The sequence below is a fragment of the Micromonospora sp. CMU55-4 genome, assembly GCF_011602315.1.
Lineage (GTDB): Bacteria > Actinomycetota > Actinomycetes > Mycobacteriales > Micromonosporaceae > Micromonospora > Micromonospora chalcea.
The window spans coordinates 1-227,787 of record NZ_JAAOLH010000006.1; the positions used below are offsets into that span (position 1 = coordinate 1).

At 73.5% G+C, this 227,787-nt stretch carries 203 protein-coding genes and 2 pseudogenes (1 of these 205 only partly in view); 74 read left to right on the forward strand and 131 right to left on the reverse strand.

Going from position 1 to position 227,787, the window contains the following annotated elements:
* The first annotated feature begins 113 nt into the window (after nucleotides 1–113).
* Nucleotides 114–1,874 carry a glycosyltransferase gene (locus HA073_RS12550; protein ID WP_166456438.1) on the forward strand — a complete coding sequence of 587 codons (1,761 nt, stop codon included), beginning with the start codon at nucleotides 114–116 and terminating at the stop codon, nucleotides 1,872–1,874.
* Here HA073_RS12550 and HA073_RS31120 read toward each other — a convergent pair.
* The 4 genes and pseudogenes from HA073_RS31120 to HA073_RS12565 all read right to left on the reverse strand — a co-directional run.
* Nucleotides 1,800–2,000, reverse strand: a pseudogene (locus HA073_RS31120) (DUF6510 family protein); the annotation flags it as partial. The gene HA073_RS12550 and the pseudogene HA073_RS31120 sit on opposite strands and share 75 nt — an antisense overlap.
* A 17-nt stretch (nucleotides 2,001–2,017) precedes the next feature.
* Nucleotides 2,018–2,737, reverse strand: a complete 720-nt coding sequence (locus HA073_RS12555) for a ferredoxin reductase (protein ID WP_176722796.1) — start codon at nucleotides 2,735–2,737, stop codon at nucleotides 2,018–2,020.
* 40 nt (nucleotides 2,738–2,777) lie between these two features.
* Nucleotides 2,778–3,377 carry a sulfite oxidase-like oxidoreductase gene (locus HA073_RS12560; protein ID WP_043324587.1) on the reverse strand — a complete coding sequence of 200 codons (600 nt, stop codon included), beginning with the start codon at nucleotides 3,375–3,377 and terminating at the stop codon, nucleotides 2,778–2,780.
* Between the two features lie 50 nt (nucleotides 3,378–3,427).
* Nucleotides 3,428–4,462, reverse strand: coding sequence for a TerC/Alx family metal homeostasis membrane protein (locus tag HA073_RS12565; RefSeq protein ID WP_064446173.1), 1,035 nt, complete (start codon nucleotides 4,460–4,462; stop codon nucleotides 3,428–3,430).
* A 243-nt stretch (nucleotides 4,463–4,705) separates the two neighbouring features.
* Between HA073_RS12565 and HA073_RS12570 the strand changes: the two genes are divergently transcribed.
* Nucleotides 4,706–5,884 carry a CaiB/BaiF CoA-transferase family protein gene (locus tag HA073_RS12570; protein ID WP_166456439.1) on the forward strand — a complete coding sequence of 393 codons (1,179 nt, stop codon included), beginning with the start codon at nucleotides 4,706–4,708 and terminating at the stop codon, nucleotides 5,882–5,884.
* 10 nt (nucleotides 5,885–5,894) lie between these two features.
* On the opposite strand, the gene HA073_RS12575 is transcribed toward HA073_RS12570, so the two are convergent.
* A complete protein-coding gene (locus HA073_RS12575; RefSeq protein WP_030502658.1) occupies nucleotides 5,895–6,302 on the reverse strand; it encodes a DUF2267 domain-containing protein in 408 nt (135 codons plus the stop codon).
* A 166-nt stretch (nucleotides 6,303–6,468) separates the two neighbouring features.
* On the opposite strand from HA073_RS12575, the gene HA073_RS12580 reads away from it, so the two are divergent.
* Complete coding sequence (locus HA073_RS12580) at nucleotides 6,469–6,738, forward strand: DUF2795 domain-containing protein (protein WP_030502657.1); 270 nt, start codon at nucleotides 6,469–6,471, stop codon at nucleotides 6,736–6,738.
* A gap of 297 nt (nucleotides 6,739–7,035) precedes the next feature.
* Here the strand turns inward: HA073_RS12580 and HA073_RS12585 are convergent, their stop codons facing one another.
* The 4 genes from HA073_RS12585 to HA073_RS12600 are packed head-to-tail and all read right to left on the reverse strand — an operon-like array spanning nucleotide 7,036 to nucleotide 9,944.
* A complete protein-coding gene (locus HA073_RS12585) occupies nucleotides 7,036–7,704 on the reverse strand; it encodes a hypothetical protein (RefSeq protein WP_166456440.1) in 669 nt (222 codons plus the stop codon).
* Nucleotides 7,705–7,748: 44 nt separating this feature from the next.
* Nucleotides 7,749–8,720 carry a pirin family protein gene (locus HA073_RS12590; RefSeq protein WP_166456441.1) on the reverse strand — a complete coding sequence of 324 codons (972 nt, stop codon included), beginning with the start codon at nucleotides 8,718–8,720 and terminating at the stop codon, nucleotides 7,749–7,751.
* A 16-nt stretch (nucleotides 8,721–8,736) separates the two neighbouring features.
* Complete coding sequence (locus tag HA073_RS12595; RefSeq protein WP_166456442.1) at nucleotides 8,737–9,564, reverse strand: cell wall-active antibiotics response protein; 828 nt, start codon at nucleotides 9,562–9,564, stop codon at nucleotides 8,737–8,739.
* 56 nt (nucleotides 9,565–9,620) lie between these two features.
* A complete protein-coding gene (locus HA073_RS12600) occupies nucleotides 9,621–9,944 on the reverse strand; it encodes a MazG-like family protein (RefSeq protein ID WP_043324595.1) in 324 nt (107 codons plus the stop codon).
* A 92-nt stretch (nucleotides 9,945–10,036) separates the two neighbouring features.
* On the opposite strand from HA073_RS12600, the gene gdhA reads away from it, so the two are divergent.
* Nucleotides 10,037–11,368 carry an NADP-specific glutamate dehydrogenase gene (gene gdhA / locus HA073_RS12605; protein WP_043330196.1) on the forward strand — a complete coding sequence of 444 codons (1,332 nt, stop codon included), beginning with the start codon at nucleotides 10,037–10,039 and terminating at the stop codon, nucleotides 11,366–11,368.
* 151 nt (nucleotides 11,369–11,519) lie between these two features.
* Nucleotides 11,520–12,917 (forward strand): S9 family peptidase, encoded by a 1,398-nt coding sequence (locus tag HA073_RS12610; RefSeq protein ID WP_166456443.1) that lies wholly within the window; start codon nucleotides 11,520–11,522, stop codon nucleotides 12,915–12,917.
* Here HA073_RS12610 and HA073_RS12615 read toward each other — a convergent pair.
* Nucleotides 12,881–13,654: a DedA family protein gene (locus HA073_RS12615; protein WP_166456444.1), complete on the reverse strand. Its 774-nt coding sequence runs from the start codon at nucleotides 13,652–13,654 to the stop codon at nucleotides 12,881–12,883. The genes HA073_RS12610 and HA073_RS12615 overlap by 37 nt on opposite strands.
* A 66-nt stretch (nucleotides 13,655–13,720) precedes the next feature.
* Here HA073_RS12615 and HA073_RS12620 point away from each other — a divergent pair, with 66 nt between their 5' ends.
* Complete coding sequence (locus tag HA073_RS12620; protein WP_166456445.1) at nucleotides 13,721–14,413, forward strand: carbon-nitrogen hydrolase family protein; 693 nt, start codon at nucleotides 13,721–13,723, stop codon at nucleotides 14,411–14,413.
* Between the two features lie 3 nt (nucleotides 14,414–14,416).
* On the opposite strand, the gene HA073_RS12625 is transcribed toward HA073_RS12620, so the two are convergent.
* The 4 genes from HA073_RS12625 to HA073_RS12640 all read right to left on the reverse strand — a co-directional run bounded on the left by HA073_RS12625 (nucleotide 14,417) and on the right by HA073_RS12640 (nucleotide 18,112).
* Complete coding sequence (locus tag HA073_RS12625; protein WP_166456446.1) at nucleotides 14,417–15,856, reverse strand: serine/threonine protein kinase; 1,440 nt, start codon at nucleotides 15,854–15,856, stop codon at nucleotides 14,417–14,419.
* An 84-nt stretch (nucleotides 15,857–15,940) separates the two neighbouring features.
* The gene (locus HA073_RS12630) at nucleotides 15,941–16,789 is read right to left on the reverse strand and encodes an SAM-dependent methyltransferase (protein WP_104114560.1); all 849 of its coding nucleotides are present in this window, start codon (nucleotides 16,787–16,789) and stop codon (nucleotides 15,941–15,943) included.
* Nucleotides 16,790–16,864: 75 nt separating this feature from the next.
* On the reverse strand, nucleotides 16,865–17,752 hold the full coding sequence (locus HA073_RS12635) for a helix-turn-helix transcriptional regulator (RefSeq protein WP_043324606.1): 888 nt from the start codon (nucleotides 17,750–17,752) through the stop codon (nucleotides 16,865–16,867).
* 102 nt (nucleotides 17,753–17,854) lie between these two features.
* Nucleotides 17,855–18,112: a DUF397 domain-containing protein gene (locus HA073_RS12640; protein WP_166456447.1), complete on the reverse strand. Its 258-nt coding sequence runs from the start codon at nucleotides 18,110–18,112 to the stop codon at nucleotides 17,855–17,857.
* A gap of 227 nt (nucleotides 18,113–18,339) precedes the next feature.
* On the opposite strand from HA073_RS12640, the gene HA073_RS12645 reads away from it, so the two are divergent.
* The gene (locus HA073_RS12645; protein WP_043324610.1) at nucleotides 18,340–18,975 is read left to right on the forward strand and encodes a GGDEF domain-containing protein; all 636 of its coding nucleotides are present in this window, start codon (nucleotides 18,340–18,342) and stop codon (nucleotides 18,973–18,975) included.
* A 122-nt stretch (nucleotides 18,976–19,097) separates the two neighbouring features.
* On the opposite strand, the gene HA073_RS12650 is transcribed toward HA073_RS12645, so the two are convergent.
* Nucleotides 19,098–19,592, reverse strand: coding sequence for a type II toxin-antitoxin system PemK/MazF family toxin (locus tag HA073_RS12650; protein WP_043324613.1), 495 nt, complete (start codon nucleotides 19,590–19,592; stop codon nucleotides 19,098–19,100).
* Between the two features lie 146 nt (nucleotides 19,593–19,738).
* Between HA073_RS12650 and HA073_RS12655 the strand changes: the two genes are divergently transcribed.
* Nucleotides 19,739–20,251, forward strand: a complete 513-nt coding sequence (locus tag HA073_RS12655) for an NUDIX hydrolase (RefSeq protein ID WP_166456448.1) — start codon at nucleotides 19,739–19,741, stop codon at nucleotides 20,249–20,251.
* Nucleotides 20,252–20,294: 43 nt separating this feature from the next.
* Nucleotides 20,295–21,509, forward strand: coding sequence for a hypothetical protein (locus HA073_RS12660; RefSeq protein ID WP_166456449.1), 1,215 nt, complete (start codon nucleotides 20,295–20,297; stop codon nucleotides 21,507–21,509).
* On the opposite strand, the gene HA073_RS12665 is transcribed toward HA073_RS12660, so the two are convergent.
* The 11 genes from HA073_RS12665 to HA073_RS12715 form a co-directional block, all read right to left on the reverse strand.
* Nucleotides 21,455–23,104: a DUF885 domain-containing protein gene (locus HA073_RS12665; RefSeq protein ID WP_166456450.1), complete on the reverse strand. Its 1,650-nt coding sequence runs from the start codon at nucleotides 23,102–23,104 to the stop codon at nucleotides 21,455–21,457. The genes HA073_RS12660 and HA073_RS12665 overlap by 55 nt on opposite strands.
* Before the next feature lie 95 nt (nucleotides 23,105–23,199).
* Nucleotides 23,200–28,686, reverse strand: a complete 5,487-nt coding sequence (locus HA073_RS12670; RefSeq protein ID WP_166456451.1) for a non-ribosomal peptide synthetase/MFS transporter — start codon at nucleotides 28,684–28,686, stop codon at nucleotides 23,200–23,202.
* Nucleotides 28,686–31,805 (reverse strand): non-ribosomal peptide synthetase, encoded by a 3,120-nt coding sequence (locus HA073_RS12675; protein WP_113973828.1) that lies wholly within the window; start codon nucleotides 31,803–31,805, stop codon nucleotides 28,686–28,688. Before HA073_RS12675 ends, HA073_RS12670 begins: the two co-directional genes overlap by 1 nt.
* Nucleotides 31,802–31,990, reverse strand: a complete 189-nt coding sequence (locus HA073_RS12680; protein WP_043324625.1) for an MbtH family NRPS accessory protein — start codon at nucleotides 31,988–31,990, stop codon at nucleotides 31,802–31,804. Before HA073_RS12680 ends, HA073_RS12675 begins: the two co-directional genes overlap by 4 nt.
* A gap of 1 nt (nucleotide 31,991) precedes the next feature.
* Nucleotides 31,992–32,945: a TauD/TfdA family dioxygenase gene (locus tag HA073_RS12685; RefSeq protein ID WP_043324628.1), complete on the reverse strand. Its 954-nt coding sequence runs from the start codon at nucleotides 32,943–32,945 to the stop codon at nucleotides 31,992–31,994.
* 29 nt (nucleotides 32,946–32,974) lie between these two features.
* Nucleotides 32,975–38,422, reverse strand: a complete 5,448-nt coding sequence (locus HA073_RS12690; RefSeq protein ID WP_166456452.1) for a type I polyketide synthase — start codon at nucleotides 38,420–38,422, stop codon at nucleotides 32,975–32,977.
* 29 nt (nucleotides 38,423–38,451) lie between these two features.
* Nucleotides 38,452–41,955: a non-ribosomal peptide synthetase gene (locus tag HA073_RS12695; protein WP_166456453.1), complete on the reverse strand. Its 3,504-nt coding sequence runs from the start codon at nucleotides 41,953–41,955 to the stop codon at nucleotides 38,452–38,454.
* The gene (locus tag HA073_RS12700) at nucleotides 41,952–44,255 is read right to left on the reverse strand and encodes a lantibiotic dehydratase (RefSeq protein WP_166456454.1); all 2,304 of its coding nucleotides are present in this window, start codon (nucleotides 44,253–44,255) and stop codon (nucleotides 41,952–41,954) included. The genes HA073_RS12695 and HA073_RS12700 overlap by 4 nt, the downstream gene beginning before the upstream one ends.
* A complete protein-coding gene (locus HA073_RS12705) occupies nucleotides 44,252–47,362 on the reverse strand; it encodes a thioesterase domain-containing protein (protein ID WP_166456455.1) in 3,111 nt (1,036 codons plus the stop codon). The genes HA073_RS12700 and HA073_RS12705 overlap by 4 nt, the downstream gene beginning before the upstream one ends.
* A complete protein-coding gene (locus HA073_RS12710; protein ID WP_240925722.1) occupies nucleotides 47,359–50,808 on the reverse strand; it encodes a beta-ketoacyl synthase N-terminal-like domain-containing protein in 3,450 nt (1,149 codons plus the stop codon). The genes HA073_RS12705 and HA073_RS12710 overlap by 4 nt, the downstream gene beginning before the upstream one ends.
* Before the next feature lie 340 nt (nucleotides 50,809–51,148).
* Nucleotides 51,149–51,541, reverse strand: coding sequence for a DUF2267 domain-containing protein (locus HA073_RS12715; protein ID WP_043324646.1), 393 nt, complete (start codon nucleotides 51,539–51,541; stop codon nucleotides 51,149–51,151).
* A gap of 149 nt (nucleotides 51,542–51,690) precedes the next feature.
* Between HA073_RS12715 and HA073_RS12720 the strand changes: the two genes are divergently transcribed.
* On the forward strand, nucleotides 51,691–53,805 hold the full coding sequence (locus tag HA073_RS12720) for a molybdopterin-dependent oxidoreductase (RefSeq protein ID WP_166456457.1): 2,115 nt from the start codon (nucleotides 51,691–51,693) through the stop codon (nucleotides 53,803–53,805).
* Between the two features lie 95 nt (nucleotides 53,806–53,900).
* A complete protein-coding gene (locus HA073_RS12725; protein WP_064446192.1) occupies nucleotides 53,901–54,587 on the forward strand; it encodes a CBS domain-containing protein in 687 nt (228 codons plus the stop codon).
* A gap of 41 nt (nucleotides 54,588–54,628) precedes the next feature.
* Here the strand turns inward: HA073_RS12725 and HA073_RS12730 are convergent, their stop codons facing one another.
* The 3 genes from HA073_RS12730 to HA073_RS12740 are packed head-to-tail and all read right to left on the reverse strand — an operon-like array spanning nucleotide 54,629 to nucleotide 57,818.
* Nucleotides 54,629–55,966 carry a hypothetical protein gene (locus tag HA073_RS12730; RefSeq protein WP_166456458.1) on the reverse strand — a complete coding sequence of 446 codons (1,338 nt, stop codon included), beginning with the start codon at nucleotides 55,964–55,966 and terminating at the stop codon, nucleotides 54,629–54,631.
* Entirely contained in the window at nucleotides 55,963–56,781 is an 819-nt protein-coding gene (locus HA073_RS12735) for a sugar phosphate isomerase/epimerase family protein (protein WP_166456459.1), read from the reverse strand. Before HA073_RS12735 ends, HA073_RS12730 begins: the two co-directional genes overlap by 4 nt.
* Nucleotides 56,781–57,818 (reverse strand): zinc-binding dehydrogenase, encoded by a 1,038-nt coding sequence (locus HA073_RS12740; protein ID WP_166456460.1) that lies wholly within the window; start codon nucleotides 57,816–57,818, stop codon nucleotides 56,781–56,783. Before HA073_RS12740 ends, HA073_RS12735 begins: the two co-directional genes overlap by 1 nt.
* A gap of 121 nt (nucleotides 57,819–57,939) precedes the next feature.
* Between HA073_RS12740 and HA073_RS12745 the strand changes: the two genes are divergently transcribed.
* Genes HA073_RS12745 through HA073_RS12765 form a run of 5 tightly spaced genes read left to right on the forward strand, consistent with a single transcriptional unit; the run spans nucleotide 57,940 to nucleotide 62,419 of the window.
* A complete protein-coding gene (locus HA073_RS12745; protein ID WP_166456461.1) occupies nucleotides 57,940–59,331 on the forward strand; it encodes an ABC transporter substrate-binding protein in 1,392 nt (463 codons plus the stop codon).
* Nucleotides 59,328–60,287 carry a carbohydrate ABC transporter permease gene (locus HA073_RS12750; RefSeq protein ID WP_064446196.1) on the forward strand — a complete coding sequence of 320 codons (960 nt, stop codon included), beginning with the start codon at nucleotides 59,328–59,330 and terminating at the stop codon, nucleotides 60,285–60,287. The genes HA073_RS12745 and HA073_RS12750 overlap by 4 nt, the downstream gene beginning before the upstream one ends.
* Complete coding sequence (locus HA073_RS12755; RefSeq protein WP_043330209.1) at nucleotides 60,287–61,153, forward strand: carbohydrate ABC transporter permease; 867 nt, start codon at nucleotides 60,287–60,289, stop codon at nucleotides 61,151–61,153. The genes HA073_RS12750 and HA073_RS12755 overlap by 1 nt, the downstream gene beginning before the upstream one ends.
* A 22-nt stretch (nucleotides 61,154–61,175) precedes the next feature.
* Entirely contained in the window at nucleotides 61,176–61,781 is a 606-nt protein-coding gene (locus tag HA073_RS12760) for a phosphoesterase PA-phosphatase (protein WP_069088186.1), read from the forward strand.
* Nucleotides 61,782–61,813: 32 nt separating this feature from the next.
* Nucleotides 61,814–62,419 (forward strand): bifunctional 2-polyprenyl-6-hydroxyphenol methylase/3-demethylubiquinol 3-O-methyltransferase UbiG, encoded by a 606-nt coding sequence (locus HA073_RS12765; RefSeq protein ID WP_043324656.1) that lies wholly within the window; start codon nucleotides 61,814–61,816, stop codon nucleotides 62,417–62,419.
* A 22-nt stretch (nucleotides 62,420–62,441) separates the two neighbouring features.
* Here the strand turns inward: HA073_RS12765 and eccB are convergent, their stop codons facing one another.
* A complete protein-coding gene (eccB, locus tag HA073_RS12770) occupies nucleotides 62,442–63,824 on the reverse strand; it encodes a type VII secretion protein EccB (RefSeq protein ID WP_166456462.1) in 1,383 nt (460 codons plus the stop codon).
* A gap of 201 nt (nucleotides 63,825–64,025) precedes the next feature.
* On the opposite strand from eccB, the gene trxA reads away from it, so the two are divergent.
* The 13 genes from trxA to HA073_RS12835 all read left to right on the forward strand — a co-directional run bounded on the left by trxA (nucleotide 64,026) and on the right by HA073_RS12835 (nucleotide 75,440).
* The gene (gene trxA, locus HA073_RS12775; RefSeq protein WP_166456463.1) at nucleotides 64,026–64,379 is read left to right on the forward strand and encodes a thioredoxin; all 354 of its coding nucleotides are present in this window, start codon (nucleotides 64,026–64,028) and stop codon (nucleotides 64,377–64,379) included.
* Between the two features lie 55 nt (nucleotides 64,380–64,434).
* Nucleotides 64,435–64,704, forward strand: a complete 270-nt coding sequence (locus HA073_RS12780) for a metal-sensitive transcriptional regulator (protein WP_013285930.1) — start codon at nucleotides 64,435–64,437, stop codon at nucleotides 64,702–64,704.
* 161 nt (nucleotides 64,705–64,865) lie between these two features.
* Nucleotides 64,866–66,263 (forward strand): MBL fold metallo-hydrolase, encoded by a 1,398-nt coding sequence (locus HA073_RS12785; RefSeq protein WP_043324660.1) that lies wholly within the window; start codon nucleotides 64,866–64,868, stop codon nucleotides 66,261–66,263.
* Between the two features lie 85 nt (nucleotides 66,264–66,348).
* Nucleotides 66,349–66,933 carry a rhodanese-like domain-containing protein gene (locus tag HA073_RS12790; protein ID WP_166456464.1) on the forward strand — a complete coding sequence of 195 codons (585 nt, stop codon included), beginning with the start codon at nucleotides 66,349–66,351 and terminating at the stop codon, nucleotides 66,931–66,933.
* A complete protein-coding gene (locus HA073_RS12795; RefSeq protein ID WP_043324662.1) occupies nucleotides 66,930–67,826 on the forward strand; it encodes a sulfite exporter TauE/SafE family protein in 897 nt (298 codons plus the stop codon). Before HA073_RS12790 ends, HA073_RS12795 begins: the two co-directional genes overlap by 4 nt.
* A complete protein-coding gene (locus HA073_RS12800) occupies nucleotides 67,765–68,373 on the forward strand; it encodes a bifunctional 2-polyprenyl-6-hydroxyphenol methylase/3-demethylubiquinol 3-O-methyltransferase UbiG (RefSeq protein ID WP_043324663.1) in 609 nt (202 codons plus the stop codon). Before HA073_RS12795 ends, HA073_RS12800 begins: the two co-directional genes overlap by 62 nt.
* An 81-nt stretch (nucleotides 68,374–68,454) precedes the next feature.
* Nucleotides 68,455–69,165 (forward strand): spermidine synthase, encoded by a 711-nt coding sequence (locus HA073_RS12805; RefSeq protein ID WP_043324664.1) that lies wholly within the window; start codon nucleotides 68,455–68,457, stop codon nucleotides 69,163–69,165.
* A gap of 72 nt (nucleotides 69,166–69,237) precedes the next feature.
* A complete protein-coding gene (locus HA073_RS12810; protein WP_043324665.1) occupies nucleotides 69,238–69,417 on the forward strand; it encodes a hypothetical protein in 180 nt (59 codons plus the stop codon).
* Between the two features lie 100 nt (nucleotides 69,418–69,517).
* On the forward strand, nucleotides 69,518–71,197 hold the full coding sequence (locus HA073_RS12815; RefSeq protein ID WP_166456465.1) for a long-chain-fatty-acid--CoA ligase: 1,680 nt from the start codon (nucleotides 69,518–69,520) through the stop codon (nucleotides 71,195–71,197).
* Nucleotides 71,198–71,311: 114 nt separating this feature from the next.
* Entirely contained in the window at nucleotides 71,312–72,403 is a 1,092-nt protein-coding gene (locus HA073_RS12820) for a winged helix DNA-binding domain-containing protein (RefSeq protein WP_166456466.1), read from the forward strand.
* 15 nt (nucleotides 72,404–72,418) lie between these two features.
* Complete coding sequence (locus tag HA073_RS12825; protein WP_166456467.1) at nucleotides 72,419–72,934, forward strand: AAA family ATPase; 516 nt, start codon at nucleotides 72,419–72,421, stop codon at nucleotides 72,932–72,934.
* A 19-nt stretch (nucleotides 72,935–72,953) separates the two neighbouring features.
* On the forward strand, nucleotides 72,954–73,721 hold the full coding sequence (locus HA073_RS12830) for a trans-aconitate 2-methyltransferase (protein ID WP_166456468.1): 768 nt from the start codon (nucleotides 72,954–72,956) through the stop codon (nucleotides 73,719–73,721).
* 255 nt (nucleotides 73,722–73,976) lie between these two features.
* On the forward strand, nucleotides 73,977–75,440 hold the full coding sequence (locus tag HA073_RS12835; RefSeq protein WP_104114213.1) for a PepSY domain-containing protein: 1,464 nt from the start codon (nucleotides 73,977–73,979) through the stop codon (nucleotides 75,438–75,440).
* Between the two features lie 141 nt (nucleotides 75,441–75,581).
* Here HA073_RS12835 and HA073_RS12840 read toward each other — a convergent pair whose 3' ends face one another.
* The 3 genes from HA073_RS12840 to HA073_RS12850 all read right to left on the reverse strand — a co-directional run bounded on the left by HA073_RS12840 (nucleotide 75,582) and on the right by HA073_RS12850 (nucleotide 77,895).
* Entirely contained in the window at nucleotides 75,582–76,226 is a 645-nt protein-coding gene (locus HA073_RS12840) for an alpha/beta fold hydrolase (RefSeq protein ID WP_104114212.1), read from the reverse strand.
* Between the two features lie 39 nt (nucleotides 76,227–76,265).
* Nucleotides 76,266–77,240 (reverse strand): DUF1152 domain-containing protein, encoded by a 975-nt coding sequence (locus HA073_RS12845; protein ID WP_166456469.1) that lies wholly within the window; start codon nucleotides 77,238–77,240, stop codon nucleotides 76,266–76,268.
* 73 nt (nucleotides 77,241–77,313) lie between these two features.
* Entirely contained in the window at nucleotides 77,314–77,895 is a 582-nt protein-coding gene (locus tag HA073_RS12850; protein WP_205797166.1) for a carboxymuconolactone decarboxylase family protein, read from the reverse strand.
* Nucleotides 77,896–77,957: 62 nt separating this feature from the next.
* On the opposite strand from HA073_RS12850, the gene HA073_RS12855 reads away from it, so the two are divergent.
* Nucleotides 77,958–78,614: an HAD family hydrolase gene (locus HA073_RS12855; RefSeq protein ID WP_043324672.1), complete on the forward strand. Its 657-nt coding sequence runs from the start codon at nucleotides 77,958–77,960 to the stop codon at nucleotides 78,612–78,614.
* On the opposite strand, the gene HA073_RS12860 is transcribed toward HA073_RS12855, so the two are convergent.
* Entirely contained in the window at nucleotides 78,611–79,276 is a 666-nt protein-coding gene (locus tag HA073_RS12860) for an NAD(P)-dependent oxidoreductase (RefSeq protein ID WP_043324673.1), read from the reverse strand. The genes HA073_RS12855 and HA073_RS12860 overlap by 4 nt on opposite strands.
* A 60-nt stretch (nucleotides 79,277–79,336) precedes the next feature.
* On the opposite strand from HA073_RS12860, the gene HA073_RS12865 reads away from it, so the two are divergent.
* The 4 genes from HA073_RS12865 to HA073_RS12885 all read left to right on the forward strand — a co-directional run bounded on the left by HA073_RS12865 (nucleotide 79,337) and on the right by HA073_RS12885 (nucleotide 81,305).
* Nucleotides 79,337–79,705 carry a helix-turn-helix domain-containing protein gene (locus HA073_RS12865; protein WP_223201100.1) on the forward strand — a complete coding sequence of 123 codons (369 nt, stop codon included), beginning with the start codon at nucleotides 79,337–79,339 and terminating at the stop codon, nucleotides 79,703–79,705.
* 53 nt (nucleotides 79,706–79,758) lie between these two features.
* The gene (locus HA073_RS12870; protein WP_043330213.1) at nucleotides 79,759–80,169 is read left to right on the forward strand and encodes a hypothetical protein; all 411 of its coding nucleotides are present in this window, start codon (nucleotides 79,759–79,761) and stop codon (nucleotides 80,167–80,169) included.
* 29 nt (nucleotides 80,170–80,198) lie between these two features.
* Entirely contained in the window at nucleotides 80,199–80,804 is a 606-nt protein-coding gene (locus HA073_RS12875) for a YdeI family protein (protein WP_043324674.1), read from the forward strand.
* Nucleotides 80,805–81,080: 276 nt separating this feature from the next.
* Nucleotides 81,081–81,305 (forward strand): hypothetical protein, encoded by a 225-nt coding sequence (locus tag HA073_RS12885; RefSeq protein WP_064446210.1) that lies wholly within the window; start codon nucleotides 81,081–81,083, stop codon nucleotides 81,303–81,305.
* A 14-nt stretch (nucleotides 81,306–81,319) separates the two neighbouring features.
* Here HA073_RS12885 and HA073_RS12890 read toward each other — a convergent pair whose 3' ends face one another.
* On the reverse strand, nucleotides 81,320–81,784 hold the full coding sequence (locus HA073_RS12890; protein WP_043324676.1) for a transposase: 465 nt from the start codon (nucleotides 81,782–81,784) through the stop codon (nucleotides 81,320–81,322).
* 113 nt (nucleotides 81,785–81,897) lie between these two features.
* On the opposite strand from HA073_RS12890, the gene HA073_RS12895 reads away from it, so the two are divergent.
* The 3 genes from HA073_RS12895 to HA073_RS12905 are packed head-to-tail and all read left to right on the forward strand — an operon-like array spanning nucleotide 81,898 to nucleotide 84,013.
* On the forward strand, nucleotides 81,898–82,674 hold the full coding sequence (locus tag HA073_RS12895; RefSeq protein ID WP_240925723.1) for a hypothetical protein: 777 nt from the start codon (nucleotides 81,898–81,900) through the stop codon (nucleotides 82,672–82,674).
* 19 nt (nucleotides 82,675–82,693) lie between these two features.
* The gene (locus HA073_RS12900) at nucleotides 82,694–83,458 is read left to right on the forward strand and encodes a class I SAM-dependent methyltransferase (protein WP_309228013.1); all 765 of its coding nucleotides are present in this window, start codon (nucleotides 82,694–82,696) and stop codon (nucleotides 83,456–83,458) included.
* 57 nt (nucleotides 83,459–83,515) lie between these two features.
* On the forward strand, nucleotides 83,516–84,013 hold the full coding sequence (locus HA073_RS12905; protein WP_043324678.1) for a YcxB family protein: 498 nt from the start codon (nucleotides 83,516–83,518) through the stop codon (nucleotides 84,011–84,013).
* An 84-nt stretch (nucleotides 84,014–84,097) separates the two neighbouring features.
* Here the strand turns inward: HA073_RS12905 and HA073_RS12910 are convergent, their stop codons facing one another.
* Complete coding sequence (locus HA073_RS12910; RefSeq protein ID WP_166456471.1) at nucleotides 84,098–85,501, reverse strand: alpha/beta hydrolase; 1,404 nt, start codon at nucleotides 85,499–85,501, stop codon at nucleotides 84,098–84,100.
* A gap of 164 nt (nucleotides 85,502–85,665) precedes the next feature.
* On the opposite strand from HA073_RS12910, the gene HA073_RS12915 reads away from it, so the two are divergent.
* From HA073_RS12915 to HA073_RS12925, 3 genes are read left to right on the forward strand one after another with little or no spacing between them, the layout of a single operon-like run.
* Entirely contained in the window at nucleotides 85,666–85,860 is a 195-nt protein-coding gene (locus HA073_RS12915) for a DNA-binding protein (RefSeq protein ID WP_043324680.1), read from the forward strand.
* 13 nt (nucleotides 85,861–85,873) lie between these two features.
* Entirely contained in the window at nucleotides 85,874–86,254 is a 381-nt protein-coding gene (locus HA073_RS12920) for a VOC family protein (RefSeq protein ID WP_166456472.1), read from the forward strand.
* On the forward strand, nucleotides 86,251–86,646 hold the full coding sequence (locus tag HA073_RS12925) for a hypothetical protein (RefSeq protein WP_043324682.1): 396 nt from the start codon (nucleotides 86,251–86,253) through the stop codon (nucleotides 86,644–86,646). The genes HA073_RS12920 and HA073_RS12925 overlap by 4 nt, the downstream gene beginning before the upstream one ends.
* Before the next feature lie 4 nt (nucleotides 86,647–86,650).
* Here the strand turns inward: HA073_RS12925 and HA073_RS12930 are convergent, their stop codons facing one another.
* The 3 genes from HA073_RS12930 to HA073_RS12940 form a co-directional block, all read right to left on the reverse strand.
* The gene (locus HA073_RS12930; RefSeq protein WP_166456473.1) at nucleotides 86,651–87,049 is read right to left on the reverse strand and encodes a VOC family protein; all 399 of its coding nucleotides are present in this window, start codon (nucleotides 87,047–87,049) and stop codon (nucleotides 86,651–86,653) included.
* 9 nt (nucleotides 87,050–87,058) lie between these two features.
* The gene (locus tag HA073_RS12935) at nucleotides 87,059–87,847 is read right to left on the reverse strand and encodes an alpha/beta hydrolase (RefSeq protein WP_166456474.1); all 789 of its coding nucleotides are present in this window, start codon (nucleotides 87,845–87,847) and stop codon (nucleotides 87,059–87,061) included.
* 191 nt (nucleotides 87,848–88,038) lie between these two features.
* On the reverse strand, nucleotides 88,039–88,575 hold the full coding sequence (locus tag HA073_RS12940; RefSeq protein ID WP_187692440.1) for a TetR/AcrR family transcriptional regulator: 537 nt from the start codon (nucleotides 88,573–88,575) through the stop codon (nucleotides 88,039–88,041).
* Nucleotides 88,576–88,642: 67 nt separating this feature from the next.
* Between HA073_RS12940 and HA073_RS12945 the strand changes: the two genes are divergently transcribed.
* Nucleotides 88,643–89,047 carry a nuclear transport factor 2 family protein gene (locus HA073_RS12945; protein ID WP_166456475.1) on the forward strand — a complete coding sequence of 135 codons (405 nt, stop codon included), beginning with the start codon at nucleotides 88,643–88,645 and terminating at the stop codon, nucleotides 89,045–89,047.
* Between the two features lie 20 nt (nucleotides 89,048–89,067).
* Here HA073_RS12945 and HA073_RS12950 read toward each other — a convergent pair whose 3' ends face one another.
* From HA073_RS12950 to HA073_RS12965, 4 genes are all read right to left on the reverse strand, one after another.
* Entirely contained in the window at nucleotides 89,068–89,526 is a 459-nt protein-coding gene (locus HA073_RS12950) for a hypothetical protein (protein WP_104114197.1), read from the reverse strand.
* Nucleotides 89,527–89,606: 80 nt separating this feature from the next.
* Nucleotides 89,607–89,975, reverse strand: a complete 369-nt coding sequence (locus tag HA073_RS12955) for a YciI family protein (RefSeq protein WP_069090174.1) — start codon at nucleotides 89,973–89,975, stop codon at nucleotides 89,607–89,609.
* 111 nt (nucleotides 89,976–90,086) lie between these two features.
* Nucleotides 90,087–90,785 carry a class I SAM-dependent methyltransferase gene (locus HA073_RS12960; protein WP_043324689.1) on the reverse strand — a complete coding sequence of 233 codons (699 nt, stop codon included), beginning with the start codon at nucleotides 90,783–90,785 and terminating at the stop codon, nucleotides 90,087–90,089.
* On the reverse strand, nucleotides 90,782–91,639 hold the full coding sequence (locus HA073_RS12965) for a PhzF family phenazine biosynthesis protein (RefSeq protein ID WP_166456476.1): 858 nt from the start codon (nucleotides 91,637–91,639) through the stop codon (nucleotides 90,782–90,784). The genes HA073_RS12960 and HA073_RS12965 overlap by 4 nt, the downstream gene beginning before the upstream one ends.
* Nucleotides 91,640–91,711: 72 nt before the next feature.
* On the opposite strand from HA073_RS12965, the gene HA073_RS12970 reads away from it, so the two are divergent.
* Nucleotides 91,712–92,179 carry an SAM-dependent methyltransferase gene (locus HA073_RS12970; RefSeq protein ID WP_166456477.1) on the forward strand — a complete coding sequence of 156 codons (468 nt, stop codon included), beginning with the start codon at nucleotides 91,712–91,714 and terminating at the stop codon, nucleotides 92,177–92,179.
* A 15-nt stretch (nucleotides 92,180–92,194) separates the two neighbouring features.
* Here the strand turns inward: HA073_RS12970 and HA073_RS12975 are convergent, their stop codons facing one another.
* The gene (locus HA073_RS12975) at nucleotides 92,195–92,992 is read right to left on the reverse strand and encodes an SDR family NAD(P)-dependent oxidoreductase (protein ID WP_309228014.1); all 798 of its coding nucleotides are present in this window, start codon (nucleotides 92,990–92,992) and stop codon (nucleotides 92,195–92,197) included.
* 14 nt (nucleotides 92,993–93,006) lie between these two features.
* On the opposite strand from HA073_RS12975, the gene HA073_RS12980 reads away from it, so the two are divergent.
* Nucleotides 93,007–93,474 carry a helix-turn-helix domain-containing protein gene (locus HA073_RS12980; RefSeq protein ID WP_281606259.1) on the forward strand — a complete coding sequence of 156 codons (468 nt, stop codon included), beginning with the start codon at nucleotides 93,007–93,009 and terminating at the stop codon, nucleotides 93,472–93,474.
* Between the two features lie 44 nt (nucleotides 93,475–93,518).
* Nucleotides 93,519–94,016, forward strand: a complete 498-nt coding sequence (locus HA073_RS12985; protein ID WP_166456478.1) for a DinB family protein — start codon at nucleotides 93,519–93,521, stop codon at nucleotides 94,014–94,016.
* 9 nt (nucleotides 94,017–94,025) lie between these two features.
* On the opposite strand, the gene HA073_RS12990 is transcribed toward HA073_RS12985, so the two are convergent.
* Nucleotides 94,026–94,391, reverse strand: coding sequence for an MmcQ/YjbR family DNA-binding protein (locus tag HA073_RS12990; RefSeq protein ID WP_176722920.1), 366 nt, complete (start codon nucleotides 94,389–94,391; stop codon nucleotides 94,026–94,028).
* Nucleotides 94,392–94,541: 150 nt separating this feature from the next.
* Between HA073_RS12990 and HA073_RS12995 the strand changes: the two genes are divergently transcribed.
* Complete coding sequence (locus HA073_RS12995; protein ID WP_166456479.1) at nucleotides 94,542–95,135, forward strand: hypothetical protein; 594 nt, start codon at nucleotides 94,542–94,544, stop codon at nucleotides 95,133–95,135.
* 3 nt (nucleotides 95,136–95,138) lie between these two features.
* On the opposite strand, the gene HA073_RS13000 is transcribed toward HA073_RS12995, so the two are convergent.
* The 4 genes from HA073_RS13000 to HA073_RS13015 all read right to left on the reverse strand — a co-directional run bounded on the left by HA073_RS13000 (nucleotide 95,139) and on the right by HA073_RS13015 (nucleotide 97,869).
* Nucleotides 95,139–95,624 carry a hypothetical protein gene (locus tag HA073_RS13000; RefSeq protein ID WP_309228015.1) on the reverse strand — a complete coding sequence of 162 codons (486 nt, stop codon included), beginning with the start codon at nucleotides 95,622–95,624 and terminating at the stop codon, nucleotides 95,139–95,141.
* Nucleotides 95,625–95,727: 103 nt separating this feature from the next.
* Entirely contained in the window at nucleotides 95,728–96,312 is a 585-nt protein-coding gene (locus HA073_RS13005) for an SDR family NAD(P)-dependent oxidoreductase (protein WP_069090169.1), read from the reverse strand.
* Between the two features lie 66 nt (nucleotides 96,313–96,378).
* Complete coding sequence (locus HA073_RS13010) at nucleotides 96,379–96,960, reverse strand: dihydrofolate reductase family protein (protein ID WP_166456480.1); 582 nt, start codon at nucleotides 96,958–96,960, stop codon at nucleotides 96,379–96,381.
* A 69-nt stretch (nucleotides 96,961–97,029) separates the two neighbouring features.
* Nucleotides 97,030–97,869, reverse strand: coding sequence for a helix-turn-helix domain-containing protein (locus HA073_RS13015; protein WP_166456481.1), 840 nt, complete (start codon nucleotides 97,867–97,869; stop codon nucleotides 97,030–97,032).
* A gap of 111 nt (nucleotides 97,870–97,980) precedes the next feature.
* On the opposite strand from HA073_RS13015, the gene HA073_RS13020 reads away from it, so the two are divergent.
* Nucleotides 97,981–98,322: a nuclear transport factor 2 family protein gene (locus HA073_RS13020; RefSeq protein WP_166456482.1), complete on the forward strand. Its 342-nt coding sequence runs from the start codon at nucleotides 97,981–97,983 to the stop codon at nucleotides 98,320–98,322.
* A 79-nt stretch (nucleotides 98,323–98,401) separates the two neighbouring features.
* The gene (locus tag HA073_RS13025) at nucleotides 98,402–99,061 is read left to right on the forward strand and encodes a Type 1 glutamine amidotransferase-like domain-containing protein (RefSeq protein ID WP_166456483.1); all 660 of its coding nucleotides are present in this window, start codon (nucleotides 98,402–98,404) and stop codon (nucleotides 99,059–99,061) included.
* Here the strand turns inward: HA073_RS13025 and HA073_RS13030 are convergent, their stop codons facing one another.
* The 3 genes from HA073_RS13030 to HA073_RS13040 are packed head-to-tail and all read right to left on the reverse strand — an operon-like array spanning nucleotide 99,062 to nucleotide 100,690.
* Nucleotides 99,062–99,985, reverse strand: a complete 924-nt coding sequence (locus HA073_RS13030; RefSeq protein ID WP_166456484.1) for an AEC family transporter — start codon at nucleotides 99,983–99,985, stop codon at nucleotides 99,062–99,064. It abuts the gene before it with no gap.
* A 41-nt stretch (nucleotides 99,986–100,026) separates the two neighbouring features.
* Entirely contained in the window at nucleotides 100,027–100,482 is a 456-nt protein-coding gene (locus HA073_RS13035) for a hypothetical protein (RefSeq protein ID WP_309228016.1), read from the reverse strand.
* A complete protein-coding gene (locus HA073_RS13040) occupies nucleotides 100,472–100,690 on the reverse strand; it encodes a hypothetical protein (protein ID WP_166456485.1) in 219 nt (72 codons plus the stop codon). The genes HA073_RS13035 and HA073_RS13040 overlap by 11 nt, the downstream gene beginning before the upstream one ends.
* 1,028 nt (nucleotides 100,691–101,718) lie before the next feature.
* Here HA073_RS13040 and HA073_RS13045 point away from each other — a divergent pair.
* A complete protein-coding gene (locus HA073_RS13045) occupies nucleotides 101,719–102,138 on the forward strand; it encodes a hypothetical protein (RefSeq protein ID WP_146074850.1) in 420 nt (139 codons plus the stop codon).
* Between the two features lie 132 nt (nucleotides 102,139–102,270).
* Here HA073_RS13045 and HA073_RS13050 read toward each other — a convergent pair whose 3' ends face one another.
* The 3 genes from HA073_RS13050 to HA073_RS13060 all read right to left on the reverse strand — a co-directional run bounded on the left by HA073_RS13050 (nucleotide 102,271) and on the right by HA073_RS13060 (nucleotide 104,286).
* Nucleotides 102,271–103,020 carry a maleylpyruvate isomerase family mycothiol-dependent enzyme gene (locus HA073_RS13050; protein ID WP_166456486.1) on the reverse strand — a complete coding sequence of 250 codons (750 nt, stop codon included), beginning with the start codon at nucleotides 103,018–103,020 and terminating at the stop codon, nucleotides 102,271–102,273.
* 113 nt (nucleotides 103,021–103,133) lie between these two features.
* Entirely contained in the window at nucleotides 103,134–103,616 is a 483-nt protein-coding gene (locus tag HA073_RS13055; protein WP_166456487.1) for an N-acetyltransferase, read from the reverse strand.
* 43 nt (nucleotides 103,617–103,659) lie between these two features.
* Nucleotides 103,660–104,286, reverse strand: a complete 627-nt coding sequence (locus tag HA073_RS13060) for a VOC family protein (protein WP_166456488.1) — start codon at nucleotides 104,284–104,286, stop codon at nucleotides 103,660–103,662.
* A 212-nt stretch (nucleotides 104,287–104,498) separates the two neighbouring features.
* On the opposite strand from HA073_RS13060, the gene HA073_RS13065 reads away from it, so the two are divergent.
* Nucleotides 104,499–105,083: a GIY-YIG nuclease family protein gene (locus HA073_RS13065; RefSeq protein WP_064446237.1), complete on the forward strand. Its 585-nt coding sequence runs from the start codon at nucleotides 104,499–104,501 to the stop codon at nucleotides 105,081–105,083.
* Between the two features lie 2 nt (nucleotides 105,084–105,085).
* On the opposite strand, the gene pyrE is transcribed toward HA073_RS13065, so the two are convergent.
* The 5 genes and pseudogenes from pyrE to HA073_RS13085 all read right to left on the reverse strand — a co-directional run bounded on the left by pyrE (nucleotide 105,086) and on the right by HA073_RS13085 (nucleotide 107,867).
* Nucleotides 105,086–105,610: an orotate phosphoribosyltransferase gene (gene pyrE, locus HA073_RS13070; protein WP_064446238.1), complete on the reverse strand. Its 525-nt coding sequence runs from the start codon at nucleotides 105,608–105,610 to the stop codon at nucleotides 105,086–105,088.
* A gap of 19 nt (nucleotides 105,611–105,629) precedes the next feature.
* A complete protein-coding gene (locus HA073_RS13075; RefSeq protein WP_166456489.1) occupies nucleotides 105,630–105,803 on the reverse strand; it encodes a hypothetical protein in 174 nt (57 codons plus the stop codon).
* Nucleotides 105,800–106,018 (reverse strand): hypothetical protein, encoded by a 219-nt coding sequence (locus HA073_RS13080; RefSeq protein WP_013477111.1) that lies wholly within the window; start codon nucleotides 106,016–106,018, stop codon nucleotides 105,800–105,802. The genes HA073_RS13075 and HA073_RS13080 overlap by 4 nt, the downstream gene beginning before the upstream one ends.
* A pseudogene (locus HA073_RS31125) lies at nucleotides 106,015–106,395 on the reverse strand (hypothetical protein); the annotation flags it as partial. The pseudogene HA073_RS31125 and the gene HA073_RS13080, both read right to left, overlap by 4 nt.
* Before the next feature lie 281 nt (nucleotides 106,396–106,676).
* Nucleotides 106,677–107,867, reverse strand: a complete 1,191-nt coding sequence (locus tag HA073_RS13085; RefSeq protein WP_166456490.1) for a helix-turn-helix domain-containing protein — start codon at nucleotides 107,865–107,867, stop codon at nucleotides 106,677–106,679.
* A gap of 181 nt (nucleotides 107,868–108,048) precedes the next feature.
* On the opposite strand from HA073_RS13085, the gene HA073_RS13090 reads away from it, so the two are divergent.
* Both HA073_RS13090 and HA073_RS13095 read left to right on the forward strand, forming a co-directional pair.
* Nucleotides 108,049–108,789 (forward strand): GntR family transcriptional regulator, encoded by a 741-nt coding sequence (locus tag HA073_RS13090; RefSeq protein ID WP_240925738.1) that lies wholly within the window; start codon nucleotides 108,049–108,051, stop codon nucleotides 108,787–108,789.
* Nucleotides 108,790–108,872: 83 nt separating this feature from the next.
* Complete coding sequence (locus tag HA073_RS13095; RefSeq protein WP_166456492.1) at nucleotides 108,873–109,418, forward strand: HD family hydrolase; 546 nt, start codon at nucleotides 108,873–108,875, stop codon at nucleotides 109,416–109,418.
* A gap of 457 nt (nucleotides 109,419–109,875) precedes the next feature.
* Here HA073_RS13095 and HA073_RS13100 read toward each other — a convergent pair whose 3' ends face one another.
* The 7 genes from HA073_RS13100 to HA073_RS13130 all read right to left on the reverse strand — a co-directional run bounded on the left by HA073_RS13100 (nucleotide 109,876) and on the right by HA073_RS13130 (nucleotide 121,357).
* A complete protein-coding gene (locus HA073_RS13100) occupies nucleotides 109,876–112,329 on the reverse strand; it encodes a serine/threonine-protein kinase (RefSeq protein ID WP_166456493.1) in 2,454 nt (817 codons plus the stop codon).
* Nucleotides 112,330–112,524: 195 nt separating this feature from the next.
* Nucleotides 112,525–114,345 (reverse strand): acyl-CoA dehydrogenase, encoded by a 1,821-nt coding sequence (locus HA073_RS13105; protein ID WP_166456494.1) that lies wholly within the window; start codon nucleotides 114,343–114,345, stop codon nucleotides 112,525–112,527.
* A gap of 16 nt (nucleotides 114,346–114,361) precedes the next feature.
* The gene (locus HA073_RS13110; protein ID WP_166456495.1) at nucleotides 114,362–115,822 is read right to left on the reverse strand and encodes a 26S protease regulatory subunit; all 1,461 of its coding nucleotides are present in this window, start codon (nucleotides 115,820–115,822) and stop codon (nucleotides 114,362–114,364) included.
* 145 nt (nucleotides 115,823–115,967) lie between these two features.
* Entirely contained in the window at nucleotides 115,968–117,140 is a 1,173-nt protein-coding gene (locus tag HA073_RS13115; RefSeq protein WP_166456496.1) for an alanine--tRNA ligase-related protein, read from the reverse strand.
* Nucleotides 117,141–117,579: 439 nt separating this feature from the next.
* Nucleotides 117,580–118,926 carry a glycosyltransferase family 4 protein gene (locus HA073_RS13120; RefSeq protein WP_240925739.1) on the reverse strand — a complete coding sequence of 449 codons (1,347 nt, stop codon included), beginning with the start codon at nucleotides 118,924–118,926 and terminating at the stop codon, nucleotides 117,580–117,582.
* 185 nt (nucleotides 118,927–119,111) lie between these two features.
* Nucleotides 119,112–120,251, reverse strand: coding sequence for an acyl-CoA desaturase (locus tag HA073_RS13125; RefSeq protein ID WP_043324718.1), 1,140 nt, complete (start codon nucleotides 120,249–120,251; stop codon nucleotides 119,112–119,114).
* A gap of 14 nt (nucleotides 120,252–120,265) precedes the next feature.
* On the reverse strand, nucleotides 120,266–121,357 hold the full coding sequence (locus HA073_RS13130) for a ferredoxin reductase (protein WP_166456498.1): 1,092 nt from the start codon (nucleotides 121,355–121,357) through the stop codon (nucleotides 120,266–120,268).
* 83 nt (nucleotides 121,358–121,440) lie between these two features.
* Between HA073_RS13130 and HA073_RS13135 the strand changes: the two genes are divergently transcribed.
* From HA073_RS13135 to HA073_RS13150, 4 genes are all read left to right on the forward strand, one after another.
* Complete coding sequence (locus HA073_RS13135; RefSeq protein WP_166456499.1) at nucleotides 121,441–122,664, forward strand: CdaR family transcriptional regulator; 1,224 nt, start codon at nucleotides 121,441–121,443, stop codon at nucleotides 122,662–122,664.
* Between the two features lie 106 nt (nucleotides 122,665–122,770).
* Complete coding sequence (locus HA073_RS13140) at nucleotides 122,771–123,766, forward strand: Acg family FMN-binding oxidoreductase (RefSeq protein ID WP_166456500.1); 996 nt, start codon at nucleotides 122,771–122,773, stop codon at nucleotides 123,764–123,766.
* Between the two features lie 43 nt (nucleotides 123,767–123,809).
* Nucleotides 123,810–124,544: a serine/threonine protein kinase gene (locus HA073_RS13145; RefSeq protein WP_166456501.1), complete on the forward strand. Its 735-nt coding sequence runs from the start codon at nucleotides 123,810–123,812 to the stop codon at nucleotides 124,542–124,544.
* 577 nt (nucleotides 124,545–125,121) lie between these two features.
* Entirely contained in the window at nucleotides 125,122–125,292 is a 171-nt protein-coding gene (locus HA073_RS13150; RefSeq protein WP_013285860.1) for a hypothetical protein, read from the forward strand.
* A 67-nt stretch (nucleotides 125,293–125,359) separates the two neighbouring features.
* Here the strand turns inward: HA073_RS13150 and HA073_RS13155 are convergent, their stop codons facing one another.
* Both HA073_RS13155 and HA073_RS13160 read right to left on the reverse strand, forming a co-directional pair.
* On the reverse strand, nucleotides 125,360–125,623 hold the full coding sequence (locus HA073_RS13155) for a hypothetical protein (RefSeq protein ID WP_205797169.1): 264 nt from the start codon (nucleotides 125,621–125,623) through the stop codon (nucleotides 125,360–125,362).
* A gap of 32 nt (nucleotides 125,624–125,655) precedes the next feature.
* Nucleotides 125,656–127,440, reverse strand: coding sequence for an N-acetylglutaminylglutamine amidotransferase (locus tag HA073_RS13160; protein WP_166456502.1), 1,785 nt, complete (start codon nucleotides 127,438–127,440; stop codon nucleotides 125,656–125,658).
* Nucleotides 127,441–127,675: 235 nt separating this feature from the next.
* Between HA073_RS13160 and glnA the strand changes: the two genes are divergently transcribed.
* Entirely contained in the window at nucleotides 127,676–129,100 is a 1,425-nt protein-coding gene (gene glnA, locus HA073_RS13165; RefSeq protein ID WP_166456503.1) for a type I glutamate--ammonia ligase, read from the forward strand.
* A gap of 138 nt (nucleotides 129,101–129,238) precedes the next feature.
* Here the strand turns inward: glnA and HA073_RS13170 are convergent, their stop codons facing one another.
* Nucleotides 129,239–130,210 carry a hypothetical protein gene (locus HA073_RS13170; RefSeq protein WP_113974266.1) on the reverse strand — a complete coding sequence of 324 codons (972 nt, stop codon included), beginning with the start codon at nucleotides 130,208–130,210 and terminating at the stop codon, nucleotides 129,239–129,241.
* A gap of 148 nt (nucleotides 130,211–130,358) precedes the next feature.
* On the opposite strand from HA073_RS13170, the gene HA073_RS13175 reads away from it, so the two are divergent.
* The gene (locus HA073_RS13175; RefSeq protein ID WP_113974466.1) at nucleotides 130,359–131,504 is read left to right on the forward strand and encodes a glutamate--cysteine ligase; all 1,146 of its coding nucleotides are present in this window, start codon (nucleotides 130,359–130,361) and stop codon (nucleotides 131,502–131,504) included.
* Between the two features lie 46 nt (nucleotides 131,505–131,550).
* On the opposite strand, the gene HA073_RS13180 is transcribed toward HA073_RS13175, so the two are convergent.
* A complete protein-coding gene (locus HA073_RS13180) occupies nucleotides 131,551–132,378 on the reverse strand; it encodes a PIG-L family deacetylase (protein WP_113974268.1) in 828 nt (275 codons plus the stop codon).
* Nucleotides 132,379–132,451: 73 nt separating this feature from the next.
* Here HA073_RS13180 and HA073_RS13185 point away from each other — a divergent pair, with 73 nt between their 5' ends.
* A complete protein-coding gene (locus HA073_RS13185; protein WP_043324727.1) occupies nucleotides 132,452–133,165 on the forward strand; it encodes a hypothetical protein in 714 nt (237 codons plus the stop codon).
* A 52-nt stretch (nucleotides 133,166–133,217) separates the two neighbouring features.
* On the opposite strand, the gene HA073_RS13190 is transcribed toward HA073_RS13185, so the two are convergent.
* The 5 genes from HA073_RS13190 to HA073_RS13210 form a co-directional block, all read right to left on the reverse strand.
* Nucleotides 133,218–136,022 carry a glycoside hydrolase N-terminal domain-containing protein gene (locus HA073_RS13190; protein WP_166456504.1) on the reverse strand — a complete coding sequence of 935 codons (2,805 nt, stop codon included), beginning with the start codon at nucleotides 136,020–136,022 and terminating at the stop codon, nucleotides 133,218–133,220.
* A 154-nt stretch (nucleotides 136,023–136,176) separates the two neighbouring features.
* Nucleotides 136,177–137,193, reverse strand: coding sequence for a nitroreductase (locus HA073_RS13195; RefSeq protein ID WP_166456595.1), 1,017 nt, complete (start codon nucleotides 137,191–137,193; stop codon nucleotides 136,177–136,179).
* 2 nt (nucleotides 137,194–137,195) lie between these two features.
* Nucleotides 137,196–138,278: a hypothetical protein gene (locus HA073_RS13200; protein WP_166456505.1), complete on the reverse strand. Its 1,083-nt coding sequence runs from the start codon at nucleotides 138,276–138,278 to the stop codon at nucleotides 137,196–137,198.
* Nucleotides 138,275–138,715: a hypothetical protein gene (locus HA073_RS13205; protein WP_064446256.1), complete on the reverse strand. Its 441-nt coding sequence runs from the start codon at nucleotides 138,713–138,715 to the stop codon at nucleotides 138,275–138,277. The genes HA073_RS13200 and HA073_RS13205 overlap by 4 nt, the downstream gene beginning before the upstream one ends.
* Before the next feature lie 3 nt (nucleotides 138,716–138,718).
* Nucleotides 138,719–140,281, reverse strand: a complete 1,563-nt coding sequence (locus HA073_RS13210) for a phenylacetate--CoA ligase family protein (protein WP_166456506.1) — start codon at nucleotides 140,279–140,281, stop codon at nucleotides 138,719–138,721.
* A gap of 162 nt (nucleotides 140,282–140,443) precedes the next feature.
* On the opposite strand from HA073_RS13210, the gene HA073_RS13215 reads away from it, so the two are divergent.
* Both HA073_RS13215 and HA073_RS13220 read left to right on the forward strand, forming a co-directional pair.
* Nucleotides 140,444–140,854, forward strand: coding sequence for a hypothetical protein (locus HA073_RS13215; protein ID WP_166456507.1), 411 nt, complete (start codon nucleotides 140,444–140,446; stop codon nucleotides 140,852–140,854).
* Nucleotides 140,855–140,861: 7 nt separating this feature from the next.
* Nucleotides 140,862–141,905 carry a polyprenyl synthetase family protein gene (locus tag HA073_RS13220; protein WP_166456508.1) on the forward strand — a complete coding sequence of 348 codons (1,044 nt, stop codon included), beginning with the start codon at nucleotides 140,862–140,864 and terminating at the stop codon, nucleotides 141,903–141,905.
* Here the strand turns inward: HA073_RS13220 and HA073_RS13225 are convergent.
* The 8 genes from HA073_RS13225 to HA073_RS13260 all read right to left on the reverse strand — a co-directional run bounded on the left by HA073_RS13225 (nucleotide 141,902) and on the right by HA073_RS13260 (nucleotide 151,119).
* Nucleotides 141,902–142,873: an acetylxylan esterase gene (locus HA073_RS13225; protein WP_166456509.1), complete on the reverse strand. Its 972-nt coding sequence runs from the start codon at nucleotides 142,871–142,873 to the stop codon at nucleotides 141,902–141,904. The two genes, HA073_RS13220 and HA073_RS13225, sit on opposite strands and share 4 nt — an antisense overlap.
* Nucleotides 142,864–143,553, reverse strand: a complete 690-nt coding sequence (locus HA073_RS13230; RefSeq protein ID WP_064446261.1) for an N-acetylmannosamine-6-phosphate 2-epimerase — start codon at nucleotides 143,551–143,553, stop codon at nucleotides 142,864–142,866. Before HA073_RS13230 ends, HA073_RS13225 begins: the two co-directional genes overlap by 10 nt.
* A complete protein-coding gene (locus HA073_RS13235) occupies nucleotides 143,550–144,479 on the reverse strand; it encodes an ROK family protein (RefSeq protein WP_166456510.1) in 930 nt (309 codons plus the stop codon). Before HA073_RS13235 ends, HA073_RS13230 begins: the two co-directional genes overlap by 4 nt.
* Before the next feature lie 2 nt (nucleotides 144,480–144,481).
* The gene (locus HA073_RS13240) at nucleotides 144,482–145,420 is read right to left on the reverse strand and encodes a dihydrodipicolinate synthase family protein (protein WP_069090135.1); all 939 of its coding nucleotides are present in this window, start codon (nucleotides 145,418–145,420) and stop codon (nucleotides 144,482–144,484) included.
* The gene (locus HA073_RS13245) at nucleotides 145,417–146,484 is read right to left on the reverse strand and encodes an ABC transporter ATP-binding protein (protein WP_043324745.1); all 1,068 of its coding nucleotides are present in this window, start codon (nucleotides 146,482–146,484) and stop codon (nucleotides 145,417–145,419) included. The genes HA073_RS13240 and HA073_RS13245 overlap by 4 nt, the downstream gene beginning before the upstream one ends.
* Nucleotides 146,481–148,439 carry a dipeptide/oligopeptide/nickel ABC transporter permease/ATP-binding protein gene (locus HA073_RS13250; protein ID WP_043324746.1) on the reverse strand — a complete coding sequence of 653 codons (1,959 nt, stop codon included), beginning with the start codon at nucleotides 148,437–148,439 and terminating at the stop codon, nucleotides 146,481–146,483. The genes HA073_RS13245 and HA073_RS13250 overlap by 4 nt, the downstream gene beginning before the upstream one ends.
* Complete coding sequence (locus HA073_RS13255) at nucleotides 148,439–149,395, reverse strand: ABC transporter permease (RefSeq protein ID WP_064446265.1); 957 nt, start codon at nucleotides 149,393–149,395, stop codon at nucleotides 148,439–148,441. Before HA073_RS13255 ends, HA073_RS13250 begins: the two co-directional genes overlap by 1 nt.
* Before the next feature lie 101 nt (nucleotides 149,396–149,496).
* Nucleotides 149,497–151,119, reverse strand: a complete 1,623-nt coding sequence (locus HA073_RS13260) for an ABC transporter substrate-binding protein (protein WP_043324748.1) — start codon at nucleotides 151,117–151,119, stop codon at nucleotides 149,497–149,499.
* Nucleotides 151,120–151,256: 137 nt separating this feature from the next.
* Between HA073_RS13260 and HA073_RS13265 the strand changes: the two genes are divergently transcribed.
* Complete coding sequence (locus HA073_RS13265; protein WP_104114786.1) at nucleotides 151,257–151,988, forward strand: FadR/GntR family transcriptional regulator; 732 nt, start codon at nucleotides 151,257–151,259, stop codon at nucleotides 151,986–151,988.
* Nucleotides 151,989–152,175: 187 nt separating this feature from the next.
* Nucleotides 152,176–153,927: an exo-alpha-sialidase gene (locus HA073_RS13270; protein WP_166456511.1), complete on the forward strand. Its 1,752-nt coding sequence runs from the start codon at nucleotides 152,176–152,178 to the stop codon at nucleotides 153,925–153,927.
* 43 nt (nucleotides 153,928–153,970) lie between these two features.
* Here HA073_RS13270 and HA073_RS13275 read toward each other — a convergent pair whose 3' ends face one another.
* The 7 genes from HA073_RS13275 to HA073_RS13305 are packed head-to-tail and all read right to left on the reverse strand — an operon-like array spanning nucleotide 153,971 to nucleotide 161,715.
* Entirely contained in the window at nucleotides 153,971–155,563 is a 1,593-nt protein-coding gene (locus HA073_RS13275) for an amidohydrolase (protein ID WP_166456512.1), read from the reverse strand.
* A 31-nt stretch (nucleotides 155,564–155,594) separates the two neighbouring features.
* Complete coding sequence (gene mnhG, locus HA073_RS13280; protein ID WP_069090130.1) at nucleotides 155,595–155,993, reverse strand: monovalent cation/H(+) antiporter subunit G; 399 nt, start codon at nucleotides 155,991–155,993, stop codon at nucleotides 155,595–155,597.
* The gene (locus HA073_RS13285) at nucleotides 155,990–156,253 is read right to left on the reverse strand and encodes a monovalent cation/H+ antiporter complex subunit F (protein ID WP_043324755.1); all 264 of its coding nucleotides are present in this window, start codon (nucleotides 156,251–156,253) and stop codon (nucleotides 155,990–155,992) included. The genes mnhG and HA073_RS13285 overlap by 4 nt, the downstream gene beginning before the upstream one ends.
* On the reverse strand, nucleotides 156,250–156,852 hold the full coding sequence (locus HA073_RS13290; protein ID WP_064446268.1) for a Na+/H+ antiporter subunit E: 603 nt from the start codon (nucleotides 156,850–156,852) through the stop codon (nucleotides 156,250–156,252). The genes HA073_RS13285 and HA073_RS13290 overlap by 4 nt, the downstream gene beginning before the upstream one ends.
* The gene (locus HA073_RS13295; protein WP_064446269.1) at nucleotides 156,849–158,420 is read right to left on the reverse strand and encodes a Na+/H+ antiporter subunit D; all 1,572 of its coding nucleotides are present in this window, start codon (nucleotides 158,418–158,420) and stop codon (nucleotides 156,849–156,851) included. Before HA073_RS13295 ends, HA073_RS13290 begins: the two co-directional genes overlap by 4 nt.
* Nucleotides 158,417–158,884: a Na(+)/H(+) antiporter subunit C gene (locus HA073_RS13300; protein ID WP_043324758.1), complete on the reverse strand. Its 468-nt coding sequence runs from the start codon at nucleotides 158,882–158,884 to the stop codon at nucleotides 158,417–158,419. Before HA073_RS13300 ends, HA073_RS13295 begins: the two co-directional genes overlap by 4 nt.
* Nucleotides 158,881–161,715 carry a Na+/H+ antiporter subunit A gene (locus HA073_RS13305; RefSeq protein ID WP_043324759.1) on the reverse strand — a complete coding sequence of 945 codons (2,835 nt, stop codon included), beginning with the start codon at nucleotides 161,713–161,715 and terminating at the stop codon, nucleotides 158,881–158,883. The genes HA073_RS13300 and HA073_RS13305 overlap by 4 nt, the downstream gene beginning before the upstream one ends.
* Nucleotides 161,716–161,893: 178 nt before the next feature.
* Between HA073_RS13305 and HA073_RS13310 the strand changes: the two genes are divergently transcribed.
* Nucleotides 161,894–162,913, forward strand: coding sequence for a SpoIIE family protein phosphatase (locus HA073_RS13310; RefSeq protein WP_166456596.1), 1,020 nt, complete (start codon nucleotides 161,894–161,896; stop codon nucleotides 162,911–162,913).
* 124 nt (nucleotides 162,914–163,037) lie between these two features.
* Entirely contained in the window at nucleotides 163,038–164,258 is a 1,221-nt protein-coding gene (locus HA073_RS13315; protein ID WP_064446529.1) for a CdaR family transcriptional regulator, read from the forward strand.
* A 49-nt stretch (nucleotides 164,259–164,307) separates the two neighbouring features.
* Here HA073_RS13315 and HA073_RS13320 read toward each other — a convergent pair whose 3' ends face one another.
* Nucleotides 164,308–164,538, reverse strand: coding sequence for a hypothetical protein (locus HA073_RS13320; RefSeq protein ID WP_043324761.1), 231 nt, complete (start codon nucleotides 164,536–164,538; stop codon nucleotides 164,308–164,310).
* A gap of 362 nt (nucleotides 164,539–164,900) precedes the next feature.
* On the opposite strand from HA073_RS13320, the gene HA073_RS13325 reads away from it, so the two are divergent.
* From HA073_RS13325 to HA073_RS13335, 3 genes are read left to right on the forward strand one after another with little or no spacing between them, the layout of a single operon-like run.
* Nucleotides 164,901–165,740, forward strand: a complete 840-nt coding sequence (locus HA073_RS13325) for a rod shape-determining protein (RefSeq protein ID WP_064446272.1) — start codon at nucleotides 164,901–164,903, stop codon at nucleotides 165,738–165,740.
* A gap of 2 nt (nucleotides 165,741–165,742) precedes the next feature.
* The gene (locus tag HA073_RS13330; RefSeq protein ID WP_030501973.1) at nucleotides 165,743–166,057 is read left to right on the forward strand and encodes a TraR/DksA family transcriptional regulator; all 315 of its coding nucleotides are present in this window, start codon (nucleotides 165,743–165,745) and stop codon (nucleotides 166,055–166,057) included.
* Between the two features lie 48 nt (nucleotides 166,058–166,105).
* Nucleotides 166,106–167,053, forward strand: a complete 948-nt coding sequence (locus tag HA073_RS13335) for an acyltransferase domain-containing protein (RefSeq protein WP_166456513.1) — start codon at nucleotides 166,106–166,108, stop codon at nucleotides 167,051–167,053.
* Here HA073_RS13335 and HA073_RS13340 read toward each other — a convergent pair whose 3' ends face one another.
* The 6 genes from HA073_RS13340 to HA073_RS13365 all read right to left on the reverse strand — a co-directional run bounded on the left by HA073_RS13340 (nucleotide 167,054) and on the right by HA073_RS13365 (nucleotide 173,423).
* On the reverse strand, nucleotides 167,054–167,602 hold the full coding sequence (locus HA073_RS13340) for an adenylate kinase (protein ID WP_166456514.1): 549 nt from the start codon (nucleotides 167,600–167,602) through the stop codon (nucleotides 167,054–167,056).
* 46 nt (nucleotides 167,603–167,648) lie between these two features.
* Nucleotides 167,649–168,872, reverse strand: a complete 1,224-nt coding sequence (locus HA073_RS13345; RefSeq protein ID WP_043324765.1) for a multidrug effflux MFS transporter — start codon at nucleotides 168,870–168,872, stop codon at nucleotides 167,649–167,651.
* Between the two features lie 264 nt (nucleotides 168,873–169,136).
* A complete protein-coding gene (locus tag HA073_RS13350) occupies nucleotides 169,137–171,281 on the reverse strand; it encodes a 2-oxo acid dehydrogenase subunit E2 (RefSeq protein WP_166456515.1) in 2,145 nt (714 codons plus the stop codon).
* A complete protein-coding gene (locus HA073_RS13355) occupies nucleotides 171,278–172,180 on the reverse strand; it encodes a thiamine pyrophosphate-dependent dehydrogenase E1 component subunit alpha (protein WP_043324767.1) in 903 nt (300 codons plus the stop codon). The genes HA073_RS13350 and HA073_RS13355 overlap by 4 nt, the downstream gene beginning before the upstream one ends.
* Nucleotides 172,177–172,416: an acyl carrier protein gene (locus HA073_RS13360; protein ID WP_223201113.1), complete on the reverse strand. Its 240-nt coding sequence runs from the start codon at nucleotides 172,414–172,416 to the stop codon at nucleotides 172,177–172,179. Before HA073_RS13360 ends, HA073_RS13355 begins: the two co-directional genes overlap by 4 nt.
* Complete coding sequence (locus tag HA073_RS13365) at nucleotides 172,413–173,423, reverse strand: 3-oxoacyl-[acyl-carrier-protein] synthase III C-terminal domain-containing protein (protein WP_043324769.1); 1,011 nt, start codon at nucleotides 173,421–173,423, stop codon at nucleotides 172,413–172,415. Before HA073_RS13365 ends, HA073_RS13360 begins: the two co-directional genes overlap by 4 nt.
* A gap of 45 nt (nucleotides 173,424–173,468) precedes the next feature.
* Between HA073_RS13365 and HA073_RS13370 the strand changes: the two genes are divergently transcribed.
* Nucleotides 173,469–175,784 carry a lantibiotic dehydratase gene (locus HA073_RS13370; protein WP_166456516.1) on the forward strand — a complete coding sequence of 772 codons (2,316 nt, stop codon included), beginning with the start codon at nucleotides 173,469–173,471 and terminating at the stop codon, nucleotides 175,782–175,784.
* Here HA073_RS13370 and HA073_RS13375 read toward each other — a convergent pair.
* From HA073_RS13375 to HA073_RS13425, 11 genes are all read right to left on the reverse strand, one after another.
* Nucleotides 175,752–181,058, reverse strand: a complete 5,307-nt coding sequence (locus HA073_RS13375) for a non-ribosomal peptide synthetase/MFS transporter (RefSeq protein WP_166456517.1) — start codon at nucleotides 181,056–181,058, stop codon at nucleotides 175,752–175,754. The genes HA073_RS13370 and HA073_RS13375 overlap by 33 nt on opposite strands.
* Nucleotides 181,055–185,404, reverse strand: a complete 4,350-nt coding sequence (locus tag HA073_RS13380; RefSeq protein ID WP_166456518.1) for an SDR family NAD(P)-dependent oxidoreductase — start codon at nucleotides 185,402–185,404, stop codon at nucleotides 181,055–181,057. The genes HA073_RS13375 and HA073_RS13380 overlap by 4 nt, the downstream gene beginning before the upstream one ends.
* On the reverse strand, nucleotides 185,401–187,716 hold the full coding sequence (locus HA073_RS13385; RefSeq protein ID WP_113974322.1) for a lantibiotic dehydratase: 2,316 nt from the start codon (nucleotides 187,714–187,716) through the stop codon (nucleotides 185,401–185,403). The genes HA073_RS13380 and HA073_RS13385 overlap by 4 nt, the downstream gene beginning before the upstream one ends.
* Nucleotides 187,713–191,222, reverse strand: coding sequence for a non-ribosomal peptide synthetase (locus tag HA073_RS13390; protein WP_166456519.1), 3,510 nt, complete (start codon nucleotides 191,220–191,222; stop codon nucleotides 187,713–187,715). Before HA073_RS13390 ends, HA073_RS13385 begins: the two co-directional genes overlap by 4 nt.
* Complete coding sequence (locus HA073_RS13395) at nucleotides 191,219–192,871, reverse strand: polyketide synthase (RefSeq protein ID WP_166456520.1); 1,653 nt, start codon at nucleotides 192,869–192,871, stop codon at nucleotides 191,219–191,221. The genes HA073_RS13390 and HA073_RS13395 overlap by 4 nt, the downstream gene beginning before the upstream one ends.
* Nucleotides 192,868–195,231, reverse strand: a complete 2,364-nt coding sequence (locus HA073_RS13400; RefSeq protein WP_166456521.1) for a non-ribosomal peptide synthetase — start codon at nucleotides 195,229–195,231, stop codon at nucleotides 192,868–192,870. The genes HA073_RS13395 and HA073_RS13400 overlap by 4 nt, the downstream gene beginning before the upstream one ends.
* Entirely contained in the window at nucleotides 195,228–196,583 is a 1,356-nt protein-coding gene (locus tag HA073_RS13405; RefSeq protein ID WP_166456522.1) for a DUF6002 family protein, read from the reverse strand. The genes HA073_RS13400 and HA073_RS13405 overlap by 4 nt, the downstream gene beginning before the upstream one ends.
* Nucleotides 196,580–197,731 (reverse strand): potassium transporter TrkA, encoded by a 1,152-nt coding sequence (locus tag HA073_RS13410; RefSeq protein ID WP_166456523.1) that lies wholly within the window; start codon nucleotides 197,729–197,731, stop codon nucleotides 196,580–196,582. The genes HA073_RS13405 and HA073_RS13410 overlap by 4 nt, the downstream gene beginning before the upstream one ends.
* Nucleotides 197,712–200,357, reverse strand: coding sequence for an amino acid adenylation domain-containing protein (locus HA073_RS13415; RefSeq protein WP_309228017.1), 2,646 nt, complete (start codon nucleotides 200,355–200,357; stop codon nucleotides 197,712–197,714). Before HA073_RS13415 ends, HA073_RS13410 begins: the two co-directional genes overlap by 20 nt.
* Entirely contained in the window at nucleotides 200,354–201,316 is a 963-nt protein-coding gene (locus HA073_RS13420) for a class I SAM-dependent methyltransferase (protein WP_223201121.1), read from the reverse strand. Before HA073_RS13420 ends, HA073_RS13415 begins: the two co-directional genes overlap by 4 nt.
* Before the next feature lie 212 nt (nucleotides 201,317–201,528).
* The gene (locus tag HA073_RS13425) at nucleotides 201,529–202,293 is read right to left on the reverse strand and encodes a thioesterase II family protein (RefSeq protein ID WP_240925724.1); all 765 of its coding nucleotides are present in this window, start codon (nucleotides 202,291–202,293) and stop codon (nucleotides 201,529–201,531) included.
* Nucleotides 202,294–202,576: 283 nt separating this feature from the next.
* On the opposite strand from HA073_RS13425, the gene abc-f reads away from it, so the two are divergent.
* Nucleotides 202,577–204,214 (forward strand): ribosomal protection-like ABC-F family protein, encoded by a 1,638-nt coding sequence (abc-f, locus tag HA073_RS13430; RefSeq protein ID WP_166456525.1) that lies wholly within the window; start codon nucleotides 202,577–202,579, stop codon nucleotides 204,212–204,214.
* Between the two features lie 16 nt (nucleotides 204,215–204,230).
* Here the strand turns inward: abc-f and HA073_RS13435 are convergent, their stop codons facing one another.
* A complete protein-coding gene (locus HA073_RS13435; protein WP_064446287.1) occupies nucleotides 204,231–205,253 on the reverse strand; it encodes a sensor histidine kinase KdpD in 1,023 nt (340 codons plus the stop codon).
* A complete protein-coding gene (locus HA073_RS13440; RefSeq protein WP_140946063.1) occupies nucleotides 205,250–205,963 on the reverse strand; it encodes a response regulator transcription factor in 714 nt (237 codons plus the stop codon). Before HA073_RS13440 ends, HA073_RS13435 begins: the two co-directional genes overlap by 4 nt.
* A gap of 84 nt (nucleotides 205,964–206,047) precedes the next feature.
* On the opposite strand from HA073_RS13440, the gene HA073_RS13445 reads away from it, so the two are divergent.
* A complete protein-coding gene (locus HA073_RS13445; RefSeq protein WP_166456527.1) occupies nucleotides 206,048–206,611 on the forward strand; it encodes a DM13 domain-containing protein in 564 nt (187 codons plus the stop codon).
* Nucleotides 206,612–206,619: 8 nt separating this feature from the next.
* Here HA073_RS13445 and HA073_RS13450 read toward each other — a convergent pair whose 3' ends face one another.
* Genes HA073_RS13450 through HA073_RS13480 form a run of 7 tightly spaced genes read right to left on the reverse strand, consistent with a single transcriptional unit; the run spans nucleotide 206,620 to nucleotide 212,454 of the window.
* Entirely contained in the window at nucleotides 206,620–207,549 is a 930-nt protein-coding gene (locus HA073_RS13450; RefSeq protein WP_166456528.1) for an amidohydrolase family protein, read from the reverse strand.
* On the reverse strand, nucleotides 207,549–208,466 hold the full coding sequence (locus tag HA073_RS13455; protein ID WP_051610992.1) for an MBL fold metallo-hydrolase: 918 nt from the start codon (nucleotides 208,464–208,466) through the stop codon (nucleotides 207,549–207,551). Before HA073_RS13455 ends, HA073_RS13450 begins: the two co-directional genes overlap by 1 nt.
* A complete protein-coding gene (locus HA073_RS13460) occupies nucleotides 208,463–209,248 on the reverse strand; it encodes an ABC transporter ATP-binding protein (protein WP_113974335.1) in 786 nt (261 codons plus the stop codon). Before HA073_RS13460 ends, HA073_RS13455 begins: the two co-directional genes overlap by 4 nt.
* On the reverse strand, nucleotides 209,245–210,009 hold the full coding sequence (locus HA073_RS13465; protein WP_166456529.1) for an ABC transporter permease: 765 nt from the start codon (nucleotides 210,007–210,009) through the stop codon (nucleotides 209,245–209,247). The genes HA073_RS13460 and HA073_RS13465 overlap by 4 nt, the downstream gene beginning before the upstream one ends.
* The gene (locus HA073_RS13470; protein WP_166456530.1) at nucleotides 210,006–210,767 is read right to left on the reverse strand and encodes an ABC transporter permease; all 762 of its coding nucleotides are present in this window, start codon (nucleotides 210,765–210,767) and stop codon (nucleotides 210,006–210,008) included. Before HA073_RS13470 ends, HA073_RS13465 begins: the two co-directional genes overlap by 4 nt.
* Nucleotides 210,764–211,738, reverse strand: coding sequence for an ABC transporter substrate-binding protein (locus HA073_RS13475; protein ID WP_166456531.1), 975 nt, complete (start codon nucleotides 211,736–211,738; stop codon nucleotides 210,764–210,766). The genes HA073_RS13470 and HA073_RS13475 overlap by 4 nt, the downstream gene beginning before the upstream one ends.
* The gene (locus tag HA073_RS13480) at nucleotides 211,735–212,454 is read right to left on the reverse strand and encodes a class II aldolase/adducin family protein (RefSeq protein WP_113974339.1); all 720 of its coding nucleotides are present in this window, start codon (nucleotides 212,452–212,454) and stop codon (nucleotides 211,735–211,737) included. Before HA073_RS13480 ends, HA073_RS13475 begins: the two co-directional genes overlap by 4 nt.
* Nucleotides 212,455–212,680: 226 nt before the next feature.
* Between HA073_RS13480 and HA073_RS30590 the strand changes: the two genes are divergently transcribed.
* From HA073_RS30590 to HA073_RS30595, 3 genes are all read left to right on the forward strand, one after another.
* Nucleotides 212,681–213,394 (forward strand): Clp protease N-terminal domain-containing protein, encoded by a 714-nt coding sequence (locus HA073_RS30590; RefSeq protein ID WP_166456532.1) that lies wholly within the window; start codon nucleotides 212,681–212,683, stop codon nucleotides 213,392–213,394.
* A 177-nt stretch (nucleotides 213,395–213,571) separates the two neighbouring features.
* Nucleotides 213,572–214,804, forward strand: coding sequence for a cellulose binding domain-containing protein (locus HA073_RS13490; protein ID WP_166456533.1), 1,233 nt, complete (start codon nucleotides 213,572–213,574; stop codon nucleotides 214,802–214,804).
* A 46-nt stretch (nucleotides 214,805–214,850) separates the two neighbouring features.
* Entirely contained in the window at nucleotides 214,851–215,027 is a 177-nt protein-coding gene (locus tag HA073_RS30595; RefSeq protein ID WP_223201123.1) for a hypothetical protein, read from the forward strand.
* A 41-nt stretch (nucleotides 215,028–215,068) separates the two neighbouring features.
* Here the strand turns inward: HA073_RS30595 and HA073_RS13500 are convergent, their stop codons facing one another.
* From HA073_RS13500 to HA073_RS13520, 4 genes are all read right to left on the reverse strand, one after another.
* On the reverse strand, nucleotides 215,069–215,806 hold the full coding sequence (locus HA073_RS13500) for an alpha/beta fold hydrolase (protein ID WP_043324784.1): 738 nt from the start codon (nucleotides 215,804–215,806) through the stop codon (nucleotides 215,069–215,071).
* Between the two features lie 487 nt (nucleotides 215,807–216,293).
* On the reverse strand, nucleotides 216,294–216,710 hold the full coding sequence (locus tag HA073_RS13510; RefSeq protein WP_166456534.1) for a hypothetical protein: 417 nt from the start codon (nucleotides 216,708–216,710) through the stop codon (nucleotides 216,294–216,296).
* Nucleotides 216,711–216,784: 74 nt separating this feature from the next.
* Nucleotides 216,785–217,249 (reverse strand): hypothetical protein, encoded by a 465-nt coding sequence (locus tag HA073_RS13515; RefSeq protein WP_166456535.1) that lies wholly within the window; start codon nucleotides 217,247–217,249, stop codon nucleotides 216,785–216,787.
* Nucleotides 217,250–217,326: 77 nt separating this feature from the next.
* Entirely contained in the window at nucleotides 217,327–217,842 is a 516-nt protein-coding gene (locus tag HA073_RS13520) for a hypothetical protein (RefSeq protein WP_064446321.1), read from the reverse strand.
* Nucleotides 217,843–218,698: 856 nt separating this feature from the next.
* Here HA073_RS13520 and HA073_RS13525 point away from each other — a divergent pair.
* Entirely contained in the window at nucleotides 218,699–219,013 is a 315-nt protein-coding gene (locus HA073_RS13525) for a hypothetical protein (protein WP_064446322.1), read from the forward strand.
* A gap of 77 nt (nucleotides 219,014–219,090) precedes the next feature.
* Here HA073_RS13525 and HA073_RS13530 read toward each other — a convergent pair whose 3' ends face one another.
* From HA073_RS13530 to HA073_RS13570, 9 genes are all read right to left on the reverse strand, one after another.
* Complete coding sequence (locus HA073_RS13530) at nucleotides 219,091–219,741, reverse strand: SDR family oxidoreductase (protein ID WP_281606315.1); 651 nt, start codon at nucleotides 219,739–219,741, stop codon at nucleotides 219,091–219,093.
* Nucleotides 219,742–219,981: 240 nt separating this feature from the next.
* On the reverse strand, nucleotides 219,982–221,016 hold the full coding sequence (locus HA073_RS13535; RefSeq protein WP_166456536.1) for an MBL fold metallo-hydrolase: 1,035 nt from the start codon (nucleotides 221,014–221,016) through the stop codon (nucleotides 219,982–219,984).
* Nucleotides 221,017–221,073: 57 nt separating this feature from the next.
* Nucleotides 221,074–222,033: an electron transfer flavoprotein subunit alpha/FixB family protein gene (locus HA073_RS13540; RefSeq protein WP_166456537.1), complete on the reverse strand. Its 960-nt coding sequence runs from the start codon at nucleotides 222,031–222,033 to the stop codon at nucleotides 221,074–221,076.
* 12 nt (nucleotides 222,034–222,045) lie between these two features.
* Nucleotides 222,046–222,825 carry an electron transfer flavoprotein subunit beta/FixA family protein gene (locus tag HA073_RS13545; protein WP_166456538.1) on the reverse strand — a complete coding sequence of 260 codons (780 nt, stop codon included), beginning with the start codon at nucleotides 222,823–222,825 and terminating at the stop codon, nucleotides 222,046–222,048.
* 8 nt (nucleotides 222,826–222,833) lie between these two features.
* Entirely contained in the window at nucleotides 222,834–223,712 is an 879-nt protein-coding gene (locus HA073_RS13550; protein WP_166456539.1) for an enoyl-CoA hydratase, read from the reverse strand.
* Between the two features lie 47 nt (nucleotides 223,713–223,759).
* On the reverse strand, nucleotides 223,760–224,776 hold the full coding sequence (locus tag HA073_RS31130; RefSeq protein ID WP_166456540.1) for an acyl-CoA dehydrogenase: 1,017 nt from the start codon (nucleotides 224,774–224,776) through the stop codon (nucleotides 223,760–223,762).
* A gap of 6 nt (nucleotides 224,777–224,782) precedes the next feature.
* Entirely contained in the window at nucleotides 224,783–225,922 is a 1,140-nt protein-coding gene (locus HA073_RS13560) for an acyl-CoA dehydrogenase family protein (protein ID WP_166456541.1), read from the reverse strand.
* A gap of 1 nt (nucleotide 225,923) precedes the next feature.
* On the reverse strand, nucleotides 225,924–227,174 hold the full coding sequence (locus HA073_RS13565) for an acyl-CoA dehydrogenase family protein (protein ID WP_166456598.1): 1,251 nt from the start codon (nucleotides 227,172–227,174) through the stop codon (nucleotides 225,924–225,926).
* Nucleotides 227,175–227,203: 29 nt separating this feature from the next.
* Nucleotides 227,204–227,787, reverse strand: partial view of an NADPH:quinone oxidoreductase family protein gene (locus HA073_RS13570; RefSeq protein ID WP_104113746.1) — the 3' portion only. 391 nt of this gene lie beyond the right edge of the window; 584 of the gene's 975 nt are visible here — the last part of the coding sequence; its start codon lies beyond the right edge, outside the window; it ends in the stop codon at nucleotides 227,204–227,206.

A 227,787-nucleotide genomic window follows, 5' to 3' on the forward strand; every position in this document is an offset into this window, starting at 1 on the left:
TCCAACGGCTGCCGTCCGGTCACCTCGTCGTCACGCGGGTGTCGTCACCCGGACGGGTCGCTCCACCACGCTGGGTCGCGCCGGACCGTCCGGGCGACCGTGAAGGAGCAGCAGTGACAGCCGAGGAGGCGACGAACCGCCCCGACGTGAGTGTCGTCGTACCGGTCTACAACACGCTGCGCTACCTGCGGCAGTGCCTCGACTCGCTGCTGCGGCAGACGATCGGGCCGGACCGGATGGAGATCGTGGCGGTGGACGACGGGTCCACCGACGGCAGCGGCCGCCTGCTGGACCGGTACGCCGCGCGGTACCCGGGCACCGTACGGGTGGCGCACCAGCCCAACTCCGGTGGTCCGGCCGCGCCGTGCAACCGGGGACTGGACCTGGCCACCGGCCGGTACGTCTTCTTCGTCGGTTCCGACGACCGGCTCGGCCCGGAGGCCCTCGAACGCCTGGTCGCCGCCGCCGACCGGTACGGCTCGGACGTGGTGCTCGGCAGGGTGGTGGGCGTCAACGGCCGGCACGTCTTCTCCGACGTGTTCGCCGACGGCAACGCGGTCGACGTGAGCCTGTTCGACTCGGCGCTGCCCTGGTCGCTGGCGAACACGAAGCTGTTCCGGCGCGAACTGGTCGACCGGCTGGGGCTGCGCTTCCCGGAGGACATGCCGGTCCTCAGCGACCAGCCGTTCACGCTCGCCGCCTGCTACCACGCCCGGCGGATCTCGGTGCTGGGCGACTACGACTACTACCACGCGGTGCGCCGCCTGGACGCCCGCAACATCACCTACCACAGCCGGGTCGAGCAGCGCCTGGTCAGCGTGGAGCGGCTGTTCGCGTTCGTCGCCGGCCTGATCCCCGCGGGACCGCGCCGGGACGCGGTGCTGTGCCGCCACGTCGGGCTGGAGCTGGCGAACCTGGTCGGCGACGACTTCCGGCACCTGGACCGGGCCACGCAGGAACTGGTGCACGCCGGTGTCGCCCGGCTGGTGCGGCGGCACGTGACTGACGGCCTGCGGGACCGGCTCGGCATCGAGGCCCGGCTGCGGCTGGGCGCGGTGACTGCGGGCGGGGTCGACGAGCTGCTGGCGGTCATCGAGCAGGACACCGGCCGGGGGGTGCCGGCGACGGTGTTCGCCGGGGACCGGTGGCACGCGGGCTATCCGGGCGCCCCGGCCGGCTGGACGGACGTCACCGACGTACGCGCCGGCTGGCTGGCGCGGCTGGACGCCGTCGACGTGAGCTGGGCCGACGGGGACACGCTCACGGTGACCGCGCGCAGCCCGTACCCCCGGTTCGCCGCGCAGGCGGGACCGGTGCGGCTGCTGGCCGGTGCGGTCGTGGGCGCCACCCGGGTCGACGCCGGCGACCCGACCGGCCGCACGGTCCGCGCGGAGTTCCCCCTCGACCGGCTCCTGGCCGCGAGCCGCGCGGGCGGCCGGCGGCATCCGGTACGCGCCGAGGTGGACGGCGGCCACGGGCGCGGCGGGGCCGCGGTGCGCGCGCCCCGGCTCGCCGCCGGGCGGCCCCGCCTGCTGCGGCACGGCGCCCGGCTGTACGCGGTCGCGGCCACAGTCGACCCCCGCAACGGTCAGCTCGTGCTGTCCGTGGTGCCGGTGACCGTCGGGCAGCTCGTCGGGCGGCTGCGCCGGCGCGGCCGGCGCGGTCCAGCCGCGGCGCAGACAGCGGGGCACGGCCCCGCGCAGACGTCAGGGCGCGGCGCGGAAGGCCGGCTCGGCCGGCATGGGCACCTGGAGGTACGTGGTGCCGCGCAGGTCCAGCCAGGCCCGCTGCGGCGCGCGGACCAGGCGCACCATCACTCCGGAACAGGCGGGACATCGCCCGACCAGGCCCGGGGCGTGCGAGTAGACGTGTAGCCCGGCCATCGGGCCGGTCGTCCCGCAGGTGTCGCAGCGCCCGGTGGTGGCGCTCAGGTCGACGGCGAACACCTCGCGCAACGGCCCGTCGAGCATGTTGCCATCCAGGTAGGACAGGTCGGTCATCCGCTCTCCTCGGGTCGTCAGCCGGTCGGGCCGAACCGTTCGGTCCGCACGCGCCGGGTCGGGTGGCCCAGCCCCACCAGCAGGTCGGCCACTGTCTCCACGAATCCGGTGGGGCCGCAGACGTAGCAGAGCGGCTCCAGGTCCGGCGGCCAGCCGTGGCTGTTCACGTCGGCGAGGCCGATCCGGTGCGGCTCGCCGCGCCAGCCGTCGGGCGCCGCGCGGGTGTAGACGTACGCGACGTCCAGGCCCTGGTCGTCGCGGGCGCGGCGGCGCAGCTCGTCGGCGTAGATCACGTCGTCCGGGGTGCGCACCGAGTAGACGAGCCGGAACGGGGTGCGGCTGCCGGCGGCCCGGCGCGCGCGGATCATCGCCATCAGCGGCACGACGCCGGAGCCGCCGCCGACCAGCAGCACCGGCGCGGTCTCGTCGGTACGCCAGACGAACCAGCCGCCGACCGGTCCGCGCACCTCGATCGGGTCGCCCTCGGCGTAGGTGTCGGTCAGGTATGGCGACACCTCCCCGTCGGGCACCCGCTGCACCGTCACCTCGATCCGCTCGCCGTCGGCCGGGCCGGCCAGCGAGTACGACCGGGCGGCCTGGTAGCCGTCCTCGGCGGTCAGGCGCAGGTCGACGTGCTGCCCGGGCAGGTGGCCGGGCCAGCCGGGCACGTCCAGCACCAGCGTCTGCGCGGTGGGCGTCTCGATCCGCCGCTCGACGAGCCGGGCCACCCGCCACATCAGCGGCGCGACGCGGCGGCCCTGCGCCTGCGCGGTCACCTCAGTCGCCCTGGTAGCGCTGCTCGCGCCACGGGTCGCCGTAGTCGTGGTAGCCGGCGGTCTCCCAGAAGCCGGGCCGGTCGTCGACGAGCAGCCGGATGCCGTGCACCCACTTCGCCGATTTCCACAGGTACAGGTGCGGCACGAGCAGCCGCGCCGGGCCGCCGTGTTCGGCCGGCAGCGGCCCCCCGTCGTACGTGTGCACCACCCAGGCCCGCCCGCCGCGCAGGTCGTCCAGCGGCAGGTTGGTGGTGTAGCCGCCGTAGGAGTGCGCCAGCGCGTACCGGGCGGTGGTGTCGACGCCGTCGAGCAGCGTGTCCAGGGAGACGCCCTGCCAGGTGGTGCCGAGCTTGGACCAGCGGGTGACGCAGTGCAGGTCCACCGTCGGCGTGTCCTGCGGCAGGCCCATCATCTCGTCCCAGGACCAGCGGTACTCCGCGCCGGTCTCGCTGGTCAGCACGAACTCCCAGGTGTCGAGCGGCACCCGCGGCGTCGGGCCGGCGGAGAGCACGGGAAAGTCCTCGGTGAGGTACTGCCCCGGCGGCAGGTCGGTCGCGGACGAACGGGGCCGGCCCTGGAAGCCCGGCGAGACGATTCCCACCCGTCAGTCGTACCACCGCCGGCCGTGCCGGGGCAGCGGTTCCCACCGAGTCAGGCGCCGCCTCCGCCCTGCACCTCGTGCACGACGGTGCGCTGGCCGTCGCCGCTGTTGCGGGTGGCCCGGAGGCTGGTGATGGTGACGATCACCAGGACGCCGATGATCACGCCGAGCGAGGCCAGCGTCGGAATCTCCGGCACGCCCTCCCAGATGCCGTGCGCCCAGTGCAGGCCCAGCTTGAGGCCGATGAACGCCAGGATGACGGCCAGGCCATAGCTGAGGTGCACGAGCCGGCTCAGCGCGGCGTGCAGCACGAAGTAGAGCGCCCGCAGGCCCAGCAGCGCGAAGGCGTTGGTGGCGAAGACCAGGTACGGGTCCTCCGTGATGCCGTAGACGGCGGGCACCGAGTCGACGGCGAACACGATGTCGGTGGCCAGCACCGCGACCACGACGAGCGCGAACGGGGTGAGCGCCCGGCGGCCGTTCTGCCGGATGGTCATCCGGGTGCCGTGGTATTCGTCGACCACCGGCATGACCTTGCGCAGCAGCCGCACCGACCGCATCTTGTTGATGTCGACCTCCTGCTCGTGCCCGCTGAGGGCGTCGCGCAGCAGCTTCACCGCGGTGGCGACGAGGATGAGCGCGAAGAGCAGGAAGGCGAAGTCGAGCGTCTTGAGCGCGGCGGCGCCGAGCGCGATGAACACACCGCGCAGCACCAGGGCGCCCGCGATGCCGTAGAGCAGCACCCGCTGGGCCAGCACGGAGGGCACCGCGAACGCGGCGAGCAGCAGCATGAAGACGAACAGGTTGTCGACCGACAGCGACTTCTCGACCAGGTAGCCGGTGAGGTACTCGATGCCCTGCTGGCTGCCCCAGCGGGACCAGATCCAGGCGCCGAACGCCAGCGGCAGCGCGATGTAGAAGGCCGACCAGCCCAGGGCCTCACGGATGGAGACCTCGTGCGGCTTGCGGGTGACCAGGAAGTCGAGCACCAGCAGCACGAGCACGCCGACGATCGTCACCGCCCACAGCGTGGGCGTGCCGACCGACGACAGTTCGGCCGCAGCCAGCGGGGACAATTCGGGCATGGAACCTCCTCGAACACCGTGTCATGTTCGAGGTCTCCTTCACCCACGTTTCCGTGGGCAACCACCCGGGGCTCGCCTCGGCGGCTTGCCGTACTGACCGGAATGATTTTTGGGAAGTACTCCCCTCGCCTGGACAAGGCTAGGTCACCGCCGGACCGGACGCCAAGTCGGGACACGGATGCTTGCCCTGGTCAACAGACTGGGCGGCGGTTCAGGGCATGGCGCCTGGTCACCGCGGCCCCTATGGTGACGCAGGTGACAGTCCAGGGACCGCTGACCGGCGTACGGGTGATCGAGCTGGCCGGGATCGGCCCCGGGCCGTTCGCGGCGATGATGCTGGCCGACCTCGGCGCCGACGTGGTGCGCATCGACCGGCCCGGCGGCGGCGGGTTCGGCGCGTTCCCGGGCGACCTGCTGAACCGCAACCGCCGCTCGATCGCGGTGGACCTGAAGCAGCCCGCGGGCCGTGACCTGGTGCTGGCGCTCGCCGCCCGGGCCGACGCGCTGGTGGAGGGCTTCCGGCCCGGGGTGACCGAGCGGCTCGGCCTCGGCCCGGACGACTGCCTCACCGCCAACCCGCGCCTGGTGTACGGGCGGATGACCGGCTGGGGGCAGGACGGCCCGCTCGCGCACACCGCCGGACACGACATCGACTATCTCGCGCTGACCGGGGCGCTGCACGGGGTGGGCCGGGCCGGTGAGCGTCCGGTGCCGCCGATGAACCTGCTCGGCGACTTCGGTGGCGGGGGCATGATGCTGGCCCTGGGCGTGGTCGCGGCGCTGTACGCGGTACGCGGCGGCGCGCCCGGCCAGGTGGTCGACGCCGCCATCGTGGACGGCGTCTCGGTGCTGGCCACCCAGATCCACGCGCTGCGCGGCATCGGGCTGTGGCAGGACCCGCGCGGCGTGAACCTGCTCGACGGCGGCGCGCCCTTCTACGACACGTACGAGTGTGCCGACGGGCGGTACGTGGCGGTCGGCGCGCTGGAGCCGCAGTTCTACGCCGAACTGGTCCGGCTCACCGGTTTCCCGTTGGACGGCGACGACGGCCCGGACAGCGGCGACGCGCTGGACCGGGACGACCCGGCGAACTGGCCGGCGTTGCGGGCCGCCTGGGCGCGGCTGTTCCGCACCCGCACCCGGGACGAGTGGACGCAGCTGCTGGCCGGCACTGACGCCTGCGTGGCGCCGGTGCTCGACTGGGCCGAGGCGCCCGAGCACCCGCACCTGCGCGCCCGGGACACCTTCGTCGCGCCGGACGGGGTCACCCAGCCGGCGCCCGCGCCGCGTTTCTCGGCCACCCCGACAAGTGTGCGGCGCCCGCCGCCGGGGCCGGGCGAGCACACCGACGAGGTCCTTGCCGAGGCGGGGGTGGACGCCGCCCGGATCGCCGCGCTGCGGGCGGCCGGTGTGATCGCCTGATCGTGGGCGGTCAGCGCCGGCGCGCGGCGGCCGGGGCGAGCGCCGGTTCCACCATGTCGCGGTAGTCGCGCGGGAACTGGACCACGACGTCCTGGAACTCGCCGCCGCCGATCGCCTCGCGCAGCGTGGTGAACACCGCGCGTACGGCGTCGCGGGCGGTGTTCTCGTCGCAGTCCGCCCGGCGGGCGACCCGGGCCACGAACTCCGCCGCGCCGAACCGCTCGGCCGCCTCGTCCCGCGGGTACGGGCTGAGCAGCCCCTGCAGCGGTTTCGGCAGTTGCGCGGCCAGGTCAAGCACCTCGCCACCGGTCAGCCGCTGCGCGAACGTCTCCAGGGTGGCCGCGGTGAGCGTGGCGGCGCGGTCCTCGCTGGTGCCGGTGAGCCGGGCGACCCGGCCCACGAACGTCAGGTAGTGCATCGGTGGTACCCCCTTCGGTGCGCCCAGCGCGGCTACCCGCCCCGGCGCGGCGGAAACGGTTGCGACGGGGCGGCAGGTTTTCCGGTGGCGGCGGGCGTGAGCGGCGGCGCGGCGGGTAACCGCCGCCCGGTCGTGACCCCAACTACTGCCGCGAGGAGCCCGACTGATGGCGAGTTACTCGGATGTCCTGGAGTACCTGTCCGCGCTGGACTACCCGGCCGGGAAGGACGACGTCATCCGCGAGGCGGAGCGGGAGGGCGCGCCGCCGGACGTGTTGCGGGCGTTGCGCGCGCTGCCCCCGGTGGACTACGCCAACGGCACCGAGGTGGCCCGCTCGGCCGGCATCGACGCGGCCCCGGAGGTGAGCCGCTCGCAGCGCGCGGCGCAGGCCCGGGACAACCACCCGCGCGTGTCGCAGCACCTGCGCGGCATCTGAGCACGGCGGGAGAGCCGGCGGGCGACACGGCCGCCGGCCTCTGCGCGTGCGGAAAAGCTGGGCTCCTCTGTGGCCGGTCGCGCAGCCCGGACAGGCGAGCGCCCCGGGTCACGAACCGCGACCTGGGGCGCCACGCAGCACCTGTCCCCCGCGGTTCACGCCCGAACCGGGTCGCGACCGCGAGGCGGTGAGATGTTCGCCCGAACCGGGCGGGCATCGCTGCCACGATCATCATACGACGCAACATCAGCCGAACGGGTGAGAATCGCGGAACTGTGTCCGGGCGCACGTACGCGCTCAGGCGGTCACCTCGGCGTACCGGCGTTCCAGGTCCACTCGCGCCAGCGCTCCGACCAGCCACGACAGTCGTTCCGACTCACCACTGCCGGCCAGCCCGGCGAGGTCACCGGCGGTACGGCCCAGGCCGAGCCGGCGGGCCGCCGCGAGCGCTCGACGGTCGGCCACCGGCGCCGCCTCGCGCCACAACGCCTGCGCCTCGCGCAGGAACAGGTCGCACACCTCGTCGTCCACTCCGGGCAGTGCGGTCAGCAGCCGCCGCTCCCCCGCCGGGTCCTGACGCGCGGCGGTGCGCAGCCGGCGCAGGTCGCCCCGGTACGTGTCGACGACCGTGCGGGCCAGGTCGCCGAGCGTGTCGGCGAGCCCGGCCAGGTCGCCGCGCAGCCCGGCGGCGCGCAGCACGCGTACCCGGTCCTCGTGGCGCGAGCGGGCCATCCGCGCCGCCGTGTCCCACCCGGCGTCCCGCAGCGCCGTGGCCGCGTCGACCGCGCGGTGGAAGTCGCCCCGGCGGGCCAGCAGGACGGACAGGTAGAGGACCTGGAACAACTGGGCCGGGTTGTTCGTCACCCGGAACCCGAAGCACTCGGCGAAGCCGCGGCCGTCCCCGGCGAGCCGGCGGGCCAGCCGCTTCTTCTCCTCGACGCTGCGCGTGGCGGTGTGTGTCGGCATGCCGCCGACTACCCAGGCGACGGCCCGGCATTCGGGTACGACCGTCAGCCGCGTACGCCGCCGCTGCGGTCGCGAGCCTTGAGCCGGGTGGTGGGCAGCGCGGGCGCGGGCAGCGGCGGCGCCGCGTCGTCGGCGACGACGCCGAAGCGGCGGCCGGCCATCCAGTCCTCCCGGGCGGCCACCACCTCCTCGTGCGAGCGGCCGACGAAGTTCCACCACATCACCAGCGGCTCGTCGAACGGGGTGCCGCCGAGCAGCAGCAGCCGGGTGCCCGGTTCGGCGCTCAGGGTCAGCGCGCTTCGCCCGAGGCCCAGGTACAGCAGCGCGCCGGGGGCCAGCGCCACGCCGTCGCAGTCGGCGGCGCCGGACATGGCCAGCAGCGCGTACTCGAAGTCGGGGCGCAGCGGCAGCGTGGCCGGCGCCGCGCCGCGGGCCTCGAGCTGCGCGCCGACGAGCGGGGTGTGCACGACGGCGGGCGAGCGTTGCCCGCCGAACTCACCGACGAGCACCGTGACGTCGAGGTCGCCGTCGCGAAAGCGGGGCAGGTCGGCGTGGTGGGCGAAGTCCGGGTCGCCGGCGCGCGCCGGGTCGGGCAGCGCCACCCAGAGTTGTACGCCGTGCATGAGCGGCGGGTGCACCAGCGGGGAGCGCTCGGAGTGGGCGATGCCGCGCCCGGAGGTCATCACGTTGAGCTGGCCGGGGCGGATGGGCTGGACGTTGCCGAGGCTGTCGCGGTGCAGGATCTCCCCGTCGAGCAGCCAGGTGACGGTCTGCAGGCCGGTGTGCGGGTGCGGCGGCACCTCCATGCCGGGCCGGTCGGCGACGTCGTCGGGCCCGAAGTGGTCGACGAAGCACCACGCGCCGACCATCCGGCGCTGCCGCTGGGGCAGCAGCCGGCGCACCGTGGTGTAGCGGCCGAGGGGGACGTCGTGCCCGGGAAGCAGCACGCTGCCCGGGTCGGTCGGGCCCTCGCCGGGCGGGAGCGTCTGCGCGGGCAGGGATTCGGTGCGGTCCACCGCCCCGACTGTACGCTCAGTCCGCCGTGACGCTCACCGCGTTCGCGCCCGCCGCCAGATCGAGGTAGAGCCGTTCGGTCGCCCGGTCCCAGCCCGGTGAGCTGACCAGGTCACCGGCGGCGATCCCGCCGTGCCGCTCGTCGTAGACGGTCAGCGAGCCGGCCCCGGCGGCGACGCGCACCCGCACCGGCGGCCCGCCGGGCACGGTGACGGTCAGCTCGCTGACCCCGCCGGTCATCCGGACGGTGAGCGACCCGTTCAGCCGGGGCAGCAGCAGCCGGGTCCGCGACGCGCCGCCGACCAGGTCGATCCCGGCGAGCCGGGCGTCGCCCAGGTCGAGCCGCTGCTCGCTGACGCCGCCGACGAGCCGCAGCCGCCAGGTGACCCGGGAGTTGAGCACGACGTCCACGGCGGCCGGCCCGCGACGGCCGTTCTCCTCGACCCGCAGGCGGACCCGGTCGCCGACCATCTGCGGGCGCGGCGTGACGCCGCCGTCCTCCGGCACGTCGATGCGGTAGAGGTCGTCGCCGAGGTCGGCGGCCCGCAGGGTGAACCTGGTCAGACCGTCGGCCAGCTCGAACTCGGCGCGCTGCCGGCCGCCCCGGGGCTCGGCGAGCGTCTGCGCTCCGGCGGCCTCGGCCGCGCCGACACCTCCGGCGCCGGTGGCGGGCGACGGCGGCGCGCCGCCGGAGAAGACCACGCCGAGGCGGCCCGGGTTGGACAGCGTCACCGCCACGGCCACCCCGCCGAGCACGACCACCAGCGCGGCGGCGGCGGCCAGCAGGCGGGCCGCGCCGGACCAGCGGGGTCGGGTCAGGCCGGGCTCATCCTCGGATGTGGTCATGGTCATCCCCTCTCGCCGGTCCCCAACGGGTCATACGTGTCCGTTTCCCGGTCGGTTCACTCCTTTTCCGTGGCAGCGGTACGGGAGCGCACCTTGTCGGCGCACGTGGTCAGCACGGCGTGGGCGTCCAGGCCGAGGCTCTCGATGGCGACGAGCGCGGTGAACGCCACGTCGGCGAGTTCGGCGGCGACCTCCTCGCGGGTGTGCGTCACCCCCTTGCGCGGGTTCTGCCCGAGCATCCCGATCCAGGCGGCGGCGACCTCGCCGGCCTCCTCGCCGATCTTGAGGATGCGACAGGTCAGCTCGGTGTCGCCGCGGCCGTTCGCGGCGTCCAGCCAGGCGCGCGCGTCCCGCGCCGTTGTCCAGATGGTGGCGTCCACGGCGACCAGTGAACCTGATCGCGCAGGCCGTTCGTATCCTGGGGCGACGCAGGCCAGCAGGTCTGCGGCCCAGGCGAGAGGAGGTGCCCGTGATGCCGGAGACCGTCGAGTCGGTGTTCGCCGGCGTGGTCGCCCGGAACCCGGGAGAGCCCGAGTTCCACCAGGCGGTCCGCGAGGTGCTGGAGAGCATCGGTCCGGCCCTGGCCCGGCATCCCGAGTACGCCGAGGTGGTCGAGCGGATCTGCGAGCCCGAGCGGCAGGTCATCTTCCGGGTGCCGTGGGAGGACGACCAGGGCCGGGTACGGGTGAACCGCGGCTTCCGGGTGGAGTTCAACAGCGCGCTCGGCCCGTTCAAGGGCGGGCTGCGCTTCCACCCGTCGGTCTACCTGGGCATCGTGAAGTTCCTCGGCTTCGAGCAGATCTTCAAGAACGCGCTGACCGGCCTGGCGATCGGCGGCGGCAAGGGCGGCGCGGACTTCGACCCGAAGGGTCGCTCCGACCGCGAGGTGATGCGGTTCTGCCAGAGCTTCATGACCGAGCTGTACCGGCACATCGGCCCGCAGACCGACGTGCCGGCCGGGGACATCGGGGTGGGCGGCCGGGAGATCGGCTACCTGTTCGGGCAGTACAAGCGGATCACCAACCGGTACGACGCGGGCGTGCTCACCGGCAAGGGCCTGGCGTACGGGGGCGCGCAGGTGCGCCGGGAGGCGACCGGGTACGGCGCGGTGTTCTTCGCCGACGAGATGCTCCGCCAGGCCGGGGACAGCCTGGAGGGCAAGCGGGTGGTGGTGTCCGGCTCCGGCAACGTGGCCATCTACGCGATCGAGAAGGTGCACCAGCTCGGCGGCACGGTGGTGGCGTGCTCCGACTCCGGCGGCTACGTGGTCGACGAGAAGGGCATCGACCTGGCGTTGCTGCGGGAGCTGAAGGAGCAGCGCCGGGGACGGCTGGCCGAGTACGCCGAGCACGCGCGCAACGCGGCTGCGGTCCCGGACCGCAACGTCTGGGAGGTGCCCTGCGACCTGGCGCTGCCCTGCGCCACGCAGAACGAGATCGGCGGCGCGGAGGCCGCCGCGCTGGTCGCCGGCGGCTGCGTCGCGGTGGTGGAGGGGGCGAACATGCCCACCACGCCGGAGGCGGTGCGGATCCTCGGCCGGGCCGGGGTGCGGTTCGCGCCGGGCAAGGCGGCCAACGCCGGCGGCGTGGCGGTCAGCGGGCTGGAGATGCAGCAGAACGCCAGCCGCGACACGTGGACGTTCGGCGAGTCGGAGCAGCGGCTGCGCGAGATCATGCGGGACGTGCACGACAGGTGCTGGGCGACCGCCGAGGAGTTCGGCCTGCCGGGCGACTACGTGGCCGGGGCGAACATCCAGGGGTTCCGGCGGGTGGCCGAGGCGATGCTGGCGCACGGCGTGGTGTGAGCGGCACGCGGGACGGGCGCTGACCGAGCGGTCGGTCAGTGATTGACAGCTCTCGACGCCCGGCCTAGGTTCAGGGCGCTACCGGCCGGTAGGCATCCGTCCCGCGTCGTCACCCCCGTCCCGGGGTGGCACCGTCCCCCGGGGAGCAGCGATGCAGCCCTCACCCGTGCGCCGCCGGCTGCTCGCCGTCGGCGTGGCCCTCACGTTGACGCTCGGCCTCACCGGCGCGGCCCCCGCCGCCGCCACCGGCCGCGACGACGGCAGCGGCCCGCTGCCCGGCTACACCATCGTCAACCCGCCGCTGCCGCCACTTGTCGTCGGCGGCGCCGCCACCACCGTGCGGCAGGGCGTGCACGCCAACGCCGGGTACGTCATCGAGATCCCCAGGCGCTGGAACGGCGACCTCGTCATGTGGGCGCACGGCTACCGCGGCCAGGGCACCGAGCTGTCGCCGGAGCCGCCCGGCTTCGACCTGCGGCAGCGCCTGGTGACCCAGGGGTACGCGTGGGCGTCGTCGTCGTACGACCGCAACGGCTACGACGTGCGCTCCGGCGTGCGCAGCACCCGCGCCCTGGCCGACCTGTTCAGCCGTACCGTCCGGCGCCCGCACCGGGTGCTGATCGCCGGGGTGTCGATGGGCGGTCACGTCATCGGCCGTTCGCTGGAACAGTACCCGGGCTTCTACGCCGGGGCGCTGCCGATGTGCGGGGTGCTCGGCGACCAGGAGCTGTTCGACTTCTTCCTGGACTACAACCTGGTCGCGCAGGCCCTCGCGGGGGTGCGCGCGTACCCGACGCCGCCCGACTACCTGGCCTCGGCGGTGCCCCGGATCCAGGTCACGCTCGGCCTGGCCGGGCTGGCCCCGGGCGGCCCGGACACCACCAACGACCTGGGCAAGCAACTGCGCGCGGTCACCGTGGAGCGCTCCGGTGGGCCGCGGCCGGGCGCCGACGCCGCGTTCGCGGTCTGGAAGGACTTCCTGTTCGGCATCGCGGTCAGCGAGGCGGACGGCTCCCCCGCCCGGCGGCCCGGCCAGCTCGCCACGAACCTGTTCACCAGGTACGCGCCGAACCAGCCGGTCGACCTGAACGCGACGGTGCAGCGGGTCGCGCCGGAGAACCTGCGCCAGCGGCTCTCGCCGAGTCTGACCGAGGTGCCCCGGATCGCCGGGCGGCCCACCGCGCCGGTGCTGAGCCTGCACGGCCTCGGTGACCTGTTCGTGCCGTTCGGCATGGAGCAGGCGTACGCCCGGGACGTGGCCCGGCACGGCCGGTCCCGGCTGCTGGTGCAGCGGGCCGTGCGTACCGCGCAGCACTGCGAGTTCAGCCCGGCCGAGGCCGGCGCCGCCTGGGACGACCTGACCCGCTGGGTCCGCACCGGCAAGCGCCCGGCCGGCGACGCGGTCACCGACCGGCGCGCGGTGGCGGCGCCGGACTTCGGCTGCCGGTTCAGCGACCAGGCCGCCCGGGCCGCCGGGGCCGGCACCCGCCCGCTCTATCCGCCCTGCCCGGCTCAGTCCTCCTCGCGGCCGTACCAGCCGCCGCGGTAGACGGTGCCCTGCCGGGCCGACTCCGGCGCCGATTCCGGCGTCGGCGCCGCCTCCGCCGCGAGGGCGCTCCGGCGCGAGCGGCGGACCCGGCTGACCACGAACCAGCAGAACCCGGCGATCACGGCCACGATCACGATCTTCTGGAACGTGCCCGCGTACGCCTCGACCACGTGCCACTGCTCGCCGAGGAAGTACCCGGCGAGCACGAACGTGGTGTTCCAGATCAGGCTGCCCAGCGCGGTGTAGAGCAGGAACACCGGCACCGGCATCCGTTCCACCCCGGCCGGGATGGAGATGAGACTGCGGAAGATCGGAATCATCCGGCCGAAGAACACCGCCTTGACGCCGTGGCGTAGGAACCACGCCTCGGTGCGGTCCACGTCCTCCAGCTTGATCAGCGGCAGCCGCTCGGCCAGGGCGCGCATCCGGTCCCGCCCGAGGGCCGCGCCGATGTAGTAGAGCGCCAGCGCGCCCACGATCGACCCGATCGTGGTCCAGACGATCGCACCGACCAGGCTCATCTTGCCCTGGCTCGCGGTGAAGCCGGCCAGCGGCAGGATCACCTCGCTGGGAATGGGCGGGAACAGGTTCTCCAGCGCCACCGCGAGGCCGGCGCCGGGACCGCCGAGCCGTTCCATCAGGCCGGTGACCCAGCCGGTCACTCCGTCACCGGACGGCTCTGCCGCCCGCGCGGCGCTCACCCGGGGGCCGGCGAGCAGCTGTGCGTTTCCGATCATCCGACCAACGTTACGGGGCGAAGCTGCGGACGACCACGCGTCATGGAAACCATTATCGTGTACGCCATGCGTACGCCGTTGCGGATCGCCGTCGCCCAGCCGCTCACCCGCTCCGGCGACGTCGCGGGCAACGCGGCACGGCACGCCGACGCCGTGCGCGCCGCCGCGGCCCGCGTGGTGCTCTTCCCGGAGATGTCACTGACCGGGTACGAACTGGACGCCGCGCCGCTGGACCCGGACGATCCCCGGCTCGCGCCGCTGCGCGCGGCGTGCGCCGAGACCGGGACGCTGGCGCTGGCCGGCGCGCCGGTGCCGGGACCGCACATCGGCGTGCTCGCGATCGACGCCGAGGGCGTGCGGGTGGCGTACCGGAAGATGTGCCTGGGCGGCGCGGAGCCGCAGCACATGCGGCCGGGCCGGGAGCCGGCGGTGCTCGATGTGGACGGCTGGCGGCTGGGCCTGGCGGTCTGCAAGGACACCGGCACGCCGGAGCACGCGGCGGCGACGGTGGCGCTCGGCGCGGACGCCTACCTGGCCGGGGTGCTGGAGTCGGCGGACGACGCGGCGGTGCCCGACGAACGCGCCCGCCGGGTCGCCGCCGCGCACGGCGTGTGGGTGGCGACGGCGAGTTTCGCCGGCTCGACCGGAGGCGGGTACGCGCGCGCCGCGGGTGGTTCGGGGATCTGGTCACCGGCGGGTGAGCCGGTGGCCCGGGCCGGTACGGACACCGGCGAGGTGGTCACCGCCACGCTGCGGTGACCCTCAGCCCTCGGCGCCGCCGCGCAGCCGCTCGTAGCCGTCGAGCAGCTTGCGCAGCCCGGCGGCGGTGACCGGATCGATCTTGTCGTCCTCGGCGGCGTCCTCGATCTTCTCGCGCAGGTCCTCGACCCGCTTCTCCCGGTCCTTCGGCTTGCCCCGGTCCAGCTCGGCGACCTTCTTGCGCAGGTCGTCGGCGACCTTGCGCTCGATCAGCCCGATCGACTCGGCCCGGTCGAGCAACTCGTCGAACCGGTCGCCGAGCTGCCGCAGCGTCACCGGTTCGGCCGCCGTCGACGGCGGCGCCGCGCTGCTCGGCTCGGGCGCAGGCGGCTCGGCGGCGCCGGTCGTGGGGCCAGTCGTGGGCGCGGCGGCCGGCGGGGCGCCGGAGCCGTCACCCCACACCAGCGAGCCGACCACCGCGAGCAGCAGCACCACGGCGCCGGCGACCAGCAGCCCGAACAGCCGGTTCGAGGAGACCGCCGGACGCGGCGGCGCGCCGGGACGCCCCGGCGCGACCGGGCGGGCCGTGGCGGCCGGAACCCGCTCGACCAGGGTGGGCGAATGCGTCACCGGCGCCACGGTGGGCAGGATCGCGGTCGGCGGATCCACCGGGCGGCCCGCGCCGAGCCGCTCGGCGAGCCGGGCCGCGCTCGGCCGCCGCGCCGGGTCCATGTCCAGGCAGGCCAGCACCAGGTCGGCGATCTCCGGCGGCAGGCCCGGCACGCGCGGCGGCGGCACCGGCGGCCGGTTGCGCCGCACCTCCAGCACGTCGTCCCAGCTGCGCACCGGCAGCGGGGCCCGGCCGGTGAGGCTGCGGTACAGCAGCACGCCGAGCGCGTACACGTCACCGGCCGGATGCGCCGGGCCCGGGTCGAGGCGTTCCGGGGCGAAGTAGGCGGGGGTGCCCATCAGCAGCACGCCGGTGTGCCCGGTGACCGGGTGCGGGCCGGCGGGCGCGGCGATGCCGAAGTCGAGCACCTTCGCGCCGGTCTCGGTGAGCATCACGTTCGCCGGTTTGATGTCGCGGTGCACCACGCCGATGCGGTGCGCCGCGGCCAGCGCCCCGGCGACCTGCCCGGCCGTGCGGACCGCGTCCGGCCAGGCCAGTGGCCCGCCGGCCAGCCGGTCGGCGAGCGTCTGCCCCTCCACCAGCTCCATCACCAGGTACGGGACCACGACGCCGCCCGCAAGCGTCGCCTCGGCGTAGTCGTACACCTGGGTCACGTGCGGGTGGGTCAGCCGCGCCGCCGCGCGGGCCTCGCGCTGGATGACCGCGCGCAGTTGCGGGTCGGCGGCGAGCTGCCCGGCGAGGACCTTGACCGCGACGGGCCGGTGCAGCACCTCGTCGTCGGCGCGCCACACCTCGGACATCCCGCCGAGGCCGATGCGCTCCCGCAGGACGTAGCGGTCGTGCAGGCGCAGGGCGGGCGTGAACGGCGACATAATTCACCAGGCTGCCATGCGCGGCACCGGCCGCACCAACCCGCGCCCCCGTTTCGTCCGTGTTCCGGCGTTCTTCCGCCCGAGTCAGGGCTTGCGGGCGACCCCGCCGTACATGCTGACGTCGACCACGGACGGCCGCGGCTCCGGCTCGCCGTCGGCGCGCCACTCGGCCACCGAGCAGATGCCCGGCTCGACCAGTTCGAGGCCGTCGAAGAAGCGTACGACCTCCTCCCGGCTGCGCAGGTTGATCACGCCGTGCGGGCCACCGCCCCGGGCCGCCGCCTTCGCCTCGGCGGCCACCTCCGCCGGAAGGTAGTCGTGGGTGGCGTGCGAGGCGGCCAGGTAACTGCCGGCGGGCAGCGCGTCGAGAAGCGTGTCGACCAGCGCGTACGGGTCTTCGCCGTCGGGCACGAAGTGCAGCACCGCCAGCAGCATCAACGCCACCGGCTGGGACAGGTCGAGCGTGCGGCGCAGGTCCGGGTGGGCCAGGATCCGCTCCGGGTCGCGCAGGTCCGCGTCGAGGTAGGCGGTGACGCCGTCGGCCGAACTGGTCAGCAACGCGCGGGCGTGGGCCAGCACGATCGGGTCGTTGTCGACGTACACCACCCGGGCGCGCGGGTCGATCGCCTGCGCCACCTCGTGGGTGTTGTCGGCGGTGGGTATGCCGGTGCCGATGTCCAGGAACTGCCGGATGCCCGCCTCACCCGCCAGGTGACGCACCGCGCGGCGCAGGAACCGCCGGTTCTCCAGCGCGCTGATCCGGATGGTCGGGAACCGGGCGGCCATCGCGTCGCCGGAGTCCCGGTCGGCCTGGAAGTTGTCCTTGCCACCGAGCCAGTAGTTGTACCGGCGGGCGGGGTGCGCCACTGTCGTGTCGATCCGGTCGCCGGGCGGCCCGGAAACGGGCGCCGTCCCTGCTGCGTCGCTGGTCAAGGCCACCTCCACGACTCGGGTCCCACCGTCCACTGTCTCCGGTGCGGATCATGGTACTGCCCGGCGCCGGTCCGGTCAGGCCGGGTACAGCTCGTCACGGAGGCGGGCCAGCAGCTCACGGGTGCGCTCCGGCGGCGCGGCCTCCACGCACAGCCGTTCCATCGCCTCGGCGTAGAACTCGAGGTCGTCGCGCTTGTCCAGGTAGATCGCGCTGGTCAGCTGCTCGATGTAGACGATGTCCGGCAGGTCCGCGTCGCCGAAGCGCAGGATGCTGAAGGCCCCGCTGGCCGCGGCGTGCCCGCCGGCGGAGAACGGGACGATCTGCAGCCGTACGTGCGGCGCGGCGGTCGCCTCGATCAGCGCGTCCAGCTGCTCGCGCATCACCGCGGCCCCGCCGATCGGGCGGCGCAGCGCCGCCTCGTCGAGCACCGCCCACAACTGCGGCGGGTTGCTGCGGCGCAGCAGCTCCTTGCGCTGCATCCGCAGCTCCACCCGCCGGTCCAGCTCCGCCGCCGACGCGCCGCGGTGCCCGAGCAGGATCACCTGCCGGGCGTACGCGGCGGTCTGCAACAGCCCGGGCACGAACTGCACCTCGTACGTGCGGATCAGCGCGGCGGCGGCCTCCAGCCCCAGGTACGCCTGGAACCACGCGGGGAGCACGTCACCGTAGCGGTGCCACCAGCCGGGGCTGTTCGCGTCCCGGGCGAGCTTGAGCAGCGACTCACGTTCGCCGGCGTCGGTCACGCCGTAGAGCGTGAGCAGGTCGGCCACGTCGCGCTCCTTGAAGCCGACGCGGCCCAGCTCCATCCGGCTGATCTTCGACTCGGAGGAGCGGATCTCCCAGCCGGCGGTCTCCCGGCTGACCCCGGCCCTCTCACGGAGTCGCCGCAGCTGCCCACCGAGCAACATGCGCAGCACGGTGGGCCCGCTTGTCGGACCACCCTCGACGGGCACCGTCGCCACCTGACCGCCCTCGCATCCCGACTGCCCCGGCCGGGCGCCCCCCGGCCGACGAGTAAGCATGCCATGAACCGACAGTGAGGTGAACTCCTCCGGAGCGGTTAATCAGTCCCGTGTGCGGGACGGCGGGATCAGGTGGTCGAAGTCGCCGTCGCGCGCGCCGAGCACGAAGGCGGCGATTTCGTCCACTGTGTAGATCAGCGCCGGGCCCTCCGGGTGCCGGGAGTTTCGGACCGCGATTCCGTTGCCACCGGGCAGCTCGGCCAACTCGACGCAGTTGCCGCTGGGGTTGCTGCGACGACTCTTCGACCAGCGCATCGGGGGCAGCTCGGGCACGGGCACACCGTTCGGCGGTTGTTGCATGGGCGTCCTTCGGGATGAGCCAGCCGAGGCCGCGGGGAGGAGCGGTGGGTGGCGACGTCTGTCGACTGAGGAGTGAGATGCACGTGCATCTGCTATTGCATCTGCAATGGACGGAGAGCATGATAGCCGAAACGTACGGTGTGCCGGGTCGCTCACATTCGGTGACCCGAACCCGGCCTCCGGATGCCGCCGCGCGCGGCTAGGGGACTGCGGTGAGGAGGACGCGCGTGCCGGATCCGATGACCGTCGCCTCCGGCATATCCGCCGCGGGGGCCCTCATCTCGGCCTGGCAGTTGCGCCGCCGCGCCGTACGCGCCGAGGCCGAGATCGAGCTGCTCCAGGCCGAACTGGCCGCCGAACGGCACGCGGCCAGCCACGACCCGCTCACCGGCCTGCCCAACCGCCGCGCGTTCTTCCGGCTCGCAGCCACCCTGCTCACCGACCCGGCCGGCCAGCCACTGGTAGCGGTCGTGCTCGACCTGGACAACTTCAAGCAGGTGAACGACCGCTACGGGCACGCCGCCGGCGACCAGGTGCTGATCAGCGTCGCGCAGCGGCTCGCCGCGTTCGCCGGTAACAACCTGGTGGCCCGCCTCGGCGGCGACGAGTTCGCTGGCCTGCTGGCCAGCCCCACAGCCGACCGCCGGTGGATCGAGCACGCCACGCGGCGGCTCTGCGAGGCGCTCGCCGCGCCCATCCCGCTGGGCGCGCGCAGCATCCAGGTCACCGCCTCGGTCGGGCTCGCGCCGGTGCACTGCCCGACGCAGCTCACCGACGCGCTGTGCCGCGCCGACGCCGCCATGTACGAGGCGAAGACGCTCGGCGCGGCCCGCCCGACCCGGCAGCTCGTCGCGGAGTACTGACCGGCCCGGCCCAGGGCGCCACGTGCCCGGCCGGTCCGTGTGCTCAGCCAATCAGCGTGGCCGGTCGGTCCGCGTGCCCGGCCGGCGCGGCTACCTGGCTGGCGTGGGTCCCGGGCGCGCGGTCAGCGCCAGCCGTAGCCGGCGCGCAGCGCCTGCCCGACCCGGTCGAACCGTGGCCGGTCCAGCACCGCGCCCTCGCGGCGGATGCTGTCCTCGCGCATGGTGAGCACCCGGTCCAGGCGCACCCAGGAGGGCCGGTTGTCCCGGTCCCACTCCCCCGGGCCGAGCGCCAGCCAGTGCCGCTGGCCGTCCCGGTCGCTCTGGCTGGACAGCATCAGCCCGAACAGGGTGCGGCTGTGCCGTCCGACCACCAGCACCGGGCGGTCCTTGCCCTGGCGGGGGTCGTCCTCGTAGGGCACCCACGTCCAGACGATCTCGCCCGGGTCGGCCTGGCCGTCCGGCTCCGGCGCGTACGACAACTCGCGGCGCTGCAGCGCGTTGACCTGCCGGCGGCGCGCGACCTGAGCCGGGATCGGCGCGCCCGGGCGGGGCGGGGCGGGCACAGCCCGGGTGATCCGGCCGAGCCGCGACGCCACGTTCTTCAACAGACCTGCCACGGCGGGCAGCCTATCGGCCGGGGTGCGACCGCCCGGGAATCGGGTCGCCCGGTCGGGTGGACGGCGCCGTGCGGGATGCCCCCTGTTAATAGGGGCCCCTCTACTACCGGAGGCGTTAATAAGGGGCCCTTCCTTACGCTGGGGGCGTGCGGCTACCCGATGATCTGCCGGTGTTCGAGCGCAGCGCGGTGCGGCTGGTCGTGCTCGACGCCACCGACCACCTGCTGCTGTTCCACACCCGCGACCCGGACCACCCCGACCTCGGCGTGTGGTGGGAGCTACCCGGCGGCGGGCTGGACCCGGGCGAGACCTACCGGGAGGCGGCGGTCCGCGAACTGCGCGAGGAGACCGGCATCGCGATCGGTCCGGACGAGGTGGGCGCGCCGACGTGGCGGCGGCGGGCCAGCTTCCGGCACCGGCAGCGCCGCCACCTCCAGGACGAGGTGATCGTGGCGGTACGGCTGCCCGGCCCCGGACCGGACGTGGACGAGGCGCGGCGGCTGGACTACGAGGTGGAGGACTACTTCGGGTTCCGCTGGTGGCCGCTGGCCGAGGTGCTCGCCGAGCGGCCGCGCTGCTATCCCGGGCGGCTGCCCGAACTGCTGCCCGCGTTCCTGGCCGGCGAGGAGATCGACGAGCCGTTCGAGCTGTGGTCCTGAGCGCGGGCGTGCCACCCGGCGCGTGAGCGGGCAGAGTGGAGCCGTGACTCCCCTGCACGCACCACTGGCCCGTTACGCCGAGCGGCTGCACCGCGCCGCCGGTGACACCCACCACGTCGCCTCGCCGCTGGGCGCGTGGCTGCTGCTGGCGCTGACCGGCCCGGCCGCCACCGGCGACGCCCGGGCGGCGCTGGCCGAGGCGCTCGACGCCGACCCGGACGACGCCGCCGCGGAGGCCCGGGCGCTGCTCGCCGCGCCGCACCCGATGGTCGCCGCGGCCACCGCGCTGTGGGAGCGCGCTCCGGCGCCGGAGCTGGCCGCGTGGCGGGCCGCGCTGCCGGAGAACACCGAACGCGGTCCGCTGCCCGACCAGGCCACGCTGGACGGCTGGGCCCGGGAGCGTACCGGCGGGCTGATCGACAGCTTCCCCGTCGACGTCACCCCGGACACGCTGCTGCTCCTGGCCAACGCGCTGGCCACCCGCGTGTCGTGGGCCGACCCGTTCGACACCGTCCCGGGCACCGAACTGGGTGCGGACAGCGCCTGGTCGGGCCGGCTGAGCCGGGTGCTGCGTACGCCGCCGTTCGGGCACCGGTGCTGGGTGGCGGCCACCGACCGGGCCGGTGACGTGGCGGCGCACGCGGTGCCGGCCCGCACCGGCGACGACGGCGCCGGAATGCTCGTGGTGTCGGTGGCCGCCGCGCCCGACGTGCCGGCCGTCGACGTGCTGGCCGCCGCGCAGGAGCTGGCGAGCGCCGCCGCGCTCCTGCCGGACGCCATGCCGGGCCGCCGGTCGCTGTTCGACCTGCCGCTGGGCGAGACGCCGCTGTGGACGCTGCGGGAGGAGCCGACCCGGACGTACGCGGACGACGGCCGGGAGGAACGCGCCACCGCGGTGCTGCCCTGCTGGTCGGCGCAAAGCCGCCACGACCTGGCCACGCCCGGGTTCGGCTTCGACGCGGCGGCGCGGGCGCTCGGCGAGCTGCTGGGCCTGACCGGGCCGGGGTTCGACGCCGCGCAGTCCGCGGTGGCCCGGTTCGGCCGCTACGGCTTCGAGGCCGCCGCGGTGACCGCGTTCGGCCGGGCGACAGCGCTGCCGCCGGAGGGGGTCGCCCGCGTCGCGGAGCTGCGCTTCGGTCACCCGTACGCGGTGGTCGCGGTGACCACCGACCCGGCCGGCGGCCCGTGGCACGCGCTGCCTGTCTACTCCGCCTGGGTGGCCGACCCGGAGGAGCTGCCCGCCGACGAGGCCGGATAGGCGGGAAGCGCGCTCGCGAGCTGGTCCAGTCCCAGCGAGCCGAGTTCCAGCGCCCGGTTGTGGAACGCGCGCCGGTCGCCGGGGAACGCCGCGCGTCCGTCCCGCCACACCCGCTCCCCCACCTTGTAGGTGAGCGCCTGCCCGGGCCGGCCCAGGTACCGGGCCACTTCCAGTGGCGCGTACGGGCCCTGGTGGCAGCGGTCGCGCAGCAGGTCCAGCGCGGCCTGCGGCGTCCACGGCGTGCTGCCCGACGGCTCCGGCAGCTTCAGGTGCAGGCCGATGTCGAGCACCACCCGGGCCGCCCGCAGCAACTGCATGAACAGGTGGCCCAGCCGGGCGCCCGGCTGCTCGTAGAGTCCGAGTTCGTCCATCAGCCCTTCGGCGTACAGGGCCCAGCCCTCCTGGGCGCCGGAGAGCCCGCCGAGCAGGTTCAGCCGCTGCCCGGGGCCGCCCCGGCACGCCTCCGAGCCGAGGTGCAGGTGGTGGCCGGGGACGCCCTCGTGGTACGCGGTGCTGTACGCCCACCAGGTCGGGAAGCGCTCCTGACCGTCGGGCAGCAGCCACGAGACCCGGCCCGGCCGGGTCAGGTCCCGCGACGGCGCGATGTAGGCGGTGCCGCCCGACGTGGTGACCCGGGACTCGATGCGGCGCAGCGGCGCGGGGATGTCGAAGTGCGTGCCGTGCATCCGCTCGGTGGTGGCCTCCAGCAGCTCCTGGAGCCAGGCGGCGAACTCGTCCCGGCTGCGCAGCACACCTGGCGCGTCGGGGCGGTCGAGCCGTTGAAGCACCTCGGGCACGGCGCCACCCAGGGTTTTCGCCTCCGCGACCAGGTCCGCCTCGATGGCGGTGAACTCGTCCCAGCCCCACTCGTACAGCTCGCGCAGGTCCGGTTCCGTGCCGAGGAAGGTCCGCACCCATAGGGCGTACCGCGCCGGGCCGAACGCCTCGTCGTCGCGCGCGATCGGCGCGAGGTCCGCGGTGAGCATCGTGGCGAACCTCCGGTACGCCTCCCGCGCGTCCCGCGCTGCCGCCTGCAACGACGCGCGCTGCGGCCCGTCGCCGTAGCGCTGCACGAGCGCCGTGTCCTCGTCGATCCAGGTGCGGCAGCGCTGCGTCACCAGGCCCACCTGGCGTCGTGTGGGCAGGTGACCACGTTCGGCGGCGACCAGCAGACTGCCGGCGTACCCGTCCAGGGATGCCGGGATCGCGGCCTGGCGCGCGCCGACGCGGGCCCAGCCGTCCTCGTAGGCCGCGTCCCCGGCGTCGCGGCCCGGGACCGCTGATTCGACGCACTGGCGGATGAGCTGGAGCGGGCCGGTGGCCGCGACGTGCAGTTCCCGCAGGTCCTCCCCGGCGGCGTGGAAGGCGATCCGGGCGCGCAGCCGTTCGGCGAGGTGCTCGTGCAGCGCGCTCGGGGCGGGCAGCGCCTCGATCCGGCGCAGGGCGCGCGCGGCGAGATCGGCGCGGGCCTGGTGACCCTCCGGGCTGTAGTCGGTGAGCCCGTCGACGTCCTGCTCACCGGCCTCGACCACCGCCACACACGGATCGAGGCGCCCCATCTCCCGCAGCAGCGTGTCGGTGACGTCCTCACCCATCGCACCGATGCTACCCCCGGTGATCAAGGAGTTCGTGCCGGCCGGAAGGCCCGGAAAGGACACGAACTCCTTGATCAACCGGATGGGAGGCGAGGTCAGACCGAGACGAGCTCCTTCTTCTCGGCCTTGGCGGCCAGGCGCTTCTCACGCTCCTGGGCGCCGATCAGGTCGTCCGGCAGGGAATCCTCCACCTCGATGTCGAAGCGGCGCAGCAGCCGGATGGCGAACCCGCCGAGCGTGACCAGGACCAGCGCCGCGCCGAAACAGATGTACGCGAAGCCGATGCCCCGGCCCGGTCCGGTGCCGATCACCGCCCCCACCGTGCCGGCCAGCGCCCCGCCCGGTGCGAGCATCGGCTCGAACAGCGCGGTGGCGCCCGGCGCGAGCAGCGCGAACCCGATCGGCAGCGTGGACCAGGAGATGGTCTGGTTGAGGCTGAACACCCGGCCGTGGAAGCGCTGCGGCACCTTCACCTGGACGATCGTCGCGTAGATCGACTGCGCGGTGGTCATCGACATGGCCAGCCAGCAGAACCCGACGCAGATCATCGCCACCGAGGCGTCCAGGCCGATCAGCATGCAGCCGATCGCGGTGCCCAGGTTGCCGATCAGCACGCCGATCATGCGGCGCTTGCGCGGCCCGCCCCACAGCGACATGAGGATGCCGCCGAGCACCGCGCCGACCGCCTCGGCCAGCGCGACCTGGGCGACCTGGGTGGGGCTGCCGAACGACAGCACCAACGGAGTGATCAGCACCAGCGCGGGCGCCAGGAAGATGTTGCCCAGCGCGAAGTAGCCGAGCATCAGCCGGAATCCGCGGTGCCGCCAGGAGTAGCGCATGCCGTTGGCGATGGCCACCAGCAGCCGCTCCCGGGGCCGCCAGCCGAGCGCGTCCGGGAAGCGGACCACGGCGAGCGTGAGCACCGCGAGCACGTAGCTGGCCACGTCGACGAGCAGGATGCCCTTCAGGTCGATGGTGGCGAGCAGGCCGGCCGCGAACGCCGGCATGAGCAGCGTGGCCACACCGGTGGACAGCTGGGTGATGCCCATGGCGTGCCCGAGGTAGCGCTTGGGCACCAGCTGCGGCACCGCCGACTGGAACGCGATCCGCTGGAACGACCCGGCCACCGAGCTCAGCGCCACCAGCAGGTAGATGTGCCAGAGCACCAGGTTGTCGGTCCACAGCAGGCTGGCCAGCACCAGCTGGATGGAGCCGGCGAAGCAGCTGGCCGTCATCATGATCCGGCGGCGGCTGACCCGGTCCACCAGCGCGCCGGCCACCGGCAGCATGAGCACGCCGCAGATCAGCGCCAGCGCCCACAGCAGACCGAGGTCGGCCACCGAGCCGGTGCGGTTGAACAGCCAGATCGGCAGCGCGAACGCGGTCAGCGCGGAGCCGGTGCTGGAGACGAGCTGCCCGACCGTGATGGCCAGGAAGCGGCCCATGCTCGGCTTGACCGCGGTGCTGGCCTTGCGGGCCACGCCCACGCGCAGCGTGTCCGCCACCGCCCAGCCGGCGTCCTCACCCCGCGCCTGCGGGCTCAGCGCGCCGATGTCACCGGCGACCACCGCCGGGTGCGCCTGCGTGACGATCTCGGCCAGCTCCTCGGCGCGGTACTTCAGGAAGAAGTGACCGGCCTGGTCGAGCACGACCAGCCCGAGCGTGTCGCTGAGGAACTGCCACTCGGTGTACCGCTCGCGGTAGTAGTCGGTGACCGGGTCCTCGGAGCCGACCACCGAGATGATCGGCGCGCGCAGCTTCGTCGCCTGCTTGTCCAGCAGCCGGGTGAAGTACTCCTCCGAGGCGCGGGAGTCGGCCCGCATGTTGCTGATGATCCGGTCCGCCTGCTCCGGGTCCAGCTCGTCGGTGTCCACGCCCATCGACTTGAGCCAGCTCGCGTAGTGCTTGTTGCTGCGCAGTTGCTCCAGCTTGTTGCGGGCGGCCGAGAAGACGCCCTTGGGGCGGGCGAACGGGAACATCGCGCCGATGTAGACGGCCTCCAGGTCCCGGCCGGACGCCTCGACCTTGCGGGCCACCTCGGCGACGATCGCGCTGCCCACGCCGCAGTGGCCGTACAGGGCGATCGGTCCCTCGACCCGCTCCAGGATCTCGTCGGCGACCCGGCTGGTCAGCTCCTCGAACGGCAGCGCGTCCTCGGTGAGGCCGACGTCGTGGCCGGGGATGGCCAGCGACCACAGCCCGTACCCGGCCGGCAGCGCGTCGGCCAGCGGCTGGTAGACGATGGCGCTGCCGCCGCCGTACGGCACGCAGACGTACGTCAGCACCCGCTTGCCCGCCGGGATCGGCTTGGTCAGCTCGTAGAGCAGCCGGCGCGGCCCCTCCTGGGCGGCGTCGCCGGAGATGAACGCGGCCAGGTCGCGGATGGTGCGCTGCTGGAACAGGTCCATCACGCCGACCGCCCGGCCGCCCAGCTCCGCCTTGCGGATCTTCGCGACCACCTGGGTGGCGAGCATCGAGTGCCCGCCCAGGTCGAAGAAGTCGTCGTCGATGCCGAGCGTGTCCACGCCGAGCACCTCGGACCAGATCGCGGCCAGCGCCCGCTCGGTGTCGTCGCGCGGCTCGACCAGCGCCACCGACGCCTCGCGGGTGACCACCGGCGCGGGCAGCGCCTTGCGGTCCAGCTTGCCGTTCGGGGTCAGCGGCAGCGCGTCGAGCGTGACGAACGCGGCCGGCACCATGTACTCGGGCAGCGTGTCCTTCAGCGCCGCCTTCAGCGCGGCGTGCTCGGCCGCCCCCACCAGGTACGCGGTGAGCCGCTTGTCGCCCGGGCTGTCCTCCCGGACGATCACCGTGGCCTCGGTGACGCCCGGCTGGTCGCGCAGCGCGCTCTCGATCTCGCCCAGCTCGATGCGCAGGCCGCGCAGCTTGACCTGGTGGTCGATGCGGCCCAGGAACTCGATCACCCCGGCGCCGTCCGGGCCGATCACCCAGCGGGCGAGGTCGCCGGTGCGGTAGAGGCGGGCGCCCGGTTCGGCGGAGAACGGGTCGGGGACGAACTTCTCCGCGGTCAGCGCCGGCCGGCGGTGGTAGCCGCGGGCCAGCCCGACACCGCCGATGTGCAGCTCGCCGGCCACCCCGACCGGGCACTGCGCGCCGGACGGGTCGAGCACGTGCAGCCGCAGGTTGGCGATCGGCGCGCCGATCGGCACGCTGGTCACCTGCGCGAGCCGGTCCGGCTCGCACGCCCAGGCGGTCACGTCGATGGCCGCCTCGGTCGGGCCGTACAGGTTGTGCAGGCCGCACCAGGGCAGCCGGGCGGTGAAGTCGGCCGCCGAGGCCAGCGGCAGCTCCTCGCCGGAGCAGATCACCCGGCGCAGCGCGGTGGCCGCCTCCACGCCGTCCTCGGCGAGGAAGACGGTGAGCATCGACGGGACGAAGTGGGCGGTGGTGATCCGCTCGGACACCAGCAGGTCACGCAGGTAGCCGGCGTCCTTGTGACCGCCCGGCTTGGCCAGCACCAGGCGCGCGCCGGTGCGCAGCGGCCAGAAGAACTCCCACACCGACACGTCGAAGCTCGCCGGGGTCTTCTGGAGCACCGCGTCGTCGGCGCCGAGGCGGTACGTCTTCTGCATCCAGTCGAGCCGGTTGACGATGCCCCGGTGCGTGTTCGGCACACCCTTCGGGCGGCCGGTGGAGCCGGAGGTGTAGATGACGTACGCCAGGTGCTCCGGCCCGGCGGCCGGCGCCGGGTCGGTGTCGGGCTGACCGCTCCACACGGTGGCGTCGTCCAGTTCGAGCACCGTGGCGCCGGTGTCGGGCAGCACGTCGCGCAGGTGCGACTGGACCAGCACCACCGGCGCGTCCGCGTCGCCGACCATGAACGCGAGCCGGTCGGCCGGGTACTCCGGGTCCAGCGGCAGGTACGCGCCGCCGGCCTTGAGCACACCGAGCAGGCCGGCGACCAGTTCCACCGAGCGTTCCGCGCAGACCCCGACCAGGGTCTCCGGGCCGACGCCGGCCGCGCGCAGCCGGTGCGCGACGCGGTTGGCCTGCGCGTTCAGCTCGGCGTACGTGCGGCTGTGGCCGTCGATGGTGACCGCCACCGCGTCCGGGGTGGCCGCGGCGCGCTCCTCGATCGGGCCGTGCAGCGTCTCGGCGCGCGGGAAGTCCGCGCTGGTGTCGTTCCAGGCGGCCAGCAGCTCCCGCTCGGCGGCGGGCAGCAGCGGCAGCCGGGAGACCGGGGTGTCCGGCGCGGCGACGACCGCGTCCAGCAGCGCGGTCCATCGCTGCGCCATCCGCTCCACGGTGGCCCGGTCGAACAGGTCGGTGTTGAAGACCAGCTTGCCCCAGAGCCCGTCGACGGTCTCGACCGCGTGCAGCTCGAAGTCGAACCGGGTGGCCCGCAACTCCATCGGGGTCCAGGTGAACGTGACCTCGTCGGTACGGGACACGCCGGTGAACCGGCCCATCTCGTAGTTCTGCAGCACGAACATGGCCTGGAACACCGGGGAGCGGCTGACGTCGCGCGGCAGGCCCAGCTCGTGCACGACCTTGGCGAACGGCACCTCGGCGTGCTCGAAACCGTCCAGCACGGTGCGGCGGGTGCGCTCCAGCAGCTCGGCGAAGGTCGGGTCGCCGGCCAGGTCGGCGCGCAGCGGCAGCATGTTGATGAACATGCCGACGAGGTTCTCCAGCTCCGGCGCGGACCGTCCGGCGACCGACGCGCCGATGGCGAAGTCGTCCTGCCCGGAGTGCCGGGCCAGCAGCACCTGGTACGCGGCGAGCAACGTCATGAACAGCGTGCCGCCGCTGTCGCGGGTGAGCGTGTTGAGCGCCTCGGTGGCGGCCGGGTCGAGCTGGAACTCGACGAAGTCGCCCCGGTAGGTCTGGGTGGCCGGGCGGGGCCGGTCCAGCGGCAGTTCCAGCGGGGTGATGCCGGCCAGCCGCTGCTTCCAGTAGTCGACGTGCGCCCGCGCCTGCGGGCCGTCCAGCTCCTGGGCCTCCCAGACGGCGAAGTCGCCGTACTGGATCGGCAGGGCGGGCGGCTCGCCGCCCCGGTAGAGCGTGATCAGGTCACGCAGCAGCACGTCCACCGACCAGCCGTCGCCGACGATGTGGTGCTGGGCCAGGAACAGCACGTGGTCGTCGGCGGCGAGCCGGATCAGCAGGGCCCGCAGCAGCGGCCCCTCGGCGAGGTCGAACGGCTCGGCCGCCGCCGCCTCGACCAGCACCTGCGCGGCGGCCTCGTCGGGCGCGTCCACCACCGTCAGCGGCACGTCCGCGGTGTCCGCGATCACCACCGTGGGGCGGCCGTCGGCGTCGGCCGGGAAGCGGGTGCGCTGCGACTCGTGCCGGTCCGCGAGCGCGGTCAGGGCGGCGCGCAGCGCGTCCACGTCGAGCGGTCCGCGCACCCGCAGCGGCACCGCGATGTGGTACGCCGCCTCGCCCGGGGCGAGCTGGTCCATGAACCAGACCCGCTCCTGGGCGTAGGACAGCGGCACCTCGGCGCCGGCCGGGCGGGGGGTGATCCGGGCCGCGGTTGCGGTCTGGCGGGCGCGTAGCCGTCGGGCGATCAGCGCCTGCCGGGCCGCCTCGCGGGCCGGATCCTTCAGGTCGGTCATCAGTTGGTTCCCTCTTCCGCCGCGAGCAGCGCGGCGACCTCGGTGTCGGAGAGGCCGTCGAGCTCGGCGGCGATCCGCTGTTCGATCTGGGCGGCCAGGTCCGCCACCACGGGGCTGCTGAACAGCGCCCGCATGGGCAGCTCCACGTCCACCTCGGCGCGGATGCGGGCCATCGCCCGCATGCCGCGCAGCGAGTTGCCACCGAGGGCGAAGAAGTCGTCGTGGGCGCCGACCTTCTCCACCTGGAGGATGTCGGCGTACACCTCGGCGACCAGGGCCTCGGCCTCGGTGCGGGGCGCGACGTAGCTGTCCTGCGCCGTCTCGGCCGTCGCCGGGGCGGGCAGCGCGGCGCGGTCCAGCTTGCCGTTCGGGGTCAGCGGCAGCGCGTCCAGCCGGACCAGGGCGGCCGGCACCAGGTGCGCCGGCAGCTCGCGGGCCAGTTCGGCGCGGACCGAGTCCTCGTGGGCCGGGCCCACCAGGTAGCCGACGAGCATCGGCTCGCCGCCGTCGGCGCGGACCGCCGCGGCGGCGGCCCGTACGTCCGGGTGGGCCAGCAGCGCCGCCTCGACCTCGCCCAGCTCGATCCGCATGCCGCGCACCTTGACCTGGTCGTCGCGGCGGCCCAGGTAGTCCAGCGTGCCGTCGGCGCGCCAGCGGGCAAGGTCGCCGGTGGCGTACATCCGGGCGCCGGGCGGGCCGTACGGGCAGGGCAGGAACCGCTCGGCGGTCAGGCCGGGCCGCTCGTGGTAGCCGCGGGCGAGCTGCGTGCCGGTGACGTACAGCTCCCCCACCACGCCCGGCGGCACCGGGCGCAGCGCGGTGTCGAGCAGCAGCGCCCGGGTGTTCCAGGTGGGCGTGCCGATCGGCACCGGGCCGGCCGGGACCGGCTCGCCGGGGGCGATGCGGGCCGCGACGCAGCCCACAGTGGCCTCGGTCGGGCCGTACTCGTTGATCACCGCCACGTCGGGGTGCGCGGCCCGCCAGGCGGCGAGCTGCTCCCCGGTCAGCGCCTCGCCGCCGATGACCAGGTCGGTCGTCGGTGACAGCTCGCCGTCGAGCAGCGGCAGGTGGCTCGGCGTGACCTTGAGGAAGGTCGGCCGCCCACCGGCGCGGGCGGCGGGCTCGTCGATCGCGGCGAGCCGTACCGTGCCGCCTGCGGTGAGCGTGCCGAGCAGGCCGGTGACGGTGAGGTCGAACGAGACCGGCGAGTGCAGCAGCGCCACCCCGGAAAGCCCCGGGTAGGTGGCCCGGGCCCAGGCCAGGTACGCGGTCACCGCCCGGTGCTCGACCACCACGCCCTTGGGCCGGCCGGTGGAGCCGGAGGTGTAGAGCACGTACGCGGGGTGTTCGGGGCGCAGCGGGGCGACCCGGTCGGCGTCGGTGAGGTCGTCGCCGGGCTGGTCGGAGCCGACCTCTCCGTCGAGCACCAGCGCGTCGCCGGGCACCAGGGCGGCGGTGTCCGGGTCGGCCACCACCAGCGCGGGCGCGGCGTCGGTGAGCAGGTACGCGATCCGCCCGGCCGGGTACGTGGTGTCCACCGGCACGTACGCGGCGCCGGCCTTCAGCACGGCGAGCATCGCCACGACGAGGTCGCAGGAGCGGGGCAGGGCCAGCGCGACCCGGGTCTCCGGGCCGGCCCCGCGCGCCACCAGCAGCCGGGCCAGCCGGTTCGCGGCGGTGTTCAGCTCGGCGTAGCGCAGCGTCGCGCCGTCGCAGACCAGCGCCGGCTCGTCCGGGGTGGCGGCGGCCTGCCGCTGCACCTCGTCGACCACAGTGCTCGCCGGCACGTCGTGGGCGGTGTCGTTCCAGGCGCCCAGCACCAGGTCATGTTCGTCGTCGGTGAGCAGCGGCAGCGCGGCGACGGTGCGCTGCGGCTCGGCGACGGCGGCGGCGAGCAGCCGCACGTAGCGGCGCACCACCGCCTCGGCGGTCTCCCGGTCGAACAGCTCGGTCCGGTAGACCAGGCGGCACTCCCCGGTGGTGATGTCGAAGGCCAGGTCGTCCTTCGTGGTGCCCAGCTCCACCGGGTCGAGGCCGGAGTCCGGGATCCAGTTCAGGGCGGTCTGGAAGATCGGCTGCACCGACGGGTCCCGCTGCGGGTCGACCGCCTCGACGATCTTCTGGAACGGCGCCTGGCCGTGCTCCATGGCGTCGATCAGGCCGTTGCGGATCCGGCCGAGCAGCGCCGCGAACGCCGGGTCGCCGGAGACGTCGCAGCGCAGCGCCACCGGGTTGACGAACATGCCGATCAGCGGCGCCAGCTCCGGGTTGTCGCGGCCCGCGGTGGCCACCCCCACCACCACGTCGGTGTCGCCGGAGATCCGCGACAGCAGCGCCGCGAAACCGGCCAGCAGCACCATGTACGGGGTGGCCTGCGCGCCGGTGGCCAGCGTGCCGATCCGGTCCAGCAGCCCGTCGGGCAGCGTGAAGCGCACCTCGTCACCGGCGAACCCGAGCTGGCCCGGACGGGGCCGGTCCAGCGGCAGGCCGATCACCGGCGGCGCTCCGGCCAGGTGGCCGGTCCAGAAGGCGAGCTGCCGGTCCAGTTCCTCGCCGGTGAGCTGCTGGCGCTGCCAGACCGCGAAGTCGGCGTACTGGATGGGCAGCTCGGGCACGGCGGGCTCGGCGCCGGTGCGCGCGGCCTCGCAGAACGCGACCAGTTCGTGGTGGAACAGCACCGCCGAGTGGCTGTCGAAGACGGCGTGGTGCGCCACGAACGCCAGCGCGAGCCCGTCCTCCATGCGGATCAGCCGGGCCCGCCACAGCGGCGCGGCGTCCATCGGGATCGGGGCGCGCGCCATCTCGCCGCGGATCCGCTCGAACTCGCCGCGCTGCTCACCGGCGGGCAGATGGGTGACGTCGGTGACGGGCAGCGGCGCCGGTTCGTGGGCGCGCACGACCTGCACCAGCGCGCCGTCGTCGACCCGCAGGTGGGTACGCAGCGCCTCGTGCCGGGCGATCACCCGGTTGACCACGTCGCCGGCCGTCTCGGCGTCCACGTCGGCGGGGAACATCCACGGGAAGGAGACGTTGAACACCGGCGACCCGGCGTCGAGCTGGTTGGCCATCCACACCCGCTCCTGGGCGTAGGAGGCCGGGAACGTCCACTCCTGGGTCATGAGAGGGCCTCGCGCACCGAGCGGGGACGCATGTCGGTCCAGACCTCGTCCACGTGGGCCAGGCACTCCTCGCGGCTGCCGGCGAAGCCGGTGTCGTGCCAGCCGGCGGGCAGCTCGCGGTCGGCCGACCAGATCGAGTACTGCTCCTCGTCGTTGCGGACGACCAGGAATCGGGATTCGGCCATGTCAGTTCGCTCCTGCGGTGTCGGGGGTGTGCGGCTCGGCCATCGCCACGGCGATCTTGCGGGGGCCGGTGAACGGCTCCCGGCCGTGCGCGGCGGTCATGTTGTCCACCACCAGCACGTCGTCGCGCTGGTAGTCGAAGCGGACCGTGGCCGCCCGGTAGGCGGCGCGCAGGTGGTCCATCACGTCGGCGGGGATCTCGCCGCCGTCGCCGTAGTAGGTGTTCGACGGCAGCCCGTCGGCGCCGAACATGGCCAGCAGCCCTTCCTGGTAGTCCTTGGGCAACGTGCTGAGGTGGAAGAAGGTGGCGTGGTTGAACCAGCGCGGGGTGTCCGAGCCGGGCCGGTGGTGCACCACGTCCCGGACCGCGCGGGTACGCAGGCCGTCCTTGCCGACCCATTCCACGGTGATCCCGTTGTCCGCCGCGTACGCCTCCACCTCGGCGCGGCTCTCGGTGTTGAACACCTCCTGCCAGCGGGTGCCGAAGTCGCCGTGGAAGTTGCGCACCAGCATCCAGCGGCGGCGGACGAACTCCTCACGTACCGCCGGGTCGATCAGCTCGTACACCCGGCGCACGTCGGCCAGCGGCGTGGCACCCTGGCTGTCCGGCGGCGTGACGCAGTAGAAGAACAGCGTCAGCGGCCAGCGCGCCTGGTACGAGTTCTCGTTGTGCAGGAAGATCTCCTCGTCCGGCGGGTAGTCGGTCGAGGTGTAGACCCGGCCCTTGATCGAGTGCCGGGGCGAGGAGCGCTCGGTGTAGGTCAGCGGCTCACCGGCCAGAGCCCGTACGGCCTGGTCGAAGCCGTCCACGCCGCCCACGTCGAAGCCGCGGAACAGCAGCCCTCCGCTGGCGACGAGGGTGTCCCGCAGCTCGGCGCGCCGGGCGGCGATGAGGTCGGTCAGCGGCCGGCCGTCGTTCTCGACGACCACCGGCAGCGTCGCGGTTGTCTCGCTCATGGTGCGGTGTCTCCTTGTTCCGTCGGATGTCAGCCGCGGGGCAGCCGCGGGATGGCCGGGATCGCCGCCGGGGCGGCCGGTTGGTCGGCGGGCGCCTCGGCGCGCAGCTCCTCGATCCGGGCGGCCAGGCCGGCCACCGTGGGGGTCTCGAAGAGGCTGCGCATCGGCAGCCGCACCCCGGTCGCCTTGCGCATGGCGGCGATCAGCTGCACGGCGACCAGCGAGTTGCCGCCGAGGGCGAAGAAGTCGTCGTCCACGCCGATGTCGGTGACGCCGAGACCGTCGCGCCACACCTGGGCGATGGTCTTCTCCAGCTCGGTGCCGGGTGCGGCCGAGCCGCCGCCGGTGGCCGCGGTCGCGCCGGCCGCCGCGTCGGTCTCCTCGGCGATGCTGTCGGTGGTGACCCGGGCGGCCCGGCGACGGATGTCGGCGACGGTGCGGGTGGCGATCACCACCTGGGCGCCGAGCCCGGCGGCGAGGCTGCGCCGGAACGCCTCCGCGCCGTCGACCGGGCGGATGTCCTCGGTCACCGGCGCCGGGGCGTCGGCGTCCGCCGGGGCTTCGGCCAGGTTGCCGGTGACCGCGTCCTGGTCGACCCGGCGCAGCACGAAGTCGCTGATCGCGACCAGTTCCCGCCCGTCCGGGTCGCGCAGCGACAGGTCGGCGGCGACCACCTCGTCGGTGGCGGCGGGCCGGTGCCGCAGGTGACTGTGGAACGTCGCCGGCAGCGCGCCGCGCACCACGATCCGGCCGTACGACAGCGGCAGGTAGGTGCCGGAGCCCTGGCCGCGGCCGAACGCGGTGGCCACGTCCAGCAGCGCCGGGTGCAGCCCCCACGAGGGCAGGTCGCCGAGCGCGGCGGCGGGCGCCTGCACGCGGGCTAGTTCCTCGCCGTCGGCGAGGTGGTGCTCGGCCAGCGCCGCCCAGCGCGGGCCGAACGTCAGCATGCTGGTGCGTCCCCGGCCGAACGAGGCGTCGTCGTCGACCCGCCGTCCGGCCACGGCGGGCACGGCGGCCGGCGGGGCCGCCTCGGTGGTCCACCCGGCGCTGCCGCGTACGTGGGCGCGCGCCTGGCCGGCGGCGAGGCTGGCCACGGTGAAGTCGGTGCCGTCCTCGGTCGGGGTCAGCTCGACCCGGTACTGGGCCACGGTGCCGTCCGGCACCGAGAACGGCTCCAGGAACACCACGTCGCGCAGCTCGACAGCGGCGTCCGGCCCCGGCGCGGGCAGCGCGGCGGCCACCGCCGCGCGTACCGACTCCAGGTGGGCGGTGCCCGGCACCACCGGCACGCCGCCGATGCGGTGCTCGTCGAGCAGCCAGTGGGTGTCGGCCGCGACCAGGCCGTGCAGCACCGTGCCGTCCGGCCCGGCGACCATCGTGGTCAGCACCGGGTGCGTGACCGTGGTGGTCACGGTGTCCCGCCCGGCGGCCCGGAACGCGGCCGGCGCGGCGGTCTCCACCGCCATGCCGACCTCGGCCCAGCCGCCCCAGTTCTGCGACACGACCGGGGCGCGGAACCCGGTGCCGGAGCGCGCGAAGGCGTCCAGGAAGTTGTTCGCGGCGCAGTAGTCGACCTGGCCGAACCCGCCGATCACCGCGGTGATCGAGGAGCACAGCACGACGAAGTCCAGCGGCAGGTCGCCGAAGACCTGGGCCAGCGCGAGCGTGCCGGCCAGCTTCGGGGCCAGCACACGCTGCGCCTCGTCGCGCTCCTTGATCTCAGCCATGCCACCGCCGGGCAGGCCGGCGGCGTGCACGATGCCGTCGAGCCCGCCGAACCGCCGCTCGGCCTCGTCGCGGACCCGGCGCAGGTCGTCCGCGTCGGTGACGTCGGCGGCGAGCACCAGCACCTCGGCGCCCGCGGCCTCCATCCGGCGGATCGCCGCGATGGCGCGTCCGGCCCGGTCGGCGCCGCCGTGCACCGCCAGGTGCGCGTCCCACTCGTCGCGCCCGGGCAGCCCGGAGCGGGCCAGCAGCACCAGCTTGGCGCGGGCCCGGCGGGCGAAGTCCTCGGCCAGGGTGACGCCGATGCCGCCGAGACCGCCGGTGATCAGGTAGCGGCCCTCCTCGCGCAGCACGCCCGGCTCCGCCTCGGCCGCAACGCTCACCTGCTCGTAGCCGCCGAGCCAGCGGCGGTCGCCGCGCAGCGCCACCTCCGGGTGCTCGGCGTCGACCGGGCTGCGCAGCTCGGCCACCAGGGCGGCCACGCCGCGCGCGGCCGGGTCGGTGTCGAGCAGCCGCACGGTCAGGCCGGGCAGCTCGGCCGGGAGCACCCGGGCCAGGCCGGCCAGCGTGGCGTGCTCGGGGCGGACGAGGTCGTCGCCGCGTACGTCGCCGATGCCGGCGGTGACCAGGTCCAGGCGTACGCCCGCCTCATCGGCGGTCACACCGGTGCCCGCGAGCGCCTGCACCAGGTGCAGCGCGCCGAAGAAGCCGCGCTCCTGCGCCGCCCAGGCCGCCGCCGGGTCGGTGCCGGCCGGCTCGCCGTCGAGCGCGAACGCGTGCACGATCCGCCGGGGCACGTCGGCGCCGAGCGCGGCGAGAAGCTCCTCGGCGTCGGCGCGTACGCCGGGGCGCAGCCGGAAACCGCTCGCGGTGGCGGTGAACGCCTCGCCGGCGCGTACCTCGACCGGGTCGTCGCCGGCGGCGCGCAACGCGGCCACGAGCGCCTCGCCGCGCGGACCGTCGGCCAGCACCAGGCAGCGGCCCAGCGGCTCCACGGCGCGCGCCGGGGCGGCCTGGCGCCACACCGGCACCGCGAACCACTCCGGCAGCGGCCGGGGGCCGGTCTCGACGGGCGCCGTGGCCAGTTCCTGCTCCGGGTCCGGGTCGATCCAGTAGCGGCGCCGCTCGAACGGGTACGTGGGCAGCGGCACCCGCCGCGCCGCCGGGTCGGCCGCAAGGCGTACCGGCACCCCGGCGCACCAGAGCGCGCCGGCCGTGCCGAGCAGCGCGGCCAGGTCACCGGTCGGCTCGCCCGCGCCGGGCAGGCTGCCCAGCGGGGTCAGCGCGCGCTGCGCCTCGCCGGCCTTGGCGACCTGCATCCGGGCCAGGTTGGCCAGTTGCCGGCCGGGGCCGCACTCGACGAGCGCCCAGGTGCCCTCGGCGAGCAGCGTGGCCACGCACGCGCCGAAGCGGACCGGGCGGCGCAGGTGCGCGGCCCAGTACGCCGGGTCGGTGGCCTGCGCCTCGGTGATCCAGGTGCCGGTCACGTTCGACAGGAACGGCACCGCCGGGGCGCGAAGCGGCACGGTGGCCATCAGCGCGGTGAACTCGTCCAGGATCGGGTCCATCATCGGCGAGTGGAACGCGTGCGAGGTGCGCAGCAGCTTCGACTTGTTCTTGCCGCCCAGGCTGGCGGCGAACTCCTCCACGAGCGCGGTCTCGCCGGCCACCACGCAGGTGCCGGGGCCGTTCACGGTGGCCACCGACAGGCCCTGAGGCAGCCGGTCGGCCACCGCCGACTCGTCGAGCGTGACCGCCAGCATCGAACCGGCGGGCAGGGAGTGCATGAGCCGGCCCCGGGCGGCCACCACGCGCAGCGCGTCCGCGAGGTCGAGCACGCCGGCGAGCGTGGCGGCCACGTACTCGCCGATGGAGTGGCCGATCATCGCGGCCGGGACGACCCCGGCGGCCCGCCACGCGACGGCGAGGGCGTACTCGACGGTGAACAACGCGGGCTGGGTCCACCGGGTCTCGGTGAGCTTGTCCGCCGCGTCCGGGTCACGGCCGAGGATCAGGTCCCGGATGTCCAGGCCCAGCTCGGGGCGGAGCAGGTCGGCGCACTCGTCCACGGCGGCGGCGAACGCCCGGTCCTGGGCGTACAGTTCGGCGCCCATCCCGGCATACTGCGAGCCCTGGCCGCTGAACAGGAACGCCACCCGGGGGGCGGGTCCGTCGGCGACGCCCCGGTGGCCCTTGCGCCGCTCGCGCAGCGCGGCGGCGGCGGACGCCGGGTCACCGGCCACGACGGCGGCGCGGTGGGCGTACGTCTGGCGGCCGACGCGCAGCGTGTGCGCCACGTCGGCGAGCGCCACGTCGCTGCCGCCCTCCAGGTGCTCGGCGAGCCGGCGCACGGCGACGTCCAGCGCGGTCGGCGTCTTCGCCGACACCTGGAGCAGGTGCGCCGGGCGGGCCGGCGGCTCGTCCCGCTCCGCCGCCGGCGCCTCCTGGAGCACGACGTGCGCGTTGGTGCCGCCGATGCCGAAGGAGCTGACCCCGGCCCGGCGCGGCCCGCCGTCGGTGTCCCACTTGGTCAGCGTGTTCGCCACGTAGAACGGGGTGTCGGCGAAGTCGATGGCCGGGTTCGGCGCCTCGTAGTTGATGGTCGGCGGGATCAGCCCGTGCTCCATCGCCAGCACCGTCTTGATCACGCTGACGATGCCGGAGGGCTGGCTCAGGTGGCCGATGTTCGACTTCACCGACCCGATGCCGCACCAGCCGCGCTCGTCGGTGTCCTTGGCGTAGACGGCGGACAGCGCGGCGACCTCGATCGGGTCGCCGAGCGCGGTGCCGGTGCCGTGCGCCTCGACGTAGCTGATGCTGCGCGGGTCGACGCCGGCGAGCGCGACGGCCTGGGCGATGGCCTCGGTCTGCCCGTCGATGCTGGGGGCGGTGAAGCCGACCTTCCCGGCGCCGTCGTTGTTGATGGCGTTGCCGAGCACGACCGCGCGGATGTGGTCGCCGTCGGCGATCGCGTCGGAGAGCCGCTTGAGCAGCGTCACGCCGACGCCGCTGCCCCACACCGTGCCGTTCGCTGCGGCGTCGAACGGCCGGCACCGCCCGTCCGGCGAGGTGAAGCCGTCCATGCCGAGGTAGCCGACGTGCGGCAGCTCGATGTTGACGCCGCCGGCCAGGGCCATGTCGCACTCGCCGTTGCGCAGCGCCTCGCAGGCCAGGTGGAACGCGACCAGCGAGGTGGAGCAGGCGGTGTGCACGGTCATGCTCGGGCCCCGCAGGTCCAGCCGGTACGACACGTTCGTGGCCACGTAGTTCGGCGAGTTGCCGGTGGCCAGCGACACCGCGCCGTGCGGGTTCCCGCCGACCCGCTTGTTGCGGTACACGTTGCGGTGCAGGTACGTGTTTCCGCCGGTGCCGGCGTACACGCCGACCGCACCGTCGTAGCGGCCCGGGTCGTAGCCGGCGTCCTGCAACGCGGTGTAGCAGGTCTCCAGGAACAGCCGGTGCTGCGGGTCGGTGATCTCGGCCTCGCGGGCGGTCATCCCGAACAGGCCGGCGTCGAACTCGTCGTAGCCGTCCACCAGCGGGGCACGGTTGACCCAGCCCGGGTCGTCGACCTCCTGCGGCTGCGCGCCGCGGGCGAGCTGCTCCTCGCGGGTCAGCTCGGTCGTCGACTCCACGCCGTCGACCAGGTTGCGCCAGAACTCGTCGACGTCGGCCGCGCCGGGCAGGCGGGCGGCGAGCCCGACGATGGCGATGGGCTCGACGCCGTCGTCGGCGGGAATGTCGTTCTGCATGGGGGTTCCTTCATTCACAAGGGATCGCGTCACGGGTGAGGTCGGCGTGGCGGCGGGGTTCGGCGGGCGCGGCCCCGCCGCGCGGCGGCGCGCAGCGCGGCGCGGGCCAGTTCCGGCCGGTCGGCGGCCCCGTCCAGGCTGGCGGCGAGCGCCCGCACGGTCGGGTGGCGGAACAGGTCGAGCATGGTGATCGAGCGGCCGGTGGCCTCGGTGAGCCGGGCGTACACGGCGGCCAGGGCCATCGAGTGGCCGCCGATGTCGAAGAAGTTGTCGGTGACGCCGACGGTGTCCCGGCCGAGCACGTCGCGCCAGATGCCGGCGATCAGCTCCTCGGTGCCGGTGAGCGCGTCCGAGCCGGTGGGCAGCGGCGCGCGGGCCGGTTCGGCGGTGGCGACGGTCATCGCGCCGAGCGCGGCCACACGCACCGCCGGGCGGGGCAGCTCGGGCGCCACCTCGGCGGCCGGCGCGTCCGGATCGGCGGCGAGCGCGCCGACCAGGGCGGCCAGGTCGGCCAGGAGCGCGCTGATCCGCTCGGCGGTGAACAGGTCCGGGTTGTGCACCACCTCGACGCCGGCCCGCCCGTCACGCTCCACCACGTAGACGGTCAGGTCGAACGGCGAGCCGGGCTTGGGCACCGACACCGGCTCGGCCGCCAGGCCGGTCAGCGCCAGCCGGGGCGGGGCGAAGTTGAGCACGTTGAACAGCACCTGCACCAGCGGGGCGCGGGAGGTGTCCCGGCCCACGCCGAGCGCCTCCACGATGCGTTCCAGCGGCGCGCCCGGGTGGGCGGTGACCTCGTGCAGCTCGGCGGCGGCCCGGTCGACCTGCTCGGCGAAGCTCGCGCCACCGGAGCGGACCCGCACCGGCACGGTGTCGATGAAGAACCCGATCACCTCGTCGAACGCGGCCAGCCGCCGGTCGGCGACGATCGCGCCGAGCACGTGCTCGTCGCCGCCGGTGACCCGGCGCAGCAGCTCGCCGAACGCGGCCAGCAGCACCGCGGCGACTGTGGTGCCGCGCCGCGCGGCCAGGTCGCGCACGTCCCGGTCGGCGGCCTCGTCCAGCCGTACCGCGGCCTCCGCGCCGGCGTACGTCTGCACGGCCGGGCGGGGCCGGTCGCGGGGCAGGTCCAGCACCGTCGGCGCGCCGGCCAGGTGCGCGGTCCACCAGGCCAGGTCGGTCTCGCCGCGGCGCCGGTCCCGGTCGGCGCGCCACACGGCGTAGTCGGCGTACGTGGCGGGCAGCGGCGGGCGGCCCGGCACGGACCGGCCGAGCGCGCGGGCGTACGCGAGCGCCAGCTCGTCGTAGAGCAGCGCCTCGGACCAGCCGTCGAAGACCGCGTGGTGCACGGTGACCGCGAGCACGTGCTCCTGCGCGGCGAGCCGGTACACGGTCACCTGCCAGGGCGGGCCGGTGGCCAGGTCGAACGCGTGCCCGGCGCCGGCCGCGAGCATGCCGGCCAGCTCGGTGTCCGGGTCGGCGGCGGCGGTCAGGTCGACCACCGGCACCGCCACGTCGGTGGGTTCCTCGCGGACCGCGTACGGCACGCCGCCGTTCTGCGGGATCCGCCAGCGCAGCACGTCGTGCCGTTCGGCGACGGCCCGCAGCGCGGCGCCGAGCGCGGCGACGTCCAGCGGCCCGCGCAGCCGGTGCGCGACGGCGATGTTGTACGGCGCGCTGGACGGGGCGAGCTGGTCCATGAACCACAGCCGCCGCTGCGGCGGGGACAGCGTCGGCGGGTTGCCGGTGGTCAGCCCGTCGGCGTCGGCCGGGTCGGCGGCGCGGACCCGGTCCACCAGCGCGGCGAACGTGCGGTCGGCGAACAGCACCCGGGTGTCCACCTGCCGGCCCAGCTCCGCGCGCAGCGCCGCGACCAGCCGCATCGCGGCGATGGAGTTGCCGCCGGCGGCGAGGAAGTCGCTGTCCGGGGCGGGCGCGGCGCCGAGCAGCCGGGTCCAGACGCGCCGGACCGCCGCCGTCACCGGGTCGTCGTCGGCGGACGCGTCGGCGACTGCGGCCGGGGTCGCCGCGGCCAGTTCGCGCAGCGCCGGCCGGTCCAGCTTGCCGGTGACCGGGCTGACCGGCAGCGCGTCCAGCCGCACCGTCCGGGCCGGCAGCATCGCGGTGGTCAGCCGCGTCTGCGCGTACGCCCGCAGCTCGTCGTCGCCGGGCGCGCCGGCCGGGGTGAGGAACGCGACCAGCTCGGCGCCGGCCGGGCCGGGCACCGCCTCCACCGCGACGCGCTCGACGCCGGGGCAGGCGGCCAGCACGGCCTCGATCTCGCCCAGCTCGATGCGCTGGCCGCGCACCTTGACCTGCCGGTCGGCGCGGCCCAGGTAGACGATCCGGCCGTCCGGGCCCTGCCGGACCAGGTCGCCGGTGCGGTAGAGCCGCTCGCCGGGGACGTCGCCGAACGGGTCGGGCACGAACCGCTCGGCGGTCAGGCCGGGCCGGTTCAGGTAGCCGTCGGCCAGGCCGGGCCCGCCGATCAGCAGCTCGCCGGTCTCGCCCGCCGGCACCGGACGCAGGTCGGCGTCGACCACGTACGCCCGGTGGTTGGGCAGCGGCCGGCCGATCGGCATCGGGTCGGTGTCGGCCGGGGTGAGGTCGCAGGTGACCGCCAGCACCGTGGTCTCGGTGGGGCCGTAGCCGTTGAGGAACCGCCGGCCCGGCGCCCAGCGGGCGACCAGCTCGGCCGGGACCGCCTCGCCGCCGCAGAGCAGCACCCGCCATGACGGGAACCCGGCCGGGTCCAGCAGCGACAGCACGGTCGGGGTGATGAAGCCCCAGGTGACCTCGTGCGCGGCGACGAACCGGGCCAGCCGGACCGGGTCGGCCCGGTCGTCGGCGCCGAGCAGCTGCACCGCGCCGCCGAGCGTGAGCGGCACGAACAGGTCCATGGTGGCCGCGTCGAAGCCGAGCGAGGCGATGCCGAGGCTGCGGATCGAGGCGTCGGCGCCGGTCAGCGCGCTCACGCCGGTGACGAACTCGACGGCGTTGCGGTGGGTGGTCAGCACGCCCTTCGGGCGGCCGGTGGAGCCGGAGGTGAACAGCACGTACGCCGGGTCGCCGGGGCGGGCCGGGCAGGGCGCGAGCGGGGCCGGGCCGGGCAGGCCGAGCGCCGTCACGCCGGGCTCGTCGCCGAACTCGGCCGCCGCCGCGTCGCCGACGACGACCCGGACGCCCGCGTCGCGGACGATGCCGCGCAGCCGGGCCCGGGGGCCGCCCGGCTCCAGCGGCACGTACGCGGCGCCGGCGAGCAGCACGCCGACCACCGTCGTCACCAGGTCGGGGGTACGCGCGCCGCACACGCCGACCCGGTCGCCCCGGCCGACGCCGTGCTCACGCAGCGCGGCGGCCACCCCGGCGGCCCGGTCGACGAGCTGCCGGTAGGTGAGCCGGGTGTCCCACTGGCGCACCGCCACCGCGTCCGGGGTGCGGGCCGCCTGCGCGGTGATCAGGTCGGCGAGGGTGGCGTCCGGCCAGGGCAGGTCGGTGCCGTGGACGGCGCTGACGGTCAGGGTGTCGGTCACCGGAGTGCTCCAAGGTGCTCGGCCGGGTCGGTGATCTGGAGGCGCAGTTCGCTGACGTAGCCGCGGCCCTGGGCGTCGGGCACCCAGGCCTCGGCGGGGGCGGGCAGCAGTTCGGAGACCACCACCGGCACGTCCGGGCCGGTCCGCAGCGCGGCGTCGACCATGGCGCACAGCGACTGCGCGTACAGCGGCCCGGTCAGGTCCACGTAGCAGGGTTTGATCTCGGTGCCGACCTTGACGAAGACCCGCTCGGGCAGGCCGGTCTCGGCGCGCCAGCGGCGTACCGCCAGGTAGCGGGAGGTCTCGTCGGGGTGGCCGCCCAGCCCGCACGCCCCGGCCGTGGTGCGCCAGGTGCGCCGTGCCACCACCAGCCGGTCGATGGTGATCCGGGGCGTGTACGCCGCGGCGCCGAGCAGCTTGAACGCGTCGAGCAGCAGCGAGCCGAGCAGCGTGGCGAAGACCTCCATCAGCGGCCAGCGGGCGCCGTCGGGGAAGACCGCGGTGAGCGTGTCGCCGGTGCGTTCGACCAGCACGGCGGTGGCCGGGACCAGGCGGTCCACGTCGGCGCCGTGCGCGGTGTCGATGCCGAGCTGGCGGTCCGCCGGGCCGGTCAGCGCGTACGTGGTGCGGGTGGTGCGGCGGGGGAAGCTGTCCGGCCACAGCACCCGCAGCCGGACCGGGCCCAGGTCGGCGTCGAGGTCGGCGCGCAGCGCCGCCGGGTCGGGGTGGAACGGGCTGAGCACCGCGCTGTCGAACGCGACCGACGCCGGGTGCAGCTCGCCGAGCACGAGCAGGAAGTCGCCGCGTTCGACGGCCTCCGGCGAGGCGGCGCACAGCTGCACGTCCGGGTTGTGCAGCCGGGCCGACGGCCAGCCGGGTCGGGTCGCCGGGAACAGTTCCCGGACCCGGTCGGTCAGGTCCGCGGCGCGCAGCCGCAGCTCCGGCTGCCCCTCGGGCAGGTCGGCCAGGCCGAACAGCTCGGCCCAGCGTGCGGTGAGCGTGGCGCCGGCCCGGCCGATCGGGCCGTCCGGGGAGACGAGCGTGCCCTGGGCCAGCAGCCACAGGTCGGCCAGCCGCACCGGGCCGTCGGCGGCCAGTTCCTCGTGCAGTTCGGTGAAGACCTCACCGCAGCGGGCGGCCACCTCGCCGGTGAACCAGCGGGCGGTACGCAGCACTACGGCGAGGGGCTCGGCGAGCGCGTCGATGACCGCCGACCCGATGCGGAACTCCAGGTCGCGGGCGGTCTCCTCGTAGCAGACGGTGCGGGCGGCGTACATCTGCCCGCTGTGCCGGGTGGCCGGGCGGCCGGTGACGGCGGTGAACTCGGCGTTGAGCGCGGCGAGCGCGGCGCCGAGCCGGTCCGGGTCGCCGGCCGACGCGGCCACCTCGTTGCGGGCGGCGCGCAGCCGGCCGAACTCGGCCGCTGTGGCGGCGCGGACCGGCTCGTCGCCGATCGCGGCGATCCGCGCTTCGAGCACCAGCTCGGCGTCGGGCGCGATCGGCAGGTTCGCGCCCCAGCTGAGCTGGCCGCGCTCGACCCACCGGTCCAGCAGCAGGTAGACGTCGTCGGCGCTGTGCACCTCGCCGGCGTCGCACAGCCGCTGCGCCAGCTCCACCGCGGGGGTACGCCCGTCGCAGGCGCCGAGCACCAGCGCCTCGACCGGGGTCAGCGCGATCGGCGGGTGCAGCGGCCAGCGCAGCTCCCGGCCGGCGACGGTCAGGTGCGGTTGCAGGGCCGGCGCCCACCAGCGGCGCACCGCCAGGTCGTCGGCGAGCCGGTCGGCGTACGCGATGAGCGCCCACGCCTCGAAGTACACCCGCCGCCGGTGCACCAGCGCGGCACCGGGCACGGTGTGCACGCCGGGCCGGGTGGTGTCGAACGTGCCCCAGCAGACCGGGCCGAAGAAGCCGATGGTCTCGGCCTTGCCGCAGTAGCGCTGCCAGTAGCGCAGCAGGCTCAGCTCGCGCTTGCGGCGGCGCACGTTGCGGACCTGCGGGTCGGTGCGCAGCAGCCCGTCCAGCGCGATCAGCATGTCCGGGTTCTGCCAGGTCACCGCCTCGCGCAGCAGCGGGTCGGCGGCCAGTTCGCCGGCCACCGCGGAGGACTCGGCGAACGCCTCGCGCAGCGTCTTGTCGAACACCTCGGCGCCGGTGTCGCCGGCGAGCAGCGCGTCCGCGACGGCGGCGCAGTCCGGTGCGGCGAACCGGTCCAGCCCGGCGGCCGGGAAACCGGCGGTCCGCAGGACCACGTCACGCCACACCGACCAGCCGGTGTCGCCCAGGGGCACCAGATGGCTCACCGGTGGTCCTCCCGCCGGGCGTCGGTGATGTGCAGGCGCAGCTCGCTGAAGTAGCGGCGGCCCTGTCCGTCGGGCACCCACGCCTGCTCCGGGGCGGGCAGCATCTCGCTGACGGTGAACGAGACGTCGTCGCCGCCGTCGACCCGGGCGGCGCGCGCCATCGCGCAGAGCGTGGTGGCGAACGCCGGCGCGGACAGGTCGACGAAGCAGGGCTTGGTCTCGGTGCCGAACTTGACGTACACCTGTTCGGGCAGGCCGAGGCGGCGGCGCCAGTCCCGGACGGCGAGGAAGCGCTCGCGCTCCCCGTTCGGGACGGCCAGGCCGCTGTCGCCCACTGTGGTCCGCCACGTCTGCCGGGCCAGCACCAGCCGGTCCACGGTGATCCGGGGCGTGTACGGCGCGGCGGCGACCAGCTTGAAGCCGTCCACGGCGTGCGCGCTGAACGGCTCGGCGAAGATCTCGGTGAGCGGCCAGCGCTGCCCGTCCGAGGCGGTCGCCACCAGTTCGCCGTCGATGTCGTCGACGACCAGGTCCACTGTGGGCAGCACGCGGGCCGGGTCGGCGCCGGGCGCGTCGAGGAACGCCAGGTGCCGGTCGGTCGGGCCGGTCAGCGACTCGGCGGTACGGCTGGTCCGGCGCGGCCAGTCGGCCGGGAACAGCAGCCGGACGCGCCGCTGCCCGAGGTCCGCCGCCAGCGCGTCGCGCAGCCGCTCCACGTCCGGGTGCGACGGGGTGAACACGGCGCAGTCGAACGACGACCAGGCGGCGTGCAGCTCACCGAGCACCACGGTGTAGTCGCCGCGCCGCAGGGCGTCCGCGTCGGTGGCGCAGATCTGCAGGTCGGGGCTGTGGATGGCGGCGTTGGACCACTCCGGGCCGGTGCCGGGGAACACCGCGTCGATCCGGTCGGCGAGGTCGGCCGCGCGCAGCCGTACGTCGGTGCTGCCGGCGGGCAGCGTGTCCAGGCCGAACAGCCCGGACCAGCGGGCGGCGAACTCCGCCGCCACCGCGTCGACGGGCCGCTCGCCGTCGCCCCAGAACATGCCCTGGGCCAGGAACCACAGGTCGGCCAGCGGCACCGGGCCGCCGGATTCGGCGCGCAGTTCCTCGTACAGGCCGCGCAGCACGTCGAGGTAGGCGCGGGCGAGCGCGTTGGCCAGCCAGCGGGCGGCGCGCAGCAGCACGTCCAGCGGGGCGGCCAGCTCGGCCAGCAGCGGCGCGCCGAAGACCACGTCCAGGTCCCGGGCGCTGTCCTCGTAGCAGACCGTGCGCCCGGCGTACATCTGTCCGGCCCGGCGTACCGCGGGCACGCCGGTCAGCTCGGTGAACGTGGCGTCGAGCGCGTCCAGCGCGGCGCGCAGCCGCTCCGCGTCCCCGGCCGCCGCGGCCACCTCGTCGCGCGCGGCGCGCAGCCGGTCGAACCCGGCGCGGGCGGCGGCGCGGGCCGGCTCGTCACCGATCGCCTCGATCCGGTCGGCCAGCACCCGTTCGGCGTCCGGGCTCACCGGCAGGGCCGCGTCCCAGGTGATCAGTTCGCGCTCCACCAGGCGGTCGAGCAGCGCGTAGCCGTCCTCGGGGCGGCGCAGCCCGATCGCCGGGTCGGCGACCAGGTCGGCGGCGGGACGCTGCCCGTCGGCCGCGCGCAGCAGCTCGGCCTCGACCGGGGTCAGCGTCAGCGGCGGACGTCCGGGTCGCAGCACGGCCCGGTCCCGGACCGCCAGGTGCGGCCGGAGCATCGGTGGCCACCAGCGGCGGACCGCCAGGTCCGCGCCGATCCGGTCGGCGTACGCGGTCAGCGCCCACGACTCGAACCACACCCAGCGTCGGCGGGTCAACGGGTCGCCGGGGTTGACCCGGGCAACTTCCGGCTGTGCCGGATCGACTGTGACCCAGCAGCTGGGCCCGAAGAAGCCGACCGTCTCGTTCTTGCCGCAGTAGCGCTGCCAGTACTTCAGCAGCGCCCGTTCCCGGTCGCGGCGGCGTACGTTGCGGGCCGCGTCGGCGCCGCCGCGCACCAGCCCGTCGAACGCGACGAGCGCGCCCCGGTTCTGCCAGGTGACCGCCTCGCGAAGCAGCGGATCGGCGGCCAGCGCGGTGAACCGCTGCGCGCCGGAGCGCAGCGCCTCCTCGAACTCCTTGTCGAACCGGTCCGCGCCCGCGCCGGTGGCGAGCAGCTCGTCGGCGGCGGTGGCGGCCCGGGGCGCGCTGAACAGCTCCAGCCCGTCGGCCGGGAACCCGGTGGTACGCAGCACCGCGTCGCGCCACACCGACCAGCCGGTGTCGCCGAGGGGGACCCGGTGCGCGGCGCCGGCGGTCCCGCGGCCGGCGGCGCGCACCGGGTCCGGACCCGCGTCCGGCGTGCCGGCGCGGGGGTCCGAGAGCGCGGCGGTCAGGTCGGCGCGGATCAGCGCGGCCAGCTCGGGCAGCCGGTCGTGCAGGAAGAAGTGCCCGCCGTCCAGCTCGTGCAGGGTGAACCCGGCCGCGGTGTGCTCGGCCCAGGCCGCGTTCTGGTCCCGGGTGACCGCCCGGTCGGTGCGGCCGGCGAACGCGACGATCGGCACCGGCAGCGGTTCGCCGGGCACGTGGCGGTAGTCGTCGACCCGGCCGAAGTCGGCGCGCAGCAGCGGCAGCAGCAGTTCCACCAGCTCCGGGTGGTCGAGCAGTTCGGCGGGGAGGCCGCCGCCCTCGCCGAGGCGGCGCAGCAGCTCGTCGTCGCTCGCCCGGGACAGCCCGTCGAACGGGCCGGGGGTGCGTACGTGCGGGGCGCGGGCACCGCCGACGTAGAGCCGCAGCGGCAGCGGGCGGCCGGTGCGGCGCAGCTCGCGGACCACGTCGAAGCCGAGCCGTCCGCCCATCGAGTGGCCGTAGATCGCGTACGGGCGGTCGGCCCGGGAGGCGATGGCGTCGGCCACCTCGGCGACGCTGAAGCGCGGGTCCTCGGTGATCCGGTTCTCCCGGCCGGGCAGTTGCACCGGCGTCACGTCGACGCTCTCGCCGAACTCGGACGCCCAGCGCCGGAACGCGCTGGCGCCCGCACCGGCGTAGGGCAGGCAGAACAATCGCACCGGGGCCTCGGGTCGGCTTCCGGCGGAGACGAACCAGTTCACCGCGGACCTTTCTGCACGGGGTCGATCCAGTGCCGGCGGCGCTGGAACGGGTAGGTGGGCAGTCCGGTGCGACGCACCGTGCCGTCGGGGTGCAGCTCGTGCCAGTCGACGTCACGCCCGGCGACCCAGTCGGCGGCCGTCTCGCGCAGCGGACCGCCGTCGCCGGCGATCCGGGCGTCGGTGTCCAGCAACACGTCCAGGGCGGACAGTGCGGCCGGCAGGTCGGCGGCGACCACCGCCGCCCGGTGCGCGAACGCCCGCCGGCCCAGCGCCAGCGTGGCGGCCACGTCGGACAGTGCCGGGGCGGCGCCGGCCAGGTGGGTCCGCAGGCGGGTCAGCGCGGCCCGCAGCGCCGCCGGGGTACGCGCGGAGATCGGCAGCAGCCACGGCCCCTCGCCGGGCGGGTCGGCCGGCTCGGCCGGTGGCGGCTGTTCCACCACCACGTGCGCGTTGGTGCCGCCGAGGCCGAACGCGCTGACCCCCGCGACCCGGCGCGCGCCGTCCGGCCAGTCCCGCGCCTTGGTGGGCACGTAGAACGGTCCGGCCGTCAGGTCGATCTCCGGGTGCGGGCGGGTGAAGTGCAGGTTCGGCGGGATCACCCCGTGCCGGACGGCGAGCACCGTCTTGATCAGCCCGGCGATGCCGGCGGCGGCGTCGAGGTGACCGATGTTCGTCTTGACCGAGCCGAGCGCCGTGGACTCGGCGGGCGCGGCGCCCGCGTACACCTCGTGCAGCGCCGCGACCTCGATGGCGTCACCGAGCGGCGTGCCGCTGCCGTGGCCCTCGACGAAGCGGACCTCGCCCGGCGCGACCTCGGCGGTGGCGAGCGCGCCCGCGACGGCGGCGGCCTGCCCGGCCGGGCCGGGCACCGCGAAGCCGGCCCGGTCCGGGCCGTCGTTGGTGACCGCCCAGCCGGGCAGGATCGCGTAGATGCGGTCGCCGTCGGCCTGCGCGTCGGCGAGCCGGCGCAGGGCGACCACGCCGGCGCCGGAGCCGAAGCCGGAGCCGGCGGCGGCCTCGTCGAAGGCGCGGCACCGGCCGTCGGGCGAGACGAGCCCGCCCGCCCGGTGCCGGGGCCACATCACGGTGGAGCCGCCGGCCAGGGCCAGGTCGCACTGGTAGTCGGCGAGGCTCTGCGCGGCCACGCACACCGCGACGAGCGAGCTGGAGCAGGCGGACTGCACGGCCATCGCCGGGCCGGTCAGGCCGAGCCGGTAGGCCACCTGCCCGGGCAGGTGGTCGGTGAGCTGGCGGCCGACGAGCCGGGCCTCCCAGTCGTCCGGGTCGACGTCGCCCACCACCGCCGGGTTGTCCATCAGGTGGAACAGGAAGTAGCGGTTGACCGAGGTGGAGGCGTAGACGCCGACCAGCCCGGGGAAGCGGGCCGGGTCGTGCCCGGCGTCCTCCAGCGCCTCCCAGGCGGTCTCCAGGAACAGCCGGTGCTGCGGGTCGGTACGGGCGGCCTCGTCGGCGCCGAAGCCGAAGAACTCGGCGTCGAAGTCGGCCACCCCGTCGAGCCGGCCGGTGGCGCGCACGTGCCGGGGGTCGGCGAGCAGGCCGGGCCCGACGCCGAGCGCGGCCAGTTCCTCGTCGGTGTGGTCGTGCACCGAGTCGACCCCGGTGCACAGGTTCCACCAGTACGTGGCCACGTCGGGCGCGCCGGGGAACCGGCCGGCGAGGCCGACCACGGCGATCTCGTCGCCGGTGTACTCGCGGGCGGCGCGTACCGGCGCGGCGGGCGCGGGCAGCACCGGGGCGCGGACCGCCTCGGGCGGGGCGTCGAGCAGCGCCGCCTGGGTGGCGACGGTCGGGTGGTCGAACAGGCGCAGCATCGGCAGGCGGACGCCGAACCGCTCGGCGAGGCGCTGCTGAACCTGGCCCAGCAGCAGCGACTGCCCGCCCACGTCGAAGAAGCTGTCGGTGCGGCCGACCGCGTCGCGGCCGAGCACCGCGCACCAGATGTCGTGCACGGCGCGCTCGGTCTCGGTGGCCGGCGCCGCGTCGGCGGGCACCTCGGTCACCGGGTCGGGCAGCGCCCGCTCGTCGACCTTGCCGGTGACGGTGAGCGGGAACTCGTCGACCACCACCACCGCGCGGGGCACCGCGTAGTCGGGCAGCTCCGCGGTCAGGGCGGCGCGCAGCGCCGCCGGGTCGGGGCGGGCGCCGGCCGGGCGGGCGTACGCGAGCAGTTCGCCGTCGCGCACGATGGCGCGGACGCCGGCGACGCCGGGCTGGGCGGACAGCACCGCTTCGATCTCGGTCAGCTCGACGCGGTGCCCGCGTACCTTGACCTGACGGTCGAGCCGGCCGAGGCAGACCAGTTCCCCGCCGGGCAGCAGCCGGCCGAGGTCACCGGTGCGGTACGACGGCACCCCGTCGACGTCGACGCCGAACCGGTCGCTGTCCTGGTTGAGGTAGCCGGGGGCGAGGTGCCGGCTGTGGACGACGATCTCGCCGGTGTCCGGGGCGAGGTCGAGCCGGTAGCCGGGGAACGCGGTGCCGACCGGCAGCGGCCCGTGGGCGCCCGGGTCCACCTCGGACAGCGGCAGCAGATGCCGGGCGGCGAACGTCATCTCGGTGGCGCCGTAGCCGTTGACCAGCACACACTCGGGGGCGAACCGGTCCCGGCCGCGGGCCGCGTCGGTCCAGGTGGCCTGTTCGCCGCCGAGCAGCACCGCCCGCACCGTGGCCAGCCGGCGCGCGCCGAGCGTGTCGAGCAGGAAGCGGTAGACGGTGGGCGTGCAGTGCAGCACCGTGGCGCGGTGCCGGTCGAGCTGCTCGACGGCGTACGCGAGTCCCTGGCGGCGCAGGTCGACCGGGACGACGGCGGCGCCGGTGAGCAGCGCCGGGTAGAGGTCGGGGATGGCGGCGTCGAAGCTGAACGACGCGAGCAGGCTGAGCCGGTCGTCCGGTCCGACGCCGAGTGCGGCGATCTGGTTGTCGACGACGTGGGCCAGGTTGCGGTGGGTCTGCCCGACCGCCTTGGGCACGCCGGTGGAGCCGGAGGTGAACAGCACGTACGCCAGCGCGTCCGGCTCGGCCGGAACCGGGCGCAGCGGGGCCGGCGGCACCTCGTCCAGCGGCACGACCGGACGCTCGCCGGCCAGCGCCGAGGCCAGGTCGCGGTGCTCGGCGGCGCACGCGACGGCGGTGACGCCGGCGGCGTCGACCATGTGGCGCAGCCGGGCGACGGGGAAGCCCGGGTCCAGTGGCACGTACGCGCACCCGGCGGCCAGGGCGCCGAGCAGCGCCGCGACGGTCGGTGCGCCGTGCGCGGTGAGCAGCGCGATCCGGTCTCCGGGACGCAGGCCCGCGGCGGCGAACACGGCCATGTGCCCGCCGGCCGCCCCGGCCAGCTCGGTGTAGGTGACCTCGTGGGTCTCACCGAGAAGTGCCGGACGTCCGCCGTGTACTGCCGTGATCGCGCCGAAACGATTGATAATCATCGGCTCCGCCATGTCAGGAAGCGGGATACGCTCCACAGAGGACAGGCACGCAGCAATCGACGAATGTGATCATTGATCCCCCCCAGGACTTCACATTGGAAGCAGAATATTGCTCAATCACCGCGCCGGAAGAGCATCGATGCGGCTTGAGCCGAAGGGAGGAAGACGTCCTGGAACCTCGGACGGAGGAATCCGTCCGATCATCCCTCTAGCGCGTAGACGTTTTACAGCGTACGCGAACGCCGACGAGTTATTTTACGGTGAAAATACTTTCTGGCAGTCGAATCTTCGTCGGAGCGGCCCCGGTGCCGCAGCTCAACCCGGATCGCGGGGAGCCTGCTCAGACATCGTAGGGTGGCCGCGGGATCGGGTCCACCATCGCGTCGAAGCCCTTCGGAAGCTGCGCGACGAGGTCCTGGAACTCCCCCACCGTCACCGTGTCGCGCAGCGTGGCGAGCACCGCCACCGCGCCCACCTCGGCGACCGCCGGATCCACCGCCGCACGCTCGGCCACCCGGTACAGGAAGTCCACCGCGCCGCCGGTCACGGCGATCCCACCCGGCTCCAGATAGCCGCCGACGTCGTCCGGCAACTGCGCCGCCAGGTCGGCCGTCTCGTCCGCGGTGACCCGCTCGGCGAGGGTCTGCAACACCGCCCGGGAGATGGTCGCGGCCTCGTCGGACGGCAACTCGGACCGCCGCGCCACCGCCTCGACGAACAGGGGGAACCGCATCCCACCCCTCCCCTCGCCGCCGGCGGGCACCACGCCCGCACCGGTCGGCCCCGGCGGGTACCCGCCTCCACCCCGGCCAAACGCCCCCGACCCGCGGCCGGTCACCACGAGTGGCTGCCGCACCACGAACCGGGAGTAACATCCGGCCCATGGCCCCCGTCACCACCCACCCCGGCGCCTGCCCGCTGGACTGCCCCGACACCTGCGTCTGGCAGCTCACCGTCTCCGACGGCGTCGCGGTCGGGCTGCGCGGCGACCGTGACCACCCGTTCACCAGGGGCGCGCTCTGCGGCAAGGTGAACCGCTACCTGGACGCGGTGAACGGGCCGGACCGGCTCACCACGCCCTGGGTCCGCACCGGCCCGAAGGGCGCGGGACGGGTCGCGTACCGGCCGGCGAGCTGGGACGAGGCAGTCGAGCGGGTGGCCGCCGGACTGCGCGCGAGCATCGAACTCCACGGCCCGGAGTCGGTGCTGCCCTACTACTTCGCCGGCACGATGGGCCTGGTCCAGGGCTGGACCATGGGGCCCCGGCTCTTCGCCCACCTGGGCGCGTCCCGGCTGGACACCACCATCTGCACGGCGGCGGCGCGGGCGGCGCTGCGCTCACTGTACGGCGCCTCGGTCGGCTTCGAACCGGAGTCGATCGTCGAGGCGGAGCTGATCGTCCTCTGGGGCGCCAACCCGCTGGTGACCAACCTGCACCTGTGGCCGTTCGTGCAGCAGGCCCGCGAGCGCGGCGCGTACGTGGTGACGATCGACCCGCTGCGCACCGACACGGCGGCCCGCAGCGACGAGCACGTCGCGCCGCTACCCGGCACCGACGCGGCGCTCGCGCTCGGGCTGATGCGCCACGTCCGCGACGCCGGGGCGGCCGACGAGGCGTGGCTGGCCGCGCACACCACCGGCTGGCCGGAACTGGCCGCCCGGCTCGACGACTGGCCGGTGGAGCGGGCCGCCGCCGAGTGCGGCCTGCCGCCCGAGGTGGTACGCCGCCTCGGCGAGCGGATCGCCACCACCCGGCCCACCGCGATCCGCGTCGGGCTGGGCCTGCAACGGCACCACGGCGCCGGGCAGGCGATCCGCGCCATCTGCGCGTTGCCGCTGGTCACCGGCGACTTCCGGTACCCCGGCGGCGGGGCGCTGGTGACCACCAGCGGCCACCACCGCATCGACAACGGTCCGGTGATCCGGCCCGCCGGCATGCCGGCCCCACCGGCCCGGACGCTGAACATGAGCCGGCTGGCCACCGTGCTCACCGGGGAGGCCGACCCGCCGGTCACCTCGCTCGTGGTGTTCAACGCCAACCCGGCGGCGACCGCGCCGGACCAGGCCCGGCTGCTGGCCGGGCTGGGCCGCGCCGACCTGTTCACAGTGGTGCTGGAGCAGCGCTGGACCGACACCTGCGACTACGCCGACGTGGTGCTCCCGGCGACCATGCAGCCCGAGCACCTGGACCTGCAGACGTCCTACGGGCACCACTACACGACGTTGAACCTGCCGGTCACCCGCGCGCCGGGCGAGGCGCTGCCGAACACCGAGATCTTCCGGCGGATCGCCGCCGCGCTGGGCGTGGACCATCCGGCGTTCTCGGACAGCGACGAGGACCTGGCCCGGCAGTTGCTGGCCGGCGCGCCGATCACGTTCGAGGAACTGCGCGAACGCACGTACGCCCGGCTCACCGGCGTGCCGGTCGGGTCCGCGCCGTACGCCGCTGGCGGGTTCCCCACGCCGGACGGCCGGGCCCGGCTGCACGACCCGGCGCTCGCCGCGCTCGGGGTGGACCCGCTGCCCGGGTACACGCCACCGGCCGAGGCGGCCGACCCGGAACTGGCCCGCCGGTTCCCGCTGACGCTGCTCACCCCGGCCAACCGCTACCTGATGAACTCCACGTTCGCCTCGCTGCCCTGGCACACCCGCCGGGCCGGGCCGCCGCGGCTGCACCTGCACCCGGCCGACGCGGCGGCGCGCGGGCTCGCCGACGGCGACGCGGTGCGCGTGCACAACGACCGGGGCGCGTTCCTCGCCGCGGTCGCGGTGGACGAGGCGACCCGGCCGGGGTGCGCGTTCACGTACAAGGCGTACTGGGCGCGGCGCAGCCCGGGGCGTTCCACCGTCAACGCGGTCACCGGCGTCCGCGACACCGACCTGGGCGAGGCGCCGACGTTCCACGACTGCCGGGTGGCGGTCGAGCCGGTGCCGGCCGCCCTGCTGACCGCCGAGCCGCCCCTGGACGAGGTCGCCGAGCCGGTAGCGGCTGGGTGATTCGGGACCTCCGGCCCCCTGACCTGGTCATTGCGCCCCTGCTCCTCCCCCGTCGCCGCGGCCTAGCGTCGGGGGCGGACACAGGGAGGTTCGCCATGCGTACGTGGCAGGTGCAGGACGTGATGACCAGGGACGTGGCGTCGGTACGGGAGGGCACGGCGTACCGGGAGATCGTCGACGTGCTGACCGACCGGCACGTCACGGCGGCGCCGGTGGTGGACGAGACCCGGCGGGTGCTCGGCGTGGTGTCCGAGGCGGACCTGATGTACAAGGTGGAGCTGCTGGGGCAGCCCCGGGAGCGGCGGATCCTGCCCGACCGGCACCGCCGCGAGGCGCAGGCGAAGGCCGGTGCGACGCTCGCCGCCGACCTGATGACCGCTCCGCCGGTCACGATCACGCCGGACGCCACGATCGTGGAGGCGGCCCGGCTGATGGACACGCGCGGCGTGAAGCGGCTGCCGGTGGTCGACGACCTCGGCCGCCTGGTCGGCATCGTCACCCGCGGTGACCTGCTCAAGGTGCACCTGCGCCCGGACGCCGGCATCCGGCGCGACGTGGTCGAGGAGGTGCTGTGGCGCAGCCTCGGCGTCCGCGACGGAGTGGTCGACGTGACGGTGCAGCGGGGTGTGGTGACGCTGACCGGGCAGGTGGAGCGACGCTCCACGGCGCAGCTCGCGGTGCGGCTGGCCCGGCAGGTCAGCGGCGTGGTCGAGGTGGTCGACGCGCTCGGCTACGCGATCGACGACGCCCCGATGGCGGCCCTGCGCGTCGGCGTCGCCTGAGCCTGGCCGGCCCGCGTCGGTCCACCCGGCGCCCACCGGGGTCACTCCTGGGCGAGCGCGTCCAGCACCAGCGCGGCGGTCCAGCTGAACGCCGGTGAACCCAGTCCGGCGCCGGTGTCCGGGTGGAAGTACTCGTGGCAGCCGGCCCGGTCGACCAGGTCGAGCAGCGACTCGCGCAGCCCGGCGGCCAGGTCGGCCCGTCGGTGGGTACGCAGACCCTGCCAGAGCAGCCAGCCGGTGTTGATCCAGCTCGGCCCGCGCCAGTAGCGCAGCGGCTCGAAGTCCGGGGCGGTGCGGTCGTACGTGGGCAGCGGCCGGTCCATCCGGGCGGCCAGCCCGAAACGCGGCGAGCACGCCTCGGCCAGCACCGCCGACACCTGCGCGGCGGGCAGCTCGGGCAGCGCCAGCGGCATCAGCCCGAGCACGGTACGGGCCGGCACGAGCCGGTCGGCGCGCACGTCGCGGGGACGGAACGTGCCGGTGACCGGGTCCCAGAGCCGGGTGACGATCGCCTCGGTGATCCGGGCCCCCCGGTCCCGGTGCGGCCCCGGGTCGGCGCCGATCACCGAGGCGATGCGCGCGAGGGCGTACTCGGAGACGCCGAGCGCGGCGTTCACCAGCGGGCACTCCACCAGGAACGGGTGCCGCCCGAGCAGCCCCTCGTCCCGGTAGCGGCCGGCCCGGTACGACTCCACCAGCGCGACGTAGCGCGCGTAGTCCAGGTCGGTGGGGCGCTGCGCCGCGTCGGCGTGCGCGGTGTCGTGCCGGCGGTACGCGCGCATCACCGCCTCGTCGGCGGGCACCGCGGCCAGCGGCGCGTCCCAGGCGGGGCTGTTGTCCAGTCCGGACTCCCACGGGTGCACGATCGCGGCCAGCCCGCCGCCGCCCGCGTCGCGCCGCCCGGTCAGGTAGCGCTGCTGCGCGACGAGCCTCGGGTAGAGCCGGCGCAGCGCGGCCACCGACGCCTCGGAGGAGGCGCGGCGGTGCACCAGCCAGGCGGCCGGGGCGTGCACCGGCGGCTGGACGATGCCGGAGGTGGCGCGGGCCGGGGCGCCGTCGGCGCGGGCCGAGTCCCAGAACTGGGGCCCGGGGAAGTACGGCCCGGCACGGGAGGCGGGGTTGAACACGATGTGCGGCACCCGCCCGTCGATCCACTGCGCGGCGAACAGCGTCCGCAGCTCCCGCCAGGCCCGGTCGGGGCGGACGTGTGCCAGGCCGATCGCGATGAACGCCGAGTCCCAGCTCCACTGGTGCGGGTAGAGCGTGCGGGAGGGCACCGTGTGGTCGTGTTCCCAGTTGGCGTCCAGGGTGGCCAGCGCGAGGCGGCGCAGCCGGGCGTGACGGTCGGCGTCGGCGCGTACCCCGGTGGTCAGCGTCATGCGGCGGCCCGCCGGGGACGGGCCTGGGCCAGCGCGGTGGCGGCCTGGCGCAGCGCGGCGACCGGCTCGCCGCGCAGCCGGCACTCCAGCGCGAGCCAGCCGGTGTAGCCGATCGCGTCCAGCGTGGCCAGCAGCGCCGCCCAGTCGAGGTGCCCCGCGCCGGGCTGGTGCCGGTTGGAGTCGCTGACCTGCACGTGCCCGAGGTACGGCGCGGCGGCGCGCAGCGCGGCGTTCGGGTCGTCCTCCTCGATGTTCATGTGGTACGTGTCGGCGGCCACCCGCAGCGCCGGTGACCCGACCGCGCGGCACAGCTCGACGGCCTGGTCGAGTCGGTTGACCATGTGGTCCTCGTACCGGTTGAGCGGTTCCAGGAACACGGTGACCCCTTCGGCGCGGGCGTGCCCGGCCAGCTCGCCCAGGGCGTCGACGAGCACCCGCCGGTCGTCGTCGGCCGAGCGTGGTGGTTCGAACGGGGGCAGCCGGCGGGAGAACATGCCCCACGCGGCCGGCGTCATCGCGCCGACGCCGCCCAGCTCGGCGATCACCGAGAGCTGCGAGCGCAGGTTGTCCACCGCGTCGCGGGAGCGGCCCGGGTCGAAGTCGCCGACGAAGTGGTCCATCTCGACGCAGACGGTCGGCATGACCACGCCGGCGGCGCGGGCGCGGCGCAGCTCCGGCAGCCGCCCGGCCAGCGCGAGGTCACCCCGGCCGCGCAGCTCGATGCCCTGGTAGCCGAGGGAGACGGCGAGGGCGTACTTCCCGATCAGGTCGGCGCCGGGGAGCAACTGCTCCTGGCAGGCGAGCGGAATGTCCATCAGAACCTCAGCACCACTTGGAGGACGTCACCGTCACCGCGGTCGAGCAACGCCAGGGCGTCGGCCACCGCGCCCGCGTCGACGACGTGGCTCACCAGCGGCAGCGGGTCGACGCTGCCCTCGGCCACCAGGTCCATGAACGTGTCCGCGATCCGGGTCCCGGACCACCGGCCGGCCGTGCCGGGCGCCGGGTCCGGCCCGGAGACCTGGGCGGCCACCAGCTGGATCCGGTTGTGGTGGAACTCCTCGCCGAGTTCCAGCCCGTGGGCGTACCCCTGGTAGAAGCCGGCCGCGACGACGCGGCCGGCGTGGGCGGTGGCCCGGATCGCCTCGTGCAGCGCCGGGTACGACCCGGACAGCTCCAGGCACACGTCGGCGCCCCGGCCGCCGGTGTCGGCGCGCAGCGCGGCGGCGGGCGACTCGGCGGCGGCGTCGACCGTCCGGCGGGCGCCGAGCCCGGTGGCGTGCGCGAGCCGCCCGGGCATCCGGTCGACGGCGACCACGCGGGCGCCGGAGAGCACCGCGAGGCGCGTGCCGAGCAGCCCGATCACGCCCTGCCCGAAGACGCCCACCCAGTCGCCCAGGTGCAGGTCACCGGCGAGCACCGCGGTCAGCGCGATGGCGCCGGGGCGGGCGAAGACGGCGGCGAGCGGGTCGATGCCGGGCGGCAGCGGATGCGCCGCCGCCGCGGGCAGCACCGCTTCGGCGCGGTGCCCCCAGATGCCCCAGACGAGCTGGCCCGGCCGCCGCCCGGCGACGTCGGGGGCGACCTCGACGATCTCGCCGACCTCCTCGTAACCGAAACCCACCACCGGGTACGCGGACCCGGCCTGGCGGGGCACGAACATGCGGGCGCCGGCGTCCCAGTCCTTGCGCAGTCGCGGGTTGCTGCCCCGGTAGAGCGTCAGCTCGGTGCCGGCGGAGATGCCCGAGTAGTGGGTGCGGACGCGGACCTGGCCCGGACCGAGCCGGTCCGCGGGGCAGGGCTCCAGGCGTACGTGCCGGGGCCCGGCCAGAGAGACAACCCAGTTGCTCATGGCGTCGCTCCGAAGAAAGTGCCGACCTCGATTCTAACCCAAAAAATGGGCATATGTGATTACATAGACGAATCGATGGGTATTAGCGGCAGGCCGTACTCTTTCGAGAGGAGTGCCACCGATGTCATCACCCTCCACACGGCGGCTCGCAATCAGCCTGATCCTGGCACTGGCCGGGACCGGCGTGGCCGCATGCAGCGACGACGGGCAGAAATCCGACAGTTCCCGGATCACCGTCTGGAGCCTGGAAGACGTGGCGGACCGGGTCGCCGCCGCCAAGGCGATCATCGCCGACTACACCGCGAAGACCGGCGTCAAGGTCAACCTGGTCACCGTCAACGAGGACCAGTTCCCGTCCCTGATCGCCTCCAGCGCCGCCGCCGGCGACCTGCCCGACGTGGTCGGCTCGGTCTCGCTCGCCGGGGTGCGCACGCTGTCCGCCAACGAGCTGGTGGACGCCGACGCCAACGGCGCCGTCGTCGAGCGGCTCGGCCGGGACACGTTCACCCCGCGCGCGCTGGAACTCACCAGCGACGGCGGCACGCAGCTCGCCGTACCGAGCGATGGGTGGGGCCAGCTGCTCGTCTACCGCAAGGACCTGTTCGACGCCGCCGGCCTGCCGGCGCCCGACACGTACGAGAGGATCGCCGCCGCCGCGGCGAAGCTGAACACCGGCGGCGTCGCCGGCATCACCGCGGCGACCGCCCCCGGTGACGTGTTCACCCAGCAGACGTTCGAGCACCTGGCGCTGGCGAACAACTGCCGGCTCACCGACGACTCCGGCAAGGTCGTTCTCGACTCCCCCGAGTGCGTCGAGGCGTTCCGCTTCTACGGCGACCTGATGCGCAACAACTCGGTGAAGGGCGCCCAGGACGTCGACACCACCCGGGCCACCTACTTCGCCGGCAAGGCGGCCATGCTGATCTGGTCGCCGTTCATCCTCGACGAGCTGGCCGGGCTGCGCGCCGACGCCCGTCCCACCTGCCCGCAGTGCCAGTCCGACCCGGCGTGGCTGGCCAAGAACAGCGGGTTCGTCACCGCGATCAAGGGCCCGAACGGCACCGAGCCCGCCCAGTACGGCGAGGTCAGCTCCTGGTCGGTACTCGACGGCGCGGCCGACCCGGCGAAGTCGTTCGTGGAGTACATGCTCTCCGACGGCTACCCGCGCTGGTTCGGCATGTCCCCCGAGGGGCGCTTCCCGGTGCGCACCGGCACGCCGGAGGACAAGCAGAAGTTCCGCACCGCCTGGAACACCAGCCCGGCCGGCGTGGACACCAAGAAGCCACTGTCCGAGGTCTACGGCGGGGACGTGCTCGCCACGCTGCGGCGCAGCCCCGACACGTTCCAGCGCTGGGGCCTGACCGAGAACCAGGGCAAGCTCGTCGGCGCCATCCTGGGTGAACTACCAGTGCCCAAGGCGCTCGCCGACGTCGTCGGCGGCAAGTCCGACGCCCGCGCCGCCGCCGAACGCGCCCGCAAGGACGTCGAGGCGATAGCCAAGGGCGTCAATTGACCACCACCGCGCCGGAGGCCGGCCGCTCCCCCGCCCCGGAGCGGTCCCGCCGACCCGGCCGGCGCCCGCTGACGCTGCGCCGCCGCGAGTCCCGCGCCGGGCTCGCGCTGGTCGCCCCGACCCTGCTCGTCGTGCTCGCGGTGATCGGCATACCCATCGTCTGGACGGTGGTGCTGGCCTTCCAGCGGGTACGCCTGGCGACGCTGCGCAAGACCGGCCTGTTCGGCGAGCTGACGCTGGACAACATCGACCGGGTGCTGCACACCCCCGGGTTCGCCGACACGCTCTGGACCACAGTGCTCTACAGCGTCGGCGGCACCGCCGGCTCGATAGTGGTGGGCCTGGTGGCGGCGCTGGCCGTACGCGGGCCGTTCCGGGGCCGCACGCTGGTACGCGCGTCGATGCTGCTGCCGTACGTGGCGCCGGTGGTCGCCATGACGTTCGTCTGGCAGGTGATGCTGGACCCGCAGCTCGGCATCGTCAACGACTGGGGCAAGCGCTTCCTCGGCTGGGATCAGCCGGTGCCGTTCCTGTCGCAGGAGTCCACCGCGCTGTGGACGGTGATCGCGTTCGAGGCGTGGCGCTACTTCCCGTTCGCGTTCCTGTTCCTGCTCGCGCGGCTCCAGGCGGTGCCCGGTGAGCTGGAGGAGGCCGCCCGGGTCGACGGCGCCACACCCACGCAGCGGTTCCGGCACATCCTGCTGCCGCAGCTCATGCCGGTGATCGCGCTGATCGGCGTGCTCCGTTTCATCATGACGTTCAACAAGTTCGACGACGTCTACCTGCTCACCGGCGGCTCGGCCGGCACCGAGGTGGTGAGCGTCCGCGTCTACCAGTTCCTCACCGCCCGCACCGACATCGGCGCGGCCGCCGCCCAGGCCGTCGTGCTCGCCGTGGTGCTGCTCGTGTTCGTGGCGATCTACCTGCGCTTCTTCGGCGCGCGACGGGAGGCGTGATGGACCGGGACCGGATCGAGACGGTCAGCCTGCGCTGGCTGCGCCGGCTGGTGATCGCCGGGTTCCTGGTGGTCACGCTGCTGCCGTTCTGGTACATGCTGGTGCTGTCGGTACGCCCGATCGAACGCCTGCTGCTCGACCCCGGCTCGCTGTGGGTGCCGTTCGGCGAGCTGACCGTCGCCACGTACGCGGAGGTGCTGAAGTCCGTCTCCGACGGCGGCCAGGGCTTCCTCACGTTCATCCGCAACAGCGGCCTGGTGGCGCTCGCCGCCACCGCGCTCACCCTGGTGATCGCCATTCCCGGCGCGTACGCGGTGTCCCGCCTGCGGTTCTTCGGCCGACGCCAGGTCAGCGCGCTGTTCCTGGCGGTCTACCTGTTCCCGTCGATAGTCATCGCGATCCCGCTGTTCGTGGTCTTCACCCGGGCCGGGCTGCGCGGGTCGCTGACCGGCCTGGTGCTCGTCTACATCTCGCAGACCCTGCCGGTGTCGGTCTACATGCTGAAGAACTACTTCGAGACCATCCCGGTCAGCCTCGAGGAGTCGGCGGCGATCGACGGCGCCGGCCGGCTCGGCATCATCCGCCGGGTCAGCCTGCCGCTCGCCGCGCCGTCGGTGATGGCCGTCGCGCTGTACGACTTCATGATCGCCTGGAACGAGTACCTGTTCGCGCTGCTGTTCCTGGTCGATCGACCCGACCGGTGGACCGTGTCGCTGGGGCTGTCGCTGCTCGCCGACGGCGTGGAGGTGCCCAAGACCGTGCTGATGGCCGGCTCGGTCATCCTCACGCTGCCGATCGTGGTGCTGTTCTTCGCCGGGGAGCGAATGCTCACCGAGGGACTCACCAGCGGGGCCGAGAAGGGCTGAGCGTCCGTGCCAGGATGATCGGGTGCGAGCATCACGGGAGGACCGACCGGCCGGCACCCGACTGGCCCGGCTGCTCACCGAGGCGCTCGCCCCGACCGTCCTGGTCACCGCGCTGCCGCTGATCGCCGCCGCCCGGGTCAGCCGCTCGGCGGGCCAGTTCCTGCTCTGGGGCGGCATCGCGCTCACGTTCTGCGCCGTCATCCCGATCGGCGTGCTCGTCCACGGCGTACGCCGGGGGCGGCTCACCGACCGGCACGTCGGCGACCGCACCCAGCGGGCCCGGCCGCTGTCGATCGGGCTGGCCTCGGTCGCGGCCGGGTTGCTGCTGCTGGCGGCGGTCCGCGCGCCCGCCGAACTGTTCGCCGTGATCGTGGTGGTCTTCGTGGTCGGCGCGGCGTGCGCGCTGGTGAACCACTGGTGGAAGCTGAGCATCCACGCGGCGGTCGCCGCCGCCACCGTCGCCGTGCTGGTGCCGCTGGCCGGGCCGGCGGCGAACCTCGGCTGGGCGCTCGTCGCGGCGGTCGGCTGGTCCCGGGTACGGCTGGTCGACCACACCTGGCCGCAGGTGCTGGCCGGCGTCGCGCTCGGCGGACCGCTGGCCGCCGGCACGTTCCTGGCGCTCGCCTGACCCGCCGCCACAAGATCAGCTACGGTGGCCTCATGGGCAAGCCGACCCGCTGGGTGACCGACACGAAGCCCGGCCACTCGCAGTGGTACGTGGACCGCTTCCGCCAGCTCGCCGCCGAGGGCGCCGACCTGTCCGGTGAGGCGCGGCTGCTCGACGCGCTCGTACCGCCGGGCGCGCGCGTGCTGGACGCCGGCTGCGGCACCGGCCGGGTCGCCGCCGCGCTCGCCGCACGCGGGCACGACGCCGTCGGCGTGGACGCCGACCCGACACTCGTCGAGGCGGCCCGCGCCGACCACCCCGGCCCCCGCTTCCTGGTCGCCGACCTGGCCGAGCTGGACCTGGCCGCGCAGGGTGAGGCCGAGCCGTTCGACGCCGCCGTGCTCGCCGGCAACGTGATGGTCTTCGTCGCCCCCGGCACCGAACGCGACGTGCTGGCCCGCGTCGCCGCCCACGTGCGCCCGGACGGCCTGGTGGTGGTCGGTTTCGCCACCGACCGCGGCTACCCGGTCGGCGACCTGGACGCCGACGCGGTGGCCGCCGGGCTGCGCCCCGAGCACCGTTTCGCCACCTGGGACCTGCGCCCCTGGCGCGACGACGCCGACTTCGCGGTGAGCGTGCTGCGCCGCCCCGCCGACTGACCCTTCTCCTGCCGACCAGGGCTCAGGCGGGTGCGGCGACGGTGCGGGCGGCCTCCGGGTCGAGCGGGCTGCCCGCCGGCAGGAGGTCCACCAGGCCCGCCGGCAGCCGCGCCGGACGCACCCCGGCGTAGCCGAGCATGCCCGGCACGTCCGCGCCGGTCAGCGCGTACCGCCGCCCCAGGTCGGTGACCACGCAGACCGTGCCGCCGGTCGCGCCCGGCGCGGACACCGCCTCCACCAGCGCGCCGCGCCCCGGCTCCACCACCACCTCGTCGGCGAGCCCGGCCCGGCCGCCGGGCGTCCGCGTGGCGGCGGCGAGGTCCGGCGCGGTGACGCCGACGCGGATCTCGCGTACGCCGGCGTCGTCCCCGGCCAGCGCGCAGATCGCACCGTTCTCGGCGGCGGCCAGCCGGGGCGGTACGGCGGGCGGCGCGGTCGGCCCGCCGGGCACCAGACCGGGCAGCTTCGGCAGCGCGGCGAACCGGCCGAGCGTGATCGGTTCGGGCTCCCCCTGGCCGGTGCGGGCCAGCAGCAGCGCCGCCTGCAACTCGGTGATGCCGGCCAGCCCGCCGCGCTGCGCCACCGCGTACTGCCGCCCGCCACCGGAGTTGCGCACCAGGTACACGTCACCCACGCTCGCGCCGGTGACCCGCTCGGACGGCTCACCGAGGTCACCGACCGGTGGCGGGACCAGGTCGGCACCGGCCGGCAGCGTGTTGAGCAGCGCCGCCGCGACCGGCACCGCCCGTTCCCGCGTGGCGGCCAGCGCGGCGAGCACCCGGTCGGTGTCGCGCAGCAGGTAGCGCCGGTCGTGCCAGAGCAGGTGCAGGCCGCCGTCCGGGTGCCGTGCCAGCAGCCCCTGGTCGCCGAGCGCCCGGCCGCCGGTGGCCTGCCGCCCGATCAGCAGCACCGACCGGGCCGCGCCGCGCCCGGTCTCGCCCTCATCCGTGGAGCAGAGCGTCCACGCGTCGCGGACGAGCCGGTTCGGCGCGGGCAGCGAGTCCGGCGCGTCGGCGATGCCCAGCGGCAGACCGCGCGGCACCCCCTCGATGGCACGGCGGCCGACCAGCACCGTCTTCGGCTGCTCCGCCCCGATGATCAGCAGCGCGGAGGCGTAGTTCAACACCGGGTGCAGCTTCTCGTCGCGGTAGACGAACCGTGCGCCCGACTCCTTCTCCACGATCACCGCGCCGGTCTCGCGCCACGAGTCACCGCCGCCGGTGAACAGGCCGTAGAGGGCGACGCCGCCGAGCGCGATCGCGGCGACCAGGACGCTGGCCAGACCGGCGCCGGCCAGCCGGCGGAACGGGGACTGCGGCGGGTCCGTCTCCCGCATGACGAGCGCGGCGACCGCCCGCTGGACGGTGAACTGGTACGAGTGCAGCTGGTCCTGCCGCGACGCCATCGTGTCCCTTCCCGCCGGGATGGTCGGCGCACAGGATAAGCGCTCCGTCGATGCCCCGGCGACCCTGCGTGTCCCTCACCGGCCCGGACCCCACCACCTCCCCGAGCTGGAGTCGATCAAGGCGGCCAGGACCACCCCACCCGGAATGGATACCCCCGGGGGTGTGTTACACATGCAGAACCCGGATCAACGGAGGTACTGATGGCCAGCGTGGCGTTGACCACCACCGACTTCGCGGAGACCGTCAACCGGGACGGCATCGTCCTGGTCGACTTCTGGGCCGCCTGGTGCGGTCCCTGCCGGGCGTTCGCGCCGGTCTACGAGAAGGCCAGCGAGCAGCACCCGGATATCGTCTTCGGCAAGGTCGACACCGAGGCGGAGCCCACCCTCGCGACGGCCGCCCAGATCCGGTCGATCCCGACGCTCATGGCGTTCCGGGACGGCGTGCTGGTGTTCGCCCAGCCGGGCGCTCTGCCGACGGCGGGGCTGGAGGAGTTGATCCGGGCCGTGCGTGACCTCGACATGAACGAGGTCCGGGCCCAGGCCGGCGTCTGATCGGGGTGGCGACAGTGGTACCCCCTGGGGTATGTTAGAACGCAGGAGGTGGGACGTGAATCTTCGACCCGAGATGACCGGCGAGGCGCTGACCCGGCTGAAGCGTGCCCGGGGGCAGCTCAACGCCGTCATCGAGATGATGGAGAACGGCGAGGACTGCCGCGCCGCGTTGACCCAGCTCGCCGCGGTCTCCAAGGCCATCGACCGGGCCGGCTTCAAGATCATCGCTTCCGGCATGCGCTACTGCGACGCCGCCCGCCAGGCCGGCGAGGAGCCGGAGATGACCGAGGAGGAGCTGGAGAAGCTCTTCCTGTCCCTGGCCTGACGGCGCCCGACCGACCGACTGAGTCCCGCCCGCCCGACCGGCTGAGCCCCACCCGCGCCGTGTGACCACGGCGCGGGTGGGTAAACCACTGCCCGGAGAACCCGGGCCGCAGACTGTCCCACACATACCCCCCGGGGTATATAGGCAATGAGAGGAACGACATGACTCTCGACGTGTCCGTCATCGCGACCTCCTCGCTCGGCGACCGCAGCTACCTGGCCTCTGACGGCCGGGTGGCGATCGTGGTCGACCCGCAGCGCGACATCGACCGCATCCTCTACCTGGCCGGCGCCAAGGGCGTACGGATCACCCACGTGGTGGAGACGCACATCCACAACGACTACGTCTCCGGCGGCCTGGAGCTGGCCCGGATCACCGGCGCGCAGTACCTCGTGGCCGCCGCCGACACCGTCGAGTTCGACCGCACGCCGGTCTCCGACGGCGACACCGTGCCGGTCTCGGACACCATGCGGCTGCGGGTGCTCGGCACCCCGGGCCACACGTTCCACCACCTGTCGTACGTGCTCGACGAGCGCGACGGCGACTGGACGCCGGCCGGCGTGTTCACCGGCGGCTCGCTGCTGTTCGGCACCACCGGCCGCACCGACCTGCTGGGCCAGCAGTACGCGCACGAGCTGGCGCACCACCAGCACGCCTCCGCGCGCAAGCTGGCCGACCTGCTGCCCGACGGCGCGCAGGTGTGGCCCACGCACGGCTTCGGCAGCTTCTGCTCGGCCAGCCAGGCCGACGCCCCCGAGTCGACGATCGGCCGGGAGAAGCAGGCCAACCCGGTGCTGCGGCTGGCCGCCGACCAGTTCGTCACCGAGACGCTGGCCGGGCTGGACGCCTACCCGGCGTACTACGCCCACATGGGCGTGGCGAACGCCGCCGGTCCCGCCCCGGTGGACCTCACTCCGGTGGCCCGCGCCGACGCCGACGAGCTGCGCCGCCGCATCGCCGCCGGCGAGTGGGTGGTCGACCTGCGCCACCGCAAGGCGTACGCGGCCTCGCACCTGGCCGGCACGGTCAGCCTCGGCCTGGACGGCCCGATGTCGACATGGCTCGGCTGGCTGATCGACTGGGGCGTGCCGATCACGTTCCTGGCGCAGACCCCGGAGCAGGTCGCCGACGCCCAGCGGGAGCTGGTCCGCATCGGCATCGACCGCCCGGCCGCCCAGGCCACCGGCGAGCCCGAGCAGTGGACCGGCGACCCGTCGCAGCTGCGCGAGATGGCCGTGGCCGACTTCGACGCGCTGGCCGCCGCGCAGGCCGGGAAGACGCCGGCCGGGCTGCCCGAGCCGCAGGTCGTCCTCGACGTGCGGATGACAGGCGAGTGGAAGGCCGGGCACATCGACGGCGCGGTGCACGTGCCGCTGCCGGACGTGCCGAAGCGGCTCGCCGACATCCCCGCCGGGACCGTCTGGGTGCACTGCGGCTCCGGCTACCGGGCCACCGCCGCCGCGTCCCTGCTCGCCAACGCCGGCCGCGACGTGGTGCTGATCGACGACTCGTACGGCCGGGCCGAGGCGGCCGGCGTACGCATGGCGCCCAGCGCCTGACCTCTCCCCGAGCGCCCGGCCGGCGTGCCCCTGCGCCGGCCGGCGTTCGACCCTGCCCGAAAACACCCGCTGAAGGAGACAGAGCATGACCACGACCACCCCCACCACCATCGACGCGGCGACGCTGCGCGAACTGATCGCCGCCGGCCGTACGCCCCGGATGCTCGACGTGCGCACGCCCGGTGAGTTCGAGGCGGCGCACATCCCCGGCGCGTACAACGTGCCGCTGGACCTGCTCCGGGAGCACCGCGCGGAGCTGCGCAGCCACCTGGACCAGGACGTGGTGCTGATCTGCCGCTCCGGCGTCCGGGCCGGCCAGGCCGGTCAGGCGCTCGGCACCGTCGGCCTGCCCAACGTCAAGGTGCTCGACGGCGGCATGCTGGCCTGGCAGGCCACGAACGCGCCGGTCAACCAGGGCCGGGCCCGCTGGGACCTGGAGCGCCAGGTACGTCTCGTCGCCGGCTCGATCGTGCTCGCCGCGATCGTCGCGTCGGTGTTCGTGCCGGGCCTGAAGTGGGTCGCCGCGTTCATCGGCGCGGGCCTCACGTTCGCCGCGCTCACAAACACCTGCGCCATGGGCATGCTGCTGAGCAAGCTGCCGTACAACCGGGGCGCGAGCTGCGACCTGGACACGATCGTGGGGCAGCTGCGCGACGGGAGCCGCAGGTGACCACCCTCGCGCTGACGCTGGCCGGCGCGGTGCTGATCGGCGTGACGCTGGGTCTGCTCGGCGGCGGCGGTTCGATCCTCGCCGTGCCGCTGCTGGTCTACGTCGCCGACCTGCCCGCGAAGGAGGCCATCGCCACCTCGCTGCTCGTCGTCGGCGTGACCAGCGCGGTGGGCGTGCTGCCGCACGCCCGCGCGAACCGGGTCCGCTGGCGCACCGGGCTCATCTTCGGCGTGGCCGGCATGACCGGCGCGTACGCGGGCGGCCGGCTGGCCGAGTTCGTGCCGGCGAGCGTCCTGCTCACCGGGTTCGCGCTGATGATGCTGGCCACCGCGGTCGCGATGCTCCGGGGCCGCCGGTCCACCGAGGGCCGGTCGAAGCCGCACGAGCTGCCGATGCTGCGGGTGGTCGGGGACGGCGTGGTCGTCGGTCTGGTCACCGGCCTGGTCGGCGCGGGCGGCGGCTTCCTGGTCGTACCGGCTCTGGCCCTGCTGGGCGGGTTGCCGATGCCGGTGGCGGTCGGCACCTCGCTGGTCGTCATCGCGTTGAAGTCGTTCGCCGGCCTGGCCGGCTACCTGTCCAGCGTGCAGATCCACTGGGGGCTGGCCGGCGCGGTCACCGCCGCCGCGGTCGTCGGCAGCCTGCTCGGTGGCCGGCTCGCCGGGCGGATCCCGGCCGACGTGCTGCGCCGCGGCTTCGGCTGGTTCGTCGTGGTGATGGGCGTGTTCGTGCTCGCCCAGCAGCTGCCGCTGATCTGGGGACTCACCGTGGGAGCGCTTGCCGCGGCCGGTACGGTCACCATGGCGGTGTGGGCCCGCCGAGGAAGGGGACACAGTGGACAGCAGCACCTGGGACAGCCGGTACGCCGACACGCCCGGGCTGGTGTGGAGCGCTGAGCCCAACCGTTTCGTGGTCGAGTCGGTCGCCGGGCTGACTCCCGGGTCGGCGCTGGACATCGCGGCCGGCGAGGGACGCAACGCGGTCTGGCTGGCCGGTCAGGGCTGGCGGGTGAACGCGGTGGACTTCTCCACCGTGGCCGTCGAGCGGGGGCGGCAGATGGCCGCCGCGCGGGGCGTGACAGTCGACTGGCGGGTAGCGGACGTGACCGCGTACCGGCCGGTGCCGAACAGTTACGACCTGGTGCTGATCAGCTACCTGCACCTGCCCGCCGCCGAGTTCGCCGGCGTGCTCGCCGCGGCGAAGTCCGCGCTGCGCCCCGGCGGCACGCTCGTGGTGGTCGGGCACGACCTGGCCAACCTCACCGGTGGCACCGGCGGCCCGCAGGACCCCGCCGTGCTGCTCACGCCCGAGGCGGTGGTCGACGGGCTGGCCGGGCTGCGGGTCCAGCGCGCCGAGACCACCCGCCGGCCGGTCCCGACGAGCGACGGCGGCGCCGTGGACGCGCTGGACACGGTCGTGGTGGCCACCCGCCCCGCCGACTGAGCGCCACGCGCCGTGGTTTCGCCGGGCCGGGCCGGCACCGGCCGGTAGCATCCGGGGACGGATCGGCGGAGAGGACACCGGGTGGGCGCGCGCTTCGAGGAACTGGCCTGGCGGGAGACGCCGATCGGCGAGATCAGCCTGCGGCGGCGGCGCGACCCGGCGCTGGGCGCCGAGGTGTACGAGGTGAAGCTCGATGACGAGTACCTCATGTCCAGCGCCTTCCCGGTGGCGGAGATCGAGCTGGCCCGGCTCGGACTGGCCGCGCTGACCGGCACGGAGCTGGACGTGGTGGTCGGCGGGCTCGGCCTCGGCTACACGGCACGGACCGCGCTGGAGGATCCCCGGGTGCGTTCGCTGCTGGTGGTCGAGGCGATCGAGGACGTGATCGACTGGCACCGCCGGGACCTGCTGCCGTTCACCGCCGGCCTGGCCACCGATCCGCGTACCCGGTTCGTCCGGGCGGATTTCTTCGCCGCGGTCGCCGACGGCGGTTTCGACCCGGACGAGCCGGGCCGCCGCTTCCACGCGGTGCTGCTGGACGTGGACCACTCCCCCCGTCAGGTGCTGCACCCGAGCCACGCCGCGTTCTACACGGTCGACGGGCTGCGCCGGCTGGCCGCGCTGCTGCACCCGGACGGGGTCTTCGCGCTCTGGTCGAACGACCCGCCGGACCCGGAGTTCCAGCGCACTCTCACCGCTGTGTTCCCGACCTCGGTGGCGCACGTCGTCCGGTTCCCGAACCCGTTGCAGGGCCGGGAGGCGGCGAACACCGTGTACGTGGCCCGGCACTGATCCACCGGGCCACGCATGGCCGTAGGGCCAGCGGGAAAGCGGGCGGCCGACCGTACGACGGGAGGCTGGGACATGCGTGCGTTGCTCTGGGTGGTCGGCGTGGTCGCCGGTGTGATCATCCTGCTCGGGCTGCTGCTGGAGGCGGTCCGCTGGCTCGTCATCATCGGCGTGATCGCGCTCGCCGCGGTGATCATCGTCGGCATCGTGAAGGGCCGGCGGGTGGTGCACCAGCATTCGACACGCCGGCACTGACCTGCGCAGGTGTGACCTACCCGGCAACCTACGTTAGCGTAGGTTACCGCCCGGTCACGTTAGGCTGGGGTCGTCATCCGCGCGACGAGGAGTAACGGCGATGGACGCGACCGCCCAGCGACCCTGGACCCGTAGCTACGCGCCGGGGGTACCGGCCGAGATCGCCGAGCCGGACGGCTCGCTCGTCGACCTGCTCACCGAGGCGGCCCGGCGGTTCGGGCCCCGGGTCGCGCTCGACTTCTACGGCGCCACCACCACGTTCACCGAACTGGCCGACCAGGTGTCCCGCGCCGCCGAGTCGCTGCGCCGCCTCGGCGTCGGCCCGGGCGACCGGGTGGCGCTGGTGCTGCCGAACTGCCCGCAGCATGTGGTCGCCTTCTACGCCGTGCTGCGGCTCGGCGCGGTCGTGGTCGAGCACAACCCGCTCTACACCGCCGACGAGCTGGACCGGCAGCTCACCGACCACGGCGCAGGCGTCGCGATCGTGTGGGACAAGGTCGCGCCGCTGGTGGCGGGACGCGGCGCCGTGCGTACCGTGGTGGCGGTCGACCTGACCGCGGCGCTGCCGCGGCTCAAGCGGTGGGCGCTGCGGGCGCCGCTGCCGAAGGTCCGCGCCGCCCGCGCCGCGATGACCGCCCCCGCGCCGGGCGCCCTGGCCTGGTCGGACCTGGTCGCCGCGGCCGGGCCGCTGCCCGCCGGGCATCCCGCGCCGGAGGCCGGCGACGTGGCGTTGCTCCAGTACACCGGCGGCACCACCGGCGAGCCCAAGGGCGCGGTGCTGACCCACCGCAACCTGCGCGCCAACGCCGCGCAGGGCCGGGCCTGGGTTCCCGGCCTGCGCGACGGCGAGGAGACCGTGTACGCGGTGCTGCCGCTGTTCCACGCATACGGGCTGACGCTCTGCCTCACCTTCGCCGTCAGCATCGGGGCCACCCTGGTGCTGTTCCCCCGCTTCGACGCCGACCAGGTGCTCGACGCGGTCCGCCGCCGCCCGCCGACGTTCCTGCCCGCGGTGCCGCCGGTCTACGCGAAGCTCGCCACCGCCGCCCGCGAACGCGCCGTCGACCTCACCTCCATCCGGTACGCGATCTCCGGCGCGATGTCGCTGCCACCGGCCACCGTGGAGCTGTGGGAGCAGGTGACCGGCGGCCTGCTGGTCGAGGGGTACGGGATGACCGAGACGTCCCCGATCACCGTCGGCAACCCGGTCGCGCCGACCCGCCGGCCCGGCACCGTCGGCGTGCCGTTCCCCTCCACCGACGTGCGCATCGTCGACCCGGAGGACCCGAGCCGCGACCGCGCCCCGGGCGAGGCCGGTGAGCTGCTGGTCCGCGGCCCGCAGGTGTTCTCCGGCTACTGGCACCGGCCGGAGGAGACGGCGAAGGTGCTGCTGCCCGGCGGCTGGATGCGCACCGGCGACATCGTCACCATGGACGCCGACGGCTTCGTCACGGTGGTCGACCGGATCAAGGAGCTGATCATCACCGGCGGCTTCAACGTCTACCCGTCCGAGGTGGAGGAGGCGTTGCGCCGCGTCCCCGGCGTACGCGAGGCCGCCGCCGTGGGAATGCCCACCGACGACGGCGAGGAGGTCGTCGCCGCGGTGGTGGTCGACCCGGCGGTGGCCGCCACCCCGGAGGCGATCCGGACCTCGTGCCGCACCCACCTGGCCGGCTACAAGGTGCCGCGCCGGGTCGTGGTCGTTGACGAGCTGCCGTACTCCCAGATCGGCAAGATCCTGCGCCGCGAGGTCCGCGAACGGCTGCTCGCCGCCCGCTGACCCGTCGGACCGCGGACGGCGAGTGGAACGCCATGGGTGTCAAACGGGGCCGGAGACACCCACCGCGTTCCACCGACGGCCGGACGTGTCGGTGCCGGCGCCTACGCTGTGGCGATGGTCGACAGACGTCAGGTGCTGGCCTTCCGCGTGCGCGCCCAGCAGCTCGACCGGGCGCAGGGCTCGCTCGCCGACACCGCCGTGCTCGACATCGGCGTGCAGGACACCGGCCCCGACGGCGGCCGCTGGGCGCTGGCGACGCGCGGGGTCGACGTGACCTCGCTGACCGGTGACGACGTGGTCATGCTCTGGACCGTACGCGGCGCCCCACACCTCTACCGCCGCGCCGACGTGGGCGCGGTGGCCGTCGCGGTCGAGCCGTTCTCCGACGCCGACGCGGGCAAGCGCATCTACGACGCGACAAAACCGTTGAAGGCCGCCGGCATCGGCATCGTCGCCGCGCTCGACGAGGTGGCCGCCCGGATGCGGGAGATCGTCCGCACGCCGACGGTCAAGGGCGAGGTCTCCGGGCGGCTCGCCGAGGTGATGCCCGAGCCCTACCTGCGGCACTGCCGGCCGTGCGACGCGATCCACCTATACGAGATGCCGTTCCGGCTCGCCGCCGTACGCGCCGGGCTGGAGCTGCGGCTCGACACGTCGCCGCCGGTCCTGGAACGCATCCGTGGGTTCCGTCCGGCTGCCGCGCCCGGCGACCGGTTCGAGCTCATCCGCGCCTACCTGCGGCTGCTCGGCCCGGCCACCCCGAAGCATGTCGCCGACTACCTCGACGCCCCGGTCAAGGAGGTCAAGGCCCGCTGGCCGGGCGACGCGGTCGAGGTGAGCGTCGACGGTGAGACGCGCTGGCTGCTCGCCGCCGACGAGGCGGCGCTGACGTCGGCCGAGGTGAGCACGACCCGCCTGCTCGGCCCGTTCGACCTGTTCCTCCAGGCGAAGGACCGGGCGACGCTCGTGCCGGACGCGGCCCGCGCCAAGGAGTTGTGGCCGGTGCTGGGCCGCCCCGGCGCCGTGCTGGCCGACGGGGAGCTGGCCGGCACCTGGCGGCCCCGCAAGTCCGGCCGGTCGTTCACCGTCGCCGTCCAGCCGTGGCGCAGGCTCACCGGCAGCACCCGCGACGCGGTGGTCGCGGAGGCCGAGCGCCTCGCCGCGTACCGGGGCGTGCCGCTCGCGGGTGTCGACTTCGCCGCGTGATGGCATCATGATCCCGTGATCGTCTGGCTCAACGGCGCGTTCGGTGTCGGCAAGACGACCACCGCGCGGCTGCTCACGGAGTCGCTTCCGGACGCGCGGCTGTTCGACCCGGAGTTCCTCGGCTCGATGCTCACCGCGTTCGTCACCCCGCCGACCGGCGACTTCCAGGACCTGCCCCTGTGGCGTCACCTCGTCGTGCAGACGGTCACCGGCCTGGACCGGCACCACCCGGGCATCTGGATCGTGCCGATGAGCCTGCTCGTCCCGGCGTACCGCGCGGAGATCCTCGGCGGCATCCGCGCCGCGGGCGTCGACGTCCGCGAGGTCGTGCTCACGCTCCCCGAGGACCGGTTGCGGGCCCGGATCGACGCCGACCAGGTCGAGTCCGGCGCGCGCGGCTGGCGGCACGACCACGTCGCCCGGGCGCTGGACACGTTCGCGTCGGTGACCGACGCCCACCTGATCGACGCCACCGTCCCGCCCGAGCAGGTGGCCGACGCCGTCGCCGCGCACGTCACGGGCGCAGCCTGATCGTGGGAGGATGCTCGGCATGCCGGATCGCGCGTTGAGCTTCGGAGCGGCGGCGCAGGCGTACGAGCGGTTCCGGCCCGGCTACCCCGAGGAGCTTGCCGACCTGGTGCTGGCGTACGCGGACCGGCCGGTCCGGAGCGCCCTGGAGATCGGCGCCGGGACCGGCAAGGCCACCCGGCTGTTCGCGCGGCGCGGCATCGCGGTCACCGCCACCGACCCGGATTCCGCGATGCTCGCCGAACTGCGCTGGCACGTCCCGGCCGGGGTGCGGGTCCGGCAGGCCGCGTTCGAGCAGTTGCGCGCCGGCGAGCACCACGACCTGGTGTACGCGGCGGCGGCGCTGCACTGGACCGACCCGGCGGGCCGGTGGGAGCGGGTCGCTGGGCTGCTCGTGCCCGGTGGCGTGTTCGCCTCGTTCGGCGGGCCGCTGCGGCTGGCCGACCCGGCCCTGCGCGACGCGGTGGCCGCGGCCCGAGCCGAGTTCATCGCCGACGACGAGATCCCGTCGCCGGACGGGACGCCGCCGGAGGCCGGCATGCAGTGGCCCGGCACCGAGCTGCGCGCCTCCGAGTGGTTCACCGACGTGCGGCAGGAGGTGATCGAGCGGCGGATCCCGATGAGCGCCGACGACTACGTCGGTCTCCTGTCGACCGTCTCGGCCTATCTCGAACTGCCGCCACCCGTACGTGAGCAGGTGTTCCACCGCGTACGCGAGGTGCTGCCCGGCGCGGTCGAGGTCACCGCCGACATCACGGTCCACCTGGCCCGGCGGACGTCGCAGCCCTGATCAACCGGCACCGGGTGATCCCTTGACGGCACCCCTGGCGCGAGTCGGCCCGCCACGGGGCCCCTTCGCCGCCGTCGGCACGCGGAGGCGTCCTGGCACCGCGCCGGACGACAACCCGAAGATCTACGCGGACGAGGGAACTTCCTGACACACCTGACCGACTACTCGATCGGGACACGGCAGCCGGGCAGCCCACGGCTCGACGGGCACGAGCCACCCCGAACCAAAAGCCGATATTTTCGATCGGAGTAGTCGATGTCCGTCACCGAACTGTCCGGCGATCCCGCGCCGGACACCTCCACCGCCGCGCCGGCCGCTCGGCCGGGCCGCCAGCCCACGCCGTTCGCCGCGCTGCTGACCCGGCTTCATTTCTACGCCGGCATCCTGGTTGCCCCGTTCCTGCTGGTCGCCGCCCTGACCGGCCTGGCGTACACCATCACCCCGCAGCTGGACCAGGCCCTCTACGGCGACCGGCTGACCGTGGCCACCGTCGGTGACCAGCCGAAGACCCTCGCCCAACAGGTCACCGCCGCGCGGGCGGCGCACCCCGACGGCACCATCGCCGCCGTGGTGCCCGGCACCGGCGACCGGACCACCCAGGTGGTGTTCTCGCTCGAGGAACTCGGCGACAAGCAGCACACCGTCTATGTCGACCCGTACACCGGCGAGGTGACCGGGCGGCTCACCACCTGGTTCGGCTCCACCCCCGCCACCACCTGGCTCGACGACCTGCACCGCAACCTGCATCTCGGCGAGGTCGGGCGGCACTACTCCGAGATCGCCGCCAGCTGGTTGTGGGTTCTCGTTCTCGGCGGGGTAGTCCTGTGGTGGCGCCGCCGCAGCGCCACCCGCGCCCGGACGACACACCTGCTCGTACCGGACCTGACCGCCCGCAAGGGAGTTCGCCGTACCCGGGGCTGGCACGCCACCACCGGTGTCTGGCTCGCGGTCGGCCTGCTGTTCCTCTCCGCCACCGGCCTGACCTGGTCCCGGTACGCCGGCGCGAACTTCAGCACCGGCCTGGACACCCTGCGCGCCGGCACTCCGGAACTCTCCACCACCGTCGACGGCGTGGCCCCGCCCGCGGGCGGCGGTGAGCATCAGCACGGTGGCGCGGCGACCGGCACGGCGGACAATCCGGCGTCCTACGACAATGTGCTGGCCTCCGCGCGCAGCGCCGGACTCTCGGGACCGGTGGAGATCAGCCCCGCCGCGGAGCCCGGCCTGGCCTGGACCGTCGCCCAGGTCGACAACGCCTGGCCGGTCGCGAAGGATCGAATCGCCGTCGAGCCCACCACCGGCGCGGTCACCGCCCGCAGCGACTTCGCCGACTGGCCGCTGCTCGCGCAGCTCAGCAGCCTCGGCATCCAAGCCCACATGGGAATCCTGTTCGGGCCGATCAACCAGATCCTGCTCGCGGCGCTCGCTCTCGGTCTGCTCTGCGTCATCGTCTGGGGCTACCGCATGTGGTGGCAGCGCCGCCCCACCCGCGCCGGCCGTCGCGCCCCGCTCGGCTCACCGCCCGCCCGAGGTGGCCTCCGCGGGCTCCCGTGGTGGGCGCTGCTGCTCGGCGTACCGGTCACCCTGGCACTCGGCTGGGCACTGCCCTGGTTCGGCGTCACCCTGCTCGGCTTCCTCGTCGTCGATCTCGTCCTCGGCCTGCTCGCGCGTCGGCGCCGCCGGCCCCTACCCGTCTCACCCGCGCCGGCCGGCAGCTGACCCCGGCGGCTATCCGGCCGTCACCGCCTCGGAGAGACCGGACAGCCGCCGTGAACCCTCAGTCGCGGATCCGCACGGCGCCTCGCCCCTCCTGATCAGCATGTCGTCGGGAGGGGCCGGACGGATCACGGCGAGGCGGGATCAGGACACCAGGTAGGCAGTCAGCCGGTCGGCGAGCGGGCCCGGGCGGCTGAGCGCTACCGCGTGGCCGCCGTCGATCTCGTCCGGCACCACGCCGAGCCGGTCGGCGGCCACCCGGCGCTGGAAGTCGGCGGGAAAGAACCGGTCGTCGCGGCCGATGAGCACCCTCGTCGGCACGGCCGGCCAGGCGGCGAGCGGCCACGGCTCGTCCCACTCCGCGCTGACCTGCTCCCGGCCGTGCGCGGGCGCCTCGGCGACGATCCCGGCCGGCACGCCGTTGTAGAACTGCTGTTCCTCGCTGAGCCCGTCCGGCTCGCGGTAGCCGGTGTTGCCCCACCAGTCCCCCGGCTTCTCGCCGGGCCGCGGAATCATCGGGGTGAGCAGGACCAGGAGGCGCACCGGCAACCGGTCGGCGACCAGCGGTGCGGTGAACGCGCCGTACGAGTGCCCGACCACCACGAGGTCGTCCCGGTTGCCGACGGCGTCGATCACCGCCTGGCGGAAGTCGGTGAACCCCGCCGACCGGTCACCGATCGGCAGCTCCGGCACCACCGCGTCGTGACCCCGGGCGGCCAGCTCGGGAACCAGCAGGTGCCAGTCCCACGCGCTGCCCCCGCCGCCGTGGATGAGCACGAACGTCGTCATGCCCGGACCCTCCCACACCGGTACGACAAGCCGTGACTGTCAGTGCGGATACGCCCGGGGCACACGGGCGGCCCGCAGCTCGTCGCGGAACGCCTCGATGCGGGTGATGACCTGGCGCCGCCCGATCGTGTTCTCGATCCGGTCGAGGTAGAGACAGCGGGCGGCGAGCCGGGGCAGGTCGACCGAGAAGTAGATCGCCATCAGGGGGTTGACGAACAGGTCGCCGTCGCCGGTGCGCCGACTGAACCGTACGTCTCCGAACGCGCCGCCGGTGGCGGCGGCGATCTGCCCCTGGACGATGCTCGGCCGGTGCGGGGTGGCGGCCTGGGCCTGCGCGACCGCCTCTCGGTAGAGCACCACCTCACGGCTGGAGCCGGGAATGGACAGCGCGCCGAGGTAGCCGCCCTCCCGGTCGAGGGCGGCCAGGTTCTCCAGCACCTCGACGTGGTTGACGCCGTCGTGCGCGTCGATGCCGAAACCGAGGCTGCTCACCAACCGGATCGGCACATCCAGCCCGGCCACGGCGGCCAGGCTGGTGATGTCCTCCACCGGGGTGCCCAGGCCGCTCTCGTCGCCGCGCAACAGGATGTCGGTGCCGCCGTCGACGAGCACGATCGCGTCGACGTCGAGCCGGTCGACCAGGTGCCGGTACGCCTCGCGCAGCGTCTGCACGCCCAGCGGCGGGAAGGCGTACACGGTCGACGGCAGGTCCCGGCCCGCCAGCCAGCGGGCCAGGTGCCCCTCCGGGAAGTACCAGTCGGGGCTGAGGGTGTCCGGCCGGATCGCCGCGACGTGCTCGTTCACCCACACCTGCCGGTCGAGCAGTTCCAGCTCCGAGAAGGAGAGGCTGGCCAGGTGCACCCGCTTGCCGGCCTGCCACAGGGCCAGGGCCAGCGGCAGGCCGGCGTAGACGTCGAAGCCGCCACCGGCGCCGGCGATCAGGACGTCGTTCGCCGGAGCCAGTGCGGCGAACAACGGCGGAACGGCCAACGTGTACGCGGCGGTGTCGGTCACCAGATGATGATCTCCGCTCGCGTTCGGGCTCGCTGCCCCGTGGCCGGCCGGTCGAGGGCCGGGACCCGCTCGTTCAGGCCGGGCGGCCGAACGTGACCGCCTCCCGGACCAGCTCCGGCGCGTTCTCCACCAGTTGCGCGTCCGGCCGCGCGCCGAGCGCGTCGTTCACTGTGGAGAAGGCGAGCCGGAACGCGATCAGCGTGGTGGCCTCGAAGATCTCCCGGTCGTTCAGGCCGGCGTCGCGCAGGCGTTGGGTGTCGGCCTCGGTGGTGGCGTTCGGGTCCGTCACGACCCGGCGGGACCAGTCGGCCAGCGCCGTCTCCCGCTCGGACAGGGCCGCCTCGTCGCCGCGCAGCACCGCGGCGGCGGTCTCCTCGTCGCTCATCCCGGCCAGCCGGACGCCCCAGGCCAGCGAGCAGTACGAGTCGCCCCGCGCGGCGGCGGTGGCGGCGACCAGCACCGCCACCTCACGCGCGGACAGCGTGGACGCGGACAGCAGTTCGGCGCGCGTGTTCTGGAACGACATCAGCACGTCGGGTCGCCAGCACCAGACGCGGGTGAGGTTGTTGACGTAGCCGTCGGAGGAGAGGTCGTCCTCGTACGCGGCTTTCGCCGCCGGGCTCTGCGGCGGTTCGGGGAGGAAGGCGGCGCTCATGCGGGCAGTCTGCGCCACCCGGGCGCCCCCCACTGGCTGATCAACGACAGTACGATCCGCTGATGATCCGGGCGGTCTTCTTCGACGTGGGCGGGACGATCCTCGACGAGACGCGCGAGTTCGCGACGTGGGCGGACTGGCTGGGCGTGCCCCGGCACACGTTCTCCGCGGTCTTCGGCGCGGTGATCGCCCGAGGGCTGGACTACCAGGAGGTGTTCCGGGCGTTCCGGCCGGACTTCGACCTCACCGCCGAACTCGCCCGCCGGGTCGCAGCCGGTGACCCGGAGTCCTTCGGCGAGGAGGATCTGTACCCGGACGCGCGGGCGTGCCTGACCGCCCTGAAGGACCAGGGTCTGCGCGTCGGCCTGGCCGGCAACCAGCCGGAGCACGCCGAGGCGACGCTGCGGACGCTGGACCTGCCGGTGGACGTGATCGGCACGTCGGCGGCCTGGGGCGTGGCGAAGCCCGCGCCGGAGTTCTTCGACCGGGTGGTCCGCGAGAGCGGCGGCGACGCGGCGGCGATCCTGTACGTCGGTGACCGGCCGGACAACGACGCCGCGCCCGCGATGGCCGCCGGTATGTCGGCGTGCCTGATCCGGCGCGGACCGTGGGGGCACATCCTCGACATGCCGGACGTGGCCGACCGGTGCCTGTTCCGCATCGACTCGCTGCACGAGCTGCCGGACCTGGTGGCGCGGCACAATGCGGCGGGCGGCTAGGCCGGGGCGTCACCGGTCACGGAGACCCGCGTCCGATGGTGGCGCGGCGACTCGATCTCGTCGACCACCGCCACCGCCAGATCGGCGTACGACAGGGGCGCCGACGCCGGGGCGCGCTCGCCGCCGAGGCGGTACCGGCCGGTGCGGGTACCGGCCACGTCCAGCGCGGCGGGTGGGGTGAGCACCAGCCAGTCGACTGTGGTGTCCGCCGCGCGGAGCCGGTCCAGGCCGGCGGCGTGGCTGAGCGCGAACGGCCGCAGCTCGGCGGGCAGCACGGCCGGGTCGTCGTAGAGGGGCCGGCCGTGCGCGTCGATCAGGGTGGCGAACAGGCCGATCGCCACGAGCCGGGGCACGTCCGCGCGGGCCAGGCCGTGCAGCAGCGCGTCGGCTGCCCGGACGAAGAAGTCCGGATCGAGGCCGGCGGCGGCGAGCGCGTCCGGCCCGGAGGCCGGGCTGACCGCGTGGACGACGGCGTCGTGCCCGTACCCGATGGAGGTGACCGTCTCCGGGTCGGTGACGTCACCGCGTACCGCGGAGGTGAGGTCGGGATGGCGGGCGGGGTCACGGACGACGGCGGTGACGCGGTGGCCGCGGCGGTGGGCCTCGGCGGTGACGGCGCGGCCGGCCCGGCCGCCCGCGCCGAAGACGGCGATGCTGGTCATGGCGCGACGGTAGGACGCGGGGTGCCGGTTACCGCAACGGTACCGGGTTACGCTCGGGCGGTGACGCCGCTCGATCCGGACATGTTCCACCCCGCCTGTCCGTCGCGGATGATGCCGTTGCAGATCGGCGACAAGTGGACCGCGATGGTGGTGCTGTGCCTGGAGCACGGGCCGCGCCGGTTCACCGAGTTGCGGGCGCCGCTGCGCACGATCACGCCGAAGGTGCTGGCCGAGACGTTGCGGGCGATGGAACGCGACGGGCTGGTCACGCGGACCGCCTACGACGAGAACCCGCCGCGCGTGGAGTACGCGCTGACGCCGCTGGGGCGAAGCCTGCTGACGCTGGTCGCGGCCGCCCGGTCGTGGAGCGAGGCGCACCTGGACGAGTTGCTGGCGGCCCGCCGGTCGCACGATTCGCGGACGTCGTGACGGCGCCGGCCGGCACCGGGCGTGGCGGACTGCGGAGGTTCGTTGCGAACGTGATGACGAACGTGCTCGCGAACCTCATCGCGGCGGCGATCATCTACGTGCTCGCCGCGGCCGCCGGGCTGCTCCCCCGCGACCCGGCGCTGATCCTCGCGGCGTTGTTGCTCGTCGGCCTCGCCGCTGCCATGATCCTGATCTTCCTGATCAGTACGAACGCCTTCGCCGACAAGGAGGACATCCTCGGCGGGTGGATGGCGATCTCCCTCGGTGCGCCGATCCTGACCGCGGCCGTGGCGTACGCGTTCCGTGAGGGCGATCCGGCGGCGGGGGTCGCGGGCGGGCTGATGGGCGCGGGGCTCACCGGCGCAGGCGTGGCTTTGCTGGTGGCCGGACGGCGGCTGCGGCGGGCGGCCGATCCGTCGCCCGACGGCGAGCAGCAGGCGGCTGAGCCGCACGCCCGGCCTTAGCGTCGTACCCGTGGCATAGCCTTCCGGCCATGGGAACCGCCGAGCTGGACGAGCTGATCGTGCCCGACGCGGAGGCGCTGCGCGCGTGGTTGTCCGCCCACCACGACACGTCGCCCGGCGTCTGGCTCGCCCTGACCCGCAAGGGTGGCACGCTCACCACACTGACCTGGCAGCAGGCGGTCGACGAGGCGTTGTGCTTCGGCTGGATCGACGGGCAGGCCCGCAAGCGTGACCACGAGAGCTCCTGGATCCGGTTCACCCCGCGCCGGGCCCGCAGCTCCTGGTCGCAGCGCAACGTCGCGCACGTGGCCCGGCTGGAGGAGCAGGGGCGGATGACACCCGCCGGCCGCGCGGCGGTGGAGGCCGCGAAGGCGGACGGCCGGTGGGCGGCGGCGTACGCGCCTCCGTCGGAGGCCGAGCTGCCGGCCGACCTGCTCGCCGCCGTCGCCGCCGAGCCCGCCGCCCAAGCCATGCTCGACGTCCTCACCAGCGCCAACAGGTTCGCGCTCATCCACCGGCTGAACGCGGTCAAGCGCGCGGAGACCCGGGAACGCAAGATCGGTGAGTTCGTCGCCATGCTGGCCCGCCACGAGACGTTCCACCCGCAGAAGGCGAAGCCGCCGGCCACTCCGTGACGCGTCCCGGCTCACGAGTGGTCCCGGACGAACGCGCGCAGGAGCGCGGCGCACTCGGCCGCGTGAGTCTCCAGCAGCAGGTGGCCGCCGTCGAAGAGGTGCGCGTCCATCCGGTCCAGCGCATGATGCTACGCGAGCACCTGTCCACGTCGAAGTAGGCGTCGTGCCGGTCCCACAGCACGAGCGCCGGGGATTGGTGGGCGCTGTGGTACTCGGCGACCGGCGGGTCTGACCGGGCGTACGCTCGAACGAGCCGACGGTGGGAGGTCGCCCGCGATGATCCCGTTGCTGATCCTGCTCGGGCTTCTCCTCGGACGCTGGTGGCGGTTGTCGCTCGTCGCCGCCGCGCTGGGCTGGCCGGTCCTGCTGGTCGCGACCGGCGTGACGGACGTCGGCGCGGGGCTGCTCGGCGCGGCCGTGCTCGCCGCCGCGAACACCGGTGCCGGCGTGCTGCTCCATCAGGGGGCCCGCCTGGCGATCCGCAGGCTTCGGGCGTCCTGAGCCGGGCCCCGGCGCTACACGGCGCCGCCGGTGTTGCGGATCATCCGCCGGAGCACCTTGAGGGTGGTGACGTAGTCGGCGTCGTCGACGCCGTCGTGGATGCGGGCCCGGATCCCCGGCGCGTGCTGCTTGAGGCGGAGCCGGGCGTCCTCCCCCGCCTCGGTGATCCGTAGCCGGCCGTCCGCGTCGCGGGTCAGCCAGCCGCGTTCCCGGAGCACCTCCGCCTCGGCGTCCAGGTCGTCCTCGGCCCGTAGATACGAGCGCATCGCGTGTCGCAGTTCGGGGACGGTCAGTCCGCCGCCGCCGGGCAGGAGGTCGTTCGGGGACAGGTTGCGCAGCAGCCAGAACTGGGGCTGGGTGAAGCCGTGCGTGGCGTGCTGGGCGCGGGTGAAGGCGATGAGCGACTCGTACGCGACGCCCGTCCAGTAGGCGGCCGGCTGGCCAGCGAGTTCGGCGTCGGACAGGTGCTGTGTGGTCATGATGCTCTACCTCCGGCGGTGGTCGGGTGAGCACGACGCTAGGACCTCAACCACGCTTCAGATCAAGCCGCGAGGGACATCGCGTTCCGGTCGGGCCGGGCATGATGAGGCGCATGCGGGTAGCGATGGCGACCGACGCGGGACATCCCGGCCGTACCAATGAGGATTTCGCCGGCGCCGTCCCCTGCGGCCTGGTCCTGGTCGACGGCGCCGGCGGCATCGCGGGCGCGGACGAGGTCTGCCGTCACGGCATCGCCTGGTACGCGACGCGGCTCGGCGGTGCGCTGCTCGGCGCGCTGGCGCAGGAGCGGAGCCTGCGCGACGTGCTGGCCGAGGGCATCGAGCGGGTCACCGACCAGCACCGCGACACCTGCGACGTCGCCCACCCGATCAGCCCGTTCGCCGCGGTGGCGATGCTGCGGTTCTCCGGCGGGACCGTCGAGCACCTGGTCCTCGGTGACGCGGTCGCGCTGGTCGGCCGGGCGGCCGGTGATCCCGTCGTCGCCCACGATCCGCGTGAGGTGGTGATCGCCCGCGCCTTCGAGGAGCGGCTGAAGGACGTGCCGGAGGGCGGCGACGAGTACCGGCGGCTGCTGATGGAGCTGCGGTCCCGCCGCAACAGCCCCGGCGGCTTCTGGGTCGCCAAGGACGATCCGGCGGTGGTGGCCGAGGCGGTCACCGGCGAGTGCCCGGCCCACGACGTGACCGGCGCGGCGCTGCTCAGCAACGGCGCGAGCCGTCTCGTGGACACGTTCGGCCTGACCGACTGGCCGGGGCTGTTGCGCCTGCTGGAGACCGCCGGCCCGGCCGAGGTCATCGCCCGGGTTCGGGCGGCGGAGGCAACCGGGGGCGTCGCCACCGACGACGCGACGATCATCTGCCGCGCCTGACCGGCACGACAATCCGGCTGTGCTCGTGTTGACTGCGGCGATGGACCGTCAACGGCTCAGCAGCATCGCGCACTCGCACCACCCGATCGCGGCGCCGCTCTCCGGCGTCAACGTCAACCGGCTGCTGCGCCGGGCCGGTCGCCGGCCGGCGGCCCGGATCCTCGACCTGGGCTGCGGCGAGGCCGCGTGGGCGTTGCAGGCCCTCGCCCATTATCCGGACGGGCACGCCGACGGCGTGGACCTCAACCCGTACGCGCTGGAACGCGCCACGGAGGCCGCCGCCGTGCGCGGCCTCGCCGACCGGCTCACGCTGCACGAGCGCGACGCCCGGTCGTACGTGCCGGACGGCGACTACGACCTGGTGCTCTGCGTCGGGTCGACGCACGCGTTCGGCGGGTTCGGCGAGACGCTGGAACTGGCCGGCCGGCACGTGAACGCCGACGGCGTCCTGATGGTGGGTGAGGGGTTCTGGCAGGTGCCGCCGACGCCGCAGGCGCTGGCGGCGCTGGGCGCGAAACCCGACGACCACACCGACCTCGCCGGTCTGGTCGCGGCCGCCGAGCAGGCCGGCTGGACCCCGGTGTACGCGCACGTCAGCGACGCCGCCGAGTGGGACGACTACGAGTGGTCGTGGACCGGTTCGCTGACCGAGTGGGCACTGGACAACCCGGGTCACCCGGATGCCGCCGGCGCGCTCGCCACCGCCCGGGAGCACCGGGACCAGTGGCTGCGCGGATACCGCGGCGTGCTGGGGTTCGTGACGCTGGTGCTGCGCCGGATCTGACCGGCTACCGGCGCGGGTCCGGCCCGGGACAGGCGGGCGGGGCACTATCGTTCGGGCGTGCAGATCCGTTTCGCCGTACCGGCCGACCCCGCCTATCCGGCCCGCGTGGCCGCCGCGCTCGCCGCCGCCCGGCTGCGCCGCTTCGGCTACATCGGCGCGGCCCTCGCCGCGATCGGGGTGATCGGCTGGATCGCCTCGCAGGCGTCGGAGCGGGGTGGCCGTTTCGCGTCGCTGTGGACCGCGTTGATCGTGGCTGGCGTGCTGTCGATGCTGTACGCGCCGTGGGTGCGGTGGCGGGCCCGACGCCGCTCCGGCGGCTACGCGGTCGAGGGCGGCTACGACATCGACGACCGCAACATCATGATGCGCAGCGGTTCGGAGTCCGGCGGCATCGCCTGGGACGGCGTCGAGCGGGTCACCGAGACCCCGGATTTCTGGATCGTGTACGTGGGACGGATGCCGGCCACGGTGATCCCCCGGTGGCTGATGTCCGCCGAGGACGCCGGGACGCTGCGCGCCTTCATGGCCGGACGCGGACTGCTCGGCGACCGTTGACGAGGTTCTGATCGGCTGTACGTGTTGCGTCGCCGGCCTGTCCGGCGGTCGCGTCAACCTGCCGCACCGGCGGTCCAGCAGCGGTCAGCTCGCCGGGCATCGTGTGCCCGGGGCGGGCACGGTCAGGTCGACGAGGTACCGGTCCACCACCGCGGTCGTGCAGTCGGTGCGCTGGTAGGTGCCGTGGCCCCAGCCCTCGTAGGTGACCAGGCGTCCGTGCCGGCCGAGTTGCCGGGCGACGTTCACGGCCCAGGCGTAGCCGGTCCGGGGATCGTGCCGGGCGTTGAGCAGCAGCAGCGGCGTGCGGGTGCGCACGTTCAGCTCGTGCGGCGGGTTGCGGACCGGGGACGGCCAGCCCAGGCACGTCTGCACGGCCAGCAGGCCGGCGCCGTACCGGACGTCCGGGGCGACGGCCCGGGCGTCCCGGACCACGCCGGCGTACGCGGCGTAGTCGCGTACCTGCGCCGGCCAGTCCGCGCAGAACGCCGCGACGGAGACCGGGAGATTCACTTCCGGTGGCGGCGTACCGGCGGCCATGTCCCGCACGATCACCGCGAGTTGCGGCCAACGCGGACCGGCGAGCAGGCCGAGCGCCACAGCGGTGACGTCGAAGGCGGTACGGGGGGCGTACTCGCCCCGGTCCGCGCGGGCCAGCGCCTGCGCCCAGACCGCCCGCACGTCGCGTGCGTGGAGCACGCACTCCGGCGACCTGTCGCACCAGGACACGAACTCGTCGAACGAGTCCTGCAACGCGGCGGCCTGCGTCCGCACGAAGGAGCGCACGTCGAGGCTGTGGTCGAACACGCCCTCCAGCACGACAGCCCGCACGCGGCCGGGGTACCGCTCGGCGTACTGCTGGCCCAGCAGCGTGCCGTACGAGCTGCCGTGGAAGGACATCTGCCGCTCTCCCAGCGCCCGCCGCAACGCGTCGAGGTCACGGACGGTGCTGAGCGTGTCGGCATGGTCGAACACCGGGCTGGTCGGACGGCACCTGCGCCACAGCGCCTGGTTGTAGGCCACCGCGGCGTCGAAGTCGGCCTGACCGGTCAGCGGGACGGCCGGCTTGCGCAGCGCCGGATCCGGGGCGCAGACCGACGCGGCGGTGCGGGCGACCGTACGTGGGTCGAAACTGACCAGATCGAACCGGTCCTGCAACTCGTCGCTGAACCGGTCGCCCTTGCGGATCCGTTCCACCCCCGAGTCGCCGGGGCCTCCCGGCCCGAACACCAGCGTGCCCACCCGCTCCGGCGTTCGCGCCAGCCGGCGTGCCACTGCGAGATCGAACGTCGGGCCGTTCGGCCGGGCCCAGTCCACCGGCACCCGCAGCCGGGCGCACCGCACGCGTTCATCCGGCGGGACGTCCGGCAGGTCGTCGGCGCACTCGCTCCACACGAGCCGCTGCGGCGGAAGCCCGGCGCGCGCCGCGCCGGGCAGTCCCGCCAGGACGGTGAGCGCGGCCAGAGCGACGGCCACGGTACGTCGGAACACGGCACCTCCCGGTGTCTTGGATGCCTGTCGATTCTTCAGCGGCGTCCCACCCGAGTCCCATACGGAAACGCCCCGATATGCCCGTCGGGTCTTTCCCCCATTCCGTCCCTGACGGGCCGAAGGACGGGCAGGCGAGCCGTACCGTGGCGGTCTAGCATCGGGCGATGACGTCGTCCCTGGACCGCCTGCCGAAGATCAGCGCGCCGGCCACCCGGGCGCTGACCGCGGCCGGCTACACCACGCTGCGCCGGCTTGCCGGTGTGCCGCGCACGGAGCTGGCCCGCCTGCACGGCATGGGGCCGAAGGCGCTGGGCGCCATCGAGGCCGCCCTCGCCGAACACGACCTGCGGCTGAGCTGACGAGGCGATCGCGATGCCGCTCGGCAGACTCCACCACCTGATCGTCGACTGCCCGGATCCGATGACCGAGGCCCGCTTCTGGAGCGCGGTCCTGGGCGACCCGATCACGTACGCGGACGACGACTTCGCCGTGGTGTCGGCCGGTACGGCGGCGTCCGGGCTGGCGTTCCAGCGCGTCGCCGACCTGGTTGCGCCGACGTGGCCGGATCCGGCGGTGCCGCAGCAGATGCACCTCGACGTGATGGTCGACGACCAGGAGGCGGTGGGTACGGCGGTGCTCGCGCTGGGCGCGCGGCGGCTGGCGGGCGACCACGTGTACGCCGACCCGGCCGGTCACCCGTTCTGTCTGATCCCGCGCCCGACCTGGGCGCCGCCGGTCGGCGGGCCCGCGTGACCGACGACCGACGCGTACGCCGGGTCCGCCCCTACCACTGGGGTGCCGTCTACCTCAGCGACGCCCTCTGCGAGACCGACTTCGACATCGACTTCCATGCCGGGGACGCGCCGGTGTTCGCCACGACTCACCACGTCGCGGTCGTGGTCGCCTCCGCCGCCGTGGCGGACGAGGGAGAGGCAGATGTCACCCTCGACATCCGGGTGACGTCGCAGCGCGTCACGGGGCACCCGTACGAGGTGACACTGGACGTCCCGTCCGGGCGGCTCTACGTCGGCGACGCCGACGACAACGACGAGATCGAGTTGGCGCCGGGCCGCTGGCTGCTGCAGTTCGCCGTGGACGACGCGACGGAGGCCCGGCACGTCGAGCTGGTGGTGTCACCGCTCTGACCGGTCACGGCCTCTCCTGGTAGGAGATGAACTCCAGCAGGCTTCCGTCCGGGTCGCGGAAGTAGACACTCGTCCCGGCGCCACCGGCGCCGACCCGCCGGACCGGTCCGGTCTCCACCTCGACGTCGTGCCGCCGCAGGTGCGCCACCGCCTCCTCGATCAGCCCGGCCCAGACGAAACAGATGTCGCTGTTGCCCGGACGGACGGGAATCCGGGCCACGTTGCCGCCGAGGTCGAGACCCGGCCCGTGCACGCTCAACCGGTGGGGGCCGATCCGGAAGTCGACGCGGTCGCCGCCGACGCCGATCACCTCGGCGCCGACGACGTCGCGATAGAAGTCGGTGGCGGCCCGCCAGTCGGACACGGCGATGACGACGTGGTCCAGTCCGGTCACGTGCGCCATGCGATCACCCTACGGACCGGACGGCGTCCCCTCCCCCGGATCCGCCGAGACCGCCACCGGCGGGCCCGCCTTCAGGTGCCGGGCGAAGAACTGGTTCGCGGCGTCCCCCTCGAACCACGGCACGCCGGTGTGCCCGCCCATGTTGGCGTGCAGCGTCTTCTCCGACGAGCCGAAGGCGTCGAACAGGTCCAGCGCCATCCGCCGGTCGTTGCCCTCGTCGTCCCACTGCAACAGGACGTGCAGCGGAATGGTGACCCGCCGGGCCTCCTCGATGATGGCGCGCGGCACGAAGCTTCCGGCGAACAGGAGCGCGGCCACGATGCGCGGTTCGACCACCGCCAGCCGTACGCCGATCGAGATCACCCCGCCGGCGTACCCGACCGGGCCGCCGACCTCGGGCAGCGCGAGGAGTGCGTCCAGCGCGGCCCGGCACTCCGGTACCGCCTCCTCCACCAGCGGCAGGACGAGCCGGTCGACCACCTCGTCGGCGACCCGCTCGCCGGCTGCCAGTGCCCGGCGCAGATCGGCGCGGGCCTGCTCGGCGGCGGCGGACGCGGGCCGGTCGCCACCGCCGGGCAGTTCGATGGTGGCGGCGGCGAAGCCCTGTTCGACGCAGCCCTGCGCCCGGGCCGCCAGGCGGGGATACATCCGGCGCAGTCCGCCGGGGTGGCCGAGCAGGATCAGCGGGGCCGGCGCCGACGTGGAGGCGGGCGTCCACAGGATGCCCGGGATCTCGCCGAGGGTGAACTCGCGTTCGCGGACGCCGTCGGCGAGGCGCTGTTCGGAGGTGAAGCGCATGGTCGTGCCTTTCGGGAGTGCGACGGCGCTCCCGGACGACCTATCGCCCGGCCGTGACCCCCGAGGGGAGCACCCATGTCGATACTGCGGTCACGGGTACCACCTCCCTCGTTCTCCGGCACGGCCACCGGCAAGGTAACAGCGCTCGCCGGGCGGGGCCAACCGGTTTATCGCGGTGTGATCCCGGACCGTCAGCCGCGCTCGAAGCCGGCGAAGACGACCGCCAGCGTCCGGGCTTGCAGGTGCTCGTCCCATCCGCCGTGCAGCGCGCCCTGGCACATGCCGGTGAGCAGCGCCATCACCTCGGGTAGCCGTACCGAGTCGGCGACGGTTCCGTCGGCCTGGGCCTGTTGCAGCAGCCTGCCCATCGCCTCCTCCAGGTGACCTACCGCATCCGGGAGCCGGATGTCCACGCCGGATCCGGCGAGCAGTTCGACTGCCGTCTTCTTCGCGGCGGCCTGGGCCACCGTGTGTCTGAAGAAACCGAAGAGGTCGTGTCGTCCCGCCTCCTCGGTGAGCTGTGCGAGCAGTCGCTTCATGAGCGCGGCGAGCAGGTCCTCCTTGGTGGGGAAATGACGGAAGACCGTGCCGATGGCAACGCCGGCCCGGCGGGCCACCTCCTCGGTGGAGGCGCGGGCGCCGAACTCGGCGAAGACCGCCTCGGCGGCGTCCAGGATGCGTGCCCGGTTGCGTTGCGCGTCGGCGCGCAGGGGCGGACCCTCTACCAAAGTGAGTCTCCACTCATTATTCTCGGAGCCACAAGTCGAGTCATGACTCATTATCGCGGAGGCCGACGTGACACCACAGCAGATCTTCGAGAGCATGCGCGCCAGGTGGCTGGCGAACCTGCCCACCTTCGAGGCCGATTCGCTGGCCGACGACGTGGTGATCGAGACGCCCTTCGCCGCGCCCGGCCACCCGACCCGCACCGAGGGGAAGCAGTCCGTTCTCGAGTACACGCGAGCGGGCCGGGCGTCGTTCCCGGTGCGGTTCGACGACTGCCGCGGCGTGGTCGTACACGAGACCGCCGATCCCGAGGTGATCGTGGTCGAGTACGAGCTCGTCGGCACGCACACGGTGACCGGGGTGACCGCGTCCGCGCCGTTCATCGGGGTGTTGCGGACCCGGGACGGCAAGCTGGCCCACTGGCGCGAATATCAGCACACACTCGCCATCGCCGGGGCCGCCGGCCCGGCATGAGCCGGCATCAGCGCCGCGGCTCAGGTGGTCGGTGTCGGCGACGGGGCGAACGGCCACGGCTGCGGCCCGAACAGCGCCGTGCACGCGGACAGGAGCCCGCGCTGCGCCTCGGCCATACGGGCGTCGACCGGGCCGGTGTCCTCGTTCGGGTCGTTGCGGACGAACATGTCCCCGGATTCCTTCGCCGCCACCGCCAGCCGTTCGCCGGCGTCCCGGACGCCCGGGTCGGCCGCCTTGCGGGCACGCATGGCGATCGGCGAGTTCGAGGTGAAGCGGACGTCCTGCTGCTCGACCACCCGGGCCACCATGTTGCACGCACCGGCCGCGACCTTGTCCGCGGGCGCGGTCGAGCCGGCCTGAGGAGCGGCCGAGGCCGACGCGGACGACGACGGGGTGGCGGACGTCGACGGCGTGGGTTCCGCGGGCGCACACGCGGAGACGACGAACAGCAGGGAGAGCGCGGCGAGTTCACGTTTCACCGCACGAGGCTAGCGATCATGGTAGGCATGGCCTCCGTCCGGGTGCCCCGCCCACCGTCGCCGCGTCGACATCGGACCGGTCAGCGGCCCGCCGCGCGGAGCATCGCCTCCGTCTCGGGGTCGGGCATGACCTCCCGGACCTCCTGGGCGCAGCGGCACGAGACGGCGATCTTGGCGGCCCACTTCAGCGCCTCGTCGCGTGAGGCCACGTCGAGGACCACGAACCCGCCGATGACCTCCTTGGTCTCCGGGAACGGCCCGTCGGTGACCACCCCGTCCGTGCCCACGATGCTCGCCTGCTGACGTTCGAGCCCGGTGCCGTACACGAACACGCCAGCGTTCACGGCCTCCTGGATGACCGCGTGCGCGTCCTTGCCCACCTGGGGGATCTCCTCCGCGGGGATGTGGTCCATCGCGCCGTCGTTGAACGAGATCAGGTACCGCGGCATGCCATGACTCCCTTGTCCGGGCGGCCGGTCCGGCCGCCTCTCACCCGTCCTACGAACGAGCCGACCCGGATCCGACGTTATACGCCGCTCGACGTTATGCGCCGCTCGGATTCAGTGCGCTTCGAGAACGAAGAAGATGAAGCAGAGGAAGGCCGTACGGCCGTCGAGTTCCGGGGGCAGCAGCTCGCGCGGCGTGTCGGGCGAGAACGGCGGTTCGCTGATCACCGAGAGCCGGAAACCCGCGTCGGTGAACGCCGCCGTCATCGCGTGCAGCGGCCGGTGCCAGTAGGTGAGCGTGGCGCGCTGCCCGTCGAAGTCGTACTCCTCTGACCAGCTCGCGACGGCGAAGTAGTCGGCGTCCGGGAACGCCACCTCGTACCCGATCGGATGGTTCACCGACACCAGGAGCCGGCCGCCGGGACGCAGCACACGGCGCAGCTCGGCCAACGGCGCGGTCCAGTCCTCCAAGTAGTGCAGCACCAGCGACACGATCACGTCGTCGAACGCGCCGTCGGCGAGCGGCAGCGGCGCGCCCAGGTCGGCCACCAGCAGCGTCGCGTCCCCGCCGAGCCGCTCGCGGGCCAGCTCGACCATCGCCGGGCTGCCGTCGAAGCCGGTCACGACGGCCCCGCGCGCGGCGAGCGCCTCGGACAGCGGGGCGGTGCCACAGCCCGCGTCGAGGATCCGCCGGCCCCGCACGTCCCCGGCGAGTTCCAGCATCGCGGGCCGCTCGTAGTAGGCGTTGAACAGGCTGGACTCGTTCTCCGCGGCGTACCGCTCGGCGAAGCCGTCGTAGTGGTCCGGCCTCACCGGGCCGCCTCAGCGGGTGGAATGGGCACGGCGGTGCCGGTCACCGCGATCCCCGCGCCGTCCCCTGCGGGGATGCCGACGGTGAGCAGGCTCGGGCGGCCCATGTCCTCGCCCTGCCGCACGGTGACCGTGGCGGGCGGCCGCACCAGGCCCATCTCGCGCAGGTAACCGCCGAACGCGGCGGCCGCCGCGCCGGTCGCCGCGTCCTCGACCACGCCGCCGGGCGGGAACGGATTGCGCGCGTGGAACACCAGCGGGGACTCGCGGTGCACCAGGTCGATCGTGGTCCAGTCCCGCTCGGCCATGAGCGCGCTCAGCGCCGCCATGTCGTAGTCCAGGTCCGCCAGGCGCCGCCGGGTCGCGGCGGCCACGATCGGATGCCAGGCCCCGGCGTACGCGACACGCGGCGGCAGCGTCGCGTCGAGATCGTCCGGCGACCAGCGCAACGCGGCGAGCAGCGCCGCGAGGTCGCCCGCGGCAAGGGGTACGGTGCGCGGTGCGACGCTGGTGAGCGTGGCGGTGGTGGTGCCGTCGGCCTGCGCGCTCGTGGCGACCTCGACCAGTCCGGCGCGGGTGTCCAGGTGCAGCGCGCCGGGGCCGTGCCGCTCGGCGAACGCGACCGCGGACGCGATGGTCGCGTGGCCGCAGAACGGCACCTCCGCCTTCGGGCTGAAGTAGCGCACCGTGAACCGCCCGCCCTCGCCGGGCAGGAGGAACGCCGTCTCGGAGTAGCCGACCTGCGCCGCCACCTGCTGCATCTCCGCGTCATCCACCCCGGTGGCGTCGAGCACGACACCGGCCGGGTTGCCGCCGGCCGGGTCGGCGGTGAACGCCGCGTATCGGAGAACGTCCATGATCATGAGCCTAGCGCCGGTGGTCCGGCTCGTGGGCCCCCGTGACGAGCCACGCGGAACTACTCTCCGGGCATGCCCAGCTTCGAGATCACCCCCATCGGCACGGTCCGCAACGACCGGACGGACATCCAGCACAGCGACAACTGGGGCGCCGTCCGCAGCACGATCGTCGTCGACGAGCGCTTCGGCGAGGCGTGCCTGCAGGGCCTGGAGGAGTTCTCGCACGTGGAGGTCGTGTTCGTCTTCGACCGGTTCCCGGACGGCGGCGACCACCGCGAGCCCCGTCCCTACCGGGGCCGGGCCGACCTGCCGCCGATGGGCGTGTTCGCCGGCCGTGGTCCCCGTCGGCCGAACCGGATCGGCGTGACGTGCTGCCGCATCGAGTCGGTCCACGGCCGGGAACTGACGGTGGTGGGCCTCGACGCGGTGTCCGGCACGCCGGTCATCGACCTGAAGCCGGTGCTGGTGGAGTTCGTCCCCACGGACGTCCGGCAGCCGGAGTGGGTCAGCAGCATGATGTCCGACTACTTCCGGCCGTAGCGTCGGCGCGGCGCCTCACCGCAGCAGCCTCTCCGTGAGGTCCATCAACCGCTCGGCGTCATGAGGGTCGAGGGTCGGGAAACCGGGCGGAAGTTGCTTCCCCCGGTCGACGGCGGTCACCGGCGCGGTCGGCGGCGCGTCCAGGAACCGGTGAATCGGCGCCACCGCGTCCGCGACGGACCGGGCGGCGACCGCCGCCGCCACCGCGAGCAGCCCCCGTACCACGAGCGGGAGCGCGCTACGGTCACCGCTCCTGGTGAACCCGGGATGGTAGAGCACGTATCGGGCGCGGCTGCCGGACCGCTGGGCGAAGCCCACGCCGAGCAGGTCGTTGGCCCGCCCGGCCTGCAACTGGGCGGCGACGGCCGAGTAGCCCTCCCTCATCTGCGGATCGGCCCAGCGCACCTCGCCTCTCGTGACCCCGACACCGGCGACGTTCACGATCACCGGCCGGGTCGCCCGGTCCAGGGCCGGCCGCAGACCGAAACTGAGCAGGTAGCGGCTGACGTAGTAGAGCGCGAACGTACGCTCCAGTCCCTCCACCGTCTCGATGCGACGCGGCGTCACCGCATTGGCGAACAGCGTCAACGCGTCCACGACCTGGTGCTCGCCGAGGATGTGCTCGATGACCTGCCGCGTCTCGGCCGTGCTGGACAGGTCGACCGGAAGGAAGGCGATCAGGCCGCCGGCCATCGCTTCGCCACGTGCACGGTTGCGGCCGAGCACCAGGACGCGGTCGCCACGTTCGGCCCGCCCCAGGGCGAACGCACGCCCCATTCCGTTCGTGCCGCCACTGACCACCACGACGCCCACGTCGCCCCCTTATCGTGTGCTCATCGACCTGCCCCATCCTGGGCAGCAGGCCGGCGGAGGCGAAAGAAGGCACTTTCATGTCCACAGGTGACACCGATGTGAGTGCCTCGCTGCTCGATCATCGGCTGCCGGTGCCGGTTCCGGCCGGCGAGTACGACCGCTGTCCGGTCACCGACCTGCTGCGGCGGGTGAGCGACAAGTGGACGCTGTTGCTGATCACCCTGCTCGGCCGGCATCCGCACCGGTTCAACGAGTTGCACCGCGCCGTGGAGGGCATCAGCCCGCGCATGCTCAGCCGGACACTGCGTGCGCTGGAAAGCGACGGCCTGGTCGAGCGTGAGGTGTTTCCGACGGTGCCGCCGGGCGTCGAGTACCGGCTGACGCCACTCGGTGTCAGCCTTCTGGAGCCGCTTTCCGCGCTGGCCGACTGGGCGGTCGCTCACCACGCCGAGATCGTCGCGGTTCGTCAGCGACCCGCCTGATACACCCCGCGCTCATCCGGCCGCCGATCTGGAATGCTGCGTCCATGCCGTCCTTCCCGCCCACCTTCTCCGCCGAAGTCGTCGCGCAGCCGATCCAGGCCCAGTTCGAGGCGTTTCTCGACGAACACCGCGACGCGCTCGACCGCTGCCTGGACGGACTGACCGAGGAACAGGCGCGCCGATCGTTGGTGGCCTCCCGCACCACGCTGCTGGGTCTGGTGAAGCACGCCACCTTCGTCGAGAAGGTCTGGTTCGACGAAGCCGTCACGGGTCGGTCTCGCGCCGAGATCGGCATCCCGGAGCGGTCGGAGGACTCGTTCCTCCTCGACGACGGCGACACGATCGCCGGGGTCCGGCAGGCCTACCGCGACGCCCGGGACGCGTCACGCCGGGCGACCTCCACGCGAGGTCTGGACGACATGCTCACCGGGCACCGACGGGGGCCGCTTCCGCTGCGCTGGGTGTATCTCCACGTCCTGCGCGAGCTCGCCCAGCACTGCGGGCACGCGGACATCCTCCGGGAGCAGATCCTCGACGGATAGCGTGCGGGGTCACGCGCCGGGTTCACCGGTGAGCGAGCCGGGGGCACGCATCCGCCACGCGTCGGTGACCAGTTCCGTCAGACGCTCGACGCCGACGCGCGCCAGCCGCAGCATGACCAGGGGCAACCCGTCGTACGCGGGGGTGGTGAAGAAGAGGTCGGGCTCGCCGAGGAGCAGGGCCTGTTTCTCCGCCTCGTCGCCCACGTACAGCACGGCGATGTCGGTGCGGATGCGCCGCGGCTTCCCGGGCGTACGTTCGGGATAGGACCAGACGAACCCCTTGCCGGCGACCCGGAAGTCGAAGCCGTCACTGTCGATCTCGACTACGTCGGGCAGCGACAACGCCACCCGACGCACGTCGTCCGCGTCAACCATGACGGTCACCCCGGGACCCCGCCTTCCGCACCGGCACAGCCTAGCCACCGCGCCGCCCCGCAGCAGTCAGGTCCGGGCTGCGGCGCCTTGCCGCCGGGTGCGATGGTCGTGGCGGACATCGAACCGTCTCGGCTGCGGGGGTGGAGCGACGTGAGTACCGACATCTGGGGTGGGGTGGAGATCCGGCCGCACGGTACGGGTTCGCCGTGGGAGCTGACCGACATCAGCCTGCGGGAGGTCTCCACCATTTACGACGCCTTCGGCCTGCTGTTCGGTGTGCGCAACTTCGCCGGGTTCGAGCCGGTCGCGCCCGGCCGTGGCCTGCCGGACGACGTCAGCGCGAACCTGCGCGCTCGCCACCTCACCGACCGCCATCACGACCCCACGTGGGTGTCGTGGGCGGAGGTGGCACGCATCGACTGGAACGCGCGATCCCCTCGGGTCGACGACCGGATCCACGTGTACGACCTGACCGCCGAAGGACCGCGCTACCGGAGCAAGGCCACCCGGCACGGGCGAGCCTGGCGCGAGGTAGCCGGCGAGCACGCGGATCACCGGGGCAGCAGTTACCCGGAGGGCACCGAATGGCGCTCGGGAAACGTGATGTGGCGGGTGGAGCGCCTGTCCAACAGCGATGTGCTGCATCGTGACCCGGCGCTGCGCGCGGTGCTGGAAGGCATGCGCGAGCTGGCCGAACGGCACGGCGAGCACAACGTACGACTGGTCGTGTGGTTCGACAGCTGACGCCTACCCGTACAGGCGCACGCGGTGGTCGACGTCGCGGTCCGGCTGCCCGAAGGATGCCACCGCGCCGTGTCCGACGTGCACCAGCCACTCCTCGTAGTACCAGCTCGGATCGCACCCGCAGCCGGTGAACCGGAAGTTGGCCCGGTAGCGGCCGACCTGCCCGGGGGCGAGCGTGAACAGCCGTGCCGACGCCGACGGGCGCGGAAACGCCGCCGACCCGGGCAGCCGGTCCACGACGATGCACGCCTGGTCACGCCCGAGCCAGAGCCCGGCCTCGCGGGCCAGCGCGACGCCTCCGGCGCGTACCCCGTCCCGGTGCTCGTAGCCGGCTGCCCGGTCGGCTAGCACGTCGTGGACGACCACCTCGCCCTCCGGCAGTGCCCGGGGCAGCGGCATCGCCCGGACCAGTCCACGGCGGGCGTTCGCCGCGGGCGCGCCGCGAGCGTCGGCGGTCCACCGGACGCGGACCCGCTGGATGAGGATCACCGCCCAGGTGTACCCGCGCTGCCCGGCGCGCGCCAGCGGAAAAGGGAGAACTCTCCCCCGCCGCAGCCGTCCTTCCGGTCATCACCCTGGCCGTTCCCGATGGTCAGATGGTGAATCCGCCGTCGACGTTCACAGTCGCGCCGGTGACGTAACGCCCGTCCGGGCCGGCGAGGAACGCCACCGCGGCGGCCACGTCGGCCGGCTGCGCGTAGTGGCCGAGGGCGGTGAACCCGTTGATCGTGTCCGCGTTCGGGCCGTCGGCCGGGTTCAGCTCGGTGTCCGTGGCGCCGGGGTTCACCAGGTTCACGGTGATCGCTCGACCGCCGAGTTCGCGCCCGAGCGCCTTGGTCAGACCGATCAGGGCGGTCTTGCTCATCGCGTAGAGCGAGAAGCCCGGGAAGACCGCCCGCTCGGCCGTGTTGCTGCCGATGTTGACGATCCGCCCGCCCGCCGACATGTGGCGCACCGCGGCCTGCGAGGCGACGAACGGTGCCCGGACGTTCACCGCGACTGTCTGCTCGAACTCGTCGAGACTCAGCTGCTCCAGTTGCCCGAGCAGGAACGCGCCCGCGTTGTTGACCAGGATGTCCAACCGGCCCAGTTCCCCGGCCGCCCGGTCCACCGCCGCGCCGATGCCACGGCCACCACCGGTGACGAGAGCTACCTTGCCGTCGAGTGCGTTGTTCACGGGAGGAAGCCTGGTCGACGTCGGGCCGTCTGTCCGGCGGGGATCGGACGCCGCGTTCGCGCTCGGTCAGCGGCGCACCCGGTACCGCAGGTGAAGCACCCGCTCGCCCGGGAGCACGACGTCCGGATCCTCCAGCAGGTGCTGCGCGTCGACCGACCCGAAGAAGCGCTTGCCGGACCCGAACACGACGGGTACGACGTCCATGCGTACCTCGTCGACCAGGCCCGCGGCGAGCGCCTGGCCGCCGACGTCACCGGCGGCGACCTCGACGATGCGGTCCCCCGCAAGTTCCTGCGCCTTGGCCACTGCTGCCTCGACGCCGTCGACGAAATGGAACGGCGCGCCGGGGTTCCAACCCTCGGGCGGCGGCCGGTGCGTCACGACGACCACGTGGGCGATGCCGCTCGGCGGCGTCCCGTCCCAGCCGTCGGTCAGGTCGAACACGTGCCGCCCGACGACAGTCACCCCGATCTGATCCCAGTACGGCCGGACGTAGTCGTGGGACGTCTGCGACACCCGCAACGCGCCGCTGTCGTCCAGCGGAACGTCACCGCTCGTCAGCCAGTCGAACAGCGGCCCGGGCTGGTCGTTGTCGTCCGCGACGAAGCCGTCCACCGACACCGAGCTGTACAGGACCACAGTGCCCACGCCGGTTCTCCTCTTCCTTGGGTGGCCCCCCCAAGTTAGCGGGGCGTGAGCCGCCGTTCTTGTAGGAAATCAATCGGCCGGCAGTGACCAGCCGTCGATCACGTGGCCGGGGTGTTCGCGCAGGAACCGCCGCCGGACCTCGACGTACCGGGTGGGTGTGAGGCCGGTGAAGGCCCGGAACTCGTGGCCTAAGTGGGCCTGGTCGAAGTAGCCCGCGTCGCTTGCCAGCTCGCCCCAGTCGACCGGCCGGGTGGGGTCGATCGCGAACACGGCGGCGGCGAAGCGGTAGGTGCGGGCCAGCCGCTTCGGTGTGACGCCGACGAGTTCCTTGAACCGCTGCGTCAGATGGGTGCTGCTCACGCCGGCTGCCGTCCTCAGGTCGCCGATCGGCACCGCGCCGCTGGTCGCCGCGATGACGCCGCTCGTGTGCCGGACCAGCCCCAGCCCGGTGGTCTCGGACAGCCGTCGCCTCAGCTCCTCCTCCAGCAGCGCCAGCATCTTGTGCGGCCCGTCGGCCGTGGCCAGCCGGTCGCGCAGGTCGGCGACGGCGGGCCGGCCCCAGACCTGCTCCAGCGTCACCGGCCGGTCGCGCAGCTCGGCCGCGGGCACCGGCAGGAACGGCGCCAGGCCCCACGGCTTGACGTGTACGCCGACGGACCGGGTCGGGCGCGGGTAGCCGAACTCGAACGCGCGGGTGGGCGTGGTGATCACGCAGCCGTCGGCGTACCCGGTGGTCTCGATGTCGGTGCCGCCGCGGACGCGGAACGGCGCGCCGAGGTTGACGATGAGCAGCGCCGCCGGCATCGGCGGCAGCGTCAGCCGGGGGTACGGGGGCGCGCCCTCCAGGTAGTAGAGGTCGTCGATCAGCTCGTCCAGCGGCGGTCGCGGCACTCTGGACACGTACTCCACGCCCACAGCATCGCGGACGCCCCGCCGTCGTCACCGACGCCCCGCCGGGGCCGATTCTGCTGACCGCGAATAGGTCGTCACGATGCCTTGCCCACCGGCCATGCTGGCTCGATGGACTCGCCGCTGCTCACGGACCTCTACGCGGCCTTCAACAGGCGTGACATCCCCACGCTGCTGGCCGCCATGACGCCGGACGTCTCGTGGCCCAACGGCTGGGAGGGAGGCGTCCTCAGCGGCCGGGACCAGGTGAGTGCCTACTGGCGGCGGCAGTGGGACCAGCTCGAACCCGTCGTCACACCGATGGCGTTCCGCACGGAGCCGGACGGCCGGATCGCCGTCACCGTTCATCAGGTGGTGCACGACAAAGCCGGAACGAAGCTCGCCGACCACACCGTCACACACGTCTACCGCCTCGACGACGGCCTGGTCGCGGCGATGGAGATCCGCGAGTGACGCGACGTGCGGCGATGAGTTTCGATACGGCGCCCGGTCTGTACTCCCGTGCACCCAACCGCTGCCACCGGAGGTAGGCGTGAAGCTTCTTCTCACATCCGCGGGCGTTCAGAACCCGAGCATTCACGATGCGCTGGTCGGCCTGCTGGGCAAGCCGGTCGCCGAGTCCAACGCGCTCTGCATCCCCACGGCCGCCTACCCGATGGGCGGGCCGGCCTCGGCCTGGCGCTTCATCACCGGCCAGACGCCGCTACCGATGACCGGCCTCGGTTGGAAGTCGCTGGGCGTCCTGGAGCTGACCGCGCTACCGAGCATCGGCCAGGAGCGGTGGGTCCCTTGGGTCCGCGAGACGGACGTCATCCTGGTGCACGGCGGCGACGCGACGTACCTGTGCCACTGGATGCGGCAGTCCGGGCTGGCGGACCTGCTGCCGTCGCTGCCTGACACCGTCTGGGTGGGGTTGAGCGCGGGGAGCATGGTGCTGACCCCGCGTGTCGGGACGGACTTCGTCGAGTGGCAGTCCGCGCCTGACGACCGCACGCTGGGGATCGTCGACTTCTCGATCTTCCCGCACCTGGGCCTCGAACCGGACAACACCATGGCGAACGCCGAGAAGTGGGCGGCCGAGGTCGCCGGTCCGGCGTACGCGATAGACGACCAGACGGCGATCACAGTGGTCGACGGCACGGTCGAGGTCGTCTCCGAGGGGCAGTGGAGGCGGTTCCCCGCCGAGCGGTAGCTACCCGAGCAGCGCCGCCGCCGCAGCCAGCGTGGCCAGCGACAGCGTCGTGGTCACCACCACCGCCCGGTTGGCCACCGCCTCACCGACGCCGTACTCCTGCGCGAAGATGAACGTGTTCTGCGCCGTCGGCAGGCCCGCGCACACCACCACGGCGAGCAACTGCGGCGCGGACAGGTGCAGGGCCAGGCCGGCCGCGTACGCGATGACAGGTTGTGCGACAAGCTTGAGCGCGCTGATCGCGGCCAGCTCTCCGGGCCCGGTCGGTTCCGCCCGCGACGGCGCCGCGGGGTGCAGCGACGCGCCGAGCGCGACCAGGGCGGCGGGCGCCGCGGCGCCCGCAAGCAGCGTCAGCGAGGCGGCGGCCGCCGCCGGCAGACGCAGACCGGCCGCGGAGCACGCGACACCGAGCAGCGACGCCAGGATCACCGGATTGCGTACGGGCAGCGAGGCGACCCGGCGCACCCGGACCCGCCCGGCCGGGTCGCTGCGCCGGTCCAGCACGACCACGATCACGGGTGCCACCACCAGCACCTGCAGCAGCACCACCACCGCCAGGAACGACACGTCGCCGAGAACCTGCGTCGCGATCGGGATGCCGAGGTTCGCCGAGTTCACGTACCCGGCGGCCATGCCCCAGATCGGCCGCTCGCCGGGCTCACGACCGAACAGCCGGCTCGCGCCGGCCCACCCGAACCCGACCACGGCGACGGTGCTCACCCCGAAGGCGAGCAACGAGCGGCCCGCGAACCCGGACAGCGGCATCCGGGCCAGTGCCAGGAACAGGGCGGCCGGCATCGCGAGCTGGAACACGAACCGGCCGAGCACCGACGCCGCCGACTCGCCCAGCAGGCCCCAGCGACAGGACGCGTAACCGACAGCGGTGAGGATCCAGATCGGTACGAACGCCGACACCAGGCTCATGCGGGCGTCACCGGAGGGCGGGCGTTCGGTAAGCCACGCGGTCAGCCTCGCATCCCGTCCGGAACGAGCAAACGGGGTGCGGCACCGTAGAGGGCGACGAGGACGCGGTCCCGCAGGATCTCGTACTGCCTGCGGCACCGGACGGGTGGGCCCGGCGGGCGTTGCTGAACCTGACCGCCGACAACGACTTCCGACGGCTGGAACTGGTCGGCTGTCAGGTCCACCTCGCGGCCGTCGGCCAGCCGGTTCCAGTAGTGGTGGCCGACCTTGGTGTCTCCGGCGTGGACCTCGCCGAGGATCAGCTCTCCGCCGAGCAGGTCCTGAATGATCAGCGCGGTCACCCCGCACTGCCCACGGGCTGGGTTGCCGGCGTGCCAATCCTCCAGGTCGTGCGGATCGCAGGTGTCCGCTCCCCAGCCGGCACGCAGCACCGGCCGCAGCGTCTCCAGGTCGATCGCGAGCGGGACTGATCTTTGGTCGTGCTCCTCATACGTCACTCGGGAAGGGTCGGCCCTCGACCGGGTCGAGAGTCAAGAGATCCGACCCGTTCGACCCGGAAGGCGGCCTGATCACTTCGGACAGGTCGATGGCATCCGCGATGCCCTGGACGACCTTCAGCTCGCCTCGAAACAGCCGCTCACGCACGGATGCTGGCTGCTCGGTGAGCATGTCCGGCACACGTCCGTCGTTCGGTACGAACACCATCGTCCCGGAGTACTCACGGCAGCTCGATCATCACGCCGAGCCGACACAGCGCTCGTAAAGACGTCAGACGGTGCGTAGCAGCGGTACCTGTAGGAGTAGATCCACCGGCACATGCATCGGCGTTCCCAGCACGAGCCCCCCTTCCCCGGGCTGCCAAGCGGGCCGCCATACGGATCTGCCGCGAGTTGCGTGCCGTGGCCGGCCACTGCCGGACCCCCGGCATCACCGGCGTGCCTGGGATGCGAGCGCGATGGGCGGGGCACTCCTCGGCCAAGGCGCGGACCTGGTCGGCTTCCAACTCGAACGCTTCGCGGCTGCCGGTGAGCACCAACGTGTCGGCAGCAATGTCCCACCGCAGATGATCGCGGAACTCTCGATACCGGACTCGCCGGTGATCGGCGGTCAACCGCGCCGGCCACGCCTGAGCGGGTAGCACGACGGTGTGTGGCCAGCCGGTCCCCAACCGGGAACGGACCTGCTTCCACCGCGACGGCGGGAACGCGAGGCGGTGATGCAGCAACACCAGGTCGAGCGGGCGCCCCCAACTGTGATGGTGGGGACGTGTCGCGCGACGAAGGGGAAGATAGACCATCGTGTGCGGCGACCGGGCAGCCAGTCCCCACGCCAGAGCGGACAGCGTCGCTGTTTCCTTGTCGAGGCAGAACTGGGCTCCAAGAGGGCCCTCGTACAGACCGGCGAACCCCGGCGGTCGTGCCGGCCGCATGACCCGGTACCGATGGCGCCCGAGGTGAACGGTGCTGACCATCACCGGCCATTCGTGTCCGCCCAACCGTCGACCCACTCCAGCAACACCCTTCGACCCTCGTCGTATCGCTGTCCGGTGAGCATTGTCGCCAGGCCCGGCACGACACGGCGACAGAGTTACCTGACGGCGGGGAGCCCGGCTCAAGACCGAGGGTGTACTCGTGCCACCGACGTGCCGCACCAACCGTCCGAATACTTTCGCGCCCGAGCCGCCGGACGTAGACGGAAGCTGTTTCGAGGGTCAGCGCCAGTAGGGTCAGCGGGTGAGCAGATCGTCCGGACGTGCCGGGACCTTTCGCACGCTGTACCACGGGCAGGCCAAGGCCGACACCTCACGAGGTTACGGCCTGTTCCTGATTCGTCGATCGGGATCGTGGGCGCAGCACTGGGCATCGATCAATGCCGGACGGCAGCCCGTCCCACCGCCGCCGCCGGTAGACCTCGCGAAGGAGACGGTCGTCATTCTCTCGGTCGGGGACCGTCCTGTGCTCGGCTATGACGTCACGATCGAGGACGTGACAGTGCGAGAGACGACTCTGGTGGTGACCGGCGTCGAGAGGCGTCCCGTGGGCGACGTGACGCTGGACATGGCGTGTTCACCGGTGCACATCGTGGCGGCACGATTCGGACCCGAGGCCTTCGAGGACATGCTGCTGAACCTCCGTATCGTGCCTGCGGAGTGACGTGAGCCGGTGATGTGGGGGCTGTACCGCGCCGCCTGCCGCTTCCCCGCCTGTCTCACCCGTCCGGGTCTGTCGACGAGCGGATGGGACCACGGTGGGCGGCACCGGGCTGACCTCGCCGGGATGACGGCGTCACTTCCAGGTGATCGTGGCCTTTGCCCGCCAGAGATCCAAGACGGCCGCGTCCCCGCGTAGTTCGAGGCGCTCAGTCCCACTCCGGTTCCACAGCAGGAGGTAGAGCTCGGACGCAGGTCCCACGACGGTCAACTGGGCCGGCATCTCACCGGCTACCAGGCGGCGCCCGGCCGGCTCGATGGAGAGCGTCCATCCCGCGTCGATATCAGTCGGCACAAGAGCCATGCTGACGGGTGGATCGGCCACCAGAAGCCCACCGGGCCGCCCGAAGAAGCCATTGAGCAGTTCGTCGATGCCGTCAGCGGCGAAGGAGGGGGCCCAGGAGGGAACCGTTGAGACAGCCGACTCGGCATCGGCACGGTGTACCGCGGTTTCGTGAGCCTGGCGACGTGCCCAGAACGCCAACGGCGAGGGCGCGGGCAGAAACGTCCAGCATTCAACGCTCTCGTCGGCCGCTGCCAGCGTGTCCACGAGTGCGCGGTGGCCCTCCCGAAACCAGTCCAGCAGCTCGTCGTCCTCGACTGCGGCGAAGAACTCCGCCTCTTCGCGAGTGGAGTAAGGCTGACGGCGCCCCGTGATGACGTGGCCCGTGGCCCAGCGATGGACACCACTGACATGGCGCAGCAGATCACGGACCTGCCAGCCAGGGCAGGTCGGCACGGGTGCGTCCAGACCCGCCCGGTCCGCCGCCTCTGCCAGTCGGGCGCCTTCCTCATCCAGCGCGGCAATGTGCTCGGCGATACGCATGACGGGAGCTTCCCACGCACCACCGACCCTCTACCAGGCGGAAAGGGCCGGCGCACCCTCGTACTCCGCAAGCAGCTCCCGCCGCCGCGTCGCGCAAGGCCACGGCGCGACGTCTAGGCCCTGTCTCCCGGATCTTGGAGGGTGGGGTCGAAGGTGAGGTTGAGTAGTTCCAGGCCGGTGACGGGCTTGAAGCCGATCTCGGTGTAGAGCGCCAGGGCGGGGATGTTGTCGGTCTCGGTTTGGAGCGACACGCGATGCGCGCCGGCGGCAAGGGCGTTGCGGATGACGTGCTGGAGCAGGGCCTTCGCGATGCCGCTACGGCGATGGTGCGGGGCCACGTAGAGGTCGCGGATCGACCACGAGGTGCCCAGCCTGAGCGATGCCGGCGTGACCGTGACCGTGATGAAGCCGCGGACGTGATCAGCTCGGATGGCGGCAGCGGCGGAGATCCGGTGTTGTGCGATCTGGTCCTGCAGCCAGGAGCGGGTTGTCTCCGGGGCCGACGGTTGGCCGTAGTGCACCCGGTAGTCGTCGAACAGAGCAGCTACCTGATCGAACGCCGGATGGGCGGGGCTCATCGGCACGACCGTCGTCATGCCGTCAGTGTGGCCGATGGTCCAGCCTTCGAGAGGGCCACCACTATCGGCCGACCCAGGTGGCGACGCACGCTTCATTGCCCTCGATGTCCGCCAAGACCCACCACTTCGGTGCGTGCGCATCGGAGACCAGCCGGCCACCCGCAGCCAACGCGGCGGCGATTCGGGCCTCGGCCTGATCATGTGGGACGGCGACATCGAGGTGCATGCGGTTGCGTTGTGGGCGCCCGGCGTCCATCGGCTGCAGCCCGAAGCCCGGACCCCGACGCGCCGGGTCGGCCAGATAGTCGTCGTCGATCTGGCGGTAACCCAGCAGCGCCCGCCAGAACGGCAGCACGTCCGCGCCGACCAGCGCGTCGAGAGTGACGTTGACGAGCTGCACGGCGGTCGGGTCGGCGGGGATGTCCAGATCCCTGGCGGCAGCCGAGATCCGCCGGGCCAGCGCGACGTCGCGCGACAACAGGGACACCGTGACGCCGACATGACGCAGATCGACGTTGACGTACTGCTGCTCCGCGCCACCGGCGAGCCGGCCGATCTCATCGACGAACGCTATGCCCTTGGTTAGCGAGCCGGTGCGGAAATACGCCGAGACCACGTGGTAGAGGCAGCGCCAGTCCTCGACACCGTCGGCCGCGTGGAACTCCCCGGCCGTGATCTGCACCGTCATGCGGGCGAACCTAGCATCGGCTGCGTGACGCAGCGCACCGTCGCGCTCGCACGCACAGGCCGGCAGCGCACTCCTGTGCCGCAGATCGGGCGGGCGCTCGGTCCCTCGGCACCGCCAGCTGAGCAGGTCATGAAAGTCGCCTGCTGATCACCCTGCCGGTGTCCAGGTGCGGAGCGCATCCCCACCCGATCTCGACCGGTCGAGCGCCTAGGATGGTCCCGGTGACCTTCCCCGAACGGCGACCCGCCGACGTCCCGACCGACGAAGAGCGGGTCGACGAGGCCCTGCGGTTGCTGACCGGCCCGCCGGTCGCGCTCGACGTCGCCGTCAAGCGGCTCGCCCGTGGTGGCGGCGTCTACGCCTGGTGGGCTGCTCCTTCGGTCCTCCCCGACCTCCCCGGACCGCCGAACGACACCGATCCGTCATGGCGGATGCTCTATCTGGGCCGGGCCACCAGCCTGCGGGGCCGGATCCTGCGCAACCATCTACGACGGTCGGGCAGCTCGACGCTGCGCCGCACGTTGGCCGGTCTTCTCGTGTCCGAGGGCTTCCGGACCACTTGGACCGACCGCGTCGTCCTCATCCCCGAGGACGAGAAACGGCTGACCGCGTGGATGCACGAGCACCTGCGCCTGACCTGGGCGGAGGATGCCGAGCCAACGGTCATCGAGGCCGAACTCGTCCGGCGTCTGCACCCGCCGCTCAACGTCCACGGCGTCGACCCCGAGCACATCCAGGCCGCAGTGGTCGCCGCCAAGAACTCGTACAACGCCAGCAGCGGCCCGGAGCAGCCCTAGCTTCACGCCGTCAGCGATGCCTCCAGATCACGACGGGTGAGGGCGGCGCGGAGGTGCAGCCCCTCGGCCGCCAGGTTCTCCCGGCCACCCTGCTCGCGGTCGATGGCGCAGACCACCGTCTCGACCTGGGCACCGACGGACCGTAGTTGTCCGCACGAGGTCAGGAGCGCGCCTCCGGTGGTCACGACGTCCTCGACCACCACGACCCGCAGACCGCTCACGCGACCGCCCTCGGCCAGTTTCGCGGTCCCGTACTCCTTGGCCTGCTTGCGCACGAAGACCGTGGGCAGCCCGGTCAGCTGCGACATCACCGTGGCGATCGGGATGCCGCCCATCTCCATCCCGGCCAACACGTCGCACTCCGGAAGCAGAGCCACCATCGCCTCGGCGACCTCGCGCAGCAGCTCCGGCTTCCCCTCGAACAGGTACTTGTCGAAGTACTCGTCGCTGACCTGCCCAGATCGGAGATGGAACCGGCCGGTGAGGTGGCAGGTGTCGTAGACGCGGCGCGCGAGCGGGTGAGTCACCGGCCCAGTCTCGCACCCGTCAACCGATCCGGCGGATGCGTACCCTCGGACGCTCGTTGCGCAGGTGCCCCAGCTTGTGCTGGCGGACCTGCTCCTCCCACACCTCCTGGTCGTACTCCGGATCCGGCGCCGTCCACCGGTGCGACCCGTCGCTGTAGTGGAACTTCTCGTCGCCGGCCCGCAGCACGCTCACCGTAGCCACCCCAGGAACCGCCGGTGCAACGTCCCGGCCGGCGCCCAGCTCAGATCCGCCGTCGCCCGCACGAGCTGCGCCCCCAGGTACACCGCCAGCGACACCGGCGCGCCCTCGTACTCCGCAAGCAGCTCCCGCCGCCGCGTCGCGCACGGCCACGGCGCACCGCACCCGCCGCACGTCCAGACCGGCAGCACCGGCCCGTGGGTGCTCACCCGCGCACCCCCAGGAAGCGGGCGACGCTCGCGCGCGCCTGCCGGCTGGTCGCCCACGCGACCTGCCAGCAGGGGTACGGAGTCAGCCGCGCCCACCACAGCCGACAACCCACGCACATGCCGTCCAGACCCCGTACATGCACTGCCAGGATCGCCTGTTCCGCAGTCCTCACTGGTCCTCCTGCGGCGGCCAGTGACCGCGATTGATCGGTACGCGGTGGCGGTTCCGGCACGGCAGGTCCGCACCACAGCGGCACACCCACCGCCACTTCCGCCACGACCAGGCCGGGCGATGCCGGCGTACGAGCGTCGACGCGACCGCGAGGAGGTAGCCCTCGTACGGCAGGCGCGGCTTGGCGGGTGCGACGTCGGCATCCCGATGCGGCGCTTGCGCCGCTGCCGACTCACCGGGCGCTGTCTGCGCGTGATCCGATTCAGCCAGCCCGAGGACTCTCCGCTTCGCCGCCTCCCATTCGGCTTCCTGCGTCTCCTGGCCCGTGGGGCGCCAACGGTTCCGACCGCCCATCACCACCTCCGTCCGCTCCGGCGCGACGGATCGCCTCACAAGGGAGTGCGGCGTCGCGCCCGGCAGGATGAGGCGTTTCCTCACCCGAAAACGGACACTAGGGCCGCATGGTGATGGAGAAATTACCGCTGGTTATGCCGCCAGGCTGATGCCCAGACGCCCGGCCAGCAGACGCAGCTCGTTCGGCACGGCCCGCCGCTTGGCCCGCTGCGCCATCGCGACGACCGCGTCCTGAGCGAGCGGGTTGAGCGAGAACGGCACCGGCGCTGCCTGCTCCGCACGCACGAACGCCGCGATCGCCTCGTTGTCCCGGCGACCGGAATCGGCCAGTGCCCGCCCGAGGTCGAGCCAGTACGACATCTGCCGGATCGACGCCGCCAGCACCTGCGGCCGTACCGTGCGGGACAGCTCGATCACCCGGCCGGGCTCGCCGGACTCGGCCGCGATGGACATCTCCCACAGCGTCACGTTCGTCGGCCCGAACCCGCAGCCGTTGAACCCCATCCCGTCAGCCGGGTCACCCAGGGTCGCCGCTTCCCGGGCGGCCTCGGCCAGATGGTCGCGGGCGGCGTCGAGACGCCCGCTGACTGTCGAGGCCAGCGCCGCGGAAAGGTGCAACTGGCCGAGCATCTGCCGGACCCGTTCGTCGGACGCAGCGGACTGAAGCTCCGCGAGGGACCGGTCAGCCGCCCGCGCGGCCAGTGGGGCCGACTCGATCGGCAGGCTCTGCGCGTACGCGAAACGGGTCGCGCCCAGCCACGCTGCCTCCTCCACGTCCTCGGCCGCCGTCACCGCCACCCGTGCCGCGTTCAACGCCAGGTGGCGGTACCCGAGGTGCCGCAGGCAGGCCGACGCCTGGTACGCCACCTGCGCCAGCGCGGGGCCGCCCGCCGCGGCCGCCTCCAGCAGCAGGCCGGGCAACATCTGGGCCATGGCCGGGAAGTTCGAGCGGTGGCGAAGCTGCTCACTGCGCGCGATGCCCGCCGCCAGTTCTTCCCGGCTGCGCGTCGACGGCCGCCGCTCACCGTCCTCGATCTCGATCAGCGCCGACCAGATCGCCGGCACGCACTCCGCCGCGCGCTCGCGTGCCGGGTCACCCGTCTCGGTGCCCTGACCGAGCAGATCCGCGACCGTGACCTGCAACGCGGCGGCGACAGCGACAAGGGTGGAACGCCTGTCGATCGTCTTACGGCCGGACTCGACCTGGGAGATGTAGGACTGGCTGACTCCGGCGAGCCCGGCGAGGACGGCCTGGCTCATCCCGCCACGACGCATCCGCCAGTAGCGAATCCGGGCACCGATCGTGTCGGCCTTGCTGGCCATGTCTCGCCTGCCTCCCAGGACGAGGGCTGGGACTTCGGCACCGGCCGGTGAGCCGGCATGCCCGTGCGCCAGTGTACGTGGATCGCTGCTCTCGCATTGACGTCGAGGGGTTCCTACCTGCCGCTCCCCCACGCTCTGTGGTCGACTGGTTGGGCTGACCGGAGGTGCCGCCGACATGCCAATGCCGCCTGCCTACTTGGCTATCGCCGCCGACCTACGTGCCGCGATCCTGTCCGGAGAACTTCCCGCTGGAGCCAAGTTGCCGTCCGAATCCGGCCTGATGCGCCAGTACGACGTGAGCCGGACCGTCGCCAAGTGGGCCATCGCCGTGCTGAAGGGCGAGGGCATCGTGGAGGGTCGCGCCGGATCTGGCGTATACGTCCGGGGCACCACCCGGCTGGTTCGTCACGCCCGGGGCCGCGACGTTCGCTCCGACGACGGGCCGACTTCCCCGTTCGCGCGCGACGCGGCCGGCGCCGGGCAGCAGGGCACCTGGGAGCACGACAGCCGACATGAGCGGGCCGATGAGCGAATTGCCGCCCGGCTCGGCATCGAGCCGGGCGCACCGGTGATGCGGACGTCGTACCGCTTCCTCGCCGACGGCGAACCGATACAACTCTCCGTGTCGTACGAGCCACTTGCCCTCACCGAGGGCACTCCGATCGAGTGGCCCGAGGTCGGAGAGATCAAGGGCGTCGTTGCACGCATGGACACCATCGGCGTACGGATCGACGAGGTTGTGGAGCGTGTCAGCCTTCGCTCGGCGACCGCCGACGAGGTCGAGGCGCTCAACCTGCCGGCCCGCACGTTCGTGCACACCATCGAGCGGACCTACACCGCGGGCGGTACGCCGGTGGAGACGGCCCACATCGTGCTACCAGGCGGCCGGTATGACCTCGTCTACCGTCTCCCCATCGACTGACGACTGGCGAGGGGGATGCGGTGTCGACGAGCTCAGCGGGTGAGAGGGCACTTCCAGTGGACAACGATCCTCATGCAGGAGCCATGAGCTTCATCTTCGAGGCCGGCGTGCTCAAGCGCGCCGCCCGGACCGGTTGGTGGTTCGCCGGTGTGAAGCACCCCGAGTCGATCGCCGAGCACTCGTTCCGCACGGCGCTCATCGGCATGATGCTCGCAGCCATGGAGGGCGCCGACCCGGCTCGCGTCTCGATGTTGTGCATCCTGCACGACACGCAGGAAACCCGGATCACCGACATCCCCCACGTCGCCAAGCGCTACCTCACCGCTGCGCCCAATACCGCCGTCACCGCCGACCAGGTCGCCGACTGCCCGCCCGCCGTAGCCGATCTGATCAACGCTGCCATCGCCGAGTACGAGGCCGGCGAAACCCTGGAAGCGGTCGTGGCCCGGGACGCTGACAAGTTGGAGTGCCTCGTCCAAGCGGTCGAGTACCGGCATCAGGGAGTCGCGGACGTTCAACGCTGGATCGACAGCTCGCAGGCGGCACTCAAGACACCGTCCGCCCAGCGCCTAGCTGACGCCGCTCTCAACGGCGCCCCCATGATGTGGCTCCACCACCCAGGGCCATGATGTGGCACGTCGAACATGATCTCGCGACCGACCCCGAAACCTGGGACAACCGGCCTATAACTCCCCTACACACGGAAGGCTGACGATGCCCAAGAAGAGGACAATTACGGTTGAGCTAAATGGGAACGCTACAGACGAAGAGTATGCCGAACTTGCGAATGCCCTTTGGGCTGTGGCACGAATGAGCCCAAGATTTGTGGGTGTACATCAAGATGGCATGACCGACGTGGACTACCTGAACGGGTGGTGGATCGAGAATTCGAGCATTCGCTGGCCGAAATAGTGAAAATGGCGAATCCCCACTAAGAAACAGCCTTCAAGAACGTGATACCCCCGCCGCTTCGGGCAAGGGCACGGGTATGCACCCTTATCCAAAGAAGCTTCATTTGAAAATGGGCTCGAAGATCGAAAGAGGACTCGCCGTATCCTCATTAGGTCAGCAGTGCACCGCCCAGGATCAAGTGGCGCGTGCAACTGCACCCAGCGCGGTCCTAGCGTCACGAAGCGCCTCGCTCGTGATCCGATAGCCATCGGGCTGCTGGAATGAGAGAAGCCGATCTATCAGTCGAAGCCCTCTTGCACTCAAGTTGCCCGCTGCGGTCAGCCGCAGGTCAGCCAAGGTTGCCCGACCAATCTCCGCACCTGCGGCTAGCTGCAATAAAGTCACACCGAGCTGGTACAGATCTACCTCATGTGTCCAATTTCCAAGGACGAAACCAGGAGGCAGATAATGGGCAGTAGCCGACACCGTCTCGACGGGAGAGCCAGCCCGCACCGATATGTTGAAATCAATCAGGACGGGGCCCTTGCTCTTACTTAGTATAACGTTGTCCGGCTTAATGTCTCGATGAACTACTCCGTGCTGTGCTTCGAAGATCGCCTGCGCGACGTCACCGTCCAACTCGTCATGCCGCTTACGGATTTCATCGACTGCGGCCGGGCGTGGGTGCATACGCTCTAGCGCCTCCAACAAAGCCACAGCCCATTTCAGAAGCATATGCTCATCCGGCCTAGTCGAAGCCTCGCAGAAATTTCGCAGCGTCGGCCCCTCTATATACTCCATGACTAGATACGGATCCCCCGACGGGATGTCTCCTGCATCTAGGATGCGAACGATATTGGGGTGATTCAGAGACTGTAAAATATCGAGCTCTCGCTGAACACTGCTGAGCTTGCCGTTGCGCACCACCTTGAGGGCAACGAATTTCCCACCATCATCTCGGGCCTTATAAACGGTTGCGAAGCCACCCGGCGCGCCAACAGCGTGAGCAACAGTGTAATCACCGACCTTATCCCCCGACTTCAGAAGGTGGCCGTATGGAAGCGCAGAACTCGGGCGGACTGGCTCCGAAAGCTGCCGTTGCAGGTAAGTCTGCAGAAGCCTAATGCATAAACTGGGCGTGGTATGGGGATCGCGACAAATCCCATACCCAACAAGGTGGCCCACGTCAGCAGGAGCGAGTCGCGCCCACTCTGCGAACTCCTGAACCTTGCCCTCCGCAAGGAGCGTCAGCAGAAAATACTCGTCTTTGTACTCGTCTTTTAGCGTCGAAACAAGCTGCGCAAGCAGAGGAGAACTCTCGATTAGGAGGTCTTGGGAGAGGCTGCGGACGTCGCGCTCCAATATCTTTATGATCTGATGGCGGCTCAGGTTCTTATTGTGAGCAGCCGAGCCAAGTGCCCGCAGAAGGGCGGGGTGCCCGCCGGTCTGCGCATAGCTCGCAGATAATGCAGGAGTTTCCCATGCAAGGCCTACTCGCCCACCGATTGTCGTCAGAAGATCGTACGCTTCTTCGATCCCTAGCGGCTTCAAATACTCGCGGGTGAAGTAGTTATAAACGGGATTGTCCTCGGGACCAACCTTCGCATCTTCGACACATTTAGGGTTAGTGCCTGAGATCGTGAAGGAAAGTCGCCCAGGGTACTGCTGATCAAGCCCTCTCAAGATTCGCCATATCTGAACGAAGGACTTCTGGGAAGACTCGCTCGCCCCCTGCGGGAGGATACGCTCAATTTCGTCGAGGAAAATCGCTACCCTACGCCGCCGGCTTGAGAGCAACAACCGTAGGTCATGATCGAAGAGCTCATAGACCGACGATGCATCATCAATATCAGAGAATAAGCCGTATTGGCCGAAGAGGCGGAATCCTCGGACGTCGCGGACATGACGATGAGAATCGTAAATCGCTTGCCCAATCGACCACAGCACATAATCAGAGTCCGGGCGGATTGCTGCCGCCCGCTGAAGGTCGATCTGAGCAACGAAGCAACGTCCGTCTTCACGTACCAGCTGGGCTAATCGATTTACCAGCGAGGTCTTGCCAATTTTGCGAAGGCCGAATATCCCCTGATGCCCACCGCCTGAGGTTATTTCTTGCCGCAACCGCTCGAGCAGCCGCCGACGGCCGAAGAAATCCTGGGTCTTGGTCACCGCACCAGGCAGGTCATAGAGGTCACGGGCATATGCCTGGGCCTGCAGCAACGCGCGAAAGTCCTGGTCGCCGTGTGGCTTGCACTTTCGAATCCTGTCAAGACTGAAGCCAACAAAGAGGGTCCCGCTGTCGTCGCTTATCTCCTTTACCTTGTCACCTGTCCGCCGGTCATCAGTTATGATGATGCTGACCGAACGACTGAGCCTTACACCATGCGCTTTAATGATGTCGGTTGCATTGTCCACTTCGCTGGCCTGCAGCAGATCATACTCTGCGACGAGCACAAGCACTTCTCTAGTCTCGCCGAGGGTCGCTTGCAGCTGATCCGACAGCTTCGCAAAATATCCCCAGACTCGGGGATTGGTAGTCTCCTTGACATATTCAATGGAAAGACCGCCAGCAGTAAGGGCCGCCGCGACGTCGCGCTTGTTGCGATTTCCGCCTAGGAACGCCTCTAAGGTTCGCTGATTGATCGACATCTCCCAGCTTTCTTGCCGTTGCGGGCGTCTTGTCGAACTGGTCAACTAGGCTAGCAACCGTAGCGATCAAACTGCGTGGGCAGTGTCAGATGTCAGACAAATGCTTGCGCAAATTTCGCTCTGCGCCGTACCGGCATCTGGAATCGCCGCTTGGGACGTGAGATGCGCTTTAATCCGGCGCGAATAGCCGTATCCTCAGAACCAGCTCTCGCGCATGTCCAGCGTCGTCCGGTCCAACCCCTCCAGCAGGTCGAACTGCGCCCCCACCTTCGGCAGCTCCCATCTGTAGAAGTACCGCGCCGCCTGCCTCTTCCCCGCCAGGAACTCCCCCTCGGCCCCGTCCGGTGACCCCAGCGCCTCCACCGCGAGCACCTGCTCCAGCCACATCCACGCGATCACCACGTGTCCGACCGCCTCCAGGTACACCGAGGCGTTCGCCAGCGCCAGCTCCGGATCGCCCGGTGCCCACAACCGCCGCGTCACCACGGCGATCCGGTCGACCGCGGCGGCGAGCTGTCCGGCCAGCTCGGAGGCGAACCCCTCGGCCTTCCACGCCCGGCTGATCGTGCCGCGGATCGTCTCCAGCAGGAGTTCCAGCGCGGCGCCGTCGCGCATGGTGACCTTGCGGCCGAGCAGGTCGAGGGCCTGGATGCCGTGGGTGCCCTCGTGGATGGCGTTGAGCCGGTTGTCGCGCCAGTGCTGCTCGACGTCGTAGTCGCGGGTGTAGCCGTACCCGCCGTGCACCTGGATGGCCAGGTCGTTGGCGGCCAGGCACCACTGCGCCGGCCAGCTCTTGGTGATCGGGGTGAGCAGGTCCAGCAGCAGTTGCGCCCGTTCGCGGTCGGCCTCGGCGGGCGCGGTCTTCTGCTCGTCGAGCAGCCGTCCGCAGTAGAGCACCAGCGCGAGCGCGCCCTCGACGTAGCTCTTCTGGGCCAGCAGCATCCGGCGTACGTCGGGGTGGGCGACGATGGGCACCTGCGGCGTGGTCGGGTCCTTGTCGGCGACCGGCCGTCCCTGCGGGCGCTGCCGGGCGTACGCGACGGACTTCAGGTACGCGGTGTAGCCGAGCGCCGTGGCGCCGGCCCCGATGCCGATGCGCGCCTCGTTCATCATGTGGAACATGACCGCGAGCCCCTGGTGCGGTTGTCCCACCAGGTAGCCGACCGCCCCGGCCCGCCCGTACGGCCGGTGCACGCCCTCGCCGAAGTTGAGCAGCGTGTTGGTGGTGCCCCGGTAGCCGAGCTTGTGGTTGAGGCCGACCAGCACCACGTCGTTGCGCGGCCCGAGGTTGCCGTCGTCGTCGAGCAGCACCTTCGGCACGATGAACAGCGACAGGCCCTTCACGCCGGCCGGCGCGCCGGGGATGCGGGCCAGCACCAGGTGGACGATGTTCTCGGCCAGCTCGTGGTCGCCGCCGGAGATCCACATCTTGGTGCCGACGATCCGGTACGTGCCGTCGCCCTGCGGCTCGGCCCGCGTGGTGAGGTCGGTCAGGGAACTGCCGGCCTGCGGTTCGGACAGGCACATGGTGCCGAAGAACCGGCCCTCGACCATGGGGCGTACCCAGGTGTCGATCTGCTCGGCGCTGCCGTGGGCGAGCAGCAGGTTGGCGTTGCCGAGGGTGAGCATCGGGTACGCCGACGTGCCCACGTTGGCGGCCTGGAACCAGGCGAACGCGGCGGCGGCCACCGTGTGCGGCAGTTGCAGGCCGCCGACCGACTCGTCCATGGTGGCGGCGAGCAGCCCGGTCTCGGCGAACGCCTCCAGCGCGGCCTTGACCTGCGGGATCGTCCGTACGCGCTGCCCGTCGAACGTGGGCTCGCTGGTGTCGGCGGCCCGGTTGTGCGGGGCGAAGCGCTCGGCGGCCACCTGGGCGGCGAGGTCCAGCACCGCGTCGACGGTCTCCCTGGTGTGCTCGGCGTAGCGGGGTCGCTCGGTCAGCCGGGTCACGTCCAGCCAGTCGTGCAGCAGGAACGTGAGGTCGCGGCGGGACAGCAGCAGATCGGACGAGGACAACGTGGACTCCTTCCGGTCAGCCGCGGCGCAACCCGGCGACGGCCTCCCGCACGTCATCCTGACCGATCGGAGCCGGCGGCGCACCCTCCGCCGCTTCCCGGAGCGCCTTGGCGAGTTGCACCCGGCGCAGCGCCTCGCGAAGGTCCGCGCCGGTCAGCCCGGCCGTGTCGGCGGCGAGAGCGGCCGGGTCGAGGTCGTCGGCGAACATCCGAAATCCCGGCCGCTCGTGCTTGTCGATCAGCTCGCGGATCATCTTGGTGAGGATCTCCGCGCGTCCGGTCTCGTCCGGCGCCGGAATGGCGATCTTCAGGTCGAAGCGGCCGGAGCGGATCAGCGAGGCGTCGACGCGGTGCGGAAAGTTGGTGGTGGCCACCACGATGACGTCGGGGTTCTCCTCGAACAGCGTGTTCATCTCCTGCTTGAAGATGCCCGCGACGGCGTTGACGGCCTGGCTGGCCGCGTCGCCGCCGGCGCCGGCGTAGCTGATGATCGAGTCGAACTCGTCGAACAGCATCACGGTGGGCCGCCGGTAGCGGCGCGCCTCCCGGAAGATGCGCTTGATGTTGCGTTCCGAACCGCCGAGGTACTTGTCCAGGATCTCCGGGGTACGGATCTCCACGAAGTCCGCGCCGACCTCGTTGGCGAGGGCCCGGGCCAGCATGGTCTTGCCGGTGCCGGGCGGCCCGTACATCAGGATGCCCTGCGGCCGGCGCGCGCCCCAGCGGGCCATCGCCGCCGGGTGCCGGAACGACACCGCCACCTCGCGGAACTGCGCGACCACGTCGGGCAGGCCGCCGACCTGGTCGAGGGTCACCGCCGCGCTGCGCGGCCCGGCCACCGCGACCGGTCGCCGCCCCACGACGTACGTCCGTCCGCGCAGCACGGTCGGCTCGTCGCTGTGGCCGGACAACTCGCGTACGGCCTGGAGCAGCAGGCCGACCATCGCCGTCAGGTGCGCCGGACCCACGTCGGCGCTTGGTACGTCGGCGTGGATGCGTACCGTGCCGTTGTCCTGGTCGACGCGGGGCCGCAGCCCGGCTTCCCGGGCCACGCGCAGCACCTCCCGGCCGGCCTCGTCGCCGGGCGGCGCGGCGAGCGTGGCGACCGGTCGCGGCCAGATCCGCCGTCCGGCCTCCGCGGCCATCCGGCCCACCGCGGCGGCCGGGCCGTCGCCGCCGCGGGCGGCCAGCCGCTCGGCGAGCAGCACGCCGACCGGCCCGGCCAGACCGAGAGCGAGCAGGCCCGCCGGCGTGCTCTCCACCCGCAGGTACGCCTCGAAGCGGTGCGCCGGCTGCCCGTGCGCGGTGTCGGCGCGCACGGTGCAGAGCACCTCCCGCACCGGGGCCGGGAAGTCGCCGTCGACCAGCAGCTCCACCGGCCCGTCGACGGCGGCGGCGAGCAGCCCCGCCGCGTCGGCGATGCGCACCTCGGCGCCGAGCAGCGGCACCGTCTCCTCGTCCGGCCGTACCTCGGTCATCGGCAGCCCTCTCCTCACGGCGGCGTCCGCTTCCCTCGCGTGGCGTCCGCCTCCGAGTCTGGCACCGGCCCGGCCGGGCGGCCACCGCTGAGCCGGCTGCTGCTCCCCGGCTGGTGCCCGCCCGGCCCGCTCCCCCGGCCGCTGCTCAGCTCGTCTCGGCGAGCAGGCCGTCGACCAGGTCGCGGGGCAGCCCGTGGGTGTCGTGCAGCCAGTGGTAGTCGCGCTCGGTCAGCGGGCCGCGCTCCCGTACCCGGTCCACGAGCGGCCGTCCGCGTCGCAGCAGCCCGCGGAAGCGACGTTCCTCGTCCACCAGCGTCGCGTGCAGCGAGCCGACGTCGACCGGCTGACGGAAGCGGCGCAGCGTGTCCGCGTACAGCTCGGGCGGCAGCCCGTCGAGGCTGCGCGCCGGGTCGTCGCGCCACAGCACGGTGAGCGCGCGGCGCAGCAGCCGCCGCAGCACGTACCCGCGGCCGGTGTTGCCGGGGCGTACCCCGTCACCGAGCACGACCACCGCGGACCGCAGGTGGTCGGCGACCACGCGCAGGTCCTCGTCGCGCAGGTCCCACCGGTCCCCTACCGCGTCCACCCACCGGCGCAGCCCGTCGCCGGTGAACACGGACCGGTCGCCGCGCAGCACCATCTCCAGCCGTTCCAGGCCCATGCCGGTGTCGATGCTGGAGTGCGGCAGCGGCGTGAGCCGCCCGTCGGGGTGCCGGTGGTAGCGCATCTGCACGTGGTTCCACACCTCCACCCACCGCGCGTCGCTGCTGGGCGTGCCGGTGGGCGGGCCGTCGCCGGTCCACACGAAGATCTCCGAGTCCGGTCCGCAGGGGCCGGTCGCGCCGTTGGACCACCAGTTGTCCTCGCCCAGCGCCTCCACCGGCACACCGAGCCCGGTCCAGGTGTCCCGCGCGGTGTCGTCCGGCCCTTCACCGTTGCCGCCGCCGAAGACCGTGGCGTGCAGCCTCTCCACCGGGATGCCGAACCCGTCGGTGAGCAGGTCGAAGCCCCACCGCAGGCTGGTCGCGATGTCGTAGTCGCCGAGCGACCAGGAGCCGAGCATCTGGAACACGGTCAGGTGGGTGTCGTCGCCCACCTCGTCCAGGTCCGTGGTGCGCAGGCACCGCTGCACGTTCGCCAGTCGCCGCCCGCCCGGGTGCGGGCGTCCCAGCAGGTACGGCGTGAGCGGGTGCATGCCGGACGTGGTGAACAGCACCGGGTCGCCGGGCGGCGGAACGAGTGAGCTCTCCGGCGCGCGCTGATGGTCGTGCCGGTGGTAGTGGTCGAGGAACGTCCGGGTGATGTCGTCGGGTGTCATGGCGGGTGCCTTCCGGGTACGGGTGACCGGACGGCCCGCCGCGCGCGTTGGCGTCGACACGACGACGCCGGCGGACCGTTTCCGGTCGCCGGCGTGGGTGTGGGGCAGGTCAGGCGGCGGCAACCGGCGAGCGGGAAGCTCGCGCGGCCGCGGCGGTAAGGCTGCGCCTGCTCTGCATACCTCGACGCTAGCCCGGCCGCCCCTGTCCCGCCCACCCCTTTTCCCGCGCCCCGCCCTCGCCCTCGCCCTGATCAACACCACTCCCCCGAAATGGCGGGGTCGGCGCCCCTCGGATGCCGCCACTTCGCCGAGCTGGAGTTGACCATGCCGCCCCCGGGGTGCGGGTGGAACGCCATGGGTGTCAAAACGGGCCGGAGACACCCGTGGTGTTCCACCCGGGCGAGGCGGGAAGCGGGAGGTGGGTGGCGGGCGGTGGGCGTCAGCGGATGGGGGTGAGCAGGCGGCGGTAGAGGGCGTCGAGGCGTTCGGCCTGCGCCTCCCACGTCCACCCCGGGAGCGGGGAGTCCTCACCCTCGTACGCGGCGCGGTAACGGGCCGGATCCGCGAGCACCGCCCGCACGGCATGGGCCAGGTCGGCGGCGTCGCGGGCGCGGAACACCTCGCCCTGCCCGGTGGCCCGGACCGTCTCGGCCATGGTGCGGACGTCGCTGACCACGATCGGCAGCCGCGCGTGCGCGTACTCGAAGAACTTGGTGATCAGCGCGATCTCGTGGTTGGGCCAGTGGTGCAGCGGGATCAGCCCGATGTCGGCGGTGGCGAGGAACGCGACGAGCTGGCGGTGCGGCACGTACGGCAGCACGTGCACCCGGTCCCCCACCCCGTGCCGGGCCGCGCGGGCGACGACCTGGCGGACGTAGGCGGCGGCCGGGTCGGCGACGACAAGCGCCAGGTGTGCGCCGGGCAGCAGCGGCAACGCCTCGACCACCGTGTCCACGCCGCGCTGCACGGCCATCGCCCCGCTGTAGACCAGCAGCGGCGTGTCCGGTGGCAGACCGCAGCGCTTCCGCAGATCGGGAGCGGATGTCTCCGTGGTGGCGGCGATCGGGGCGTTGAGGATCACGGTCGGGCGTTCGGGCAGGGCGTGGTCGCGTACCAGCAGGTCGGCGAGCGTGTCGGAGACGGTGACGACCGCGTCGGCGTGACCGACGTACTCGCGGACGTAACCGAGGTGGGCGGGCAGCCAGCGGGCGTTGTCCCGACGCGGCCGCGCGCCCGGCAGCCACTCGTGCGCGTCCCAGACCAGCTTGACGTCACGTCCGGCGGCGCGGGCGCGGTCCACGGCGCGGGCGGCGACGCCGAGCATCCGGAAGTCGTGCGCGTGGATCAGGTCGGGGCGCAGGTCGTCGACGACCGGTCCGGCGACCCGTTCGTAGTCCCAGAGGCCCGGCTCCAGCCGCCGCCAGGCCCCGTCGCGCAGCCGGGCCCGCCAGAAACGGACCTCGGCGTGCTCGACGGGCCGGCGGGCCAGCCGCGCCGCGCGCAACGGCAGTCCGCCCCGGGCCACCAGCCGAGCCCGCAGCCCGGACACACCGCGCAGACCGGACACGCCACGCAGCCCGGAGCCGTCGCACGAACCAGCGTCACGGCCCGAGGCGGCAACGGCGGCGAGCGGCAGGACGCGTACCTCGGCGTCGCCGAGCCGCCAGCGGCGTTCGGCGTCGACGTGGGCGCAGCCGATCAGCGTGACGTGCCAGCCGGCGTCGGCGGCCGAGCGGGCCGCCTTCTGCACCCGCGAGTCACCCTCGACCGCGTTGTCGACGAGCATGACCACGCGCCGCATCGGCGTTCCACCCCTTCACCCGTACGCCCGGACGGGCGCGAGTGTACGGGGACGCGGGGCTGTCAGGACGGCCGCGAAGACCGCTCTGAGCTGGTCGGATTCCGACTGTGCAGCGGCTGGTCAGGTACCGGCCGGTGGAAGTTCACCGGCCGTGCACCGAACGGTCGCGGTCAGGCCGTGCCGGAGGAGACCAGCGGGGCCGGGGCGACCGGCTGCCGGCTGTCGTTGCGGTTGGGCAGCGACAGGCGGATGACCTTCCACCACGCGGAGGCGACCTGCTTGGGCAGCGGGCCGGTGGTGTAGTGCAGGCCGTACCTGTCGAACAGCGCGCGTACCTGCGGCGCGATCTCCTGGTAGCGGTTGCTGGGCAGGTCGGGGAAGAGGTGGTGCTCGATCTGGTACGACAGGTTGCCGGTCATGATGTGCAGCAGCCGGCTGCCGCTGATGTTGGCCGAGCCGAGCATCTGGCGCAGGTACCACTCGCCGCGCGTCTCGCCCTCGATGGAGGTCTTCTCGAACGTCTCCACGCCGTTCGGGAAGTGCCCGCACATGATCACCGAGTGGCTCCACACGTTGCGGAGCAGGTTCGCGGTGAACGTGGCGGCGAGCGTGGTCAGGAACGAGGGGCCGGACAGCAGCGGGTGCACCACGTAGTCCTTGAGCACCTGGCGGCGGATCTTGCGGCCGACGGCGCGGGCCTTGGCGCGGAACTTCGGGTCCTTGAGCTTGCGCTGCTTGAGGTGGTCGCCGAGTTCCATGTCGTACGCGGCGATGCCGTACTCGAAGAACATGGCGTTGATCAGGTTCCACAGCGGCTGGCCGAGGTGCATCGGGTGCCACGGCTGGTCCTCGTCGACGCGCATGATGCCGTAGCCGAGGTCGTTGTCCTTGCCGACGACGTTGGTGTAGCGGTGGTGCAGCTCGTTGTGCGACTGCTTCCACTGGTCGGCCGGGGAGACGTGGTCCCACTCCCAGGTGGTGGAGTGGATCTTCGGGTCGCGCATCCAGTCCCACTGGCCGTGCAGGACGTTGTGCCCGATCTCCATGTTCTCCAGGATCTTGGCGACCGTGAGGCCGGCCGTGCCGACGATCCAGGCCGGCGGGAACAGCGAGAACAACAGCACCGCGCGACTGCTCATCTCCAGTGTCCGCTGGGTCTTGACCACCTTGCGGATGTAGCGGGCGTCCCGCTCCCCCCGGTCGGCGAGGACCCGGTCCCGGATCGCGTCCAACTCCTTGCCGATGATCTCGATGTCCTCGGCGCTCAGGTGGGCGATCGGGTTGACGGCCTTCTTCTGGATGACGGTCACGTGGGTGGCTCCTGTCAGAGATCGATGTCGCAGGTACCGGCGGCGGCCGACACGCACGTCTGGACGAGCACGCCGTCCCCCGGTACGGCAGTGGTGACGTCGCCGTTGCGCAGGTCACGGACGGCGCCCTGGCGCAGCGGTACGACGCAGCCGAAGCAGATGCCCATCCGGCACCCGGAAGGCATCAGCACTCCGGCGTTCTCCCCCGCGTCGAGCAGGGTGGTGGCGCCGTCGGACTCGACGGTCACCCCTGCTCCGGTGAAGGTCACCGTGCCTCCCTCGCCCGGCGTGATCACCGTCGGGCGGAACCGCTCGGTGTGCAACCGTTCGACGAGGCCGTTCGAGGACCAGTACCCCTCGACCGCGTCGAGCATGCCGATCGGGCCGCAGGCCCACGCCTCGCGGTCGAGGTGGTCGGGCACCAGGGCGGCGAGTTCGGCGACGTCGAGCAGGCCGTCGGTGTCGGTGTGCCGCTCGACCAGCCGCAGCGCGCCGCGGTCGGCGAGCCCGCGCAGTTCCGTACCGAAGATGACGTCGTCGCGGGTGGGCGCGGAGTGCACGAGCACCACGTCGGCCCGGTCGGCCAGCCCGGAGCGCAGCATCCCCATGACCGGGGTGATGCCGCTGCCGGCGGTGAGGAACAGGACCCGCTCGGGCGTCGCGCTCGGGAGCACGAAGTCGCCCTGTGCCTGGTCGAGGTGGATCAGCGTGCCGGGCCGGAGCCGGCGGACGAGGTGGTTGCTGACCTTGCCGTCGGGGATGGCCTTCACGGTGACGCTGATCCGGCCGTCGGGGGCGTCCGGCGCGGAGGTGACCGAGTACGCGCGCCACTGGCGCACGCCGTCGACGTCGACGCCGAGGCGGATGTACTGCCCGGGCAGGTGGCCCTGCCAGGCGCGGCCGGGCTGGATCACCAGCGTGGCCGCGTCCCGGGTCTCCGGGCGGACGGCGACGATCCGGCCGCGCAGCGGGGCGCCGGCGCGCAGCGGCGCGATCAGGTCGAGATAGTCGTCGGGCAGCACCGGCGTGGTGACCGTTCCGGCCAGCCGCAGCAGCCTGTCCCGGAAGGTGACCTTCTGAGGGCGGCGGGAGGCAGTTGTGGTCATATGACCAGCGTGACCGCCCGATCGCATAACATCTTGACCGGCAAAGGTGAAAAGGTCGCGGGTTTTTGTTCGGAGGGAACAACATGACGTTGGAGGCCGGCACTGGGCAGCGCGCCGCGCACCTCAACCTCGAGGCCGGCATGGCCGCGACGCTGCGCGGCCGGCTGCCGATGGTCGCCGAACGGACCGTCTCCGCGATCACCGCCGAGGTGCCGGACTACTCCGGCGCACTCACCGGCGCCATGCGGGCGAAGATCGAAAACGCGGTACGCATCGCGCTCGGCACGTTCCTCCAGCTCATCGAGGGTACCCAGGCGTTCGACCCGAGCACTCCCCTGGCCCCGGCGCTGGAGGCCGCGTACGCGCTGGGCAGCGGTGAGGCCCGCTCGGGGCGCAGCATGGACGCGCTGCTGGCCGCGTACCGGGTGGGCGCCCGGGTGGCCTGGCGTGAGGTGTCCACCACGACGGTGCGCAGCGGGCTCGCCGCCGAGACGGTGGCCGAGTTCGCCGAGTTGATGTTCGCGTACATCGACGAGCTGTCCGCGGCGAGCGTGGCCGGGCACGCCGACGAGCTGGCCAGCGCCGGCCGGATGCGCCGCCGCAGCCTGGAACGGCTCACCCAGCAGCTGCTGGCCGGTGAGCCGGAGGAGTCGCTGCGGCGCAGCGCGGAGCGCGCCGACTGGCCGCCGCCGCAGACGCTGACGGTGGTGCTGCTGCCCCGCCGGCACCTGCGCGCCGTGCTGGCGCTGCTCAGCCCGCACACGCTGGAGAGCGGCGAGGACCTGCCCGGCATGAACCCGGTCGAGGAGCTGGCCGTACTGCTGGTGCCGGACATGCACGGCGGCCGGCGCCGCCAGCTCACCCGGCTGCTGCACGGGCACCGGGCGGTGCTCGGCCCGGCCCGCCCCTGGCACCGGGTCGCCGCGTCGTACCAGCGGGCCACCCGGGCGCTCGCGCTCGGCCTCGGCGAGCCGGACGCCGGACCTGTCGACACCGAGCGTCACCTGGCCACGCTGCTGCTCAGCATGGACCCGGAGGCCCTGGCCGACCTGCGCGCGCAGGCCCTCGCGCCGCTGGCCGCGCTACCCCCGGCCACCGCGCACCGGCTGGCCGAGACGCTGCGGTCGTGGCTGCTGCACCAGGGACGCCGCGACGACGTGGCCGCCGACCTGTTCGTGCATCCGCAGACCGTCCGCTACCGGATGGGCAAGCTCCGCGAGCTGTTCGGCGACCGGCTGCTCGACCCCGCCGCCGTCCTCGACCTCACGATCGCGCTGGCCGTACCCCCGGAGCCGGACGCCGCCTGACGCCGCGCCGGGGCGCACGGCCCGGTGCGGCCGGGACCTCCGGCCCTGTCCGCCCGCGACGGCGGCGGGCAGGGTCGGAAGGGGACGAGCAACCAGGAGGGCCGCCATGAACAGCACACCGACCCGCACCGGCCAGGACCCGAGGGTACGGGTGCTGGAGGCGGCCGCCCGGCAGTCCCTGCACGCCCCGTCGGTGTTCAACACCCAGCCCTGGCGCTGGCGGATCACCGCGGACGCGCTGGAGCTGCGCGGCGACCCGGATCGGCAGCTCACGCACACCGACCCGGACGGCCGGTTGCTGATGCTGAGCTGCGGCGCCGCCCTGCACCACGCGCGCGTGTCGCTGGCGGCGTTCGGCTGGGCGGCGGTGGTCGAGCGGCTGCCCGACCCGTCCGACCCGTCGTTGCTGGCCCGGATCCGCACGACCGGCCCGATCGACCTGGACGTGCCGGCGGGCCGGCTCGTCGACGCGATCCCGCGCCGTCGCACCGACCGGCGGGCGTACGGCGACCGGCCGGTGCCGGAGGCGGTGCTGGCCCGGCTCGGGGACGCCGTCGAAGCCGAGGGCGCCCACCTGCACGTGGTCCGGCCGGACCAGATGCCGATGCTCGCCGTGTCCACCGGCCGCGCCGCCGAGGCGGAGCTGGCCGACCCCGCGTACCGGGAGGAGCTGAACCGGTGGACCAACCGGCCGGCGGGCAGCGGCGACGGAGTGCCCGCAGCCACCGCCGTGCGGCCCTCCCCACGGCGGGTGCCGCTGCGCGACTACGCGCCCGGCGGGGCGGCCGGCCTCAGCGCGGGCACGGACTTCGACCGCGGCGCGGCGTACCTGATCCTGTTCGGCGAGGGCGACGAGCCCGCCGCCTGGCTGCGCGGCGGCGAGGCGCTGTCGGCGCTGCTGCTCACCGCCACCGCCGAAGGGCTGGCCAGCGCGCCGCTCAGCGACGCCGTCGAGCTGGCCTGGCCGCGCCGGATGATGCGTGACCTGCTCGCCGGCATCGGCAGCCCGTACCTGATCGTGCGCGTCGGCTGGGGCCCGGAGGCCGAGCTGCCGCCGGCGCCGCGCCGCGCGCCGGCCGACGTCATCGAGGTGGTGGACTGACTCCGGCGGCCGGCGCGGTCCTGCTTCGTCGTAGCCTCGACGTGTGTGGGATCTGGACCCGGCCGCCGCGTTCGTGGTCTTCGGCGACCAGGACTCCGGGTGCGTCTCCTACGGCGTGGAGGCGGCGGGCCGGCGCTGGTTCGTCAAGCGGGCCGCGACGCCTGCGGCGCGTGAGTCGCTGACCCGCGCCCTGGGCCTGCACGCCGCGGTCCGGCACCCCGCGCTCGTGCGGCCCGAGCTGGTACGCGACGGCGCCGACGGCCCGACCGTCGTGTACCCGTGGCGCAACGGCGTCGTGCTCAACCACGCCACCGTCCACGGCAGCGACCGGGCCGGGCTGGCCCGCTTCCAGCGGCTCCCGCTCGCCGAGGTACGCGCGGCGCTGGACGCGATCCTCGACGCGCACGTGGCGGTGAGCGCGGCCGGGTACGTGGCTGTCGACCTTTACGACGGCTGCTTCCTCTACGATTTCGACGCCCGCCGGATGTGGCTGATCGACCTGGACGAGTACCGGCCGGGGGCGTTCGTGCTCGACTCCGACCGGCTGCCCGGGTCCCGCCGCTACCTGTCGCCGGAGGAGCTGACCCGGGGCGCGACCATCGACGAGCGCACCACCGTGCACGCGCTCGGCCGTACGCTGCACCACCTGCTCGACGGCCCGTCCGGCTGGCGCGGCACCACCGCGGAACGCGCGGTCGTCGACCGGGCCACGCGCGCCGACCCGGACGCGCGGCACGCCACCGTGGCCGCCCTGGTGCGCGACTGGCGGGCTGCCTGACCCTTATCCGGCTGCCGCTTCACCGCCTTCAGCGCCCCGCGTCCGGACCGAGGGCGTGACTTTCCGTCACCTCGACCCCATCCAGCACCTCGTCACAGTGAGTGAGAGGCGGTTTCCTCGGCGAATGCACCACCCTTCCGGGCGCACCACACCTGAGCAGGAAAAATATTCGATCAGTCGTCGGCGAGGCTGTTGCCTCTTCGGCGACTTTGCTCTGCAGCCTCATACGCAGCGGTAGCCGTGAGTCACCGCCGCGTCGATGACTGCAGAGCAAAGTGGCCCGAGGTGAACCATGCGGGCGCAGCTTCGGCGCTACTCTCCGTGACGGCGACGGCTAGCGCGGCGGGACGACCAAGGGCCGACGCGGCGGGACGATCAGGGGTTGGCGTCGGACATCGGCACGCCGGCCACGACGGCGTGCGCGAGCCTCAGTCGACCGCACGGTTCGGACCGCCACCGGCCGGACCTATGACCGCAGGGCGGCCGTCGGGCGGAAACCCGCTCCCGGGGCCCGTCCGGCGCATAGCGTGGGGCGAGGTGGCCTGCCCGGGGCGCCGGTGAGCGGAGGGAGAACGCGGTGACTGAGCCGGAGGAGGAGCAGGAGAAGACCCGCAAGACCGATCGGGTGCTGTTCTCGCCCGACGGCGACCCGCACCACACGCTGGCCGAGGCGCCCCAGCCGGACGAGCACCTCCCGCCCACCGTCACCCGCGACGGCCACACGGACGTGCTCGACGACGAGCAGTGAGCGCACGAACCCGCCCGGCCGACCGGGCGGGTTCCAGCCGCCCCGGAGGGCGGCCACGGAAGCAGCCTCAGACCGGCGGGATGCCGGAGCGGCCGATGTCGGACAGGTCGTCGCCGATCTCGGTCCGGGTGCCGGCCACCGGCCCGGCGGTCGCCCCCGTCCGGTCCTCGATGCAGGCTTCACCCAGCCCGTGCATCAGCTCACCCACCGCGGCCAGCGCCGCGCCCTTGTCCGGGCAGGGCTGCCCGGTGGCGAGCACCCGCCCGTCGCCGCCGACCACGGTGAACCCCACGGTGCCGTCGGCTTCGCTCTCGATGACGAACTTCACCATGCTCCTCTCGCCGCCCCGGGCCGGGCGGCCCTTCAGCTCACGCCGTGCGACTGCAGCCACAACTCCAGCAGGCCCAGTTGCCACAGCTTGTTGCTGCCGGCGGCGGCCTGCGCCCGGTCCGGCTCGGCCAGCAGCTCGTCGACGTACTCCCGGCGGAACAACCCGCGCCGGCGTGCCTCGGGCGCGCTGAGCGCCTCGACCACCAACTCTCGCACGGGCCCGTCGACGTTGCGCAGCGCCGGCACCGGGAAGTAGCCCTTGGGCCGGTCGATGACCTCGGCCGGCAGCACTTCCCGGGCCACCTCCTTGAGCACGCCCTTGCCGCCCTGGGCCAGCTTGTGCTCGGGCGGGCAGGCCGCGGCGAGCGCCACCAGGTCCTGGTCGAGGAAGGGCGTGCGCACCTCCAGTCCCCAGGCCATGCTCATGCTGTCGACGCGTTTGACCGGGTCGTCGGGCAGCATCAGGTGCGTGTCCAGGCGCAGCACCGCGTCCACGGCGGTCTGCGCGCCGGGCGCGGCCAGGTCCGCGGCGACCAGCTCGCCGCTGGCGTCGCGCTCACAGGTGTACGCGGGGTCGACCACCCGGTTCAGCTCGGCGTGATCGCGGTCGAAGAACGCGGCGGTGAACTCGGCCGCGGCGTTCTCCCGCGCCGCGTCGGCGAGCCGGTGGTGGTAGCCGTAGCCGGCGAACACCTCGTCGGCGCCCTGGCCCGACTGCGCCACCTTCACGTGCCGGGCGACCTGCTCGGAGAGCAGGTGGAACGCCACCACGTCGTGGCTGCCCATCGGTTCGGTCATGGCCGCCACGGTGGCGCGTACGGCCGGGCCGAGATCGCCGTCGGAGAGCTGGATGCGGTGGTGGTCGGTGCCGAACGCGCGGGCGACCAGGTCGGAGTAGTGGAACTCGTCGCCGGCCTCGTCGCCGCGGCTGTCGAACCCGATGCTGAACGTCTGGAGGTGGTGCTGCCCGGCACCGTCGAGCAGCGCGACGATCATGCTGGAGTCGAGGCCGCCGGAGAGCAGCACCCCGACCGGCACGTCGGCGACCAGCCGGCGGCGTACGGCCGTGCGCAGCGCGTCCCCGACGGCGGCCCGCCAGTCGGCGGCGTCCATGCCGTCGTGGGCCCGGTCGCGCCGGTACTCGGGCCGCCAGTAGACGCGCTCGCGGCTGTGCCCGTCGGCGTCGATCACCCGCACGGTGGCCGGGGGCAGCTTGCGGATCCCGCGCAGGATGGTGCGGGGGGCCGGCACGATCGAGTGCCAGGACAGGTAGTGGTGCAGCGCGACCCGGTCGATGCCGGTGTCGACGTCGCCTCCGGCCAGCAGCGCCGGCAGCGTGGAGGCGAACCGGAGCCGGCCCGGGGACTCGGCGAGGTACAGCGGTTTGATGCCGAGCCGGTCGCGGGCCAGCACGAGGCGACGGCGACGCCGGTCCACCAGCGCCACGGCGAACATGCCGACCAGGTGGTCGACGAACCGCTCCCCCCACTGCGCGTACGCCACCAGGATCACCTCGGTGTCGCTGGTGCTGTGGAACGTGTGCCCGGCGGCGCGCAGTTCGTCGCGCAGCTGCGGGTAGTTGTAGACGCAGCCGTTGAACACGAGCGCCAGGCCGAGGTCGTCGCGGACCATCGGCTGCGCGCCGGCCTCGGACAGGTCGATGACTGTCAGCCGGCGGTGCCCCAGCGCGATCCAGCCGTCGTCCCACGCGCCCTCACCGTCCGGGCCGCGTGAGCGCATCGCCGCTGTCATCCGGTTCACCGCGTCGGTGTCGGGGGTGACCCCGTCGAACCTGGCCTCACCGCTGATCCCGCACATCTCAGCGCCCACCGGTCAGTCGCGGAGCACCCACCATGCCAACCTCCCGCCGCGTCGTCTCCCCCGGGCGGTCCGCCGGGTACCGCGACTACCCGGCCTGTGGCGTAGGAAACCCGGATGGGCGGTTGGCGAGCCGGGCACGGCGCGCCGTCGTACGGTGGCGGTACGGGCCATGTCCCCGGGCGGTCCGGCCACGGGACGTGGCCAGGATCAACGACGCCTGCCAGGAGGACGTGTGTTCGCCAATTCCGAGGAACTCCTGCGATACCTCACCGACGAGGACGTGAAGTTCGTCGACGTACGTTTCTGTGACCTGCCCGGCGTGATGCAGCACTTCAACCTGCCGGTCGAGTCGTTCGACGACAGCGTGTTCAGCGACGGGCTCGCCTTCGACGGCTCGTCGATCCGCGGCTTCCAGTCGATCCACGAATCGGACATGCTGCTGCTGCCGGACGTGGCGACCGCGTTCGTGGACCCGTTCCGCGCGCAGAAGACCGTCGCGTTGAACTTCTTCGTCCACGACCCGTTCACCAGGGAGGCGTACTCCCGGGATCCGCGCAACGTGGCGAAGAAGGCCGAGGCGTATCTGGCGGCGAGCGGCATCGCCGACACCGCGTACTTCGGCGCGGAGGCGGAGTTCTACATCTTCGACTCCATCCGCCACGAGACCTCCGCCCACCAGTCGTTCTACTACATCGACTCGATCGAGGGCGCCTGGAACACCGGCCGGATCGAGGAGGGCGGCAACCGCGGCTACAAGACCGCCTACAAGGGCGGCTACTTCCCGGTGCCCCCGGTCGACCACTACGCCGACCTGCGCGACAGCATGGTCCGCCGGATGGTCGATGCCGGGTTCACTGTGGAACGGTCGCACCACGAGGTCGGCACGGGTGGCCAGTCCGAGATCAATTACAGGTTCTCGACGCTGCTGCACTCGGCCGACCAGCTCCAGCTCTTCAAGTACCTGATCAAGAACGAGGCGTGGGCGCACGGCAAGACCGCCACGTTCATGCCCAAGCCGCTGTTCGGCGACAACGGCTCCGGCATGCACACCCACCAGAGCCTCTGGCGCGGCGGCGAACCCCTCTTCTACGACGAGACCGGCTACGCCGGCCTGTCCGACACCGCCCGCTGGTACATCGGCGGCCTCCTGCACCACGCCCCCTCGCTGCTCGCCTTCACCAACCCCACCATCAACTCCTACCGCCGCCTCGTCCCCGGCTTCGAGGCCCCGGTCAACCTGGTCTACTCCCAGCGCAACCGCTCCGCCTGCACCCGCATCCCGGTCACCGGCAGCAACCCCAAGGCCAAGCGCGTCGAGTTCCGGGTCCCCGACCCGTCGGCGAACGTCTACCTCGCCTTCTCCGCGATGCTCATGGCCGGCCTCGACGGCATCAAGAGCAAGATCGAGCCGCCGGCGCCGATCGACAAGGACCTCTACGACCTCCCGCCGGAGGAGTGGGGCGACGTCAAGCAGGTCCCGGGCTCCCTGACCGAGGCCCTGGCGGCGCTGGAGGCCGACCACGACTACCTGCTCGACGGCGGGGTCTTCACCGACGACCTGATCTCGACCTGGGTCGACTGGAAGACCACGAACGAGGTGGACCCGGTACGCCTGCGGCCCACGCCGCACGAGTTCGCGATGTACTACGACTGCTGAGACCGAACACGGCGCTGACCTGGATCAACAGAATCACTGCTGATCTCGGGTACAGGCTGGTAGACCTCACGGACGGCGGTCATGCTCGGCTCATAGCCGACATGGCCGCTGCTTCGAGGCGCTGACGGCGTTGTCCGGTCAGTCGAAGGCGTTGCCGGTGATGACCCAGGCGATGCCCTGCGCAGGGTCTTCCATCGCCAGGTGCAGGTACCAGATCTCGTCGTCGGGCTCCTGCCAGACGACGCAGTGCAGACGTTTGACAAGCGCGCTGACGCTGCCCGGACCTGCGGCAGGGGTCACGTCAGCCATGGCGGCGAGTGCCTTCCAGAGAGCTGTCCGTCCCAGCGCCTGTCCGGTCCGACGCGCGTAAGGCCCTTCGCCGGTGGCCAGGTGCACCAAGCTGGGGTAGACATCGGCGAAGCGAACCTGTGATCCCTCGCGGCCCCGCAGGCCCTGCCACCGTTGACCCCTGGGCATCCTGGCACGGTCGGTGGCCACCATCGAGGCCGCTTCCCATGCGGTGCCGTGGAACGCGTACGCCTGCGTGGCCGGTGACAGGCCGTCGAGGAGTGCCACCGCGGTGTGCGGTGCCGGCCGTACAGTGGTCACAGGTAGCGGCTTCGGGTCGGCCAACTGGCTTGGACAGGCCCAGATGGTGCATCCCGAGCTGCCGGACCGGTCGTACTCGGGGATGTCCAAGGTGCTGTACCAGTTGGCGGCTTCCCACGGCTGAAGGCACAGCGGGGCATCGAGCAGCTGTGGATCGAGGTCGGCGGCCGCCCGGAGATCCTCGCCGTGCAGCACGCGAGTGTGGGCTGTCAGATGCCGCGTGCGTGGGTCGGCCAGATGTGGGGTCAGTTCTCGCCACGTGTGGTTTTGGGCTACCACCTCCCACAGGGGCCCCGGGACGCCCTTGTCGTCGTCGGGAAACAGTTCGGCTGCGGCGGCGGCGATCCCGGCCGGCGCTTCCAATGCCACGACGTGGGCCGTCTCCCGCCGCTGGTCGACCGGCCCCGCCTCGACTGTGGCAGCGAACCTCAGCAGGTCGTGCCAGCGTCCGGCGTCGGCAAGCAGGTCGAGGTCGCCGTATGAGACACCAGGTGAGGTCACCTCGTCATTCTGCCGCTCTGCGTGCCGCCACCCGTGGGGGCGGTGGTCGGCGGAAAACGGCCTCGGGCCGGCCTCCGCCCTCGTACCGTCGAGACATGATCCCGCCTCACGACGAGCTGCCGACCGTTCCGTGCCGGTGGAGCCGTCGGTGAGGCCGCGGCCCACCACCACCGCCACCACCCCGACACCGGAGATCCCCACCGTCCTGACCCTCGGGGTGGAAGAGGAGTTCCTGCTGCTGGACCCGGTCACCGGCGAGAGCATGCCGGTCGCCGACCGGGTCCGCGAGGCGCTCTCCGGGACCGCACGCGAGCAGAGCCGGCAGGAGTTCCGGCACAGCATGGTGGAGATGGTGACCCCGGTCAGCCCCGACCTCGGCCGGCTCCGCGAGCACCTGGTCACGCTGCGGCGAGCGGCCGCCGAGGCGGCCGAGGCGGCCGAGGCGCGACTGGTGGCGGTCGGCGCCACGCCGGTCTGCGAGGTCCACCGCACGGTGCCCGACGAGCAGCGCTACCACGACATGTCCCGCCGGTTCGGCCCGGTGGCGCACGACCCCGCGGTCTGCGGCTGCCACGTGCACGTCGGCGTACCCGACCGGGAACTGGCCGTGCAGGTCTGCAACCACCTGCGCCCGTGGCTGCCGGTGGTGCAGGCGCTCACCACCAACTCACCGCTGCACGACGGGCGGGACACCGGGCACGCCAGCTGGCGCTCGATGCAGCTGGAACGGTGGCCGAGCATCGGGCCGACGCCGCACTTCCACTCCGCCGCCGACTACGACGCCACGGTCCGGGACCTGATCACCGCCGGCATCATGCTCGACGCGGCGATGGTCTACTGGTACGCCCGGCCGTCGGCGGCGTACCCCACAGTGGAGATCCGCGTCGGCGACGTCTGCCCCACGGTCGACGACACCGTCCTGATCGCCGGGCTGGTCCGGGCGCTGGTCGCCACCGCGATCGACGACATCCGCGACGGCGTGCCGGCCCAGCGCATCCGCGACTGCCTCGTCGCCGCCGCACACTGGCGGGCAGCGCACGACGGCGTGGACGGCGACCTGGTCGATCTGCGCACCGGGCGGCCCCGGCCCGCCTGGGACCTCGTCGACGACATGCTCGACATCGTCACGCCCGCGCTGACCCGCCACGGCGACCTGGACCTGGTCCGGCGCCAGACGGACCGGGTACGCCGCGAGGGCACCGGCGCCACCCGGCAACGTCAGGTCATGGCCGACACCGGCGGCGACGTCCGCGTGGTGCTCGCGCACCTGGCCGCGCAGACCGTCGCGGCCTGAGATGAGCGGCCCGGCCGACGACACGCCGGATCGGGCCCGCGCCCGGTCAGCGCAGCCCGGCGAACAGGTCGTCCTCCGGCGTCGGCGCGCCGGTGGTGTCCCGCACCCGCACGAACGTCTCCATGCCCATCAGCTCGGTGAACCGCTCCTGCCCGAGGCGCAGGAAGAAGATGTTCTCCGCCTGGCTGGCGTGCGCGGCGAGCGACGCGAACTTCTGCCCGCCGTAGCCGCTGGTGTTGACCCAGGTGGTGATCTCGTCGTCCGGCAGGCCCAGCGCCGGCGTCTCGTCGGTCGCCTCCGGCTCGGGGAACTCCACCCCGATCTCGCGCATGACGGTGCCGAACTGCTGGAACGCGCTGCGCGGCACGGTGGTCCAGTAGACCTTGGCCGGGATGCCGGTCTGCTCGACGGCGGCCATGGTGATGCGGTGGGCCTGGATGTGGTCCGGGTGGCCGTAGAAGCCGTTCTCGTCGTAGGTGACGACGACGTCGGGACGGTAGCGCCGGATCAGCTCGGCCAGCCGGCCGGCCGCCTCGGCCACCGGCGTGTTCCAGAACGCGCCGGGCGCGTCGTTCGTGGCCCAGCCCATCATCCCGGAGTCGCCGTAGTCGAGCGTCTCCAGGTGGGTCACCTTGAGCGCCTCGCAGCTCGCGGCCAGCTCGGCGCGGCGCATCTCGACCACGGCCTTCGGGTCGTGCCCGGGGTCGCCCGGCTTGGTTCCGCCGGGGCCGTCGCCGCACCCCCCGTCGGTGCAGGTAACGAGCACAGTGGTCACGCCCTCGGCCGCGTAGCGCGCCAGGATGCCGCCGGTGCTCGTCGCCTCGTCGTCGGGGTGCGCGTGCACCGCCATCAGGGTCAGGGATCGATCGGTCACCCCGTCACCATACGAGCATCGGCCGACGAACTAGCATTGCCCGGTCCGCAGACGGCGACGGAAGCGAGGCGCGATGGGTTGGCTCCAGCGGTTGCTCGGTGGCGGACGGGTCGAACTGGACCCGACACGTCAGCAGGAGCTGCTGCGGGACGTGCGGCAGTCCTACGGGGCGCACGCCCGCCTCCGGTTCCCGGAGCAGGCCGACGCGATCACCCGGCTGCTGTCCGATGACGACGGTCTCGTGGTGGCCGCCGGGATCGTCTGCGAGGCCGCCGACCAGGCGCACGCCGACCTGCTGGGCCAGGCGCACGAGGTGTTCCGGCGTACCGGCCGGCGGCTGCTGGTGCACCGCCGCAACTACCGGCCCCTGTGGAAGGAGGCCGGGCCCGCGCTGCGCTGGCCGCTCGGCGCGCTGCCCAGCGGGCTGCACCCGTACGCGCAGGTGGCCGGCGCCGTGGCGGCGGTCGGCGGGCGGGCCGACCGGCTGGACAAGGTGACCGATCCGCAGCCGTTCGTGACGCGCCTGTTCGAGGTGCTCGACCTGACCACGGCCGGCTGGGAGTTCGGCCGGGTGCGTGTGGACACCGACAGCGCGTCGCTGGTGGAGCGGCTGATGGGCACCGGCGCGCGGGTGCTCGCGACGATGGACGACCCGCCCCGGCTGCCGCCGGCGGTGCGGGAGATGATGCGCCGCAACCACCGCATCGCCGTGTACGACCCGGCCGGTCCCCGGGTGGTCGGCGAGTTCAACCTGGGCGCGCGGCTGCGCGAGACGCTGCTGGCCTGACCGTCGGCACGCCCCGCCCCGGCCGGGTTGCCGCGGCGGGGCGCGTCAGCGGTCAGGTGGTCGTGCAGGTGAGGTTCGTCGGCGGGTTGTTGGTGCCGCCGGCCGTGCCGATGAAGCCGAACGTGGTGGAGCCGCCGGCCGGCACCGAGCCGTTGTAGTCGACGTTGCGCACCGTGACGTTCGCGCCGCTCTGGGTGTGCGTGCCACTCCAGATCTGGTTGATCACCTGACCGTTCGGGAACGTCCAGGACACCGTCCAGCCGCGGATCGCGGTGGCGCCGGCGGTCACCGTGACCTCGGCCTGGAAGCCGCCCGACCAGGAGCCGGTGATCGCGTACGTGGCACGCGCGCCGGACGGCGCCGGGGAACTGGTGGTCGGGGTCGGTGACGGCGTGGACGTCGGCGTCGTTGTCACGGTCGGCGAGGGGGTCACGCCGGGCCGGGCCGCCCGGTACGTGTGGCCGGCGCGGACGGTGAGCGCGACGACGTCGGACTCCGGCCGGGTGGTGGCCGGTGTGCTGCCGTCGGTGACGTCGGTGAGGGTGAAGCTGCCGGTGAACAGCCGGGACCGCAGTCGCAGCGTACCGTCGCGGTCGGCGCGGACGCTGATCTCGTCGGCCTGGCTGTTGCTCCAGGTCAGCGCCACCGTGTAGCCACCCCGGCCGCGCAGCCCCGCGACCTGCCCGGCGGGCCAGGCGCTGGGGAGCGCGGGCAGCAGGTGCAGCTCCCCGGTGTGGCTGTGCAGCAGCATCTCGGCGATGCCGGAGGTGGCGCCGAAGTTGCCGTCGATCTGGAACGGCGGGTGCAGGTCGAACATGTTCGGCGCGAGCCGGTCGGTGCGGACCAGGTCGCGCAGGAGCTTGTGGGCGCGGGCGCCGTCCTCCAGCCGGGCCCAGAAATTGATCTTCCAGGCGAGGGACCAGCCGGTCCCGTCGTCGCCGCGCAGCTCCAGCGTCTTGCGGGCGGCCTCGTACAGCGCCGGGGTGCCCCGCCTGGTGATCTGGTTGCCGGGATGCAGCCCGTACAGGTGGGAGACGTGCCGGTGGGTGCGCTCGGTCTCGACCCAGTCGGCGAGCCACTCCTGCACGTTGCCCCGCGAACCGACGCGGCTCGGTGGCAGCCGGTCCTTGGCCGTACGCACCTGGGACCGGAACGTGGTGTCGACGCCGAGCACCTCGCTCGCCCGGGCCGCGGCGTCGAACAGGTCGCGCAGGATCTGGTTGTCCATCGTGGGTCCGGCGCAGACGCTGGCGTTGGCGTGGTGCGCCAGCTCCGGCGAGTTCGACGGGTTCGTCACCAGGTAGCCGAGCGTCGGATGGGCGACCAGGGTGTCGAGGAAGAACTGGGCGGCGCCCTTGAGCGCCGGGTAGTTGGCCTGGAGGAAGCCGAGGTCGCCGGTGAACAGGTAGTGGTCCCAGATGAGCGTGCTCAGCCAGGCCCCGCCGGTCTGCCACATGCCCCAGAACGCGCCGTCCACCACCGACGCGCCCCGCCAGGCGTCGGTGTTGTGGTGGGTGACCCAGCCACCGGCGCCGTACTGTGCCTGGGCGACCCGCGCGCCGGTGACGGTGAGGTCCTTGACCATGTCGAAGACCGGCAGGAAGCACTCGGACAGGTTCGTGATGTCGGCCGGCCAGTAGTTCATCGGCAGGTTGGCGTTGACCGTGTACTTCGAGTCCCAGGACGGCGTGAGAGAGTCGTTCCAGATGCCCTGCAGGTTCGCCGGCTGGGTGCCCGGCCGCGACGAGGAGATCAGCAGGTACCGCCCGAACTGGAACAGCAGCGCGGCGAACTGCGGGTCGTTCGTGCTCGCGTGCTGCGCGATCCGTACGTCGGTGGGCTGGTCGGCGGCGGCGGTGCGGCCCAGGTCGATCGTGACCCGGTCGAACAGCGCCTGGTAGTCGGCGCGGTGGCGGGTGCGGAGCTGGTCGACGTCGACGCTCCTGGCGGCGTTCAGCCGGTTGCGGGCGATGCCCTGGTAGTCGCCGTTGACGGTGCGGTAGTTGACGTAGCTGGTGCCGATCGAGATCAGGACCGTCACGCTGGTCGCGCCGGACACCCGCAGCGTGCCGCCGGAGCTGCTCACCGTGCCGCCGGTGACGGCGGCGTTGGCCAGCGCGAGGAACCGCACCGAGCCGTTGACCCCCTCCATCGAGCCGGAGATGCCGTCGAGCGCGACTGTCGCGCCGTCCGGGCTGGACACGGTGGTCCGCTGCGGGCTGTCGAACGCGGCGGAGAACGTGATCGCGTTCGCCCGGTCGGCGGTCAGCCGGAGCACTATCACCTGGTCGGGCGCGCTGGCGAAGACCTCCCGCTGGTACCGGACACCGTTCAGCACGTACGTGGTGGTGACGGTGGCGGTGGTGAGGTCCAGCGTCCGGTTGTACTGCGTCGCCCCGCTCGCCGACCCGAAGGAGAGCCGCAGGTCGCCGACGGTCTGGTAGGCGAGCTGACCGCCGGGGCTGCCCATCATGGTCTGGTTGATCAAATCCTGGGCCGAGGTCCACTGGTCGGCGAAGACGCGACGCCGGATCTCGGCCAGGTTGGCCGCGCCCCGGGTGTTCGCCGAGTCGTACGGGCCGCCGGCCCAGACGGTGTCCTCGTTGAGCTGGAGCCGTTCGGTGTCCACGTTGCCGAACACCATCGCGCCGAGCCGCCCGTTGCCGATCGGCAGGGCGCGCAGCCAGTCGGTGCCGGCCGGTTCGTCGTACCAGAGCGCCAGGTCGTTCGCGGCGAGCACCTGCGCCGGCGCCGCCGAGCCGGCGCGGGCGGCGGCGCTCCAGGCGGCCGGCACCAGCGCGGCGCCGGTGCCGGCCGCTGCGGCCTTGATGACGTTGCGTCGTGTCACTTCAGACATGCTTTTCTCCCAACCGCGCGGATCAGAGGCGGGTCCGGGTGCGCGGCTGCTCTGTTATCGCTAACAGATTGCGCCTCGCACACCCGGACGCCGCGTTCCTACCACTCCGCGCCCAGGGCTCCCGACCGGGCGACACGTCGGCCAACATGGACTCTCATGGATGAAGTGACATCGCGTCAAGGGGTGTTACCGCTAACAGACGCGATCCGTGGCGCACTCGCCGGGCCGAGCGGGGCGCGGGCGCGGCCGGCCGCCCCACCCGGGCCACGTGCACGATCCGCTCCGGCGCCACGTCCAGCAGCGTGCCGAGCGCGCCACGGGTGGCGGCGACGTCGACGAGCTGACTGAGCGGGTGCGCGGCCAGCCCGGCCGTGTGCAGCGTCAGCCACATCCGCATCAGCACGCGTCCGAACTCGACCTGCCCGGCCGCGTCCAGACCGGGCGGCGCGATCAGCGCCAGCACCCCGCCGCCCTGCGCCAGCGGATCACCGCCCGCGGCGGCGAGCAGCCGGGGCAGCCCCAGCGGGCGCAACGCCGGGTACGCCGCGAGCGCCGCCCGCAGTCCGGTGGCCGCCGCCCGGCCCAGCCCGAGGCAGCTGTCACTGAGCCCGTCGCTCCGGTAGCGCGGGCACGCCCGGTCCAGGCGCAGCCAGCGGCGCAGCTCGGCGACCACCGACGGGTCGGCGTACACGTGCCGGTCGGCCGTGCGCAGCAGCGCGCGCAGCCGCCCGGCCGCCGGCACCACGCGGGCCGCGCCACCGGCCCGGCGGGCGACCGCGTCCACGGCCGCGACCACGTCGGCGTCCGGGCCGCCGGTGAACCGGCCCCGGTGGGTACGCCGGTCCCACACGTCGGCGGCGCGAAACGGCGTCCGGTACGGCTGCCGGGCCGGACGCAGCCGCCCCACCCGCCGGTCCGACTCGTCGTGGTCGGCGGCCCAGTCCAGCCGCAGCCCCGCGTCGGCGGCGACGATCAGGCAGGTCTCCACGAACGCGCCGAGCGACAGCCGCAGGTCCCGCCCGGTCGGGTCGCCGGCGGGCAGCGTGTCGGCCGGGTCCCAGCCGACGGTGATCGCCCAGCGCTCGTAGCGCAGCCGCCACGGCTGGGTGTTGTGCGCGCTCGGCGCCCGCCAGCACAGCGGCTCCAGCGCGCGGAACGCGGCGAGGTCCATGCTCACCGCTCCCTGGCGTAGAACGTGTAGCCGTGCAGCGGGCGTCCGCCGAGGCGCCGGTACTGGGCGGCCGACGCCGGGTTGTCCCGCCCGACGTACGTGCTGCGCAGCGCCGTGTATCCGCCCTCGTGCAGGTTGCGGTGCAGGTGCTCCGACAGCAGCCGCTGGTAGCCGCGCCCCTGGAACCGCGGCACCACACCCTTGACGATCAGCACCGCCTCCCGGCGGTACCGGCGGCGGGTGGCCAGCAGCCGCAGTTGGTTGACCGGGTTCAGGTCGCCGCGCACAGCGACCAGGAAGTCGCTGATGTCCGGTACGCAGAGCACGAACGCCACCGGGTGCCCGTCGCGGGTCAGGTAGAGCAGCAGCGAGTCATCCAGCAGGTACGCCAGCCCGTCGGTCTGCCGCCGCAGCTGCGCCGCCGAGATCGGCGTGTAGTAGCCGAGCTGGGCGAAGGAGTCGTTGAGCATCCCGCGCAGCAGGCCCAGCTGTTCGTCGAGCCGCCGGCTGTTCCCCCGGTGCAGGTCCAGCCGGGAGCCGTCGGGCTGGACGCCCAGCGCGGGCGGCGGCCCGGACGGCGACGGCACCGGGCAGATCCAGGTGTCGGAGACGAACCGCCCGGTGAACCCGTTCTCCTCGTAGGCGTCCGGGTAGTACGGCGGGTTCCACGCGCTGTCCACGAAACCCCGGTCGGCGTACCCGGAGGTGATCACGCCACCGGCCTGGTTGGGCAGCAGCGCCACCGGCCCGAACAGCAGGTCCCGGCCGGGTGTGGCGTACGTGGCGATCGCGTCGAACAGCGGCCGGGCGGCGTGCGGCGTGAACTCGGTGAGCCCGAACAACTGGCACCGGCGGCCGAGCTTGGCGTCGAGGTCGGCGTCGGTGTGCAGCGTGGTCCGCCCGACCACCGCGCCGGTGGCGTCGCGCAGCACGTACATCGGCACGCCGTCGCGCCACCAGCGGCGGATCTGCTGCCGGGGCGTCGGCACGTAGCGGGACTCGTCCGCGTACAGCCGGTCGGTGAGCGCGAGGAAGTCGCGCAGGCCGCGCCGGCCGGTCACGCGCTCGAACCGGTGGCCGGTCACCGGCGCACCGCCGGTCCGGTCGTCTCCGCGCCCAGCGGCGTGAACCGCTCGATGTGGCCCATCGCGCCGTCCTCGGCCCGCCACGCGCCGTTTGAGTAGCCGTCCGGGGAGGCGGTGTAGAGGCGGATGAACCCGGCCGTGGCGTTGCGGTTGCCGTCGGTCAGCCACATCATCAGCTTGCGGTGGTGCCGGGTCCGGGCGAAGCGCAGCAGCGCGTCGCGGTCGGTGAAGAACGCGATGGTGCCGAGCGTCAGCGGGAACTGCCAGTAGACGGTGTGCCAGCAGTAGCCGGACATCCGGCGCATGTCGCGCACCATCCGGATCCAGTCGGGGGCCAGGCGCAGCAGCACCAGCGGGTTCGCGTACCGGGTGCCGCCGATGAACATGGCGCCGGCGCGGGCCTGGGCCGGGGCGCGGGAGAAGTCACGGGTACGCATCGCTCACCTCACCAGGTAGACGTTCTTGATCTTCTGCATGGCGGCGAACGGGCCGCCGCCCGGCTCGTGCAGCTGGACCCGGAGGTCACCGGCGGTCGGGTCCTCCACCAGGGACTGCGCGAAGTCCCGCGACACCGAGGTCAGGTGCGCGCGTACCCCGTCGCGGCAGGCGTCGGCGAGCGCCGCGCGGGCCGCGGCGTCCAGCGGGCGGCGCAGCTCCACGTGGATCACCGGCCGGGTCTCCAGCGCCGCGTCCTCGTGCAGCGTGAGACAGAACCTGTTGATCTCGGCGGCGTACGGGTTGCCGGTGTAGAGGCCGTACTCGACGTCCTGCGGGTAGAGGTTCGCGCCCAGGTAGGACACGGTGGAGTCGCTGCGGCCGAACAACAGCAGCAACGGCAGCGTCATCCGTTCCTCGGCCACCGCGGTACGGAACTCGGCGCGGCGCACCGGGTCGGCGTGGGCCAGCTCGACGATCCGCCGGTACGGCACCAGCAGCGCCTCGTCGCCGACGTTGTAGCGCAGCCGGGGCTGGAGCACGTGCGGGCCGGTGACAGTGCAGAGCAGTTCCCGCCGCTCGTTGGTCTCCAGGTAGGTGGCGAACGGGTTGTACTGGAACACCATCGGCAGCCGCTGCTCGCCGCGGCCCAGCAGTTCCGCGCGCAGTCCCGCGTCGGTGCGCAGCCGCCGCCGCAACCAGACCGTGAACCGGGTCTCCGCGCCGATGCCGATGGTCAGGTCCGACGCCCCGTACGCCGACCGCACCCGCACGAACCGCTGCTCCAGGTAGTCGCGCAACGCCTCGGTCATCCCCTCGCCGCCGCAACTGGCGAAGATCCGGTACCGCGACCACGGAAAGTCCTCGGCGTCGAGCCGGTCCCGCAGGTGCTTGAGGAACGGCGGGTACGCGGTCACGAGGTAGTCGTGGCCGGGGCCGAACTCGCGCAGCGTGTCGACGATCTTCCCCAGGTCGGGGCCGGTGTTCTTCACCGTCGCGATCCGGGCCATCGCCGCGCCGGTCGTGGTGCCGGTCGCCCAGGCGCCCATCGAGTACGCGTTGATGACGAACGGTCGGCGCATCGGGAACGCCAGCCCGGTGTACCCGGCGATGTCGCGGTGCACCGCCCGCAGCTCCCGCTCGCCGCGCGGCCAGTTGAACGGCCGCCCGGACGAGCCGGCCGACTCGTCGACCACCACGCCCCGCTCCGGCATCCGCCCGTCCCGGCACCGCGCCGAGGCGTCGTACGCCATGACGTACCCACGTTTGTCGGTCTCCGGGAAGTCCCGCAGCCGGCGGCGCAGCCCGCCCGGGCGGGCCCGCAGGAACGCCTGGTACGCGGGCACCCGCCGGGCGGCGCGGACGCAGGTGGACCGCGCGTTCGCGGCGGCGAGCCGGTCGAGGACCGGGTGGTGGCGCCGGGCCAGCCACCTCCAGCCGGCGGGGTGGTGGGCGATGAGCCGGGCCAGCGCGGCGACCGCGCGGCCGGCGGGGGCCAGCGCGGCCTCGGCGGGCAGCGGCGTGTCGACGGTACGCAAGGCGGCGTGTCGGTGCAGCGTCTCGGCCATGACAAGGATCCTGTCGACGCCGCCGCGCCCGCACATGAGCGACGGGACGGTACTGCGCTGAGTACCCGTACCCAGTCGCGAAAGCTGCCCGGGTCGGCCACGCTCAGTCACCATGGCGACACTCGCCTGGTGCGTCGTGCCTGGTCCGGTGACACTTCGCCCATGACACACGGCAAGCGTGAGCGCACGAACGAGCGCTTCGAGAAGGTGGCCGAGGAGACCTCGGAGACCGTGACCCACGCGGCCACGGTCCTGGAGGAGGAACTCGCGGCGGGGCTGGCCGGCGCCCGGCGACTCGAGGAGAAGCTGACCGAGAGCCGCCGGGTCGACCCGGAGGCGTTCGACGAACTCGTCGCGCGGGTCCGCACCGACGGGCACGCCCTGATCGACACCGTGGTCGGGCAGCTGAAGATGGCCGACGACCAGCGCGGTGAGGTGATCCGGCGGTACACGTCGGACGCGCACGACGCGCTGGACACCGTACTCAATCTGGCGCGGCTGGCCCCCGAGGTCGCAAACGGGCTCGCGGACCGGCTGGCGTCGCCGGCCCCGAAGCGGCCGACGGACCGGTAGCCGCGCGATGGCGCCGACCGCCGGGGTGGCCGGCGGGCACGTGGAACGGATGCTGGAGCGCTATCGCGGGCTGGCCCTCGGCGCACTGCTCGACGACGTGCCCGACGGCGGCCCACGCTACCTCTACGACCTGGTCGCGGAGTATCCGCGCCGGTGGGGCAAGGGGCTGCGCGCCGCGCTGTGCCTGGCCACGTGCCGGGCGTTCGGCGGCGGCGACGCGGTGGGCCTCAACGCCGCGGTGACAGTGGAGCTGTTCCACAACGCCTTCCTCATCCACGACGACATCCAGGACGAAAGCGAGCAGCGGCGCGGCGGGCGGACGCTGCACGCCGAGTACGGCGTGGGCGTGGCGCTGAACGTCGGCAACATGACGAACCTGCTGGCGTTGCGGCGGCTGGCCGCGAACCGGGCGGCGCTCGGCTCCGGGATCGCGTGGCGGCTGTTCACCGAGACCGAGCTGATGATGCGCCACTCGCTGGAGGGGCAGGCGATCGAGATCGGCTGGATCCGCGACAACGTGTGCGACCTGGACGCGGACGACTACTACCGGATGTGCCTGAAGAAGACGTCCTGGTACACGTGCATCTACCCGTGCCGCGCCGGCGTCCTCGTGGCGACCGGCCGGGAGAACGCGGTCGACGTGCTGGATCGGTACGGCTGGTATCTGGGCGCGGCGTTCCAGATCCAGGACGACGCGCTGAACCTGACCGGCGACTACGCCCGGTACGGCAAGGAGATCGCCGGTGACCTGTGGGAGGGCAAGCGCACGCTGATCCTGATCGACTTCATGCGGCGGTGCACACCGGAGGAACGTGAACGGCTCGTGCGGTTGCTGAGCCGTACCCGCGCGCAGCGCACCGACGCCGAGGTGCGCTGGCTGCACGGGCGGCTACTCGCGTACGACTGTGTGGAGTCGGCGCGGCGCAGCGCCCGGGATCTCGCGCTCGCGGCCCGGCGTGAGGGTGAGCGGGCGCTGGGCGCCGCCGCCGACACCGAGGACGGCCGTTTCCTGCTGGAGCTGACCGACTACGTGGTGGAACGGGCCCGTTAGCCGCCCAGGATCCCGCGCAGCCAGGTGAGCTGTTCGCGCTGGTGTGCCGCCTCGCCGCCCTCGTGGTCGTTGAACTCGTACACCCGCACGTCCTTGTCGCCGCCGTAGCGGTGGTAGGCGGCGAAGCAGGTCGACGGCGGACAGACCTGATCACGCAGGGCGATGGAGAACAGCGCCGGCGCGGTGGCGCGCGGCGCAAGCACTGCGGCGTCCAGGTAGGACAGCGTGCGGAATACCTGGTCGGCGCGGTCGCGGTGCAGCGCGAGGTACTCGACGACCTCGGCGTACGGGCTGTCCGGGCCGGCGACGCGCACGCTCCGGCGGATGTCGCACAGGAACGGCACGTCCGGCATGACGGCGGCGACGTCCGGGCACAACGCGCCGACGGCCAGGGCGAGGCCGCCGCCCTGGCTGAAGCCGGTCACCGCCACCCGACGCGGGTCGACGGCCGGGTGCCGCCGGGCGGCCTCGGCGAAACGGACCGCGTCAGTGATGAGCCGCCGGTAGTAGTGCTCGGCCGGGTCGGCGACGCCCCGGGTGAGGAAGCCGGGCACGGTGCCGGCCGGGTAGGGGTGCGGGTCGGGCGTGCCGCCGGTGGCGGCGCTCCAGCCCTGGCCCCGGCTGTCCATGATCAGGTGCGCGAAACCGGCCGCCGCCCAGAACAGCTTCTCGTGCGGCAGGCCGCGGCCCCGGCCGTAGCCGAGGTACTCGACCACGCAGGGCAGCGGCCCGTCGGCACCGGCGGGCAGGTGCAGCCATCCGCGTACCGGCTCACCGGCGAAACCGGGGATCGTGACCGCGTACGTCCGGATCTGGGTCAGCCCGGTGTCGACCGGCTCGTAGACCGCCGCCGCCGGGTCGCCGCCGCCGTCGAGCGTGCGCGCCCAGAATCCGTCCAGGTCCGCCGGCACGTCCAGCTCCGGCCGGTACGCGAGGCAGCCGGCCAGGTCGAGGTCGGTCAGCGGCACGACGCGGCCTCCCGTACGGCGGACGCGAACCAGCCGGTGATGGTGCTCGGGTGGGTGATGGCGGTGCCGACCACCACCGTCCATGCGCCCGCTCGCAGCGCCTGCGCGGCCTGCTCCGGGGTGTGGATGCGTCCCTCGGCGACCACCGGGACGTCGACCGCGGCGGCGAGCCGGGCGACCAGGTCCAGGTCCGGCCCGTCGCCCTTTGTGGTGTACGCGGTGTACCCGGAGAGCGTGGTGCCGACCAGGTCGGCGCCGGCAGCGGCGGCGGCGATGCCCTCGTCGAACGTGGAGCAGTCGGCCATCACCAGCGCGCCGGTGCGCTCGTGCACGGCGGCGATCGTCTCGGCGAGCGTACGGCCGTCGGGGCGGGGCCGGGACGTGCCGTCGAGCGCGACGACGTGCGCCCCGGCGTCGGCGACGGCGAGCGCGTGTTCGAGCGTCGGGGTGATGAAGACGTCGTCGTCGCCGTCCTTCCAGAGCCCGATCAGCGGCAGGTCCACCGCCGCGCGGATGGCCGCGATGTCCGCCAGTCCCTGCGCGCGGATGCCGGCGGCGCCGCCGCGGGCGGTGGCGAGCGCGACCCGGCGCATGGTGTCCGGGTCGCGCATGGGCTCACCCGGGTACGCCTGGCAGGAGACCACCAGGCGGTGGCGGAGCTGGTCGACGAGGGAGTTCATGAGACCTTCCAGGCGAGCGAGGCGGCGCCGAGCAGCGGCGCGTCGGGGCCGAGAGTGGAGGCGAGGACCGGCACACCGGCCAGGGCGGGCAGCGTCTCGGCGGGCACCGCGTCACGCAGCGCCCGCCACCACGGCTCGCCGAGGCCGGTGACGCCGCCGCCGATCACCACGGCGGCGGGGTCGAGCACATTGACCAGGCCGCCGACGGCGGACCCGACGGCCGTGCCGCCGAGCCGGACGACGTCGCGGGCCGTCTCGTCGCCGTCCGCCGCGAGCGCGGCGACGGCCCGCAGGTCGGCCACCGGACGGCCGGTACGCCGGACGTACTCGGCGGTGAGCGCGGGCCCGGCGGCGATCGCCTCCAGGTGCCCGCGCCCGCCGCAGGTGCAGGGCAGCGTTCCGGCGTACGCCGACGGCTGGTGCCCGGCGTGCCCGGCCGCGCTGTGCGCACCGGCGAGCACTGTGTCGCCGAGGACGAACGACGCCCCGACGCCGGTGCCCACGGCGACGTAGAGCACCGTGTCGTACCCGGCCGCGACGCCGTGACGCGCCTCGCCCAGCGCGTGGGCGTGCACGTCGTTGACCACGGTGACCGGCACACCGAGACGCCGAGCCAGGTCGCCGCGCAGGTCCGTGCCGGCCCATCCGGTCAGCACGTCGGTGGCGGACAGCACCAGGCCGGAGCCGCTGTCGATGACGCCGGCGCTGCCGACGCCGAGCGCCCGTACGACGCCCGGCGCGTCCGCCCGCAGCTTCTCGACCAGGCCGGCGGCGGTGTCGAGCACCGCGGCGGCGCCGGAGCGGCCAGGCGTCGGCGCGGTGTGCCGGCCGACGACCTCGCCGGAGGCGGTGACCAGCGCGGCTGTGGTCTTGGTGCCGCCGATGTCGAGCGCGGCGACCAGACCGGTCGTGCTCACCTCGGGCATGGTCAGAGCAGCCCGGCCAGTTCCAACTGGGTACGCACGCGGCCCGTCTCGGCGTCGTCCAGCGGCCGCAGCGGCAGCGACACCGCGTTGCCGGCGATGACGCCGAGCAGGGACAGCGCGGTCTTGAACGCGCCGACGCCCCGGGTGGCGCCCGCCGAGGTGGCCGGGTCGGCCGCGTCGACGATGCGGAACAGCCGGGTCAGGCGGTCCTGTTCCCGGCGGGCCGCGGCCCAGTCGCCGGCCACGCAGGCGCGGTGCAGTCGCACGTATCCAGCCGGGTCCACGTTGCCCAGTCCGGGCACCGAGCCGGAGCCACCGGCGAGCATCATCGCGTCGACCACGACCTCGTGGCCGGTGAGCAGGCTGAAGTCGCGCTCCGGCGCGTGCTCGGCGATGGCGAGCGCCAGCTGGCGGAACGCGACGTCGTCGCCGCTGGAGTCCTTGACGCCGGCCAGCACGCCCTCGGCGGCGAGGCGGGTCAGCAGGTCGACGGAGAGCTTGCTGTGCACGCAGACCGGGATGTCGTACGCCAGCAGCGGAAGCTCGACCGCCGCGGCGACGGCGCGGAAGTGCCGCTCGATCTCGTGCGGGCCGACGATGGCGTAGAACGGGGCGGTCACGACGAGGCCGTCCGCGCCCAGCCGGGTGGACGCCTCGGCCCGCTCCACGACCCGGCGGGTGGTGGGTTCGATGCAGCCGGCGAGGACCGGCACGGCGCCGCCGGCGGTCTTGACGATGGTCTCCAGCGCGAGGTCCCGCTGCCGGTCGGTGAGGAAGACCGTCTCGCCGGAGCTGCCGAGGGCGAAGATGCCGTCGACGCCGGCGTCGAGCAGCCATTCGACCAGCCGTTCCAGGGAGTGGACGTCGACCTCGCCCTCTTCGGTCAGGGGGGTGACGGCCGGCGGCACGACTCCGGCGAACCGCGGGGCTGGGGTGGTCACAGGTTCTCCTCGACAGACTCAGTTGTGGTGCGGCCGGTCGCCGAGGTGGCGAGCGCGACCAGTTCGGTGTTGGCGGTGCCGGCGGGCACCGGGTGGTGGCAGCGGAACTCGTGGCCCGCGCCCTCGGCGGGGCGCGGCGCGGGCATGTCCACGGCGCAGCCGTCGGTGGCGGCCCAGCAGCGGGTCCGGAACGGGCAGCCGCTCGGCGGCCGGGTCGCCGACGGGACCGGGCCGACCAGCGGAATGGGCTCGATCGGTGAGAGCAGGCCCGGCGTGGCCGAGAACAACGCCCGGGTGTACGGGTGCCGGCCGCCCTCGGGCAGCAGGTCGGCGGGGGTCTGCTCGACGATGCGGCCCAGGTACATGGTGACGACCCGGTCGCTGACCCGCTTGACGGTCTGGATGTCGTGCGACACCAGCACCATGGCCAGGCCGAGCCGGTCCTTGAGGTCCAGCAGCAGGTTGAGGATCTGCGCGCGGACCGACACGTCGAGCGCGCTGGTCGGCTCGTCGGCGATGACCAGCCCCGGTTCCAGGGCCAGCGCGCGGGCGATGGACACCCGCTGGCGCTGGCCGCCGGAGAGCTGGCTGGGCAGCACGTCGGCGACCGAGCGGGGCAGGCCGACCAGGGCCATCAGCTCGGTCACCCGCTGCTCGCGCTGCTGCCGGGTGCCCCGGCGGTGCACGTCGAGCGGGTCGCGCAGGATGTCGCGTACCGGCATCCGGCGGTTCAGTGAGGTGGCCGGGTCCTGGAAGATCATGCCGACGCCGGCGCCGATGTGCTCGCGCCGCTCGGTGGCGGTCATCGACCACACGTCCTTGCCGGCGAAGGACACCGTGCCGGCGGTCGGCCGTTGCAGGCCGACGAGCACCTTGGCGAGGGTGGACTTGCCGCAGCCGGACTCGCCGACGATGCCGACCGTCTCGCCGGCCCGGATGACCAGGTCGGCGCCGGTGAGCGCGTAGACCTTCTCCCGGCTGAACATGCCGCCGCCGCGCGCGGCGTGCACCACGTGCACGTCGCTCAGCTCGGCGATCGGCCGGTGCTCGGCGGTGGCGCTCATCGGGCCGGCTCCTTCTCGCTGACGGTGACGGCGGGGTGGTGGCAGGCGTACCCGTGGCCGTCCGTGCCCGCCATGGTGGGCGCGGTGTCCCGGCAGATCTCGGTCGCCATCGGGCAGCGGTCGGAGAACCGGCAACCCTTCGGGAAGTCGGCCGGTGAGGGCACCACGCCGCGGATCTGGGTGAGCCGTTCCGCGCCGGTCTCCAGGGACAGGACGGAACCGAGCAGCCCGCGGGCGTAGTGGTGGGCGGGCGCCTCCATCACGTCGGCGGTCACGCCGGTCTCCACGATCTGCCCGCCGTACATCACCACGACCCGGTCGCAGACGTCGCTGACCAGGGCGAGGTCGTGGCTGACCAGGATGAGGGCGAAGCCGAGCCGCTCGCGCAGCTCCAGCAGCAGCGCCATCACCTGGGCCTGCACGGTGACGTCGAGCGCTGTGGTCGGCTCGTCCGCGATGATCAGCTTCGGGTCGCGGGACAGCGCCATGGCGATCACCACGCGCTGCCGCTGCCCGCCGGACAGCTCGTGCGGGTACGCGGCGAGCGTGCGCCGCGGGTCCAGCCCGACCAGCCGCATCAGTTCCTCGGCCGAGCGGGTGCCGCCGCGGCGGATCATCTGGGCGAGTTGGGCGCCGACGCGCAGCGCCGGGTTCAGCGCCGACAGCGCGTCCTGGTAGACCATGGCGATCTCGCGGCCCATCAGGGCGCGGCGGCCCTTGGCGTTGAGTTTCAGCAGGTCCGTGTCCTGGAAGCGGATCTCGCCGCGTACCCGGGCGCCCTGCGGCAGCAGACCCATGACGGCGAGGACGCTCAGCGACTTGCCGGAGCCGGACTCCCCCACCAGGCCGACGACCTCGCCGGGGCGTACGTCGAAGGTGAGCCCGTCGACGATGTCGACGCCGCGGTGGCGGCCCTCGAAGCCGATGGACAGGTCGCTGACCTGAAGGACCGGCTTGCCCTGCGGCAGCGGGCGGGCGCGCTCACGCAGCCGCTGCGCCGCCTCGGCCAGGCCGGGCAGCTCGACCACCTCGCCGGTGCCGGGCTGCGCCTGCTCCAGCGCGTCACCGCTGGTGGTGGACGTGGCGCGGCGCGCGGCCGGGGCGGCCCAGGCGTCGGACATGCCCTCGGAGAGCACGTTGAGCGCCAGCACGGTGAGCAGGATCAGCAGGCCGGGGAAGAACGTGGCCCACCAGCCGCCGATCTGCACCATCTCCTTGCCGAAGGCGATGACCGAGCCCCACGAGGAGGCCGCCTCCTGCGGGGCGAGGCCGCCGCCGATGAAGGACAGGGACGCCTCGAAGACGATCGCGTCGGCCACCATGACGGTGACGAAGACGAGGATCGGGGCGGCGCAGTTGCGCAGGACGTGCCGCCAGAGGATGTGCGGGCGGCGGGCGCCGATGATGCGCTCGGCGGCCACGTAGTCCTCGCCGTACTGGGACAGCACGTTGGCGCGGACGATGCGCGCGACCGACGGGGTGAACACGAACCCGATCGCGATGACGAGGACCAGCAGGCTGTTCTTGCCGAACGAGATGATCAGCAGCGCGGAGAGCACGATCGTGGGGAAGGCCATGACCACGTCGAGGCAGCGCATGATGATCTCGTCGACGACGGTGCGGCTGCTGCCGGCGAGCGCGCCGAGGATCGCGCCGAGCACCAGCGCGATGCCGGCCGCGCCGAAACCGACGATCAGGGAGCGCCGGGTGCCGGCGACCAGCCGGGAGAAGACGTCGCGGCCGAGTTTGTCCAGGCCGAACCAGAAGTCGCCGTTCGGGCCGGTCAGCGCCGGTCCGAGGCCGGTCTGGGTGGGGTCGTGGCGCAGCAGCAGCGGGGCGAGCACGCCGACCACGACGATGAGCGCGACGAAGCCGAGCGCGAACCGGGCCGCGAGACCGAGCCGGGCGAAGGCCATGCCGGGGCGGGACAGCCGCGTGGTGAGGGACCGGCGCATCAGTGGCCTCCGCGCAGTCGGGGGTTGGCGAAGAGGTAGAGGATGTCGACGACCAGGTTCACCAGGACGAAGCACAGCGCGATGGTGAGCACGGTGCCCTGGGCGAGCGCGGTGTCGTTCTGCTGGACGGCGCTCATGATCTGGGTGCCCATGCCGGGCAGCGAGAAGATGGCCTCGATGACGACGGTGCCGCCGATGAGGTAGCCGATCCGCAGGCCGAGCGCGGTGAGCGGGTTGACCAGCGCGTTGCGCAGCACGTTGCGGCCGATCACCACGCGCGGTGGCAGTCCGGCGCCGACGGCGGTGCGGACGTAGTCCTTGTCGAGTTCCTCGACCATCGACGTGCGGACGATGCGGGCCAGCGAGCAGCCGACCGGTACGGCCAGCGCCAGCGCGGGCAGCGCGAGGGACTGCAGCCAGAGGCCGACCGAGTCGGCGGGGTTGACGTATCCACCGGTCGGGAAGATCGGGCGGCGGACCGAGAACTCCTGGATGAACAGCAGGGCCAGCCAGAACGAAGGCGTGGCGATGCCGGCCATGGAGACGATCCGGATGACCTGGTCGGGCCAGCGGTCCCGGTACAGGGCGGCCGGGATGCCGAGGGCCAGCGCGATGACCAGCGCGCCGACGACGCCGAGCGCGGTGAGCTGGATGGTCAGCGGCAACGCCATGGCGATCTTCTCGGCGACCGGGACCGACGGCGGGAACGTCATGCCGAGGTCGCCGCGGACGAGGTCGCCGAGGAAGTGCAGGTAGCGCAGCGGCAGCGGGTCGTTCAGCCCGTTCGCGGCGCGGAACGCCTCGACCTGCGCCGGCGTGGCCTGGTCGCCGAGGACGGACAGCGCCGGGTCGATCGGGGAGAACTGCATGATCACGAAGACGAAGAGCGTGATGCCCAGCACCAGGGGGATCAGCGTCAGGAATCGTCGTGCGACCAGGTTCAGGACGGTCAGCATGGATTCTCTTTCTCGTGGCGGGGCGCCGGGGCGTCCCGTCCGGCCGCACGGGTCACGTGCGGCCGGACGGGACGGAGGCGGGGGCGGAGCCCCGAGTGGGCTCAGCCGGTCCGGCCGGTGCCCAGGAAGTACAGGCCGGTGGTCGAGGCGCCCGAGAAGCCGTCGAGCTTGGCCGGGTCGTACGCGGTGACGACCTTGGTGTGCAGGATCGGGTAGAGCGGGGCGTCGTCCGCCACCATGTCCAGGGCCTGCTTCCACAGCGCCTTGCGGGCCGCCTCGTCGGAGGTCTGCGCGGCCTTGTCCAGCAGGTCGCCCATGGCCTTGCGGTTGGCGTCGCTCCAGCGGTAACGCTGGCCCGGCCAGGTCTCGCCGAAGTAGTACCAGCGCATCAGCAGGTCGGTGTCGACGCCGAAGACGCTCGGGTCACCGGTGGCCATGAGCACCCGGAATGTGTCCTTGGGGACGATGTCGCCGTAGATGGCCGAGGACGGCACGGTGTTGAGCGTGGCGTTGACGCCGATCTTCTTCCACTGCTCGATGACCAGGGGGGCGACGTCCTTGACCACCGAGTTGTCGGTGGTGTCGAGCCGGAACGACAGGTTGGTGACGCCGGCCTCCTGGAGCAGGGCCTTGGCCTTGTCCGGGTTGTAGTCGTAGACGGTGGCGGCCTTCTGGTACGCCTTGTTGCCCTCGTCGAGGTAGCTGGTCGCCGGGCTGCCGTAGCCGTTGAGCGCGGTCTTGATGACCGCGTCCTTGTCGATGGCGTAGTGCAGGGCCTGGCGGACGCGCTTGTCGCTGAACGGCGCGGCGGCGTTGTTGAACATGAGGAAGACCTGGTTGAAGGCCTGCTTCACGTCGATCGTGTACTTGTCCTTGAGCGAGTCGACGTTCAGGTACGGCACGGCCTCGATGGCCTGCACGCGGCCGCCCTGCAGGTCCGACACCCGGGCCGACGCCTCGGTGGTGGTGTTCCACGTCATCGTCTCGACCTTGGCCGGGCGCGGGCCGTTGTAGGTCTCGTTCTTGCTCAGCTTGATGCCGGATTCCTTGGACGCGCTGTCCACCTTGAACGGGCCGGACCCGATCGGCGCGGTGTCGAACGCCTTGGCCGCTGCCGCGTCACCGGTCTTGGCCTTGGGCACGACCTTGATGACCGAGATCCGCTCGCTGAACAGGGCGAACGGGTACTTCAGCTTGAACTCGACGGTGGCCGCGTCCTTGGCGGTGACGCTGTCGAGGAACGAGACGAAGCCCTGCATCAGCGGCGGCGCCTTCGGGTCCGCCGGCTTCAGCACGCGGGTGAACGACCAGGCGACGTCCTCGGCGGTGACGGGGGTGCCGTCGGAGAACTTCGCGCCGTCGCGCAGCGTCACGGTGTACGTGAGGCCGTCGGCGCCGGGCGTCGGGTCGCTCTTGGCCAGCGCGTTGTAGGGTTCCCGCGTGATCGGGTCGAGGTCCACGAGACCCTCGAAGACGTGCTGGTTGACGGCGGTCGCCACGGCGGAGGAGGCGTTGCCCGGGTCGAAACCGCTGGAGAGCGTGAACGCCAGGGTGGCCTCGATCGACGTGCCCGCCTTCCCGCCGCTGACCGCGTTGGTCGAGGCGGGACCGCCGCTGCAGGCCACCAGCCCGAGGGCGAGGGTCGCTCCGAGGGAGGCGACGGCCAGGGGGCGGACGCGGCGGCGCGGCACGCGCCAGCTCCGCGACTTACCGGTGGTGCTCACGTAGATGCCTCCATAGGCTCTTCATGCGCTCGCGTCGCCGCTCGCGCCGGGGATGTGAGGTGTAAGGTGTATGACGTCTGACGTCTGATGCCGGTAGGGTGAGGGTGTCAGATTCGGGAACGAAGGGCAAGGGGCAGATGACGACCATTGACGCCAGTCCGCTACGCGGCGCCGAGCGGCCGAGCCCTCGCCGGCAGGAGGTCGCCACCAGGATTAAGGAGTACATCCTGCGCAACCGCCTCAAGCCGGGCAATCTCCTGCCCACCGAGACGGAGCTGTGCGAGGCGGTCGGCGCCAGCCGCTCCAGCGTCCGCGAGGCCGTCAAGATCCTCTCCGCGCTCGACATCGTCGAGGTGCGCCACGGCCACGGCACGTTCGTCGGCCGGATGTCCCTCAACGCCCTGGTGGAGAGCCTGACGTTCCGAGGGCTGCTCAGCGGCGAGGACGACCACCACGTACTGGCCCAGGTCGTCGACATCCGGCAGACGCTGGAGCAGGGGCTGGCGGCCACCGTCATCGACGCCCTGGACGAGGAGCACCGGTCGGAGCTTTCCGCGCTCGCCGACGAGATGCGCAGCCGGGCGGCACAGGGCGAGGACTTCCTCGACGTCGACCGGGCCTTCCACCTGAAGCTGATGGAGCCGCTCGGCAACGACCTGCTGGTCCAGCTGACCGAGGCGTTCTGGCAGGTGCAGGCCATCGTCGCGCCGACCCTGCGCACCGAGCCGGAGGACCGGGTCATCACCGCCCAGCGGCACCAGGCCATCGTGGCCGCCCTCACCGCCGGGGACGCGGCGGCGCTGCGCTCGGCCATCGCCGAGCACTACGCGCCCATCCGGGCGAGCATCGCCCGCGCCGCCCAGGCCTGACCCGGCGACCGGACACCGGCAGGCCGGCCGCGGACCGGCCGGCCTGCGCGCGCCCTTTGTGCACGGTCCACATCGTCCGATTCCTTGACGGGTCCCATCGATCGGCTTAGCGTACGTACCCAACATCGGACGTCCGACGTCAGATGCCATCGCTTCCGATCCCCCACCCGTCCGGAAGGAATCCCCCGTGCCCCCTGTCCGTGCGATACCACGCCGGGTGACCGCCGTCCTGGCCGTCCTCCTCGGCCTGCTCACGGTGCTCCCCGCCACCCCGGCCCACGCCGCCCCCGCCGGCGTGACCGCCACCGTCGGCGCCGACTGCACCGCCGGCCGGCTCCTGCTCGACCTCGACAACCGCAGCACCACGACCCAGACCTACACAGTCACCTGGCCGGGTCGCTCCGGCTCGCCGTGGACCCGCACGGTCGCCGCCGGTGGCACCGCCGAGCTGTACTGGACGCTGGCCCCCGGCACGCCGTACACGCTGCGCACGACGACCCCGACCGGCCTGGACGAGACCACCTCCGGCCTCTTCCACTGCGGCACCGGCATGTCCGCGCTCACCAGCTTCGACTGCACCAACGGCCGCCTCCAGCTCGCGCTGGAGAACCGCACCACGACCGCCCGGGACTTCACCGTCACCTGGCCCGGACGCACCGGCTCGCCGTGGACCCGCACCATCGCCGCCGGCGGCAACTACCTGCACTACTGGACCGTCGGCGCCGGCGCCCCGTACACGCTGCGGGTCACCGCCCCCGGCTTCGACACCACGCTGCGCGGCACCACCTCCTGCGACCTGGCCACCGGCAACCCGCAGATGACCAGCACCACGCTGCTCACCACGCAGACCGTGATCCGCGACCTCAACGGCCCGGGCGGCCGGTACGACGGCACCGTCGCCTCGGTCCGCATCCCCGGCCTGGCGGTCACCAACAACGGCACCGTCATCGCCGTCGCCGACGCCCGCGTGAACGGCTCGTACGACCTCGGCGGCGGCACCAACAACATCCAGATCGTGATGATCCGCAGCACCGACGGCGGCCGTACCTTCGAGCAGCCCCGGGTCATCCACGCCCCGCCCACCACCAGCGAGGGCGTCGGCGACCCCAGCCTGCTCGTGGACCGCGCCACCGGCGTCGTCTACTGCTTCTTCACCTACTCCCCCAGGCCCGGCATCAGCTTCTGGTCCGGCGGCTCCGGCCTGAACACCGCCGACGACCCGAACAGCATGCACCTGCGCTACATCACCAGCCGGGACAACGGCGCCACCTGGAGCGCGCCCGTCGAGCTGAACCCGGCCGTCAAGGACCCCACCTGGCGGCAGGTGTTCTTCTCCTCCGGTCACGGCATCCAGACCAGCACCGGCCGTCTGATCCAGCCGATCGCCTACCGGGACTCGGCCGGCACCAGCCACGCCGCGAACATCTACAGCGACGACAACGGCGCGACCTGGCGCCGTGGCGGATCCGCCGGCGGGAACATCAACGAGAGCAAGGCGATCGAGCGCGGCACCGGCGCGATCGTGCAGAACATGCGGCACAACTCGACCCGCAGCCGCTTCTACGCCACCTCCACCGACGGCGCCGCGACGTTCGGCGCGGCCACGGCCAGCACGCTGCTGACCGACCCGCTGTGCAACGCCGACGAGATGTCCTACCTGCGGCCGTCCGAGGTCGGCGCGAACCGGGCGCCGGTGCGGACCCGCACGGCCTTGTTCAGCAACAACGCGCACCCGAGCGCGCGCAACGACCTCACCGTACGGCTGTCCACCGACGACGGCGCGAGCTGGCCGGCGCGGGCACTGGTCAAGCCCGGCGGCGCCGGCTACTCGACGATGGCGGTGCTGGCCGACGGCACGGTCGGCAACCTGTACGAGGTGGGCGACACCGGCGGCATCTACTTCGCCCGGTTCAGCCTCGGCTGGGTGAAGGGCGCCTGAGAGCCGTGTCCCGCCCGGACAGCGGCGTCCGGGCGGGACACGGTCAGCGCTGCCAGCGCACCACGCCGCCGACCGCGGTCAGCGCCACTGTCAGGTCCCGCAGTCGCGCCGGCTCCACCCGGTACGGGTCGGTGGGCAGCGCGATGAAGTCGGCGAGCATGCCGGGGCGCAGCCGCCCCTTCAGGTGCTCCTCGTAGGAGGCGTACGCGCCGGCCCCGGTGAAGCAGCGCAGCGCCGTGTCCAGGTCGAGCCGCTCGTGCGGGTCGACGCCGCCGGGCGGGGTCCCGTCGGGCTGCTGCCGGGTCACCGCGGCGTGCACGCCGAAGAACGGGTCGGGGTCCTCCACCGGGGCGTCCGACCCGAACGCCACGACGGCCCCGGCGTCGAGCAGGCTGCGCCAGGCGTACGAGGCGAGGTCCCGGCCGGCGAGCATCCGGCTGGTCAGCGGAATGTCGCTGGTGCAGTGGGTGGGCTGCATCGAGGCGATCACGCCGGAGCGGGCGAGCAACGGCACGTCCTCGGGCAGCAGGTGCTGCGTGTGCTCGATCCGGTGCCGCAGCCGCGCCGCCGGGCCGGGCCCGGCCGAATCGCGCCAGCGCGCGTACGCCCGCAGCACCATCCGGTTCGCCGCGTCGCCGATGGCGTGCGCCGCCACCGCGATGCCGGCCCCGGCGGCGGTGGCCAGCAGCCGCTCGAACTCCTCGGCCGGGGTGACGGCGATGCCGTGGTTGCCGGGCTCGCCGTCGTACGGCTCGCTCATCAGGCAGGTGTGCGAGCCGAGCGCGCCGTCGGTGAAGATCTTCACCGGGCCGGTGCTCAGCCACCGGTCCCCGTCGCCGGTGGCCCAGCCGCTGTCGATCGCCTCGTCCAGCGCCGTGGCCGGGATCGTCTTGTGCACCCGCAGCGGCAGCTCGCCCCGGGCGTACAGCGTCTCGTAGGCGGCGCGGGCGTCCTGCCCGTCCAGGTCGTGGATGCCGGTCAGGCCGGCGGCGAGCAGCCGGGGCAGGTGGGCGCGCAACTGCGCGACCAGGTCACCGGCGTGCGGGGAGCGCACCACCGCGTACGCCGCGTCGGCCGCCGCCTCGCGCAGGACGCCGGTCGGCTCACCGTGCTCGTCGCGTGCGATCTGCCCGCCGGGCGGGTCGGGGGTGGCGGCGTCGATGCCGAGGCGGGCCAGCGCGGCGCTGTTCACCCAGATGGTGTGGCCGTCGACGCTGGGCAGCGCGGCCGGGCGGTCCGGGCAGACCCGGTCCAGGTCGGTGCGGGTCGGCTGCGCCGGCCGGGTCCACCTGTTGCTGTCCCACCCGCCACCGAACAGCCAGGCGTCCGGCGGCAGCGTGGCGGCGTGCCGCGCGATCCGGGTCAGCGCCTCGTCCAGGCTCGCCGTGCCGCGCAGGTCCACCTGGTCCAGCCCTCGTACGTAGGACGCGGCGTGGATGTGACTGTCGATCAGCCCGGGCAGCACGGCCATCCCGCCGAGGTCGATCCGGCGTGCGCCGCCGCCGGCCCGGTCCCGGCACTCGGCGAGGTCGCCGACGGCGACGATCCGCTCGCCGCGAACCAGCATCGCCTCGGCGCGCGGGCGGGCCGGGTCGAGCGTGTGGATGCGGGCGTTCTCGTAGACCGTGCCGCTCATGGGCTCCCTGCCTCGACGCTGGGGCGGAGTCTCAGGACGTGCGGGCCGGCGACGTGTCCTGCGGCTCGCCGGCCCGGTCCGCCCGGATCCGGTCGATGTCGCCGGCCAACTCGTCGGTGATCAGCAGGTCCCGCCGGATGTCGTCGTGCGGATACGCGGTCCGCCCGACCATGTGCGCGGCGACCGGGGCGGTGGCGAGCTGGAACAGGCCCACCAGGACCAGCGTGGTGATGTCCACCCCGGTACGCAGCCGCAACGCGCAGCCGAGCAGCACCAGCAGCAGCCCGAGCACCTGCGGCTTGGCCGCCGCGTGCATCCGCGACAGCACGTCCGGGAAGCGGATCAGCGCGATGCCGGCGGCCAGGCAGAGCAGGGCGCCCGCGACCAGGCAGACGCCGGCGACGGTGTCCAGGATCGTGTCGAGCGTCATTTCGGGTTTCTCCGAGCCGCGAAGCGGGCGACGCTCACCGAGCCGACGAACCCGACCAGGGCGAGGACCACGAGCACCGGCAGCGCGGTGGCGTCCCGGCTGTACGCGGCCTCGGTGGCGATGGCCGCGACCGCGACGGCGAGCAGCACGTCGGTGGCGACGGCCCGGTCGAGGATCGACGGCCCACGGATGATGCGGACGAGGGTGAGCCCACCGGCCGCGACGAGCAGCGCGGTGACGATCACGGCGACGACGGTCACGTCGGTGCTCCTTCCAGCTCGACCGACCCGGACGGGCCGGTGGGTGCGGATCGACGGATCAGGTCCAGTTCCTCGGCCGAGCCGACGGCGGCGACGATGCGCCCCTCCAGTTCCAGCACGCTCTGCCGGAAGCGCTCCACCTCGTCGAGGCTGCGGATGCCGATGACGTGCACGTAGAGGGTGCCGGTACGCCGGTCGGCCTCCAGGATCAGGCTGCCCGGCACCAGCGACAGGGCTTCGGCGTTGAGGGTGAGGTTGAGGTCGGTGTTCACCCGCAGCGGCACCGCGATGATCGCCGAGTGCGGGTGTCTGGACCGGACGGCCAGCCAGGCGATCTGGACCGACGCGACCACCAGGTCGCGCAGGAAGCGGGCCAGGAATCTCAGCAGCGGCACCGGCCGGATCCGGCCGGCGAAGGTCACCGGGGGCAGCGGGAAGACCACGAGCAACACGGCGGCGACCACCAGTCCGCTTATCACGTTCGCCCAGCTGAAGGTGCCCCACAGCAGCACCCAGACGGTGACCAGGCCGGTCACGGCGATCGCGCGGTTGCGCCAGCGGTCACGGGGGGTCAGCGGCGCTTTCGGCTGACTGGTCACGGCGGTCCCTCCGGGAACACGGCCTCCACGTACGGGGCACGGCGCAGCAGGTCGTCGGCGGCGTCGGTGCTGATCTCGAACAGCGGCCCGGCCACCACTGTCAGCGCCAGACCGAGCACCACCAGGGCGGCGGTCGGCACCGTCATCAGCCGTGGCAGCACGGCCCCGGCCGGCGAGGCGCCCTCGTGCGGCTGCTCGGCGCCACCGGTGCGGGCCGCCCGGTCGGCGTCGCCGGGTTCCGGCATGTCCGGGTGCGGCGCCCGCCAGAACGCCAGGTTCCACACCCGGGCGATGGCGTAGAGGGTGAGCAGGCTGGTCAGCAGCCCGCCCGCGACGAGCGCCCAGGCCAGGAACCCGCCGTCGTCCACCCCGGCCTGCACGAGGCCGAGCTTGCCCAGGAACCCGGAGAACGGTGGGATGCCGGCCAGGTTGAGCGCCGGTACGAAGAACAGCAGCGCCAGCAGCGGTGACAGCCGGGCCAGCCCGCCGAGCCGGTCCAGCGCGGTGCTGCCGCCGCGTCGTTCGACCAGGCCGGCGGCGAGGAACAGCGTGGTCTGGATGGTGATGTGGTGCACCACGTAGAAGATCGCCGCGGACAGGCCGAGCGGGGTGGTCAGGCCGACCCCGAACAGCATGTAGCCGATGTGGCTGACCAGCGTGAACGACAGCAGTCGTTTGATGTCCGACTGGGCCACCGCGCCGAGGATGCCGACCACCATGGTCAACGCCGCTATCACCATGAGCAGGTCGGCGGTGCGTCCGCCGGGGAACAGCAGCGTCTCGGTGCGGATGATCGCGTACACGCCGACCTTGGTGAGCAGGCCGGCGAAGACGGCGGTCACCGGCGCGGGCGCGGTCGGGTAGCTGTCCGGCAACCACGCCGACAGCGGGAACACCGCCGCCTTGATCCCGAACGCGAGCAGCAGCATGCCCTGCAGGACCAGGCGCATGTCGTCGGGCAGCGCGTCCAGGCGGTCGGCGAGCTGGGCCAGGTTCAGCGTGCCGGTGGCGGAGTAGACCAGGCCGATCGCCACCAGGAAGATCAGCGACGAGAGCAGGCTGACCACGACGTACGTGGTGCCGGCCCGGATCCGCGTCTCGGTGCTGCCGAGCGTCAGCAGCACGTAGCTGGCGACCAGCAGGATCTCGAAGCCGACGTAGAGGTTGAACAGGTCGCCGGAGAGGAAGGCGTTGCACACGCCGGCGGTCAGCACGAGATAGGTCGGGTGGTAGACCGACAGCGGCGTCTCCTCGTTGCCGTCGGCCATGCCCTGCCCGATGGAGTAGACGAGCACGCACAGGGTGACCGAGGCGGACACCACGAGCATCAACGCGGCGAGCTGGTCGGCGACGAGCACGATGCCCATCGGCGCGACCCAGCCGCCCACCTCGACCACGAGCGGGCCGTCCAGCGACGACTGGACCAGGAGCAGTGCCGCCACGGCGACGGTGGCGGCGAGCACGACGATGCTGACCCAGCGCTGGGCGCGGGCCCGCCGGGCGAGCAGCAGCGTGAGGGCCGCGCCGAGCAGCGGCATCACCACCGGCAGCGGGACGAGCCAGGTCATCGGCCGCCCTCCGCCTCGGCCAGGACCCGAGCCTCGGGGCTGCCGTCCGCGGGGCCGCCGTCCGCGGTGTCGGCGTCGGCGGTGCCGGGGCCCTCGTCCCGGTCGGCCAGTTCCATGATGCGGCGGTCCTCGACGTCGTCCTGCACCTCGTCGTGGCCGTTGAGGTGCCAGCTGCGGTAGGCCAGGGCGAGCAGGAACGCGGTCATGCCGAGCGTGATCACGATCGCGGTCAGCACCATGGCCTGCGGCAGCGGGTCGGCCATGTCCTCCTGGGCGGAGGTGCCGACGATCGGCGGGCCGCCGGCCCGGCCGCCGGTGAGCAGCAGCAGGTTCGCGCCGTTGCCGAGCAGGATGACCCCCATCAGGACGCGGGTGAGGCTGCGTTCCAGCAGCAGTGTGACCCCGGTGGCGAACAGGACGCCGATCACCAGGATGTAGACCAGGTTGGGAATGTTCGGGCTCATACCAGCTCCTCTTCCCGTACGCCGGCCGGCTCGGTCTCCTGCTCGTCGTCCTCCTCCTGGCGGTCCATCTCGGCGCCCAGGCTGCGCAGGATGTCCAGCACCAGGCCGACCACGATGAGGTAGACGCCCACGTCGAAGAAGACGGACGTGACGAAGTGGACGTGGCCCAGCAGCGGCAGGTGGAAGTCGAGCGTCGCGCTCTGCAGGAACTCGCCGCCCAGCAGCATCGCGGCGACGCCGGTGCCGACCGCGACGAACAGTCCCGCGCCGAGCACGAAGCCGGCGTCCACCGGTGCGGCGCCGTTGAGTTCGGTACGCCCGCCCGCCAGATACCGCACCGCGAGCCCGAGACCGGCGACCAGCCCGGCGGCGAACCCGCCACCCGGCGCGTTGTGGCCGGAGAAGAGCAGGTAGATGGAGAACAGCAGGATGGCGTGGAAGAGCAGCCGGGTGACGACCTGGAGGATCACCGACTGCTGCCGGGACGTCGCGCCGCTGGTGAGCCAGCGCGGGCGCGACGACTGCTGCCGGCCGACGCCGGGGATGCCGCTGCGCAGGTCCAGGGCGCGGGTGCCGCGGAAGATCAGGCTGGCCACACCGGTGGCGGCCACCACCAGCACCGCGATCTCGCCCATCGTGTCCCAGGCCCGGATGTCGACGAGCGTCACGTTGACGACGTTCTTGCCGCCGCCGTAGGAGACCGCCTCGTCCGGGAAGCCGACCGAGATCGGCGTGGCGACCCGGCTGCCCGCCGCGACGTACGCCATGCCGGCGGTGACCACGCCGACGGCCACGCCGAGCGCCACGCGGAACTGCCGGGTGGCGCGGATCGGGCGGGCCGAGAACCGGCGCGGCAGGCGGCGCAGCACCAGCACGAACATCACGATCGTGACGGTCTCCACCAGGAACTGGGTGAGCGCCAGGTCCGGCGCCCCGTGCAGGATGAACAGCAGCGCCGTGCCGTAGCCGGTCACCCCGACCAGGATCATGGCGGTCAGCCGGCGGCGGGCGCGCGCGGCGACCAGCGCGGCGACCACGACGACCGCTCCCGCGACGGCCTGCAACGGGGTGTCCCAGAGCTGGAACCGCTGCGCCCAGGGCAGGCCGGCCAGCACCGCCCCGCCCGGCAGGATCACCAGCACCAGCAGGATGACGCCGAGGTAGAACGGCAGGGATCCGCGCTGGGTGGCGCCGGTGAGCTCCACCGCCGCGCGGTCGACCGCGCTCGCCAGCCGCTCGTAGCCGGTGGCGCCGTCGAAGGGCAGCCGCAGCAGGCGCGGGCGGCGGCGCTGCAGCAGCAGGAACAGCCCGACGCCGCCGGTGACGGCCAGCGCCGACAGGCCGAGCGCCGGCGTCAGGCCGTGCCACAGCGCGAGGTGGTAGCCGGGATCGGCGGTGGGGAACTGGTCGGCGTACGGGGCGAGCACCCGGTCCACCGCCGGAGCGGCGATCCCGACCACGAGGCCGGCGAGGGCGAGCACCGCCGCCGGGCCGAGGAAGGCCGGCTCGATCCGTTCGACAGGGGTGTCGGGCACGTCGGGCTTGGCGGCGAACGCGCCCCAGAGGAAACGCAACGTGTACGCGACGGTGAGCGCCGAACCGGCCACCACCCCGGCGAGCACCAGCAGTTCGACCGGCCCGCCGTGCAGGAACGCCTCCAGCGCTGCCTCTTTGGCCACGAAGCCGAACAGCGGCGGCAGCCCGGCCATGGAGGCGGCGGCGAGCCCGGCGACCGCCGCGAGCACCGGCGCACGGCGGCCCAGCCCACTCAGCTCGCGCAGGTCCCGGGTGCCGGTGACGTGGTCGACGACGCCGACGACGAGGAAGAGGGTGGCTTTGAACAGGGCGTGCGCCAGCAGCATCGCGGCGCCGGCCAGCGCGGTGTCGCGGGTGCCCGCCCCGAGGATCACCATGAGCAGGCCGAGCTGGCTGACCGTGCCGTACGCCAGCAGCAGCTTGAGGTCGACCTGCCGCAGCGCCGTCCAGCCGCCGAGGAACAGCGTGATCAGGCCGCCGCCGAGCAGGATGGCGCGCCACACGGTGGCCTGGCCGACCGCCGGGCCCATCAGCGCGGCCAGGAACACGCCCGCCTTGACCATGGCGGCGGCGTGCAGGTAGGCGCTGACCGGCGTGGGCGCGGCCATCGCGCGCGGCAGCCAGAAGCTGAACGGGAAGATCGCCGACTTGCTCGTCACGCCGAGCAGGACGAGCACCAGCGCGGCGGTGAGGTATCCGCCCTCCGGCAGGTTCCCGGCGATCTCGGACCACCGGTACGAGCCGGCGTGCTGGCCGAGCATGACGAACCCGGCGAGCATCGCCAGGCCGCCCAGCGTGGTCACGAGCAGCGCCTGCATCGCGGCGCGCCGGCTGGCCCGCTTGGTGGGGTCGCTGCCGATCAGCAGGTACGAGAAGACCGTGGTCAGTTCCCAGAACACGTACAGCAGCAGCAGGTCGTCGGAGACCACCAGGCCGAGCATCGCGCCGGCGAACGCGACGAACACCGCGGCGAACCGGCCGAGGCTCGGGTCGTCGGAGTGGAAGTAGCGCGCGCTGTAGACGAGCACGAGGGCGCCGACGCCGCCGACGAGCAGCACCAGCAGCCAGGACAGCGTGCCCATCCGCAGCGCCAGGTCGAGGCCGAGCTGCGGCACCCAGGTGACCGTCTCGACGACCGGCCGGCCCGCGCGGACCTCCTCGGTGCGGGTCAGTGCCCAGACTCCCGCCGCGGCGGGAACGGCGGCGAGGACGTAGAGAGCGCGTCGACCGAGTAGGCGTACCAGCACGGGGGCGATCACGGCTGCGAGCGCATGGACCGCCACCAGAACCAGCACACACACTCCTCAAGATCGACGCTCGGTACGTCAACCCTAACTGGCCAGGCGGCACGACGGTATGTCGAGAGAATCACGCGCTCGTGTCGTGTCGTCCGGGTCCCGCACAGGGTAAGGAGTGAGGTTGGGTCTCGGCCGGTACGGCGGGGGCCCCGATAGAGTGGTGGGCGTGCTGCCGATGCGAGCCGCCCTGGCGGGCACCACCGGGAACGCGGTGCTGATGGGCGTCGCCGAGGTCGGCACCCCGATCGGCTGGGTGCTGCTGCCCGGCCTGCTCGGCGTCTCGGCCCGGCCCCGGGTGGCGGCACTGGTGTCGGCGTGGGCGGGCGTGCTGGTGGTGGCGTCGGTCCTCGTACCGGTGATCCCCGGCCACCGCAGCGACCCGCAGGCGCTGCTCGCCTCCACGCTCAGCCTGACCGCTGTGCCCCTGCTGGCGTGGGCCCGCCGACGGACCCGGACCGCGTCGGTGACGCGCGCCGCCGGGCCCACGGACGTCGCGGTCTTCACCGTGCCGGCCGGCCCGGGAAGCGCCGCGCTGGCGGTCTGCGGCTCGCCCGGCGAGATCGGCGCCGCCGTCCCGCTGCGCGGCGGCGGGCTTCTCGCCCTGGTCGGCACCGTCACCGGCGCCGCGCTGGACACGCCCGCCGGGCGGCGGGCGATCGAGCAGACGTTCCGCCGGCACGCCCGGCCGGCAGCGTCGCCGCAGCGCCTCGCCGGGGTGCTCGACCAGGCGGTACGCGACCTCGCCCCGGCGGGTCACCTGCGCGCCACGATCGTGCGTGTGGACCGGTCCGGCGCGGTGGAGGCGGCGCGCTGCGGCTCGCCCGACCTGATCACCGTCGCCGCAGACCGGGCCGCCCTCGCCGGAGTGCCGGCCGGTCCGGCGCTCGGGTCCACTCGACCGGCCGGGTCCACTGCCCGGGCCGGGTCCACTGCCCGGGCCGGGTCCACTGCCCGGGCCGGGTCCGCGTCACCGGGCGGGGGCGCGACGCCGTCGCCGGTCACCGGCCGGCGGGTCGCCGTGGTCGCCGCCGCGTTCGCCGACGCGCACGGCGAGCGCTGGGTGCGCGTACTCGATCAGGTGGCGGCCGACGACGACCCGGCGGGGGCGGCGCGGCGCCTGACCCGCGGCCCCCGGGGTGGGCGGCGGACCGGTCCGGCGCTCGTGGTCGACCCGGGCCCGCCGTCGCGGGCATGACGCCGGGCGCGCCCGCTCCCGGACGGACCGCGCGGGCCGGTCGCGCCCGACGGCGCCGGACCCCCGGCCTACGCTGGGCGCAGTGGGCCGGCATCGGGTGCCGGCCCGGCACGGGGAGACCGCGATGACCGACAACGTCCGCCGGCCGGCGCCGGCCGCGGGCGGCGAGGACGAGCAGTGGCTGGCCGAGGTGGCCCGCGCGGCGAGCGCCGACGCCGGTGGCGTACCTGTGGAACTGCTCGGCGACTACCTGCGGCTGCTGACCGACGCGGCGGTGACCGGCCGCCGTCCGCGCCGCGCCGAACTCGACGCGGTGGGCGCCCTCGGCCGGCGCGCGGCCGAGCAGGGGGTGTCCGCCGGACGCGCGGTACGCCTCTACCTGTCCGCGGCGCGGCGGGTGTGGCGGCAGTTTCCGCACCTGGACCGCTCCGACGACAGCGAGGCGGTGCGCGCCGCCGCCGACGCCGTGCTGCAGGTGGTCGACACCGCCGTCGCCACGCTCGCCGAGGGCTACGCCGTGGCCCGGCGGGAACTGGTCCGACGGGAGGAGTCGCTGCGCCGGGAACTCGTCGACGACCTGCTGCGCGGCGACTCCGACCTCGGCGGGCTGGTGGAACGGGCCGAGCCGTTCGGGCTCGACCTCGCCCGCGTACACCAGGTGGCGCTCGCCGCGCCCGGTCGCCGCCTGCCGGACACGGAGGCGGCGATCAGCGCGCTGGAACGGGCCGTGTTCGACCGGCTGGGCGACCGGGACGTGCTGGTGGCCACGAAGGAGGGGCTGCTCGTGGTGATCGCCCCGGCCGACCCGGTGGCCACCGACCGGGGCCGCGGGCCGGCCGGCAACCTGGGCACGCTGATGCACGGCGAGCTGGACCGCCTGGTGCGGGGCCGGCCGTGGCAGGTGGCAGTGGGCCGCCCGCACCCCGGCGTGTACGGCATCGCCCGCTCCTACGAGGAGGCGCGGGAGGCGCTGACCACGGCGCGGCGGCTGCACTCCGAGACGTCCGTGATCGACGCGCACGACCTGCTCATCTACCGCGTGCTGCTGCGCGACCAGCCGGCCATGGTGGACCTCGTCCGGGCGGTGCTGACGCCGCTGGCCCAGGCGCGCGGCGGCGCCGAGCCGCTGCTGGACACGCTGAACGAGTACTTCGCCTGCGGCGAGGTGAGCACCGAGGCGGCCCGGCGGCTGCACGTCTCCGTCCGCACCGTCACCTACCGGCTGGCCCGCGTCCGGGCACTGAGCGGGTACGACCCCGCCGACGCACGGGACCGGTTCACGTTGCACGCCGCCGTCCTCGGCGCGCGGGCGCTGGACTGGCCGCGCAAGCCGCTGCCGGCGTGACGCTCAGGCCGCTGCCGGCGTGACGCTCAGGCCGCTGCCGGCGTGACGCTCAGGCGGGAACGGCCACCAGTTCCGGGAAGCCGAGCAGGTTCGCCAGGGCCGACGCCTCGTCGCGGGTGAGACTGAGAGCCACCATGCGATCCGGGTCGTCCGGGTCGTCGTGGACGATGTCGCGCCGGCCGCCGGTCTGGTAGTCGATCACTCCGATGCGGCGGCCCTCGTCGGTGGTCAGCGTGTGCCGGACCCCGATGCCGGGGAGGATCGTGCGTTCGATGATCACGGGAACCTCCTCACGTCAACCATAGCTCCGGGGGGTACCCGGACCGGTTGTCCAGTGACCGGCAATCATTCGGCCCTTTGTTGGCCGGTCGTGCGCAATGCCGAGCGCCGCATTCCGGGCGAAGCTGGAGTTCCGAGGCGGTACCCGAGTAGCGAGGAGGTGGTGACCATGACCCGCACGTCGATGGCTTCACCACCGGTGTTCGCCGGTTTCGTCGCGTCCCGGTCCGCGAGCGGCGACCCGCGGCGCGCCTGAGCCCCGGCCGCCGGCGCCGTCGAGCGAATCCGGCCCCGGCCCCCGGCCACGCCCCTCCCCCGCACCGTCCACCGCCCGGTTGGGCACCTGATCCGAAAGAGGTCGGTATGCCGCATCCCGTCACCGTCGTCCGTTCTCCGGCGCGTACCGGTCTGCTGATCGGCCGCTCCCACACCACCCGCCCGCCGGTGGGCGCCGACGCGGCGCCGATCGCCGTGGACCTCGGCAGCAGCCTGCTGCGGATATGGCTGGGTCCGGGCCGGACGCTGAGCGTCCCGCTCGGTCACGGCCTGCGCAGCCCGGTCGTGCGGCGCGGACGGATCGTGGACGGTCCGGCCTGCGTCACCGAGCTGCGACGCATCCTGCGTGACCACCGCGCGGCGGTACCGGTCGGCGCGCTCGTGGTCGCCTGCCGGCCGGTGCTGGCCGCGCCGGCCGAGCAGGAGGCGACGCGCCGCGTGCTCGCCGCCGTCCTCGCGCCGTCCCGGCTGCTGTTCCTCGACAGCGTCCGGGCGGGCGCCATCGGCGCCGGCGCCGCCGCCGGCACCCTGCTGCTCGCCGACATCGGCGCGCAGCTCACCGAGGTGGCGCTGCTGGAGGACGGCCGGGTCGTCGCCGCCCGCCGCGCCGAGGTCGGCACCCGCGACCTGAACCACGCGACGACCGCCGGCATGCTCGCCGACGCCGCCGCCCGGCTGGTCCGTGAGCTGCGGCAGGACCCGGCGCTGCGGCCCCTGGTCCGCACCGCCCTGGCCCGCGGCGCGATCGTCATCGGCGACGGCGCGACCCGGCCGGACGTGACCGCGCGCCTGGTCGCGAGGCTCGGCGCCGCCGTCCACCGCGCCGCCTCACCCCGGACCGCCGCCCTGACCGGCGCCGGCATGGCCGCTGTCTCGGCCCTGCGCCACCCGCACGACACCCAGCGCCGCCCGGAAAGGAGCGCCTGATCATGACGCACGCCCTGAACGACCGCACGGACACCCTGCGGGAACTGCTGGACCGGCAGTTCAACGAGTACACCGACCAGCTCACCGAGCTGACGCTGCACACGCGGCAGCCCGACCACGGCGGTCACGACCCGGACACCCTGCGCCGGCTGATCGAGGCCGCGCGCCAGGGCGTCGCGGACACCGCCCAGGCGCTCAAGCGCATGTCCGACGGCACGTACGGCGTCTGCGAGCGCTGTGGCCAGGACATCCCGACCGCCCGCCTGGAGATCCGCCCCGCGGCCCGCTTCTGCGTGCCGTGTCAGCAACGGCGCTGACGCCGCACGGGGCTGTCGGCGCGGACGCCGGCCGGTAGCGTCGTCCCCATGGACGTGGACGACGTCGCCGGCCGGCTCGGCGTGCCCGCCGAGGAGATCGACCGGGTGCGCCGGCTCGCCGGCGACCGGCCTTCCGCGCCGCTGCCCGCCCGGGCGGACGCGCCCGCGCTGCTGCGGCGGCTCGCGGTGCGCCCCGACGACGCCGCCGAGATCATGGCGGGCTGGCCGGACCCGGAGTCCCCACTGTGGACCCCGGAGCTGCGCTGGCTGCTCGACCGCTCGATCGCCCTGGTCCGGGCCGACCTCGGCGGCTTCGCCTGGCTGCCGCCGGGCCCGGCGCTGCCCCGCGACCGGGGGCCGGCCTGGCGGCACCTCTACGCCTACGCGTACCTGGCCCTGGTCGACGTCGTCCGGGCGTACCACGCCGACCACGGCGTGCCCGACGAGGTTTCCTGGGCGACGCTCGCCGACCTGGGCAACAACCTCGCCGTCGACCGGCGGATGCACGGTGAGGGCTGGCCGGTCATGCAGGCATGGCTGACGCTGCACGCGCGCGGCGGCCTCTACGAGCTGGGCCGCCTGCAGCACCAGCGCGGCGACACCGGCGCCCTCGACCTGCACATCCCCGACTCGGGGCCGCTGACCCCGGCGGCGGTCGACGCGTCGCTGGACCGGGCCCGGGCGTTCTTCCCGCGCCACTTCCCCGACGAGAGCTACACCGCCTTCTCCTGTGGCTCCTGGCTGCTCGACCCACAGCTGAGCGAATACCTACCGGAGGACTCCAACATCGTCCGGTTCCAGCGGCGGTTCACGCTGGAGCCCTACCAGCAGATGGACGGGCTGGACGGCGACGTCGAGGTGCTGCGCTTCGTCTTCCGCAGCCTGAACACGCCGCTGGACCGGCTGCACCGCCGCACCGTCCTCCAGCGCGCGGTCATCGACCACCTGCGGGCCGGCCGCCACTGGCAGTGGCGTCGCGGCCGTTTTCCGATGTAGTCACGTCCCGCGCCGGTCCGGCACCCGGCTGCCGCGCGCCAGCCAGTCGTCGAGGGCGGCCGGGTCGGTGAACAGCAGCACCGGCGGTCCGGCCGGGTCGGCCGCCCAGGCCCGCAGGCGCCGGCGCGCCCGGCCGAACCCGGTGACGTGCCACACCAGCACCGAGTCGAGGGACAGCACGCTTCCCCACGACTCCCGGTTGCCGTTGCAGATCTCCTCGCCGCTGGCCAGCCGCTGCCGCGTACGCCGCACCAGCCGCCGGAACGAGACCCCGCGCGGGTAGTCCAGGCCGATCACCAGGTCGGCGCGGCCGAGCACCACGTCCCGCCAGCCGTGGTAGGCGCCGTCGAGGATCCAGCGGTCCCGTCGGCAGATCTCCGCGATCCGCCGTCGCTGCTCGGCGACCGGCACCTCCACCCAGCCCGGCTCCCAGAGCAGATCGTCCACCGGATACCAGGGCAGGCGGTAGCGCTGCGCCAGCAGCGCGGCCAGCGTCGACTTGCCGGACCCGTGGATCCCCTCGACCAGGATGCGGGCCGGGACGGTCATGGCAGCAGCGTAGGCGCTGCCCGCACCCCGCGCGCCGGACGGTCCGTCAGTGCGCGACCGCGACCGCCGGATCCGCCTCCAGGCCGGCGAGCTGCGACGGCCGCACCACGACCAGCAGCACCGCCAGCGCCGCCACCATCCCGCCGGCCACCACCAGCGCCATCGCCACCGCGCCGGTGCCGAGCACGCCCACCAGCGGCGCCGCCACCGCGCCCACGCCGAACTGCACCGCGCCCAGCAGGGCGGACGCGGTGCCGGCCGCCTCGCCGTGGCGGGACAGGGCCAGCGCCGGGGCGTTCGGCATGGCCAGACCCGCCGCCGCCAGCACCAACCACAGCGACACCAGCAGCGCGGGCAGCCCGCCGAAGCCGGTCGCGGCGAACACCAGCAGCGCCAGCCCGGCCACCGTGCCCCCCGCCAGCGAGGCCACCAGGATCCACTGGGAGGAGTAGCGGCGCAGCAGCCGCACGTTGTACTGGGTCGCGCCGATCAGGCCCACCGCGCCCGCCCCGAACGCCAGCCCGAACTCCTGCTCGTTGAGGCCGTACCCGTCCTGGAGGACGAACGACGAGCCGGCCACGTACGCGAACAGCGCCGCCATGGCCAGGCCGGCCACCAGGACCAGGCCGACGAAGACGCGGTCGCGCAGCAGCCCGCCGTAGTTCATCACTGTCGCCACCACTCCGCCGCGCTGCCGGCGCGCGGGCGGCAGCGTCTCCGGCAGCGCGAGCGTGGCCAGCACGACGAGCAGCACCCCGAAGACGGCCAGGACCACGAACACGCCACGCCAGTCCGTCCACCGCAGCACACCACCGCCGAGCGTCGGGGCGAGGACCGGCGCCGCGCCCATCACCAGCAGCAGCCGGGACAGCATGGTGGCGAACGCCGACCCGCTGAACAGGTCACGCACCACCGCCATCGCGACCACTGCGGTCGCGGCGACGCCGAGGCCCTGCACGACCCGCAGGACGCCCAGGACGGCGACGTTCGGGGCGACCACGCACAGCGCCGACGCCACGATGTGCAGCAGCAGACCGGCGATCAGCGGACGGCGCCGCCCGACCGCGTCCGACAGCGGCCCGATCAGCAACTGGCCGACGGCGAGCCCGGCGAGCGTCCCGGTGAGCGTCAACTGCACCGCCGCCGACGTGGTCGCGAAGTCCGCCACGATCGCGGGCAGCGCGGGCAGGTACATGTCGATGGTCAGCGGACCCACGGCGATCAGCGAGCCGAGGACGAGCACGAGCCTCAGGCGCTGGCTGCGGCTCATCAGGTCACCCGGGGTGGGCGTCGGGGTGGCATCGGTCGTCTGGGGCGTCCCGGCCCGGTCGTGCGACCGGGCGCGGGAGGGTGCGGCACTCACACAGTGAGTCAAATGCGCCCCCCGTGATCACATTCCCGTCTCGGCGAGAGGTAACGCAGGTCACGCGCCTGCCCACCGGTGCGGCACGCCGCCGGGGCCGACGTCGCTGCCGGCGCCGGACGGGGACGAGGCGGCTGCGACGACCGCACGGCGGCCGATCCGGGGTGCCGGTCAGCGTTGCAGCACCTCGCCGAGCGCAGCCAGGTACGCCCCGGCCTGCGCCCCGTTCACGAGCCGGTGGTCGTACGCCAGCCCCAGGTCCGCCACCGCCCGCTCGCGTACCCCGCCGTCGCCGTCGAGCACGACCTCGCGGTGCACGTCCGGCACCGAGAGGGCGCAGGTGACGCCGGGCGGGATGATCGGCCGGGACACCGTGACGCCGGGTGTGTCGTTGAGCGCGACCAGGAAGTTCATGCCGGCCATGTCCTCCTCGCGGAGCCGTCCGCGCAGCGCCTTCATCCGCAGCGCGACCACGGCGTCAGCGAGGTCGCCGAGGTCCAGTCCGGCCGCGTCGCGGATCACCGGCAGGAACAGTCCGGTGCCGACGTCCACGGTGAGCCCGATCGACGGCGCTTCCGCGTCGACCACCAGCCCGTCGCCGGTGAGCCGGGCGTAGAGGGCACCGAACCGCTCGTGCAGCGCGGCCACGGCGGCGATGACGACCTCGGTCAGGCCGACCGTGGCGCCGGTCTGGCCGGCGGCGCGGCGGGCGTGTGCGAGCGCTGCCGTCACGTCGACGCGCACGGCGGTGAAGGCCACCGGGATCTCCCGGTGCGAGGTGGACACCACGTCGGCGATGCGGCGCTGCGCCGGTGGCAGCGGCCGTCCCGGCGTCGCCGTCCGCGTCCCCACGGCCTCCACCTGCTCCGGGTACGCCGCAGCGGGCGAGCCCAGCGGCTCTGGCGGGGCGGGCACGGCCGACTCGGGCAGGATCCGGCCGATGGGAGCGCCCGGGGCGCAGTCGGCGCCGGCTGCCACGTCCTGACGCAGCACGCCGGCCCGCGTCGCCGCGAGTTCCTCGATCGCCTTGGACGTCTCGACCGCCGCGACCGGCTCGCCGGCCTCCACCGTGGCGCCGTCCGCGACCAGCCATTCCAGCAGCACGTAGCTGTCGTCGTTGGGGTTGAGCCGCGGTACGTCCACCGGGACGCCCGCCTGCGCCGCCGTCGTCGGAGCGGAGGGCGGCGGATCGACGGGTGACGGATCGGTGCGCGGAACCGGAACCGCGCCGGGCACGCCCGGAGACACGCCGGCCGGAGTCGCCGGGGCGTCAGCCGGTCCGCCCCGGTCGCCGGTCGCCACCGGCGCGGCGGCCAGGCGCATGATCCGGTCCAGGATCGCGTCGGTGCCGAGCAGCACCGCCTGTTCCAGGTGCGGCGCGGACGGGATGACCCGGTCGGCGGAGCTGACCAGCTCGACCGGGCCGCGCAGCAGCGGCCACGCCTCGGCGTGCAGGCGGGCCGCGACCTCGCTCCCCCACGTGCCGCCCGCGGTGCTCTCCTCGGCGACGATCACGCCGTGCGCGCCGGCGAGCAGGTCGCGCAGGTTGTCCACGTCCACCGGGTAGAGCCGCGCCGGGACCAGCACCTCGACCGTACGTCCCCGCTCGGCGGCCCGCGTGGCGGCGGCGATCGCCCGGTTGGCGACCCCGCCCGGCGCGATGACGAGCGTCGGCGCGCCGGTGGCGTCCGGGTCGTGGACGCGGGCCCAGTTGCCGTCCGCGCCGCGCGACTCGAAGGCGAGGCGGTCGTCGACGCGGCCGTCCACGTACCGCCGCTGAGTGTAGAGGATCTTGTCCTCGAACAGCATCGCCGGTTCGTCGCGGCGCAGCGCGGCGGCCAGCACGTCGGCCGCGTCGTGCAGCGGGGACAGCTCGTACAGCGCGAGGTGCGGGATGCCGATGAAGTGCTTCTGCGGGCTCTGGCTGTGCGTCGCGCCGTAGCCGCGCCCGCCGCCGACCGGGCAGCGGATCACCACCCGCATCGGAGTGCGCTCGCCGTACATGGCGACGGACTTGGTGATCAGGTTGAGGATCGGGTCGAAGGCGAGACCGGCGAAGTCCCCGAACATGATCTCGACGATCACTGTGTCGCCGCACAGCGCCAGGCCACCCGCGACGCCGGTGATGCCGTTCTCGCTCAGCGGCGTCGACAGCACCCGGTCGGGGTAGGCGGTGGAGAGGCCCTGGGTCACCTTGAACGCCCCGCCGTACGGGTCGGCGACGTCCTCCCCCAGCAGCCAGGCCCGCTCGTCGGCGGCGAACAGCGCGTGCAGGGCACGGTTGAGGTTGCGGCTCACCCGTTCCGCGCGCGTCACGCCGCCGCTCCGCGCGCGAGCGGCCGAGCCAGCACCTCGGCCGAGACCTCCGCGACCCGCTGCCGGGCCCGCGCGTCGGCGGCCGCGAACCGCTCCGGGTACGCCTCGGCGTACCGCTGGAGCCAGTCGAGGCGGCGCAGCCGGTCGAGTTCGTCGGCGGGCCGGGTGTCGTCGCCCTTGCTGTGCGGGCCGAGCCGGACCGTGTGCTGCACGAGCACGTGCGGCGTCCGGGTGGCGCGGACCCGCTCGACGTGCGGCGCGGCGGCGGCGCGTACCTCGGTGAGGTCGAACGAGCCGGACTCGCTGACGGTGATGCCGAACCCGGCGACCCGGCCGGCGATGGTGCCGGCGAGCTGCGCGGTGGTCGGGGTGGACTGGGCGATCCGGTTGTGCTCGACCACGACGAGCAGCGGCACCCGCCACAGCGCGGCCATGTTCAGCGCCTCGTAGACAGCACCCTCGCCCCAGGTCCCGTCGCCGATGTACGCCACCACGATCGCGTCCTGCCCGGTGCGGTTGAGGTGCAGTCCCACGCCGACAGCGGCGGGCAGGCTCTCCCCCTGCACGCCGGTGGACAGGAACCGGTCCCGGCGCAGGTGCTGGCTGCCGCCGTACCCGTGGCACACCCCGCCGTCGCGGCCGAGTAGTTCCGCCAGCAGGCCCTCCGGGTCGCCGCAGTGCGCCAGGTAGTGCCCGTGTCCGCGGTGGTTGCTGAACACGAAGTCCCCGGTCAGCAGTGGGGCCAGCGCTACCGGGACGTACTCCTGGCCGAGGCAGGTGTGCGTGGTGCCGGCGAGGTGACCGTCGGCGTACAGGCGCAGCAGGTGCTCCTCGAAGCGGCGGATGAGCAGCCCCGCGTCGAGGTCGGCGTCGTCGAGCGGGGCCGGCGCGGCGCTCACTCCGGCACGCCCCGCTGGGCGAGCAGCGCGCGCAGGTCGCCCACCGACCGCACGGTCCGGATCTCCCGGGGCGTCAGCGAGATCCGGTACGCGTCCTCGACGGCCACGACGATCTGGAGGTGACGCAGGCTCACCCACGCGGCGGTGGTCGCGGGACCGGTCTGCGCGTCGACCTGGTCGACGGGCAGTTCCAGCACGTCGGCGACGAGCCGCACCAGCCGGCTGGACATGCTCATACCTCGATGATCGTACAGGCCCAGTGGGTGCCCCGGCCCAACGAGATCAACGCGACCCGGTCGCCCTCGTGCAGCTCACCGGCGTCGAGCAGGCGGCTCAGCCCGAACAGTTGGTCAGCCGCGCCGAGATGCCCGTACTCGGCCGCCAGTGCCCGGTTGGTCCGCTCCGGCGGCACCTTGTGGGCCTCGGCGAGCGACGTCATGGCGCGTTCGTTGTCGGCGACCAGGATCAGCCGCGCCAGGTCGGCGACGGTGACGCCGGCCCGCTCGCAGGCGCGTTCGGTGACCCGCACCATCCGCTCGTCGAGGTGGCGGGCGTACTGCGCGAACTGCTCGGGGTCGTAGTCGAAGAACTCCATCACGTGCCACACGTCGCGGGCGGCCGGCGGCTCGGCGCCGGGTGCGAACGGCGCCGCGGCGCCACCGCCGTCGAGCCGGTAGAACCCGGCGTAGCGGCCGTCGGTGGCGGCCTCGGTGACCTGCCAGCGCAGCCGGGGGTGCCCGCGCCGGGCCACTGTGGCCACCGCGCCGTCGGAGAACACCATCGGCTGGGTCTCCATCCGGTTCCAGTACGCCTCGCAGGTCCGGTTGGCCGCGATCACGAGCGCGGTGTCGTACTCCGGGTGGGTGGCGAACTTGCCGGCGACGGTGTCGAGGCTGAGCACGCCGGTGGTGCACGCCTGGGTGAGCAGCACCGCTTCGGCGCCGGCCGCGCCGAGCCGGTACGCCAGGTCGGCGGCGGCGTCCCAGTAGAGGTGTTCGGTGAGGTCGGTGACGGCGAGCACCAGCAGGTCCACCCGCGCGGCGGGCAGCGTGGCGGCGTCCAGGGCGCGGCGGGCGGCCCGCTCGGCGAGGTCGGTCAGGCCGACGTCCGGCGCGGCGCGGTGCACCCGCCGGTAGCCGTAGCCGAGGACGCGGTTGACGTCGTCGGTGTACTGCGCCACCACGTCGGCGACGGGCGCCGGGTCGCCGAGCGCCTCACCGAAGGACACCAGCCCGAAGCTCATGCTCGACCGTCCCGCCGCAGATCCGCCGCTGCTTACCATTCCCCCATGCCCCGAGAGCATCTCACGTCCCTGCCCGGAACCCCTTGGCACGTATGGCGTTCCGCGTTGCTCCGGTCGGCCGGTTTTCCGGCCGGCGGGATGAGCCGGTTCGCCGCTCCGGCGCTCGCGGAGGCGGCCGACCGGCACCTGCGCGGGGACGGCGACGCCGCGGAGTTCGCTGCGGCGTTCGACGCCGCCGCGGCCGACCTCGGGCAGACGGTCTACGGCATCGCCTGCGACGACGCCTTCCGTACTGCGCTGACCTGGCAGAACCCTGCGGTCCTGCTCGCCGTCGACGCGATCCGGCGCGACGGCCCGCACGCCCCGCGCAACCTGCGCCGGCGGCACCGGGAGGAGGTCGTCGCGAAGTACTGGCAGCGGTACTGCCTGAAGAACGACACGGTGGGCTTCTTCGGCCCGATCTGCTGGACCGAGCTGGGCGGCAGCGGTCCGATCGCGACGGTGCGTCCCGGCGCGGCGTTGACGCGTACCCGGAAGGTGTTCCTGGAGCGGTGGGGCCTGGACGCGCTCGCGGAGGCCTTCGCCCGCGTACCAGGCGTGCGGGACTGGCTGCCGGTGCGGCTGGCCCCGCACCTGAGCCTGCGCGACCGGGTGCTGCGGCGCCCGTACCATCCACCGCAGACGCTCCCGGCGGCGACCGCCGCGCTGCTCACGCTGGCGCGGCGCGGACCGCGCGTGGCCGACCTGGTCGCCGCGCTGCTCGCGGACCCGGCGAGCGGCTTCCGCCGGGCCGCTGACGTGCACGCGCAGCTCGACGACCTGGCCGGGCGCGGCGTGCTGCGGATCGGCTTCGACCTGCCGGTCGACCTCACCGCCGAGGACGCGTTGCGCGAGCAGCTCGCCGCGATCGGCGACGACACAGTCCGCGAGCGGGTGCTCGGCGACCTGGCCACGGTGAGCGACCTGCGCGACGCGGTGGCCGCCGCCGACGGCCCGGACGCGCTGGCCGCGGCGATGTCCGCGCTGGACCGGCGGTTCGTGGAACTGACCGGCCGGGAGGCGCGGCAGCAGCCCGGCGAGGTGTACGCCGGCCGCACGCTGTGCCACCTGGAGACGGTCCGCGACCTGGACGTCCGCTTCGGTGACGCGCTGCTGGCACGGCTCGCGCCGCTGGAACCGCTGCTGCTGTCGGCGCGGTGGCTGACCGCGGCGATCGGGCAGGCGTACGCCGACGCGCTGGCCGCCCTGTACCGCGACCTGGCGGCGGAGTCGGCCACCGCGGACGTGCCGGTGGCCGACCTGTGGTTCCTGGCGCAGGCGGTGGTGTTCGGGGCGGACCCGCCCGCCGCCGCCGTCACCGCCGAGTTCCTGGCCCGGTGGTCGACGGTGCTCGGCCTGGCCGACGCCGACACCGACGCCCGGGAGCTGCGGTTCGACGCCGCCGCGCTGACCGAGCGGGTCGCCGCCGCGTTCCCCGCCGACGCGCCCGGCTGGGCCGCCGCCCGCATCCACAGCCCGGACGTGCACGTGTGCGCGCCGGACGAGGCGGCGCTGCTGCGCGGCGACTTCACAGTCGTGCTCGGCGAGCTGCACGTGGCGCTGGCCGCGTTCGACACGCACTTCTTCGCGTACGGGCACCCGGACCCGCAGCGGCTGCGCGACGGGATGCGCGCCGACCTGCCCGGCGGCCGGGTCCGGCTGCTGCCGCCGGTGGACTGGCCCCGGCACACCGCCCGGATCGCGGAGTGGCTGCACGGGCCCGCCGACGCCCAGCTCGGGTTCGTCGACGCGCCCGGCGCCGACCCGGACCGCCTCGTGCCGATCACGACCCTGACCGTGCGGCCGGACGACGACGGCACTCTTTCCGCGCACGCCGACGACGGGCGGCGGTGGCCGCTGCTGGAGGTGTTCGCGCCGCTGTTCGACTACCAGGTGTTCGACACGTGGAAGCTGGCCGGCAACGCCGGGCGCACGCCGCGCGTCACCGTCGACGACCTGGTGCTGGTCCGCGAGACGTGGCGCACCACTGTGGGCGAGACCGGCCTGCACACGGTCAAGGGCGAGCGGGAACGCTACCTCGCGGTACGGCGCTGGCGGCTCGCGCTCGGCCTGCCCGAGCGGATCTTCGTGCGGGTCGACACCGAACTCAAACCCAGCTATGTGGACCTGACCAGCGGCGTCTATACCCGGCTGCTGTGCACGCTGCTGCGCGGCGCGCACGCCAAGGGCGGCGACGGCGTCGGGCTCACCGTCACCGAGCTGCTGCCCGGCCCGGACGACGCCTGGCTGACCGACGGGGCCGGCCGGGCGTACGCCTCGGAACTGCGGCTACAGATCGTCGACCCGGCGCAGGTGCGGTAGCCACTCGGTGGCGTCCGCCGGCGCGTCGGGGGTCTCGGTGTCGAACCGGCGCAGCCGGCGTACGCCGTAGGCGCCGAGCGCCACCACGGCCAGGGCCAGCCCGGACACCACGAACGCGAACCCGAGTCCCCGGCCGGGGCCGGTGCCGATCAGCGCGCCGACGCTGCCGGCCAGCGCGCCGCCGGGGGCGAACATCGGTTCCAGCAGCGACCCGCTCAGCGGCACCAGCACGGCGAAGCCCAGCGGCAGCGTCGCCCAGGTCAGCGTCTGGATGATCGCCAGCACCCGGCCGTGGAACCGCTGCGGCACCTTCACCTGGATGATCGACAGGTAGATGCCGTTGTGCAGGCCCAGGCCCAGCCCCACGCCGAAACTGCCGAGCGCCACCAGCAGCAGGCTCGGCCGGACGCCGCTGAGCACCAGGCTGACCGCCACGCCGAACGCGATGGCGATCAGCGCGGGCATCCGGCGCCGGGTCGGGCCGCCCCACACCGCGATGGCGAGTCCGCCGAGGACGGCGCCGAGCGCCTCGGCGAACGCCACGGTGCCGACCTGGCCCATCGTGCCGAACGCGAGCACCATCGGCGGCACCAGCAGCAGGCTCGCCAGGCACAGGTTGTAGAGCGAGAAGAAGCCCAGCATGGCCCGGAAGCCCGGCTCGGCCCACGTCATCCGCGCGCCGCCGATCAGCTCCGCCAGGAACGGCTCCTTGCGCCGCCGGCCGAGCAGGTCGGGGAACCGCACCGCGGCCAGCACACCGATCGCCACCACGTAGCTGACGATGTCGATGACCAGGACGCCGGCCAGGCCGATCGCGGCCAGCAGACCCGCAGCCAGCAGCGGCACCGCGAGCGAGCTGAGCCCGACCGCGAGCTGCGCGATGCCGTTGGCGTGCCCCAGATAGCGCTTCGGCACCACCTGTGGGATCGCGGCCAGGTAGGTGATGCGTTGGAACACCGACGCCGCGCCGAGCACGCACACGAGCGTGTAGACGGCCGCCAGCCCCAGCCGGTCGGTCCAGAGCAGCAGCGCCAGCAGCGCCTCCGCTGTCACCGCCGTCGCGCACGCGGCCAGCAGCACCCGGCGCCTGTCGAACCGGTCCGCGACCGCGCCGGCGACCGGCAGCGTCAGCAGCGCCGGTAGGTACGCGATCACCCCGGACAGGCCGAACCACAGCATCGACCCGGTCTCCAGGTAGACCCAGACTGGCACCGCCCACTGGGTCAGCGCCGACCCGGTCGACGAGATGAGCTGGCTGGCGGTGATCGCCAGGAACCGGCGTACGCCCGGTTGCACGCCGGTCTCGGCGGTGACCGGATCGGTGCTGGTGGCCGCCAGTGCCCAGCCGTCACCGGCGAGCTGTCGTGGCGCGGCGGACGGCTCGGCGAGCCGGGGATGGGTGCGGGTGAGCACCTCGGCGAGCGCCTCGGCCCGCTGCTTGACGAAGTAGTGCCCGGCCTCGTCCAGCACCACGAGCGCTGTCGACTCGCCGAGGAAGCTCCACTCGCGGTACCGCTCCTCGTAGTACTCGGTGAGCACGTCGTGGGTGCCGACGACGGAGATCACCGGTGCGGGCACCCGGACCGGTTCGCCGTCCAGCCACTCGGTGAACCGCTCCTGCGCCTCGGCGGCCTCCCGCCGTACGTGGTGCACGAACCGGTCGACCTGCGCCGGGTCCAGGTCGGCCAGTTCCGCGCCGATCGAGCGCAGGAACGTCTCGTACCGCCGGTCCGCGCCCCGGGAGTCGGCCCAGTCGACGAGCCGGCCGAGCATGTTGTCCGGGCGGGCGGTCGGGAACACGCCCCCGGCGTAGATCGCCTCGATGGGACGTCCGCGCTCGTGCAGCCGCCGGGCGATGCCGGTCAACAGCGCGCCGCCGACGCAGTGGCCGTACAGGACCAGCGGGCCGTCCACCCGCTCCTGGATCTCGGCCACGCACCGCTCGACCAGCTCGTCGAAGGGCAGCTCGGTGTCACGGACGCCGACGTCGTGGCCGGGGATCGCCACGGAGAACAGCGTGTGCCCGGCCGGCAGCGCGTCCGCGAGCGGCTGGTAGATGCTGGCGAGCCCGCCGCCGTAGGGCACGCACACGTACGAGCGCACCCGCTGGTCCGCCGGGACCGGCCGGGTCAGCTCGTACAGCAGCGGGCGCTGCCGCTCCCCGTCCGCCGGGGCGTCGATCAGCGCGGCCAGCCCCTGCACCGTCGGGTGCGCGAACACGTCCATCACGCCGACGTCGACCTGCCCGTACGCCTCGCGCAGCAGCGCCAGCATCCGGATCGCCAGCAGCGAGTGACCGCCCAGCTCGAAGAAGTCGTCGTCCAGGCCGACCTCGGGCACGCCGAGCACGTCGCGCCAGGTGGCGGCAACCGTCTGCTCGACCGGGGTCACCGGGGGACGGCGCTGCGCGGGGGCGACGCCGGACGAGGGTGCGGGCAGCGCGGCGGTGTCAAGTTTGCCGTTGGCGGACAGCGGCAGCGCGTCGAGCGTCACGAACGCCGACGGCACCATGTACTCGGGCAGCCGCCGTTTCAGCGCCGCCCGCAGCTCCGCCGGGTCCGGGGCCTCGCCCGTCAGGTACGCCACGAGACGCTGCTCGGCGGGCGTGGCGCCGCGCACGACGACGGCCGCGGAGCCGACGCCGGGCTGTTCGCGTAGCACCGCGGCGATCTCCCCCAGCTCGATCCGCAGGCCCCGCAGTTTCACCTGGTCGTCGATGCGGCCGAGGAACTCCAGCGTCCCGTCGGTACGCCAGCGGGCCAGGTCGCCGGTGGCGTACAGCCGGCCGCCGGGCTCGCCGAACGGGTCGGGGACGAACGCGCCCGCGGTGAGTCCGGGGCGGTTCAGGTAGCCGCGGGCCACCTGCACGCCGCCGAGGTGCAGCTGCCCGGCCACGCCGACCGGCACCGGGCGCATCGCCTCGTCGAGCACGTACGTGCGGACGTTGCGGATCGGCCCGCCGATCGGCACCCGGGTCACGCCGGTCAGCGCGTCGGGGGTGGCCGCCCAGGCGGTGACGTCGATCGCCGCCTCGGTCGGTCCGTACAGGTTGTGCAGCGCCGCCGACGGGATCGCGGCGACGGCGCGGCGGGCCAGGTCGGCGGGCAGTTCCTCGCCGCTGCACACGATCCGCCGCAGCGAGCCGCAGCGGGCCGGGCCGGCCGGGTCGGCCGTGGACAGGAACGCGTCGAGCATCGACGGCACGAAGTGGACGGTGGTGACCCGCTCCCGTTCGATCAGCTCCCGCAGGTACGCCGGGTCGCGGTGCCCGCCCGGCGCGGCGAGCACCAGCCGCGCGCCCACGAGCAGCGGCCAGAACACCTCCCACACCGACACGTCGAACCCGATCGGTGTCTTGTGCAGCACCGCGTCGTCCGGTCCGAGCGCGAAGGCGTCCTGCATCCAGTCCAGCCGGTTGACGATCGCGGCGTGCTCGTTGACCACGCCCTTCGGCCGTCCGGTGGAGCCCGACGTGTAGATCACGTACGCCGCGTTCCCCGGCCGGGCGGCAGTGCCGGCGGCGGTGGGCGGCCGGTCCGGCGCGGTCAGCGGCAGCACGGTGCCCGGGACGGTCAGCCCGTCCGGCAGCTCGTCGGCCAGCAGCACCCCGGCGCCGGCGTCGGCGAGCATGAAGGCCAGCCGCTGCGGCGGGTGGTCCGGGTCCAGCGGCAGGTACGCGGCGCCGGCCCGGTGGATGCCGAGCAGCCCGGCGATCAGGCGGCGGGAGCGGGGCTCGTGGATCGCGACCACCGACTCCGGTCCCACGCCGTGCGCGACCAGCCGCGACGCCACCTGCTCGGCGGCGTCGGACAACTGCGCGTACGTCATCCGGGTGTCGCCGTCGACCAGCGCGACCGCGTCCGGCGTGCGCCGGGCCTGGGCGTCGAACAGCTCCGCCAGCGTGGTCCGGCGCACCGGGGCGGCGGTGGCGTTCCAGCCGGTCACGACCGCCGCGTGCTCGGTGTCCGGCATGACCGGCAGCGCGCTCACCCGGGTCCGGGGCGCCGCCACGGCGGCGGCGAACAACAGCAGGTAGCGGTCCGCGAACGCCTCCATCGCGGCACGCTCGAACAGCGCGGTGCGGTACTCCAGCCGCAGTTCGTCCCCGGCGATCTCCAGCGACAGGTCGTCCATGGCGCCGCCGAACGCCTCGCCCCGGCCGGTCGGCAGGTGGTGGAACGTGAGCTGGTAGAGCGGCGGCACGCCCGGGTCGCGCCGTACCGCCAGCTCCTCGACGAGCTTCTGGAACGGCATGTCCTGGTGGTCCCAGGCGTCGAGCACGACCCGGCGGACCCGGCGGACGAGGGTCAGGAACGGTGGATCGCCAGACACGTCGACGCGCAGCACCAGCATGTTCATGAACATGCCGAGCAGCGGTTCCAGCTCGGCCCGGTCCCGGCCGGCCACCGGCATGCCGACCACCACGTCGTCGCTTCCGGACAGCCGGTGCAGCAGCGCCACGTAGGCGGCCAGCTGCACCATGAACGGGGTCGCGGCGGCCTGCTGGGACAGCTCGGGCAGCGCCGCCGTCACGTCGCCGGGCAGTGTGCGGCGGACGTCGGCGCCGTCGAACGTGAGCGTCGCCGGGCGCGGCCGGTCGGTGGTCAGCGCGTGCACTGCCGGCAGGCCGGTCAGCGCCTCCCGCCAGTGGTCGCGCAGCTCGTCCCAGCGGGGGCCGTCGAGGCGGTCGCGTTCCCAGGCCGCGTAGTCGGCGTACTGGATCGGCAGCTCGGGCAGGTCCGGCGCGCGGCCGGCGACGGCGGCGGCGCACAGCTCGGTCAGCTCGGCGCGCAGGTGGAGCAGGGACGTGCCGTCGAGGACGACGTGGTGCCCGGCGAACAGCAGCCACCAGGTGTCCGGGTCGAGCCGCAGCAGCCGGCCCCGCCACAGCGGGGCGGCGTCCATCGGCAGGTCGAGACCTGCGTACTCGGCGACGATCCGGGCGCGGGCGGCGTCCCGCTCCGGCTCGGGCAGCGCGGACAGGTCGGTGACCGGCAGCTCCACCGGGACCGTGGGGTGGATGTCCTGGTAGAGCCGCCCGTCGTGCAGGCGCAGCGTGGTGCGCATGGCCTCGTGCCGGTCGGTGACCGTCCGCAGCGCGGCGAGCGCCTGCTCGGGCCCGGCGCCCGCCGGCAGGGTGACCGCGTCGGTCATGGTGAACAGCGGCTGCCCGGGGCTGAGCTGGGCGGTGAACCAGACCCGCTCCTGGGCGTACGAGGCGGGAACGGTGTAGACGTCGTCCACAGGCGTGACGTCGTGGCGCGACTCGGTCATCCCGGCCGTCCCGGTCGGCGCAGACGCGGGATGGGCGCCTCGGCAGATGCGGAGGCGGACGGGGCGGCGCGCAGCGACTCGATCCGGGCGGCCATCGCCGCGACGGTGGGCGCGTCGAACAGCACCCGCATGGACAGCCGGGCGCCCACCGCCTGCCGGATCCGCAGCACCAGCTGCGCGGCCACGAGCGAGGTGCCGCCGAGCCGGAAGAAGTCGTCGTGCGGGCCGACCTCGGCCACGCCCAGCACGTCACGCCAGATCCGGGCGACGGTGTCCTGCAGGTCGCCGTCGGCGGCGGTCACCGTCGAGGCGGTGGCCGCCGTGGTCGCGGCGAGCCGCCGCTCGTGCCCGGCGACCGCCTCCACCGTGTAGGCGCCGATCGCCACCGAGCCGGTCCGCCCCTCGGCGAGGACCCGGCACGCCGCGCGCACCGCCGCGTCCGGGGCCAGCCCGTCGTGGTCGGGTACGCCCTCCTCCCGCCACGCGCCCCAGGCCACCGACAGCACCGGCGACCGCCAGCCGTGCGGGCTGCGCGCGTACGCGTCGAGGAACGCGTTGGCGGCCGTGTCGTCGGCGCGCCCCAGGCCACCGGCGAGCGCGGTCACCGAGGAGCTGAGCAGCACGAAGTCGAGCGGCATGTCGCCGAAGACCGCACGCAGCGCCAGCGCGCCGGTGACCTTCGGCAGCAGTTCGGCTGTCGCCTCGGCCGGCCGCGACCCGGTGGACAGTCCGGTGTCGGGCAGCCGTGCGGCGTGCACGATGCCGTCGAGTCCGCCGAGGTCGTCCTCGATGTCGGCGCGTACCGCCCGCAGCGCGTCCACGTCCGTCACGTCGGCGCGCACGTGGCGGACCTGCGCCCCGGCCCGTTCCAGCGCCTCGACCAGGTCCGGCCGGGCGGTCCGGCCGACCAGCACCAGCCGCGCGCCCGGGCGGGCCAGTTCGGCGGCGAACGCCCCGCCGATCCGGCCCAGTCCGCCGGTGATCAGGTAGCGCCCGCCGTCGCGCAGTGCCGGCCCGGTACGCCGGCGCGCCGGCGCGGCCGTGAACCCGCGTGTCCAGCGGCGCCCGCCCAGCCGCAGCGCGACCGCCTCGGCCCGCTCGGCGCCGAGCAGTTCGTCCGCCAGCGCGTCCGCGCCCGGGTCGGCCGGGTCGGCGTCGACCCAGTGGCAACGCAGTCCCTGACGTTCCAGCGGCACCGAGCGCACCACCCCGGCGACTGTGGCATGTTCCGGGCGCAGCAGGTCGGATCCGGTCACGTCGGCCGTCCCGGCGGTCACCACGTCCAGCGCCACGTCGGCGGCAGGCAGTGCCTCCAGCAGCGTCAGCAGCGCGAGGTACCCGTGTTCCTGGGCCGCCGCCACGGCATCGGCGTCCGGACCGGCCGGGTCGCCGTCGAGCGCCCACGCGTGCACGATCCGGGCGGCCCGGCCGTCGTCGGCGCACTCGTCGAGCAGGCGCTGGTGGTCGGCGACGCTGGCCGGGCGCAGCCGGTAGCCGTCCGGGCGGACCGCGAAGGCCGGTCCGGGACGTACCACCGTGACGTCCACGCCGCGCTCGCGCAGCCGGTCCGCGAGCGCCGTGCCGCGCTTTCCTGCGGCGAACAACAGCAGCGGGCCGGGCGCCTCGACGGGCGCGAGGTCGGGCAGTTGACCCCAGACCGGCACCTCGACCACGCCGTCGTCGTACCGCTCGTCGCTGGCCGGTCCGGCGGGCGCGGCCACCGGCTCCGGGTCGATCCAGTGCCGGGCGCGCTGGTACGGGTAGCCGGGCAGCGGCACCCGGCGCGGCGCGCCGGAGGCGGGCAGTCGCACCGGCACCCCGGCCGTCCACAGCCGGCCCGCCGCCTCGTACGCGGTCTGCCTGCCGGTCAGCCGCTCCCCCGGCGCGGGCAGCGTGCGCAGCGGCGCCCGGGCTCCCGCCGGCAGGCTCAGCCGGGCCAGACCGGCGAGCTGCCGGCCGGGGCCGCACTCCAGCAGCAGCCAGTCGTCGGCGGCGCCGGTCGCGGCGAGCGCGGCCACCGTGGCGCCGAACCGCACCGGCCGGCAGAGCTGGTCGGCCCAGTACGCCGGGTCGGTGATCTGCTCGTCGGTGAACGGCGCGGCGGTCGCGGCCGAGAACACCGGCAGGTCCGGCGCCCGGCGCGGCACCGCCGCCACGAGCGCCGCGAACTCGTCGCGCACCGCCGTCAGCAGCGGCACGTGCATCGCGTACGGCGACCGCAGCGGCGTGCAGCCGATGCCGCGTTCGCGCAGGAGGACCTCGGCGGCGGCGACCGGTTCCGGCGCGCCGCCCACCACGCAGGTGTGCGGGCCGTTGCTGATCGCCACCGCGACACCGTCGGGCAGCAGCGGCGCGATCTCGTCGGCGCCGCGCTGCACGGCGAGCATCCGGCCCTCCGGCGCGGCCTGCACGAGGCGGCCCCGGGCGGCGGCGAGCCGCAGCGCGTCCGGCAGGTCGAACACCCCGGCCACCGTGGCGGCGACCAGTTCGCCGACGGAGTGGCCGATCATCGCGGCGGGCGTGACGCCCCAGTGCCGCCACAGCGCCGCGAGCGCGTACTCGACGGCGAACAGCGCGGGCTGCGCCACCGCCGGTCCGGCCAGCCGCTCGTCCGCGCCCGGTCCGGCGTCGAAGATCATCTCGCCCGCGTCCCAGCCGAGGATCGCGGCGCACTCGTCCACGGCGGCGGCGAACACCGGCTCGGTAGCGGCCAGGTGCGCGCCCATGCCGGGGTGCTGCGCGCCCTGCCCGGGCAGGAGCAGGCCCACCCGGGGCGGCGTCGCGGCGTCCCCGGCGGCCCGGCGCTTCGGGTCGGTGAGCGCCGCCGCCGCCCGGGCCCGGTCGACAGCGACGACGGCGGCCCGGTGCCGGTACGCCGGCCGGCCCTCCCGCAACGTGTGGGCCACGTCGCGCAGCTCCACATCGGGCGCGCCGGTGAGCCGCTCGGCCAGCCGGGCACAAGCAGCGGCCAGCGCGTCGGGCGTCGCGGCGGACACCTGGAGCAGCTCGCCGCCGCCGTGATCCGGCTCCGGGGGTACGCGCGGCGGCGCTTCCTGGAGCACCAGGTGCGCGTTGGTGCCGCCGAGGCCGAGCGAGCTGACGCCGGCCCGCAGCGGTCGCTGGTCCTCGGGCTCCCACTTGGTCAGCGTGGACACCACGTAGAACGGGCTCGCCTCGATGTCGATGCCCGGGTGCGGCCGGTCGTGGTTGACGGTGGGCGGGATGAGCCGGTGCCGCATCGACAGCACGGTCTTGATCAGGCCGATCACGCCGCCGGCCGCGCTGAGGTGACCGATGTTGGCCTTCGTGGAGCCGACCCCGCACCAGCCGCGCTCGGCGGTGCGCCGCCCGTACGCCGTGCTCAGCGCCGCCAGCTCGATCGAGTCGCCGAGGACGGTGCCGGTGCCGTGCGCCTCGACGTACCCGACCGAACGCGGGGCGACGCCGGCCACCGCGAGCGCCTGCGTGACCACCTCCACCTGACCGGTGACGCTCGGCGCGGTGAAGCTCGCCTTGGCCGAGCCGTCGTTGTTCACCGCGTTGCCGATGACCAGCGCCCGGATGTCGTCGCCGTCGGCGAGCGCGTCGGAGAGCCGCTTGAGCACGACCACGCCGACGCCGCTGCCGTAGACGGTGCCGTCGGCGTCCGCGTCGAACGGGCGGCAGTGCCCGTCGGCGGAGGTGTAGCCCTCGTCGGCGACGTACCCGACGCCGTGCGGCAGTTCCACGCACACGCCGCCGGCCAGCGCCGTGTCGCACTCGCCGCTGCGCAGCGCCTCGGCAGCCAGGTGCACCGCGACGAGCGACGACGAGCAGGCGGTCTGCACCGTCATCGCCGGGCCGCGCAGGCCGAGCCGGAACGCGACGGTGCTGGCCAGGTAGTCCGGCTTGTTGCCGAGCGACACGCGCAGCTCACCGGCGTCCGCGAGCGCCCGCGGGTTCCGCCGGACGTTGAGCCACTGGTACAGGTCGGCGTTGCCGCCCGCGTACACGCCGATCTCGCCGTCGTAGCGGGCCGGGTCGCAGCCCGCGTCGGTGAGCGCCGCGTGCGCGTGCTCCAGGAACAGCCGCTGCTGCGGGTCGGTCAGCTCCGCGTCGCGGGGGCTCAGCCCGAACAGCTCCGCGTCGAACCGGTCCACGCCGTCGAGCACGGCGGCCACCGGCACGTACGCCGGGTCGTCGAGCTGCTCCGCCGCGACGCCCCGGGCCAGCAGCTCCGCTCGGGTGAACCGGGTGAGCGACTCGGCGCCGACGACCAGGTTGCGCCAGAACTCCTCCGCCGACGCCGCCCCCGGCACGCGCAGGCTGAGCCCGACGATCGCGATCGGCTCCACTGTCTCGTTCACGCCATGACCTCCGGCTCGGCCGAATCGCTGATGTGCAGGCGCAGTTCGCTGACGTAGCGGCGGCCCGCGCGGTCGGGCAGCCACGCCTGCCCGAGCGCGGGCAGCAGCTCCGACACGGTCACCGTCACGTCGTCGCCGCCGGACCGCCGGGCGGCGCGCAGCAGCAGGCAGAGCCGGTTGGCGTAGAGCGGGCTGGTCAGGTCCACGTAGGTGGGCTTGAGTTCGGTGGCCACCCGGACGAAGACCCGCTCCGGCAGGCCCAGCGCGGTCCGCCACCGGCGTACCGCGAGGTAGCGCCGCGCCTGGTCGACGGCGTCGGCCAGGCCGGTCGCCCCGACCGTGGTGCGCCAGGTCTCCCGCGCCAGCACCAGCCGGTCGACTGTCACCCGGGGGCTGTGCGGGCGGTCGGTCATCAGCTTGAACGCGTCGCCGGCGTGCACCGCGATCAGGTCGGAGAACACCTCGACCAGCGGCCAGCGCGTGCCGTCCGGGCCGGTCGCCACCAGCACGCCGTCCACCTCGGACACGATCGCCGCGTTCGCCGGCACGAGCCGGTCGCGCGGCGCGCCGGGCGCGTCGGCGAACGCGAGCCGGTGGTCGTCCGGCCCGTGCAGGGACGCGGACAACCGCCCGCCGACGCGGGGGAAGTCGACCGGGTAGAGCGGGCGCAGCCGTCCCGGGCCCAGGTCGGCCGCGTACGCGCGCCGCAGCCGGTCCACGTCGGGGTGGCAGTGGGTGAACAGCTCGGCGTTGAACGTGGCGTACGCGGCGTGCAACTCGCCGAGCACCGCCCCGAACTCGCCGGCGGCCAGCGCCTCGGGTGACTCGGCGAACAGTTGCAGGTCGGGGCTGTGCACCCGGCCCGCGCTCCAGCCGGGACGGCCGGCCGGGAACGCGTCGGCCACCAGGGGCGCCAGCTCGGCCGCGGCGAACTCCACCCGGGTCGTCCCGGCGGGCAGTCCGGCCAGTCCGAGCACCCGCTCCCAGCGGGCGGCGAACTCTGCCGCGACCCGGTCCACCGGCCGGTCACCGGGCCCGAACAGCGGCCCCTGCGCGACGAACCACAGGTCACCGAGCCGGACCGGCCCGTCGCCGCCGAGGTCGTCGTACAGGTCGCGCAGCGCGTCGCCGTACGCCGTGGCCAGTTCGGCGGTGAGCCAGCGCGCCGCCCGCAGCGGCAGGTCCAGCGCCGGGGCCAGGGAGTCGAGCAGGCCGCCGCCGACGGTGAGGTCCACGTCGCGTGCGGTCTCCTCGTGGCACAGCGCCCGCCCGGCGTAGTTCTGCCCGGCCCGGCGGCGCGGCGGCAACCCGGTGAGCGCGGTGAACTCGGCGTCCAGCGCGGACAGCGCGGCGGTGAGGGCGGCCGGGTCACCGGCGGCGTCGGCGACCCGGGTGCGGGCGGCGGCCAGCCGGTCCAGCCCGGCCAGCGCCCGCGCGCGGCACTCCCGGTCACCGATCGCGGCGATCCGCTCCCGCAGGTGCTCCTGCGCGGCGAAGCCCTGCGGCAGGTCGAAGTCCCAGCGCAGCAGCCCTCGCTCGACGAGCTGCGCGAGCAGCAGGAACCCCTCTGCGGCGCGGCGCACACCGGTCTGCCCGTCGCGCACCAGGTCGTCGACGACGTCCCGGGCCGGGCGGGTGCCGTCGCACCGGCACAGCGCGATCGACTCGCTCAGCGACACCGGTTCCGGGCGCTGGGCCGGCCGGTGCACGACCCGGTCCGCCAGGTGGACGTGCGGCGCCCGGACCGGGGCCAGCCACTGCCGGACCTGCGGGTCGGCGGCCAGCCGGTCCGCGTACGCGGCGAGCGCCCAGTGTTCGAGGTGGACGGCGCGGCGGCGGAGCAGTCCGGGGCCGGGCACGGCGGTGACGCCGGGCGCACCAGGTGCCACGGTGCCCCAGCACACCGGCCCGAAGAAGCCGATGGTCTCGCACTTGGCGACGTAGCGCTGCCAGTACCCGGCGACGACGTTCTCCCGGCCCCGGCGGCGCACGTTGCGGGGTGCGTCCGGGCCGTCGCGGAGCAGCCCGTCCAGCGCCACCAGCGCCTCCGGGTTCTGCCAGGCGACGGCCTCACGGAACAGCGGGTCGGCGGCGATCCCGCACAGCGCCGCCGACGACGCCCGGACGGCGGTGGCGTACGCGGCGCTGAAAGCCGTCTCGTCCAGCTCGCCGGACAGATGCCGGTCGGCCGCGTCGGCGCAGTCCGGCGCGGCGAACCGGTCCAGTCCGTCGGCGGGGAACCCGGCGCTGCGCAGCAGCACGTCCCGCCACACCGACCAGCCGGTGTCGCCGAGGGGGACCAGGTACGTCACCGCGGCTCCTCCTCCACCACCGGGCGGCGCTGGACCCGCTGGCGGCGTAGCGCGCCCCGGCGCGCCGCGCGTTCCACCGCCTCGTCCTCGGCGTCCTCGCCGGACGAGGGCGCACCGAGGCTGTCCAGGTGCGCGGCGAGCGCGCGGACGGTCGGGTGGTGGAACAGGTCCACGACCCGCAAATTCGTGCCGAGCAGCCGGTTGAGCTGCCGTTGCACGACCGCGACCGCGAGCGAGCCGCCGCCGACGTCGAAGAAGCTGTCCGTCGCGGCCACCTCCGGTACGCCGAGCACGTCGCACCAGACCGAGGCGATCCGCCGCTCGGTGGCGGTGGCCGGGCGGGCGGCGGGCACCCCGGCGCGGCCTCCGGCCCGGTTCACCCGGGCGGCCCGGGGCACGTCGTCGGCCGTTCCGGCCGGGACGGCGGTCCAGGCGGGCAGCTCGGCCACCGGCCGCTCCGGGTCGGCGACGCCGGCCCGCAGCAACCGCTCGACGTCGGCGAGCACGTCGGTGATCAGGGCCTCGCCGTAGACGTCCGGGTTGAAGACGATCTCCACGCGCAGCCGCCCGTCCCGGGTGATGCCGTAGAGCGTGAGGTCGAACGGTGAGCCGGGTGCGGGCACCGGCACCGGCTCGGCGGACAGTCCGGCCAGGTCCAGCCGGGGTTCGTCGAACGTGTACATGTTGAACAGCACCTGCACCAGCGGGCTGCGGTCGAGCAGGCCGCCCAGCCCGAGGCCGCCGACGATGCGTTCGACAGGCGCCTCCGGGTGGGCGAGCGCGGCGAGCAGTTCCTCCCAGGCGGCGCGGACGTGCGCGGCGAAGCCGGCCCCGGGCGTCCGGCGCAGCCGCAGCGGTGCGATCTCGATGAAGAAGCCGACCATCGCCTCGAAGTCGGCGGCCCGCCGGTCCACCGTGGGTGTGCCGACCACCAGGTCGGGCAGGCCGGTACGCCGGGCCAGCACCAGCGCGAACGCGGCGAGCACGGCGGCCGCCGGGGTCGCGCCGAGCCCGGCGGCGAGGTCGGTGAGCGCGGCAGTGGCGGCCCGGTCCAGCCGGGTACGCACCGTCGCGCTGGTGTACGTCTGTTCGGCCGGCCGGTCCCGTCCACCGGGGAGCCGCAGCACGACCGGCGCCCCGGTCAGGTGGTCCAGCCACCAGTCGAGGTCGGCGGCGGCGCGGCGCCGGGCACGGTCGGCGCGCCAGGCCACGTAGTCGCCGTACGTGGCGGGCAGCGGCGGCAGCGGCGGCCCGTCCCCGAGCACGGCCCGGTACGCGGCGGCCAGGTCGGCGTAGAACAGCGACTGCGACCAGCCGTCGAACACGGCGTGGTGGGCGTAGACGGCCAGCACGTGCTCGCCGTCGCCGGTGCGGATCAGCTCGGCCCGCCACAGCGTGTCGGTGCCCAGCGCGAACGGTGTGGCGGCGCTCGCCGCGAGGTGGCCGGCGAGATCGGTGCCCGGGGCGAGGTCGCGTACCGGCAGCGGCACCGGTGTGGACGGGTCGGCGACCGCGTACGGCACGCCGTCGCGCTCCGGGATGCGCCAGCGCAGGATCTGCTGCCGGTCCGCGACGGCGGTGAGCGCCGTGGCGAGCGCCGCCACGTCGAGCGGGCCGGTGATCCGTTCGGCGAACGCGACGTTGTACGCCGACGCGGCGGCCGGGAAGTAGCGGTCGAGGAACCACAGCCGCTGCTGCGCCGGGGACAGCGCCGGTGGCCGTCCCCGGACGACCGGGGCCGGGCCGGTTCCGGCGGCTGCGTCGGCGCGGGCGGCGATGCCGCGTGGCGTCCGCCCGACCAGCACGTCCTCGATGGCGAGGTCGCGGCCCAGCCGCTCGCGCAGGTCGGCGACCAGCCGCATCGCGGTGATGGAGTGCCCGCCCTGGTGGAAGAAGTCGTCGTCGCGGCCGACCGCGGGCACGTCCAGCAGCGCCGCCCACGCCTGCGCGACGAGGCGTTCGGTGTCGGTGGCGGGCGGCTCGCCGGACGGCACGGGGGCCGGTCCGGCCAGGTCGAGCGCGGCCAGCCGCTCGGTGTCGATCTTGCCGTTGATGGTGATCGGCAGCGCGGGCATGGTGTGCATCCGGGCCGGTACGGCGGCGGGCGGCAGCAGCCGGGCGCAGTAGTCACGCAGCTCGGCGGTGTCCAGGCCGGTCGCCACGTACGCGACGAGTTCCTGACCGCCGGCGCCGGCGCGGACCTGGACGCTGGCCAGGTCGACGTCCGGGTGGCGGCGCAGCACCGCCTCGACCTCGCCCAGTTCGATCCGCTGCCCGCGGATCTTCACCTGCCGGTCGGCCCGGCCGAGGAACTCCAGGCTCCCGTCCGGCAGCCACCGGGCCAGGTCACCGGTGCGGTAGAGCCGCTCCCCGGGCTTTCCGGAGAACGGGTCCGGGAGGAACCGTTCCGCCGTGCGGGCGGCGTCGAAGAGGTATCCGCGGCCGAGCCCGGGCCCACCGGCGAGCACCTCGCCGATCTCCCCCGGGCCGACCTCGCGCAGCTCGTCGTCGACCAGGTGGATGCGGTGGTTGGCGGCGGGCCGGCCGATCGGGATGGGCCGGGTCCAGTCGCCGCTGCCCTCGAACCAGGTCACCAGCACCGTCGCCTCGGTCGGGCCGTACACGCTGACGAAGCGGCGCCCGCCGGCGGTCCAGCGGCCGACCTGTTCCGGGCCGGTGGCCTCGCCGCCGGTGACGACCAGCCGCACGCCGGGCAGCCGGACCGGGTCCAGCAGCGGCAGGATCGGCGGCGGCAGCACCACCACGTCGACCGCCTGCTCGGCACAGATCCGGTAGAGCCGGGTCGGGTCGGCCCGCTCGGCGTCACCGGCGAGCACGACGGTGCCCCCGGCGGCGAGCGGGGCGAGCATGTCGACCACCGACGCGTCGAACCCGATCGAGGCGAACGCCAGGCACCGGGTCGCCGTGTCGAACCCGGAGAACTCCGCGATCGAGGTGACCTTCTCGGTCAGCGCCCGGTGCTCGATCACCGCGCCCTTCGGCTGCCCGGTCGACCCGGACGTGAACATCGCGTACGCGGTGGTGCCGAGCGTCGCCGGTGTCGGCTGCCAGGGCGCGGTGCCGGTGGGGACTTCCAGCACGGTGCGTCCGGTGAACGCCTCGGCGGCGGGCGTACCCACGACGACGCGCAGCCGGGCCTCGGCGGCCAGCTCGCGCAACCGTCCGGGCGGCAGCGCCGGGTCGAGCGGGACGTACCCGGCGCCGGCCGCCTGCACGCCGAGCAGCGCGACCACCAGGTCCAGGCGACGGTCCACGCAGACGCCGACGAGGTCGTCCGCGCCGATGCCGTGGGCGCGCAGCGACGCGGCCAGCGCGGCGGCCCGGCCGACCAGGTCGGCGTAGCTGAGCGTCAGGTCGCCCTGCACCACGGCCGGGGCGCCGGGACGCCGCCGGGCGTGCGCCGCGACCAGGTCGGGCAGGCACACCTGCGGGTAGGGCAGCTCGGGACCGACCTGCTGGTCGCGCTGATCGTCGCGGACGGTCATCGTCGTGCCTCGATCCAGTGCCGGGTCCGCCGGAACGGGTAGCCGGGCAGCGGCACCCGCCGGCCCGGCGGGACGGCCGGCTCGTCACCAGCGCGCCAGGCGCGGACTGCGGCGTCGTCGTCGGAGGCCGGGTCGCCCGCCGCGAGCGCGGTCAGCCGGCGCACCGCCTCCTCCGCGTCGGCGCAGGCGACCGCGTCCCGGTACGCCAGCCGCCGCCGTCCCACCGCGAGCGTGTGCGCCACGTCGGCCACCGCCAGGTCGCCGTCGGCCAGCCGGAGGGCCAGCCGCCGGGCCAGTTCCCGCAGCGCCGCCGGGCTGCCCGCGGACAGTCCCAGCACCACCGGGCCGGGTGCCCCGGCGTCCGGCGCGTCCGTCGCGGGCGCCGGCTCGACCAGCACGTGCGCATTGGTGCCGCCGAGACCGAACGAGCTGACGCCCGCGCGCCGCTCGTAGGCCCACGGCCGAGTCTGCGCGTCCACCTCGGCGCCCGCGGCGGCCAGGTCGACGTCGTCGTGCGCGCCGGTGAAGTGCGCGGTACCCGGCACCTGCCCGGTGCGGACCGCGTACACGGCCTTGATCAGGGAAATCACGCCCGCCGCGGCGTCCAGGTTGCCGAGGTTGCCCTTCACCGAGCCGAGCAGCAGCGGAGCGCGGGCGCCCCGGCGTACCCGGGCCAGCGCGTCCACCTCGATCGCGTCGCCGACCGGCGTGCCGGTGCCGTGCCCCTCCAGGTAACCGACGTCGACCGCGTCCCAGCCGACCGACGCCAGCGCCTCCGCCATCACCGCCGCCTGCCCGGACACGCCCGGCACGGTGAAGCCGGGCCGGTCGGCGCCGTCGTTGTTCACCGCCCACCCGGCGAGCACGGCGTACACGTGGTCGCCGTCGGCGCGGGCGTCGGCGAGCCGCTTCAGCACCACCGCCCCGGCGCCGTTGCCGAACACCTGCCCGGTGGCGGCGGCGTCGTACGGGCGGCACACCCCGTCGGTGGCCAGCAGCCCGCCCGGCCGCAGCCGGTAACCGGCCTGCCGCGTCGAGACCACCGCAGCGCCGCCCGCTATCGCCACGTCGCAGCGGTAGTCCAGCAGGCTCTGCCCGGCCTGGCACACCGCGACGAGCGAGGTCGAGCAGGCGGTCTGGACCGCCACGGCCGGGCCGGACAGCCCCAGCGCGAACGCGGTGCGCGTCGGCAGATAGTCGCAGCCGGAGCCGGTCAGCGCGTCGTCCCAGTCCTCGGCGAGCGTGCCGGCCGCCGGGGCCAGCGCGGGGTTGCCGAGCAGGTGGTGGTGCAGGTAGCGGCTGGGCGCGCATCCGGCGAACACGCCGATCTGGGCCGGGTCGCGGTCCGGGTCGATCGCGGCGTCCTCCAGGGCGTGCCAGGCGACCTCCAGGAACAGCCGGTGCTGCGGGTCGAGCAGCGCCGCCGCCGCGGCGGGATAGCCGAACAGGTCCGCGTCGAAGCCCTCCAGGTCGTCGAGCCGGCCGAACGCCGACACCCAGTCCGGTCCGCCCGGCGCGCCCTCCCCGGCCGGGACCCGGCGCACCGAGTCCACCCCGGACAGCAGGTTGCGCCACAGCGCCGGTGCGTCGTCCGCGCCGGGCACCCGGCAGGCCAGGCCCACCACCGCGATCCGGTCGTCCTCGCTCACGCCCGTCCCTCCCCGCCGCCGGCGGCCCGCGCGGCGGCACGGCGGGCCATCCGGCGTCCGACCGCGGTCAGCCGGCCGTCCTCCGGTACGCCCGCGGCGTCCCCGGCCGTCTCCAGGTACGCGGCCAGCGCCGCCACCGTCGGGAACTCCACCAGCCGGGCCAGCGGCACCCGGCGGCCGAGGTGTTCCTCCAGGTACCCCTGCACCAGGGCGAGCTGGAGCGAGTGCCCGCCCGCCTCGAAGAAGTTCACCAGGCGGCCCACAGTGGTCAGTCCGAGCACCGTGCACCAGCCCGCCGCGATGGTCTGCTCGACCGGCCCGGCCGGCGGTCCCCCGGCATCCGGGCGGTCGGCGGCCGGCTGCCCCGCGTGCGGCCCTCCGGCGGCCGGGTGGCCGGCGTCCGGGTCGGGCAGGGCGGCCTGGTCGAGCTTGCCGGTCGGGCCGATCGGCAGCTCCGGCACCGCCACCACCGCCCGGGGCACCATGAAGTCCGGCAGCACACCGGCCAGCCGTTCCCGCAGCGCTCCCGGCTCGACGACCGTACCGGCGGCGCCGACCACGTACGCGACGATCTCCTGCTCGCCCGCGCCGGACGCGCCGCGTCGCGCCACCACCGCCGCGTGGGCCACGCCGGGCAGCGCCGCCAGGCACGCCTCGATCTCGCCCACCTCCACCCGGTAGCCGCGGATCTTCACCATCCGGTCGCCGCGGCCCAGGTAGACGAGCGTGCCGTCGGGCAGCCGCCGCGCGATGTCACCGGTCCGGTACGCGCGCACCCCGTCGTGCTCGGTGAACCGGGCCGCGGTCAGCTCCGGCAGGCCCAGGTAGCCGAGCGCGACGTGCGGGGTCCGCACGACCACCTCGCCGGTGAGGCAGGCGGGGCGTCCGGCCGGGTCGGTCAGCACCACCTCGACGCCCGGCAGCGGGTGCCCGATCGGCACGACTGCGCGCCCCGGGTCGGCGTCCGGCGGCAGGTGGTGCTGCGCGGCGAAGCTGATCTCGGTGGTGCCGTACCCGTTGACGAACACCACGCCCGGCGCGAACGCCCGCCGGGCCAGCGTCACGTCGTGCCGGGTGACCTCCTCGCCGCCGAGGACGACAGCGCGGACCGACGGCAGCCGCCCGTGCTCGCCGAGGCTCGCCATCACGTACCGGAAGACGGTCGGGGTGGAGTGGTAGACGGTGACGCCCCGGCCGGCGAGCGCACCGGTGAGGTGGCCGAGGCCGTGCGTGCGGACGTCGACCGGGACGGCGGCGGCGCCGGACAGCAGCGCGCCGAACGTGTCGGTGACCGCCATGTCGTAGCCGAACGAGGTGAGCACGCTCGTGCGGTCGTCCGGCCGGACGGCGAAGTTGCGCACGTGGTTGCGGACGCCGAACAGCACGTTGCGGTGGCTCTGCACCACGCCCTTCGGCTTCCCGGTGGACCCCGAGGTGTAGAGCACGTACGCCGGGTCGTCCGGGCGCGCGGGCCCGGCCGGCACCGGCACGCCGGCGTCGCCCCGGCGCAACGACACGACCGGCAGCTCCAGCCCGGCGGCGGCAGCGAGCGTGGCGGCGCGCTCTTCGTGGCCGGGGTCCGCGACGATCGCCCGGACGCCTGCGTCGCGCAGCATCGCGGCCAGCCGGGCCGCCGGGTACGCCGGGTCCAGCGGCACGTACGGCGCCCCCGACGCCAGCGCCGCCAGGATGCCGGTGATCGTGGCGACGCCGTGGCGGCACAGCACCGCCACCGGCGCCGTGACGTCACCCGGCCCGGCCAGCGCTTCGGCGGTCGCGGCGACTGCCGCGCCGAGTTCCCGGTAGGTCACCGTCGCGTCGTCGGCGAGCACCGCCGGCCTGTCCGGGTACGCCCGCACCGCCGCGGCGAACGCGGCCGGGATGGTGTCGCCGCGGACCCGGCCGGCCTCGGTGCCGTCGCCACCGTGCAGCCGCCACAGGTCCGGCGCCGGACGCCGCTCGTAGCGGGCCGACGGCAGCAACCCCGCCGACGAGGCGTCCGGGTCCAGCGTGGACAGGACGTCGGCCAGGTCGGCGCGGAGGTCGTCGGCGTACGCGGCGGGCAGCCCGGAGACGGTGACGCCGACCAGGTCGGGGCTCACCTCGACGGTGGCGTCGACCGGGTGGTCCGGCGGCGCCGGGCACAGCGACCGGCACAACTCCCGGATCGGCGCGTCGGCGGTCAGGTCGAGCGTCACCGGGTCGTCGCCGTGCCGCAGCGTCACCGCGGGGGCTCCGGTGTACCGGCGTACCACCAGGGCGGTGGCGGTGAGGACGACGGCGGCCGGGTCGACGCCCGCGGCGCGCGCCCCGGCGGCGACCCGCGGCGGCAGGCCGAGCGGCTGCGGAAACGGGCTCACCGCTGGTCCAGGACGGCGGCGACCACGTCGGCGAGCGTGGACACCTCGGCGTCGGCCTCGGCGATCCGGAAGTCGTCGCAGTAGCTGCCGGTGCCGTGCACCACGATCTCGTACCCGGCCGGCACCAGGCCCCGGTCGACGGCGTTGCAGACGCCGGTCAGCGCCATCAGGATCGACCACTCCCGCAGCCGGGCCGGGTCCTCGGGCAGCGTCAGACCGGCGGCGGAGAGCCACTGCCGGGCGACCGGATAGCGCCGCACGCACTCGCGCCGCGACACCACGATGCCGTCGCCGCCGTGCCGTCCGATGAGCGCGTTCATGGCCGGGGAGGTCACCGGGCGATGGGTGTAGAACGTCGGGTCGAGCACCTCGGCCGGGTCGTCGGTGACGGCCGGGAAGCGCAGGTCGGCGTCCTGCGTCCAGACGCCCCGGCTCTCGTCGAGCGTGTACGCCGGGCAGTGGTCCCGCTCGAACGAGCCGTGGCGCAGGCTGAGCACCATGTCCGGCGTGCCGAGGTGCTGCACGAGCAGGAAACCGGGCCGGTCGGCCGGGTCGGCGTCGCCGGCCGCTTCCAGCACGTCGCGGCCCAGGTTGTAGCCGAGCAGGCCGAACGCGCTGGACACGGCGTGCGCGTGCCAGCGGGAACCGGCGGCGGGCGACACGTCGGCTTCGAAGGCGGCCCGGGCGGCGTCGGCGACCAGGTAGTTGCGCAGGTCGAGCGTGTACCAGAGGGTGATGCCGCGCTTGTCGTACGCGGTGGCCGCGTACTCGTCGACGAACGCCCGGCCGAGCGCCTTCACGCCCTCCGGGTCCGCGCCGGTGTACCGCAGCAGCGGGTTCAGCGCACGGGTCGCGGGATCGTCGGCGAGCGCGTCGTGGCGGAACTTGTGCCGGGTCGCCGCCGGCGCCAGCACCACGATGGACAGCTGCTCCGGGGTCACCAGCCCGGCCGCGTACGCGCGGGCCACCGAGTCGCGCAGCGCGACGCCCTTGTTGCCGGAGGTCGGGGTGACGATGCACAGCCGCTCGCCGGTACGCCGGATGTGCTCCACCGCGCGGGCGACGATCACCATCGAGGCGAACGTCTTCGTGGTCCGGGTGCCCGGGTTGGCGGTCAGGTCGAGCATCGTCAGGTCGTGCCCGCCGTAGTGGCCCAGCGGGGACCAGCTGACCGTGGCGGCGGCGTAGAACTCGCGTACCTGCGGGGTCAGCTCGGGCAGGTCGAAGCCGGGCGCGAAGCCGGGCGTGCCGGGCGCGTCGCCGGGGACCGCGCCGCATCGGCGCACCGCCGACGCGATGACGTCGTAGTAGTCGGTGATCATGTTGCGGGTGGCCGGGGTGGTCACGGTCATCGGGCTTCCTCCAACACACTCCGGGCCGGCGCCGGCGGCACCGTTCGCAGATGGTCACGCAGGGCGGTGAACCGGCAGGCGATCTCGGGCAGCTCGCTCGCGTGCCAGCCGCCGGCCAGGTCCGGCCGGTACGCCGCCAGTGCCGCCCGGGCGCGCTCCGGGTAGCGGACGTGGCCGCCGCCGACCTCGACGCCGTCGCGGCGTCCGGCGGCGGTGTTCCAGGCGACCGCCTGCGCCATGGGCAGCTCGGCCGGCAGCCGCAGCTCGGTCCGGCCGCCGGTGAGCCGGACCGGATAGCCGCCCGGCAGTCCCAGTGGCCCGGGCAGGCTCGCCGTCACCTCGTCGCCGGTGGCGAGCGCCGCCACCAGGGCGGCCCCGGCGTGCCCGGCGAGCGCGTTCAGCTCCGGCCGGGGCAGCGCGCGGTAGCCGGCGAGCAGCCCGGTGACGTCCGGGACGGGCCGGCCGTCCAGCCAGGCGCGTACCTCGGCGGTGTCCTCGTCGTCCGGGCCGGGCGCGGCGAGGTGGGCGTGGTGGCCGAGCACCGCCAGGCGGCGCTGGCCGGGACGGCCGAGCGCGGCGTCCAGGCACGCGGCGAGCGTCGCCACGTTGCCGATGCCGCAGCGCACCGGCAGGTCCCGCGCGGCGAGCAGCGGGTTGACCGCGTCCGGGAACGCGCCGTTGACGAGCGTCGCGCCGGGCGCGCCGCCGGCCAGGGCGGCGGCCAGCCGGGACACCAGCTCGGCCTGCAATGCCAGCGTCACGCCGAAGCCGGCCGCGGCGATCAGATCCGTCCAGGCCGACGGCGCCGCCGCCCGCTCGTACGGCGACTGCGCGGACGCGGCGCAGACCAGCACGTCGGGCCGGAGCCGGGCCATCGAGGCGGCGTCGGCGGCGTACCCCTCCCCCGGGTCGGCGCCGGGTTCGGCGGTGAACGGCCGGGCGGTGACGGCGACGGGGGTTCCGGCGACTGTGGCGCGCACCCGCGCGGCGCGGGCGAGCGCGAGTGCCGCGTCCGGGTCGCGGGCCAGGACCGTCACGCGCAGCGGCGCCGGGGTGGGCGTCGCGGCCAGGGCGTGGCACAGCGAGCGGGCCAGCCGGCCGGCGCCCACCACGACGACGTGCCGCGCGTCAGCGGACCGGGCTGACATCGCGTCCCGCCTCCGTGACCCGGTCGACCCAGTCGGCGAACGACCCGGCGCGCAGGCAGCTCGCCGGGGACACCTCCAGCCCGGCCATCTCCCGTACCCGCAGCGCAATCCGCAGCGCGGTCAGCGAGTGCCCGCCGAGCGCGACGAACGTGTCGTCGTCGTGCACCGCGTCGACGCCGAGCGTGGCCCGCCACGCCTCGCGCAGCCGGTCGGTGAGGGCGCCGTCGCCGGGTTCCGCAGCAGGCCCGGTAGGCCGGGGCGGTGGTGGTGGCAGCTCCAGCCGGGCGACCTTGCCGTTGGGCAGGCGGGGCAGCCGGTCGAGCAGGACGATCTGGTCCGGGCGCATCGCGGGCGGCAGCGCCGAGGCCAGGTAGCCCTGGAGCAGCCCGGTGGTCAGCAGGTGGTCGGCGGGCTCGTCCCGGGGCGTCGCCGCGGGCGGCGGGTCCTGCGGCCGTACGGCGTAGACGTAGCTGACGTCGGCGTCCGCGCCGACGTTCCAGTCGCCGATGTCGTTGACCTCGAACCCGGCCGCGCACAGCAGCTCGCGCACCAGCGGCGTGGTCACGCTGCTGCGCTCGACCTCCAGGCAGACCTGGCGGATGCGGGGCCAGTGCTCGGGGCGCAGCCCGCGCAGCACGCTCAGCTCGGCGCCCTCAGTGTTGATCTTCAGCAGGTCGACGCGGTCCAGCCCGAAGCGGTCCAGCAGGTCCGACAGCGTCACCGTCGGCACCACGTGCGCCACCGGGGCGAGGCGGCGGCGGGCGTCCGCGAGCAGCGCCGCCTGTTCGGTCTCGTCGGCGTCGCCGCCACCGTTGCGGTAGTGCGACCGGACCAGGTCGGAGGCGACGCCGGCCCGGTCGGCGCCGAGGCCGGACAGGTAGCTCAGCTCGGGGAACGAGGTCAGCTCGGCGGTGCCCGCCGCGTCGGTCACGGCGGCCTCGACGACCGACGCCGACCCGGCGTAGAGGCCGAGGTTGGCGCGCAGGTACGGCAGGGTGTCCGGGTTCGGTTCGACCGCCACCAGTCGCACGTCGCGCGCCTGCCGGGACGCCCAGAGCGAGAACAGCCCGATGTTGGCGCCGACGTCGACGACCACGGCGCCGTCGCCGACGCGGACGCCGAAGCGGGCGTACTCGGCCTGGTCGAAGATCTGCCGGTAGAGGAAGACCGCCTCGTCCGGCGACGCCGCGGTGACCGCCATGCCGTTCGGCAGCGGGAAGCGCGGCAGCCCGCCGACCGCCGGGGCCTGCCGGGGCTGCGGCACCACGTACCCGACCAGGCGGGGGCCGTCGTCGGTGTCCGGGACCGTCACCACCACCGCGTCGTGCACGGCCGGATGCTCGCGCAGCACGGCGGCCACCTCGCCCGGCTCCACCCGGACCCCCCGGATCTTGACCTGGTCGTCGGCCCGGCCGCGGAACTCCAGGAAGCCCTGCGGCGCGATCCGCACCAGGTCGCCGGTGCGGTAGAGCCGCGCGCCCGGCCGCGCCGGGTCGGCGCGGAAACGTTCCGCCGTCCGCTCGTCGTCGCGCAGGTAGCCCAGCCCGACCGCGACCCCGCCGATCCACAGCTCGCCGGTCCCGCCCTCGGGCACCGGGCGCAGATCGTCGTCGAGCACGTGGGCGGTGACGCCGTCGATGATCCGGCCGATCGGGGCGATGCTGCCCGCGTACGGCTCGGCGCAGTCCCAGTAGGACACGTTGATCGACGTCTCGCTCGGGCCGTACCCGTTGAACAGCCCGCACGGCAGCACCTCGCGCAACCGCCGGACCAGCCGCATGTCCAGCGCCTCGCCGCCGCACAGCACCCGCCGCAGCGTGAGGCAGCCGGCGAACTCCAGCTCGTCGAGCACGTGCCGCAACATGGTCGGTACGAAGTGCGCGGTGGTGACCGCCTCCCGCTGGATCAGCCGGACCAACCCGAGGCTGTCGAACTGCAGGCCCGGCCCGGCGACGACCACGGCGCCGCCCGCGATCAGCGGGGAGAGGATCTCGTGCACCGACGCGTCGAATCCGATCGACGCCTTGTGCAGCACCCGGTCGTCGGCGCCGAAGCCGAACCACTCGTGACCCCAGGCCAGCCGGTTGACCAGCCCGGCGTGGTGCAGCACCACGCCCTTCGGCCGGCCGGTGGAGCCGGAGGTGAACAGCACCAGCGCGGCGTGCTCACCCGGCGGCAGCCAGCCGGTGCGATCGGTCAGGTCGGCCATCGACCCGGCCCGCGCGGTACGCACGTCCCGCCACCCGGTCGACGCGGGCGCGGCGACGGCGGGCGGACGGTCGGCGTACAGGACGAGCCGGGGCGCGGCCGCCGCGAGCATCTGCTCGGCCCGGCCGGAGGGCAGCTCGGGGTCGACCGGCACCGCCACCGCGCCCACCGCGAGCGTCGCCAGCAGCGACGTCACATAGTCGGCGGACCGGTGCAGGTAGAGACCCACCAGGTCACCCGGCCGCACGCGGGCGCGGCGCAGCAGCTCGGCCGTCGCGCCGACCCGCTCCCACAGCGCGGTGTAGCTCAGCTCGCCGTCCGGGCCGACGATCGCGGGCCGGTCGCCGCCGGCGCCGGCGGGCCGGTGCACCAGGTCGATCAGGTAGCGCGGGCCGGTCAGGTGGCTCGGGCCGGTCACGGCGCTACCTGCGTCCTCGTCGCGACCGCGACGATCGCCATCCGGGGCACCTCGGCCACGAACTGCCCGTCGGCCCGGTAGACCAGCGGACGGGCCGGCAGGTCGTCGCGGCCGATCCCGGCCAGGTAACGGGTGTGGTCGAAGTGGCGGGTCAGCAGCTGCCACACCTCGTCGTCGGTGAGCGTCGCGAAGTAGTCGCGCACGCCGTACATGTCGCCGACGTAGTCGCGCATGCCCGCGGACGCGGACTCGGCGCTGTCGGCGCGCACGATCAGCGGGTCGTACAGGTCGAGGACGCGTACCGGCAGCCCGGCCGCGGTGAACAGGCCGGTCAGCTCGGCGCGGCTGAAGTGCCGGTAGTCGTGGCCGCCGGCGGCGTGCGGGTGCACCACTTCGCCGAAGAACCCGGCCATCGGGCTGGACTCGTCGAAGTCGTGCAGCACGATCCGGCCGCCAGGTCGGACCACCCGGGCCGCCTCCGCGACCGCCTGCGGCCGCCGGGCCGCCGGGATGTGGTGCGTGCCGTACGCCAGCAGCACCGCGTCCACGCCGGCGTCGCGCAGGAACAGGAAGTGCGCGGCCTGGCGGACGGCGGGCAGGCCGTGGGCGAGCGCCTTGTCGACCATGTGGCCGGACAGGTCGCCGGTGATGAATGCGAGTTTGGACTCGAAGCAGGCCGACTGGCTGCCCGCAGCGCGGGCCACCGTGCCGTCGCCGCCGAGCACGTCGAGGATCAGCGTGACCGGAGCGGCTGCGTCCGGCGTGGCGAGGTCCAGCAGCCGCCGCATACCGGTCCAGCGGACGAGCGTGTCCCGCTGAGCCCGGCGATAGGAATCGCCCCGGCCGGTGGAGTCGGTGTCGAACTCGCTGACCGTGCCGGCCAGTTCCGCGAGGGCCGCGTCCGCGCCGGGACGGCCGAAGTCGAGCAGCTCGCGCAGTTGCGGGTGGAGGGTCGCCACGGTGTGCAGGTAATCGCGTAGGACCAGGGACGGAAGGTACGGCCGGCTCATGAACACCTCGGCGCACGCGACAGTATGCCGCCTCGTCAGCGACGTCCCTTCGGCGAACGGATGGCGAACTTTAACACCGCTTCTCGGCCACTCACCAGGTCGAATACCGGACATTGTGGAAGGTCCGGCGCGGGTACGAGTCCTTACCTGCTCTTTGTCGCTTATTCCGCCACAGGGGTGTGACTGACGACGATGTGTCGCATTAGGTCGATGATTTCCGGCAGATGGTCGGTAAGGAAGAAATGCCCGCCGGGAAACACGTGCCATCGCGGCTCGGTGACACATTCCCGGGCCCACCCCGCGGCCCGTTCCGGGTCCACGTGCTCGTCCCCGTCGCCGAGCAGCACGTGCACCGGCACCTCCAGCGGCGGCCCCTGGCGATAGGCGTACCGCTCGGACAGCGCGAAGTCGGCCCGCACCCCGGGCAGGATCAGCTCCATCAGGTCGCGGTCGGCCAGCAGCGCGGCCGGCGTGGCCCCGAAGTCGCGCAGCGCGTCGATGAGACCGGCGTCGTCCAGGTCGTGGACGCGCCGCCGTACCAGCCGGGTCCCCGGCGCCTCCGCGCCGCCGACCAGCAACGCCAGCGGTGCGGGCACGCCCCGGCGGCGCAGCTCCCGGGTCACCTCGAACGCCACCAGCGCCCCCAGGCTGTGGCCGAACAGCAGGAACGGCCCGGACGCCCGCTCGGCGACGGCCGTCGCCAGCGCGTCCACCAGTTCCGCGAGGTCGTCCACCGGTGGCTCGTGCAGCCGGGCGCCCCGGCCCGGCATCAGCGCGACCTGCACCGACAGCTCCGGCGCGGCCAGTTCCCGCCACTGCGCAAAGGAGGCGGCGACGCCGCCGGCGTACGGGAAGACGAACACCTGGGCGTCGCCGGTCGAGGATCCGGCCGGCCCGAACCAGCGGCTCGCAGTCACCTGGGACATGGCCAGGAGCATAGGGCGCACGGCGCGGCGGACCGCCGCGCGGACGCCGGTCCGGCACGCCCGCGCCGGGCACCGGCCGGTGCTACGGTGGACCGGAGTGATCCAGTGGCGATCAGGCAGGCAGGGAGACCAGACATGGCGGGTGACGACGACATCTCCGGGTGAGACCGGACATGTGACCGACCACAGGCAGGCACCGTGGTCGCGTCGTCGTACCCCGAGACCGTGTCCCCCGCCGGGCGGCTGAGGTCCGCCCGCCCTCATCTTCGAGGTCGTCCTCCTGATGTCCGATTCCTTCGTCGTCTGCTCGAACCTGACCTTCTCCTGGCCCGACGACACTCCGGTCTTCCAGAACCTCTCCTTCACCCTCGGCGCGGGCCGGACCGGCCTGGTCGCGCCGAACGGCGCCGGCAAGAGCACGCTGCTCAAGCTGATCGCCGGTGAGCTGCGGCCCGCCGCCGGGTCGGTCACGGTGCACGGTGTGCCGGGCTACCTCCCGCAGAGCCTGCCGCTGTCCGGCGACCTGACAGTGGCGCAGGTGCTGGAGATCGCCCCGCTGATCGCGGCGCTGCACGCCATCGAGTCCGGCGACGCCGACGAGCGGCACTTCACCACCATCGGCAACGACTGGGACATCGAGGAGCGCACCCGCGCCCAGCTGGACCGGCTCGGCCTCGGCGACCTCGCGCTCGACCGGCGGCTGGACACCCTCAGCGGCGGGCAGGTCGTCTCGCTCGGCCTGGCGGCGCAACTGCTCAAACAGCCCGACGTGCTGCTGCTCGACGAGCCCACTAACAACCTCGACCTCGACGCCCGGCACCGGCTCTACGACGTGCTGGAGCAGTGGACCGGCTGCCTGCTGCTGGTCAGTCACGACCGGGCGCTGCTGGACCGGATGGACCGCATCGCCGAGCTGGACCGCGGCGAGGTGCGGTTCCACGGCGGGAACTTCACCGCGTACGAGGAGGCGGCGCGCGCCGCGCGGGAGGTGGCGGAGAAGAACATCCGCAACGCCGAGCAGGACCTCAAGCGGGAGAAGCGGGAGTTGCAGGAGGCCCGCGAGCGGGCGGCCCGCCGGGCCGGCAACGCCGCCCGCAACCTCAAGAACGCGGGGCTGCCGAGGATCGTCGCCGGCGGCATGAAACGGGACGCGCAGGTGGCCGCCGGCAAGGCGAACGAGATGCACTCCGGGCGGGTGGACGACGCCCGGGCCCGGCTCGACGAGGCCGAGCGGGCGCTGCGCAACGAGCAGAGGATCTCGGTGGAGCTGCCCGCCACCGAGGTGCCGGCCGGCCGCACGCTGCTCACCGCCGAAGGAGCGCAGATCCGGTACGGCGACCGGCAGCTGTTCGCCACCGGTGGCGTCGACCTGACGATCCGGGGACCGGAGCGGATCGCTCTGCTCGGCGGCAACGGCGCGGGCAAGTCCACGCTGCTGCGCCTGATCAACGGCGACCTGGAACCCGAGCAGGGCCGGATCAGCCGGGCCGACGGCCGCATCGCGTACCTGTCGCAGCGCCTCGACCTGCTGGACTCCGACCGTACGGTGGCGGAGAACCTGGCCGCGTTCGCGCCGCAGGCCCCGGACGCGCAGCGGATGAACCTGCTGGCCCGCTTCCTGTTCCGCGGCCCGCGGGCGCACCTGCCGGCCGGGGTGCTCTCCGGCGGCGAGCGGCTGCGGGCGACGCTGGCCTGCGTCCTGGGCGCCGAACCGGCCCCGCATCTCCTGCTGCTCGACGAGCCGACGAACAACCTCGACCTGCTCAGCGTCGCGCAGTTGGAGAGCGCGCTGAACGCGTACCGGGGGGCGCTGCTCGTGGTCAGCCACGACGAGCGGTTCCTCGCCGCGATCGGGGTCGACCGCTGGCTGCGGCTCGCCGACGGGCGCCTGACGCAGACCGGTCCCCCGGACGCCGCCTGACCGGGCGCGGCGGCTGTCAGGCGGGCGGGAGGCGGACGACGAACCGGCAGCCGCCGGTGACGTTGTGCGCGTGCACCCGCCCGCCGTGCGCCTCGACCAGGCCGCGCACGATCGCCAGGCCCAGCCCGCCACCGGCCGGCGCCGGCTGGTCCGCGCCGGCCGGTGTGCGGGCCCGGGTCCCCCGGAACGCCACGTCGAACACCCGGGGCAGGTCCGCCTCGGGGATGCCGCCGCAGGTGTCGGAGACGGCGAACCACACGTCGCCCTCGTCGTGGCCGGTGTCGACGCGCACCGTGCCGTCCGGCGGCGTGTACCGCACCGAGTTGACGAGCAGGTTCGTGACGACGCGGGCGAGTTCGGCCTCGCCGGCCCGGACCGTGGGCCAGCCGGTCTCCGGGGCGAGCACACGCACCCCCCGGTCGGCGGCCAGCGGCGCGGTGGCGGCGATCGCGTCGGAGACGACGTCGCCGAGCGGCACCGGGGACAGCGCGGGCCGCAGCGCGCCCGCGTTGATCCGGGACAGCTCGAACAGGTCGTCGACCAGGCGCGTCATCCGGTCGGTCTCGACCCGGACCCGGTGGTGGTACTCGGCCACCGTCACCGGATCGTCCACCACCCGGTCCTCCAGCGCCTCCGCCATCGCCCGCAGGCCGGCCAGCGGTGTCCGCAGGTCGTGGGAGACCCAGGCGACCAGTTCGCGGCGGCCGGCCTCCAACTGCCGTTCCCGCTGCCGGGCCTGGTCGGCCCAGACCGCCGCCCGCGCCAGCCGGCGGGCGAACGCCACACCGACGGCCAGGCTGACCGCCGCGGACGCCGCGACCGTCACGAGGACCACCTGCAGGTCGTGCGCGGACAGGAACATGGCCTGCGCGACAGCGGTGACGCCCGCCGTCACCGAGGCGATCGTGACCGCGAGCAGCACCGCGATGTGCGCGAGGATCGACCGGCGGCGCACCAGCCGCAGCGCGCCCACGCCGAGCGCGCCGACGACCGCGCCGGCCAGCAGGGCGTAGGACCCGATGACCAGCAGCTCGCTCACCGGGACCCCAGCGGCTCGTAGCGGTAGCCGACGCCCCACACGGTGACGATGCGGCACGGCTGCGCCGGACGGTCCTCGATCTTCTCCCGCAGCCGCCGGACGTGGACGGTGACAGTCGACTGGTCGCCGAAGCGCCAGCCCCACACCCGGTCCAGCAGTTCGGCCCGGGACCACGCGCGACCCGGGTTCGCCAGCAGGAACGCGAGCAGGTCGAACTCCCGCACGGTCAGCGCCAGCGGCTCCCCGCCTCGCTCGGCGACCCGCCGGCCGGCGTCGACGGTCAGGTCGCCGTCGCGCAGCACCCCGGCCGGTCCCCGGTCGTCGCGCGCCGTGCGCCGCAGCACCGACCGGATGCGCAGCACCAGTTCCCGGGGGGAGAACGGCTTCGTCACGTAGTCGTCCGCGCCGACCTCCAGCCCGGCGACCCGGTCGGCCTCGTCGCCGAGCGCGGTGAGCATGACGACGGGCAGCCCCGGCAGCCTCCGCCGCAGCCGCCGGCACACCTCGATGCCGTCGAGGCCCGGCATCATCAGGTCGAGGACCACCAGGTCGGGCGGCTGCTCCCCGGCCGCGACGAGCGCGTCCGCCCCGTCGAAGGACAGCCGGACCCGGTAGCCGTCCTGTTCGAGATAGCGGCGGACGACGTCGCTGACCGTCCGGTCGTCGTCGACGACGAGCACGTAGCGCTCCATGGGCCCGACGCTACCCATCGGCGTCCCGGCGCGGCGGCCCGCGGTCGGGCCGTAAGCGGACGGAAAGATCCTCCGGCCGGGAACGGCCCTACGGTTCACAGCATGGGCAGAAGACGTGTGGTGTTGTCGGTGCTCGCCGTCGTGGTGGTCGCCGGTCTCGGGGTGAGCCTGTACCTGTTCCAGCCGTGGCGGCTGGTGACCGACCGCGAGGTGCGCGAGGCGCTGCCCACGGTGACGGAGCCGCCGACGGCCGGCACGAGCGGTCCGCCGGTCACCGGCGGGCCGCCCGCCGACGTGGTCCTGGCCGCCGGTGACTTCGTCACCCACGAACACGACACGTCCGGCCGGGCGCAGCTCATCCGGCTCGCCGACGGCCGCCGCCAGTTGCTGCTGCGGGGCCTGAACACATCGGACGGTCCCGACCTGCGGGTCTGGCTCACCGACCGGAAGGTGCAGCAGGGCCGCGCGGGCTGGCAGGTGTTCGACGACGGCCGCTGGGTGGAACTGGGCCGCCTCAAGGGCAACATCGGCGACCAGGCGTACGACATCCCGGCGTCGGTGGACCTGGACGGGCTGCGCAGCGTGTCGATCTGGTGCAAGCGGTTCGCGGTGTCGTTCGGCGCGGCCCCGCTGGCCGTGGCGGGGACGGGATCGGCGCCGGCCTGATCGGCGCGTCAGCCGCGGCCCAGCAGGCGCAGCGTGTTGCCGCCGGCCACCAGGGCGCGCTCGTCCGGGTCGAGGCCCGCGCCGCGCAGCGCCGCCTCGACCCGCTCCCGGGTGGTCTCCCGTTCGGCGACCGGCCAGTCCCCGCCGACGACCACGTGGTCGACCCCGAGCAGGTCGGTGGCGAAGCGGATCGCCGACGGCGCGAAGCCCATGGTGTCGGCGTAAACGTGGGCGCGACGGTCGGGCGCGCTGAGCAACGCGCCCTCGTCGGTGGCGGCGGCGAGCGCCAGGCCGGCCACCCCGAGCATCGGGAAGACCACGTGCAGGCCGGGCAGCGCGGCCAGGGCGCCGCCGGTGAGCAGGGACAGCAGCGCGGCGGCGTTGATCGTGCCGCGGGCCAGCGACGTGCCGAGCCGGCCCAGGCCGGCGAACTCGGCGGTCAGCGTGGACCTGCTGATCGGATGCGCGAAGACCGGCACACCCAGCTCGGCCGCGGCGGACAGGGTGGGACGGGCGGCCGGGTCGCCGAGCAGCCGCCCGTCCGCGGCGGCGCAGTCGACGACGACGCCCGGCAGGCCCAGCTCGCGGACGGCCCGGACCACCTCCCCGGCGGCCGCGTCGCCGCCGAAGGCGTCGATCGTGGCGAGCCCGGCGAGGCGGCCCGGATTCGCGGCGACCACGGCCGCCAGGTGGTCGTTGAGCCGCCGCAAATCGTCCGGCCGCGTCCGTTCGCCGTGCGGAGTGACCATCGCCGGCGGGGCGCTCAGGACGCGCAGGTCAACGCCGTGCCGGCCGGACTCGGCGAGCAGGCCGTCGAGGTCGGCGACCCGCCGGGCCGTGTCGGCCCAGCGGGTCGCGAGCACGCCGGTGGCGTTGTGCGGCAGCACCGCGGGATAGTCCGGACAGGCGTGGTGGGTGTGGAAGTCGGCGATGAGCATCAGACGTCGAGGAACGTGTAGGTGAAGCCGCGCTCGGCCCGGCGCACGTACCCGGCCGCGGGGAACGGGAAGTGCGCCGGCACGAGCAGGTCACCAGAGTCGGCGGCCCGTTCCAGCAGCCGGCGGCGCTGGTCGGCGGAGTCGCCCGGCACCACGCAGTAGCGGATGCTCCACTCCGGCCGTTCCAGCTGGACGCCGTGGTGCAGCATGTCGCCGGCGAACAGCGCCCGCTGCCCGGCCGACTCGACGACCAGGTAGACGTTGCCGGGCGTGTGACCGAACGCGGGCACCAGGTGCACGTGCGGAGACAGGACGTGGTCGGCCTCGATCAGGTCGAGCACCCCGGCGTCGCGCAGCGGCAGGATGCTGTCGGCGATGTAGTCGCCGGTACGCTGCATGGCCCGCGCGCCGTCCGGGCCGGTCCACCAGTCGAACTCCTCCCGGACCACCAGGTACCGGGCGTTGGGGAAGGTCGGCTCCCAGCCGCCCCGGCCGTCCGCGCTGGTGGCGAAACCGACGTGGTCGACGTGCAGGTGGGTGAAGACGACGGTGTCGATGTCGCCGAGCGACACCCCGGCGCGGGCGAACTGTTCCAGGAACGGCCGGTCCGCCCGGTCGAACACGCCGCCGTTGCGCGGTTTGCCGTTGCCCCCGCCCGCGTCGACCAGGATCAGCCGGTCCGGCGTACGCAGCAGGTGGGCCTCCTGGTTGAGCAGGATCCGGCCGTCGTGGGTGAACGGCTCCCGGGTGTAGAACGCGCCGTCGGTCCACGACTCGGTCGCCAGCTGCGGGAAGAACTCGGCCGGGTCCACGAAGTAGTCGACCTCGCGGATCGGGAAGACCTCGACCTCACCGACTCGGAAGGACCACAGCGGACCCTCGCCCCCGCCGGTGTCGGTCCATCGGGCGTTGCTCATACCATCTCGCTCTCGGGGGTACGGCGGACCTGCGTCCACACTCGGGTGCGCAGCTCGCCGAAGCGGGCGGAGGAACGGGTGCCGATCTGTTCCCGGTCGGCGGGCAGGTCGACCGGGATGTCGGCCTGGACGCCGGAGACGCCGGCGCCGAGCACCACGACGCGCTGACTGAGGTAGACCGCCTCGTCGATGTCGTGGGTGACGAAGACGATGGTCATGCCGTAGCGCTTCCACAGCGTGGCCACCAGGTCCTCCAGGTCGGCGCGGGTCTGCGCGTCGACGGCGGAGAACGGCTCGTCCATCAGCAGCAGCCGGGGCCGGTAGGCGACCGCGCGGGCGATCGCGACGCGCTGCTGCATGCCGCCGGAGAGCTGCCAGGGGTACGCGTCGCCGGCCGCGCCGAGTCCGACCGCGTCGAGCGCGTCGGCGACGAGTTCCCGCCGCCGCGCCCGGCTCAGGTCCAGGTGCCGCAGCGGCAGCTCGACGTTCTGCCGGACCGTCTTCCAGGCGTACAGGCTGCGGCCGTACTCCTGGAAGACGACGCCGAGGCCGGGCGGCGGTTCGGTGACCGGACGGCCGCCGAACCGGACCTGCCCCACGGTGGCCGGCAGCAGCCCGGCGACGATCTTGAGCAGGGTGGTCTTGCCGCAGCCGGACGGGCCGACGAGCGCGACGAACTCGCCCTCGGACACGGTCAGGTCGATCGCGGTCAGCACCTCGACGGTGCGTTCCCGGGCCCGGTAGGTCTTGCCGATCCCGGTGATCTCGAGCAGGGAGGTCATGGTCGCTCCGTGAGTTGTCCGGTGTGGCCGCGATGCCAGCGCAACGCGCGCCGCTCGACGAGCTCGAAGAGTTTGGCGAGCCCGAACCCGAGCAGGCCGATCAGCAGCACCCCGCTCCACATCTGCGGGATGGCGAAGCTGCGCTGGAACTGCACCACTGTGAAGCCGAGCCCGTCGGTGCTCATCAGCATCTCGCTGACCACCATCAGGATGATCGACAGGCCGAGGGCCTGCCGGGCGCCGGCGAAGATCTGCGGGCTCGCGCCGCGCAGCGCCAGCAGGTGCCGGGTGCGGCGCGGCAGCCGGTACGCCGCGGCGGTCTCCAGCCCGACCTCGTCGGCGGCGCGGACGCCGTCGGCGGTGTTGAGCAGGATCGGCCAGACCGCGCCCGCAGTGATGACGACCAGCTTGGTCGTGTCGCCGATGCCGACCGCCACCAGCAGCACCGGGATCAGCACCGGGGCGGGCAGCACCCGGAAGTACGCCAGCAGCGGGCCGGTCAGCGCGCGGGGCACCGCCCACCGCCCGATCACGAAGCCGAGGACGACGCCCGCGGCGAGCGCGATCGTGTAGCCGGCGGCGAGGCGCCACAGACTGGGCACCACGTCGCGGACGAACGTGTCGGAGAACCACACGTCCCGGAACGCCTCGACGATCGTGCGCAGCGGCGGCAGGAACACGTTGGTGCTGCCGTCGCTGGCCACCCACCAGGCGGCCACGAGCGCCGCGGGCAGGCCGAGCGCGTAGCCGAGGGCCTTCATGCCAGGGCCTCCCGGCGGGTCGCCACGTGCCAGTGCAGCAGCCGCCGCTCGGCCAGCCGGGCGAGCTGGTCGAGGCCGATGCCGAGCCCGCCGGTGAGCAGCACCAGCGCGTACATGCCGGTGGACTCGCCGGACTCCTGGCTGCTCCAGATCATCTCGCCGAGTCCGGCGGCGCCCATGACCAGCCCGCCGGTCAGTGCGAGGGCCAGCGCGACCGAGACGATCAGGCGCAGCGCCGTGCCCAGGTACGGCAGCACCGTGGGCCAGGTGACGTGCACGATCCGGGCCAGCCGGCCGAGCCGGAAGGCACGGGCGGTCTCGACCGCCACCCGGTCCACGTCCCGCAGGCCGTAGAGCACCTGGAACACGACGATCCAGAAGCAGGACACGGCGACGAGCAGCACCGTGATCTGCCGGACGTCGAGCACGAGCACCAGCACGGGGATCAGCACGATCGACGGGACCGGCCGCAGGAAGTCGAGAGTGGAGGAGGTGGCCCGGCGCACCTGGGGCACCGAGCCGAGCGCGAACCCGGCCAGGATGCCGGCGGCCAGCGCGATGACCAGGCCGACCGCCACCGCCGCCAGCGTACGGCCGGTCGCCGTCCAGAACCGTTCCCCGGTGAGCAGGCGCAGCGCCTCCGGAACCACGGCGCTCAGCGGCGGCACGTAAGCCGGGTCGAAGAACAGGCGGGCGAGGATCTCGTAGGCCGTTGCAGCGCCCGCCAGGCCCAGGGCGCCGAGCCACCCCCTTCTCACTTGAGGATCAGTTCGTCGAGGTCGGGTGTGGTGGTGATGAGCCCGTCGCGCTGGGCGTAGCCGGCGAGCTTCTCGGCGGCCTGCCGGCTGACCTCGTCACGCAGGCCGGTCAGGGTGATCTTCGCGGCCACCTCCGGCTTGATCTCGGTGAACGTGGGGATCTTCGCGCGCACCTCGTCCTCGTGGTCGCGGGCGTACGCGTACGCCTCCCGCACCGCGTCCCGGAACGCGGTGACGGTCTTCGCGTTCTTCGAGGTGTAGGAGCCGGCCGCGTACCAGGCGGAGACCGTGAGGTCGGGCGCCAGGTCGGTGAAGCCCCAGCCGACCGGCACCGCGCCCTGCGCCTTGGCCGCCGACAGGAACGGCTCGACCACCCAGGCGCCGTCCACCCGGCCCGTGCTGACCGCGGCGGGCGCCTGCGGGAACGGGATCTCGACGAGCTTGACCTTCGTCGGGTCGCCGCCGTCGGCGCGGACCGCCTCGCGGGCCGCCGCGGCGGCGATGTTGGTGAGGACGTTGACCGAGACGGTCTTGCCTTCGAGCTGCTTGGCGCTGGTGATGCCGGAGTCGCCCTTGACCACCAGGGCGCCGTAGTCGGCGCCCTCCTTGCCGGTGGACGCGGACGCCGGCACCACTGCCTTGACGTCGAGGCCCTTGGACCGGGCCACGATCAGCGTGGTGAGGTCGCCGGTGGCGAAGTCGACCTTGCCGGCCAGCACGGCCGGCACGGAGGTCAGGTCGGAGGTCTCGGTGTCGACCTCGACCTTGAGGCCGTGCTTGGCGAAGATGCCGCGCTCCTGGGCCAGGTAGATGGGCGCGAGGTGGCCCAGCGGCGACGAGGCGAGCCGGACGGTGGTGAGGCCGTCGGCGCTCGCCTCGGCGGGCTCGTCGTTCCCGCCGCAAGCGGCGAGCGACGTGGTGAGCAGGACGGCGGCGAGGGCGCCGGCGATCCGGCGGCTTCGGGTGGTCATGCGGTCGGCTCCTCAAAGCGCAGGCGCAGGTCGAGGTCGTGGACGTGGTCGGGGAACGGCACCGGGCCGCCGAGCGGCTCGGCGCCGATGCTGGAGACGGCCGCCTCCTCGATCGCCACGACGAGGCTCGCGGCGTGCCGGGCGGAGTCGCCGGCGACGAGCAGGCCGTGGTTGCCGAGCAGGATCGCGTACGTGCGGGGGTGCGCCGCGAACGTCTCGGCGATCGACCGCACCGCCTCCTCGGTGCCGCGCGGCGCCCACGGCGCGACCGGGATGTCGACGGGCTGGCCGTGCACCAGCAGGGCCTCGTACCGGGCCGGCAGCGACACGCCGGCGAGGGCGTAGCTGGTGGCGTACGGCGAATGGGTGTGGATGACGGCGTTGACGTCGGGCCGGGCCTGGTAGACGCCGATGTGCATCTTCAGGATCGCGGCCACCGACGGGCTGGGCGTTCCCTCGTGGACGGTCCCGTCGAGGCCGACCACGACGACGTCGTCGTTGACGGTGCGCAGCGCGGGCGCCGCGACCCGCAGGTCGTCGGCGGGCCACGGGCGCAGCAGTTCCCCGGCGTTGACGAGGAGGCGGTCGTCGTGGCCGGGAATCCGGACGCTGATGTTGCCGTGTCCGCTGGCCGACATGGCCGAGGCGGCGAAGAGCTTGTTGATGCCGGCGGTCAGGTCGACGCGGGCTTTCTGGACAGGGTCGTGCTGAGTCATGGCGTGTCGGGCCTTAAGGAGTCGGCCGCGCCCAGGAGGGCACGACGAGGCGACGTGTGCGAAGCGAGCCGGTGGGGCTCAGCGGCGACAGAGCGCGCTGGACGTACGGCCCTGGTCGAGGGCTCGTCGGGTGGTCAGCAGCGCGGGCATAACCCTACTATAACCCTAGGGAATGTAGGCGATCAAGGGGTGCCCGGCCCGGCCCCCGCGTGACAGGATCGGTCAGGTGCCCAAGGTCAACGTTTATCTGCCCGACGCCCTCGCCGACCGCGTCCGAGACGCCCGGCTGCCGGTCTCCCGGATCTGCCAGACCGCGCTGACCCAGGCGCTGGACGGCGCCGTGGGCGCGACTCACGAGACACCCACCACCCGGGCGCTGCCCGCCAGGCTCACCCTGACACCGCCCGCCAACCACCACGTGGCGGCGATCCTGCACCAGGCGTACGCCCTCGCGTCCACCTCCGGCGCGGGCACGGTGGAGCCGGTCCACCTGCTGCGGGCCTTCCTCGACGAGGGCGAGAGCCTGGTGCTGAACACCGTCGAACTGCTCGGCTTCCCCGCCGCCACGATCCGCGCGGCCCTGGGCGAGACCCCCGCCACCGCGGCGACGCCCACCGAGCCGGCCACCTCGCCGGCCACCCGGGCGGTGCTGGCGGCCGCCGCCGAGCAGGCCACCGCGCACGCCTCGGCCGTCACCACCGGCAGCCACCTGCTGCTCGGGCTGCTGCGCGACGACGGCGAGGCGGGCGCCGCGCTGCGCCGCACCGGGGTGAGCGCCGTCGTCACGCCCGCCGCGCTCTCCGCCCTCTACTACGGCGTCGCGTTCGGGCGGATGCTACCCGGACGCGACGCCGACACGACGGTCCTGCGCGTGATGATGCACGACGTCCTCGACCGCCTCGACCGGCTGCAGAAGCGGCTCGACGCGACGGACGCCTGACGCGCGGCGCAGAGGACGGTCGCCACTGATCGCGCCGGGGCCTCGCCTCAGGCCCCCGACCAGCGCGAAGTCGCGTCCACACAGCGGACGTTACATTGACACTTTTCGTTACGCCGGTGATAGTAACCGCACACCGACACCACCAAGGGCGCCTACGCGTCAGTCGCTGGAGGACCCATGAGAAGGAGATCGAGAATCTACGCGGGACTGGCCGCCGCCGTCGTTTTGGCCGCCTCTGTGACCATGACGTTCGGCGCGGCGCCCGCGGGCGCCGCGATCGGCGGCTCCGGCCCCTACCCCGCCGACTACGAAACCTCGTCCACCCTGGCCAACCACACCATCTTCCGGCCCCAGACCCTCCCGTCCGAACGCCTTCCCATCCTGGTCTGGGGCAACGGCGCGTGCTCGGCCAACGGCCTGTCCCAGGGCAACTTCCTCCGCGAGATCGCCTCCCACGGCTTCCTCGCCATCGCCAACGGCGCGCCGAACGGCTCCGGCTCCACCAACGCCCAGATGCTCACCCAGTCCATCGACTGGGCGGTGGCGGAGAACTCCCGGTCGGGCAGCAAGTACTTCAACCGGCTGGACACCACGAAGATCGCCGTGGCCGGCTTCTCCTGCGGCGGCCTGGAGGCGTACGCCGTCTCCAACGACCCGCGCGTCACCACGACCGGCATCTTCAGCAGCGGGCTGCTCAACGACGCCGACGACTACCAGTTGCGCCGGCTGACCAAGCCCATCGCGTACTTCATCGGCGGGCCCAGCGACATCGCCTACCCCAACGCCATGGACGACTGGGGCAAGCTGCCGTCCGGGCTGCCCGCGTTCATGGGCAACCTGAACGTCGGTCACGGCGGCACCTACGACCAGCCCAACGGCGGCGAGTTCGGCCGGGTGGCGGTGCTCTACCTGAAGTGGCGCCTGAAGGGCGACGTGGGCGCCGGGGCCAACTTCGTCGGCCCGGACTGCGGCCTGTGCCGCACCCAGTGGACGGTCCAGCAGAAGAACCTGACGCTCGACCCGCCGCCCACCACCACGCCACCCCCGACCACGCCACCCCCCACCACGCCGCCGCCCACGACTCCCCCGCCCACTACGCCGCCGCCCGGCGGAGGCCCGTCCTGTTCGGCCGCCTACGTGGTGCAGGACCAGTGGAACGGCGGGTTCGTCGCCACCGTCACCGTCACCGCCGGCACCACGGCGCTGACCGGCTGGCGGGTGACGCTCGCCCTGCCGGGCGGCGCGTCGATCAGCTCGTTGTGGAACGGTGTGCCCAGCGGCACCAGCGGCACCGTCACCGTGGCGAACCAGAGCTACAACGGGCAGGTCGGCGCGGGCCAGACCACCACCTTCGGATTCCAGGGCGCCGGCAACGGCAGCGGCGCCACCGTCACGTGCGCCGGGAGCTGAGACACGACTGACACGGCGGCGACGGCCGCGTCCGGCCCGGCGGGAGGTGAGTGACGTCTCGCCGGGCGCCGGACGGCCGCCGCACCGCCGTCACGGCCGGTGCGAGCCCGCCGCCGGAGTCCTTCGACGACGCGCCCTACGGCAGTTCGTGGAACACACCGGCTGCAACGTCACCCGGCGCACCTGGACCGACATGCTGGCCCAGGAACTCGTGCTGCTCTGATCAGCGCCTGCCACCGACACCGGGTTGCTGACCGGGTGACGTCACATCGACGTGGCGCGGGCGGCGGTGTCGATGAGGTCCGCGACGGCGCCGGGCTGGGAGACCGTCACCGCGTGCGACGCGGCGACCTCGACGGTCGTGGACCCGGCCCGCTCGGCCAGGAAGCGCTGCAGGTCCGGCGGGATCGCCAGGTCCTGGCCGGTGACCAGCGTCCAGGACGGAATGCTCCGCCAAGCGGCCCGGGTCACGCTGTCGGTCAGCGTGTTCGCCGCGGTCGGCCGCTGCGTGGCCGCCATCACCGCGGCGGTGTCCCGGGGAACGTCGGGGGCGAAGAAGTCCGGGTAGGTCTCCTGCTTGACGTACTGGTCCATGTCCGCGCTGCCGTCCTGGGCGGGAATCGGCACCGCCTGGATGTTGTCGGCGAGCATGCTGCCGGGGAACCGTGCGTTCAGGTCGGCCACCGACTCGCCGACGTCCGGGCTGAAGCTGGCGACGTACACCAGGGCCCGGACGTTGGCCGCGCCGTCCGCGGCCTCGGTGATGACCGCGCCGCCGTACGAGTGGGCGGCGAGCACGACCGGCCCGGGCAGGCTGTCCACGAGCGCGCGCAGGTAGGCGGCGTCCCCCCGCACGCTGCGCAGCGGATTCGCGACCGCGATGACCGGGTAGCCGCGGCGCCGGAGATCGGCGATCACCCCGTTCCAGCTGGACCCGTCCACGAATGCCCCGTGAACGAGGACGACGGTGGGCATTCCGGTCGGGTCAGGCGCAGCGTTCATCTGACATTCCTTTCGGGTGATCTGCCACGGAGAGCCAGACAGCACAGGGCGACCGGCCGGCGCCGCCGGTTCGACGTTTGCAAAACAAATATCCGGCACTGACGGAACGCCTGTCAGCGGGATTCGGAAAACGCTGCCGCGAAGACTGCGCGCCCTCCCGCCGCTATGCGAGGACTCGACTTCGCGCAACCGGTTCCCACAATTCTTCGCCTGAGAAGAAGCTGAGAGTGCGGTGCGGCGGACGGCAGTCGCCGGGACCGAACATGCTCTACTACGCCGAGGGCATCCATTCCGACGCCACAATCCAGTTCCCCGGTTTTCGGGGCTGCGCTTTTCTCAATGCGGCGACGGAATATCCGGACGAGAATCATCCGGGCCCATCAGGATGCCATCGCCCACCGCCAATGTTCCTCGTGGCACCAACTGGCCGGGCGGTGACGGGGTGCGTCGGCGGCTGAGCGCGGCGGGAAGCTGCCCGGTCGGCCGGCTACCGGGCGAGCCGGTTCCGTTCGTAGTGGCCTGTGAAGTCGAAGAAGCGCAGCCCGTCCACAGTCGCGTCGGCGGCGATCTGCTCCGCCGTCCAGACATGGTCGGAGTAGTCGTCCATCGCGACGCCGCCCCGACCGAGCAGCGTCAACGTCAGGCGACGGACCTCCACCGTCCCGTCGACCCGGCCCGAGACGTCGACCTGCACCGCCCACCTCGGCCGGTCACCGCGGGCGCGGCTCAGGGCCCGCACCGCCGCCGGCTCCCAGTCCGCGTACAGGTGCTCGTCCTCGCCGGTCAGATCCGGGTACAGGCATCCGTCCACCAGCCACGGATGTCTCTGATCCGGCGACAGCCGGTCGAGCAGGGCGACGACGGCGGCCTGCGCCATGGCCGGGAAGACGAAGACGGTACGCACGCCACGAGCGTCGCACGCCGCAGCCGATCCGACAGCGCCCCGCCACTGCGACCTGCCGGCGTGCGGGCAGGCGTTCAGCCGTTGCTGGGACTGGAGATCCCGCGCCTCGCGAAGGACTCGGCGACCTCGTCGAAGGCCGCGACGGCCAGCTCCGGCCGCGCGGCGGCCCCGGCCAACGGCAGCTCCACCTGAGGGTCGTAGCCGGACAGACCGGTGACCGCCTCGACGACCGCGCCGAGCTGGTGCACCGCCGCGACGACGGCCCGGGCGTCACCGCCCCGGTACCAGTACGGCACGGTGACACTGACCTCGTCCGCGTAGTAGCTGACCTGGACGCCGGTCGGCTCGTGCGTCAGCTCGTAGTTGTCGGCCCCCTCGAACACGGAGACCTCACCGAGCACCTGCCGCGCCGCCGCCACGATCCGGTTCCACGCCTCGGCGCGCGGACGCTCGTCGCTGTCGGCCTCCGCCGCCGCCTCCAGGGCGTCCTCCCAGGACTGGTCGTCGCCTCGGGGTACGAAGATCAGGTCATAGCTCATGACGAAGGACCGTACATCCAGGCGCTTTGATGCGCCGGTCGACTCCGCCTACTGGTGATCAGGATGACCTGGACGAGTCAGCACATCGTCCAGTCCTCGACGGTCAAGACCAACTCCTCAGCGCGAGTGGTCGAGATGCGATGTCGTTTGGCGATATCCGCCAGCACCGCTCCCTCGCTGACCTCGACATTGTCCTGTGTTGCTTGGTTGAACTCCCCGCTGAGCCCGTATGCCTGCGCGGACGGGACTCGACACTTGTCCGGCTGGCTCAGCTTGTCGCGGACGATGGCCTGGTGGAGCTGGTAGCCCTGCCAAGAGGCGGCGTCCCCTTTGGCGGCGTCCGCCCAACGCCCCTCAGGCGCCCATTCGAACGCCGCGTAACTGGGCGACACCTCACGTCGGTCGTATGTGATCACGATCGACAGCGCCTGCCATCCCTGCCCTCTGTGGTTCTCCACGATACGTGTCGCGACGTCGATGACCTGCTGAACGCTGACGGGGTAGACGTGCAGTTCCACCCGCAGGGCTAGACGGCGAGCGCCGGAGCCGGAACTGACGTCTCGGCGCTCGAAGATGTCGTAGGCAGGCAGCACTTGCCTTGTACTCGCTGGGCGACTCGCCCCTACCGGTGGCGTGGAAGGCGGCGTGGCCGACGGGGTAGGCAGAGCGGTGGTGCGAACCGGCTCGGGCGTGCGCGTACTCGGTGCTGGCGTTCGCTCGATGGTAGGGGAGGCTGGGGCAGGTTGCGAAGGTGACGCCCCGCCGAGGAGAAGGCCGACAGCGGAGAGAGCACCTCCGCCGATGCAGCAAAGGAAGAGACCACCGACAACTGCCACCGACAGGACGATCCCTACCCTCATGCCCTTCCCGGGAGCCCTGGCCGCATACTGCGCCGGGGGTCGCCCTGAAGGCGTCGCCGCGTCGGTTCCAAGCGGATTAACGAACGGATCCGGCGGATCGGGCGTCTGCTGCACGGCAGCTCCAATGGGAGGGCGTACAAACGATTGTCGACACCGCCGCGGTCCCTTACGTTCCACCGAACAGTGGAACTACGAACTGGCTGAACGTTCACGGCTGCGAAGTGACACCCGAGCGTAGGGTCCCGCAGCTACCGGAACGCCTTGCGCTCAGAATAGCCGCCAGCACCTGGAACGAACGACGTCCAGGAAGCGGTCGCCAGCGGCAACGAATCGAAAACGCCACGTCCAAAGGGATGCGTCTCACGTGATGCTTGGCGAGCCTCCGGCTCGCTCTGCCGATGCGAGTGCCTCCTCGGTCTGTCGCACGACAGCGGCATCGGGTATCGGCATCTGGGCCGGACTACGGCGCAGAAGCGGAGCGGCGATGTCCTCGGCAGGTCACGGGCGACGCCGATCTGCCCGTACGGCCGCCCACGGCGACCCGTTCGAAGGGTCGATCACGATATATGCGGGTGCCACGCTGGCGGGCATGCCGAGCGAGCAACGGGAACAGTGGGTCCGGATGGCACGTGCCGCACTGATCATCGCCGCGATGCGACGGTCGCTGCTGACCTACGGCGAACTGGGCCAGGCGATCGGCATGGCCGGCGTGGATCTCCGCAACCAGATGCGCCACGTTCTGGCCCGGGTGGCCGAGGAGTGCACCGCCGCCGGAGAGCCTTCCCTACCTGCGCTGGTCGTCAATGCCACCACTGGTCAGCCAGGCTCCGGCTGGATCGACGGCGCGGTCCGCTGGCACGCGGAGGTGCAGAAGCTGTTCCGGCACTGGAACTCACCGCGCTGAGCCGGTCCCACTTCTGTTGGCGCACCGGCCCTCCGCGCCCACGTGAACGCACCCTCAGTCCCACGTAGCGCGCCGGTTCACTGACCGTTACTCGTCCGTGTTCGCCACTCGTCCAGGCGCGTACCGGCGATGCGGGCGCCGTCGGCGGGAACCAGCGAGCGTTCGGCCACCGCGGCACCGAAATAGCGGGCGCCGGGATCACCCACCACCGAACGAGTATCCCGCTGAGCGTCGAGGACGGATCGTCCCAGTTCGTCGAGGCGGAACTGCTCCGGGCCGCCGACCTCGACCACGGCGTACGTCGGCGCGCCGACCACGACCTCGGCCACTGCGGCGGCGACGTCGTCCGCTGCCATCGGCTGGATGAGCACCGGCGCGAGGTGCACGGTAGCGCCGTCCGTGGCGGCGTCGACGATGCCCTGGAGGAACTCGAAGAACTGGGTGGCGTGCACGAGCGAGTACGGGAGCCCGGACGCCGCGATGAGCTGCTCCTGGGCGACCTTCGCCCGCATGTATCCGCTGTCCGGAAGCCGTTCGGAACCCACGACGGACAGCGCCACGTAGTGACCCACCCCGGCGTCCGCGGCGGCGGCGAGAAGGTTGCGCGTGGACGTCTCGAAGAACTCCAACGCGGCGCTGCCCTCCAGCGACGGCGAGTTCGACACGTCGACGACGGCGCCGGCGCCGGTCAGCGCCTCCGCCACTCCTTCGCCGGTCAGCGTGTTCACGCCGGCCTTCGGCGACGCCGCCACCGCTTCGTGGCCCTGGCATCGAGGATCTTCACGAGCTTGGAGCCGATGAGCCCACTGCCACCGATGACGACGACCTTCATGATCGAGCCCCTCCCTGGTCGGCACTGGCTGATTGGCGCTGCCACCAGTAGGACGGAAACCCTGCGCGGACGCAGGAAATTCGCCGAGAACAGCTCGACGGAGATCGTCCGGCTTCGACTGGAAGATCCCGGGCGGTCACGCCGGGGCGTAGCGGCGCACTCCGTCGACGTCGGCAGCCTTCAGCCGCCCCTGCGCCACCAGCAGGTCGAGGTGGGCGGCCGTCTCGGTGACGGCGAGCATCTGGTTGAACAGGTCCAGGTCGGCGAAGGCACGCTCCCGCCTGGTCCAGGTCAGTTGACCCGCCGCCTCGTAAGCCGTCGTCGCGTCACGCACGACCCCGCACGCCTGGTCGAGTCGCTTCGCATGATGGTGCAGGAGTTCGTCGACGCGCGCGTGGACACTCGGGCCGACCGGGCCGTGCGCGGGCAGCATCCGCTGGTCGGGCAGAGACCGGACCAACCGCAACGAATCCAGGTAGTCCCCGAGTGGCAGCGCCGCGGCCGCCGCCTCGAAGCCGATGGACGGTGTGATGTGCGGAAGGACGTGGTCGCCGGTGAACATCAGCTCCGCGTCGCGATCGAGGAAGACGACGTGCCCACGGGTGTGTCCAGGGGTCGCCACCACCCGCAGGGTCCTGGTCGGTAGGACGACGTCGGTCCCCCCGGCCAGCCAGTCGTCCGGTGCCGCCCAGTCCGTCGGATCATGCCGCGCCGACTCGGCCCGCGCGCGCAGCGCTTCGACGATCTCGCCCGCACCGCATCGCGTCAGCGCCTGCCAGTGTTCGGACATCGGCCGGTGGCCCGGAGTCGACAGCTCGCGGATAGAGGGTTCCTCGCCCTCGCCGAGGCTCACCGTGGTGCCGAACTCGCGCCGTACGGCCACCGCCATCGCGTAGTGGTCGCGGTGCACGTGCGTCACGAGGAACCGGCGCACGTCCGCAAGGCCCGCGCCCAGTGCAGCCAGGGCCGCATCCAGTGTCTGTCGGGCCGCCGTGATGGCCCAGCCCGAGTCGACCAGCACGAGGCCGTCGTCACCGGCCAGGGCGTACACGTTCACCGATCGCAGACCGTCCTGCGGTAGCGGCAGCGGAATGCGGTACACCCCGGCGGCCACCTCGAACACGCCCGGACGCGTCCAGTCCGACGTCACGTCATCGGGCTCGACCCGCATCGCTGCTGCCCCCACCATTCGCCGTCCTCCATCCAGAGCATGACCGACACGACTGTGTCACTTGCGCTTGCGGATCTCCTCGGCGGCCTGGGGGACGACCTTGAACAGGTCGCCGACCACGCCGTAGTCGGCGAGTTCGAAGATCGGCGCTTCGGCGTCCTTGTTCACCGCGACGATGGTCTTCGAGGTCTGCATGCCGGCCCGGTGCTGGATCGCCCCGGAGATACCCAGCGCGACATACAACTGCGGAGACACGGTCTTGCCGGTCTGGCCCACCTGGAACTGGTGCGGGTAGTAGCCGGAGTCGACTGCCGCGCGGGACGCGCCGACCGCGCCGCCGAGCAGGTCGGCGATCTCCTCGACCAGCTTGAAGTTGTCCGCGTTACCGACACCCCGCCCGCCGGACACGACTACGGAGGCTTCGGTCAGTTCGGGGCGGGAGCCCTTCTGCTCGGCGACCCGCTCCACGACCTTGGCGAGCTTGTCCGCGTCGGTGACCGACACGGTCAGCTGCTCCACCGCCGGGCTGGCCGCGGCCGGGACCGGGTTCAGCGAGTTCGGCCGGACGGTGACCAGCGGCAGACCCTTGGTGACCTTCGCCTTGACGATCGTGGAGCCGGCGAACGCGACCTGGGTGGCGGTGCCGTCGGCGGCCAGGCCGACCACGTCGGTCAGGATGCCGTTGTCCAGCTTCACCGCCAGCCGCGCGGCGATCTCCTTGCCCTCCTGCGACGAAGCGAGCAGCACCGCCGCCGGCTGCACCCGCGCGACGAGGTCGGCGACCACAGTCGCCTTCGGGGCCACCAGGTAGCCGTCGATCTCCTCACCCTCGGCCGCGTAGATCTTCTCCGCCCCGTACTCACCCAGCTTGCCGCTCAACGCCTGCGCCGCGCCGGCGCCGCCGAGCACGACGGCGCTCGGGGTGCCCAGCTCGCGGGCGAGGGTGAGCATCTCGCACGTGACCTTCTTGACGCCGAACTCACGGGTGGCTTCGACGACGACGAGAACCTCAGACATGTCAGTGACCTCTCACACGAACTTCTCGGAGGCGAGGAACTCGACCAGCTTCACGCCGCCCTCGCCCTCGTCGGTGATCTTCTCCCCGCCGGAACGCGGCGGCCGCTTCGAGTGCTCCACCACCGCGCTGGTGGCGCCGTCGAAGCCCACCTCCGCCGCGGCCACACCCACATCGGCCAGGGAGAGCGTCTGCACCGGCTTCTTCTTCGCCGCCATGATGCCCTTGAACGACGGGTACCGCGGCTCGTTGATCGTGTCCCACACCGACACCACAGCCGGGGTCGAGGCGGTCACCACCTCGTAACCCTCCTCGGTCTGCCGCTCCACCGTCAGGGCCGACCCGTCCACGGTCAGCTTCCGCGCGCCGGTCAGCGCGGCCACACCCAGCCGCTCGGCGATCATGTGCGGCATCACCTGCACCCGCCCGTCGGTCGACTCCGCACCGCACAGGACCAGATCGGCGCCCAACTGCCCGAGCGCCGCGGCGAGGACCTTCGAGGTCGCCACCGCGCAGGAACCGTGCAGCGCGTCATCCACCACATGCACGGCCTTGTCCGGGCCCATCGACAGCGCCTTACGGATCGACTCGGTCGCCCGGTCCGGACCCATCGTCAGGATGGTGACCTCACCACCATGCGCTTCCTTGATCTTCAACGCCTCTTCGATGGCGTACTCGTCCATCTCATTGATCACGTTGTTCGCCGAACCGCGGTCGACGGTGTTGTCGTCAGAACGCAGGCTGCGGTCCGCGCCCGAATCAGGCACCTGCTTGACGAGTACGACGATATTCATCGCTTCGATCACCTTTCCTGTCTCGCGGCGTCACGCATGCTCCGGGCGTCCTGGCCACCGAGGGAGTCACTGCCCACCTCGGCATTGTGCGCGTGGGCCACGTGGTGCAGCCCGAACACCGAATCCATTCCGTCCCGCAGGCCCATGAGGTCCTCGGCCTGGTTGACCGCCTTCTTCGTCAGCGCGAGACCCAGACGCGGCATCTGCGCGATCCGTGCGGCGAGCCCCATGACCTCCGCCTCGAGCTCGTCTCTGGCGACCACCCGGTTGACCATGCCCAGCTCGGCGGCGCGCGCCGCCGGCATCCGGTCGCCGGTGAAGAGGAACTCCTTGGCGAAGCGCGGACCCATCACCCACGGATGGGCGAAGTACTCGACGCCGGGGATCCCCATGCGGACGACCGGATCGGCGAAGAACGCGTCGTCCGAGGCGACGATCAGGTCGCACGACCAGGCGAGCATGAGGCCCCCGGCGATGCACGCTCCCTGCACCATCGCGATCATCGGCTTGGGCAGCTCACGCCAGCGGCGGCACATCCCGAGGTACACCTCGGACTCCCGGGCGAACCGGCTGTCGGCCCCGGCCTTGCCCACATGGTCCCACCACAGTCCGGCCCGCCTGTCGAACGACGAGTCGATGTCCCGGCCCGGCGTACCGATGTCGTGGCCGGCCGAGAAGTGCTTCCCCGCGCCCGCCAGGACGATGACCTTCACCTCGTCGTCCGCGGCCGCGCGGTAGAACGCGTCGTCGAGCGCGTAGGTCATCGCCGAGTTCTGCGCGTTGCGGTACTCCGGCCGGTTCATCGTCACGACGGCCACCGGCCCCCGCGTCTCGTACCGGACGACCTCCGCCGCCGCCTGCGGGTCCACGCCGCTGGTCTCGCTCATCTGGATCTCCTTCTCACGGGTCGGTGTACGTCGCGCGGGGCCGGCGGTCAGGACGCGGGGCGCACGCCGGTCAGGCCGACACCGAGGTCGTCCAGCAGAGCCGACCGGTGCCAGGCGGCGCTGCCCCACGACGACTCCAGAGCCCACGACCGCTTGAGGAACAGGTGCAGGTCGTACTCGGTCGTGTAACCGATCGCGCCGTGGCACTGCAGGGCGGCCCGGCCCACGACGTGCGCCGCCTCGGACGCCAGCGCCTTGGCCGTCGCCAGGGAACGCAGCCGGCCCGGGGCGCCCGCGGCCAGTTCGAACCCGGCCGTCGCCACCACCGGTACGGCGAACTCCAGGTGCAGCAGCGCCGTGGCGAGGTGGTGCTTGACCGCCTGGAAGCTGCCGATCGGCACCCCGAACTGCTCCCTGGTGCGGACGTGCTCGACAGTGAGGTCGAGCATCCGCCGGGACAGCCCGATGAGCTCGGCCGAGGTCGCCAGCACTCCGCGCTCCCAGGCCAGCCGCACCACCTGCGGGTCGTCCACCGCCGCCACGAGCCGCGCGCCTGCGTACCCGGTCAGGTCCAGCGCGACGTCCACCGACGGCGACGTCGAGACCGCCGCGTCGGACACGTCGAGAATCTCGATGCGCCCCGTCCCACCGAAGCCGCCACGCAGCACCAGGTCGACACCGGAACCGAACGCGACATGCCCGGTCTCCGCAGGGTCGACGCCGACCGTGAGGCTCCCGTCGACGAGCTTCGCCAGCAGGTCCGGAGCGCCCGCGGCGAGCACCGCCGGGGCGACCGCGAGGGTCGCCGTGAGCGGCAGCGGCGCGGCGGCGTACCCGATCTGCGCGAAGACCGACACGAGGTGGTTCTCGTCCACGCCCAGCCCTCCGTCGTCCTCGGCCACCAGCAGCCCCGCAACGCCGAGACCGGCCAGGCTCTCGGCCAGTGCGGCCACCTGCGCCGATCCGGCTCCGGCGCGTACCGTCTGCGGCGGGCACCGGTCGGTGAGCACCTGACGGACGACCGCCTCCAGCTCCCGCTGCTCGTCACTCGGAGCGAAACGCACGCCTGATCACCTCCTCGGCAGGCCGAGCAGGCGCTCGGCGATGATGTTGCGCTGGATCTCGTTGGTGCCCGCGTAGATCGGGCCCGACAGCGAGAACTGGTAGCCGCGGGTCCACGGGCCGTCCACGAGCGCGTCCGGGCCGAGCAGTTCCAGCGCCGTCTCGTGCAACGCGATGTCCAGCTCGGACCAGAAGACCTTGTTGAGGCTCGAACGTGCGCCGGACGGACGACCCTCGACGATGTCGGTGACCTGAGCCAGCGTGAACTGCTGGTAGGCGTGCGCCTGCATCCACGAGCGCGCCACCCGGTCGCGGAGCAGGTCGGTCGCCGCCTCGCCCCGCTCGCCCGCGAGCGCCACGAGCGCGGCTGCCGCCTTGAGGAAACGCCCCGGTGAGCGCAGCGTCAGTCCCCGCTCCGAGCCGGTCGTCGACATCGCGACCGACCAGCCCTGGTCGACGCCGCCGAGGACCGCCGAGTCCGGTACGAACGCGTCCTCGAAGAACACGTCAGCGAAGCCCTCGTCACCGTCGAGCCGGTCGAACCCGCGCACCGTCACGCCCGGGGTGTCCAGCGGCACGAGGAAGTACGTCAGTCCGCGGTGCCGCTGCGCCTGCGGGTCGGTACGGAACAGCCCGAACAGGTGGGTGCAGAACGCGCCCCGGGTCGACCAGGTCTTCTGCCCGCTCAGGCGCCACCCGCCGGCCTGCTCATCGCGTACCGCCCGGGACGTGATCCCGGCCAGGTCGCTGCCCGCGCCCGGCTCGGACCAGCCCTGGGCCCACAGGTCCTGCGCCGCCGCCATCCGCGGCAGCAGCTCGTCCTGCTGCTGCTTGGTGCCGAACTCGAAGATCGTCGGGGCCAGCAGGAAGATGCCGTTCTGCGTCACCCGCTGCGGCGCGCCGGCCCGGTAGTACTCCTCCTCGAAGATGAGCCACTGCCAGATCGAGGCCTCGCGGCCGCCGTACTCCTGCGGCCACGACACGACCGACCACCGGTCCGCGTGCAGTGCCCGCTCCCACTCCAGGTGGGCGGCGAAGCCCGCCGCGGTGTCCCCGGAGGGCAGCGGCTGCCGCGGTACGTTCGCGGTGAGCCAGTCGCGGGCCTCCGCACGGAACTGCTCGTCCTGTGCCGACCAGGTCAGATCCATCTCAGTCCCGTCCCGTCCCGGCGGAAACCGTCGCCGGCGTGTCGCGGTAGCGGCGTAGTTGCGTACGCGCCACCGTGCGCAGGTGCACCTCGTCCGGGCCGTCGGCGATGCCGAGGATGCGGGCGCTCGCCCACATCCGGGCGATCGGGAAGTCGTCGGTGACCCCGCCGCCGCCGTGCGCCTGGATCGAACGGTCCAGCACGTTGCGGGCGACCCGGGGCGCGACGACCTTGATCGCGGCGATCTCGGTCGCGGCGCCCTGGATCCCGACCTGGTCGATGAGCCACGCCGCCTTGAGCACGAGCAGGCGCGCCTGCTCGATCTCCATGCGGGACTCGGCGATCCAGTTCCGCACCACGCCCTGGTCGGAGATCGGGCCGCCGAACGCCTCGCGGGCCGTCGTCCGGCGCACCATCAGCTCGAGGCCCCGCTCGGCCATGCCGACGCAGCGCATCGCGTGGTGGATGCGGCCCGGGCCGAGGCGGGCCTGGGCGATGGCGAAACCCTCGCCCTCGGCGCCGAGCAGGTTCGTCACCGGCACCCGCACGTCGTCGAACCGGATCTCACAGTGGCCGTGCTGGTCGTGGTAACCGAAGATCGGCAGCGACCGCAGAATCGTCACCCCGGGGGTGTCGACCGGTACGAGGATCATGGACTGCTGCCGGTAGACGGCCGCCTCCGGGTCCGTCTTGCCCATCAGCACGAGGACGGCGCAGCGCGGGTCCGCGGCGCCTGTCGTCCACCACTTGCGTCCGTTGATGACGTACTCGTCGCCGTCACGCACGATCGAGGTGGCGATGTTGCGCGCGTCGGAGGAGGCCACGTCCGGCTCGGTCATCGAGAAGCCGGAGCGCATCGTGCCGTCGAGCAACGGGGCGAGCCACCGCTGCTTCTGCTCGGGCGTGCCGAACATGTGCAGCAGCTCCATGTTGCCGGTGTCCGGCGCGGCACAGTTGATCGCCTCGGGGGCGAGGTAGGGCGAGCGTCCGGTCTCCTCGGCCAGGTAGGCGTACTCGACGTTGGTGAGGCCGGACAGGTCGGGCAGGAAGAGGTTCCACAGCCCCAGCGTGCGCGCCGTCGCCTTCAGCTCCTCGACGACCGGCGGCAGGACGTGGGACACCCCGCCGTTCTCGCCGGCCGCGGCGGCGAGCTGGGCGGCGTACACCTTCTCGGCGGGGTAGACGTGCTCGGTCATGAACGTGCGCAACGTCGCGAGCAGTTCGCTCGCGCGCGGGCCGGGGCCGAGGTCCATCCGGGTCAGGTCGGTCGCGTCAGCCACCGTCACTCCTTGCCTGTGCTCGTGCGGAGGGCGATCTTGCCGCGAGCGCCACGGTTCAGCACCGTGCCGAGCGCGCGGGCGGCCTCCTCCAGCGGGAAGACCTCGCTGACGTGCGGCCTCAGCCGGCCGGCGGCGATCCACTCCAGCACCGTCGTCATGTTGGCGGCGTTCGCCGCCGGGTCGCGCCTTGCCCAGGCGCCCCAGAGGACCCCCAGCACCGCGCCCTCGGTGAGCAGCAGCCGGTTCAGCTTGACCTGCGGGATCGTGCCCGCCGCGTAGCCGACGGTGAGGAACCTCCCGGCCCACGCGAGGGCGCGCAGCGCCGCGGTGGCGGCGTCGCCACCGACGGGGTCGTAGACGACGTCGGCGCCGGCGTCGCCGGTCAGCGCGCGCACCGTCGCGGTCAGGTCGTCGTAGCCGATGGCGTGGTCGGCGCCGTGCGTCAGGCACAGCTCACGCTTGTCCTCGCTCGACGCGGCCGCGATCACTGTCGCGCCGAGGGCCTTGCCGATCTGCACGGCGGTGAGGCCGACGCCGCCGGAGGCGCCGAGCACGAGCAGCGTCTCGCCGGCGGCGAGGCGGGCCC

Excerpts from the sequence above, each read along its gene's own strand:
- HA073_RS12555 (WP_176722796.1), bottom strand. The coding sequence starts at position 2,737 with ATGTGGCGGGTGGCCCGGCTCGTCGAGCGGCGGATCGAGACGCCCACC.
- HA073_RS12565 (WP_064446173.1), bottom strand. The coding sequence starts at position 4,462 with ATGCCCGAATTGTCCCCGCTGGCTGCGGCCGAACTGTCGTCGGTCGGC.
- HA073_RS12570 (WP_166456439.1), top strand. The coding sequence starts at position 4,706 with ATGGTGACGCAGGTGACAGTCCAGGGACCGCTGACCGGCGTACGGGTG.
- HA073_RS12575 (WP_030502658.1), bottom strand. The coding sequence starts at position 6,302 with ATGCACTACCTGACGTTCGTGGGCCGGGTCGCCCGGCTCACCGGCACC.
- HA073_RS12580 (WP_030502657.1), top strand. The coding sequence starts at position 6,469 with ATGGCGAGTTACTCGGATGTCCTGGAGTACCTGTCCGCGCTGGACTAC.
- HA073_RS12585 (WP_166456440.1), bottom strand. The coding sequence starts at position 7,704 with ATGCCGACACACACCGCCACGCGCAGCGTCGAGGAGAAGAAGCGGCTG.
- HA073_RS12595 (WP_166456442.1), bottom strand. The coding sequence starts at position 9,564 with ATGACCACATCCGAGGATGAGCCCGGCCTGACCCGACCCCGCTGGTCC.
- gdhA (WP_043330196.1), top strand. The coding sequence starts at position 10,037 with ATGCCGGAGACCGTCGAGTCGGTGTTCGCCGGCGTGGTCGCCCGGAAC.
- HA073_RS12610 (WP_166456443.1), top strand. The coding sequence starts at position 11,520 with ATGCAGCCCTCACCCGTGCGCCGCCGGCTGCTCGCCGTCGGCGTGGCC.
- HA073_RS12615 (WP_166456444.1), bottom strand. The coding sequence starts at position 13,654 with ATGATCGGAAACGCACAGCTGCTCGCCGGCCCCCGGGTGAGCGCCGCG.
- HA073_RS12620 (WP_166456445.1), top strand. The coding sequence starts at position 13,721 with ATGCGTACGCCGTTGCGGATCGCCGTCGCCCAGCCGCTCACCCGCTCC.
- HA073_RS12625 (WP_166456446.1), bottom strand. The coding sequence starts at position 15,856 with ATGTCGCCGTTCACGCCCGCCCTGCGCCTGCACGACCGCTACGTCCTG.
- HA073_RS12640 (WP_166456447.1), bottom strand. The coding sequence starts at position 18,112 with ATGCAACAACCGCCGAACGGTGTGCCCGTGCCCGAGCTGCCCCCGATG.
- HA073_RS12665 (WP_166456450.1), bottom strand. The coding sequence starts at position 23,104 with ATGGGTGAGGACGTCACCGACACGCTGCTGCGGGAGATGGGGCGCCTC.
- HA073_RS12670 (WP_166456451.1), bottom strand. The coding sequence starts at position 28,686 with ATGACCGACCTGAAGGATCCGGCCCGCGAGGCGGCCCGGCAGGCGCTG.
- HA073_RS12675 (WP_113973828.1), bottom strand. The coding sequence starts at position 31,805 with ATGACCCAGGAGTGGACGTTCCCGGCCTCCTACGCCCAGGAGCGGGTG.
- HA073_RS12680 (WP_043324625.1), bottom strand. The coding sequence starts at position 31,990 with ATGGCCGAATCCCGATTCCTGGTCGTCCGCAACGACGAGGAGCAGTAC.
- HA073_RS12685 (WP_043324628.1), bottom strand. The coding sequence starts at position 32,945 with ATGAGCGAGACAACCGCGACGCTGCCGGTGGTCGTCGAGAACGACGGC.
- HA073_RS12690 (WP_166456452.1), bottom strand. The coding sequence starts at position 38,422 with ATGCAGAACGACATTCCCGCCGACGACGGCGTCGAGCCCATCGCCATC.
- HA073_RS12710 (WP_240925722.1), bottom strand. The coding sequence starts at position 50,808 with ATGATTATCAATCGTTTCGGCGCGATCACGGCAGTACACGGCGGACGT.
- HA073_RS12715 (WP_043324646.1), bottom strand. The coding sequence starts at position 51,541 with ATGCGGTTCCCCCTGTTCGTCGAGGCGGTGGCGCGGCGGTCCGAGTTG.
- HA073_RS12720 (WP_166456457.1), top strand. The coding sequence starts at position 51,691 with ATGGCCCCCGTCACCACCCACCCCGGCGCCTGCCCGCTGGACTGCCCC.
- HA073_RS12725 (WP_064446192.1), top strand. The coding sequence starts at position 53,901 with ATGCGTACGTGGCAGGTGCAGGACGTGATGACCAGGGACGTGGCGTCG.
- HA073_RS12730 (WP_166456458.1), bottom strand. The coding sequence starts at position 55,966 with ATGACGCTGACCACCGGGGTACGCGCCGACGCCGACCGTCACGCCCGG.
- HA073_RS12735 (WP_166456459.1), bottom strand. The coding sequence starts at position 56,781 with ATGGACATTCCGCTCGCCTGCCAGGAGCAGTTGCTCCCCGGCGCCGAC.
- HA073_RS12740 (WP_166456460.1), bottom strand. The coding sequence starts at position 57,818 with ATGAGCAACTGGGTTGTCTCTCTGGCCGGGCCCCGGCACGTACGCCTG.
- HA073_RS12745 (WP_166456461.1), top strand. The coding sequence starts at position 57,940 with ATGTCATCACCCTCCACACGGCGGCTCGCAATCAGCCTGATCCTGGCA.
- HA073_RS12755 (WP_043330209.1), top strand. The coding sequence starts at position 60,287 with ATGGACCGGGACCGGATCGAGACGGTCAGCCTGCGCTGGCTGCGCCGG.
- HA073_RS12765 (WP_043324656.1), top strand. The coding sequence starts at position 61,814 with ATGGGCAAGCCGACCCGCTGGGTGACCGACACGAAGCCCGGCCACTCG.
- eccB (WP_166456462.1), bottom strand. The coding sequence starts at position 63,824 with ATGGCGTCGCGGCAGGACCAGCTGCACTCGTACCAGTTCACCGTCCAG.
- trxA (WP_166456463.1), top strand. The coding sequence starts at position 64,026 with ATGGCCAGCGTGGCGTTGACCACCACCGACTTCGCGGAGACCGTCAAC.
- HA073_RS12785 (WP_043324660.1), top strand. The coding sequence starts at position 64,866 with ATGACTCTCGACGTGTCCGTCATCGCGACCTCCTCGCTCGGCGACCGC.
- HA073_RS12790 (WP_166456464.1), top strand. The coding sequence starts at position 66,349 with ATGACCACGACCACCCCCACCACCATCGACGCGGCGACGCTGCGCGAA.
- HA073_RS12810 (WP_043324665.1), top strand. The coding sequence starts at position 69,238 with ATGCGTGCGTTGCTCTGGGTGGTCGGCGTGGTCGCCGGTGTGATCATC.
- HA073_RS12815 (WP_166456465.1), top strand. The coding sequence starts at position 69,518 with ATGGACGCGACCGCCCAGCGACCCTGGACCCGTAGCTACGCGCCGGGG.
- HA073_RS12820 (WP_166456466.1), top strand. The coding sequence starts at position 71,312 with ATGGTCGACAGACGTCAGGTGCTGGCCTTCCGCGTGCGCGCCCAGCAG.
- HA073_RS12830 (WP_166456468.1), top strand. The coding sequence starts at position 72,954 with ATGCCGGATCGCGCGTTGAGCTTCGGAGCGGCGGCGCAGGCGTACGAG.
- HA073_RS12835 (WP_104114213.1), top strand. The coding sequence starts at position 73,977 with ATGTCCGTCACCGAACTGTCCGGCGATCCCGCGCCGGACACCTCCACC.
- HA073_RS12840 (WP_104114212.1), bottom strand. The coding sequence starts at position 76,226 with ATGACGACGTTCGTGCTCATCCACGGCGGCGGGGGCAGCGCGTGGGAC.
- HA073_RS12850 (WP_205797166.1), bottom strand. The coding sequence starts at position 77,895 with ATGAGCGCCGCCTTCCTCCCCGAACCGCCGCAGAGCCCGGCGGCGAAA.
- HA073_RS12855 (WP_043324672.1), top strand. The coding sequence starts at position 77,958 with ATGATCCGGGCGGTCTTCTTCGACGTGGGCGGGACGATCCTCGACGAG.
- HA073_RS12860 (WP_043324673.1), bottom strand. The coding sequence starts at position 79,276 with ATGACCAGCATCGCCGTCTTCGGCGCGGGCGGCCGGGCCGGCCGCGCC.
- HA073_RS12870 (WP_043330213.1), top strand. The coding sequence starts at position 79,759 with ATGACGAACGTGCTCGCGAACCTCATCGCGGCGGCGATCATCTACGTG.
- HA073_RS12875 (WP_043324674.1), top strand. The coding sequence starts at position 80,199 with ATGGGAACCGCCGAGCTGGACGAGCTGATCGTGCCCGACGCGGAGGCG.
- HA073_RS12885 (WP_064446210.1), top strand. The coding sequence starts at position 81,081 with ATGATCCCGTTGCTGATCCTGCTCGGGCTTCTCCTCGGACGCTGGTGG.
- HA073_RS12890 (WP_043324676.1), bottom strand. The coding sequence starts at position 81,784 with ATGACCACACAGCACCTGTCCGACGCCGAACTCGCTGGCCAGCCGGCC.
- HA073_RS12895 (WP_240925723.1), top strand. The coding sequence starts at position 81,898 with ATGCGGGTAGCGATGGCGACCGACGCGGGACATCCCGGCCGTACCAAT.
- HA073_RS12915 (WP_043324680.1), top strand. The coding sequence starts at position 85,666 with ATGACGTCGTCCCTGGACCGCCTGCCGAAGATCAGCGCGCCGGCCACC.
- HA073_RS12920 (WP_166456472.1), top strand. The coding sequence starts at position 85,874 with ATGCCGCTCGGCAGACTCCACCACCTGATCGTCGACTGCCCGGATCCG.
- HA073_RS12930 (WP_166456473.1), bottom strand. The coding sequence starts at position 87,049 with ATGGCGCACGTGACCGGACTGGACCACGTCGTCATCGCCGTGTCCGAC.
- HA073_RS12935 (WP_166456474.1), bottom strand. The coding sequence starts at position 87,847 with ATGCGCTTCACCTCCGAACAGCGCCTCGCCGACGGCGTCCGCGAACGC.
- HA073_RS12955 (WP_069090174.1), bottom strand. The coding sequence starts at position 89,975 with ATGCCGCGGTACCTGATCTCGTTCAACGACGGCGCGATGGACCACATC.
- HA073_RS12965 (WP_166456476.1), bottom strand. The coding sequence starts at position 91,639 with ATGGACGTTCTCCGATACGCGGCGTTCACCGCCGACCCGGCCGGCGGC.
- HA073_RS12970 (WP_166456477.1), top strand. The coding sequence starts at position 91,712 with ATGCCCAGCTTCGAGATCACCCCCATCGGCACGGTCCGCAACGACCGG.
- HA073_RS12985 (WP_166456478.1), top strand. The coding sequence starts at position 93,519 with ATGCCGTCCTTCCCGCCCACCTTCTCCGCCGAAGTCGTCGCGCAGCCG.
- HA073_RS12990 (WP_176722920.1), bottom strand. The coding sequence starts at position 94,391 with ATGGTTGACGCGGACGACGTGCGTCGGGTGGCGTTGTCGCTGCCCGAC.
- HA073_RS13020 (WP_166456482.1), top strand. The coding sequence starts at position 97,981 with ATGGACTCGCCGCTGCTCACGGACCTCTACGCGGCCTTCAACAGGCGT.
- HA073_RS13030 (WP_166456484.1), bottom strand. The coding sequence starts at position 99,985 with ATGAGCCTGGTGTCGGCGTTCGTACCGATCTGGATCCTCACCGCTGTC.
- HA073_RS13040 (WP_166456485.1), bottom strand. The coding sequence starts at position 100,690 with ATGGTGTTCGTACCGAACGACGGACGTGTGCCGGACATGCTCACCGAG.
- HA073_RS13050 (WP_166456486.1), bottom strand. The coding sequence starts at position 103,020 with ATGCGTATCGCCGAGCACATTGCCGCGCTGGATGAGGAAGGCGCCCGA.
- HA073_RS13055 (WP_166456487.1), bottom strand. The coding sequence starts at position 103,616 with ATGACGACGGTCGTGCCGATGAGCCCCGCCCATCCGGCGTTCGATCAG.
- HA073_RS13060 (WP_166456488.1), bottom strand. The coding sequence starts at position 104,286 with ATGACGGTGCAGATCACGGCCGGGGAGTTCCACGCGGCCGACGGTGTC.
- HA073_RS13065 (WP_064446237.1), top strand. The coding sequence starts at position 104,499 with ATGGTCCCGGTGACCTTCCCCGAACGGCGACCCGCCGACGTCCCGACC.
- HA073_RS13085 (WP_166456490.1), bottom strand. The coding sequence starts at position 107,867 with ATGGCCAGCAAGGCCGACACGATCGGTGCCCGGATTCGCTACTGGCGG.
- HA073_RS13090 (WP_240925738.1), top strand. The coding sequence starts at position 108,049 with ATGCCGCCTGCCTACTTGGCTATCGCCGCCGACCTACGTGCCGCGATC.
- HA073_RS13095 (WP_166456492.1), top strand. The coding sequence starts at position 108,873 with ATGAGCTTCATCTTCGAGGCCGGCGTGCTCAAGCGCGCCGCCCGGACC.
- HA073_RS13100 (WP_166456493.1), bottom strand. The coding sequence starts at position 112,329 with ATGTCGATCAATCAGCGAACCTTAGAGGCGTTCCTAGGCGGAAATCGC.
- HA073_RS13110 (WP_166456495.1), bottom strand. The coding sequence starts at position 115,822 with ATGACCGAGGTACGGCCGGACGAGGAGACGGTGCCGCTGCTCGGCGCC.
- HA073_RS13115 (WP_166456496.1), bottom strand. The coding sequence starts at position 117,140 with ATGACACCCGACGACATCACCCGGACGTTCCTCGACCACTACCACCGG.
- HA073_RS13120 (WP_240925739.1), bottom strand. The coding sequence starts at position 118,926 with ATGCTCGTCGACAACGCGGTCGAGGGTGACTCGCGGGTGCAGAAGGCG.
- HA073_RS13130 (WP_166456498.1), bottom strand. The coding sequence starts at position 121,357 with ATGACCACAACTGCCTCCCGCCGCCCTCAGAAGGTCACCTTCCGGGAC.
- HA073_RS13135 (WP_166456499.1), top strand. The coding sequence starts at position 121,441 with ATGACGTTGGAGGCCGGCACTGGGCAGCGCGCCGCGCACCTCAACCTC.
- HA073_RS13140 (WP_166456500.1), top strand. The coding sequence starts at position 122,771 with ATGAACAGCACACCGACCCGCACCGGCCAGGACCCGAGGGTACGGGTG.
- HA073_RS13155 (WP_205797169.1), bottom strand. The coding sequence starts at position 125,623 with ATGGTGAAGTTCGTCATCGAGAGCGAAGCCGACGGCACCGTGGGGTTC.
- HA073_RS13160 (WP_166456502.1), bottom strand. The coding sequence starts at position 127,440 with ATGTGCGGGATCAGCGGTGAGGCCAGGTTCGACGGGGTCACCCCCGAC.
- HA073_RS13185 (WP_043324727.1), top strand. The coding sequence starts at position 132,452 with ATGGGTTGGCTCCAGCGGTTGCTCGGTGGCGGACGGGTCGAACTGGAC.
- HA073_RS13190 (WP_166456504.1), bottom strand. The coding sequence starts at position 136,022 with ATGTCTGAAGTGACACGACGCAACGTCATCAAGGCCGCAGCGGCCGGC.
- HA073_RS13195 (WP_166456595.1), bottom strand. The coding sequence starts at position 137,193 with ATGGACCTCGCCGCGTTCCGCGCGCTGGAGCCGCTGTGCTGGCGGGCG.
- HA073_RS13205 (WP_064446256.1), bottom strand. The coding sequence starts at position 138,715 with ATGCGTACCCGTGACTTCTCCCGCGCCCCGGCCCAGGCCCGCGCCGGC.
- HA073_RS13210 (WP_166456506.1), bottom strand. The coding sequence starts at position 140,281 with ATGGCCGAGACGCTGCACCGACACGCCGCCTTGCGTACCGTCGACACG.
- HA073_RS13215 (WP_166456507.1), top strand. The coding sequence starts at position 140,444 with ATGACACACGGCAAGCGTGAGCGCACGAACGAGCGCTTCGAGAAGGTG.
- HA073_RS13220 (WP_166456508.1), top strand. The coding sequence starts at position 140,862 with ATGGCGCCGACCGCCGGGGTGGCCGGCGGGCACGTGGAACGGATGCTG.
- HA073_RS13230 (WP_064446261.1), bottom strand. The coding sequence starts at position 143,553 with ATGAACTCCCTCGTCGACCAGCTCCGCCACCGCCTGGTGGTCTCCTGC.
- HA073_RS13235 (WP_166456510.1), bottom strand. The coding sequence starts at position 144,479 with ATGCCCGAGGTGAGCACGACCGGTCTGGTCGCCGCGCTCGACATCGGC.
- HA073_RS13245 (WP_043324745.1), bottom strand. The coding sequence starts at position 146,484 with ATGAGCGCCACCGCCGAGCACCGGCCGATCGCCGAGCTGAGCGACGTG.
- HA073_RS13250 (WP_043324746.1), bottom strand. The coding sequence starts at position 148,439 with ATGCGCCGGTCCCTCACCACGCGGCTGTCCCGCCCCGGCATGGCCTTC.
- HA073_RS13255 (WP_064446265.1), bottom strand. The coding sequence starts at position 149,395 with ATGCTGACCGTCCTGAACCTGGTCGCACGACGATTCCTGACGCTGATC.
- HA073_RS13265 (WP_104114786.1), top strand. The coding sequence starts at position 151,257 with ATGACGACCATTGACGCCAGTCCGCTACGCGGCGCCGAGCGGCCGAGC.
- HA073_RS13275 (WP_166456512.1), bottom strand. The coding sequence starts at position 155,563 with ATGAGCGGCACGGTCTACGAGAACGCCCGCATCCACACGCTCGACCCG.
- mnhG (WP_069090130.1), bottom strand. The coding sequence starts at position 155,993 with ATGACGCTCGACACGATCCTGGACACCGTCGCCGGCGTCTGCCTGGTC.
- HA073_RS13295 (WP_064446269.1), bottom strand. The coding sequence starts at position 158,420 with ATGACCTGGCTCGTCCCGCTGCCGGTGGTGATGCCGCTGCTCGGCGCG.
- HA073_RS13300 (WP_043324758.1), bottom strand. The coding sequence starts at position 158,884 with ATGAGCCCGAACATTCCCAACCTGGTCTACATCCTGGTGATCGGCGTC.
- HA073_RS13310 (WP_166456596.1), top strand. The coding sequence starts at position 161,894 with ATGCGAGCCGCCCTGGCGGGCACCACCGGGAACGCGGTGCTGATGGGC.
- HA073_RS13315 (WP_064446529.1), top strand. The coding sequence starts at position 163,038 with ATGACCGACAACGTCCGCCGGCCGGCGCCGGCCGCGGGCGGCGAGGAC.
- HA073_RS13325 (WP_064446272.1), top strand. The coding sequence starts at position 164,901 with ATGCCGCATCCCGTCACCGTCGTCCGTTCTCCGGCGCGTACCGGTCTG.
- HA073_RS13330 (WP_030501973.1), top strand. The coding sequence starts at position 165,743 with ATGACGCACGCCCTGAACGACCGCACGGACACCCTGCGGGAACTGCTG.
- HA073_RS13335 (WP_166456513.1), top strand. The coding sequence starts at position 166,106 with ATGGACGTGGACGACGTCGCCGGCCGGCTCGGCGTGCCCGCCGAGGAG.
- HA073_RS13340 (WP_166456514.1), bottom strand. The coding sequence starts at position 167,602 with ATGACCGTCCCGGCCCGCATCCTGGTCGAGGGGATCCACGGGTCCGGC.
- HA073_RS13345 (WP_043324765.1), bottom strand. The coding sequence starts at position 168,872 with ATGAGCCGCAGCCAGCGCCTGAGGCTCGTGCTCGTCCTCGGCTCGCTG.
- HA073_RS13360 (WP_223201113.1), bottom strand. The coding sequence starts at position 172,416 with ATGAGCATGTCCAGCCGGCTGGTGCGGCTCGTCGCCGACGTGCTGGAA.
- HA073_RS13365 (WP_043324769.1), bottom strand. The coding sequence starts at position 173,423 with ATGAGCTTCGGGCTGGTGTCCTTCGGTGAGGCGCTCGGCGACCCGGCG.
- HA073_RS13370 (WP_166456516.1), top strand. The coding sequence starts at position 173,469 with ATGCCCCGAGAGCATCTCACGTCCCTGCCCGGAACCCCTTGGCACGTA.
- HA073_RS13375 (WP_166456517.1), bottom strand. The coding sequence starts at position 181,058 with ATGACCGAGTCGCGCCACGACGTCACGCCTGTGGACGACGTCTACACC.
- HA073_RS13390 (WP_166456519.1), bottom strand. The coding sequence starts at position 191,222 with ATGACCGTCCGCGACGATCAGCGCGACCAGCAGGTCGGTCCCGAGCTG.
- HA073_RS13405 (WP_166456522.1), bottom strand. The coding sequence starts at position 196,583 with ATGACCGTGACCACCCCGGCCACCCGCAACATGATCACCGACTACTAC.
- HA073_RS13410 (WP_166456523.1), bottom strand. The coding sequence starts at position 197,731 with ATGTCAGCCCGGTCCGCTGACGCGCGGCACGTCGTCGTGGTGGGCGCC.
- HA073_RS13425 (WP_240925724.1), bottom strand. The coding sequence starts at position 202,293 with ATGTCCCAGGTGACTGCGAGCCGCTGGTTCGGGCCGGCCGGATCCTCG.
- abc-f (WP_166456525.1), top strand. The coding sequence starts at position 202,577 with ATGTCCGATTCCTTCGTCGTCTGCTCGAACCTGACCTTCTCCTGGCCC.
- HA073_RS13440 (WP_140946063.1), bottom strand. The coding sequence starts at position 205,963 with ATGGGTAGCGTCGGGCCCATGGAGCGCTACGTGCTCGTCGTCGACGAC.
- HA073_RS13445 (WP_166456527.1), top strand. The coding sequence starts at position 206,048 with ATGGGCAGAAGACGTGTGGTGTTGTCGGTGCTCGCCGTCGTGGTGGTC.
- HA073_RS13450 (WP_166456528.1), bottom strand. The coding sequence starts at position 207,549 with ATGCTCATCGCCGACTTCCACACCCACCACGCCTGTCCGGACTATCCC.
- HA073_RS13455 (WP_051610992.1), bottom strand. The coding sequence starts at position 208,466 with ATGAGCAACGCCCGATGGACCGACACCGGCGGGGGCGAGGGTCCGCTG.
- HA073_RS13460 (WP_113974335.1), bottom strand. The coding sequence starts at position 209,248 with ATGACCTCCCTGCTCGAGATCACCGGGATCGGCAAGACCTACCGGGCC.
- HA073_RS13465 (WP_166456529.1), bottom strand. The coding sequence starts at position 210,009 with ATGAAGGCCCTCGGCTACGCGCTCGGCCTGCCCGCGGCGCTCGTGGCC.
- HA073_RS13475 (WP_166456531.1), bottom strand. The coding sequence starts at position 211,738 with ATGACCACCCGAAGCCGCCGGATCGCCGGCGCCCTCGCCGCCGTCCTG.
- HA073_RS13480 (WP_113974339.1), bottom strand. The coding sequence starts at position 212,454 with ATGACTCAGCACGACCCTGTCCAGAAAGCCCGCGTCGACCTGACCGCC.
- HA073_RS13490 (WP_166456533.1), top strand. The coding sequence starts at position 213,572 with ATGAGAAGGAGATCGAGAATCTACGCGGGACTGGCCGCCGCCGTCGTT.
- HA073_RS13500 (WP_043324784.1), bottom strand. The coding sequence starts at position 215,806 with ATGAACGCTGCGCCTGACCCGACCGGAATGCCCACCGTCGTCCTCGTT.
- HA073_RS13515 (WP_166456535.1), bottom strand. The coding sequence starts at position 217,249 with ATGAGCTATGACCTGATCTTCGTACCCCGAGGCGACGACCAGTCCTGG.
- HA073_RS13525 (WP_064446322.1), top strand. The coding sequence starts at position 218,699 with ATGCCGAGCGAGCAACGGGAACAGTGGGTCCGGATGGCACGTGCCGCA.
- HA073_RS13535 (WP_166456536.1), bottom strand. The coding sequence starts at position 221,016 with ATGCGGGTCGAGCCCGATGACGTGACGTCGGACTGGACGCGTCCGGGC.
- HA073_RS13540 (WP_166456537.1), bottom strand. The coding sequence starts at position 222,033 with ATGTCTGAGGTTCTCGTCGTCGTCGAAGCCACCCGTGAGTTCGGCGTC.
- HA073_RS13545 (WP_166456538.1), bottom strand. The coding sequence starts at position 222,825 with ATGAATATCGTCGTACTCGTCAAGCAGGTGCCTGATTCGGGCGCGGAC.
- HA073_RS13550 (WP_166456539.1), bottom strand. The coding sequence starts at position 223,712 with ATGAGCGAGACCAGCGGCGTGGACCCGCAGGCGGCGGCGGAGGTCGTC.
- HA073_RS13560 (WP_166456541.1), bottom strand. The coding sequence starts at position 225,922 with ATGGATCTGACCTGGTCGGCACAGGACGAGCAGTTCCGTGCGGAGGCC.
- HA073_RS13565 (WP_166456598.1), bottom strand. The coding sequence starts at position 227,174 with ATGGACCTCGGCCCCGGCCCGCGCGCGAGCGAACTGCTCGCGACGTTG.